The sequence below is a fragment of the Terriglobus aquaticus genome (genome assembly GCF_025685415.1).
GTDB classification, from domain to species: domain Bacteria; phylum Acidobacteriota; class Terriglobia; order Terriglobales; family Acidobacteriaceae; genus Terriglobus; species Terriglobus aquaticus.
Map to the genome: position 1 here is coordinate 1 of NZ_JAGSYB010000001.1, position 230122 is coordinate 230122.

Below are 230122 nucleotides of genomic sequence, written 5' to 3' on the forward strand. Positions count from 1 at the left end.
GACGCACCGTGGGCGCCGGAACCATCACCGAAATCATCAAGTAAGCCACTGCATGGAGCAGATGCGCTTCGCGTCTGCCCCATGCAAGCTCACATGCAACACCGAAGGGCCGCATCGAACGATGCGGCCCTTCTGCTTGTGCTTAGAAGTTGTGAGCATCCTGCTTCCAACCAGCAAGTAAGCCAGGCTGAGCACCGCGCTCGTCGAACGCTTTGCTATAGGAGCTACGAGACTTCGCTGTGCCTTAACGAGGGGCTTTAGCCCCTGCCCCTTGCTCGAGGATCAACTGCATCTGGACAGCGTTTGCGGTGGCGTGGCCGAGCGCGGTGTTGTCGAAGATGATCCAGGTCTCCGATGGCTGCTGGGAGTCTTTCGGGGAGAGTACCTCTTCGGCGATTTCGCGAAGCCGGGGTTCTTCGTACTCGGAATAGTAGGTACGCGGTGTGCCGTGCAGGCGCCAGTAGTGGAGGTCCTGCCATCCGCCGGGACGCGCCGCCAAGTCGGAGCCCTTGGGTGGGTCGGCAGCCACGCGGGCGACCTGGAAATCGCGTAGCAGACAATCTGCGGCAGCGGTGAACCAAGTGGCGTTACGGGCTTCCAGGACGATGTTTCCGGTGTGCAGCTCACGGAGCGTGGTCAAGAACTCGTGAGCGATGCCTTCGTCGAAGGAGAGTTTGGGTGGGAGCTGCACGAGGATGGGGCCGAGCTTGTTCCCTAAGCCGCTCACGCCCGCGAAGAAGTCGAGCAGCATCGCACCCGTGTTGATGAGCTTGGCCGTGTGTGTGACGGACTTGGGCGCCTTGACGGCGAAGCGGAAGTCGTCGGGCACGGAGGCGGCCCAGCGCTCCCAGGTAGAGCGACGGTGCGGCCGGTGGAAGCTGGAGTTGATCTCCATGCAACGGAGGCGGGTTGCATAGCGCTCGAGGTGCGAGAGCTTTCCGCCGTCGGGCGAGGCAGGGAAGAGTGGCAGATGTTGCTTCGGCACGGTCGAACCTGCCGTGCCGACGAAGCAGCGCATGAGTTACAGGGTACGCGGAAGCGAACGGCGGGAGCTTGCCGGCTATTGCATGGTGTAAACGAGGCGCGGCCGTCCCGGGCTGTTCCACGTTTCCGCGACCTGCGCGAGCGGAACGGCTACGGTTGCCAGATGGAGCTTGCCCTCTGCGGCGAGGTTTAAGGTGTGGCCGATGGCTTCAAGCAGTTTAGGGAGCGGAACGGATTTTAAGCCGCTGCCCATGATCTGGATAGCGGAGGAGCGCAGGGCGGCGGCGGGAAGCTCGAGCGCTTCGCGGCTGGCCTCGCCTACCTGGATGAAGCGGACGGGTGGGCGTCTTCAACCGCCCTAGCGATGCTGGTGATGATGGTCCGGGCGCTGGTGCCCCACAGGTAGTCGATGACCACGTCGATGCCCTGAGTGAACTCAGCGGCAAGTGCGGCCGCGAACCGGTCAACGCCGTCTGAGTCTCCGGGGCGGAGGTCAAAGGGAAGGATCGCGTCAGCGCCGAGGGCGCGAAGGGATTCGAGCTCGACGGCGTTGCGACCCGTTGCGATCACCCGCTTTGCGCCAAGCTGCTTTGCGACCTGCACCGCTACATTGCCGGATGCGCCGGTTGCGCCGTTGACGAGCACGGTCTCACCGGGCTGGAGGTGGGCCCGTTCCACGAGCGCGGCCCAGCAGGACATGCCCGGGTTGGCTATGGCCGCGGCAAGAACGCTGTTCAACGCGGCGGGGACGGGAATGGTGTGGCGCGGGTCGACCAGGGTTTGCTCTGCCATGGCACCAAAGGGTGCCTCCGGAAGAACGAAGTACACGCGGCGACCGTCGATGGTGGTGCCTACGCCATCGACGCCGGGAACGAACGGATACACATACTCCGAGCTGTAGTGCGAGCCGGAGGCGCGGCCCTTCGTGAGATTGCTGAGAGCGGCCGCGTGAACTGTGACCAGGTCCATCTGGTCGCGTAGTGTTGGAGTTGGGAAACTACCAACAACCGGAGTTTGACCAGGGGATTGGACGACGGCAGCCTTCATCGGTCTAGTATGGACCTGCCCGGTTGCATTGCTGTCCGAAGACAGGGTCGGCTTGTCCCGCTCCTTGGCCGGAGTTCGTGAGACGGTGAAGAGGCGAGTGCTTGGCACACTACGGGAGATCGAAGAGCATGGGATCGCAGTGCAAGTAAAAGGCCGATTTCTGCCCGAAGCTCCGGAAGCCGCACGGAACGTCGTTCAGGGCAGCGGTGAGATGGCCGATCTGGTCCGCCGCATGGACTGGAGCAGGACACCGCTGGGTCCGATTGCTAAATGGTCAGAGACGCTGGTCGCGGCCGTTAACTTGATGCTGCTGTCGCCGTTTGCGGGGGCGGTGTATTGGAGCAGCGACCTGATCCTGCTGTACAACGACCACTATCGTCCATTCCTGGCTCAGAAGCATCCGTGGGCGCTGGGCTGCACCGGGCCCGAGGTTTGGGCAGAGGCTTGGGAGCAGATTGGGGACCCGATCCGCTCGGCGTTCCATCCGGGCAAGTCGGTGTCGGCCCGTGCAGAGAAGATTCCGATCCTGGTGGATGGCGTGATGCAGGACCGGTGGTGGACGTACGGTCTGAACCCGATCTTTGAGAGCGGCAACATCGTGGGTATTGCAAACCCGGTTGTCGACGATACTGCCGCTGTGATCGCTGAACGGGAGTTGAGGCGCAGTCGCGAAGAGTTCGAGATGGGGATGGAGGCGGCCTCGCTGGGTATGTGGCACTACAACCCCGAGACGAGGCAGGTGATTGCAGACGACCGCATGCACCGCATTGTTGGGTCGCCGAAGCCAAATGGTGAGGTGGCCTACTGGTTGAACCTGCTGCATCCCGAAGATCAAGAACGAGTTGCGGAGCACTTCCGTGGAGTGCTGGCGGGCAAGCACGATTACGACATTGAGTACCGCATCCTGCGGGATGGCGAGGTGCGCTGGCTGCGATCGAAAGGAAAGGCATCCCAAGCCGCGGACAGTCCGCAAGAACTGTTCGCCATTGTGGAGGATGTGACCGAGCGCAAGCTGGCGGAGACGGCGCTGCGGCAGAACGAAAAGCTTGCCGCAGTCGGGCGGCTGGCAGCTTCGATTGCTCATGAGATCAACAATCCTCTGGAGTCGGTCACGAATCTGCTGTACCTGATCCAGAACAGCGACAGCATGGAAGACGTTCGGACCTATGTGACAACGGCCGAGCGGGAGTTGCGTCGCGTGTCGCTGATCGCGAACCAGACGTTGCGCTTCCACAAGCAGCAGACCCGACCGGCGATGGCATTTTGTTACGACCTGATTGGGGATAGCCTGGCCATGTTCCAGGGGCGCGTCGTCAACAACGGCGTGACGCTGGAAAAGCGCAAGCGGGCGGAGCACCCGGTGGAGTGCCTGGGTGGAGAGATTCGGCAGGTGCTGAACAACCTGATTGGAAATGCGCTGGATGCCATGCCGAAGGGTGGTCGCCTGTTACTGCGCAGCAGGGAACAGGTTGACCCCGTAACGGGCGAGCGCGGGCTGGTGATGACCGTGGCGGACACCGGAACTGGAATGTCTCCGCAAGTGAAGGAGCGCATTTTCGACGCGTTCTACACGACCAAGGGCATGGGAGGCACCGGCCTGGGCTTGTGGATCAGCAGTGAGATCGTGGCGAGGCACCGGGGCAAGCTGAGGTTCCGGAGTTCTGACCGCCCAGGAAAGAGCGGAACCGTGTTCACGCTTTTCCTGCCGTTCGGCACATGTTCTGCGACATCCGGACAGCGCTAAGGGCGGAAACCCGCCAGGCTGAGGAGCGCGCTCGTCGTTTGAGTTGTGTTCGAGCCGACTTTTCCGTTATATTCGTAGGGTTGGCCGAAATGGCCTGACGCATTTTCGCTCTTTGAGAGAAGAACATGGCTGGACAGCAAAGGATTCGTATTCGCCTGAAGGCGTATGACTATCGCGTGCTCGACACGTCGACCGGTGAGATTGTGGAGACGGCGAAGCGCACGGGCGCACAGGTGGCGGGTCCGATTCCGCTCCCGACGATGAAGAACAAGTACTGTGTTCTGCGTTCGCCCCACGTGGACAAGAAGTCGCGCGAGGCGTTCGAGATCCGCACGCACAAGCGGCTGATCGACATCCTGGAGCCGACGCAGCAGACGGTGGACGCGCTGATGAAGCTCGACCTGCCGGCAGGCGTGGACGTCGAGATCAAGACCGTAACCAAGTAATCTTCGCAAGCTTCCGCTGCGCGCTGTAGTCCACCAGGTTCGCCCTCAAAGACAGCTCCGCGCAGCACCGCACCACCCAAGCAGCAAACCAAAATTCAACCGGCAGTGCCCGATGCGAGTCGCGGCATGATGAGGAGTGGCAAATGGCAGTAACAGGTATTCTCGGCCGCAAGGTCGGTATGACGCAGGTGTTCGACGATCAGGGTGCGGTGCACCCGATCACGGTCATCAAGGCCGGTCCGTGTGTGATCACACAGCTCAAGACCCAGCTGAAGGACGGCTACGACGCCGCCCAGATCGGTCTGGTCGAGTTTGTGAAGGCGAGCAAGGTGAACAAGGCCATGACGGGCCACTTCGCCAAGAGCGATGTTCCGCCGGTCAAGATCATCAAGGAAGTCGCGATCGAAACTTCGACCGGTACGGTCGAGGGTGATGGCAGCGAGGCTGTGAAGGCTGGCGACCGCATCATGGTCGACATCTTCAACGATGCCAAGTTCGTGGACATTATCGGCACCAGCAAGGGCCGCGGTTTCGCGGGCGTTGTGCGCCGGCACGGCTTCGGCGGCGGTCCCAAGTCGCACGGTCACATGTTCCAGATCCAGGGTTCGATCGGTGCATCGTCGTTCCCGTCGCGCGTGTTCCCGGGCCAGCGTATGCCGGGTCACTTCGGCGACGCGCAGGTCACGGTGCGCAACCTGCGCATCCGCGGCATCGACACTGAGGAGAACCTCCTTATGGTCGAGGGCGCGGTTCCCGGACCTCGTGATGGTGTGGTTCTGATCTCGAAGGCGAAGGCTCCGCCGCGTGAGCGTCGTGGATTTGCGGGTTCGGGCACGGTCGATCCGCTGAAGGCTTCGAAGAAGGCTTCGGCAGGCAAGAAGAAGTAGGGTTGAGCGTCCAGCGGAGACTGCGCCTCTCGGCCATGTCCCGGTGGGCGCAGTGGTTTGCCCCATGCGCATTTGCGTGGCGGGTCGCTCCAAGGCAGTACAGCAGCACTGCACCGTGCGGTTCCAGTCTTTGGCTCGGAATATCGGCACGGTGACACAACGACAGTACGGCGCCCGCAATGGTACGGGCCCAAAGGAAGCAAGATGGCAAAGATCAATGTTGTCGATCTCGGCGGAAACACAGTCGGCGAGCTTGAGCTTGCGGACGAGGTGTTTGGCGTCGAAGTGAACGAGGCATTGCTCTGGGAAGCAGTCAAGCACTACCGTGCAGCGCTGCGCCAGGGTACGGCCGCCACAAAGAACAAGAAGCTTGTGTCGGGTTCCGGCAAGAAGCTGTGGAAGCAGAAGGGAACTGGCCGCGCCCGTGTGGGTTCGGTGCGTTCGCCAATTTGGCGCCACGGCGGCACGGTGCACGGACCTCAGCCCCGCTCGTATGAGTACCAGTTCCCCCGCAAGAAGCTGCTGGGCGCGCTGAGCTCGGCATTGGCGAGCAAGCTGGCCGACGGCAAGCTGACTGTGGTTTCGACCCTGGAAGCGACCGAGCCGAAGACCAAGCTGTACCGCAAGATGCTGGACACCCTGGATGCCAAGAAGACGGCCCTCTTGGTGGAAAGCGGCCAGAAGCTGAGCGACAACCTGTTCTACGGTTCGCGCAACCTGGACGGTGTGGAGCTGGTTCTGTCGAGTGAAGTGCACCCGTACGATCTGCTTCGCTACGAGCACGCCATCTTCTCGCAGGCTGCCATTGAGGCCCTGCAGGAGACGCTGAAGAAGAACGTTTCCAAGCGCAAGCTGGACGCGCAGAAGGAGGCAGCATAAATGCCGACCGTATACCAAGTGATCCGTCGCCCGCTCATCACTGAGAAGAGCATGGGCGTGAAGGAGACCGAGGGCACGCTGGTGTTCGAGGTTGCCGCGAATGCGACCAAGACGGAAGTGAAGCAGGCGGTGGAGACGCTCTTCCAGGTGAAGGTGTCCACCATCCGTACGTCGAACGTGCTCGGCAAGGAACGCCGCCGTGGCCGTTTTACGGGCTTCCGCCCCGACTGGAAGAAGGCCTATGTACGGCTGAAGTCTGGCGAAGAGATGCCGGAGTACGTGAACAGCCTGTAAGTCAATAGCCTGTAAGGCAGTGGCGAGTCGGCAAACCGGTTTTGTCAGCCGGTTTGCAAGGGCTCCAAAGAGCTCGCCACACGCTGAATCTGTAACTGCTCCGCGCGCCTGACAAGCTATGCGGAAGGCAAGGGAACAAGGCAATGCCGATTAAGACATTCCGACCTGTGACTCCGACGCTGCGCTTCCAGTCGAAGCTGGTGAACTCGGACATCACGACGAACGAGCCCTACAAGCCGCTGCTGGAAGTAAAGCAGCGTACCGGTGGCCGTAACAGCACGGGCAAGCTGACGATCCGCCACCATGGTGGTGGCCACAAGCAGAAGCTCCGCATCATTGACTTCAAGCGCGACAAGTACGGCGTTCCGGGCACCGTGGCGACGATCGAGTACGATCCGAACCGCTCGTCCCGCATTGCGCTGATCAGCTACCGCGACGGCGAGAAGCGCTACATCCTGCAGCCGGTTGGCCTGAAGGTTGGCCAGCAGGTGATGAGCGGCCCCGACGCCGACATCCTCGTTGGTAATGCACTGCCGCTCAAGAACATTCCGGCCGGTACCACGGTCCACAACGTTGAGCTTCGTCCCGGCAAGGGTGCACAGATGGTGCGTTCGGCTGGATCGAGCGCGCAGCTGGTGGCCAAGGAAGGCGAGTACGCCTTGCTGAAGCTGCCTTCCGGCGAGACCCGCCGCGTTCTGGTGGATTGCATGGCGACCGTTGGCCAGGTGGGCAACACGGATCACGAAAACATCAGCTACGGTAAGGCCGGCGCCAGCCGCTGGCGTGGCATTCGCCCGGCGAACCGTGGTGTGTCGATGAACCCTGTGGATCACCCGCACGGTGGTGGTGAAGGTAAGACCTCCGGTGGCCGTCATCCTGTGACGCCCTGGGGCCAGCCGACTCGCGGATACAAGACCCGTAACAACAAGCGGACCGATGTGTTCATCGTGAACCGCCGCAGCAAGTAAGAGCTGAGAGGGACATATGGCACGTTCTACGAAGAAGGGCCCGTTTGTCGATACACACCTGATGACCAAGGTTGAAGTGATGAACTCGGCCAGCAAGAAGGATGTCATCAAGACCTGGTCGCGCCGCTCCACCATCTTTCCGGAGTTTGTGGGCCACACCTTTGCGGTGCACAACGGGAAGAAGTTCATTCCGGTGTATGTGACGGAGAACATGGTCGGTCACAAGCTGGGTGAGTTCTCGTTGACGCGGACCTTCAAGGGCCACGCGGCAAAGGCCGAGAGCTCGGCAAAGGGCAAGTAAGGAACCGGGAGCGGGTCTAGACCCGCTCCCCACTTGAGAGTCAGGAAGACACTATGGCGAAGACAGCCGAGAAGAGCACGACCGCGGTTCGCGAGTTTCGCGCCGAGGCGAAGTTCCAGCGGACCAGCCCGCAAAAGGCGAAGCTGGTGCTGGATACGATCAAGGGGCAGCGCGTGGAGCAGGCGCTGAACACACTCATGTTTACGCGCAAGCGCGTGGCGCCCATCGTCGAAAAGGCGCTGCGTTCCGCGGTGCAGAACGCGAACTATCTGTCGCAGGAGCAGGGCTTCGACCTGGATGTCGACAACCTGTTCGTGAAACAGGCAGTGGCGAACGAAGGTCCGCGCATGAAGCGCATCCGCCCTGCACCGATGGGCCGTGCGTACCGCTACCAGCGCCGCATCGCGCACATTATCGTTACGGTTGCCGAGAAGCAGAGCAAGGGCGGCCAGCAGGGCACCGAGGCAACGAGCAAAGCTGTTGCGACGGGCAAGACGTCTGGCAAGGCGACCACTAAGAAGGCTTCGAACAAGAAGTCGGCAGGCGCTGCAGCCTAATTTCGCACGCCGCTTCGGTGGCGTGTCAGGGTACTGAGTATGTTCGCCGGCACGATCCGGTGGACGCGAAGTGAAGGGATAAGTAATGGGTCAGAAGGTCCATCCGTATGGGTTCCGCCTCGGCGTAAACAAGCCGTGGAAGTCGCGGTGGTTTGTTGAGAAGGACTACGACAAGCTGCTGGTCGAAGACGTGAAGCTGAAAGCTGAGCTGCGCGAGAAGCTGAAGGCCGCCGGTGTCTCCTCCGTTGAAGTGGAGCGTCCGGGCAACAAGCTGCGCTTGATTATCCGCACCGCTCGTCCGGGCATCATCATCGGCCGCAAGGGCGCGGAGATCGACAAGCTGAAGGCCGACATCCAGAAGCGCACGAACCGTGAAGTGTTCGTCGACATCCTGGAAGTGAACAAGCCCGAGCTGGACGCGCAGCTTGTTGCAGAGAACATCGCTCTGCAGCTTGAGAAGCGCGTGAGCTTCCGCCGCGCGATGCGTAAGAGCGTGGATTCTGCGCTGCGCTTCGGCTGCAAGGGCATTAAGGTTCGCGTTTCGGGCCGCTTGAACGGCAACGAAATCGCGCGTTCCGAGTGGTATCTGCAGGGCCGTCTGCCGCTGCACACGCTGCGTGCGGACATCGACTACGGCTTTGCCGAGGCGAAGACCACCTACGGCGTGATCGGCGTGAAGACGTGGATCTACCGTGGCGACATCTACGAGCAGAAGCGCCGCCGCGATACGAACACGACCACTGGCGTGTTCTAAACGAAACACCGATGCGTACTGCCCGGCTCACCTTGCGGGCAGTACGTACGCAGGAAGAACAGTTGTGGCGCGGAGACTGGCTTAGCTGCCAAGGCCGTGCAGGAGAGATGACATCATGTTGATGCCAAAGAAGGTGAAGTACCGGAAGCAGCAAAAGGGCAAGATGCGCGGCAAGGCATGGCGCGGGTCCGAGCTGGCTTTCGGCGATTTCGGTCTGAAGGTGGTCGAGTGCGGCTACATCACCGACCGCCAGATTGAGGCGAGCCGTATCGCCATGACCCGCTACATCAAGCGTGGTGGCAAGGTTTGGCTGCGGATTTTCCCGGACAAGCCGATCACCAAGAAGCCGGCCGAAGTTCGAATGGGTTCCGGTAAGGGTGCGCTCGATCACTGGGTCGCCGTGGTTCGCCCGGGTAAGCTCCTGTTTGAGATGGAGGGCGTTACGCCCGAGATCGCGAAGGAAGCGATGCGCCTGGCCAGCAACAAGCTGCCGCTGAAGACGATCTTCGTGCAGCGTCCGAACATTGCCGCACCTGCGGGCAAGACCGAAGCCGCGGCCTAAGCCGCCCGAGTTAGCGCGGCGGCTGCTGCGCACATAAGAGAGAAGACCGATGAAGATCGACGAGATCCAGAGCCTGACGGCCGAAGAGCTGAAGCAGCAGGAAGCCCAGACGGGCGAGAAGCTGTTCCGCATTCGCTTTCAGAAGAGCCTGGGCCAGAACGAAGGCCTGAAGAACCTGCGCGAGCTGAAGAAGGACATCGCTCGCATCAAGACCGTGGCGCGTCAGCGCGAGCTCGGTCACGCAACCGCTCCGACCGAGAGCACCAAGCCGGCTAAGAAGTCGCGCAAGAAGAAGGACGCATAAGCCATGGCAGAGACGACGAACACTCCTGCAGTTGAGACCGCCGCGGCGGAGAAGACGGGTCATCGCACCGAGAAAATCGGCCTGGTGACCTCGACGAAGATGGATAAGACGATCGTGGTTTCGGTGGAGATGCGCAAGGCGCACCCGAAGTACCGCCGCGTGGTCAAGTCCAACAAGAAGTTCTACGCGCATGACGAGCAGAACTCGGCACGCGTGGGCGACCAGGTCCGCATTCGCGAGAGCCGTCCGCTGAGCAAGCTGAAGCGCTGGACGCTCGAAGAGATCGTGCGCCGCTCGTCGCTGTCGCAGCTGGCAGACACCAAGCCTACGACGCCCGCAGCGAAGTAGCGGAGACCACAGCGCCTGGATGATGAACGGAGAGGAAGTTGCTCTTCGTTCCGCTCGGCAGGCGCCGCAAGATTGAGCATCACTGGGACGCGAAGTCCCCGGTTCCGGCGACACGATCGCAGCGGGATCAGGAGAGAAAACAATGTCCGTTCAAATGAGAACGATCCTCGACGTGGCCGACAACTCGGGCGCGCGCCGGCTGCAGGTAATCCTGCCGTTGGGTGGCGGCCTGGGCAAGAAGGCCGGTCTGGGTGATGTGGTGACCGCCGCGGTGAAGGAAGCTTCGCCGGACGGCACCGTGAAGAAGGGCAAGGTCGTGAAGGCCGTGATCGTGCGCACCCGCAAGGAAGCGCGCCGCAAGGATGGCACCTACATCCGCTTCGACCAGAACGCGGCCGTGGTGATCAACGATGCAGGCGAGCCGGTGGGCACGCGTGTGTTCGGACCCGTCGCCCGTGAGCTGCGCGACAAGAAGTTCCTGAAGATCGTGTCGCTGGCTCCTGAAGTGATCTAAGCTTCTCTATCCTTGCTGAAAGCGCAGACTTAGCTTGCTAAGCTGCGCTTTTTCGCGTAGAGTAGACAAGTTTGGTCCAAACAGTTGCAACCTTTCCTGCTGAGGCACAGCAGAGGCCTGTCACCGGGACCACGGTGCGGGACAAGGAGTAAGGAAATGGCAAACATTCTTCGCAACGATCAGGTAATCGTCATCGCTGGCAAGAACAAGGGCAAGACCGGCCGAGTTCTGCGTGTGATCGCGGATAAGAACCGCGTTCTGGTTGAGGGCGTGGCTATGATCAAGAAGCACGTCAAGCCGAATCCCCAGGCCAACATCAAGGGGGGCATCGCGGAGCAGGAAGCCCCGATCCACATCTCGAACGTGGCCCTGATGGACTCGAATGGCAAGGCGACCCGCGTGGGCATCCGCACCGTGGACGGCAAGCGCGAGCGCTTTGCGAAGTCGACCGGCGAGACGCTGGCACTGCCGAAGCGCAAGTAGTTTACCGAGCGGCGAACCGTCCCTAGACCTCTTCGCATTTTTGAAGCTGAGTAGGATCGGTCATCTAGCAAGCTGAACTTGTACTCGAGGAACACCCCACGAAACGGTATACGGCGCGCGAGCGCTACCCCGGAACCGTGGAGAAAGACAGGAAGAAATGGCAGCACGCCTGCGTGAGAAGTATTCGACCGAGCTGAAGGGCGCGGTTCAGAAAGAGCTCGGCATCCAGAATGTGATGGCCGTGCCAAAGATCGAAAAGATCATCATCAACATGGGCCTGGGCGAGGCCACGCAGAACAACAAGATCCTCGACCCGCTCGTGAGCGATCTGGCCCAGATCACCGGCCAGAAGCCGGTGCTGACCAAGGCCAAGAAGTCCATCGCGCAGTTCAAGGTGCGCGCCGGCCAGTCGATCGGCGCCATGGTCACCCTGCGTGGCGACGCGATGTACGAGTTCCTGGATCGCCTGATCTCGGTGGCGCTGCCCCGTGTGCGTGACTTCAAGGGTGTTTCCGCCAAGAGCTTCGACGGCCGTGGCAACTACACGCTGGGTCTACGCGATCAGCTCATCTTTCCGGAAATCGACTACTCGAAGGTCGAGAAGCTGAAGGGCATGAACGTCACGATCGTGACCACCTCGCCCGATGACAATGGCGCCCGCGTGCTCTTGAAGCACTTCGGCATGCCCTTCCGCGCATAAGCGGCGAACTGAGAGGATTAGAAGAACATGTCGACTACCGCAAAAGCAGTCAAGGACGCCAAGAAGCCCAAGTTCAAGAGCCGCCAGCACAACCGCTGCCAGCTGTGCGGTCGCCCCCGGGCGTTTCTCCGCAAGTTTGGGATCTGCCGCCTGTGCTTCCGTGGCCTCGCTTTGAAGGGCGAGATTCCAGGTGTCGTGAAGTCTAGCTGGTAAGTACTCCGCACGGTTCCCGGCGCGCGATGCGCGCGCTCGGGGTGACGAGATTGTGTAGCCTGCGCAGAGCGCATCCGCTGCATGCAATGCAAATCCTCTGCAGGTTCTGCCGGCATCGCGTTTCAACGTCGCCCGCAGCAAACGAGAGGTAGAGAGAAGAAGACCATGAACTTGACCGATCCAGTCGCAGACTTCCTGACCCGCGTTCGCAACGCGATCCGTTCCCGCCACCAGAAGATGGATGTTCCTGCCTCGAACCTGAAGGCCGAAATCGCCCGCATTCTGAAGGAAGAGGGCTACATCACCAACTTCAAGGTGACGGAAGAAGAAGGCAAGCGCGTTCTCCGCGTGTACCTGAAGTACTCCACCGACAACCAGTCGGCGATCACGGACCTGAAGCGCATCTCCAAGCCGGGCTCGCGCGTGTACCTGGGCAAGGACGACATCCGTCGCGTGCAGGGTGGCCTCGGTATTTCGATCCTGACAACGCCGAAGGGCGTGATGACGGGCCGTCAGGCCCGCCGCGAGAACGTCGGCGGCGAGATCCTCGCACACGTCTGGTAGGCGCTTCGCCCCGTTCTCGACGCCTCACGTGAGGGCGGTGCTAATCGGCTCGATGGCGCGGGCGGCCTAGTGGACCTCCGCGCTGCACTCAGCAAATTGCAAGACAGTAGTGGTACGGCATGTGGTGGCGACATCGCATGGGCTGCAGTGGAACGGCACGGGATAATCCCGCCGCGACTCGCAAGCCGCAAAGGAACAAAAGCATGTCACGTATTGGTTTGAAGCCGATCCCCAAGCCGGCCGGTGTAAGCTACACCGTCAACGGCAATACCGTTGAGGTGAAGGGACCCAAGGGCACCACCACCGCTCTGCTGCCCACGGGCATCAAGCTGGTGGAAAAGGACAACAACATCGTTGCCGAGCGAGAGAACGACTCGCAGAAGGCAATTCACGGCCTGGCGCGCGCCTTGGTGTTCAACGCAGTCGAGGGCGTGACCAACGGCTGGAAGAAGGAACTGGACATCGTCGGCATCGGTTACCGCGCCGAGATGAAGGGCAAGGGCCTTGTGGTGTTCACGCTCGGCTACTCGCACCCGATCGAGTTCCCGCTGCCCACGGGCATCGATGTTGCCATCGATCCCAAGCAGACTCACCTGACGGTCACCGGCATTGACCGGCAGAAGGTTGGCCAGGTTGCCGCGGACATGCGTTCGCTGCGCAAGCCCGATCCGTACAAGAACAAGGGCGTTCGTTACACCGACGAAAAGCTCAAGAAGAAGGTCGGCAAGACCGGCTCCAAGTAGCCCTTCGGGCCGTTCTCGACACGCTTCGCGTGTGGTTGGGATCGGCCCTGAGGATTGGCTGGCTCACTTGAGAGAGTGGCAGCATAAACCGAGGCGACGGACGAGATGCCGTCGCTCCCCGACTCCGAACGCGGCCGCCCAGGGTGGCTGCGCCTGTAGGAAAGGAAAGACGAGATGATTACACTCACCAAGCGCAATGAGGTCCGCAAGCGGGTCCACAAGCGCGTCCGGAACAAGGTTTCAGGCACGACCGAGCGTCCCCGCCTGAACGTCTTCCGTTCGCTGAACCATATCTACGCCCAGGTGATCGACGACTCGCAGTCTGCGACCCTGGCGGCCGCTTCCACCCTGACGAAGAAGGGCGAAGAGGCCAAGGCCGGCGGCAACATCGAGGCAGCCCAGCAGGTTGGCAAGCTGATCGCCGAGCGCGCACAGGAAAAGGGCATCAAGAAGGTCGTATTCGACCGCGGCGGCTACCTGTATCACGGCCGCATCAAGGCCCTGGCCGACGCTGCACGCGAAGCCGGTCTCGAGTTCTAACTCAGGTTCAACGGAAGGATTTCGAATGGCACTCAAGAAGAAGATCGATGCGAATCGCCTGAACCTGAAGGATCAGGTTGTGGCGATCAACCGCGTGACCAAGGTGGTCAAGGGCGGTAAAAACATGAGCTTTGCGGCGCTGGTTGTCATCGGCGACCCGGCAGAGGGCGTGGTGGGCTACGGTTCGGGCAAGGCGAAGGAAGTTCCGCAGGCGATCCGCAAGGGTATTGAAGCGGCGAAGAAGAACCTGCACCGCGTGAACCTGACAGAAACGTCGATTCCGCACCAGGTGTTGGGCCGCTTCGGATCGGGTCATGTGCTGCTGAAGCCGGCGCCGGAAGGTACCGGTGTGATCGCGGGTGGAGCGGTGCGCGCGGTGATGACGTCGGCCGGCGTGCAGAACGTTCTGACCAAGTCGCTGGGAACGGCAAACCCGCACAACGTGATCAAGGCCACGTTTGACGCGCTGACGCAGTTGCGTGACAAGGCCGAAGTCGCGGCACTTCGTGGCAAGTCGGTGGAAGAGCTGTAAGAACCGGAACAGGGAACAGGGCATCGGCTCTGCTCCCATTCCTCTTCGGAGAAAAGCAATGGCAGAGAACACGGGCAAGATCAAGATCCAGTACTACCGCTCGAAAATTGCGACCCCGGTGAAGCACAAGCTGGTGGTCAAGGGCCTCGGCTTCACGCGCCTGAATCAGATCGTGGAGCGCGAGGATTCCCCCTCGATCCGCGGCATGGTGGCAGCGGTGCCGCACTTGGTCCGCATCGTCGAGTAGTTCAACACCGCCTGTTTATCAGGCAGTCACCAGGCTGACATAGAACACGAGTCAGCCGCCGTACGTAAGTGCGGCAAAACATGCGAGTCGACGCTCTTCAGCGCCGGCGTTAGCGAGGAAAGAACAATGGCACTGAATCTTTCGAACCTTGGCGCGCCCAAGGGAGCAAACAGCAACAAGAAGCGCGTGGGCCGTGGTATGGGCTCGGGCATGGGCAAGACCTCGACCCGCGGTCACAAGGGTCAGCGCTCGCGGTCGGGCTCGCGCATGATGCGTGGCTTCGAAGGCGGCCAGATGCCGCTGCACCGCCGTCTGCCGAAGCGTGGCTTCACGAACATCTTCCGTCAGGAGTACTTCGTGCTCGGTCTGGACCGCATCGCGCTGATCGCGGCCACCAGCAACGAGGGCGAGCTGACGCCGGAAGTGCTGTACAAGCTGGGCGTTGTCAAGAAGAAGAACGGTCTGATCAAGATTCTGGCGAATGGTGAGATCTCGACGGCAGTGACCGTGCACGCGCACAAGGCAAGCAAGCAGGCGCAGCAGAAGATCGAAGCCGCGGGTGGTAAGGTCGTTCTGCTCGGCGCTCCGGCAGCCGGAGAAGCACAGGCATAGCCTAGCGGTTCTCGTTACAATCGAGGTACACGCTTTGCAAGCCAGGTAAGCGGGTCGAGCCAGAACTGGCTCGGCCTTTGCCTGTATAGCGAAGCCGGCTTCCGACCGAGTCGGGGCAACAGTTTCAGGATGCATTGGAGCGAGCGCTCCAGATGGGTGTTTCCGCCGGATGTTTGACAAGATCGCGAATATCTTCCGAATCCCGGACCTGCGCAAGCGGGTTCTGTTCACGCTGGGTCTGCTGGCGGTGTACCGCCTCGGCGGGCACATCCCCACGCCGGGCATCAACGCCGATATGCTGGCGCAGTACTTCCAGCAAAATGCGGGATCGTCGCTGGGCCTGGTGGACCTGTTCACCGGCGGATCGCTGCGTCGCCTGACCATCTTCGCGCTCGGCATTATGCCGTACATCACGGCGTCGATCATCTTCCAGTTGCTTACGGTGATCTACGAGCCGCTGGCCAAGCTGCAGAAGGAAGGCGAAGTCGGCCGCCGCAAGATCACTCAGTGGACCCGGTACGTGACGGTTCTGCTGGCCATCGTGCAGTCGTTCGCGATCGCGCTGACGCTGACCAAGAGCACCACCGGCGGACCGATGGTGACCATGAGCGCCCCGGCGTTCACCGCTCTTTGCGTGCTGACCCTGACGACCGGTACGGCCTTCATCATGTGGCTGGGTGAGCAGATCACCGAGCGCGGCATTGGCAATGGCATGTCACTGATCATCTTTGCCGGCATCGTTGCGGGCCTGCCAAACGGCATCAACGACCTGCTGGAAAAGGCACGGGACAGTGCGTGGGGCGGTTTCACGCCGGTCGCAATCGCGCTGCTGCTGGTGGTGATGATCGCGGTCGTGGCGTTCATCGTGTACGTGGAGCGGTCAGAACGCCGCATTCCCGTGCAGTACGCGAAGCGGATCGTCGGACGCCGCATGATGGGCGGACAAGCGACGCACTTGCCGCTGAAGGTGAACTCGGGCGGCGTGATGCCGGTGATCTTTGCGAGCTCGATTCTATCGGCGCCGCTATTGTTCGCGAACAACGCGTTTGTGCAGAACAACTCGGTACTGCGCAAGATCACGGAAGGTCTGCGACCGGGTGAGCCGTGGTACGAGCTGATCTACGTCGCCGCAATCATCTTCTTTGCATATTTCTACATCTCCATCGTCTTCCGTCCGGATGACATCGCGGACAACATGCGCAAGTACGGCGGCTTCATCCCGGGCATTCGTCCTGGCCGGCGCACGTCGGACTTCATCAATGACATCCTGACGCGGATCACGCTCGTCGGTGCGATCTACCTCATCGTGATCTCGATCATCCCCCAGTTGCTGATTGGCGGCATTCACTTTAACCATCTTTGGCTACTCGGCGGAATGTTCGATCGCATGCCGACGTGGGTGAACAACGGCCTGGGCCTGACGTTCTACTTTGGTGGCACGTCGCTGCTGATCGTGGTCGGAGTGGCGATGGATACGGTGCAGCAGGTGGAATCGCAGTTGATCATGCGTCACTACGAGGGCTTTACGCCGAAGAGCGGCCGCGTTCGTGGCCGGCGGAGCTGGTAAGCCGGGTGAGTCAGGACGAGATGGTGCAAGAGATTGGAGCAGGGTTCGTTCCGGGCCCTGTTCTCTTATTGGGCGCGCCCGGCGTCGGCAAAGGAACACAAGCGCAGCGGCTGATGGAGCTATGGGGAATCCCGCAGATCTCTACCGGGGATCTGATCCGCGACAACATCCGCCTTGGGACGGTCATCGGCAAGCGTTTCAAGGAATTAGTGGACGCCGGGATCTACGTTCCCGACGAGGTCGTGAACCAGATGGTGGCGGACCGCACCGCAGAACGGGATTGCGAACGCGGCTTCATCCTGGATGGCTATCCACGAACTCTTGGACAGGCGGAGTGGCTGGACAGCTTTCTGCTGACGAAGCACGGCGAAGCCGGGTTGCCTCTGGTTGCGGTTTCCGTCCAGGTTCGCTATGATGAGTTGTTGCGTCGCGTCACGGGGCGGCGGGTAGGCCCGGGTTCGAAACGGATCTACAACATCTACACCAATCCTCCGGTTTCCCCCGGTGTGTGCGACGTGGATGGCGAGCCGCTGGTTCAGCGGCCGGATGACACCGAAGAGGTCTTTGCCGAGCGCATGCGCGTCTTCGGCGAGCAGACCGCGCCGGTGATCGATCATTACCGTGACCTCGGCAGGTTTGAGGAAGTGGATGGAGAGCAGGCCGTCGAGGTTGTGACGGAGCAGATTGTTGCGGCGCTCAGGCGTTTGCGCACTAGGTAAGGCGGCGGCCAGTTTCCAAGCCGCAGAAACGATCTTTGAAGTAGATGGCGATTGTACTGAAAACACCGGCGGAGATTGAGCGGATGCGCCGGAGTGGAGCTCTGCTGCGGCAGGTGCATCACGCAGTTGAGGCTGCGGTAAAGCCTGGCGCGAGCACGATGGACCTGGAACGGGTGGCCGAAGCGAAGATCCTCGAACTGGGAGCCAAGGCTGCGTTCAAGGGCTACCAGAACTACCCGGCTTGCCTCTGCACCAGCGTGAACGAGGAAGTGATCCACGGGATTCCTTCCGAGCGCAAGGTCCTGAAGGAAGGCGACGTGGTCAGCGTGGATTGCGGTCTGCTGTTGGATGGCTACTATTCCGACGCGGCGGTGACCTACGCAGTGGGAGCGCTGAAGCCCGAAGCTGCTAAGTTGCTGGACGTAACGAAAGCTTCGCTGGAACGGGCCATCAGCGTGGCGCAGGTTGGAGCGACACTGGGCGACATCGGCTTTGCGGTGCAGGAGATGTGCGAGGCCGAAGGCTATGGTGTAGTCCGGGAGTTCGTCGGGCACGGCATCGGTCGCAGCATGCACGAGGAGCCGCAGGTGCCCAACTACGGTCGCCGGGGCAAGGGCCAGAAGCTGAAGGCCGGCATGGTCCTGGCGATCGAGCCAATGATCAACGCCGGGACGGCTGAAGTGCAGGTGTTGAAGGATGGTTGGACCGCGGTGACCAAGGACGGAAGCTGGTCGGCTCACTTTGAGCACACGGTTGCAATCACCAAAGATGGACCGCTGGTTCTGACACGATAGTCGGGGCGGGCGAGAGCAGGGAACGGTCGCGGCATGGTGCCGCCTCCGCGAAGTGGCGAGGGAGACGGTTTGTCGAAGGAAGATGCAATTGAAGCAATGGCAGTGGTCGTAGAGACGCTGCCCAATGCGATGTTCAAGGTGGAAATGGAGAACAAGCATCAGGTGCTGGCTCACGTCTCCGGCCGGATGCGCAAGAACTTCATTCGTATTCTGCCTGGGGATCGTGTTGCCATCGAGTTGAGCCCGTACGACTTGTCGCGTGGGCGCATTGTGTACCGCTACAAGTAAGTAGCGAGTCAACAAGTCGGCCATCAGTAGCCCTTGGGACTCCTGGGACCGACCGGAAGGAAGCAGTTGCAATGAAGGTACGTGCAAGCGTGAAGCGCATTTGCGACAAGTGCAAGATCGTTCATCGCCACGGTGTGGTGCGGGTGATCTGCGAAGTCGCGAAGCACAAGCAGCGCCAGGGATAAGTTCCCGGGCGTGTAACAGTAACAGAGCGGAACCCAATGGTCTTCTGGGGCGAGTTCGCCGAAGTCAAGGCGTGCGATGAACCCCGGGCCCTCCGCCTAACCCGCTAGCGGCGACAGCGCCGCGTGGCACAGGAAGTAAAGAGGAAGACACAGACATGGCACGTATTGCAGGTGTCGATCTGCCGAACAACAAGCAGGCAAGGGTCGGCCTTACCTACATCTTCGGCATTGGTCCGAGCCGTGCGTTGAGCATTCTTGCAAAGGCGGAAATCGATCCGCTGCGCAAGCTGCAGACGCTGGACGAGGACGAACTGAATCGCATTCGTGGTGTGATCGAGCAGGAAGGTGGAATCGAAGGTGACCTCCGCAAGGAAGTCGGCCTGAACATCAAGCGCCTGATCGAAATCCAGAGCTACCGTGGCCTGCGCCACCGCCGCTCGCTGCCTGTCCGCGGACAGCGCACCCACACCAACGCCCGCACGCGCAAGGGTCCCCGTAAGGGCACGGTTGCCGGCAAGAAGAAAGCGACGAAGTAATGGCCAAGCAGCAGAACAAAGGAAACTCGGGCGCTGCCGGCAAGTCCGGCAAGGGCAAGAAGTTCAAGAAACGGGAACGGAAAAACGTCCCGTACGGCCTGGTGTTTGTCCAGGCGTCGTTCAACAACACCATCGTGACGATTACGGACCAGCAGGGCAATACTCTGAGCTGGAAGAGCTCGGGTTCGCTCGGCTTCCGTGGATCGCGCAAGGGCACGCCGTTCGCGGCACAGCAGGCCGCGGTGAATGCCGCCCAGGCTGCTCGCGATCACGGTCTGCGTTCGGTCGACGTGCGCGTCTCCGGCCCCGGTTCGGGCCGCGAGTCGGCAGTGCGTGCGCTCGCGGTTGCGGGTCTTGAGGTCCGCTCCATTCGCGACGTTACGCCGATCCCGCACAACGGCTGCCGTCCGCCGAAGCGCCGCCGCGTGTAAGTAGAAAGTAAAGGTGGGAAGTAGAGGGCAGGCTGGTTGGACCTTCTACTTCTCTCACCTTGAACTTTGAACAGCAGTTCGGATCGGGACGACACGCCGCCAGCGCGTAAACCGATCGCCACCTGAAGTACTGGAGAGAAGATTCATGGCACGTTATACCGGAGCTGTCTGCCGCCTTTGCCGGCGCGATGGCGTCAAGCTGTTTCTGAAGGGCTCGCGTTGCTTTAGCGATAAGTGCGCGATTGACAAGCGCAACTTCCCCCCGGGCCAGCACGGCCAGGCTCGCGCGAAGAAGATCGTTGGCTACGGCTTGCAGCTGCGTGAAAAGCAGAAGGCGAAGCGCTACTACTTCACGCTGGAAGGCCAGTTCCGCAAGTACTACGAAGAGGCCAGCAACAAGACCGGAGTGACGGGCGAACTGCTACTGCAGCAGTTGGAGCGTCGCCTGGACGCGCTGTGCTATCGGGTGGGCTTTGCCCTCTCGCGTCGTCAGGCCCGTCAGCTTGTCCGTCATGGCCACGTTCTCGTGAACGGTAAGAAGGTCAACATTCCTTCATACCAGATCAAGGTCGGCGACACGGTCGAGCTTCGCGAAGACGCGAAGAAGCTCGCGATTGTGGAAGGTGCTGAGCAGTTCCATGCGGGTCTGCAGCAGCCGTCGTGGCTGCAGATCGACCGCGCAAACCGCAGTGCCAAGGTTCTGGCCCTGCCGAAGCGCGAAGAGATCCATCTGCCGGTTAACGAGCAGCTGATCGTCGAACTTTACTCGAAGTAAGCCTGCCAGTTGCTCTGTTGTTCGTTCCCTCGGTTATCTGAGGGAACGAACAACGGCTTTTCAAGAAGCGAGAGCGATGGCATACGAGGAACAGCCGCTCGCAACCAGGCTGTTGTCAGTGGCACATCGCCATGGAACCAGCAAGACCGATTCCCGGCACCCGCAAAATGCTTCGCGGCTCCGCTCGGGAGGAGGGAATGAAGGAGAGTACCCATGTTGTGGAGAGGTTTCCAGAAGCCTAAGCGTCTCGCGGTCGAGCAGGAGTCGCTCACCGAGAAGTATGGCAAGTTCAGCGCGCAGCCCTTTGAGCGCGGCTTTGGTACTACCATCGGAAACAGCCTGCGCCGCACGCTGCTGAGCAGCATCGAAGGCGCTGCCGTGACGGCGGTGAAGATCGAAGGCGTTCTGCACGAGTTTCAGTCGATCCAGGGCGTGGTGGAAGACGCGACCGACATCATCCTGAACCTGAAGCAGATCCCGTTCAAGCTGAACGGCGACGGCCCCAAGGCCCTGTATCTGCGCGTGGAAGAGCCGGGCGTTGTGACCAGCGGCATGATTGAGGCCGACGGCGACGTCGAGATCCTTGATAAGGACGTGTACATCGCGACCGTGTCCGAAGGTGGCAAGCTGGACATGGAAATGCGCTTGAAGCGCGGCCGTGGCTACCAGTCGGCGGACAAGAACTACGATCCGGATCTTGGCATCGGCTTCATCCCGGTCGACTCGGTCCACTCGCCCGTGCGTAAGGTCAACTATGCGGTCGAAGCGGCACGTCTGGGTCAGATCACGGATTATGACAAGCTGACGCTCGAGATCTGGACCAACGGCACGGTTCAGCCGGCCGATGCGCTTGGCCTGGCGGCGAAGCTGCTGAAGGACCACATGACCATCTTCATCAACTTTGAAGAGGAGATGGAAGCGGGTCTGGATGGTGCGCACGATGGTCCCGCGCTGCGGAACGACAATCTGAACCGTTCTGTGGAAGAGCTGGAGCTGAGTGTTCGCAGCTACAACTGCCTGAAGAACGCGAACATCGCGACTATCGGCGAGCTGATCCAGAAGACCGAAGCCGAGATGCTGAAGACCAAGAACTTCGGCCGCAAGAGCCTGAACGAGATCAAGGAAATCCTTGCTCAGATGGGTCTCTCGCTTGGCATGAAGATCGACGAAAACGGTCAGCCTCAGCCTGGTCCGACCTCGGTTCTGCCCGCTGCGACTCTGGCGGCCTCGTTCAACAGCTTCGATGATGAAGAGGACGAGGAAGAGGACGAAGACTTCCGCATGCCGGAGACGGAGAACTTCTAAGAGCAGGGAACAGGGGTCAGGAGCAGAGGCTATCTGTTCCGCTGATCGCGAGCTCTGCGGCTCTGATTCGGTGAGTCAGGGTGAAGAAAAAGTAAGAGCCGCTCCGGGTAACTTCTGGAGCGGCGGTAGTTCGGAACGACGCACACGGACGCTGTTCCCCGGTGCCGGTTCCCTGATCCCTAGTTCAGAGAGAAGACAATGCGCCATCGTAAAGCAGGAAACAAACTTGGACGGAACCACAGCCACCGCCGCGCTCTGCTGCGTAACCTGGTGACCTCCGTTGTGATCGAAGACCGCGTGGAGACGACCGTGGCGAAGGCAAAGGCCGTTCGTCCTCTGGTCGAGAAGATGATCACGCTGGGTAAGCGCGGCGATATTCACTCGCGCCGTCAGGCGGCTGCGTTCCTGCAGACGCCGGAGTCGGTGTCGCGCCTGTTTGCCACGGTAGCTCCGCGCTACGGCGACCGCCAGGGCGGATACCTTCGCATCGTTCGCACCGGCTTCCGCCAGGGCGACGGTGGCGAAAAGGCCATGATCGAGCTGCTGGGCGCCGAGCAGGAGCTGGGCGCGAAGCAGCAGAAGCGCGCTGAGGCGAAGGCCAAGAAGCGCGAAGAGCTGGAGCGCCAGCTTGCCGAGCAGGGTGGCAACGAAGAAGGCGGCTCGGAAGAGAACGCCTAAGTTGCCGGTCTTGCACCACGCACACGGATCGAAACGGACGGGACGCAGAGCGCAAGCTCTTGCGTCCCGTTTGTGTTGCTGGGGACGCAAGACATGATGCGGCGGGCTCCAGTGCTGTTGGGCGGCCGAGCTCTGCCGCGGCGGCGCGGTCCCGTCGCACACTTCCTGTTTGTCTGGGCACCTGTGATCGTCATGCTGCTGGTGATCGCGCGCGAGTCGACCGCCGCGTTCGGCAGCGTGAATACGTCTTCGGTTCTTCGCGTGGTTTACCAGGCCGTGTTCGGCCATGTACCGGATGATGCGTGGGAGAGTATCCACCATTACATCCGGAAGACGGGGCACTTCCTCGGATACGGCACTCTGGGCGTCAGCTGGCTTCGTGCGTTCCTGTATTCCTGGATGCTACCCTTGCGGCACCGCCCGGCCGGGGTGTGGCGCCGGTGGTGCCTGCAGATGGCGATCTGCTGCACGGCGCTGGTGGCGTCGCTGGATGAGCTGCACCAGTCCTATATTCCGGATCGAACCGGGCTCGTCACGGATGTTTTGCTGGACACCACCGGTGCCCTGGTACTGTGCCTATTGGTCGCGCTGTTCTGGCTCCGCACAAGTGCCCGAAGGGCCCCGTTCACAGGGGCCGTCTCCGTCGTTCCTAAGTCGTTGGTGTAATTAGTCGAGCAGAGCCTGCCGAAACAATGCAGTGCCGGAGCTCCACGAGCGAAGCAGCCGGAATTGGATGCGCTGGTGCAGAGCGCGCCTGCGCTGGAACAGCAGCACTGCTGCCGCAACCGTGAGCATGAGAAACGCACCCGTGGTGTCCAGCAGAACATCCGAGACACACGCCGTACGGTTCGGCAGGAAGCTTTGGTGAAGCTCGTCCATGCTGGCGACGAATGCCGTGGAGAGCAGGGCTAGACCGCCCGCCAACATGCGAGTGCGAGCCCAGGTCTGCTGCGTCCAAAGCGACCGACTGCGAGCAAGCAGGAACGTGAGCCAACCCTGCGCGAAGATGAAGCCGAGCGTGCCGTAGCCAAAGAAGTGGCCGCACTTGCGCATGACATGGTTCAGCTCGGCCATGTCAGAGTTCGCAAGGTGAACCAGCGGCATGCAGAGACGGCTGAGCCAAACCATCGTATGGTCCGCACCCATAACTCGAGTGGACTCGCCACAGATCACGAGAACTCCCATGAGCGCCGGAAGCCACGCCGCCATGAGACGCAGCGGGATTGGCTTTGCAGTGACAGGTTTCAGGTGGGTCGGAGCGTTCTGTGCGTTGGTCATCGCAACAGGTGACAGCACGTGCCGTACCAAACTTGCTGAAGCTTGCAAGGCACTATTGGAGAACGAGTTACGAGGTGAGCGCGAACTAGACGCGTGGGCTAATACCGACGAGGATGCGTGTAGCTTGCCGCAGTTTTTTCGCAGAAGGCATGTTGAATGTCATGTCAACTACTTGCGTTGCCTTGGTTGCTTCTCCGTACTGAAGTTCGTCAAGCCGCAGACTCGCATAGAGAAAGGCCGCCTAGTGGCGGCCTTTCTCTATGCTCCAAACACGATGGTGGTGCATGCACCCACAAGGTTACGCCTTGTAGGACTTGGCAAGTTCAAAGCGCTTGTTCACTTCTTCCCAGTTCACCGTGTTCCACCAGTTGGCCAGGTACTCGGGGCGCTTGTTTTGGTACTTCAGGTAGTAGGCGTGTTCCCACACATCGTTGCCGAGGATGGGGTAGCTGCCCTGGGTGATGGGATTGTCCTGGTTTGGCGTTGTGACGATCGCGAGCTTGCCGCCCTTGTAGATGAGCCAGCCCCAGCCGGAACCAAACTGCTTGGCCGTGGTCTCGTTGAACTGCTTCTTGAACGTTTCGAAGTCGCCGAAGTCGGCCTTGATCTGGTCGGCAATCGCGCCCGTGGGTTCACCGCCGCCGTTTGGCTTCATAAGCTGCCAGAACATGGTGTGGTTTACGTGGCCGCCGCCGTTGTTGCGGACCACCGCACGCACGTCCTCGGGAATCGCTTCCAGATTCTTGATCAGGTCTTCTGGCGACTTGGAGCCCAGCTCCGTGTGCTTCTCGACGGCGCCATTCAGGTTGGTGACATAGGTGGCGTGATGCTTGTCGTGGTGCAGCTTCATCGTCGCTTCATCGATGTGCGGCTCGAGCGCGTTGTAGTCATAGGGCAGCGGCGGAAGTTCAAAGGACACGGTGATCTCCTTGCTTTGGTAGTACGAAGAGGTTTGGGCAGGCGCAGGCGGGCCCGTCACACACGCTCTCTAGGATGCCTCCGTTGAAACAGCGGATGCAGGAAGGTGTGCGAACCGTCTCGCCTCGCGGGCGTCTCATCAGCCGTACAAACAATTGTGTTGCAATGGGAAGCGTCATGGATGCTTTGAACGCGCTGTACAAGTGGCTGCCCGATCAGGGCCCGGCAACCGGCGGCCCGGGCATCATGCCACGTTGGACTTCCAGCAAGAAGGACTCGGTCAGCACGGCGTATTCGGCCGCCAGTCGCGTCTGGTTCACCATCTCGCATGGCACGCTGAACGAGATCTACTTCCCGACGATCGACCGGCCACAAACGCGTGACATGGAGCTGCTGTTCACCGACGGCGAGACGTTTGTGCATGAGGAGAAGCGCGACTTCGAGTATGACTTCCACTACATCGATCCGGACGCGCTGGCGATCCGCGTGGTAGCCAGCGACCTGGGCGGCCGCTATACGGTGACCAAGGACTTCATCAGTGACCCGCACCACCCTGTGGTGCTGATGCGGGTAAGGCTGGACGGCGACGAAGAGGTTTTGAGCCGGATGAAGTGCTACGCCCTGCTGGCTCCGCACCTGGACGGTGGTGGTGCCGGCAACAGCGCACGCGCGATCGAGATTGCCGGGCAGCGCGCACTGCTGGCCTGGAAGAACAACATGCATGTGACCATGGGCGCGGATGTTGGCTTCACGCGAACCTCCTGCGGCTATGCCGGAACGACGGACGGCTTTCGCGACCTGAAGCAGAACATGCAGATGGACTTTCAGTTCGGCGAGGCGCTGGATGGCAACCTGGCGCTTACCGGTGAGGTCGACCTGTCGCGCACGCGCGAGTTCACCATTGCGCTGGCTTTTGGCGAGGGGCCGCACGCTGCGCTGTCTGGCATGATGCAGTCGCTGAGTGTGCCCTTCGACCTGCACCTGAAGCGCTTCATCGAGCAGTGGCATCGCGCCGCCTCGCCCGAGCGGCTGGGTGCCGCCAGCATGGACAAGGGCCGGCTGATGCGCATCAGTCACAACGTGATCCTGGCGCACGAGGACAAGATCTTCCCCGGTGCGTTCATCGCATCGGCTTCGATTCCGTGGGGCAACGCGAAGAGTGACGACGACCTGGGTGGCTACCACCTGGTGTGGACGCGCGACATGATCCAGTCCGCAACGGCTCTGCTGGCCTGCGGACGCACGGACACGGCGCGGCGGGCGCTGGTGTACCTGGCCTGCACGCAACGGCCGGATGGATCGTTTGCGCAGAACTTCTGGATTGACGGAACGCCATACTGGACCGGCATTCAGCTCGATGAAGTGGCGTTTCCGATCATGCTGGCGTGGCGGCTATGGAAGGTCGGCGGGCTGGGTGAGTTCGAGGTCTTTCCGTTCGTCGAGCAGGCTGCGGCGTTCCTGGTGCAGTATGCGCCCATCACACAGCAGGAACGTTGGGAGGAGGCGGCAGGCTACTCGCCGTCCACGCTTGCCACGGTTATCGCAGCGCTGCTCTGCGCCGCCGACATTGCGCAGGCGCACCCCGCGCCGGAGCTGGCGAAATTCCTGCAGAGCTACGCCGACTGGATCGAGGAGCACCTAGACGAGTGGACCACCACAAACGATGGCGTGCTGCTGCCGGAGGTGAAGCGCCACTACGTCCGTATCAACCCGCCGAAACCGGGCGAGCCGTTCTACAACGCTGAGGCCGGCCCCGGCAGGTACAACATTGCGAACCGCGCCCCGGGCGAGCAGTTCAACTTCGCCGCGAACGAGATTGTGGACGCCGGGTTTCTGGAACTGGTGCGCTACGGCATTCGCAGGGCAGACGATCCGCTGATCGTGGACTCAATCAAAGTCGTCGACCACGTTCTGAAGATCGATACGCCGTATGGACCGTGCTGGCGGCGCTACAACCACGACGGATACGGTCAGCAGAAAGATGGCGAGCCGTTTGTGCACTATGGGCAGGGCCGCGCATGGCCGATCCTGACCGGGGAGCGCGCGCATTACGAGCTCGCCGCGAACGGGGCTTACCAGCCGCTGATCCAGGCGATGGAGCGCTTCTCCAGCTTCGGTGGCATGCTGCCAGAGCAGGTGTGGGATTACAAAGACATGCCTGCGAAGGGCCTCTTCTTCGGCCGTTCCGCGGGATCGGCACAGCCACTGGTCTGGGCCCATGCGGAATACATAAAGCTGCTGCGCTCCGGTGTGGACGGTAAGGTGTTTGATCGCATCTCGGTAGTGGAGGAGCGCTACGGCGTTCGCCGCGAAGAGCGCACGTGGAAGAGCGATGTGGAGTTCTTCAAGATTGCGCGTCCGCTGACGGAGATGGCGGCAGGCAAGCGTCTGCAGGTGCTGGACCGCGAGTATTTCGAGGTGCTCTGGACGGTGGACGGGTGGGCCACGCACCAGACCACGTCGGCGTCGCTCATCGGCTATCCCGGCTTTGCGGCGGAGCTTCGCTTGCCGGACAAATTTCAAGGGAAGCTCGAATTGACACTCCATTGGCCGAGTTCGGACCGCTGGGTGGGGCACAACTTTCTGATCGAGGTCGGCGCACCGCTGACCTGAAGCATCTGATTCATCAGGTTTCCGCGCGTACACTGTCGATAGGGCGCAGAGCTGTAGGCAGGTACAACGAAGCGGCTGCAGTACCCAGAGACTTTTCACGGCTGCGCCCAGCGCAGGCGATCTGCACCAGACCACGACTGAGGAAAGAATGAGCGACAAGGATCTCGACAAGCTTTCGATTGATACTCTCCGCCTGTTGGCGGTGGACGCCATTGAGCGCGCAAAGAACGGCCACCCGGGCGCACCCATGGCGCTGTCGCCGCTGGCGTACCTGCTGTTTACGCGCTACATGAAGCACGATCCGGTCGACTTCAAGTGGACCGATCGCGATCGCTTCGTCCTGTCGAACGGCCACGCGTCCATGCTGCAGTACGGCTCGCTCTTTCTGTCCGGCTATGACGTCTCGCTGGACGACCTGAAGCTATTCCGCGAGTGGCACTCGAAGGCGCCGGGTCACCCGGAGTACGGCTTTACGCCCGGTGTGGAAGTGACCACTGGACCGCTTGGCCAGGGCTTCGCCATGGCAGTCGGCCTGGCCATTGCTGAGAAGCACCTTGGCGCTGTGTACAACAAGCCGGACATGCCCATTGTCGACCACCGCACCTATTGCATCGTGGGTGACGGCTGCCTGATGGAAGGTATCTCGCACGAGGCAGCGTCGCTGGCCGGCACGCTGAAGCTGAATAAGCTGATTGTGTTCTACGACGACAACCTGATCTCGCTCGACGGCCCCACGGAGCTGAGCTACACCGAGAACGTGACAGAGCGCTTCAATGCGTACGGCTGGCACGTGCAGATGGTGGATGACGGCGAAGACCTGAAGAAGCTGGCGCAGGCAATCGAGATTGCCAAGGAAGAGACGCAGAAGCCGTCGTTGATCCGCGTTCGCACCATCATCGGCTACGGTTCGCCGAAGGCCGGCACCAAGTCCGTGCACGGCGAGATGCTGGGCAAGGAAAACACCCGCAAGACCAAGGAGTTCTTCGGCTGGGATCCGGATAAGGATTTCGTGGTTCCGGAAGAGGCGCTGAAGAACTGGCGGCAGGCCCAGACCAAGGGCGCCGAAGCGCACGCGAAGTGGAACGAGCTATTCGACAAGTACAAGACGGCGCATCCTGAGGCCGCGGCCGAGTTCGATCGCGTGATCAAGCAGGAACTGCCGAAGGACGCCTTTAAGGACCTGAAACCGTTCCCGACGGACAAGCCGATTGCGACCCGTACGGCCGGCAATGTCGCGCTGGAAGCCATCGGCAAGAACGTACCGGAGTTGATGGGCGGCGCGGCCGACCTGACCTCGTCGACCAAGACAATCTTCAAGGCTTCGCCTTCGTTCGCGGATGATCCGAAGGGTCGCAACATCTTCTTTGGCGTGCGCGAGTTCGGCATGTGCGCGGCGGTCAACGGCATGGCAGCGCACGGCGGCTTTATCCCGTTCGGCTCCACGTTCTTCGTGTTCTCGGACTACGCCCGCAGCGCGATCCGTATGGCCGCGCTGATGAGCGTGCATTCGCTGTTCGTGTTTACGCACGACTCCATCGGCCTGGGCGCCGACGGACCGACGCACCAGCCCATTGAGCACCTGATGGCGCTGCGCGCGATCCCGCAGCTCACGGACTTCCGCCCGGCGGATGCGAACGAGACGAACGCCTGCTGGCAGCTCGCAGTGGAGCGCAAATCGGCCTCGTTCATGGCGCTGTCGCGGCAGGACCTGCCGGTGATCGACGCCGAGAAGTACAACGTGACCGAGGGACCGCGCAAGGGCGCCTACGTTCTTGTCGAGCAGGAAACCCCCGACGTCATCGTGGTTGCGACTGGATCGGAAGTTTCGCTGGTGCTGCAGACCTTGCCGAAGTTCGAAGAGGCCGGCATCAAGGCGCGCGTCATCTCCATGCCTTCGTTCGCCATCTTCGAAGAGCAGGATGAGGAGTACAAGAACTCGATCTTCCCGCATGGCGTGCCAAAGGTCGCGGTGGAAGCCGGTGCCTCGATGGGCTGGTGGAAGTACGTCGGCCGCGACGGTCAGATCATCGGTGTGGACAAGTTCGGCGCGTCTGCCCCTGGGCCGGAAGTGCTGGCGAAGTACGGCTTCACTCCGGAAAACATCGTCAAGGCGGCTCAAACCGCAATGGGGAAGTAAGCTCATGCGCATTGCAATTGCAGCCGATCACGCCGGCTTTCCGTTGAAAGAACTCGTTCGCGCATACGTGGCCAAGCTTGGCCACGATGTGCAGGACCTGGGAGCGTATGACACCACGCCTTCGGACTACCCGGACTTCGCTGTCAAGGTCGGCACTGCTCTGATGCAGGGCGAGGCCGACCGCGGCATCCTGATCTGTGGCTCCGGTGTGGGCGTCTGCATCGCGGCGAACAAGATGCCAGGCGTACGCGCGGGCATGTGCCACGACACCTACTCCGCGCATCAGGGCGTGGAGCACGATGAGATGAACGTGATCGTGCTGGGCGCTCGCATCATTGGCGAAGAGTTGGCCTATGCATGTGTCGAGTCGTACCTGCAGGCGAACTTCATTGCCAAGGAAGAGCGTTTCGTTCGCCGGTTGAACAAGGTGTACGCGATCGAGAAGAAGTACATGCCCGATGCGGCTGGAACCAGCTTCGCCGCCGCTGCCTCCAAGAGCTAACCAGAGAGAGTGAGCGAGATGGCAGAGCAGGAATCGCCAACCGGCAAAGGCAAAGTGTGGTTCATCACTGGGTGCTCCACCGGCTTCGGCCGCCTGCTGGCCGAGGCGGCGCTGGAGCGTGGGGATCGCGTAGTCGCCACCGCACGCGATGAAAGCAAAATCATCGACCTCACGGACAAGTATCCGCAGACCGCCCTGGCACTGACGGTCGACGTAACGGACAAGAACACGATCCTCATCGCCGTGCAGGACGCGATGGAGACCTTCGGGCAGATCGACGTGCTGGTCAACAACGCCGGCTACGGTTTGAGCGGAGCGGTGGAGGAGGCCAGCGACGAGGAGATTGAGCAGGTCATTGCTACCAACGTCTTTGGCGTGGTGGACACGACGCGTGCTGTGTTGCCGCACATGCGCGAACGGCGGTCCGGTCACATCCTGATGTTGTCGTCGGTGGCGGGCCTGATCGGCACGCAGGGGCTGGCGTACTACAACCTGACCAAGTTTGCGGTAGAGGGCTTTTCCGAGGGCCTGGCCCAGGAGGTCAAGCACCTCGGGATCCGGGTGTCGATCATCGAGCCAGGTCCGTTCCGCACGGATTTCCTGGGCCGCTCCGGGCAGGTGGCCCAGCAGCAGATCGACGATTACAAGGAGTCGGCTGGCAAACTGCGGGAGTACTTCAACACGCAGGCCGGGCAGCAGAAGGGTGATCCAGCCAAGGCCGTGGAGGCGATGCTGCAGCTTGCTGACACGCCCGAGCCGCCGCTGCACCTGTTGCTGGGCCGCAACGCCTACGATCGCCAGTTGGCCAAGCTGGACGAGTGGAAGCAGGGCATCGAAGCGTGGCGGGAAGTTACGCTGGGTGCAGACTTCCCGGAGGCAAAAACTCCCATCCAGTAAAGCATTGGATTTTGCCGGGTCCGTGTTGGGCCGGGCATCATCAAGAGACTTGCACCACGCTTGCAGCCTGCAAGGCGTGACAACTACGAAAGGGAACGTGCGATGGAACTCGGTCTGATCGGTCTTGGCAAAATGGGCGGCAACATGGCGGAGCGGCTTCGCCTGGGCGGCCACAAAGTGGTTGGCTTCGACTTCAACAAGGAAGCCACGGCCAAGCTGACGGCAGCCGGCTCCGTAGGCGTGAACTCATTGGAAGATCTGGTCAAGAACATGCAGTCGCCGCGCGCCATCTGGATCATGGTGCCGGCCGGCGATCCTGTGGACGAGACCATTGCGAAGCTGAAACCCATGATGCAGAAGGGCGACATCTTCATCGACGGCGGCAACTCGAACTACAAGGATTCCATTCGCCGCCACGACGAGCTGAAGAAGGAAGGCTTTGAATTCATCGATGTGGGCACCTCGGGCGGCGTGTGGGGCCTGAAAGAGGGTTACTCCATGATGGTCGGCGGCGATGAAGATGTCGTCGAGAAGATTCGTCCCGTGCTGGAGACGCTTGCTCCTGCGCCCGATAAGGGCTGGGGCCGCACCGGCCCGGCCGGTGCTGGCCACTTCGTGAAGATGGTGCACAACGGCATCGAGTACGGCATGATGCAGGCATTTGCAGAGGGCTTCGCGATTTTCGAAGCGAAGAAGGAGCTGAACCTGAACAATGCGCAGATCGCGGAGATCTGGCAGTACGGTTCGGTGGTCCGGTCCTGGCTGCTGGACCTGACGGCGGCCGCCCTGAAGGCCAATCCGGAGCTGAAGGGCATTGCACCGTACGTGCCGGACTCGGGCGAAGGCCGCTGGACGGTCTTCGAGGCGATCGACCTGAATGTGTCCGCGCCCGTAATCACGGAGTCGCTGATTCGCCGCATTCGCTCGCGCGAACAGGACAACCTGACCGACCGCATGCTGTCGGTGATGCGCAATGCCTTCGGCGGTCACGCCATGAAGACGGAGTAGTTCACGGTTCGCGGCGGGTTCTGCCTTGCGTCTTCCTGGCAGCCCGCTGCATCTGTTCATCAGCCCGGCACCTCAATCCCCGGATAAGGAAAGATCATGGCAACACAGGAAAATAGCGTCTCTCAGGCAGAGGCGAGCCAGACGAAGCAAAATACGCCCGATCCTTGCATCGTCGTCATCTTTGGCGCGTCGGGCGATCTGACCAAGCGTAAGCTGTTGCCCGCGCTGTACCACCTTGAGCAGCAGAACCTGCTGCCTGAGAAGTTCGCCGTTGTGGGCGTCGCTCGGCGCGACCTGTCCAAGACGTTTGCGCCCGACATGAAGGACGGCATCGTCAAAGGCGGTGGCGTCGACCAGGGTGAAGCCAAGCTGGGCAAGTTCATGGAGCGCGTCCATTACTTCGCCACGGAGTTCGACAACGACGAGGGCTATGAAGGCCTGAAGAAGTATCTGGCCGACCTGGATGGCAAGCTGGGCACGGGCGGTCGCCGCCTGTTCTATCTCGCGGTGGCGCCGGAGTTCTTTGCGGACATTACGCAGCGCATTGCAAAGCACGGCATGGCCAAGGGCGAGGGCGACGCGTGGGTGCGCTTCATCATCGAGAAGCCCTTCGGCACCGACCTGGCCAGCGCCAAGAAGCTGAACGATGACATTCATGCTGTGCTGGAAGAAGACCAGATCTTTCGCATCGACCACTACCTGGGTAAGGAAGTGGTGCAGAACATTCCGATCTTCCGCTTTGCCAACTCCATCTTCGAGCCGCTCTGGAACTCGAACTACATCGACCACATCCAGATCACTGGCGCCGAGTCCATCGGCATCGAGGGTCGTGGACCTTTCTATGAAGGTGCCGGAGCTCTGCGGGACGTGCTGCAGAACCACGTGATGGAGGTGCTCTCCTTCGTCGCAATGGAGCCGCCTACCAGCTTCGAGTCGGCCGCTGTACGCATCGAGAAACTGAAGGTTTGGAAGGCGATCCGGCCGGTTCCTATCGAAGACACTGCGCGTGGCCAGTACGGCCCAGGCAAGGTCGACGGCCAGGACGTGATCGGCTACCGCCAGGAAGACCGCGTCAATCCCGAGTCGCAGCAGGTCACCTACGCAGCCATGAAGCTGTCCATCGACAATCTGCGTTGGGCGGGTGTTCCGTTTTACATCCGGGCGGGCAAGCGCCTCGCCAGTCGTGTTACCGAGGTGGTGGTTGTGTTCAAGCAGCCACTGCGCAACATCTTTGGGCAAGGGGAGTTGGAACCGAACGTCCTTACCCTGCGCATTCAGCCGGACGATGGCATCAGTGTGCAGTTCGGCAACAAGGTGCCCGGGCCGACCACGACCATTGACCAGGTGGCGATGACCTTCAACTATGCGCAGAAGTTCGGCAAGTCCTACGCGAGCGGATACGAGCGCTTGTTGCTGGATGCGATGCTCGGCGACGGTACTCTCTTCGCCGAGGGAGCGGGCGTAGAAGCCACGTGGACCCTGATGACACCCATTCTGGAAGCGTGGGAAGGTCAAATCAAGGATTTCCCGAACTACGCCGCCGGTAGCTGGGGTCCGAAGGAAGCGGACGAACTGTTGCAGCGCGACGGCCGCGAGTGGCGCGTTAGCTAGAAACGCTCGACGAACAGGAAACGCCTGGGGACTACCTCAGGCGTTTCGTTTTCAGGCTGCTGCGCATCCCAACTGCAGCAGGAAGCAGGTAGGTATGGCTCGCAATTGCATTGCAGATTTTCTGGTGTACGACACACCGGACCGCGTAGCGCAGGCCGCGGCTGAGGTCTTCACCAAGTATGTTGTGGACGCGGTACAGGCCCGGGGCGTTGCGCGCGTTGCTATCTCGGGCGGCACCACGCCCAAGCGCATGTTTGCACTGCTAGCCGCAGAGCCCTTTGCGCAGCAGGTGCCGTGGGACAAGCTGGAGCTGTACTGGGTGGACGAGCGCTGCGTCGGCCCTGACAATGCGGACTCCAACTACCGCATGACGCGCGAGCAGTTGCTGAGCAAGGTACCGCTGCCGGCGGACAAGGTCTTTCGCATGGAAGGCGAACTGGACCCAGAGGAAGCTGCGGCCAAATACGAGACCTACCTGCGCAACAACTTTCGACTGGAAGGCGCACAGGCGCCTGCGTTCGACCTGATCTTTCTCGGTATGGGCGACGATGGACACACCGCATCGTTGTTCCCGCACACGCAGGCGATCAATGAACTCGGCCGCCTGGTGGTTGCCAACCACGTTCCGCAAAAAGACACGTGGCGCATCACGCTGACCGCTCCGGTGATCAATCACGGAAAGCGGGTCGTGTTCTTAATTGAAGGCGGTGCCAAAGCCGAGCGCCTGCACGAAGTGCTGCTTGGCAACTACGATCCTGAGGCGCTACCCTCTCAACTGATTCGTCCTGAGTCGGGCCACGTGTACCTGCTGCTGGATGCAGAGGCTGCCCGGCGTCTGCCCAAGGTAGGCATGCACGGCGATGCGGAAACCGGGACGCTGGAGCTTTGCCGATGATTTTGGCAGGAGATGTGGGCGGCACCAAGGTCGACTTGGCGCTGTATGACTTTCAGGGCGGAAGCCTGCGCATGCTGCGGAGCAAGAAGTTTCCCGCGCATGGCTACCCATCGCTGCAAGACGTGGTGAAGGAGTTCCTCTCCACGGACGACACTGGCGAGAAGGTCACGCACGAGGTGGTTGCCGCCTGCTTTGGCTGCCCCGGCCCGGTGAAGGACGGGCACCTGAAGCTCACGAATCTGCCGTGGGAACTGGACGCGCGGGACCTGTCGAAGATCCTCGACATCGAGCACATCTTCCTGATCAACGACCTGGAAGCGAATGGCTACGGCATCGCTGAGCTGGGGCCGGAGCAGATTTTTGAGCTCTACCAGGGTGACAAATCGGCGCTGGGGCATCGCGCCCTGATCTCGGCCGGTACGGGCCTGGGCGAAGCTCTGCTGATTTGGAACGCAGCGGCACGGCGTCACCTGCCGCTGCCCAGTGAAGGCGGCCACGCGGACTTCGCGGCGCGCAACCCGCTGGAGATCGAGCTGTTGCAGTATCTGCAAACCAAAGTGGGCGGCCGCGTCAGTTGGGAGCGCGTCGTTAGCGGCATCGGTCTGAAGAACATCTACGAGTTCCTGCGCGACACTGGCAAGGCTGAGGAGCCAAGCTGGCTGCGCGACCGCATGCAAAGTGAAGATCCCAACTTCGTCATCGGCACCACGGGCGAGGACGGTTCCAGTGAACTGACCCGCATGACGCTAGAGGTCTTCGTCTCGGCGTACGGCGCAGAGTGCGGCAACATGGGCCTGAAGCTGCTGGCCAGCGGCGGTGTGTATCTGGGTGGCGGTATACCTCCGAAGATCCTGAAGACGCTGCAGAACGGCAAGTTCCGCGACGCGTTCCTCGATAAAGGACGTCTCTCACCGGTCCTGCACAACATCCCGGTGCGCGTGATCCTGGAGGAGCGCACCGCGTTGATCGGCGCAGCGGCGTATGCTGAAGCGCGCGCCAGTGAACTGACCGGTCACAGCGAACGGATCGCGTCGCAAGTTTAGAGACACAAGCGGAACAAGAAAGAGCTCGTCCAAGACGAGCCTCTTTTCTTGTTCTTAGTCTGCGTCACCCTTATTGCAAGCGGAAACGTTCGACCATAAGCCGTTGAAACCGCGGCTTCCAGATCAGGTCGTACGCAAGTTCCTTGCCGGGAAACATGGCGAGCGCTGCCTCGCGCGCGTCCGAAATCATGCGAGACGCTTCGTCTACTGTGAGGCTGCCGTCCTGCGCGATCACCTGCATGACCATGTTCATCATCATCTGCAGGCGGCGCAGCAGCTTCCGCTCGTCTGCCTCGGCCTGCTGAGATTGCGGCGTCGATGCGATGTTGTTTTCCGTGCGGATCTCGTCCATGTTGCCTCCCTCGTGGAAAGGTCACAGGGTGCGTCGACGAACCGCATCGCCAAATGGCCCTACTGTTCAGACGCTCTCCGCACAGAATCGATGCGGGGTCAGTCAGTCAGCGGTGGCACGGCTGTTGTGACGGAGCCGTCCTCGTGCAGCGTGTACTCGACGGCACCCATCGTGTCCGTGCGCGACGTGAGCACATGGTGCTCTGACAGGCGCTGCAACACGGGCATTCGCGGATGGCCGAAGTGGTTACCGCGACCACAGGAGATGACCGCAACGCGCGGTGCCAGTGCGTCCAGAAAGGGTTCGCTGGTGCTGGTCATGCTGCCATGGTGTCCCACCTTCAGCAGTGTGACCGGCGACAGCAGATGCGCGGCGAGCATAGCGTCCTCGCTCGGCAGCTCTGCATCGCCGGCCAGTAGGGCGGAAGACCGGCCGAACACCGCGCGAAGCACCAGGGAGTCGTCGTTGGCGGGAGCGCTGCCCGGCTGATAGTCCGTGCGCGGACTCAGGACGTCCATCTCCACCTGCTGCCATTGCTGTCGCTGACCTGCGTGGAGCCAACGAACGTCCGTGCCCTGCGCCCGTGCCTGTGCGATCAGGGCGTGCAGCCGGTCGGAGGAGACGTCTTCGCTCAACCAGAGCTCTCGTGGGCGGAAGTTGCTCAGGACAGCGCTCATGCCGCCCAGGTGATCCATGTGCGCGTGGCTCAAGGCAAGCACGTCGAGTCTTGAGATACCGCGATGCCACAGGTAGGGCGAAACGACCTGCTCGCCGATGTCGAAGTCGGCCCCGCGTTGCTGCTGGTGCGCACCTTCTTCGGGGCCCACCTGACCGCCAGCGTCGATCAGCATGGTTTTGCCGTTGGGTGCGATCAGCAGCAGGGCATCGCCCTGGCCGACGTCGATCGCTGCCACCTGTAAGGCTCGAGCAGGTAGAAGGTGCCTAGCGCCCAGGACTGTACCGACCGCAACAGCACAGGCGAGCGCCACGGCCGCCCATCCGGCAACGCGAGGTCGCGATCGTAGCAGCGCGATGCACAGGGCCATGCATGCGACGAGCGCCAGGGCGACAGAGGTGGGCGGCCCGGGCGTGCGCAGGTCCGCGACGTGGATCGCTGCCAGCGATCGCACCATCCCGCCTGCAACATGAAGCAGCAGGGCCGCAGGTGCCGCTGCCAGCAGGGCGACGGGATAGCTGATGAGGCTTAGCAGGAAGGCAGGGATGCCGCACACCGTCAACGGCAAGATCAGTGGCATGACCAGCAGGTTGGAGGGCAGGGCGAGCGCGGTGAAGCGGTGGAAGTACACCGCCATAGGCAGCGCCATGGTGAGCTCGATCACGGCGGACAGGACACTCAAAGACAGCAGTGCCATGCCTGCCCGAACCAGCCCGACCAGCGCCGTGCCCGTCCACGATCCAAAGGTGAGGCCCAGCTCCCGAGCCATCCATCGCAGCCGAACGCGGAACTGCGCCACATGGGGTGGCAGCCGACGATCCAGCCGCAACAGGTGCAATCGCCGGCACGCTCGCGCATAGGGAGCAATGGTGCGGTCGAGCAGCGGGATGGCAATGCCGGCAAGGGTGAGCGCGATGAGCACCGTCATCTGGAAGGCCGTGTCGCGGATGGCTTGTGGCCGCACCAGCAGCATCGCCAGCACGGCCGCGCCCACCGCATTAAGCGCATTGCGCTCGCGCCCAATGGCCTGCGCTAGCAGAAACGCAAGCGTGACAAACAGCGCACGCTGGACCGGCTCACCGAAGCCGGTCAGCAGGGCGTAGCCGCACGTTGCCAGCGCGGTCAGCAGAACAGTCAGAAGCCTAGGGCTGCGCAACCGCTCTGCCAGGGCGAAGACTACCCACGCTACCAGGCCAAGGTGCATGCCAGAGACGACGAACAGATGGAACGTGCCGGTCTGTTCGAAGCTGGCGCGCAGGCTGTGCGTGAGAGCGCTGCGATCGCCGAAGAGCATGGCGCTCCAGGCTGCCGCATCGGCTTCGCTCCACCTCATCACGCGCGGCAACCACGCTTGCGTGTGCTGCCACGCGGCAAAGTCGTGCAGCCGCTGCGACGCCGCCCACATCCGAATCTGTTGCACCCGGCACATGAGTGGTGGTGCGCGCATGGCCATCTGGGTGAGTCGGCCAGGTACCGCGGTGCCTGTGGCGGAGACCTCCTGCGTGGCAAGCCATTCGCCGTACTGCCATACACCGGGGTCGCGGAATTGGCGAGGGCGATACAGCCGCAGCACGGTGCGAAGCTCCTCGCCGCAGCGCAGGGCGGCTCCATCCGAGCCGGAGAGCGTGACGCGTGCCGTCGCTGTCGTCGGCGTCATGCTCGCCACATCCGGATTCAGCTCTTCCACCGCACTCAGGCGAAGGTCCGCCGTGTATCGCGTCTGTTCCGGTGCGGAGGGCTCCTGATCGGGCGCCTGTTCCCCAAACCGCAGTGGGTCCGCAGATTCGGTGCCATCACGTTGCGCAAGAGGCTGCACGGCGAGCACGGTCGCGATCACCTCGCGTCGCATGCCATCGGCATAGGGAAGAATCGTGCTGTCGGCGGTGCTCCGGGGATGAAGAACGCCCAGGGTCCAGCCCAGGAGAAACCATGTCACCAGGGTGGTCGCGGTAGCCAAGCGGGGAGCGCACCGCAACGCGATGGCTGCAATGGCGATGCATAGCCCGGTGGCGCATACGAGCAGGGCGGCAGGCCGCCACCATTGCGAGGCAGCAACGCCCAGCGACAGCATGGCAGCCGTGTACAGCAGCGGCGCGCGTCGCAACTCCAGCGGCAGCACTCGCGAAAAACGCGATGGATGGGCGCGGATCTCGCGCACCAGCATCGAGGGCAAACCGCGTTCGCCGTGGGTACTTTGCATCGCCTGCGCAGGCCTTGGTCGCGGTCGGCCGCGAGGTTACCCGCGGCGAAAGACGGCGATCGTTTCCGTGTGGTTTGTCTGGGGGAAGAGGTCGAGCAGGTGCAGATCTGTAATGGTGTAGCGCGAGTCTACCAGCGCACGAGCGTCGCGCGCGAACGTCGCCGCGTCGCAGGAAACGTAGACCATCTCCGGTGCGCCGATGCGAATCAGTTCCTGCGTGATGGCGCCGCCAAGACCAGCACGCGGCGGGTCCATGACGATCAGGTCGGGCGGAGTAGCAAGACGCGCGCGCTTCAGGAAATCCAGCACGGGCTGTGCCATCGCGCGATGTTGCTGCCCGGCGGAACGCAACGCCGCAGCCAGATCCGTCGCTGCGGGCTGGCCGACCTCCACTGCGGTGACCTGATCGAAACGGTCCGTGAGCGGGACAGAGAACAGGCCGGCGCCGGCAAAAAGATCCCATGCCGCGCGCCCGCTGCGGCCGTTCAAGACCAACTCCACCATGCGGCCGGTGAGAAAGCGGTTTACCTGGAAAAAAGCGCCACGCGACACGGCGTATGCCTGGCCGTTTACGCGAAAGGTCAACCCCGGCGCACCCCATCGAGCGACTTCTACCCGCTGCCGCTCCTGTACCCGGCGCGATCCGCTCGCCAGTTCACCCTGCACCAGCAGGCCCCCACCGGCGGTCTGTGGCACACGTTGCCGCAGACCTTCGCACAGGTCCCGGAACTGGCGCGGCGTGTCACGGTCCAGCGTGACCACTGTTGCGTCCACGTGCAGCAGTAGCTGCAGCGCTGCTTCATCGCCGTCCGTCATGAGTTCAAGTTCTTTGCTGCCAACGGGCCAGAGATTGGTGGTGGCTGCCAAGTTATCCAGCGCCGCTGCCGCTTGCCACAAGAGCGGCGACGCGATGGGGCACTCCTGGATCGGCAGGAAGTCATGCGAGTTGAAGCGGCTGTATCCTACGCGCCCGCCCTCAACGCGCAGCCGGATGCGATTGCGATACTCGTACCCCGCAGCGGTATGCGTTTCGATCGTCGGACTTGGAACGCCCGCTTGCTGCAGCCGAATCCGTACCGCGTCGACTTTGCGCAGAGTTTGCGTCTGCTGCGACAGGTGCTGCAGTTGGCATCCGCCGCACACGCCGAAATGGTGGCAGCGGGGCGTGACCTCCGCTGTAGCGTTGAGGCCAGCCGCTTCCGGCATTACAGGTGCTCCATGTAAAACAGGCTGAGCCGAGGCACGTTGTACCGTTCCAGCAGCCGCTTGTTCAGGAACTGTTGCGTCACGTGCTTCAACTGTGTCGCGTTCATGCCGCGGCTGCCAGCTAGGCCGCGGGCGGCCTGCTCGCGCCACTCGGTCTGGTGTGCTTCCGGCGTGGCCAGCAGCAGCATGGCAAAGAGCTTCTCTTCCAGGACTGTCAGCGTGCGTTCCAGGTCTTCGGTGTCGCCCGGAGCTTCCGCCAGAGTGTGCAGACGCGCCACAATCTCATCGCGCTGGCTCGAGATCGAATCAGGAAGCGAAGCTGCTGCGAGGCGTTCCGCATTGCGCTGGAGGTATGCCCTGACCGGCTCGGCTTCGAATCCGCTTTGGCGGGGTTCCGCCGTTGTCTGCGCTCCCATGGCGGCGTCTTTCATCTGCTCGGTCGCTGCCATCACAGCCTGCGCTGCCCAGGCCAGGCCATTTACCTTGCGCAGGCGTTTGCCGGTCTTCTGCGCACGCGCGTCGTACTTGTCGAACGCCTCATCGATGCCGCGCAACACGGCTGCAAGCGGCACACCGGCCTCGCGCCAGGCGTCGATCAGCGCCCAGTCCAGGGTGCTCAGCAGGGTCAGCGTACCGCGCCGGCGCTGAAACCGGTCTTCGATCTCCGTGAAGTACTCGAAGTAGTTCTGCTGTGGTGCTTGCACGTTAGACGGTGGTTGCGGGCTGAGCTTCTGACCGGGTAGACCGCCGCTTGATCCGGTCCTGATTGCGCTCGTAGATCAGGCGCACCCCGTCCAGCGTGAGCGTGGGGTCAACCGTTGTCAGGTACTTGGAATCCGGGGAGAGCATTCGAGCAAAGCCGCCGGTTGCAATAACCTTGGTCTCCGGTCCAAGCTCTGTAATCATGCGCTCGCAAATGCCATCGACCAGGCCGATGTAGCCGTAGTACAGACCGACCTGGATGTTGTCGACGGTGCTTGTGCCCACGACTTTGCCCGGCTTGCGAATGTTGACCCGTGCCAGCTTGGCCGCCTTGTCAAACAGCGCATTGGCGCTAATGCCGAGCCCGGGGGCGATTGCGCCGCCGAGGAATTCGCCCCGGGCGGAGACCACATCAAATGTGGTCGCCGTTCCCAGGTCCACCACGATGCACGGGCCGCCGTAGCGGTCGAATGCCGCCACCGAGTTCACAATGCGGTCCGCACCCACCTCCGCCGGATTGTCCGTCAGCACCGGGAGGCCCGTTTTCACGCCCGGTTCCACAAACAGCGGACGTACGTGGAAGAAGCTCTCCACCACTTCGCGCAACAAGGAATCGACCGGTGGTACCACGCTGGAAACTGCAACTCCGCTGATCCCCTGGATATCAACCCCATTCAGGGCAAAGAGGCTGTGAAACGCGATGCGAAGTTCGTCGGGTGTGTGCGTCAGCGGGGTCGCGATGCGCCAACTGTGCAGCAGCTTCGCGGGTTCCGCTTCGGTCGCCAGCGCGTAAAGCCCCAGCACCATGTTTGTGTTCCCAACCTCGATCGCAAGCAGCATGTGACCCTTTCCTGCCTCCGTAGGCCGGCATGTCTCGCCTGCCCACGCCTTCGCACGGTTAGAGCGCCTCGCGCACTCCGCCGTGCCGTACCTCGCGCACCTGCCCAGTGTCGCAACGCACACGCAACAGGCCCGCCGCGGTCAACCCGAGCGTCACGCCAGTATAGCCGTCCTGCTCCGCCACCTGGACGCGTTTGCCCCAGACCCAGCGGCTGTGCTCCGCGAACCTTTGCCGCACCGCGGCGGGTGATTCCTGGACCGCGAGGAGCTCCAGGTGCAGTTGGCGAAGGAACGCGATCAGGACTGCCTCTCTCGGAACAGTCTTCCCGGTCCACCGCCGCAGCGATGTGGAGATCGCCTCCAATTCCGGCGGCATCACTGTGTGGTTCAGGTTGATGCCGACGCCGATTGCGGCGTAGCGAAGCAGGCCGTCGGTTTGCATTGCGGATTCGGTCAGGATGCCGCCAAGCTTCAAGCTGCCGGGACCCGGCGTGACCAGGTCGTTGGGCCAGCGCAGATCAATCTCAGCACCCGTCACTTCCCGGATGGCGGCTTGCGCGGCCAGGCCTGCGGCGAACGAGATCGTCAGTGCATCGTCGGCGCGCAGATTCGGCCGTGCGAGCACCGTCACGTAGAGCCCGGTGCCCGGATTTGAGCTCCAGGTGTGGCCGCCACGGCCGCGACCGGCGGTCTGCTCGTCCGCCACGTACACCTGACCGCCTTCGGACCCGGCTTGCGCCTCGGCGATGGCGCGCGTTTGCGTGCTGTCGATCGTGACAAAGTGGTGCAGCTTGCCGTGGAAGATCGTGTCTGCCAGCGCAGCATTCACGCGCGATAGGTCCAGGGCAGGCGACGCTTCCTCGCTCATATGCGGATCGGCCGCCGCGCTGACTTCCCGCTTGTCAGTACACATCGGCGGTGATGCGCATGCTCAGGTCTACGGCCAGGGCACCGCGAGTCAGATTGCCGACGCTCAGGAAGTCCACACCGGTCTCTGCATACTCGCGCACGTTCTCCAGGTTCAGGTGGTCCGCCACTTCCAGTAGTACGTTCGGATGGTCCGCTCGCATCTGCTCCACGGCCAGGGCCACCTCGCGGGGCGTCATGTGAACGAACAGGAGCACGTCCGCACCGGCGCGCACCGAGGTCTCGGCGTCTTCCAGGTTGCGGATCTCCACCTCGACCTTTTGCCCCGGCTTGCGCTGCTTGACCACACGCGACACCGCCGCCTCCAGGCCGCCGGCCAGGGCGATGTGGCTCTGCTTCAGCAGGATGCCGTCCTGCAGGTCCAGCCGATGATTCTGCCCGCCACCGCAACACACGGCGTACTTATCGAGCAGGCGCAGTCCTGGCATAGTCTTGCGCGTGTCCAGCACCTGGGCGTGGGTGCCTTCCGTGGCGTCGACGAACTCGCGGGTCAGGGTCGCGATACCGCTCATGCGTTGCAGTAGGTTCAGGATGACGCGCTCGCAGCTGAGGATGGCGGTGGCCGAGTGCCGGATGACCGCAACGGTCTGACCCTTGCGCACGCGCACGCCGTCGAAAATCTCGGGGTGGCTGATGATTTCGTACCGGCTGCCGCGCTTGCCGCCGGCGCGGGTTTGCAGCGACGCAAACGCGTCAAAGACGGCTCCGATTGCACCCAGACCGGCGATGACGCAGTCTTGCCGTACCAGGACGGTGGCGCTGGCGCGCTGGTCGGGAGCAATCGCCAGGTTGGTGGTCACATCGTTGGTCGCTTTGTCCTCGGCCAGCGCGGCTTCCAGCACCGCTGCGACCTTTCTGCTCTTCCAGTCCATCGTTCACAATCCTACGGGCGTCGGTCGCATCCTACGGGAAACGCCTTGTGAAAGGAAAGCCGTCTCACACTGCACATGAACCCTGTTCTGCTGACGTCCACTCTGATGCACCAAGCCGGGATGTTGCTGCTGCTGGCGATTCCGATCGCCTGCATGAGCTGGACGGTCACGCACGAAGAGGTCTTTCGCGAGCCGCGCGAGTTCTGCAAGCGCAAGAGCCAGGACTGCGGCTCGCTGCCCCAGCGCAAGTTCTTCTACCTGTTTACCTGCGAATATTGCTTTTCGCACTACGTGACGGCGCTGGTGCTCTTCTGTACACATTTCCAGTTGCTTTACACCAGTTGGCGAGGCTATGTGCTGGCGGAGTTCGCACTGGTGCTGGTCGCCAACGGATACATGAGCCTGTACAACCGGCTGCGGCTCGACATCAAGCACGAAAACGTCGTGATCGCGGTAGAAGAAAAGCAGGTCACGAAGGATAAGTAGCTTTTCCACAGGCAACCGGTTATGCTCGTAAGTGATCGTCGATCCGATCGGTTCGTTTTGCCCGTCCAGGTACTGCCAGGAAGCAACACACTACCAATTGCGTTCAGCGGTACATCAAGGGTGCGACTCGCTCGCACAAAGGAAATACAAATGGAACAGGGCACTGTGAAGTGGTTTAACGACGCCAAGGGTTTCGGCTTTCTGAGCCGCCAGAACGGCGAGGACGTATTCGTCCACCACACCGCGATCAAGACCAACGGCTTCCGCACGCTGCAGGAAGGCCAGTCCGTGACCTTTGACGTCGTCAAGGGACCCAAGGGCTTCCAGGCAGAGAACGTTCAGCCTGCATAAGCATCCGCATCGCAACCGCGATGCAAGCAGAAAGGGCAGCCACCTCGGTGGCTGCCCTTTCTGCTTGTCCACGCTTAGGCGGGCAGGGCCGCAAGCGACGCCTTGGCCTTTTCGTACAGCGCAGACGTCTCCGCCTGCTGCTTCTTCAGGCCATCGACCACGGCCTGCGGCGCCTTGGCCAGAAAGGCTTCGTTGCCGAGCTGACGTTCCGCAGCCTGCAAGCCCTTCTCGAGCTTTGCGATCTCCTTGGTGAGCCGCTCGCGTTCGGCGGCCACATCGATCTGCCGCTCGTACACCACTGCTACGTCGAAGTTCGCGCCGGAACGTGCTGCCGCACCGGTCAGCGGATCGTTGCTGAAGTCCACATCGCTGACGCGCGCTTGCTTGGCCAGCATGTCGCGATTCGCGTCGGCCAGCGCAAGCGTGCGGTTGTCCCCGTGCAGCAGGATCGGGGCGGCTTCCTTCTCCGGCACGCCCATGTCCTTGCGCAGGCCGCGAACGGTGACGATCAGCTCCTGCAGCGTGGTGATTGCGGCGGTGGCGGCGTCGTCGGCAGGGTAGTCCTCCGCCTGCGGGTAGCGGGTCAGCGCGATCGACTTCGCGGGTGCTGCGTCCTCGTACAGCGCGTGCCAGACCTCTTCAGTCAGGAACGGCATGAACGGCGACAGCAGCCGCAACGACGCTTCGAAGACACCGACCAGGCCGGCCAGCGAGATCGCCGTTTCCGGGTTCTGGATCGGTTTCTCGTCTTCCGCCGCGCCCTCAGCGGGAGCAGGGAAGTCGAGCCGCAGCTTCACCAACTCCAGGTACCAGTCGCAGAACTCGCCCCAGAAGAACTGATAGACCGCGTTGGCCGCCTCGTCGAAGCGGTAGTCCGCCAGCGCCTTGTCCACCGCGCCGCACACCTCGCGCAGACGCGCAAAGATCCAGCGCGTCTCAATCGGCGTGATCTCCGGCAGTGCAGAAACAGCGGCCGCGGGACCCATCTTCACGTTGTAGCCGGCAGCCTTGGCGCGCTCCATCTGAAGGAAGAGGAAGCGGGCGGCGTTCCATATCTTGTTCGCAAACGCGCGGTAGCCCTCGGTACGCTGCTCGTTGAAGGCGATGTCCGTACCGGGCGACGCCTGCGATGCCAGCGTGAAGCGCACCGCGTCCGTGCCGTACTTCTCGATGATCTGGATCGGATCGATCACATTGCCCTTGGTCTTGCTCATCTTCTGCCGGTCGGCATCGCGCACCAGGGCGTGAATGTAGACTTCGCGGAAGGGCACCGCATTCTTCAACTCGCGCTTCGATCCGTCCGGCATCGGCACGTCCAGCATGAAGTGTGTGCCCAGCATGATCATGCGGGCGACCCAGAAGAAGAGGATGTCAAAGCCCGTGACCAGCAGATCGGTGGGATAGAACTTCGCCGAGTCCAGCGACGGCTCAGGCCAGCCGAACACCGTGAAAGGCAGCAGGCCGCTGGAAAACCATGTGTCCAGCACGTCCGTTTCCTGCTGCATCTCCGCGTGATCGCAGCAGCCACAGCGCTCCGGCCGGGTGCGGCTCACGCACACGGTCTCGCACTGCGGGCAGTGGTAGGCCGGAATGCGGTGGCCCCACCACAACTGCCGGCTGATGCACCAGTCGTGGATGTTCCGCATCCACTCGAAATACGTCTTCTCGTACATGCTGGGCGTGAACTTGATCGCGCCCTGCTCGACCGCCGCGATGGCCTTGTCTGCCAGCGGCTGAATCTTCACGAACCACTGCGGTGAGAGACGCGGCTCAATCACCGCGCCCGAACGTTGCGACGTGGCAACGGCCAGGTTGTGGTCCTTGACGTCGACCAGCAGGCCCTGCGCGCGTAAATCTTCGACCACGCGCTCACGCGCTTCGTAGCGGTCGAGACCGTCGTACGGCGAACCGGGCACGGCGATGTGCGCGGTCTCGTCCATGATGATCAGGTTCTGCAGGTTGTGGCGCTTGCCGATCTCAAAGTCGTTCGGGTCGTGCGCCGGCGTCACCTTCACCGCGCCTGTGCCGAACTCGGGCTTGGCCCAGTCGTCGGCAAGGATCGGGATTTCTCGGCCGACTAGCGGCAGCGTGATCGTCTTGCCGACCAGCGCGGTGTAGCGCTCGTCCGCCGGGTTTACCACCACGGCAACGTCGCCCAGCATCGTCTCCGGACGCGTGGTCGCGATCGTAATGTCGCCCGAACCGTCCGCCAGCGGATAGCGCACGAAGTACAACTTGCCGACGGTCTCCTTGTGCTCGACCTCCAGGTCGCTCACGGCGGTCTGCTGCACCGGATCCCAGTTCACGATGTAGCTGCCGCGGTAGATCAGCCCCTGCTCATACAGGCGCACAAACGCCTCGGTCACCGCGTTCGACAGGTTGTCGTCCATGGTGAAGTACTCGCGACTCCAGTCGACGCTGGCGCCAAGGCGGCGCATCTGGTCAGTGATGGCGCCGCCGTACTGGCTCTTCCACTGCCACACGCGATCCAGGAAGGCGTCGCGGCCGATCTCCTTCCGGTTCGTGCCTTCACTGGCAAGCTGCCGCTCGACCATCATCTGGGTCGCGATGCCGGCGTGATCGGTGCCAGGAACCCACACGGCCTCTTCGCCGCGCATGCGGTGCCAGCGGGTGAGGATGTCCATCTCCGTCTGGTTCAGCATGTGACCCATGTGCAGACGGCCGGTCACATTCGGCGGCGGCAGCAGCATAACGAACGGCTTTGCTGCAGTAGCGCTATCGGCAATGCTGGCGGGCACATCCCAAAGGCGCTCACGCACCCAGAACTCGGCCCACTTGGATTCAATCAGGGACGGGTCATACGATTTCGGCAACTCAGTCGGCATAAATAAAAAGGAGCGAGCCAGCGTGCGGCGTCGCTCCTTTCAGTTTACTTGTTCGGTAAGTTATGCCGCGCCCATGCGAAGACGGCGGCGCGCCACGCCGAGCAGTCCCGATGTACCCGTAAGGAGCAACGCGAGCGAGGACGGCTCGGGTGTCACCCCGGTGGTTGGTGGCGGCGGTGGCGTGGCGGGCAGGCCTTCCGCGCCGATGGTAAACGCGTAGTAGCCCTCATAAATCGGCGTGGTGAAACTGATGGAGGAGTAGCTTCCGCTGAACTGGATGGTGCCGTTGCCCTCCTGGCCAAACGTGTTGCCGCCGGCCTGCGTGATGCAGCTCCCGCCATATTGGGCATTCGGACCACACGCCTGAATCGTGAAGGGCTCATCATTGGTAAAGTCGAACTCAGCAGAATAGCCGGGCTGGCCCAGGCTCCAGATCGCCATGACCGGGTTCGCGATGGCTTGGGAGAAGGAGACGGTTTCGGTGTACGCGTTCCCGCCTTCCATCTGCACCTCCTGATAGGAGACATCCGGTGCATTGCTGACCGTTCCGCCCACATAACTGGAGGAAGGGTTCCAATCGGTGCTGATGCCGATGCCACTGAGCTGGCCGCTATAGGTGACGGCAATGCCGCCCGCCAAGGCGATGGTGCCCGACGCGGTGCCAGGGTTTCCCCCCACGACGCTGTTCCATTGCGTCCAGGTAACAGGGTCGGCGTGGGCCGCAAGGCCACACGCCATCCCGAGTGCGACCAAAGCCATCGATGCTTTGAACTTGCTTGCAGAAAAAGCCATTTGTGCTCCAAAGGAGAAAAAAATGGCGCATACAGCTTCCCTGCAGGCTGGTTGCTGTGCCCAGGAAACAGCTCACAAAGAAAGATGAAGGCGCTCTGTTGGGAAAGGCGTCCTCCATCTTTGGAGTGCGGCAGGATCTTTGTCGCTTGTAGCCGGTATTACTTCCACAGTAGCTGCGAGAACGTGATCAGGTTGTCACGCCACACCAACCAGGTATGCATCCCCGGAGTCTGGTTGATGCTTACGTTGCCTTTCACGTTCTGCTTGGCCCAGGTGCCGAACTTCTGATTTACCGTGTTCAGCCCATCCTCGGTGCCGCAAGAGAGCCAGAACAACTTGAACGGTGCTTGCGTTTTCGCATTCGGAACGATGCCCTGAAATGCTGCCTGATAGGTCTCGTCAGAAATGCTGGAGGCGTTCTGCGCATTCGTCGACCCTGGCGCGAGCGGCGAGACGATCGCGGACGAGAACGCACCCACGTAGCCGAAGACCTCAGGATGGCTAAGCCCTGTGTGGATGGAGTGGCCGCCGCCCATGCTCAGCCCAGCCAGCGCGCGATGCGCTGAGTCGGTCGCGATGTTGTAGCGGGCCTCCGACATGGGGATGATTTCCTTGAGCATCATCTGCTCGAAGATGTCCTGGTTTTCAATGGGCAGCTTGTACGGCGCGGTCCAAACACCCCAGCCCTCGGTAATCATGCGCATGGTGCCATAGGCGCGCGGCATGACGACGACCATGGGCTGGATCTTGCCCTGCTGGATCAGCGAGTCCATGATCCAGTTCGCCTGACCGGCGTCCGTCCATCCAATTGCCGAGTCCGAGTAGCCGTGCAGCAGGTACAGCACCGGAAACTTCTGCTTGCGCTTCGCGTCGTAGTTCGGCGGCAGGTACACGTACAGGTCGCGGTCGTGCAGGCCGGCTTCGTCCGTGGCCAGCTTGCTGGTGTACATCACGTGTTCCACCGTGCCATGCGGAATGTCCTGCAGGTCCCACGGCGCGGGTGACGGCCGGCCCGGGATGTGCACGATGCTCGACGGGTTTTGCAGGTTCAGGCGGACCATCGGATCCCGAGGATCCATTTCGCGCTCGTCGTCCACTATGACGCGATATCCGTAGTACTCGGGCTTCAGCGGCTCCGTCGTCAGCGTCCAGGTGCCGTTCGCGTCCTGCTGCAGTGGACGCGGTTCTGCTTCGCCTTCCAGCGTGACGGCAACACTCTTCGCGTTGGGCGCGATCACGTTAAAGGTCGCGCTTCCGTCCGGGTTTGCGATGGCAGATTTGATCTGCTGCTGTGCCGCACGTGCAGCAGGGTCGATGGAGACAACCCGCTTCGGGTTTGCAGGCCGCACCTGAATGGGGGGAGCCGCAGCCTGGGACAGTGCGGATGCGCTGAACGAACCAGCGGCAAGGACGACAGACAAAGCGGTGAGCCGGTGCATGATGCCGAAGTGTACCAAGTGGCGCTGTCTACCGGCTTTACAGGGGTGCTACAGGTCTGAAGCGCGGGTACTGCGGCCGTCTCCGGAGCAGATACTTCAGCAAAGGAAAACGGGCAGCACTCGGCTGCCCGCTCTCGCTGGAGCGATCGCGAAGTTTAGAACGGGTTCAGCTTCTTCACGCCCTTCTTCTTCTTGTGCTTGCTGCTGCTTTCCACGTCGCTGTCGTAGTCGGGCTTGGGAGTCTTGACCTTGCCCTTGTCGTCTGCCTGCGGTGTCTGCTGTCCGGCTGGGGTCTTCACACCGGCGGCGTCGTTGACTGCGTCGGGGATTTCAGCAGCCTTCTCTACCGGCGGCAATGCCGTGTTTGCGGGGCCGGGCTTGGGCAAGCCGTATCCGGCGTCGGTCGTGGTGCTTGCGCCTGGTGTCAGGATCTCCACGCCAACGCTGCGGTTGCCGGTCGCGGGAGCAACACCAGCCGGCGTAACCGGAACCGTGGTCGTGCTGCCAGCATCGGCAGCGTCGGTTGGCGCGCCGTTTGCCGGGATATCCGATAGGGTCGCGGGTGCTGAACTTGCTGCGGTTGAGCCTGCCGGCGCTGCCGCGGTGCTGTCGTCCGCACCGGCCGCCGCTGGCGCGTTCGCTGCGGCCGCGGCCACGGGCTTGTTGCCGACAGCGGCGTTGAACTCGCTCTCAATGCGCTTGGATACCTGCGGAGCGTACGTCGCATGCGGGTCGGCCAGGCCGGGGTCGCCAATACGGGCAGCTTGCACCACGTCCGGCCCGCGCAGGATCAGGCCCTTGGCGCGGTTGGCGATGCTGTAGGTCTGGCGGCTGTTCTCCAGCGCCTGGCTGGCGGCAACCTGCTCGGCCGTGGGCTCCGGAATCGGGGCGCCAAGCGCTTCCAGGCGATCGCGTGCATCCTCGACGCGCGGCGAAGCGTTGTACACCGTGACCACACGGCCGTACGCCGCTGCTGCCTGATCTTCGTACACCTTCAGGAGGCGGGCGCGCTGGTCTTCGCTCAGATTCTTCATCGCAGGATTGCTGCGAACGAAGCGAGCCTGCGCAGCGTACGCATCGCCGAGTCCAATCAGCGCGGAGTCGATCTTGCTGTACAGCGGGTACGTATCGACCACGGTTTGATAGCGGGCGATTGAGGCTGCGTAGTTGTCGTGGCCGGCGTAGAAATCGGCGATGCCGGTCTCACGTGTGGCGAGCACTTCCTGCACTTCGCGCAGCTTCTGCTTCGCTTCCGGAATCAGCTTGCTGTCCGGGTACTGCGTGAGCATGTTGCGATACTCTTCCTGCGCGTGAACGGCCTTCGCGTAGTCGCGGTCGGGCTTGTCCATCTGCTTGAAGTAGATGTCGCCGATGCGCATCTGCGCTTCCGCAGCTTCCGGCGCGTTCGGGAAGAAGACGATGAAGTCCTTGTACTCGGTTTCGGCCTGGGTCAGCGCGGCGGTGCCGCCTTCCTTGTACCAGCTGTCGGCAAAGGCGAGCTTGGCGCGCATCTGGAACTCGGAATCGGGATAGGTCGCGAGCATGTCCTGCAGCAGGAGGCGGCTTACGTCGTAGTGACCCTTGTTCAGCGCGACCATAGCGCGGTCGAACAGGAGCTTGTCGGGCTGTGCCGTGTTCACGTTGGCCAGCGGATTGGCCTTGAGCCGCTGCTGCATCCGCTTTTGCTCTTTGATCGTGTCCTTAGTCTGCTTGACCTTTTCGTCGCGCTTTTCCTGCTTGGTGTCTTCCGTCTTGCGGGTCTTCTTACGCGGCGTGTTGCTCAGAACGGCGGTCGGCGTCTGGTCCGCAGTGGTCGTTCCGGCCGGCGCATCGGCGGGTGTGCTTGCGGGTGCCTGCGCATCAGTGGCCGCAGGAGCTGTCTGCTGCTGGGCGACGCTGTTAGCGATGGGAGCGAACAGGAGTCCGGCAAGCAACACGGTCGTGGAACGCCGGACGAAGAACGAGCGCGAGCGGAACTCGCGCGGAGAAGAAAAACGCATCCGCAAACCTCTTTTGAGCAGGACGAGACGCGATGTGCGACCTCAGCCCTACCAGATCATTCTAGCGTTCCGCGGGCGACGGGCCGCGCCGCGAAGTGAGAAGTTTCTACACGGTTGGACTGCTACTTTCCGCAACCGTCAACAGCCTGCCGCAGCGTCAGGCCGAGACCAACGCCGCGCCCTTTGCGACCTGGAGGAACTCGCGTGCGTTTTCCTCGGTCTTGCCGGGCTGGAAGATTGCGGAACCGGAAACGAGGAGGTCGGCACCGGCTTCGACGACAGCCGAAACGGTGTCCTTGGCGATACCGCCGTCAACCTCGATGCGGTAGTTCAGGCCGAGTTCTTTGCGTAGATCGGCGAGATGACGGACCTTTTCGACGCAGCGCGGAATGAAGCTCTGGCCGCCGAAACCGGGGTTCACGGTCATCACGAGGACGTGGTGCACGAGCGGCAGGACTTCGATGAGAGTCTCCACCGGCGTTGCGGGATTGATTACGACGGCAGGCTGCATGCCGTGCTCGCGGATTGAGGTGAGCGTCCGGTGCAGGTGCCGGCAAACTTCCTGGTGGACGAGCAGCCAGTCGGCACCGGCTTTTGCGAAATCGGGAATATAGCGGTCCGGATCTTCGATCATCAGGTGGCAGTCGAGCGGCAGGCGGGTGACCTTGCGGACGGCGGCCACGACGGGTGGACCGAAGGTGATGTTGGGGACAAAATGGCCGTCCATCACGTCGACGTGGACGACGGTGCCGCCGCCGCGCTGGGCGGTGGCGATTTCCTCGCCGAGCCGGGTGAAGTCTGCGGCGAGAATGCTGAAGGCGAGGTCGATCACAGGGGCAGTGTATCAACCCTCCCTCGGGGCTACCCGCCCCCTCCCACTCAATGGTAAGTTCCTTAATCTAAGCGGGTTGCGCTCTGGAGTGCATGTAAGTTCCTCATTTCGCTTGGCTTGCGCGTAAGTTCCTGTTGCCGAGAGGCTTAGCCGGAAGTGCACAGGGGTCGGTGCAGCTGCTTTTTGGCGGACCGCGCGATACTGGAGGTATGTCGGAAGCTTTGTTGTTGCCGCCTGGCGACTTTCGCGCGTACCTGTTCGACCTGGACGGGACGGTGGCGGATACGATGCCGCTGCACTTTGTCTGCTGGAACGAGGCCTTGGGCCTGCACGGGTGTTCGCTGGATGAGCGGCAGTTCTACGCGCTGGCGGGCGTGCCGGTGGAGCGCACGATCGAGATGCTGAATGAGCAGCATGGCTTGCAGATGCCGGCACGCGAGCTGGCCGAGTACAAGGAAGCGTTGTTTCTGAAGCGGCTTGTGAAGTTGAAACCGGTGGAAGCCGTGGTGGCCCATGTGCACGAGGGGCATGGGCGGATCCCGCTAGCAATCGTTTCAGGGTCCCCGAGGGCGAGTATCTTCAACTCGCTGCGATTGCTGGGGCTGACGGACAAGTTCGATGTGATTGTCGGGGCGGAGGATTACGCCCACGGCAAGCCGGATCCGGAGCCGTTTCTGACGGCGGCGGCACGGCTGGGTGTCCCGCCCGAGCACTGCCTGGTGTTTGAGGATGCGGACTTAGGGATCGAGGCGGCGGTTGCAGCGGGGATGCAGTGGGTGAAGGTGCCTCAACCTCCGCTGGGGTAGGTTTGGTGAGCCTCGCCACCCTTCCGCTAGTGCGAGCAGAAGCAGATCCTTCGCTTCGCTCAGGATGACACTGCCTCTACCTGATGACACTGCCTCTATCTCAGGTCACGCTGCCTTTGCTCAGGCGGGCATGAGGCCGGAGTAGACGGCCATTCCGGCTACGGCGTCGACACCCATTTGGTCGAGTTCGTCGACTTCGACCTGGGAGCGGATGCCTCCGGCGACGATGAGCTGTTTTGCGGTGCAAGCGCGGAGGATCGCGGCGACGTCAATGGGGAAGCCAGAGAGGGTGCCTTCGGTGTCGACGTGGGTGTAGAGGAACGCGCCACAGTCGTTTTCGAGCCAAGTGACGGCTTCTTCGGGGGTGAGATCGACGGAGTCCTGCCAGCCTTTTACGGCGACGCGGCCGTTCTTTGTGTCGACGCTGAAGACGAGCTGGTCCTCGCCGAGCGCCTTGCGGAGCGATTCAGCGAAGGCGAGATTGAGGACCGGGTGGCGCTTGCGGTCGGCTTCAGTGTCGCCGCCGAAGAGCGTGGAGCCATAGATGACGCGCTTGGCGCCGAGGTCAAGCATGCGCTGGCCGTCTTCCGCGGTGCGAAGGCCGCCACCGACCTGGCAGTTCAGTTTGCTGGTGAATTGCTGAATCAGTGGCTCGTTGGATCCCTGGCGCTTGGCGGCGTCGAGGTCGATGAGCTGGACCAGGGGGTACTTGCTGAAACGCTCGATCCAGTAATCGAAGTCGTCGAAGGCGAGTTTGAGGGTTTCGCCCTGGACGAGCTGGACGATGCGGCCGCCCATGAGGTCGATGGAGGGGATGAGCATGGGTCTGATTTTAGCGAGTCAGCGAGTCAGCGAGTCAGCGGGTCAGCGAGTCAGCGAGTCAGCGAGTCAGCGAGTCAGCGAGTAGGGATCAGGGAATAGGCAGTAGGGCGACAGCGCTGGAGCGAGCAACTGAGGAAGTCGGGCGCGCGGAAGAAAGCAGATCCTTCGCTGCGCTCAGGTGACACCGCAATCTTCCGAGTTTCCGACCTTCTCGATGGGCCGAGACGCTTCTATGGTGACGCCGAACGGGCTATTCGTACGCCAGGGCGTCGATGGGGTCTTTGCTGGCGGCTTTGAAGGCAGGGTAGAGGGCGCCGAGCAGAGCTCCGGCGAAGGCGAGCAGGATGCCGCGGATGACCCAGGGCCAGCTTAGCTGGTAGTCGAGGGTGGGCATGGTCTTGTTCAGGATGAGGTTGAGCACCACGCTGAACGCCACGCCGACGACGATGCCGAGCGCAGACAGGAGCAGGGTTTCCGCGAGGACGGCCTGCACGATGTAGCCGCGGGAGGCGCCGAGGGATTTGAGAATGCCGATCTCGCGCGTGCGCTCCATGATGGCGGTGTACATGGACTGGAAGATGACTAGGAAGCCGACCACGACCGCGATGCCGGTGACGGTGTACATGCTGGGCTTGAGCGCCGGCAGCTTGTCTGGCGTGATCTGCGACAGGTACTCGTCGAGCGTCTGGACGTTGTAGCTTTGCATGCCCTCGGTGGCGTGGATGGCGTCGCGAACCTGGTTCTGGTGCTTGGGGGCATCGGTCGTCTTCAGGTAGAAGACGGTGCACTTGCCCTCAGTGCCGGTGTACTGGCCCATGGTAGTCAGAGGAACGTACTTGCGGCCGCCGCGGCCGTGCTCCACGATGCCCGAGATGATGAAGGTGTGCCCGAAGACCTGGTACGGATCGCCGGGGTGCTTGCCCTTACCGACGTAGTCGTCCAGGATGATGCTGGTCGGCTGAGTAAAAGGTCCCCCTTCAAGGAACTTGAAGGGGGTGAGGGCATTGAAGCTGGGGAAATCGATGCCATAGATGGAGTCGAGCGAGCTAGTGAGCTGGATGTTGACGGGGGCGACGACGTCGACGTTGGGGATGCTGTCGAGGATGGGAGCGACCCGGAGGTCGGCGCCGGCGCTGGACAGGGCAACCATGCTGTTGACGCTGTTGGGCCGCACGACCATATCCATGCCGATGCCGCTGGTGTGCTGGTGGTATCCGTTGACCTTGCCGATGAGGATGGCGGCAATGGAGAGGATCATGATGACCTCAACCGCCACGGCGAGGATGGAGATGACCGAGCGCAGGGGGCGGTGGGTCAGATTGCCGACAACCAGCTTATTCATGCGGCTTTGATTCTACCGGTTGGCGGGACCGGGCGGCCGCGGTTCACGCCAGGATTGCCGTGGAGGGCCGCACCAGGGTGAAGCGCCAGGCTAGCCCCGTGCCTCTGCAGCAAAGCGGGTGCGCGCCGGCTGTGCGAAGGACCGTTCGGGTATGGCGTTGCGGCCGGGACCGAGCAGGAGCGAGCCGATCATGGGCGTCAGATAGATCATGGCAAAGGCTGTGGCCACGACGGCCTCCATGCCGAACGAGATGATGTAGACCGGGAAGGAGAGCATGCCTTCGGCCGCGATGTGGGCGAAGGCCATGACGAAGAAGAGTGCCCAGGGCGCCTCTTCGGTGCTGCCGAGAACGTAGTTCATGGCGACAAACATGAGGAACTGAATGGCAGGCATGACGAGGAGAATGCCTAACCAGCCGGCCTGATGATAGGCGTCGCCGAAGGGCGAGAAAGAGATGCCGGTGGTGTGATCGGAGGGCGCAAGCATGCCGATCTCGTGGGCGTAGTCGTTGCCGGCGCGGATCTCCGGCTTATCCGGAAGGATGAAGTGCGGAATGATGTTTTCGAAGTAGTTGAAGGTGTTCTGCAGACCGATGGGGCCCTGGAGGTCGGTGAGAGCGATGAGGGCGCTGTCGATGGGGACAAGCGTGAGCCGGTCAAAGATGCCGCGCGGCTGGTTGTACCAGTGGTACAAGTCGATGCGTTCCGCGGCGTCGCGATTGACCTTGTCGCGCAGGGCAAGCGGATGGCGGAGCAGATTGTAGGCGACCTGGGGATTGGCGGCGGTCTCGTCACGGAAGTTTCGGCCGTACTGCGAGTAGGGGACCAGGATCAGGACGGCAAAGGCGCCAAGCGGGACGAGCGTGATGACCTGGAGAATGCTAAGGCGGAGGCGCGCGGCGGCGGAGGCGACGACCCAGGCCAGCGAGGGCGCGAACATGGCCTCCTTGGAGTAGGAGAGCAGGCCGACCCAGGTGGAAAAGGCCCAGGCGATGAGCACTGGCCAGGAGAAGCTGGAACGGCCGCCCGTGGCCTTGACGCGTTGAAACACGCCGATGAGGATGGCCAGCGGAAGTGTGATGTTGAGCTGGCGAGCGATGCTGGCGAGGCCCGGGGCGAGCAGGTACAACGCGTACGGCAGTCCGATGCCGACGACGAGACAGCCGATGACGACGTTGTTGGTGTTGCCCTGGGTGAGCCTGCCGGCGAGGAAGGGCTTTTTGGGGCGGAAGCGCAGGCTGAGCAGAGCGGCAAACGTGGTGGCGCAGGTCCCCAGCATGTAAACGAGCAGGGTCTGGTCGGCGTTTGGAACGTTGGCGACCAGCGGCTCGTTGGTGAGCGCCTTGACGAAGACGCCAAGCAGGCCTGTGAACAGGGTGACGAACAGGATGTAGGCGCCCGCCGGGTTTCGGAAGCCACCGACGATATTGAAGCCGAAGTTGGTGACCAGCATCCAGCCGAGCACAGTCAGGCAAAGCACAGGCGAATTGCCTTCCGCGATGAGAGCGGCGACCAGCAGCGCGCCGACCAGCATGGTGCCCTGGTACGGAATCTCTTTGGGAAACGGGATGACCAAGGCTGTTCCGGCTGCCATGAGTGTAGCAGGCAGCCGGTTTGGACCCTGCGCCGGAAGTTAGGCGGAAACGGGCTGGACGGCGGGGGCGGAGGGCAGCGGAACGCGGTCTCCGGCGGCGGTGACCTCGTTGGACTCAACGGAGAAGTGAGTGAGGTTGGCGACGCCAAAGGAGGTGGTGATGGCGACGTCTGCTGCGTCGCGACCGGCGGCCATAAGCAGGCGGCCGAAGCGAGGCTCGTTGTGACGGGCGTCCATGTTCCACCACTGCCCGCCCAGGTAGACCTGGTACCAGGCGGAGAAATCGCCGGCGCCGCCGTAGGGCACGCGGATGTCGCCGAGATAGCCGGTGACGTAGCGGGCGGGAATATTCATCGCGCGGGTGAGCGTGACGGCGAGGTGCTGAAAGTCACGGCAGACGCCTTCGCGCTCGGTGTAGACGTCCATGGCGGTCTTGGTGGAGCGGGCCTTCATGTAGTCGAAGCGGACTTTACCGTGGACCCAGTCGCGAATGCCGGCGGCGAGCTGCCAACCACGGGGAAGGTGGCCGAAGAGGTCTGAGGCGATGCCGTTGAAGCGGTCCACCTCGCAGTAGCGGCTCGAGAGCAGGAACTGAAGCACCTCGTGCGGGAGGTCGGCGATTGGGTGCTGGACCGCGTCGAAGGCCTGCCAGTCCTGCACATCGGAGGCTTCAACCAGGCTGCGGCCGCTGAGGCGCAGGGCACCTGCCGGCGCGGTGAAGCGGGCGCACCGGTTGCCGAAGCAATCGGTGTAGCTGGTGGGCGTGATGGTGCGGGTGGTGCTGCTGTCCACGTGCTCAATGTTCAGATCGTCCGAAGAGCGCAAGCTTTCCTGCAACGAGGGATGCAGGTGCAGCAGGGCGATCATGGCCGTTTCGCAGGGCAGGTGGAACTGAATGTCGAACTCGTTCTGGATGAGCATGTTTTCGGACCGTCTGTATTGGATGGGCAGAGGGAAGGTTACGTTGTTTCCTGACGTAGGGGCCTGGCTTGGAGTGCGGCTCTGCCCCGTTTTCAGCTGCGGGGCTTTTGCATTGAGCAGAACCTGGGAGCTCGTCCAGCGGCTAAAGGACGAGGAGGTGTTCCGTCCGCCGACCAGAAAATTCCTAGTAATACAACCGCCCAGGCATGATGCCAACTGTTTTCAGGCTGGATGGCTGTCGGCTATAAGCACAGTCATCGAATTCCGGCAAGAGCCGACGAATTTTCATGTTGACGTTTTCAAAAGTTGATCAACACTGTGTCGCGACAGGGAAGTGCGCTGAATCGGCATCTCCAGTCGCTACCAGAAAAATCAGCAAAAAATCCAGCTTGTGGAGAAACACATGAGAACTCTTTCCATGGTCCTTGCGTTGTTGACCGGGCTCTTCGTTTCGAGCTCAATGCGTGCAGCATCCGTCTGCCCGTCGTTGGGCTATGCAACTGCCGGTTGCGACCTCATCATCACGGTCACGGACAGCGGTACGACCGTTACACCAGGTCCAAGCTATACCCTGGCGGGCGGCACCTACGACGGCTCCGATGACACGCTCATCGGGATCGTGAATAACTCGAGCAGTGCTCTGAGCTCAATCAACCTTAGTTCCTCGACGGACATCTTCGGATTCGATGGCGACGGTATCGACGGCTATGGTGCCCCCGGCAACACTATGGACGACAGCGGATACGGTGGCCCGAACACCTACTTTACGAACATCAACGCAAGCTTCACGGGCGGCACGGCAAACTTCCTTACGCCGCTGGCAGCGGGCGGGGGAAGCACCTACTTCTCCCTGGAGGAGGCACTCGACACCTCAACTCTGACAGCTGGTTCAGGGGTCACACCCGAACCGAACACGTTCGTGCTCCTTGGGACCGCACTTGCAGGCATGGCCGGGGCGGCACGCCGACGCTTTGCGAGCTAGCTCTGCCGGTCAGTGCACATAAGAAAGCGGAGCTCTCGTAAGGAGAGCTCCGCTTTTTCTGTGTGCGTCGCCTCGGCTCGAATCCGAGGTTTGTGGTTAGCGGGCGGCGACGGTTTCGTACTTCGCTGCGCCGGACTTCAGGGCTTCGGCCTTGTCGGTCTTTTCCCAGGTGAAGCTGTCGGCCGAGCCTTGGCGGCCGAAGTGGCCGTAGGCCGCGGTCTGCTTGAAGATGGGGCGGCGCAGGCCAAGGGTCTCGATGATGCCCGAGGGGTTGAGCTTGAAGTTGGCGCGGACGAGCTCAGTCAGCTCGGTCTCGCTGATGGTGCCGGTGCCGAAGGTGTCGACGAGGACGCTGACGGGCTGGGGCTCACCGATGGCGTAGGCGAGCTGCACCTCGCAGCGCTCGGCGAGGCCGGCGGCGACGATGTTCTTGGCGATGTAGCGGGCCATGTAGGCAGCCGAGCGATCGACCTTGGTGGAGTCCTTGCCGGAGAAGGCACCGCCGCCGTGACGGCCCATGCCGCCGTAGGTGTCCACGATGATCTTGCGGCCGGTGAGGCCGGAGTCGCCCATGGGTCCGCCGATGACGAAGCGGCCGGTCGGGTTGATGTGGAACTTGGTGTTCTCATCCAGCAGCTCGGCGGGGATCACGGCCTTGATGACGTGCTCGATGACGTCCTTGTGGATCTGCTCGTTGGTCACGTCTTCCTCGTGCTGCGAGGAGATGACCACGGCGTCGACGCGGGCGGGCTTGCCGACTTCGGCGTACTCGACGGTCACCTGGCTCTTACCGTCCGGACGGAGGTAGGGCATGGTGCCGTTCTTGCGGACCTGGGAGAGCTTCTCCGCGAGGCGGTGGGCCAGCGAGATGGGCAGGGGCATCAGCTCTGGCGTCTCGTTGGTGGCGTAACCAAACATCATGCCCTGGTCGCCGGCGCCGTCCTTGTCCACGCCCTGTGCGATGTCAGGCGACTGCTTATTGATGGAGGAGATGACCGCGCAGGTGTTCGAGTCAAAGCCGTATTCGGAATGGGTGTAGCCGATCTCTGCGACGGTGGAGCGGACGAGCGACTGGAAGTCGACGTAGGCCTTGGTCGTGATTTCGCCAGCGATGACGACAAGGCCGGTGCAGGTGAGGGTCTCGCAGGCGACGCGGCTGTAGGGATCTTCCTTGAGGCAGGCGTCAAGGATGGCGTCGGAGATCTGGTCGGCGATCTTGTCGGGATGACCTTCGGTTACGGACTCTGAGGTGAACAGGAAACGGTCGCGTGTAGGCAAACTTCTACTCCTCCGGGTGATTTCACGGCACGGGCGCGGGGACGCGGATGTGCGGGAAAGTATCCCTTGAAGTTTACAGGAAGGGGCGGGAACGCGACGGGGAGCGCCGAAGCGCTCCCCGTGCGTCGTTTGGGTGTGGTTAGTAGTTGAGCTTGAGCGCGAGCTGCAGGATGCGCGGGTCGCGGGTGGCGGTGACTTGGCCGTAGCTCGTACCAAAGCCAGTCTGGCTCACAAAGGCCGAGGTGGCGATGGTGGCCCAGTTGGTGTGATTGAAGGTGTTGAAGCTTTCCGCGCGGAATTGCAGGTCGGTGCGGTGCTTTTCGGTCAGCTTGAAGTTGCGCATGAAGCCGAGATCCCAGCGCTGGAAGCCTGGTCCCAGGATCGATCCGCGACGAGCATTGCCCGGACGAGCCTGGCCGAGCGGGACGGGTGCGAACGCAGCCGTGTTGAACCACTGTAGGCGGGTGTGCGGGGCGTTCTTGTTGGGATTCCCGACCTGGTCAGGACGTCCACCGGAGGCGCTGGCACCGAGGAAGCCGAGGCCCCCAGGATCGAGATTGCTGGTGCTCGCGGTGAAAGGAAGCCCGCTGTTTACCGCGACGATGCCGGAGAACTGCCAGCCGCCCGCGACGTGACCGAGGAAGCCGTGCTGTTCCCGGAAGAAGGGCAGTTCGTAGACGAAGTCCGCCGTGAAGACGTGACGACGGTCGTACTGAGACGGGCCGTACTCCGCCCGAGGGTTGGTGCGGTCCTGAATGGAGGTGGAGCGGTCGGTCTGGTTGTCAGTGAGCGCCTTGGAGTAGGTGTAGTTCACATCGACCAGGTTGGCGCCCTTGAAGCGCTTTTGCACCTGCACCTGGAGCGAGTTGTAGTTGGAACCGAAGACCGTCTGAACCACGTTGATCGCGTTGTAGCCGAGGTATGGACGGATGCGGTTCAGCACCAACTCCGAGCTGGAGGAGGTGAACCGTTGACCAGTTCCGGCAGCATTCAGAGGAGAGAGGTTCAGCGGCGCCTGCGTGTATGCGCCGGGTGCGACTTCGTTGATGTCCACCACACCCTGCAGATGAACGCCGTGATTTCCGACGTAGTCCGTGGTCAGGACGAGATCCGGCAGGATTTCGCGCTGGAAGCCGAGCGAGAACTGCTGGGTGTATGGCGTACGGAAGTTGGGATCGGTGGCACGAAGCGCATTTGGTGCGAAGGTGGTCGCTACGTTGCCGCCGGTGGGGTTGTTGAATTGCACGTTGTTGTACGTGACAGTCTGCACGTAAGGCGGGTTCTGGAAAGTGCTCTGCTCATAAGTGCCGAAGAGCGTGGAGTCGAAGGCGATACCATAGCCGCCGCGCAGGACGGTCTTGCCGTCGCCGCCCAGGTCATATGCGAAGCCAAGGCGCGGAGCGACGTTGGCCCACTTGTTGGGGCTGACGGTAGCGCCGTAGGGCGACTGGTGATTGCGAGCCGTGGCGTAACCGTTCGTGTTGTAGGAATCGCCGAGGATGATGCCGTTGAGCGGGTCGTAGTTGGCGTTCGGAGCGGCACCGCCAACGCAGGGTGCCTTGAGGCAGATGTTGCCGTTGGTGTCGATGGTGGGCGCCAGAGCGGCGTTGTAGTTGGCCGGGCTGAAGTTGTCGAGCAGATTGTTCTGATCGACGGGGTTGCCGAAGTAGCTGTAGCGAACGCCGAAGTTGGCGGTGAAGCGCGAACTGACTTTCCAGTTGTCCTGAAGGAAGGCTTCGGTGAGATTGGACTTCAGCTTGGGCGTAATGGCCGTGGACGCCTGCGTGTATGAAGCCGCGTAGCCTGAGAGGAAGTTCGCAAACGACTGCTGGAAGGATTGCGCCGTGGTGCCGGCGGGAGCGTTCGTATTGGTGAAGGCGAAGCTGCCGGCGTTGGAGCCGGTGGCGTTCTCTGTCTTCAGGTAGTTGTGATACGTGGCACCGAAAATGAGAGTGTGACGGCCGATGGTCTTGGTAGCCTGGGCGAACACGTTGTGGTCAACCGAGCGGACGTTGTAGATGCCCGAGCTGGTGAGCGACGTGGCGCCGGTCATGGTCACGATCGGCACAATGCCAAGGGTTGAGGCAAACGGCAGGATCGGCTTGATATCGGTTGAGACCGCGTTCGAGAGGTAGCCGTTGGGTGTGGAGAGGATGGCGCCGTAGCTGTAGTCGTAGCCGCCCTCGACGACAAGGGTGGGGCTGACCGTGTAGGTAGCGCGACCGAGATAGTTATGGCCGGGCGAGTTCGTGCTGCTCTGGTTGACCGTGCTGTTTACACCCGGCAGGCTGGACGCGTTGGTAAAGGCGCCGCCAGGTTCCAGCGTCGGGATTTCGTCGTAGATCATGCGACCGGAGAGAACAAGACGCTGCCCGAAGTTGTGATCGATGCGAGCGACTTCCTGGTTCTCGTTGTAGACGGCGCGCTGATTGGAAACAACGTAGTTGGGACCGAGCGCGGGCGCATTGGGCAAGAGGACGCGGCTGCCGTCGGGAGCGAAGATGTCGCGAACGTATGCAGCGGCGGTGGGATCGATCGCCGTAACCCTGTTGCCCGTGGTGGCACAGGTCGCCGTGGTGGCGGTGAAGGTTTCGCGGGTGCAGACGTTGACGTTGAAGATGCCCTGGCGCTCGAGCGCGGTGGGGACGCCATTCTGTGAGATCGAAGCGTAGTTGATCACGCGGCGATACTCACCCGAGAAGAAGAAGAAGGTGTGGTCCTTCCAGATGGGACCGCCAACCGTGCCGCCAAAATCGTTGTAGCGCAGCAGCGGGCGCGCCGTGGGGGTTGCCGTGAGCTTGTTGAAGTAGTTGTTGGCGTTCAGGACGTCGTTGCGGAAGAACTCGTAGACGGTGCCGTGCAGGCTGTTGGTGCCGGAGCGGATGACGACGTTGACCTGGCCGCCGACGCTGCCGCCGTACTCGGCGGTATACGTGTTGCGCAGGGTCTTGATTTCCTGGATGGCGTCGATGGACGGGTAGCTGAGCAGCGTCAGGTTGGAGCCGCGGTCGACGTTGGTGGTGCCGTCGATGGTCCAGTTGTTCGTGGACGAGCGATTGCCGCTGACGGAGAACGCGACGGTGGCCGTGGTGCCGCCGGGCAGCGAGGAGCCGATGTAGAGCTGGTCGGTGGTGCCGCCGTAGACCACGCCGGGCTGCAGGGCGAGCAACTGCTCGTAATTGCGGTTGTTGAGGATTAGCTCTTTGACCTGGGTGCCGTTCAGGAGGCCGGAGACGGTGGCGTTCTCGCTGTTGAGCTGGAGCTGGTCGGCGGTGACAGAGACTTCCTGATTGGAGGAGCCGGCCTTCAGGTCGCCATTGACGGTCAGGGCGTCGTAGGCATGCAGAGTGAGGTGGTTGACCACCTGCGTGGTGAAGCCGGGCGCCTCGATCTTGACGGTGTAGTTACCGAAAGCGAGGGTGGTTGCGGTATAGACGCCGCTGCCGGAGCTCTTGAAGGTGCGGGAGACGCCGGTGTCTTCATTGGTGATGGTGATCACCGCGCCCGGAACAACGGCTCCGCTGGCGTCTTTGACTGTTCCGGAGATGCTGCCATTGGTGTTCTGAGCGATGGCGGGCGCGGAGAGGACGGCGGCAGTAGCGAGCAAGCCGAGAAGGCGGGCAGGGTGCTTCGGGGTCACGGTGGGTCTCCTAAAGATGACGCGGGGAGCAAGCGGCATGCCGCTCCGCCGGGAATTGCCGGCGGATGCAACTGCTGCGTTGCGGTGCGAAATTTCGCGCGATACCACACAGGGTAGAGATGTGAACTGCCCGCGTCAACGAGCAAGCCGAAGGAGATCCGGCTTTGCAGACTATTGCTGATGCGTGTCCGGCTGGTCGGGGTCGGGCTGGGAGGCTGCGGGGGCGCCGCTGCTGGAGGCCGGGTGCCGTGGGACGAGATGGAGGCGTGATGCGAGCCGGGGAGGCAGGTGGACGATGCCACGGCGGGCCAGAAGCGCGGTCACGCCCAGAGCGAGCAGCACCAGCACGAACACCATGGCGATGACGCCGGCCCAGCGGGCGCGGCGGCCTTCGAAGCGCTCGCTGCGGCTGCGTTTTACGTTCTCCGCGAACTCAGCCCAGTTTTCGTTCTCGTGCTCGGGGTCAACGCCGTGGCGACGGAGAGCATCGAGGAACGCGGTGATCGTGGCGTCTTCGTCGAGGCCGACGTAGCGAGCGTAGGAGCGGACGATGCCCCGGTTGAAGATGCCGCCGGGAAGCTCGCGGAAGCGCTCATTTTCGAGGGCGCTGAGGTTGCGCAGAGAAACGCGAGTGCCGACGGATATGTCGTCGAGCGCGATGCCGCGCTCCTCGCGTGCCGACCTGAGACCTTCCCCGAAACCCATGCCGTTCCAGTTCGTTGGCGCCCTTGTGTGCTGCTGGCTTACGTGGTGCTGTGAACGCCCGCAGACAATCTGCTGTGATGCGGCGATGCTATCGTTTGTCGCATAAACGGGTCAAAACGTCTCTTCCGTCGGGCTATCGTTCGTCGCATCAACGGGTCGAAATGCCGCTTATGCCGAAGCGAAGAAAGCGTGAATCTGCGGCTACGGATGCGTCAGCCGAGCGGCGCATCCTGATACCTTGATAAGGGTTATCACGGCTTTCGTTAGGCCGAGAAGAAAGCAAAAAGGGAGTACCTGAATGGCTACCGCTGTGCTTGCACCGGAAGAGACGAAGTCTGAAACTGCCCTGCCATACAAAGTGGCAGACATGAGCCTGGCCGACTGGGGCCGCAAAGAGATCCGGATCGCCGAGCAGGAAATGCCGGGCCTGATGAGCATTCGTGCGAAGTATGCGGCGGAAAAGCCGTTGCAAGGCGTGCGCATTACCGGTTCGCTGCACATGACGATTCAGACCGCGGTGCTGATCGAGACCCTGAAGGAGCTGGGCGCGGACGTTCGCTGGGCGAGCTGCAACATCTTCAGCACGCAGGACCATGCGGCAGCGGCGATCGCTGCGACCGGTACGCCGGTGTTTGCCTGGAAGGGCGAGACGCTGGAGGAGTACTGGTGGTGCACGGACCAGGCGCTGAACTTCCCCGGCGGTCTGGGACCGCAGATGGTGGTGGACGACGGCGGCGACGTGACCCTGCTGATCCACAAGGGCGTGGACCTGGAGGATGGCGACCGCTCGTTTGTGGACGGCAAGGCCGGCAGTGAGGAAGAGGCCGTGATCCAGGCGCTGCTCAAGAAGGTGCTGGCAGAAGATCCGCAGCGCTGGCATCGTGTGGCCAAGGATTGGCGCGGCGTTTCGGAAGAGACGACCACGGGCGTTCACCGGCTCTACAAGATGATGGAGCAGGGCAAGCTGCTGGTGCCCGCCATCAACGTGAACGACTCGGTGACGAAGTCGAAGTTCGACAACCTGTACGGCTGCAAGGAATCGCTGGCCGACGGCATCAAGCGCGCGACCGACGTGATGATGGGCGGCAAGGTTGCGGTGATCTGTGGCTACGGCGATGTGGGCAAGGGCTCGGCGGCCAGCCTGCGCGGCCTGGGTGCGCGCGTGATCGTGACGGAAGTGGACCCGATCAATGCATTGCAGGCGGCGATGCAGGGCTACGAGGTGACGACCATCGAAGAGACGATGGGGCGCGGCGATATCTACGTGACCTGCACGGGCAACGTGGACATCATCACGCTGGAGCACATGGAGCAGATGAAGGACCAGGCAATCGTCTGCAACATCGGCCACTTCGATAACGAGATCCAGATGGAGCGTCTGAACTCGGCACCGGGCGTGGAGAAGCTGGAGATCAAGCCGCAGGTGCATCAGTACACGTTCCCGAGCGGCAAGCAGATCTTTGTGCTGGCCGAGGGGCGTCTGGTGAACCTGGGGTGCGCGACCGGGCACCCGAGCTTCGTGATGTCGAACAGCTTCAGCAATCAGACACTGGCGCAGATCGATTTGTGGAAGAACCGCGATACGTACAAGGTTGGTGTGTACGTGCTGCCGAAGAAGCTGGACGAGGAAGTGGCGCGGCTGCACCTGGAGAAGATCGGTGTGAAGCTGACGACGCTGTCGCAGCGGCAGGCGGACTACATTGGCGTGCCGGTCGAGGGGCCGTACAAGACGGACCAGTACCGGTACTAACAGTAGCTAAGCAGCAAGAGAAAGGCCCTCCTTCGCGGAGGGCCTTTCTCGTTAGGACAGCAGTTAGTGGCTGACCTGTGGGGTCTTGCCGGGTGCGTAGAAGGCGAGACCGTCGGGGTAGTCGCCGGCGGGCATGTGGGCGCTGACGGCGAAGGTGTTCAGATTGATGGCGACGATCTGGCCCGAGGCGGCGGAGGATGCCCAGGCGCGGCCGCCGCGTGGGTCGAGGACGATCTCGTAGACCTCTTTGGGAACGTCGATGGTGCGGGCGACCTGCATGGTGCTGAGGTCGATGACGGCCATCTTGTCTACGGTGCGCATGGCGACGAGCAAGTACTTGCCGTCGAAGGTGGCGGCGGTGCCGTAGCCGGGTGCGGCGATGGGGATGCGTCTCGCCACTTTCATGGCAGCGGTGTCGATGACGACGAGTTCGGGTTTGGTCTGGTCGCTGGTGAAGGCGTAGCGGCCGTCGCGCGAGACGGAGATGCGCTGCGTATCGGTCGAGATCGGAATGGTGGCGAGCAGCTTGCGGTTCCGGATGTCGAGCACGGACACGGTGCCAGGGCCAACGTTGGCGGTGTAGCCGCGTTTGCCGTCGGGCGAGAGGGCAAAGGTGTGCGACTGCTCCTGACCGGTGGGGATGGTGCCGACGATCTTGAGCGTGTGCGGATCGATGATTGAAACGGTCTTGTCGAGTTCGGTCGTGACGAGCAGTTGGTTGGTGTGGGTGTTCCACACGATCATGTGCGGGCGGACGCCGTGGGTGAAATCGATACGGCCGGTCTGTTTGGCGGAGGCGAGATCAATCACGTCGATGTGATCGCCGTTCGTGCCGGGCTTGCCCACGCCGGAGTCGCCGTAGATGGGAACGTAGAGAGTCTTACCGTCGGGGCTGATGACGGCCTCATGACCGGTGACGCCGTCTTCCACGACGGAGGCGATCTGCTGATTCGTCGCGGGATCGAAGATGTGAGCCGTGTGGTCCTTCTGGCTGACGACCACGAGGCGGCTTTGCGCTTGCATTGACGAGGGGACGAACGAAGCGCAGGTAAGCGCGGCGATGGCAGCGAAATGAGCAGACGGGCGCATGGCTGCCGAGTGTAGCAGTCAGGTGCCATGTCCGGCATTTGGCCTGCCGAGAACGAGACGGCCCGCTGCTAGCGAGCGGGCCGTCCTGAGCTGGTCGCAAATCGTGAATCAGTATGCGCGGGCGTTGTGCTTGTCGCGGTAGATGCGGCGCGACTCCTGATTCTGCTGCGCGTGCAGCGTGCGGCGGTCAGAGCGGGTGAGGTGGCCGTTGTCGGCGGCGCGCATGGCGTGCTCCTCGCGATTCACCGCGCCTTCCTGATGCTCCAGATGTTGGGTTTCGCGCGGAGTGAGCTGGCCGCTGCGGACACCCTGGCCGATGCGTTGCTGCTGGTTGTACTTGCGCTGGTTGATAGTGCGATTCGACTCAGGAGTTTGCGCAAAGGCAGCGGTGGAAACGAGCAGAGCGGCGGCTGCGGCAAGTGTCGCGATCTTCATGAGAGGTTCCTCTTTCAGGGCGGCCCGGAAGCGAAGCCGCGTACGGTAGAGGAGACCCGGGTTGAGAGGGCTGGTTGCGCGATTTTGCTGGGAAAGCGCGCGGAAAAGCCGTGCGAAACCTTTCCCGCTTCGGCGTGTCTTCAGGCGCCCATCATGCAAGCCGAGCTCACCCAGGCAGCGAGGCGGATGCCGCTATTGTGCGGTGCCGGTGGCGTAGGGCGAGTCGTAGTCTGCGATGAAGATGACCTGGACGGCAGGGGTGGTGGTCACCTGGGTGTCCAACAGGACGATAGTGCGGGCGCTGCCAGCAGGCAGGGACGTTGCGGCGCTGCTGTACAGCGCGGTCGTCGCCGGGGTCGTTGCGGTGGCCGCCACGGGCACGGTGCCGGCTGGCAGGAGCACTACCTGATAGGTCCCGGTCGGGACATAGATGCCGGTGCGGATGTCGTTCAGATTGACAGCGGTGGCGACAGCCTTGGTCGTGAGCAGGTTGCCGCCGGCAGGGATGAAGTAGACATCAACGGAACCGATCGCGGTCGCTTGATCGATGAGGCGGACGAGCACCTGGTTGCCGGGTGCGGGCTGGCTCTGGTCGGTCAACAGTTGCGCCTGGGCGCCGGCGGCGGTATTGCCGATCAGCAGGGTGTACTCCGTGGGTGCCGCGAGCGTTCCACGAACGCTGCTGACCACGGTCTTCGTACCGGCCTGATTGGCAGCAATGGTGTAGGTGCCGGGCAGAACGGGGGTGTAGTTCACCACGCTGCCGAAGCCGATGTTGTAGGCGAGGACGCTGGAGCCGACCTGAATGTCGAGGCCGCCGGCAGAGGTGGAGGTGTCGATGACGCGGAGTTGCGCGTACTGCGTCTGGGTGGAGCCGCTGACCTGTCCGCAACCGACGAGAGCGAAAGGAAGCACCGAGACCACGCCCGCTACAAGAGCGGTGCGGACGCTGTGGAGCAGCCTGGCGATCGGACGAGGTGATTTCATGCGTGCGACGGAGCGTGCCGTTGGTGAGCAGGGGTGGCAGCGCTGTCTTTCACTGTACCGGATGGTTTGGGCGGACGCGCCAAAAAGGCCCGGAGCGGCCTGCCGCTTTTGTGGCATGTCGCTTCGGGCCTCTTGCAGGTGAGCGGTTATTTTTTGGCGGGAGCAGCGGCCGCGGCCGGGCCGGCGGACTTGGCGGAGGCCGGGCGCTTGGCGACGATGCTGTCCTTGATCTTGTCGTAGGTGGCCTGGGGCAGGATGCCGCGCTGGGTCAGCTGGTTCTTCATGGTGTAGGGACGGCCGTCAATGATTCGCTTGGCGTAGGCGTCGCCGATGCCGGGCAGAGCCTTGAGCTGGTCAGGCGTGGCGGTGTTCAGGTCGAGCGGCTCGCCCTTCGCGGCAGGCGCGGCGGTGACGGATTTGGTCGCGGGCTTGGCGGCTCCGGCTGCCGGCTTAGGGGCGGCAGATTGGGTCTGTGCCGGCGAGATGACGGGCCAAAGGGAGAGCAGGGCAACAAGTGTGAGCAGGCGGCGCTGGTGCATGAAAGGGAACTCCTGGGTGCCCAGGTGGCGCGGTTCGGGCAACGGCACAACGCTACAGGCGTTTGGCTACAGGGGCAAGCGAAAACCGTCCTATGGCGCGGTCCGCGTTGACAACCAGGGAGCACACTTTTAGCTTCTGTATAGGAACATGACGCTGCATCTTCATCACGGCCACCACCATCATGCGCAGAGCGCGTGTGCGGCCCTGGTGCAGGTTCCGGCGTAACGGAAACTCTGAAACCAGATGAAATGGCCCGCTCATGCGCTGCTCGCAGGCGGGCTTTGTTGTGTCTGCAGGCGAGTGCGATGACCAGGCAAGTCGTGGACGTGGCACAGGCAGGCAGGACGAGAGGATTGGAATGGCAAGCGTAGCGGCGAAACCCGCCAAGATCGACTTCAACAAGGCTGGCGGCATGGTGGCCGGCATTGTGCAGGACGCAGGCACCGGCGAGGTGTTGATGCTGGGATTTCTGAATGAGGAGAGCTACCGGAAGACGCTGGAGACCGGGTTTGTCACGTTCTGGTCGCGTTCGCGGAACAAGCTGTGGATGAAGGGCGAGACCAGCGGCAACCGGCTGCGCGTGGTGACCGCCGCGACGGATTGTGATTCGGACGCGTTGCTGTTCCGCGTTGTTGTGGAAGGTGACGGCCTGGTATGCCACGAAGGCACGGTGAGCTGTTTTACGAAGCCGATTGAGATGAGCAACGAGGAGACACGGTAGGGCGATGGCGAAGCTGAAGCTTGGGATTCCGAAGGGTAGTTTGCAGGACGCGACGGTGGCTCTGTTTGCGCGGGCGGGTTGGCAGATTCTGGCAAACGGGCGGTCGTACTTTCCGGCCATCAACGATGACGAGATTGAGTGCATGCTGGTGCGCGCGCAGGAGATGGCCCGCTATGTGGAGCACGGTGCGCTGGATGCCGGCCTGACCGGCAACGACTGGGTGCTGGAGAATTTGGCGGATGTGGAGCGCGTGACGTCGCTGACGTATTCCAAGCAGTCGCGGCAGAGCGTGAAGTGGGTGCTGGCAGTGCCCGAGGATTCGCCGTATCAGCGGCCCGAGGATCTGGAAGGCAAGATCATCGCGACGGAGCTGGTGGAGTACACCAAGCGTTACTTCGCGGAGAAGAAGATCAACGTAAAGGTGGAGTTTAGCTGGGGCGCTACCGAAGTCAAGCCGCCCATGCTGGCCGACGCGATCGTCGAGGTGACAGAGACGGGATCTTCGCTGCGCGCGAATCGGCTGCGCATCATCGAAGTGCTGATGGAAAGCGAGACGCAGTTGATTGCGAACAACGCTGCGTATGCGGACGCGTGGAAGCGCGAGAAGATCGGCAACCTGGCGATGATGCTGAACGGCGCGATCAACGCGATGAGCCAGGTTGGCCTGATGCTGAACGTGCCGAAGGCGAGCCTGGATGAGGTGCTGGCGATCCTGCCGGCTCTGTCATCGCCGACCGTGTCTCAGTTGAAGGATGAGAACTGGGTGGCGGTGAACACGATTCTGGATGAGACCACGGTGCGCGACGTGATTCCGAAGCTGAAGGCAGCGGGTGGCAGCGGGATTGTGGAGTATCCGCTGAGCAAGGTGGTGCTGTAATGCGGATCGTAAAGACCACTGAGCGTGGCGCGAAGGATGCCGAAAGGCTGTTGCGCGAGTTGGAGCAGCGCGGTGCGGTGAAGACGGCGGAGGTGGAGCCGGTGGTGCGCAAGATCATGGAGCGCGTTCGCAAGGACGGCGACAAGGGACTGCGAAAGCTGGCGGAGAAGTTTGACGGTTTGCAAGAAAAGCAGCCGCTGCGTGTGACGGCTGGCGAGATGCTGGATGCGTGGAATGCGACATCGCCTGAGTTGCAGGAGGCGATGCGGACTGCGGCGGAGAACATTCGCAGTTTCGCCGAGCAGCAGAAGCCGGACGAGTGGTTCACGGAGAACACGCCGGGTGTGACGGTAGGACAGATCGTGCGTCCGCTGGAGTCCGTGGGTTGCTATGTGCCGGGTGGTCGGTTTCCGCTGCCCAGCACGCTGCTGATGACGACGATCCCAGCGCAGGTGGCGGGTGTGGAGCGCGTGGTGGTGGTGAGCCCGAAGCCTGCCCGCGAGACGCTGGCCGCCGCACACCTGGCAGGTGTGACCGAGATGTATCGCACCGGTGGAGCGCAGGCGGTGGCGGCGCTGGCGTACGGCACAGAGACGATTAATCGCGTGGACAAGATTGTCGGTCCCGGCAATCTGTACGTGACCGCGGCAAAGGTGATCGCCTCGACGGAGTGCGGCATCGACATGCCCGCCGGGCCTACGGAAATCGTCGTGACGAGCGAGACGGGGAACGCCGAGGGCATTGCCGCGGACCTGGTCGCGCAGGCGGAGCACGATCCTGAGACGCTGGCCGTGTTTGTGACGGCGAACGAGAAGCTGGCGAAGCAGGTTGCAGAGTTGGCGCACAAGCGGGCGAAGGGCAACGCCCTGGCGAAGGTGTCGCTGCGGGCTCGTGGGACGGTGTTTTTGTGCGAATCGGTTGAGGAAACGCATGCGATCACCAACCGGCTCGCGCCTGAGCATTTGACGGTGGATGCGGCGAGCGATCTGTTGTGGGTGCGGAATGCCGGATCAGTGTTCGTGGGTAACTTTGCACCGCAAAGCATGGGCGACTACATCAGCGGGCCGAATCATGTGCTGCCGACCGGGCGCGTGGGGCGCGTGCGCGGTGGCTTGAGTGTTACGGATTTTCTGAAGGTGATCACCGTACAGGACTACACCGCGGCGGGGCTGAAGACGCTGGGGCCGAAGGCGATTGCGCTGGCAACGGCCGAGGGCCTGGTGGCGCATGCGGAGAGCGTGCGGGTGCGAATGAACGGCGGCAAGCGATGAGTGCTGTTGTGGCAGAGCAGAGGCCGGAGAGCATCCAGCCGCGGCGTGCGATTGCGGCGATGCCGGAGTACCATCCGCCACTGGCAGGGCGCAACGCGCTGCGGTTGGATTTCAATGAGAACACGCATGCGCCGTCGCCCAGAGTGCGCGAGGCGTTGGGCAAGCTGACGTTGGAGTCGTTCACGGTGTATCCGGAGCGGGCGCCGGTGGAGGCTGTGGTCGCGCAGCACTTGCAGCTGCAGCCCGAGCAGGTGCTGCTGACGAATGCGGTGGATGAGGCGATCCACATTGTCTGCTTCACGTTTTTGGAAGAGGGCGATGAGGTACTATTCGCGGTGCCGAGCTTCTTCATGTATGACGTGAACGCTGTTGCCATGGGCGCTGTGGTGAAGCGCGTGCAGATGGACGAGACGCTGGAGTTTCCGTTTGAGCGGCTGCTTGCGGGCATCACGCCGAAGACGAAGCTGGTGATCCTGTGTTCGCCGAATAACCCCACCGGTACAGTGATCTCGCGCCAGCAGATTCATGCGGTCGCGAAGGCTGCGGCGCATGCCGTGGTGATGGTGGATGAGGCGTACTTCCATTTTCACGGTGAAACCGTTATGGACGACCTGCGTGCGGATGCAGCGGCCGATGCGCCGCGGAACATGATCGTCGCGCGCACGTTTTCGAAGGCGTATGGGCTGGCAAATCTGCGTGTGGGTTTGATAGCCGGACCTGCGGAGTTGGTGCAGCACATGCGCAAGGCGAGCTCGCCGTACAACGTGAACGGCGTGGCGCTGCGCGCCGTGGAAGCGTGCGTGGGCGACACCGAGTACCTGGATTGGTATGTGGGGCAGATTCGCACAGGACGGGCGCGCATTGAGAAGGCGCTGGACCACATGCGCGTGCCGCGCTGGCCGAGTCATGCCAACTTTGTGCTGATGCACATTGGGCCGAAGCACAAGGATCTTGTGGCGGCGGCTCGGGCGCGTGGTGTGTTGCTGCGCGACCGGTCGAGTGATCCAGGCTTGGCCGGATGTGTGCGGATTACGATTGGCGTTGAAGATCAGATCGACACGGCGATTGCCGTGCTGCGCGAGTCGCTGGCGGCGATCGGGTGGACGCCGGCTGAGGTGGATGCTCCGGAGGCGGGGCCGAAGGAGGAGCGGGAATATGAGTGATGTGGAGAACGCGCTGGAAGGTACCGAGCGCTTTGAGCCGGGGTCGGAGTTGAGCGAGGAGACGACCCGTAATGCTGGGGATCTGCACCTGTCTCCAACCGCTGTGGTGAATGCTGAGTCGAATTCTGCAGCGCGTGTGGGTGCAGCGCGTGTGGGTGTGGTGGAGCGCAACACGACGGAGACCAAGATCAAGTTGCGGCTGACGCTGGACGGGCAGGGGACGTACAACGTGCGGACCGGCATTCGCTTTTTCGATCACATGCTGGAACTGTTCACACGGCATGGCGGGTTCGACATGGACCTGCACTGCGACGGTGATCTGGATGTGGACCAGCACCACACGGTCGAAGATGTGGGCATTGCGCTGGGTGAAGCGGTGGACAAGGCGCTGGGCGACAAAAAAGGCATTCTGCGCGCCGGGTACTTTGTGATGGCGATGGACGAGACGCTGGCGGTGGCGGCGATCGATCTTTCGGGACGGACCGGTTACGTTGTCGATGACCAGGTGAATGTGGCGCTGGTTGGGGATTTCCAGACCGAACTGGTTACGGACTTTTTCGATGGCTTCGCGCGCGGTGGCCGCTGCAACGTGCATGTGAAGACGATGTACGGCCGCAGCAATCACCACAAGATCGAGGCGATCTTCAAGGCGTTTGCGCGGGCGCTGCGGGGTGCGGTGAGCCGCGACGAGCGGATGAAGGATTTACTGCCGAGTACCAAGGGCTTGCTGTGATCCAGGTTATCGATTACAAAGCCGGCAATCTGACGAGCGTAGTAAAGGCGCTGCAATTTCTAGGCGCCGAGACGCATGTGACGCAGTCGCCGGAGGATGTGCGCGCGGCGGAGAAGATTGTGCTGCCGGGTGTGGGGCATTTTCGGGCGACGCAGTTGTTGCATGATCTGCAACTGACAGAGGCGACGCGCGAGGCGATTGCGCGGGGTGTGCCGTTTCTGGGCATTTGCGTTGGGTTGCAATGGCTGTACGAGGGCTCGACGGAGGCCGAGTCGACCGACGGTCTGTGCCACTACGGTGGGCGGTGCGAGCGGTTTCCGGCGGTGTTCGAGGGTGCGGAGCTGAAGTCGCCGCACGTGGGTTGGAATTCGCTGGAGGACGTGCGCGAAGGGTCGCGGCTACTGCGTGGCGTCGCTCCGGGGAGCTTTGTGTACTACACGCATTCGTGGCGAGCGCCGGTGGATGCGGATACGGCGGCGACAACGTTCTATGGTGGGCCGTTTACGGCCGCGGTGGAGCGGGGAAACGTGATGGGTGTGCAGTTTCATCCGGAGAAGAGCGGCGAAACCGGGCTGCAAATCCTGCGCAACTTTGTGGAGCTTGCCTGATGCTGACGAAGCGGGTGATTGCTTGCCTGGATGTGCGCGGCGGGCGCGTGGTGAAGGGCATTCAGTTCGTGGACATCGTCGATGCGGGTGATCCGGCGGAGCTGGCGCACCGGCATGCAGCGGCGGGTGCGGACGAGATTGTTCTGCTCGACATTACGGCGACGCACGAGGGGCGCGGTACGCTGATCGACACGGTAAAGCGGACTGCGGCGCAGTTGTTCATTCCGTTTACAGTCGGTGGCGGTATTCGCAGCGCGGAGGACGCGGCGGCGGTGTTCGACGCGGGCGCGGACAAGGTGAGCATTAATTCGAGCGCGATTGCACGGCCAGAGCTGATTGGTGAGATCGGCGGCAGCTTTGGCGCGCAGGCTGTGATTGTTGCGATCGATGCGCGGCGCGATGCGAGCTCGGTCGATCCGGTAGGAGACGCCGAGGTGTATGTGTCGGGTGGGCGCAAACCGACGGGCCGCAAGGTGGTGGACTGGGCGCGTGAGGCGGAAGAGCGTGGCGCGGGCGAGATCCTGCTGACGAGCATGGACGCGGATGGAACCCGCGCGGGCTTTGACGACGAGCTGACCGCACGGGTGAGCGGGGCGGTGCAGATTCCGGTGATCGCTTCGGGCGGTGCGGGGAACGCGCAGCACTTCGCGGATGTGTTCGGGCGGGGCAAGGCGGATGCTGCGCTGGCGGCGAGCATCTTTCACTTTGGCGTGACGGACTCGTGGGCGCTGAAGCGGGAGCTGCGCGCGGCGGGTGTGCCGGTGCGGTTGTAGGTTCCTGCCGGACTTCGTGGCGGTCCGAGAAGCAGATCCTTCGCTTTGCTCAGGATGACACTTGGTACAGGAGCGCAGGCCTGAGGATCAGGCGGTAGAGGAGCTTGCGCGGGAGCGCTGCGTCCCTTATGCGAAGCGTGCGGTCAGGCTCCGGCGCATGCGGTTCTTGAGCGCGTCGATGGGCTGAGACAAAGCGACGCACAGGGCGACGATGCTGAGGACCAGAAGCGTTGTGCTCCAGCCACTTCGCAGGACGTGGCCGAGCGTGGGCGGCACCAGGCAGAGCAGAGGGTAGTGGAAGAGGTAGAGCGTGAAGGTGCCCTCGGCGATGCGGCGAACGGGGCGCGCCCAGGGTGCGCGCTTCGAGAGCCGGATGCGGTCCGAGAGGCAGAGGCCGAGGAGCATCAGCATCCACGAGACCAGACCGGAAGAGTAGGCGAGCATGGTCGCGCGACCGTGGGGCTGGCCGAGTGCTGTCAGAGGGTTCGGCAGGAGTGCCAGGCGTGTCCATAGTGCTGGGTGCGCAAGTGGCAACAGAAGAGCGAGGCTGCACACCAGAGCCAGCGCGGCAGTCATCGCGGAGCGTGCGCGCGACTGCCGGGACCATTGCCACAGGTTGTAGAGCCAGCAGCCGGACCACCACAACGGCGCGAGAAAGAGCACCTGTGGGCCGAGCGCGGCAACGTAGAGGGCAGCGGCGATCCAGCGCCACGGGCCCCGGCAGAGGGCGAACAGGCCGAACAGGACGTAGTACGGCACCTCGTATCCGAGCGACCAGAGAGGCAGGTTGGGTGAGACGAGGACGGCATGTCCCCAGAACTGGGTGAAGAAGAGCAGGTGCGCGACAAGGTTCGCGCCCAGGGCGGGCAGGCTCTGCGCGCGCCACAGGACGGTGGCGTAAACCGGATTTCGCCACGAGATGTAGGAGCGGCAGACCAGGGTGAGCAGAAGCGCTGGCAGCAGCACGGAGTACATGCGGGATGCGCGGCTGATGAAATAGCGGCGCGGGTCGCGTTCGCGGTCTTCCGTGACGTAGCGAATCATGAATCCGGAGAGGACGAAGAAGCCCGGGACGGCCACGTCGGCCCAGCCGAGCAGGGGCGGCCAGCCGGTGGAGAACCACGGCATTGACGCGTGGCCGACCACGACCAGGACCGCAAGCGTGAAGCGGATGACGTCGAGCAGGAGCGAGGCGGCTTCGGGCAGGCGTTCCTCCTGCGCGCTGGTTGACGATGCGGGTTGCGACGAGGCGCGGGTCTCCGGCGCAGGCGCAGTCATACGGTGACCCCGGCCGGCTTGGATAAATCAGGCGAGGTCTCGGCGATGCGGTAGACGCAGAGGATGAGTGCGAACAGGATCGACATGCGGGCCGCGCACCACGCGAGGGAGAAGCGTATGTGGAGGTCGACGTGGGGCTGGACGTACCAGCAATAGCCGATGAAAAACAGAGCGGCGATCGCGGCGGGGCGGCGACGATGCCGAAGCGCGTAGCAGAACGGAAAGAGAAAGACGACCTCGTCGTAGGGGTGGTGCTTGTAGAGGACGAAGCTCATGGTGGCGGTAAGAGCGACGAGCCAGCCGGTGCGCTCTGTCTCGCCTGAAGTGTCGTTCGGAAAGCGGCGGTGCATGGCAGGGACCAGCACCGCGAGGGTGATGGCGAGAGCCACTAGAAGGCTGACCGTGGTGAGCCGCGGGGTCGCGACCGGGCCACCGCCGAGCAGGAACTCGAACAGGTCCATGAAGGTCTGGCCGGGGTCGCCCGTCGGTTGGTAGCCGACGCGGGTGACGGCAAGCGGCTCAGTGATCAGCGCGAACAGGTGCGAAAGGTCGTGTCCACCCGTGATCCAGAGCCAGATGAGAACTGTTGCGGCCGCACACGGCACGAGCGACCACAGGATTGTGCGAACACCGCGGGAGATGCCATCCCGCAGCAGCATGTACAGGGCAAGCGCCGGAGCGAAGCTGTACTTCAGGTAGGAGACTCCGGCCAGGGCGGCACGCCGGGGCGAGATCGCAGCGGGGCGAAGAAGAGCCAGGCTCCACAGCAGCAGGATGAGCAGGCCCTGCTGTCCATTGCCCATCGTCACGCGGGTGGGCGCTGCAGCCAGCACGGCTGCGGATATACCAAGGCTGGTCCGCCACGAACGCAAGCCGTAGAAGCGGGCCGCGAGCAAGGCGCTCGCCACCGCGAAGACGCTGTTACACAGAGCCCAGCCCAGATAGGCGGCCTTCGCGGAGAGCAGACCAAATGGGATGAGCAGCAGGTAAAGGATTGGGAGGTAGTTCGGGACCTGTGTTGCGAGCAGGCCGTGCACCGGATCACCGAGCAGATAGTCGCGCCATGGATCGATGTGGTGCAGCAGGAGGCGCTCGCCGGACCACTGGAAGTCCTGGGAGCGCGAGATGGCGTGGACGACGCCGGCGGCGCAGGAGACGAGGCCCGCCAGAGTAGCGCAGCAGAGCAACAGGTCGGCCCAGAGCGAATGCGGGCGCAAGGGATCGCGGCTGGATGGAGCAGGAGGCTTGGCCGCGATCATGGTGTGATGATACCGAACGCCTGCGGGCCATCGGCGATGTAAGTGACCGCAACGAACCAAGGTGGACGCAGCGGCGGACTGCGACAGAGCGTTCGCGCTATAACGGTGCTGTGCCGATTGCGAGTGCATTCAACGGGACCGGGACCGAGCAGGTCGCAGCAGCAAATGCGGCTCGCGATGCCTCACGTGTGCGGCTGCTGTCGCGCGCGGCGGTGGTATGCACGCTGCTGGTGGTGGCCGTCTTTTTCGCGCTGCGCTTTCTGCACCTCCGGGCCGACTTTCCGAACTTCTCGCCGTGGTCGGACTGGGCGAAGTACACGGATGAGGGCTGGTACGGCGATGCGGCTATGCGGCACTACCTGCTAGGCACCTGGCACCTGCCGGGCGACTTCAACCCCGCGGCCGCGCTGCCAGTGTGGCCGTTGTTGGAAGCGATCGTGTTCCGGTTTACAGGAGTGGGCATCGTTGCGGCGCGAACGCTAACCGTGGTGGTGTTCGGCGGCATCCTGCTGGCGAGCTTTGCCCTGTTGCGCGGTGGCATGGGCCGCAGCGTACGCGAGGAGCCGCTGCCGTGGGCGGGGCTGTGTGCGGCAACTGCGGCGCTGCTGATGGCGGTGAGCCCGTACTTCTACGTGTTTAGCCGCATGGCGGTGCTGGAGCCGTTACTGGTGCTGCTGATGCTGATTGCGCTGCTGCTGGCGCGCGGCGTGGCGTGGCAGGGTCAGCGGTGGCCCGCCGTCGCGCTGCCGATTGCGATTGGCGTCGTGCTGGCGCTGATGGTCGGAACGAAGACCACGGCGGTGGCGTTGGTGCCTTCAATTGCGTATCTGCTGGCAAGCGCGTGCGGATGGAAGCTGCGCGCGACGGCGCGATCGTTTGCGTGGGCGGGTGGAACTACGGTCGTGTTGTGGGGCGCGTACTACCTGGCGCTGATCCGGCCACGCTACCTGCAGGATTTCCGCTACCTGTTTTCCGCGAACCGGTACACGGGCATCACGGCGGACAATGCGCGCGACATCATCACCAGCGCCTTTCGCGATGTGACCTGGATGGGCAGCGGCATCACCGCTCTGCTGGCAGCGGCGCTGGTCTTTGCGGTTGTTCGGCGCCGGGTGTGGAGCGATCCGCTGATTCCGACGCTGATGCTGTGGATCGCCGGGTATTTTGCCTTCCTGATCTATCACGCCAACCTGCAGCCGCGGTACTACCTGGTGGTTGCGGTTCCGATCACGCTCTTGGTCATGCGGCTGGTGAACCATGCCGTGGCGTGGCGATGGCAGACGGCGGTAGTCGTCGTCCCGGCGCTGCTGGTGCTGGTCGCCGTGGATGCGCGACAGACGCTGCACTATGTGCGGCATCCGGAGTACACCTTTCAGAACGCGGCCGAGCAGATTGAGCAGGTGGTGGAGTCGGAGCCGGCGCACAGTCATACGGTGCTGTCGATTTCTGGCAGTGACCTGACCCTGATGACGGGGCTGCCGTCCATCTGCGACGACTTCGGCACGATGGAGCTGGAAGATCGCATTGCGGCCTACAAGCCCGGCTGGTTTGTCGCCTGGAACTACGTGGAAGACGACAAGATGGACGCGCTTGCGAACTTCTATAGGCTGACGCGTGTGCGTGAGATTCCTGCGATGGATGACCCCGACCGCAATCTGCTGATTGTGTACCGGCTGGATCCCAAGGAAAGTGTGAAGCCGCGCAAGGGTCGCTCCAAGCGAAGCTGACCTTGCGGTGGGTCGTACCCGTACACTGGCAGCATGACCGGTGTTCAGACGCTGCTGGCCCGCGCCGCTCTTGGCTGCGCGGCGACCGTGGCAACGGTGCTTCTGCCGTACTTCCGGCCGGCGTTTGAGTGGAGCGAGAGGACGTTCCGACGACGGTATCTTCTGCTGTTCGGCGGCTTGCGAGTGCTCCTGTTCCTCGCCGTCTTTCTGGTGCTCCACATTGCAGCGCGAGGCGATCTGCCGGGGATTTATATACCGGAGATCCAGTCGCACCTGCTGGGACGCGTGCCGTACCGCGACTATCTCAGCTCGTACGCTCCGCTGTTCCCGTACTTCTATACGCCGCTGTATCGGCTGCATCCTTCGCCGCTGACCCTTATCGCGTTCAGCATTGCGGCGGAGGTGGCAACCGCCTGGATCTCTCTCCGGTTTATGCCGCGGGTGCTGAGCGAGCAGGGGAGCAGGGTTGCCGCCCTGCTGTGTTTGGTGAACCCGATCTCGTTGCAGTTTGTGACGATCGATGGGCAGAACAATGTGTGGATCGGCCTTGCGCTGGCGGTGGCGCTGCTGGCGCTGGCGCAACGGCGAGAGGCGCTGTCCGGAGCCGCGGTGGGCGCGTCGATCGCCGGCATCAAGTTCCTGCCGCTGCTGTTTACCCCGGTCTTTCCTTTGGCGCTGCGGCGAAGGGCATTGCTGTGGATCGCGGGATGCGCGGCGGTGGTGATGGCGGTATACGGGTTCTTTGTAGGGGTGCTACACGCGCCAGTGCTGCAGGCGATTCAGCGTGAAGGCCAGATCAAGTCGGCCGGCGGTTTGCCGTTCCTGGTGGAAGCCGCGCTGGGGCGGGACCTGGGCAGGCTGGGGTGGGACCTGCTGCTGGTTGTCGCGCTTGGGGCCGTGTGGCTCTGGGGCTGGCGCGCTTCGCGCCACGCAGTTCCGTACACGCGGGGAGCACTGGCGCTGACCACGTTTCTGCTACCGGCGTTGCTGCTGACGCTGATGGGCCTGGGCAAGAAGACCTGGCCCACCTACACGGAGATGGTGCTGTTTCCGCTGGCGATGGTCATTGCGCGGGCCGCGACCGGCGAGGACGCCGGGCGGGGAGTCCGGCCGGCGCTTGTAGCGGTCCTGGGTGCGTTTAGTTTGCTGAGCGTGACGGCGCACAGCGTATGGGCGTCCATGCTGAGCCAGGCGGGCGCGGTGCAGGTGCATGCGCTGCTGAGGGTCGGGAGCGGGCCGGCGTGGCTGTTGATGGTGCTGGAGGCGGGCCTGTTTGCCACGTATGCGGCGCTGGCGGGCATCTCGTGTGTGCAGGCTGGTCGGGCCGCAGCGGATCGAGGTTGACTGCAGGGCGGCTCCCCGTTATTCTGAGAACTCGCGCAGACCCGTGTCTGCTTCCCTGTGCTGTGTCGCGCTCAGGGGTTGGACCGGGCCAGTGTGGTTGAGTTTGCGGGATTACCGGTGCGGCTGAACGTGGGTCGCAGGGACACCGTCCTCCTGAAGAGAAGCGTGGCGACCCCGGGTTGCGACGCTCACAGAGCGGACAGTCGGAAATCGCACAGGTCTCCACCAGCAGAGCACCGCCGGCAACGGTTGTGTGGGCGCGCACGGATTCTGAGCAGCAGTAGGAAGTGGAGTAAGCGATGTCGACGTTTGTGCCGAGTTCGAAGAACCTGAATCGCAAGTGGTTTGTGGTGGATGCCACGGGCCAGACCCTGGGCCGCCTGGCCAGCAACGCCGCGCGCGTGCTCACGGGAAAGAACAATCCCCAATACACCCCGTACATCGATACGGGCGACCACGTTGTTGTGGTCAACGCCGAGAAGATCAACCTTACCGGTCTGAAAGCGGAGCAGAAGGTGTACCGCCGTTACACCGGCTTCCCGGGCGGCCTGCGTGAGGAAGAGTTCACCAAGCTGCTGGCCCGCCGGCCGGAAGCGATCGTGGAAGAGGCGATCAAGGGCATGCTGCCCAAGAGCCGCCTGGGCCGCCAGATGGCGACCAAGCTGAAGGTCTACAAGGGCGACAAGCACCCGCACGACGCGCAGCAGCCGCAGGCACTGTCGTTCGACGCGCAGTAAGGATTCGTCGGACTCCGGTCTGGCGCAGGTTTGAAGAGGAACGGGGCTGATTGCCCCAGAGGATACGAATGGCAGATCTGGTTCAATACTACGGAACGGGCCGCCGCAAGTCGGCGATCGCGCGTGTGTTTCTGCGCCCCGGCAGCGGCAACTTCACCGTCAACACTAAGGAACTGAACGTCTACTTCGTCACGGAGCAGCAGCGCGCTGCCGCCCGCAAGACGCTGGAGACCGCTGGCGTGACCGGTGAGTTCGACGTGATCACGACCGTGCGTGGCGGCGGTGTGACCGCGCAGTCCGACGCGGTGAAGATGGGCATTGCCCGCGCCCTGCTGGAGTTCAACCCGGAGCTGCGCAAGACGTTGAAGGTGGAAGGCCTGCTGACCCGCGACGCTCGTATCAAGGAGCGTAAGAAGTACGGTCAGAAGGGCGCACGTAAGCGCTTCCAGTTCTCCAAGCGCTAGTTTCTGGCTTGCCGTTCGCATGCCGAGCGGCTGGAACGATCCTGTGGCGGGCGAGGCTTCTGTAAGTCTCGCCCGTTGCACCGAAGCAAACAATCTAGGGGTTCAATCTCCCAGACGAACGGGACTAATCCTGGCCTGATCCGTCAGGATGCCGCATAAAGGAGCCGCAATGGCATCGATCACAATGAAGGAGTTGCTGGAAGCCGGCGTACACTTCGGCCATCAGACCAAGCGTTGGAACCCGAAGATGAAGGAATACATCTTCGGCGAGCGCAACGGCATTTACATCATCGACCTGCAGAAGACGCTGAAGATGTTCAAGGAAGCGTCGAAGTTCGTCACCGACCTGACCGCCAGTGGCAAGACGATCCTGTTCGTCGGCACCAAGCGCCAGGCGCAGGACGCGGTTGCAGAAGAGGCGAACCGTGCGGGCATGCCGTACATCAACTCCCGCTGGCTCGGCGGCCTCCTGACCAACTGGGTCACCTGCCAGAAGAGCGTGAAGCGCCTTGCTGAGCTCGACGAGATGGCCGTGGACGGCCGCTTCGAACTGATGACGAAGAAGGAAGTCATCAAGCTGGAGCGCGAGCGCAAGCACCTGAACACGAACCTGGCCGGCATCAAGAACATGCGGCGCCTGCCGGACGCGATCTTCGTCATCGACTCGAACAACGAGGCGATCGCGGTTTCGGAAGCCCGCAAGCTCGGCATCCCGGTCGTGGCCGTGGTTGATACCAACTGCGATCCGACCGTGGTCGACTACGTCATCCCGGGCAACGACGACGCTTTGCGTGCGATCCGCCTGTTCACCACCAAGATTGCCGACTCGGCGTTCGAGGGTGTGCAGATGATCGGTGACAAGTCGATCGCCAACGAGTACGCCGATGTAACCCCGATCCAGACGGAGTCGCACTTCATCGGCCTCGAAGACGAGGAAGGCGAGGTTCAGGAGTCGAACCCGTTCGCGACCACGCAGCAGGAGCAGGCAGAAGAAGAGACGGTTGATTTGGAAGCGGCGCTGGGCGGCGGCATCAAGCCCATCGTTCCCAGCACCGGCACCGAAGCCGAGCCTGAAGCGGCACCGGCTGAAGTCAGCGCGTAAGCAAGATCAGCAGACGTTCACACCAGCGTGGCCGCCTCTGCTTTGGCGACCACGCTTTTGTGTGTAGAGCGATGTTCGGAAAGTTCATACGCCCGCAACGGGCAAGCAATACAAACGCCACAGTGCGATTGGGAAGAGGGAATCATGGCAGCAGCAGAAGCAACCAAGATTGATGCAAAGCTCGTAAAGGAACTGCGCGAAAAGAGCGGCGCGCCGATGGGCGACTGCCTCAAGGCTCTGCAGGAGTCGAAGGGCGACATGGAAGAGGCGTTCGTTGTGCTGCGCAAGCGCGGTATGGCGTCGGCGGCCAAGAAGGCGTCGCGCACCACGAACGAGGGCGCGGTGGGCACCTATATCCATGCCGGCGGCAAGATCGGCGTTCTGCTGGAGCTGAACTGCGAGTCTGACTTCGTCGCCCGCACGGAAGATTTCCAGGAGCTGCTGCGCGACATCGCGATGCACATCGCCGCCGCCGATCCGAAGTACGTCGGTCGCGAGGAAGTGACCGAGGCCGACATCGAGAAGGAAAAGGAAGTGTACCGCGCCCAGGCTGCCGCCAGCGGCAAGCCGGCCAACATCATCGAGAAGATGCTTGAGGGCAAGATGGGCAAGTACTACGAAGAGGTCTGCCTGCTCGACCAGCCATTCATCAAGGAGCAGTCGCAGACCGTGGCTCAGGTGATCGCGACCAAGGTAGGCAAGCTGGGCGAGAACATCTCCGTTCGGCGCTTTGCCCGCTTCAAGATTGGTGACCCGACTGCGACCGTTGCGCAGATCAAGACCCCCGAAGCTCCGGCCGAGGAGGCGCAGGCATAAGCCTCGTCCTCTGACGACCAATCAACGAGCCCGGGCGACAGCCCGGGCTCTTTCTTTTGCTTCCAACGCGATGAGCGCCGCGGGACCAACCCAGCCCGGTACGCATGCCAGCAGGCGTGACGACCAGAAAGGAAATACGAGCAATGCAGTACATCGACACCATCCCGGTTTGGGGAACGCACGAGGAAAACACGCTGGAGCAAGCCAAGGTTTGCGCCCGCACGGCAGACCGCTTCGCCCTGATGGCCGACGGCCACCTTGGATACGGCGTTCCCATTGGTGGCGTGATTGCGGCGCAGGATCGCATCTCGCCGACTGCGGTCGGCTTCGACATCGCCTGCGGCAACAAGGCGGTGCGCCTCGACATGCACGGACCGGAGCTGCGCGCCAACATTCACCGCATCATGGACGGCATCTGGAATACGCTGTCGTTCGGTGTGGGACGCAGGAACAACGAGCGCAACGAACACCCGCTGTTCGAGCGCGACGCGCACATGGGCTGGAACACGGAAGCAGCGGCGCCGCTGAAGCGCAAGGCTGAAGCGCAGCTTGGCACGATCGGCAGCGGCAACCACTACGTTGACCTGTTCACGGACGAGCAGGATCGCGTGTGGGTGGGTGTGCACTTTGGATCACGTGGTCTGGGCCACGGCATTGCAACGTGGTTCCTGAAGGCCGCCGGCGCAAAGGACGGCATGATGGTTGATCCCGTATGGCTGGATGTGAACAGCGACCTCGGCGCGCAGTACATTGCCGCGATGCAGTTGGGCGGAGCGTATGCGTATGCCGGTCGTGACTGGGTCTGCGACCGTGTTGCCCGCTTGCTGGGCGCGCCTGTGGTGGAAGAGGTTCACAACCACCACAACTTCGCCTGGCAGGAGGAGCACGATGGCAAGCTGCTGTGGGTGTGCCGCAAGGGCGCTACGCCGGCGTTCCCGGGTCAGCGCGGGTTCGTCGGCGGCACCATGGGCGAGGTCTCGGTCATCCTGGAAGGCGTTGAGCCTGACTCGATGGACGAAGCGACGCGCGATGCGCAGCGTGCCGCGATGTTTTCGACCGTGCACGGCGCTGGCCGTGTGATGGGTCGCAAGCAGGCTGCGGGCGTCTTCGACCGCAAGACCGGAGCGTGCAAGCGTGAGGGTCTGGTAAAGCCGGAGATGATGCAGAGCTGGCTGCGCGAGGCGAACGTGGTTTTGCGTGGAGGCGGGCTGGACGAGTCGCCGCACTGCTACAAGCGCTTGCCGGAGGTGATCGCGGAGCAGGGTGGGACCGTGCGCGTGCTGCACACGCTGACGCCGGTGGGTGTGGCGATGGCGGGTGCAAACGAGTTCGATCCTTACAAGGACTGAGTGCGTTGCGCTGTGTCGAAGGGAGGGCTGCTACGGCAGCCCTTCCTTACTGGCACGTTTCGCTGTTGTTGGTGGGATGCAGTTGTACGGTTACGTGTGGCGGTACGGTAGCGCGCCATTGCTCGATCGCGGTGCTTACGCTGACAGGGTCGGCTTCGGAGGTCTGATACACCATGAAGCGTTTGCTGACGGGGCCTAGATTGGTATCGACGTCGGGGGCGCACAGCTTTGCAACGGCAGCCCAGTTTGCCGGAATGCCATGGGTGAACCACTCGGGATAGATTGCCACCAGGCCGACGTGGTGCTCGCGCGTGATGGCGTCGAGCCATGCCGCGTTGCGGTCCTTCTCCTTGGTGCGAAATGCTTCATAGGAACCGAGGCCGTAGAGGTCCAATGTGTACTGGTCAGGCGTGCGGCGATAGCTGACCCAGCCCAGGTCGTTCACCGCGACAGGAGTGTGATACATCTCGCCGAAAAGGCGGCCCAGCTGAAACTGCTGCTCGTAAATGCCGAGCGCGGCGCGAGGCACGTTCACCAAAGGCCGGAGATAGATGGCGGCGAGCACCGCGACCGCCAGGAGCGCATGCGTTCGAACGTTTGCCGACTGCGGTGCGCGGGCTTGCAGCGCGGGTGAGGTCACCTCCAACGACGGACGGCTGCGCGTGCCCAGATCACTCTCGGTCCTGTGCGCGGTGCCGGGCAGAGCCGTGGCCGCAAGCAGAATCGGAACGGTGAACGCCAAAGCGTAGATTTCATAGCGAAAGAACCAGCCGGACGGCCCGAGGACCACCTGAACAGCGCTGACGAACGTGGCGGCTGTCAGGCCGAAGAGCAGGCTGCGAGTGCGGCGATGCTTCCAAACGAGCGCGGCAAGCGCCACGGTGATGACGATCTGCGGCAGCCGCTCGCTGTCGAAGAGGCCATACTTTGGGATCTGCAGAAGCAGGTGCGCAACGCGGTGCAACGGCGAGCTAGTATCGGCTAACTTGTAACTGCTCTTCACGAGAACCGAGAGCGGGAACCACGGCAAACCGAGGTGGTGCAGAAAGACACTGAACGCCGCGGGGATGATCGCCGATGCAAGGACGATGGCTACGGCCCTGCGCCATGCCCGCGCGCCCACCAGCGCTATCGCCAGTGCCACGGTGATGAGCAGACCTTCATAGCGAACGGAGGGCAGCAGAATAGCGGCGACGAGCACCCACTCCGGGACCCGGTCGCCTCGCATGGCACGAACCACTCCAACAGCACACGCAATGCAAAGCAGGACCTGTAGCGAGTGCTCCAGGCCGGTAAAGGCAAGGCCGAACAGATTGAACGCCAAGACGAATAGCACAGCCAGCAGGTTCGTTCGCCAGGGTGCCCCAGCGGTGTCGCGGTGTCGGCTTGGGATCTCGTTTGCCAGAACTCCCAGCAGCCAGGCAGTTGCTGTGCCGCAGGCGAGATTGAGGATCAGTGGCAGCCAAGGCATGATTGCTGTGCTGGCGAATGGGACAAAGAGCAGGGGCCACAGAATCGACGAGGACGGGCTCGCAGGTTCGCCAGTATTCAGGCCGTACAGGCCGTGCCGCAGACGCTCGGCGAGTGCGAGGTGAATGTAGGGGTCGTCCAGGCAGTAGCTGAAATGACCGTGTGTCCGGACCAGGATGAGGGCAAGCAGAACGGCTGCAAGGCCGAGGTAAAGCGCTGCGGCGAGCTGTGGGGCGGCGATGCCGTTGCCATGTGCTCGAGTCAACGGTGTCCGGCTCCGGGCGCGGTTGCGCTAGGTCTCAGGGTAGCGTACCCGGCTATGGCAGGGCATTACACCTCCCTTGCAAACTCTTCCAGGATGTTCGCGAGTTGTTCCGGCTGCTCATAGGGGATCAGGTGAGCCGTATCAGGGAGGAGGTGCATGCGGCCTCCCGTGGCCGCGACCAGCGGCAGGGTCTGGCTTCGCTGCAGTTCTGGATCGATCGCCTTATCTTTCTCTCCGACGACGAGCAGGGCCTTCACCTGGAGGCTTGTCACGCGGCCTGACCAGTCCTCTCGCGTGCCGTCGTCGGGCCATGCGTGGAAAGCGGCATCGCTGGAGCGCAGCACGTCTTCAACAGCGATCTCGAAGATCTCTGCCGAGGGCGCGTGCGCGAAGCCGTTCCGGGTGAACTGCTCGGCCCGTGCGCGTGTTGTGTTGGCAATGCGCATCTCGGCACGGGCAGCGTCGTCCATGGGTTCGCCCGCGAGAGGCGACGGTGCGACCAGGACCAGGCCAACGAGATTCGATGGTGGTTGCGCGGCGACGACCATCGCGGCTTTGCCAGTCATGGAATGGCTTACCAGGATGACAGGCGCAGGCGCGAGATACGACAGGATGCCGCGGATGCGCGAGCACATCGCGTCGACGCTGAACCCCTCCAGCGATGCGGCCTCACCAAAGCCAGCCATGTCTGCAGCGATGAGCCGGTGACGGTCCTGCAGCAGAGCGACTACGCCATCCCACTCACGATGTGAGCCGCCAAAGAAGTGCAGTAAGAGAAACAGCGGCTGTGCATCGGTGGGACCATGATCGCGAAAAGGGAGCATAGAGCGATGGATGCTAAACACGCCGGGCGCACGTTCGACGATGCACGCGGATTTGGCGGAGCCAAACAATTCCGCACATCGGCACACTGCGACTACAAAGTTGGAGTTCTCGAAAACATTTGTCAGAAACATGACCGAAGCGTGAGAACCCAGCAGGATTTAATGCGCGTCTATCCACGTCGATGAACTCACTTCGTATCCTCGACGATCCGCGTGTGGCGGAACGAACTTCTTCAGCGACGCGCAACGTTTTGCAAGAGCGCGCAGAACCTGCGGCTTACACACCATTCCTGGACAGCGAACACAGAAGCATGTTGCAGGCTGTGGTGCAGACGATTCTGCCGCAAGGCTCAGTCGGCACTCATGTCGACATCGCAGAAGCCATCGATCGACGGCTGGCTGCGGGCAAGAACGCCGGCTTTCGTTATGCCACGTTGCCGCCGGATGGAGAGGCGTACCGGCAGGGCCTGACGATCTTCTTCAAGATGTTGGAGCAGACGCCGATGGGATCGTTCGATCGCATGCCCCAGGCCGCGCGTGAGGGATACATCCGTTGTGTATGCAATGGCGACGTGGATGGGCCGGCTCAGTTTCCGCTGTCCACATTCATGCGCATGTTGCGCAGCGATGCCGTGCGGTTCTGGATCGCCCACCCGGAAACGATGCTTGCGATGAACTACTACGGCTTTGCCGATGGTGCAACGGGCAACGAGGGCTGGCAAGACATCGGACCCAACTCCTCTGCTCCGTTTGAACACGGGCCCGCGCCTAGTGCATTCCAGGAAGCAGGTGTCCAATGAAGAAGCCAGCAGACATGAAGCAGTACCCCATGGAGCAAGCGGTGGATGCCGTGATCATCGGCACGGGTGCTGGTGGGTCGCCGTTGCTCTGGAAGCTGGCGACTGCGGGCCGCAGCGTGGTGGCGTTGGAAGCAGGGCAGTGGTTCGAAGATCCGGTGTCGGACTTCCCAACGGATGAACTGGAGTCGCCGATTTATTGGAAGGATGAACGGATCAGCGGCGGTGCTGACCCCACAAGCTTCGGTGCGAACAACAGCGGCAAAGGCGTGGGTGGCAGCATGATCCACTGGGGTGCGTATGCCCCGCGGCCGAGTGCGGAGAACCTGAAGCTGCAGTCGACCGATGGCGTGGCGGTGGACTGGCCGATGTCGCTGGAGGACTTGAAGCCGACCTACGAATGGCTCGAGTCGTTCCTGGGTGTGTCGGGTCCGGCGCAGTATCCATGGGATGCAGAGCGGAAGTATCCGCTGCCACCGCTGCCGTTGAACAGCTCGGCGATCTACATGAGCGTAGGCTGCGAGGCGTTAGGGATACGCGTGGCGCATGCGCCGATCGCGGCTGTGTCGCAGGCATATACACGGCCGGAATACGGCACGCGCAACGGATGCGTGAACCGCGGGTACTGCCACCAGGGCTGCCGCAATGGTGCCAAGGCGACGATGGATGTGACCTTCCTGCCAGCGGCGTTGAAGGCGGGTGCCGAGATCCGTTCCGACAGCTATGTGCACGGCGTGGAGCGCGACAGTAGCGGCGCGATCACGGCGGTGGTGTACACCGACGCCAACGGGCGCGAGCAGCGGCAGCGGTGCCGTGCGGTGTTTCTGTGCGCGGGTGGTGTGGAATCGCCCCGACAGTTGCTGCACTGGGGCATCGGCAACTCTTCGGACCAGGTTGGGCGCAACTTCATGGCGCACATTTCGACGCAGGTGTGGGCGACGATGAAATCGGAGACGCGGCCGTACAAAGGCTTTCCGGCGTCGCTGATCACCGAGGATTTTCTACGTGCCAAGGACCGGCCGTATGCGGGAGGATACCTGCTGCAGAGCTACGGCATTCTGCCGGTTGCGTGGGCAGAGCAGGTTGCAGCGGGCCGCAACCTGGTGGGGCAGGCGCTGACCGATTACCTGATGCAATACAACAACGTGGCCGGCATCGGCATGCACGGAGACACGCTGCCGAATCCGGAGAACCGAGTTACGCTGAGCGACGAGAAGGACCAGCATGGGCTGGCTAAGCCGCTCGTCACGTTCTCGCTGGGCAAGAACGAGAACACGATGAGCGATCATGCCGAAGACAGGATGCGCCGCATCCTGATGGCCGCAGGCGGTACGGACCTGTGGTCATCGAAGCGCACGGCGCACACAGCCGGAACGTGCCGCATGGGCACCTCGGCAGCGGATTCGGTGGTCGACCCGTATGGCAGGAGCTGGGACGTGCCGAATCTGTGGATTGCTGACAACTCGGTCTTCCCCACGTCTCTGGCGGTGAACCCGGCGCTGACGATCATGGCGCTGTCGCTGCGCACGGCAGACAAGTATTTAGCGAACTAGCCGTGGCACGGTGAGCGAAATGCCGAATGGCTACGTTGAGCCGTTGTGCACTTCGCTCAGTGTCCGGCCGAAGCCGACCAGGGCTTGACACACCTGTTATGATTTCAACAGTGGACTGAGTGCCACTCTGCGTTGCCGGGAACCTCCCTCGAGTGGATTGGGGTTGGCCAGAGACCGCGACGCACGTACTCCATCGCTGCATGCCATCCTCGGTGGGAATGAGGAAGCGTTGGTTGCTCTGGCTTGACCGGTCTCGATCGAACGAGACCTCGCCGTGCAGCAGCCCATCCCGCACCAAGCAAACGCGGGCAAGCTGAAACCAAGATTGGTAAATCCATGGAGCCCAAGCCCCGGCCATAGGGGCCCACCGGCACCGCTGCATTCCTGTACCGATTGGCTGTGAGCGCCGCACTGAGCCGGCGCTCCGCATACCGAATAGAAAGCGATTCTTGACCTCTACATTTGCTGCAACACTGGATAACACCCTCGACACCACCTTTGAAGACCAGATCGAAACCGTCGCGCTGCCCAAGCCGGCGAACACCATCCCCGATGGCCTGACGTTCGACTCCTTCGACATCTCAGACAAATTGAAGGCTCGCCTGAAGCAGGCTGGCTTTGTGACGCCGACGCCCGTGCAGGCGAAGGCAATTCAGCCCGCGCTGGAAGGCTATGACGTGCTAGCCACGGCTGCGACGGGTACCGGTAAAACGCTCAGCTTCCTCGTTCCCATGATCGACATCATGGATTCCACGCCGATGGTTGCTGCGCCGACGCAGAACCAGAAGGGCAAACGCCGCTCTGGATCGCCTGTGCGTGCGCTGATCCTGCTGCCCACGCGCGAACTGGCGATGCAGGTACTCGATCAATACAGCAAGATCGTCTCCAGCGCTAAGAGTGACTCGGTGCTGGTGTGCGGCGGCCTTTCGGAGCACTCGCAGTTGGAGCAGCTTCGCCGCGGACCGCGCCTGGTCGTCGCCACACCCGGACGCCTTGAGGATTACCTGAAGCGCGGCGAGATTGACCTGCGCGACGTGGAGATGCTGGTGCTGGACGAAGTGGACCGCATGCTCGACATGGGCTTCCTGCCGTCCATCCGCCGCATCGTGGCCGCACTGCCGCGTGACCGCCAGACCATGTGCTACTCCGCTACGCTCGACGCGAACATCGCCGAGGTGGTGCGCGAGTACGTGTACAAGCCGGTGCGCGTGGAGATTGGCACGACCAGCAAGCCGAATGAGCGCGTAGAGCTGCGTGCGTACGTCGTCATGCAGGATCAGAAGCTGGCGCTGCTGGACAAGATGCTGGGCGAGGATGAGGGCACGTACCTGGTCTTCAGCCGCACCAAGCATGGCGCGGACCGCATTAGCCGCAAGTTGGAGAAGCTGGGCCACCAGGTCTCCACCATTCACGGCGACCGTTCGCAGTCGCAGCGTACGGCAGCGTTGAAGGCGTTTGCCACGGGCAAGAGCCGCATCCTGGTCGCAACGGACGTGGCCGCGCGCGGCATCGATATCTCGCACATTGCGCACGTGGTGAACTACGACCTGCCGGGACAGAGCGAAGACTTCGTCCACCGCATCGGCCGCACCGGCCGCGCGGAAAAGACTGGCATCTCGACGACCTTTGTCATGCCGCAGGAGAAGGCCGACGCTCGCAAGATGGAGCGCGACCTGAAGATGACCTTCGACTGGCGCGTGGTAGAAGGCGAACTGCAGAAGGAGGAGCGCAACGCTCCTGTCGACCTGACCAAGGTGGACAACCTGATGCAGCTGGAGTCGCGTTCCTGGAAGGGCGGACAGGAAGGTGCGTCGCAAGAGTCTGCACCTTCGCACCACCGTCGCCGTAGCAGCAGCGGCAGTGGTGGCTCGCGCAGCGGTCGCAGTGGGCGCGGACGCCGCCGCTCGGCTTAGACCTGGTACCTCGCTGAATCGGAATGGCACGGCTTTGGCCGTGCCATTCGCTTTTGCGTGTCGATCTCAACGTGGCTCGAACGAGGTGACCGGACCGCTAACCTGCTTGCCGTTGTGCCACACGGCGCGGATGGTTTGTGTGTTGTCAATGTCCTGGCTCGGGTCCGCGTCGAGCACCAGCAGGTCGGCTCGCTTGCCGGGTGCGATGATGCCACGGTCGGTCAGCTTCATCTCTGCCGCGGCGTTCTTGGTCGCCAGTGTGATTGCCTGCATGGGCGAGAGGCCGGCTTCCACGCTCAGGTGCAATTCGCGATGCTCGGCGAAGCCGGGAATGCGTTCGGTGTTTGCGCCGGAGTCGGTGCCGAAGCCGACGTTCACACCCGCGTCCACGAGCCGTTTCAGGTTGGCCTTGTTCTGCGCGAGGGCGGCTTTGGATTGCTCGACGGTTTGAGTGTTGCCGTTGACCTTGTCCCTCCACGCCGGGTCAGTGAAGTGAGCGGCCAGACCGGGTGAGACCGCGTGCTGGAAGAAGGGCGTGTCCATGATGGCCGGGTGCTGCGCCCACAAATAGGTGGCCTCATCCAGGTCAAGCGTGGCGATGTACCAAGTGCCGTGCTGCTTCAGCAGCGCGATGAACTCGTCGTCGACAGGGGTGTCGCGAACGCCATGGGCGAGGATGTCGATGCCGTCACGAACGAGCTGCTTCGCGTCGGCTTGGTAGAAGACGTGCGCCGCCACACGCACGTTGTACCTGTGCGCTTCGTCGATCACCGCTCCGTAGATGGCGGGGCTCATCTTGGTGGGCATGGTGCCGTGAAAATCATCGACCCAGACCTTGATCAGGTCAGTATGGCGCGCGACCATCTCGCGGACAGCAGCGCGTGCCTCCTCAGGCGTAGCCGGTCGATAGGGTCCGGGCTGCGCAGGCGTGGGCGGAGCTCCGTTCGGCACGCCGATGCCACGATCGGCACCGAAGAAATCGGCGCCGGGCAGGGTGCCTGTGTGGGCTTCGGCTCGCATGGGGTAAAAGACAGTCGGGTCGTTCAGGCCAAGCGAGACAATCGTGTCAACGCCATACGCTTGCCATTGCGCAAGCTGGTTCAGCAGGTTTTCGCGCGTGTAAAGGCCGGCTCCGCCCTTGCCGTCCTGGATCTGACCCAGGTGCGAGTGGTCGCTGATGATGGAGGGCATCACCGTCTTGCCGGAGAGGTCGACGATCGTTGCCCCGGCAGGCAGCTTCGCCGGGTTGATGGCGGCGATGTTGCGGCCGCGCAAGACGAGGGTGGCGTCAGCCATAGGCGTGCCGCCGTTGCCGTCGATGAGGCGCGCGTGCTGCAACACAGTCGTGGTCGCCTCAGGCATTTGTGCGCAGGCGAACGACGCGGCGAGTGCAAGCGGAAGCAGGGAAGCGAGTCGCATGCGTGGTTGGATGCGCGCTGCCTCAGCCTCGCAAATCAGTGTCGCAGCAAGGGTTTGATTCGCAGGCGCAGGTATTGCTGAAGCCAGATCGGGTAGATGTTGTAGACCAAGTTTGCCGCGGTCAGGACGACGGCCCACGCGACCAGCATATGCAAGAGCGCAACCGCGGAACACAGGGCGTAGAAGACGCCGAGCCCAAGGTGAAAGCGTTCTCTCATCCACGAATCGCGCATGAGCCCTTGGAGCGTGGCGCGAGTGTGCCGCGGGTTTGCGGCCGCGCCGCTGGAGAGACGCTTGAGCCACGGCGCGTCCTGGGTGAAGCGGACCAGCAGAGGAACGCGTAGGCGGCGATACAGCAGAGGATTCGCGCTGAGTTGAAGACGCCTCAGTATCGCGCGCGGAACGATGGAGGCCAGGATGCCCGCGATCAGGAAGAGGACGAGCTGGGCCGCTCCTGTGTGCTTGGCGCAAAAGGTATAAACGGGCAGGACAAAGAGCGCTGTCCACACAGCGCTGACAAGTAGGTTCAGGCTCTGCCGTCGTCCACTCATTGCGGGTTAGGGCCAGAGTAGATGGTGGAGCGGTGCGCCGGCTACGTGCTCGTGACTTCAGGCGAAGAGGGCCGTCTGCGAACTTTCAGTCACCTGCAACTCCGGGCCGAAGCCCAGCATTGCGACGAAGGGGTTCCAGAGGGCAACCGGCAGCGCGCCTCCGCTGGCCTGATCGTGCCCGCCCCCGAAGGTGCCGTCAGCGCCCTCTGGCGTGTGGTTGCGCAGGAACTGCACCAGGTTGACGCCCTTAGGCGCGCGGCCGGCAAAGTGGACGAAGCCGGGGCGGAAGCCAACGTTCACGCCAAAGATGACCGCTTTCGGAAACCGAGGCCGCCAGATTTGCGCAACCAGCGGATGCACTTGGCAAGGTGTGTCGATGCGCACCATGATGATGTCGGCGCCGAGTTCTTCGGTCCACTTGGTGGAGAACCTTGGCGGAGCTTTGCGGGCAACTGCGAGCGCCTCGCTCACCTCCGCCTTTGCGGTCTTCAGAGCGTCCAGAGCGGGGTCGTTGCTCTTCAAGATCTGCTTGGGCGAGGCGCCTCGCAGCAGCAGTTCCAGAGCTTCGGTGGCATCGCCTTCTGCAGTACGACGCGGAGCGTTGAGCAGCGCCGTCAGGTCTTTCAGAGCGGTAGCCCCAAAGCGCGCTTTGCTCTCCGCAAGATCGTCGAACGGCGCTTTGTCGCCGAGGTCGGAAAGCAGCGAGATGCCGGCCAGCCACTGCAGTTCGTTCGCCAGGTCGGGTGCAATGGCCTGGGCGCACCATAGTGCCAGCAGGCCGCTGGTAGCCGTGGGCTCGGTGCCGTAACTGGTCAGCAGCGTCGCTCCCGGAGGTGTGCCGAACGGCGCATGGTGGTCGATGAGCAGCGTTGGGATGCCCGGCAGCAACTCGTCGGGCCGCGCGCCCAGGTCGACCAGCAGCAGTGCCTGCGGATTGCGTTGCTTGAGACGGGCGTGCACTTCGGGCATCCAGGCGTTTTCAAATTTCTTCCGCGTCTCCGCGGTCACGCGCGTGTAGCCATCCGCATGCAGGGAACGCACCAGAAGCGCTGCGGCGGGCAGGCCGTCGGCGTCGGCGTCAGTCAGGATGTGGATGTCGGTGCTCTTGCCGTTCGGCAGATCATCTAAGAACTGGGTAAAGATGCTGCCGGCTTCGTTGCGGTCCATGGTTCATCGGATGCAGCGAGGCGCGGGCGTATCGTAGACGTGATCACCAGACTTTTCAGCGGCAGAACAAATTCGCACGGCAAGAGGGAGTAGGACGATGGCAGCACCGGGTACGGCACCGCAGCGGCACGAGGCATGGATTGCGCTGGAGAAGCATCACGCAGAGATCGGCAAGCAGGAATTGAAGCAGATGTTTGCTGAGGACCCGAGCCGCGGCACGCGCTACACGGCCGAGGCGGAAGGCATTCTGCTGGACTACTCCAAGAACCGCATCAACGACGAAACGCTGAAGCTGCTCTTCGCCCTGGCTGAGTCTGCGGGCCTGAAGCAGGCAACGGAAGCGATGTTCACCGGGCAGAAGATCAACACGACCGAGAACCGCGCCGTGCTGCACGTGGCCCTGCGCGCGCCCAAGGAGGAGAAGATCCTGGTCGACGGCGAAGACGTGGTGCCCGGCGTGCACAAGGTGCTCGACAAAATGAGCGCCTTCAGTGACAAGGTGCGCAGCGGCGAGTGGAAGGGCCTGACCGGCAAGCGCATTAAGAACGTGATCAACATCGGTATTGGTGGTTCTGACCTGGGTCCGGTGATGGCGTACGAGGCGCTGAAGCACTACTCGCAGCGCGACCTGGAGTTCCGCTTTGTCTCGAACGTGGATGGCACAGATCTTGTCGAGGCGGTACACGGCCTGAACGCCGACGAGACGCTGTTTCTGGTTGCGTCGAAGACCTTCACCACGCTGGAGACCATGACGAATGCGCACTCCGCGCGCGACTGGTTCTTGGCGAACGGCGGCACAGAAGATGGCATCGCCAAGCACTTCGTCGCGATGAGCACGAACGCGAAGGAAGTGGCGAAGTTCGGCATCGATACCGAGAACATGTTCGAGTTTTCGGACTGGGTCGGCGGCCGCTACTCCATGGACTCGGCGATCGGCCTGTCGACGATGATCGCGATCGGGCCGCAGAACTTCCGCGACATGCTCGCCGGCTTCCACGCCATGGACGTGCACTTCCGCACGGCTCCGCTGGAGAAGAACCTGCCGGTGCTGTTGGCTCTGCTGACGGTCTGGTACACCGATCATTTCGACGCGCAGACGATCGCGATTCTGCCGTATGAGCAATACCTGAAGCGCTTCCCGGCGTACCTGCAGCAGTTGACCATGGAGTCCAACGGCAAGCACGTGACGCTGGAAGGCAAGCACGTGCACACGCAGACCGGCCCGATCTACTGGGGCGAGCCAGGTACCAACGGCCAGCACTCGTTCTACCAATTGATCCACCAGGGAACGCGCCTGATCCCGTGCGACTTCATCGGCTTCTACAAGTCGCTAAACCCACTTGGCCGTCACCATGACATGCTGATCGCCAACGTATTTGCGCAGGCGGAGGCGCTCGCTTTCGGCAAGACGGCCGACGAAGTCCGCGCGGAAGGTACGAAGGAAGATCTCGTGCCGCATCGCGTGTTCGAGGGCAATCGTCCGTCGAACACGATCCTTGCCGACGAACTAACGCCTGCCATGCTGGGCAAGCTGGTCGCGCTGTATGAGCACAACGTGTTCACTCAGGGTGTGATCTGGAACATCAACAGCTTTGACCAGTGGGGTGTGGAACTGGGCAAGGTGCTGGCGACCAGGATCCTGGGCGAGCTGGAGAACAGCGGTACACCCGACCTGAAACACGACAGCTCGACCAATCACCTGATCGAGCTGTATCGCCAGAAAAAGTAAGCCGAACAGGAGAGAACATGCCGGTGAATCCTGCACTGGTGACCACAGCACTTGAACTGCCCGGGTTCCGCATCGTGCGGAGCCTGGGCGTCGTGCGCGGCATCGTGGTGCGCTCACGCTCGGTCTTCGGGAGCATCGGTGCCAGCTTTCAGACGCTGGTCGGTGGCGACATCACCATCTACACCGAGCTCTGTGAGAAGACGCGGGCCGATGCGTTCGCTCGCATGAGCGAGCACGCCGCGCAGATCGGCGCCAATGCCGTGATCAGCTTCCGCTATGACGCGAACGAGATCATGCAGGGCGTCACGGAAGTTCTGGCGTACGGAACCGCAGTCGTAGTAGAAAGTCTGTAATCCACAGAGGTGCAGCAATGGCGCGTGTTACAGGCATTGGCGGTGTGTTCCTGCGTGCAAAGGATCCGAAGTCGCTTCGGCAGTGGTATGCCGATCATCTCGGCATCCACTTAGAGTCATACGGCGGTGCCAAGCTGAAGTGGTCCGATGAAGTTCCCGCTGGCACTGGCGCGACGGCATGGTCGACGTTCCCGGAGAACACGGACTACTTCGGCGAGCACACGCAGCAGGTGATGATCAACTATCGCGTCGACGACATCGAGGGCATTCTGTTCAACCTGAAAACCGCGGGCGCAACGATCGATCCGAAGCGCATGGACGAGGGTTTCGGAAAGTTTGCATGGGCGACCGACCCTGAGGGGAATCGGTTTGAACTGTGGCAGCCGGTAGCTAAGGGTTAGCTAGGCGACCCAAGGCGAGTGCGCCTGCCCGACCTACGCGTGTTCCACACCGCTCGCGGGTACGATACATCCATGCACCAGGTCTCATCGGTCGCCGGCGAGGGCGCGGCGATTCATCCCGGCGTGTTGGAAGTGATCACCGGGCCCATGTTTTCCGGCAAGAGCGAGGAGCTGATCCGGCGCTTGAAGCGGGCCAAGATCGCTCGGCAGCGCGTCGCTTGCTACAAGCCGGACATCGACCTGCGCTACCATCGCACGGCCATCGCTTCGCACTCGGAGCAGACGATGGAAGCCGCCGTGGTGACGCCCAACAGCGAACGCCTGCGCGAAGCGCTGTTTGCGACGGACCTAGTCTCGCAGGTAGATGTGGTCGGCCTGGACGAGGCGCAGTTTTTCGATGACGGCATTCAGCCGCTGGCGCTGGAACTGGTGGCGCTGGGAAAGCGCGTCATCCTCGCCGGCCTGGACACCACGTTCGCCAACGAGCCGTTCGGCCCGGTGCCCGCACTGATGGCGTTGGCGGATCGCGTCACCAAGCTGAACGCCGTGTGCATGGTGTGCGGGCAACCGGCCATTCACACCCAGCGCCTGGGCAGGAGCACGGAGTTGGTCGTGGTGGGCGCAGCGGGCATGTATGAGGCGCGATGCCGCGCGCACTTTCAACCGTACGTGGAGCCGGCGGCCGAGCAACTGGAGCTGCCCGAAGCGGTACTGGCAACCACTTAGGTTCCGCGTGCGCGAGGGCTCCGCGCTGGGGATCAGAAGCCCGCAGCGATCAAGGATTCTTCAGTGATCTGCGACTGCGGGTGGCGTTCCAGGCGGGCACGCTGTTCGGCGTACTTCGCGAGCACATCGGCCTCCAGGTTCATTTCGTCGCCGGAGTCCAACGTGTGCAGGTTTGTCGCGGCGTAGGTGTGCGGAATGATCGCGATCGTCACGGTGGCTTCGCCAGCCGGCTGGTGCGCGACGGACGCGACTGTAAGCGAGATGCCCTCTACCGTGATCGAGCCTTTTTCAACGACGTAGCGCGCGACAGCGGGCGGCGCGGTAAGCTCGAGCACCCAGTCGCTCTCGCCGCTAGCGGCGGCAGCCACGGCCGTGAGCGAGCGCAAGTGACCCACGCCGTCTACGTGGCCCTGCACCACGTGGCCGCCCAGCGGTGTGCCGGCCGGCGTGGGCAGCTCCAGGTTCACGGCCGTGCCCGGCTGCAGACGCGACAGCGAGGTGCGCGCGATGGTCTCCTTCGCCAGGTCTGCTTCGAAGGCCTGGGGTGTGATGGCGAGCGCCGTGAGGCAGACGCCAGAGACGGCGATAGAGTCGCCCTCAGCCAGGCGCGCTGCAAGCGTGGGCGCCGCCACCCGGATGCGCATCGCACCGGTGCGCTCCTCAACCCATTCCACGCGGCCAAGCTCCGCGATCAATCCTGTAAACATAGCTCTATCGTAAGCCGCCCAGGTCAGGCCGCCGACAGCGGGGTGAGCACGAAGTTTTCCGCCCAGGGGTCATGCAGCGTGCCCCGCACGCAGGCGTCCACACCACGCGCGCCGCCAGTCGTCTCATGCACGAAGTCACTGCGGTCGATGTTCTGCAGGCGTTCGATCAGGGCGAAAGGGTTGTTGGCGTCGTTGGCGAAGGGGATCGATGCTGCGCCGAGCTCGACCTCCGCAAAGAAGAGCACAACCTTATCGACCAGCCCGGCGTTGAGGAACGATGAGTTGAGGCCCGGTCCTGCTTCCAGCAGCACGGAGAGGATATCCATCTCGCCCAGCCGCTTGAGCACCGCGCGCAGATCGAGTTCCGGCCGATGCGCTTCCGGGCGGCTGTCGGCGGCGTGCGTGTTGCTGCTGGCGCGCTCCTCGGGCATCAGCAAGGGCAGCGACTCTACACGAACTCCGCGCGCCCGCAGGGCACGCTGCCGGTCAAAGGGGGCGGTGGGAGCGCAGATGATCAGCAGATCGTCTATGGCGCTTTCCACCAGGCGCGAGCTGAGCGGCGTGCGGCATTGAGAATCAAGCACAACGCGCAACAGGCGTCGCCGTCGCGGAAGATTGCTGCGGTCCGAGAGGATGGGGTCGTCCGCCAGCACCGTTCCCACGCCGGTGAGGATGGCGTCGCTGCTGTGGCGAAAGCGATGCACCTCTTCGCGCGCGGCCGTGCCGGTAAGCCAGAACGGTGCGTTGGCTGCGCACTGCACAGGCAGAGGAGCAAGCCGGCCGTCCACGCTGAGCGCCGACTTGAGTGTGACCAGCGGCATGCCGGTGAGGATGTGCCGGGCGTACGCGTCGTTCATCGCGCGCGCTTCGGCTTGCAGCAGACCGTCTTCGGCGAGGATGCCGGCGTTCGCGATGCGAGCCATGCCTTGGCCGGCGACCAGCGGATTGGGATCGAGCGTGGCGGCGATCACGCGAGCCACGCCCGCGTCGATCAGCGCGTTGGCGCACGGGCCGGTGCGGCCGAAGTGTGAGCAGGGCTCCAACGTGACGTAGGCGGTTGCACCACGTGCCTGCTCACCAGCCTGCTTCAGTGCGACGACTTCGGCGTGGTCGCGCAGATCGTAGCGGTGAGCGCCTTCGCCCACGATCACATTGCCATGCGCCAGCACGCAGCCTACCTGGGGGTTGGGCGAGGTAAGGCCCAACGTCCCCTTCGCAAGCTCAAGGGCTCGCTGCATGTGGGCGGTATCGGTGGCGGTAAACGGCATCGTTGCCCCGTTTGGATGCGGCAACGATGCCAACCGCTTCCGCAGCTCTGCCTAGATGATTCGTCCGAGGATGTTCTGCAGAACGCCGCCCGATTCCGGCTGCGGCCCCGTCTGCTGACCCTGCTGATCGACATGGCCGTTTGAGAAATAGTGGTGGATCAGCATTGGCACCGCAACCGCCAAGCCCATTTTGACCACGGTCGGGGACAGGCCGGTACGCTGTGCGATGTTCTCGATCAGGCCTGTGCCGCCCAAACCCTGCTCGATCTGACTGGGAGCAGCGGGCGCGGTCTGGCCGTTTGACCACTGTTGGATCAGACCACCCAATCCGTTCTGCTGGAACGACTGCATCACGCCGCCCACACCGCCGGGATGGTTCTGCAGTTCCTCCATCAGGCCACCGGTGACGGTCGCTTTCTCGCCCTGTTCGCCGCCAGCGTTCCCCATCATCGACGTGACCATGTCCATCAAGCCCATACTTGCCCTCCTGGTTCCGCAGATGAGAGGGCGGTCAGCGATATTTCCGTTGCGTGTTGTCGGCTATTGTCGCGCGCGAAACCTCAATGCGCCAAGAGGCCTGCAGCGCCATACCCTAGACCCACCAGCCCAATCGCAAGGGCAACCAGCCAGTAGATGCGCTGCCGCGTAAGCAGCGTGATGGACGCCAGCACGACCCCAATCTGCAGCAGGGCTTCGCCCGCGTCATAGCGGCTGGCGCGGTGTTCCTCGGCTTCCACCTGCATTTCCAGCGCGTGGGCGCGGTGCTCGGATTCCGACAGGTCGCTGTCCCACTTGGAGGTGTGCTGACGGAAGTCCGCAATCTGTTTCTCGGCTGCGGCGTCGCCCGGCTTCAACACCTGCAACAGGCTGATCGTTGTTGCGATGTTGGACTGCCGGATCTTCTTGGCCTGGTACAGGTTCCACTCGTCCGAAGCGCGGGACTGGTTCAGCACCGCAGCAGTGTGGGCGCGATGGCTGAGTACCGTGACCAGCGCGACCAGCACGGCCAGAACGCTGATGGAAAACGACACGGCCATCATGTGCGTTTCGGAGGCCTTCTCCTGCTGCTCCATGAACTCCGAGATCTCGCTGGCTTCCATGGCGACTCCTTCGATCAACCCAGGAGGGATGTGAGGAAATTGTCGCTATTGAAGGGCAGGATGTCTTCCATTTTTTCGCCCACGCCGACGAACACCACGGGCAACTTCAATTCGCGAGCGATCGCCAGGACCACGCCGCCCTTGGCCGTGCCGTCCAGCTTCGTGAGCACGATGCCGGAGACGCGCGCCGATTCCAGGAATAGCCGCGCCTGCTGCAGGCCGTTCTGACCGGTGGTCGCGTCCATCACGAGAAAGGTCTGGTGCGGTGCGCCGGGCACCAGCTTTTCGGCGGTGCGCCGCATCTTGTCCAGCTCGGCCATCAGGCCAGCCTTGTTGTGCAGACGGCCGGCCGTGTCCACGATGACGATGTCGACGCCGCGCGCCTTGCCTGCGGTAAGCGCGTCGTACAGCGCGGCGCTCGGATCGCCACCCTGCCGGGTCTTGATTACGTCCACGTTCGAACGCTTTGCCCACACCTCAAGCTGCTCGATTGCGGCCGCGCGGAACGTGTCAGCAGCGCACAGCAGGGCGCGGCGGCCATGGGTGCCGTAGAGCGCTGCCAGCTTGCCGCTGGTGGTGGTCTTGCCGGTGCCGTTCACGCCCACCATCATGATCACCTCGGGCGCCTGTGCCGGATGGTCGGTGGGCTGCTGCACCGAATCGAGAATGCGCTGCAACTCTTCGCGCAGCAGGCCTTTCAACTCCGCGGCGTCCGCCTTTTCGCGCAGGGCGCGGGCACGCAGGTTCCCGATGACCTCGTTGGTCGTGGTTACGCCCAGGTCGGCCGTCAGAAGGACGGCTTCCAGCTCTTCGAGCGTATCTTCGTCGACGGTGCGGCCCAGCGCGAGAACCGAATCGAGCGAGGTGGACAGCGACTCGCGCGTGCGCGATGCCGCCGTGCGCATGCGGTCCAGGAAGCTCGCATCCTCCTCCTCGGCCGAGGCGTAGCCGCCGAAGGAGAAGTTGGTCGTCATGGGGCGCAGGCCGAACTCGTTTGCCTGCACGGTGGAGCTGGGTGACGCGACTCGGGCTGGCGGGACTGGCGGAGTCACCGCGACGTGGATCGTGGGCTGTTCCGGCCGGCGGGCGTCGTCATGAACGGTCAGCGGCTCTTCTGGCGCCTCAAACGTCTGCGGCTCAGAGGCGGACCCGGCCAGAGCAAACGCATCGACACCCGGTGTTTCGATGCCTTCCACCTCGGCAAGCTCGGCCGATGTCTCCGGGGCGGCAAAGGCGTCCTCAGGCGTGGCACCCAACGGCACCGGCGCTGGGATCTTTGCGGGTGGGCTTATCGGCTCCGGACGTGTGGCTTCGGCGCGCTCCGGCTCGGGCACGGTCGCCGGTTCACCCGTGACGGCTTGCCGAACGCGTTGAAAGAAACTGGGCTTCTTCGGGCGATCTTCGTCCCGGCCAAACAGGGAAAGCGGCATCGACCCTAGTGTACGGCGACCAGCTTACGATGGCGGACTTCGCCCGCCGTCGCGGGTCTTCGGCGGCTTACTCGCCGCGTCCGGGACGTGTCATCAGCGTGCGGATGGCATCGCGCGGGCTCAGGCCCTCGTAGAGAATGGCGTACATGTGATCGGTGATCGGCATCTCCACGCCATGCCGGGCAGCCAAGCCACGTGCGGCACCGGTGCAGCGGACCCCTTCGGCCACTTTGCCATTCAGCGATGCGATGATGTCGTCGAGCTTGCGGCCGCGACCCAGCTCCACACCGACCGTGCGGTTGCGCGAGAGCGAACCGGTGCAGGTGAGCACCAGGTCGCCGTAGCCGGCGAGGCCAGCCATGGTCTCCGGGCGAGCGCCGCAGGCAACCGCGAGCCGCGTGATCTCTGCCATGCCGCGCGTAATCAGCGCCGCGGCGGCGTTAGATCCGAGTTCGAGGCCGGCGACCACTCCCGCGGCCAGCGCGATCACATTCTTCAAAGCGCCACCCAACTCCACGCCGACCACGTCGTCATTGGTGTACACGCGCAACGATTCGGAGGAAAAGTCATTCTGCAGCGAACGCGCCACCTCTGCGTCGACGCAGGCGAGCGTTGCGGTGGTAGGCAGCGCGGCTGCGACCTCCTTGGCAAAGGAGGGTCCGCCGAGCACGGCAAAGCGCACGGGCGAAGCGGCGGCAACGACCTCGCTCATCCTGCGATGCGTGCCGTCCTCGATGCCCTTGGAGGCGGACACGTACACGTGGCGATCCGAAAGGTGCGGAGCGAGCGCGCGGATCGTCTCGGGCAAATTGACCGAGGGTGTGACGCTCAGCAGGATGTCCGCGCGGCCGGGTAGAGAGATGAGGTCGTTCGTGATGTGCAGATCGCTTTGCAGGGCAAAGCCCGGCAGGTAGCGCGTGTTCTCGCGGGTGCGCTCCATCTCCGCGGCATGATCGGGCGAGTGCGCCCAGAGCGTAACTTCGTGGCGGCCCTGGCGTGCCAGCGAGAGCGCCAGCGCGGTTCCCCACGCGCCTGCGCCGATCACAGCGATTCTGCTCACAACATCTCTCCTATATTGGCGTGGTGGCTAGGGCAGCGTTGCCGCGCTCTTCTGACCGAACTTTGATTCGGTTCCTGCGCGCAGCCGCTGAATGTTTCCGCTGTGCTTCCAGATAACCAGCAGGGCAATCGCGATGTAGCAAAGGTCGACGATGATCCGGTGCCGTCCGTCGAAGCACACCGCGAGAATCGCAAGCACCGCGGCACCGATGATGGAGCCCAGCGACACGTAACGGGTGGTGACAACAACACCGGCAAACACCAGCACTGCGACAAGCGTAACGAACGGCATGAGCGCGAGAAACACACCCAGCGCTGTTGCCACGCCCTTGCCTCCGCGAAAGCCAAGCCACACCGGAAACATGTGTCCAAGCACGGCGAAAAGTCCGGCAAGCGCGGCGACATCGTAGCCGTGCGGAAACGCACCGTAGTGCAGGGCGAGCCGCTGCGCGATGTACACCGCAAGCCAGCCTTTCAGGGCATCGAGCACCAGCGTTGCGATCCCGAGACCCTTGGCACCGGAGCGCGCCACGTTGGTCGCTCCGATGTTGCCCGAGCCGGTGGCGCGGATGTCTTCGCCGCGAAACGTGCGTACCAGAATGTACCCGAACGGGATGGACCCGAGCAGGTATGCAATGCCAAGGCTCAGAACGATAAAGATCGTGTCGTTCATAACGGCTCTGAGTCTAGCAGTCAGCCTTGAAGCCTGATGCTCCGTGGGTGTTGAGTCGGCGAGTCCCGCGCACTACAGCAGGTGTTTGCGCAAGAGCATCAGCGCGTACTGCGAGGCAAACCAGCGCACGCGCTCACGGTCTCCACTCAGGTTTAGGGTCAGGCACTCGGTGCGTTCCGCATCGGCCAGCGCCACGTACACCAGCCCAACAGGCTTGGTTTCCGTTGCGCCACCGGGTCCGGCAATGCCGGTAATGCCGATGCCGTACGCGGCGGTGGTGCGCCGCCGAATGCCTTCGGCGAGCGCTCGCGCGACCTCTTCGCTCACGGCGCCGTGCTCGTGAATCGTCTCTGCCGGCACATCCGCCAGCGCCGTCTTCATTGCATTCGCGTAGACGATGGCGCCACCCAAGAATGAGCCAGAGGAACCTGTGACCGAGGTGAGACGTTGGCCCAGCAGACCGCCCGTGCAGCTTTCCGCAACGGCGAGAGTGAGGCCCCGCTCAGCCAGTGTGTGGAGCACCACCTCTTCAGGGCTTTCATCGTTCTCGCTGAAAACGACGTCGCCCATCTCCTGCGCGCAGCGGCTCTGCACCTCGCGCACGCGTGCCTCTGCCTCGGCCAGCGTCGGTTTGCTGCACTGGAAGTGAAGCTGGATCTCGCCCTGTGTGCTCAGGATGGTCGTCTGCACGTCAGGGTACTGCTGGTAGATAGGTGCGGTGCGCGCATCCACCTCGCTCTCCGGCACCACGGCCATGCGCAGGCTGGCGATAGCGATATGAACCTGTGGCACCACGGCGCGCAGGCGCTGCTCAACCTGGTCGGTGTACAACGCGGTCAATTCCTTTGGCGGACCGGGCAGCAAAACGAGGAAGCGACGCTTGTCTTCGAAAGTCGTGTCGATCCACTGGCCGGGCGCGGTGCCGTTTGCGTTCGGCAGCACTTCAGCGCCGTCGATCACGTCGGCCTGCTTCAGGTTGTTCTCGCGGATCTCGATGCCGCGCTTGCGGAAGCGTTCGCGAAGACTCTCAATGATGGACGCGTCGCGCGTCATGCCCACGCCCAGAACCGCGGCCACTGCTTCGCGCGTCAAGTCATCCTCAGTGGGACCGAGACCTCCGGAGAACAAGACAATGTCCGCCCGGCGCAGCGCGATGCGCGCCGCATCGGTCAACTGCTGCAGGTCGTCGCCGAGGATGGTCTTGAACGCGACCGCGACGCCCAGCTTGTTCAACTCCGCGGTGAGTGCAAGCGAGTTGGTGTCGACGCGATACGGGGTCAGCATTTCGCTGCCCACAGCGATAATCTCAGCAATCATGCGCGTATTCCTTAGCCCAGCAAGCGTCCCGTTACGCCCATCTCCACGTGGTACAGGGTGTTGGTCGTGGCGAGCACGGCGGCGCCGTCATCCAGAAAAGCCAGGCCAACCAGGCCGCTGCCGCTGACCGCGAGCGAGATCTCGCGGCGCGGGGTGATGCGGTGAATGCCGCGCTCGCCGCGGTGCGAAGCGGCAACATAGACGTTGCCGTCGCGGTCGACGGCCAAGCCCTGCGGACGGCCCAGTCCACGGAACCAGATGGTGACTTCGCCGTCAGGAGAAATGGCGTGGATCACCTCGTTCGAGCTAGTGGTGGGACCGGTGACAAAAAGTGTGCCGGCGTCGTTGAAGGCCAGGTGGTACGCAGAGACGGACGGCTCCAGGGTTGCAAAGACAAAGACGTTGCCGCCGCTGTTGATCTTGAAGATGGTTCCGCTGCGATCGCCGACGTACAGGTTGCCCTCGGCGTCGAACGCCAGGCCGGTGGCCACCCCCATGCCTTCGGCCCACTGGGTCATGCTGCCGCTGGGCGAGATGCGATACACCGTGCCTTCTGCGCGCGACGAACAGTAGAGATAGCCGTCCGGGCCAAAGGCGAGGCCGCTCGCGTTCGTCAGATCCCGCACAAACGGCCGCTGCTGAAAGTCGCGGTCGAGACGGAAGATGGATACCGGAACGGCTTGGCCGCGGGTGCCGCTGAACGTGGCGTAGACATTGCCATCCATGTCGACGGCGGGATTGGTAATGGGGTGCAGCGTGTCGCTGATGGGAACCGCGATCTGCACCGGCAGAGCATTAGACACGTGATCGCCGGACCGCAGGGTCAGGTCACCAGGGATGGCGCCCTCCGGAACACGAAGCGAAACCAGGCTGTTGCTGCAGAAAGTGAACGGAAACGCGGTCTCGCCGATGCGTGCGTCGATGGGCAGCGTTGCTGCCAGGCGCACGCCACGAACGTCAAGAATGCCGCCCGGCATGGCTGCCGGTGGTGTGACGGTGTCCAGGTGCGGAGCCTGGGTGTCCGCCTGTCGAAACTGATCCAGCAATGACATCTCTTTCAGGGTAACTCCGGCCGCAAGTCCGCTTACCGCGCGCGCCAGGCCGGACGCCAGAGTACAAGATCAACTGCGTACCGGTCGTGGCTGAGGAACGCCAGCAACGCAGCGTACACCAGGGCATAGATGAGCTGCAGCCCAGCGCTCTCCCAATCCTGCCGCAGCGTGGAACCAAAGGTGAGTGCCACCAGCATTGCTCCGCCGGCGAGCAGCGCTGGCAGACGGAAGAGGCCGACCAGGATGAGCAAGCCCACGGCAGCCTCGGCCCACGGCAGTGTCAATGCAAAGGCGCGCACCAGCACCGTGGGCAGGATCGTATTTTGAAAGCCGTGGACCAGTGTGGCGGCGAACACACCAGGCCCGGCGATGATGCGGCTGATGCCGTGAAACGCCATGTTGACGCCCAACATGACCCGCAGCAGGACGTAAGCCCAGGAGCGATTTCGCTGGTCCTCACTCACCGTCACCGGGAGGCCTCCCCGGACCGGGAAGCATCGCCGCTCCGCAGAGCGCCGGTCGCCCACAGCGCCCATGCAATCAGCACCGGCTGGCCGAAGAGGCGAAGGAAGCGCTTGGTGTCGGTGTTCAGGCCGAAAGCATTGCGGTGGTATTGCCACTGGGCGATATTGCCGGGAAAGATCGCGACAAAGAACGCGGCCGCGGCCCAGCCCACGGGCACTCGCGTCTTCCTCGACTTCGCGAGAAGCAACGAGGCTGCCAGCAAGAGCTCCGCCGGGCCAGACAGCGCAACCACCTGGTCTTCAGTGAGTGGGATCCCCGGTGGTACCTGTGCGTGAAACGGCTTGCGAAGAAAGGTAAGGTGACCTGTTCCGGTGAAGCCAAGGATGGCGCCCAGCAGCCGTTGCGCGCTCAGCGACCCTTCGGACGAACGCGGTTCGAGTTGGATCGATGCATCGTTCATGCGGAGATAGGATGTGCGCCGCTTCGCGCTAGTGGTGGCGGTAGAGCCACGCCAATTGCAGCAACATGCCCACGACCAGGGCATAGCCTCCGGCGGCCAGGTCGTCTACGACGATGCCGGTGCCCTCCGGCAGCTTTTCCAGGGCGCGCACCGGCGGTGGCTTCAGAATGTCGAAAATGCGAAAGAGCAGGAGGCCGAGCAAGGTAAGTGGCACGGTGGGCGCGCTGAAGACCAGCGCAAGCCACTGGCCGGCGACCTCGTCGATGACGACGATCTGCGGGTCCTTGCGTCCGCTCTCCCGGGCCACGCGCGTGGCGGCGGGAATGCCTACAGCCGTTGCGGCAGCCGCCATCCCCAGGGTGACCAGCGGGATGGCAGGCGCAGGCATGCGCCTCATGACCAGGAACCAGACCAACGCAGCCGCCACGGAACCATACGTGCCCGGGCCGGGACGCCCCATGCCGCAGCCGAAGAACGTGCCGGCGATCCAGGCCCAGCGCGTGCGTTTCACGCCGGGCAGGTGGCCCGCGGCGAAGACAGCCTCGTTCACCAGGCGATCATGCGCGGCGTCCGGAATGCTGGCGGCCTCGCCGGGTCGGCTCCATCGTGAGATCAATCGGGGCATCTGCCGCTATGGGATGCGCCTCGAGCCGAACACGGTGTGAAAAAGTACGCTACGACTCGTCGTCGTTTCGCAAGCGGCCACTTTCAAGACCTTCGAGCAAGTCCGGGTCGAGGATCGGCGACGAGATGCGATAGTCGCCGCTGGCCCACTTGCCCAAATCCAGCAGGCGGCACCGGTCGCTGCAGAAGGGGAAGTCCTCTGACCCAACCGCCGCGGGCTTGCGGCAGGTCGGGCAGGGGATCGTCTTCACCGGATTGGATGAGTTCGCTTCCATGTGTTTCCTAAAGTGCTAGGCCTTCGCGGCGTTCGCAGCAGCAAGCTCCGCGGAGCGGGCGATCGCCTTCTTGCGGTTCTCCACGCGCTTCTGTGCGGACTCTGTCTTCGCGATCAGCTTCGCGGTCTGCGGCATGAAGTCCACGCCGGTCGCCTGCTTATATAGTTCGTAGAACTTCGTGTAGACGGCGATCACTTCCATGTTCGCGTCGAAGTACAGCTCGGCATCCAGCGCGCCGTGCAAGCACAGGGTCGATGCCATCTCCCAGTAGGTGACAGTCTGACGCCACCACGCGTTCTCCTGCGACCCCATACCGCGCTGCACGGCCAACAGGTCGGCTTCGCTCTTTGGGTTGAAGTCCATCACGACGAATTTACGAGCGTCCCGCATTACAGGTTCGCGGCGCATCTCGTATAGCTTCAAAATCAGTTCCGCGTCGGCGGTCGTTGCCATGGGTGTTCCTACTCCACTCTTATTCGACGATGCGGGCGACCACATCGTAGTCATGCGCTTCGGTGATCTCCGCGCGGTAAAACGTGCCGGGGACCAGTTGCTCGTGGTCGCCGAAGTCGTTGATCAGAACGTGGCCGTCGATCTCGGGCGCCTGCTGCATGGTGCGCGCCTTCCACAGGAGCTCGGTCTCTTCCGACGGGCCTTCGACTAGAATTTCAACGACACGACCCACCTGGGCAGCACGCGCCTTGGCGCTTATTTTGAGCTGCGTGCGCATCAGCCGGCGACGGCGTGCTTCGATGGTGCGCTTCGGAACCTTCTCGCCAAGATCGAACGCCGCCGCGCCCTCTTCATCGGAATAGCTGAAGACGCCGAGCCAATCGATCTTCGCGGCCTTGATGAAGTCCTCGAGCGCGGCGAACTCCTCGTCCGTCTCGCCGGGGAAGCCGACGATGAAGCTGGTGCGGATCGCAATATCCGGAACGATGCTGCGGGCCTTCTCGAGCATGCGCAGGAAGATGGCACCGGAGCCGCCGCGCTTCATGCGTTTCAGCGTCAGCGCGGAGGCGTGCTGCAGCGGCACGTCCAGGTACTTGGCAATGTTGTCGTGCGCCGCGATCGTCTCAAGCAGGCGAGTCGTGATCTTGTTCGGGTACGCGTAGAGGAACCGCAGCCAGTGAATGCGGCCGATGCCCGGCACTTCCAGCGTGGCCAGCGCCTCCAGCAGCATCGCCAGACCGTCCTTCATGCCCAGGTCTTCGCCGTAGCAGGTGGTGTCCTGGCCGATGAGCGTGATCTCGCGCACGCCCTGGCGCAGCAGGTTCTCGGCCTCGTTCACGATGGACGAGATGCGGCGTGAGCGGAACTTGCCGCGCAGTTGCGGGATGATGCAAAAGCCGCACGGATGATCGCAGCCTTCGGCGATCTTGATGTAAGCGGAGGCGCGCGGCGTGGTGAGGATGCGCGGCGTCTCGTCGCTGTACAGGTAGCTGGGCAGTGCTGCGGTGGCCCCATCCCAGGCTTCGCGGCTGAACCGGCCGTTGCGCTCCCGCAGGTCGCCTTCCGGGCGCGAGGTCTGCTCAGGCACGTCCATCTGCGAATGCTTGCGGACGGCCGACGAGGCGCGGTCGATCAGCGACGACTCAGCGAGGGTAGCGGCGGAGAGATTGCCCTGCGAGGCTTCCACTTCGAGCGCAGCAGCACCGCCGAGTTCCAGATGAACATGGTCATGCACGGGCGCGTTCACCGCCGACTCGCCATGAGCAAGCTGTTGCGGAGTCGGGTTGCCGTTGACCGGCGTCTCCGAGGCAGGCGAGGCGTTCAGGATGTTGAATGGCGAAGGTGCAGCGCTGGCCGGCTGCATGCCGGCGGCGGCAAGAATCGCGTCCAGTTCGCCGGTACCGAGGACCGCATCGACATCCGGAATGTTCTTCCGAATCTCGTCGCGGTAGCGCTCCACCAGGCAGCCGGCGACGATCAGCTTTTGCGCGCGTCCGCCATTGGCTTCCTTGTGGTTCGCCATCTCCAGGATGGTGTTGACGCTCTCCTGCTTGGCCGAATCGATAAACGAGCAGGTGTTGACGACGATGATGTCGGCGTCTTCCGCGCGCGGCGTGAGCTCCGCACCCGCATGGTGCAGCAGGCCCATCATCACTTCGCTGTCCACCAGGTTCTTGGGGCAGCCCAGGGAGACGAAGCCGATGCGCGGACGCGTCGTCGCACCCGGGGCGTCCACGGGCGGGTTCATCGGCTCTGCTGCCTGTTGTGGCGCGAGAATCTGGTCGGTCGGCACATCAACCAGTTTACCGCGAAACCGATGGTAAACTGACACACGAGCCGGGTCCCACGCGACTTACTCTCACGAACCCCGCCAGGCCCGGAAGGGAGCAACGGTAGTGAGCTCTTGAGTGCGCAGTGGGTCACCCGGTTCTTTTTGCGTTTAGCCGCACGATTCTTCACGGGCCCGCAGCCACGTGTCACCCGCAAGGTACGTCCGGAAGGCGAGATGCTGAACGCCTGACTCGCTGAGTTGCTCCTGTCGGCAGTATCCTCAACAGGTGTGTTCGTGTGCCAGGAAAGGCGCGCGCCGGAGAGGGAAGACACTTGGACCTGCAGTTGAAGCCGCGCGTTGCGCGCCGCGCCAAGATCTCATCGGTTGGAACGTACGTTCCGCCCAAGGTGTTGACCAACGCCGACCTGGAAAGAATGGTCGACACCAACAACAACTGGATCGTGGAGCGGACCGGCATCCGGGAGCGTCACATTGCGGACCCTGGCACACCCACCAGCGTGCTGGCCACCGCCGCGGCAAGGGAATGTCTCCAACGTCGTGGCGCGGACCCGAGCGAGATTGGCTGCATTGTCGTCGGCACCGTTACGCCCGACATGCTGTTTCCCGCCACAGCCTGCCTGGTGCAGAACAACCTCGGCGCACACAACACCTGGGGCTTCGATCTTTCAGCGGCCTGCTCGGCATTCACCTACTCGTTGCAGGTGGGCGCAAAGCTGGTGGAGTCCGGCGCGCATGACAAGGTGCTGGTCATTGGCGCCGACACGATGAGTTCCATCACCGACTACACGGACCGCTCCACCTGCATCCTCTTCGGCGACGGCGCGGGTTGTGTGCTGCTGGAACCCTGCGAAGACGGCGAGGTCGGCTTGGTCGACTTCTGGCACGAGATCGACGGCTCGGGCGGCGACTCACTGTGCATGCCGGCGGGCGGATCCCTGCACCCGACCTCAGTGCAGACCGTTGAGTCCAAAATGCATTACATCAAGCAGGACGGCTCCACGGTCTACAAGTTCGCGGTGCGCAAGATGCAGGAAGCGACCGAGCGCATGCTGGAGCGCAACGGCATCGGCGTCGGAGACGTGAAGCTGCTGGTGCCGCACCAGGCAAACCTCCGCATCATCGAGGCCACGGCAGAGCGGCTAGGCATGAAGCCCGAGCAGGTGCTGATCAACATCGATCGCTATGGCAACACGGTCGGCGCCACCATTCCGCTGGGCATGGGCACGGCCGTGGAAGAGGGCCGGCTGCAGAAGGGTGACCTGGTGCTGCTGGCCAGCGTAGGTGCGGGCTTTACGGTTGGCGCAACGCTGCTGCGCTGGGAGTTCTAGCGCGAGCGGTTCACGCTTGTGGCAAAGCTGAGCAGAACTTCGTTAGGCGGGCGCGGCGCTAGCCGCTGTGCGGTTGCCGCGCGCCTGCCGCAGCTTGACTATTGCATACACGATCGCAAAGATCACCGATCCCCACACCACCACCAGCAGGATCCAACCGTACTGGTCGGCAAGCCGGCGGTACACGGGCAAGATGGCGCGGCCGTAGTGAACGCCGAGCCATGCGAAAAAGGCGTGGCGCAGGAACCGACTAATGACGAAGCTGGGGTAGAACTTGCGACGCGGCATGCGCAGGGCGCCGGCCGCGATCAGGAACGGCATCAACGGCGCGGGCGGCGGCAGAATGGCCGGTACGGCGACGGACGAGATGGCGTGCTCCTCAGACCAGTGAGTCATGCGAGTGCGAAATCGCTTCGGCACCATGCGGTCCATCAGCGCCATGCCGCCGACCTTGCCCGTTTGATAGCTGGCGAAGCCTCCTACGGCGGAGCCCAGGGTCGCGATGACGGTGGCCAGCAGCCAGCCGTGTTCCTGCGCCGCAAACAGCGTGACCAGGATGTCGGACGAGCCCGGAATGGGCAGCGGTATGGGCGAACTATCGATGGCCGAAACCAGGAACAGCCCCAGCGGCCCCAGCCGCATAAAGTAGCCGAGCAGGCCATGTTTCTTGCCTGCGGCGGCGAAGAGTACGGAGAAGATGGGGGGCAGGGAACGCATGTATCCGTTCTGACGCAAAGGACGGCTACCGAGTCGCGCCGCGTCCCAGTATGGCTACCGCGAAAGCAAGGGAAGCGTGTATGCCGGTAAAACGCCGGTGCTGGCCGCTAGTGTGTAAAAGCGATGGATCGCGTCCAGGCAGGCGCTATTCAGGTCGTAGCGGATGTTCGCGGTGAGATAGGTGCGGATGGTTGCCGGCGGTACCGCGATGCGCTCCCCCCATTCGCGGACAAGATCGTCCACGTGCGCGAGGCCCGCATCGCGCGATGCCAGCAGGTCGTCCGCAAGTTGGGCCGCGCTGGTGGCTGCGGTGCGAAGCGCCTCTGTGCGTACAGCCCACACTGCCGCCACCCAGGGTAGGCCGGTGCAGTCGTGCCACCACGAAGCGACGTCGATCCATGTGCAATCGGCAAAGGCACCGTCGCGGTCGCGCGCTTCGACCGCCAACAGTGCGGGATCGCCGATCAGCAGCGCGGCATCATGCGTCGCCAACATGGCGGGCAAGTCGGCCGTCTCGGTCGCTACGGTGGGAGCGGCCTTGTGAAAGCTGCGCAGAAGGACCTGTACATAAGCGACCGACGAGCGGGAAGCCGCGTCCGCAGCCAGCGTTTGGATCGTGCCCAGCGTAACGCCGGGACGCAGCACAAGCTGGATGGAGCGAACCTGCCGGAGCGATGCGATGGTGCAGCCCGGGACCGCGGCCACGCCCGGCAGAAAGGGCATCGCTCCGATAGGAACCAGGCCCAAGTCGGCCTCGCCCGTGCTTAGCTGCTGCGCGCACAGGGCCGGTGAGGTGTAGCGCACGTCATAGCGCGCCGCCAACTGTTCGCGCGCGGGCGAGTGTTCAAAGTGATAGAGCAGCGGCGCTGGATTCAGGAAGTCGATGGCTGCGACACGGAGACGGGCTGGTTCCTGAAGCGGCACTCGCTATTGGATGTTCGCAGGGCCTACCCGGCTTCGGGGATGCACCGCTGCCGCGTTGCTGATGTATAAACGAGGCCACCCACAGCAAAGGCGCGAGGCGACATACAAGGATGACGGTGTTGGCAGAGGTAAACGGCTCGCGCTCTGTAACGGAGCAGGATCGGCTGGCCTGGCTGGCCCTGGCGATGACGCCCGGCATGGGCGCAACCCGAACGCTGCGCGCCATGTCCCGGACAGAGACACCTGCCGATGTCCTCCGCATGCCGCTTACCGAGCTGGAAGCGCTGGGCATGCCTGCCAGCTCTGCGCAATTTGTGCATGATGGCAAGGCTCTGGCGGCGGCCGAGGCCGAGATGCAGCGCGTTGCGGAGCAGGGCGCCGGCATTCTGACGCATGACTGCGACGAATACCCGCAACGTCTGCGCGAGATCTACGATCCACCGCCGGTGCTCTGGTTTCGGGGCGAGACCGCTCTGCTCAGCTTGCCCGGAATCGCCGTCGTCGGCACACGCCACCCGTCCCCCTATGGTGCAGGCATGGCGCAGATGCTTTCGCGTGACCTGGCATCGCGCGGCATGGTGATCCTGAGCGGCATGGCACGCGGTATTGACACAGAGGCGCACAAGGGCGCGCTGGAGGCCAAGGGCAAGACCGTCGCGGTGTGGGGCACCGGCATCGACGTGATCTATCCCAAGGAAAACAAACGCCTGGCAGAACAGATTCTGGCGAACGGCGGTTGCCTGCTCAGCGAGTTCCCGACCGGCACCTTTCCCGCGCCCCAGAACTTTCCGTTGCGGAACCGCGTCCTGAGCGGCATGAGTGTGGGCGTCCTGGTGGTTGAGGCGGCGGAGCATAGCGGCACGCGCATCACGGCTCGTTGTGCCATGGAGCAGAACCGCGATGTGTATGCCGTGCCCGGGAACGTGACCAACAAGAACTCCTGGGGTCCCAACACCCTCATCAAACAGGGCGCGAAGCTGACCGCCACCTGGGAAGACATCTGGGAAGATTTGCCGAGCCAGGTGCGTATCGACCTAGAGGACAGGCTCAGCGGCTCCGGGATGGGGGCTGCATCGCGAGGTGGTGGTGCCGCATCCTTATTTGCTGAGCAGGAGATGCCGCCGACCGAGCGGCTGGTCTACTCTCACCTGCGCGCCGACGAGGCGGTGCAGATGGACGAGCTCATCGAGCGACTGGAAGGCGAGCTGCCCTCGGCGGAAATATTCACAGCCTTGTTCGAACTGGAGCTGGCGGGCCGCATTCGCCAGATGCCGGGAAAGAAGTACGTCCGGACCTTTTAGCTAAGTAGTTGAAGAATGAGGCGCTAAGGGGATGTGCGGAACCGGGCAGGGTCGAACCGCCCGCTGAGCCACGAATCGTTTTGGCACCGGCGGGAGTCCAAGGGGCAAACGTGACGCGGCGATTCGTTCGTGTTAGCGTCTCAGCGAGACAGACGGACGTGACCTCTCGCGACGCCCATTTCCCCAGCCGGGGCGTGCGGAACAGGTTGCGAGGCAAGACCGGGGCCGTATGCCAGGCGGGTGGCGGCCAGGAACGGAAGTGAAGTATGGGTAAGAATCTCGTGATCGTAGAGTCGCCGGCAAAGGCGAAGACGATCAATAAATATCTCGGCAGTGACTACACGGTAGAGGCCTCACTGGGCCACATCATGGACCTGCCAAAAAATGACATTGGCGTAGAGCTGAAGAAGCGTACCTTTGAGCCGAAGCTGATCGTGTCGCCCGGCAAGGAAAAGCTGGTCGACCGCCTGAAGAAGCTGGCCGCCAAAGCCGACGCCGTGTACCTGGCGCCTGACCCGGATCGCGAAGGCGAAGCCATCGCGTATCACCTGAAGCTGCAGATTGCGCCCGGCGTAAAGGATCCGAAGAAGATTCAGCGGGTCACCTTTAACGAAATCACGAAAAAGGCCGTCGTCGACGCGTTCAAGCGTGCCCGCGATGTGAACGGCAACCTGGTCGACGCGCAGCAGACGCGCCGGGTTCTGGACCGTCTCGTCGGGTACGAGATCTCGCCCCTGTTGTGGGACAAGGTGCGCCGCGGTCTGTCCGCCGGCCGCGTGCAGACGGTCGCGCTGCGGCTGATCGTGGATCGCGAAAATGGGATCAAGGCGTTTGTTCCGGTGGAGTACTGGCCGGTGGACGCCCGGCTGAAGCCCCAGGGCGGCAACCAGGAGTTCACCGCCAAGCTGCACAGCATCAACGGCGAACGCCTGACCGTAGACAGCGTTAGCGGTAACGCTCTGCCCGACGGCGACGCCGCCGGGCGTGCGAAGTCTGAGATGGAGCTGGCGAAGTACACGGTTCGCTCCGTCGAAGCCAAGGAGCGCCGCCGCAACCCACCCCCACCGTTCTCCACCTCGCAGTTGCAGCAGCAGGCTTCAAACCGGCTCGGGTTCAACGTGAAGCGGACCATGGGCGTGGCGCAACGGCTTTACGAGGGCGTTGAGGTGGGCCAGGACGGCACCGTCGGCCTGATCACCTACATGCGTACCGATTCCACCCGTGTCGCCCCCGTAGCAGTGGAGGAAGCGCGCAAGTACATTGCCGCCCTCGGTGCGAAGTACCTGCCGGCCAAGCCGAACGAGTTCAAGGGCAAGAAGGATGCGCAGGATGCGCACGAAGCCATCCGTCCGACGCACGTGGACTACACGCCGGAGAGCATCCGCAAGTACCTGTCGGACGAGCAGTTCCGCCTGTACGACCTGATCTGGCGCCGCTTCGTCGCGTCGCAGATGACGGCCGCAGTCTACGACCAGACCACGGTTGAGATCGAGGGCAAGGCGGCGCGCAGCTACGGTCTGCGCGTTAGCGGTTCCGTTCTGAAGTTTGACGGCTTCCTGAAGATTGCGGACGCTCGCCTGGGCAAGGCGCAGGCTGCCGCGGAAGCCAAGGCGCTGCAGGCCGAGCCGAGCGAGGAAGACGAGGACGATGCTGCGCTGCCCGAGATGAAGCAGGGGCAGGCTCTGGACCTGCTGGCCGTGCTGACGGAGCAGAAGTTTACGGAACCGCCGCCGCGCTTCAACGAAGCGTCGCTGGTGAAAGAGTTGGAGGAGCGCGGCATCGGCCGGCCTTCCACCTACGCCAGCATTATCAATACGATCCAGGATCGCGAATATGTGAAGAAACTCGCCCGCAAGTTCGTACCGACCGAGATCGGCATGGTTGTGACAGCGCTTTTGGTGAAGAACTTCCCCTACATCTTCGACATGGACTACACGCGCCGGCTTGAGGAAGAGCTGGACCGCGTGGAGGACGGCGAGGAGAAATGGACCGACTTGCTGAGCGGCTTCTACGGGCACCTGACCGACGAGATCAAGGTCGCCGAGAAGTCGATGGAGGAGATCAAGCGGTGGGAGAAGCCGACTGAGGAGCTGTGCGAAAAGTGCGGCTCACCCCTGGTGCTGCGCTGGGGCAAGTTCGGATCGTTCTACTCCTGTTCGAACTACACCAAGAGCAAGCCGAAGACGATCGCCGTCGCCTCCTACAAGAAGGACCCTAAGGCGACCGTGCAGCGCATCAAGAAGGCGCTGGACTACCCATTCGAAGTGAAGGGTATGGTTGACGATGCCGAGGCGTTCAGCGAAGAGGTGCGGGACGACAAAGCTCTGCTGGCCGCGCTGAAAACGGCGGCGGCTCGCGGCAAGAGTATCCTGATCGACCCGGTGAGCTGCGACTTCACCAAGGAGAACTTCGCGGGCAAGCCCGATCTGGCCGCCATGGAAGCGGGCGACACGGAAGAGGAGGAGTTCTGCGAGAACTGCGGAAAGCAGATGGTGCTGAAGAACGGCCCGTTCGGCCCCTTCATGAGCTGCCCGGACTACAACGCGGATCCGCCGTGCAAGACGGTGCGCCGCCTGAACCAGAAGGTACAGAGCAAACCGCCAGAGCCGACGGGAGAGCCGTGCCCGGAGTGCGGCATGGAGTTGGTGAAGCGGCAAGGAAGCTACGGCGAGTTCGTGTCCTGCTCCGGCTACCCGAAGTGCAAGTACGTGAAGCAAACTCTTCTCGACGTTCCTTGCCCCAAGTGCGGAGGTTCGCTGGCAGAGCGTAAGTCGAAGATGGGCAATGTCTTCTACGGCTGCACCAACTACCCGAAGTGCGACTTCACCAGCAATCAGAAGCTGATTGCGAAGCCCTGCCCCAAGGGGAACAGCACGTACTTGGTCGAGGTGTTCAACAAGCAAGACGGATTCCTGCACGAGGTCTGCCCGCACAACCACGATGCACTGCCGAAGCGCCGGCCTAAAAAAGGTGCCAAGGAAGAGCCAGTGGACCCGATCCAGTGCGACTATGACCACCAGACCAGCCGGAAACCCGAGCCGGCCGCTCCCCTAGAGGTGCCGAAGCTCACGGTTCCGGACCCGGAGCACACCCGGCCACTTGCAGTCGCGTAAGCGCTGACGTTGATAATTGGAATGGAATTTTGCGTATGACGCAAAAGGATGTGAGTCGTTCTGACTCCGATTTTGTCCAATATGCAGATGCTGTTACAAGGGATAGGACGGTTTTTCCGATAGGTTCTCGCATGGGCAACACTTGCGGGGCGTGAAAACCGGAGATGCGCATTCCTGACAGAGGAACGGAGATTTCCAATCCATGGCGAAAGCGATATGGAATGGCCACACAGTGGCCGAGAGCGAGAAGTTCGAGACGATCGAGGGAAATGTGTACTTCCCGGAGGAGTCGGTAAAGCGCGAGTTCCTGCGGCCGAGTTCGACGACGTCATCCTGCCCCTGGAAGGGTCAGGCGCGCTACTTCACCCTGATGGTGGACGGGCAGGAAAACCCGGATGCTGCCTGGTATTACCCCGATCCCAAGCCGGCGGCCCGTTCCGTGAAGCATCACATGGCGTTCTGGCGCGGTGTGGAAGTGACGAAGTAACTAGACATCTGTTCAGCAGAACAAAGGGCGCCAGTTTGGCGCCCTTTCCTTTTGCAGTCGGTATCTACGGTTCCGTGGTGTCCAGGATGTTTGCCTCCGTATGGGTCTTCTGGAAGTCACGATTGGTGACCGACATTGTGATCTGGCGATGAAAGAAGAAGAGGACGTGGATCTTGAACTCCGTTCCGAAGGTGACCGGAAACCAGACACCGTCTGGTTGCGGCGCATAGGTAGTCGCAAAGCCCAGGCCGGGCACGTTGGTGCCGAGCATGGTTTTGACCCAGAAGGGGATACCGTGGGCGAGCCGAGTTCGGACCAGAACCGGTTGAAATGACTCCGTATCGATCCATGCGTCGCCTTCCCAGCCCAACTCATTCTTGTCCCTGGGGCTGAAATGCACGAGCAAGGTGTTGCGGCCGTTCATTGATTCGCGCTTGAGCAGGCGGTAGTCGTAGGAGGTCTGCGCCTTACTCGTCAGCGGAAAGAGGCCGGCCTGAAAGCCGTCCTTGGCTTTTGTGTTGGTCAGGTTGTCGCGCAGGTGTTCCACCAGATCGACGTCGGTGTTCTCGTCGTTCTTAAGTTCGACCTCACGCGATTCGCCGGGCTGTAGCTTGCCGCTGAGGGGGCGGGTGTAGGGAACATACCGGTTTTTGAGCCAAACGCGGCCGTCCAACGTGAGCAGTTGCTGACCCGAACCCTGTGCTGTGGGTGTGACCCGGCTGTCCGTCACCTCGCGGCACAGCACCTTGTGCCCACGCCTGGAGGCGACGTCAGCATGTTGCACGTAGGTGTAGCGGACACGTTCTGCCTCTGCACGATCCGCGTTGGCCGCCACTCGCGCCATGATGCTGGTGATATCCGGCGTCTGTGCTTGTGCAGAGGCGAGCGAAGCGTAGAGGCCGAGGGCAATGACAGCGGAACGGGCGAGGCTCACGTTCAGGTATACGCAACGATGAGCGCGTCCGTTCGCGATTTCTGACAGCACCCGGGCTAAAGGAGCGACGCCGCTGCGGACACACGCCGTTACGGCGCACACATACCGCTGACCCGGCGCGGGAGCCGACCTGGACGAGGTGGCTCGGCTAGTAAGCGCCTGTTTGCTCGATGGGAAGGCGAACCTGAAAGCAGGTCTCGCCCGGCTTCGAATCCACCGTGATCACACCGCGGTGCTTGGTCACGATGCGATTCGCGGCATCGAGCCCCAAGCCGAGTCCGGCGCCGACAGGCTTCGTGGTGAAGAAGGGCTCAAAGATACGGGATCGGATCTCCGGATCGATGCCGGGCCCGTTATCCCAGACTTCCACAACCAGGTTGGAGCCGTTCGCGCAGGTCTTCAGCCGCAGGATATGCGGGTCTGATTCGCATTGGTCCATGCTGTCCAAGGCGTTTTCGATGAGCGCGGTCCAGACCTGGTTCAGTTCGCCGCCATAGGCGTTGATGACCGGGGTGTCGGATGCGTATTCGCGGACGACCTCGACGGATCCAAGGCGGGAGCCGAGCATGGCCAGGGTGTTGTCCAGCGCCTGCGGAACGTCGATCTCCTGGATCGGCGCCTGATCCATGTAGGAGTAGTCCTTGATGGCGGTGATCAGCTCAAAGATGCGACGGGTCGCGTCCATAATGGTGTCGGTCATCCGCTCCGCTTTGAGACCGGCGCTGAAGGACGCGAGCGCGATGGGGAGCGCTTCGACGGAAAGAGCATCCGCGAGCGCATCCAGGTGGTGCAGCTCGATTTGTGTTTCGGCCAAGGCGGGCGCAAAGCGCCAAGGCTCCTCTACACCGTGGTCTTGCATCCACTTGCTGATCGCATCTTCGCGATCTCCAGTCAGCATCAAGTCCGAAAGCAGGGGATGGTCGTTCGCTCCCAGGAGCGGGCGGATGGTTTGCGTCCACTGCATGTACTTCTGTTTGGCCTCGGCGGAGAAGTGCATGGCACCGAGCTTGTACTTGGTGTCGCCGTAGGTGCGCAGCTCCGTCCAGAGATTGTTAGCGGCGGAGCGCGCTGCCGATGCGGGGTTGTTGAGCTCATGCGAAAGATTCGCGGCGAGCTTTCCCAAAGCCGTCAACTTCTCAGACTGCTGCTCGATGCGTGTGACCTCACGGACGCGGTCCAGCAGAAGCGAAACGCTTAGCTGAGCCATGACCGGAACGGCCTGCAACATCTCCGGGAAGAGCGTTTCGTCGAACGAAAGGCCCCAGACGCGGCCGACGGCGTAGCCATCGCCGCCATAGGTCTTCATGCGGCTGAACGGGAGCTTGCCGGTCATCTGACCAGCCTTGCCGACAAAGTAAGAGACCGGGCCGGTGGGCAGGCGCCGCACGTGGATCTCGCCGTCGAGCAGGATGAACATCTCGTGGGCGGGCTCACCCGTGGAGAACATCAGGTCGTTGTCCTGACACACGCGCTGCTCGCCATGGTCGGCCAGCCAGCCGAGGCTTTCGTCGCTCACTTCTTCCAGACCACGAACGTGGCGCAGACGAGCGATCACCTCGTCCCGATCGACGGGCGTGAACGAGGGCAACGAGTCCGAAACGACGGTCTCCGGGGCCAGGTCCAGTTCAGCAGAGCCCATGCATGCACCTCCTTCTCCACTGTAACGAACGTTAGGCGGAAACAGTTCCACAGAAAGGAGGGGAGTTACCGCTTGCCGTGCATCTCGTCGCGGCGCATGGGCATGGAATCAATGGTGGAGCTGAGGCGCTGCCAAGGCAGAGGAGAGGAGGATCTAAGCTTTTCTCCGCCGTCTTTGCCGACGAGGATCGCGGCAAATTCATCTGGGGCAACGTGGAACTTCCGGCGGGCGTGCTCCTGTTCGGCAGGCGTGAAGGATGCAAGCGGGAGTGAGCTGCCCTGGGTGACCGGGCCGTTTCCGCGAACAAGCAGAACGACCCGCATATCGCGGTCGCGAAGTTCTGCGGGCTGGTGGGCGAGGTCGGAAAGCTGCTGCTGCAAGCGAGGGTCGTTTCCGGGAGCGAAGATGAGCAGGGGCCGCGACTGGTCGCGTAGAGCTTGCAGGGTCGTTGTCTGGGCGGCAGCGGTCATGGAGACGAGTGCGATGAGCAGGGCTGCGACACGGAGGCGCATGCGTTAGTTGGATGCGTCGTCGAGGGTGATGACGAGTTTGCCGAAATGGCCTGCCTTGTCCATGGCGCGAAGGGCGTCCTGCGCCTGGGCGAAGGGGAAGACCTGATCGACGACGGGTTTGAGCTGGTGGTCTGCGTAGAACTGGACCAGGTCACGCAGCATGGCGGTCGAGCCAACGTAGATGCCCTGCACCTGGAGACTGTGCATGAGCAAAGGCAACAGGCTGAGCGGCTGCTCCGTGCCGGAGAGGATGCCGATGACGGCGACGAGTCCACCGGGTGCGGCGGCGCGCAGCGACAGCGGCAGAGTGCCTGCGCCGCCGACCTCGAGGATATGGGTGACGCCGCGCTTCTGCGTCAACTCGCTCACCGCACGGTCCCACTCGGGCGTATTGCGGTAGTTGACCACCTCGGACGCGCCAAGCTGGCGGGCGCGGGCGAGCTTGTCTTCGGACGAGCTGGTGATGATGGTGCGAGCGCCGAAGGCACGTGCGATCTGTAGACCGAAGATGCTGACACCGCCGGTGCCCTGCAGTAGAACGGTGCTGTCCGCGTCGACGGGCTGGAACTGCGTGAGGGCGTTCCAGGCGGTAACGCCGGCGCACGGAAAAGTGCTGCCTTCTTCGTAGGTGAACTGGTCGGGAAGGCGAACGAGGGCGCGCGTGGGCAGGACGCGATACGTGGTGAGAACGCCTTGCTGCGCTTCACCCAGGGCAGAGGGCCAGGGCTTGTTTCGCTGCAGAGGGCCGTCGTTCCAGTCGAGGAAGAAGCTGGCAACGACGCGGTCGCCTTCCTGGAATGTGGTGACGTCCTTGCCGACGCTGACGACCTCGCCCGCGCCGTCAGAGCAGAGCGTGAGCGGCTTCTGCACGCGCGGGTTGTAGTGACCGCGCACGACCATGAGGTCGCGATAGTTGAGCGAGGCTGCGCTGATGCGGACGAGAACTTCGCCTTCGCCGGGTTCGGGGACGTCGAGTTCGCGGTATTCCAGAGCGTCGATGGAGAAGTCGCCAGTGAGCTGCAGGGCCTGTGCGCGCATGCAGTGTTGGATGCAAAGAAGCGAAGGATCCGCTTTCCTCTTTCGGCGGTGGTGCTGGCCGGGAGGAAGGCAGATCCTTCGCTTTGCTCAAGACGACGCTTCAGTTGGTTAGGCCTTGACGACAGTTCCGTTCTCGACCTTGACCGGGTCAAGGAACGGCATGGCGCTGCGGAGCTCGCCGCCGACCTTCTCGATCGGGTGCTCGCGGTCCTGCTGGCGGAACTGCTCGAACTGCTTGCGTCCGGTGTTCTGGTCTTCGATGAAGCGCTTGGCGAAGCTGCCGTCGCGAATGTCGGAGAGCAGGCCTTGCATGGCCTTCTTGACCTCGGGCGTGACGATGCGCGGCCCGGCGATATAGTCGCCCCACTCGGCGGTGTCGCTGATGCTGTAACGCATGTACTCGAGGCCGCCACGGTACATGAGGTCGACGATCAGCTTGAGTTCGTGCAGCACTTCGAAGTAGGCGAGCTCGGGCTGGTAGCCAGCCTCGGTCAACACTTCGAAGCCAGCCTTGACGAGTGCTGCGGTGCCGCCGCAGAGCACAGCCTGCTCGCCGAAGAGGTCGGTTTCGGTCTCTTCGGTGAAGGTGGTTTCGAGCACGCCGGCGCGGGTGCAGCCGATGCCCTTGGCGTAGCTGAGCGCGTTCGCGAGAGCGTTGCCGCTGGCGTCCTGCTCGACCGCGACGAGGCCCGGAACGCCGCCGCCTTCAGTGAAGACCTCGCGCACGCGATGGCCGGGCGACTTGGGCGCGACGAGCGAGACGTCGATGTTTGCGGGTGGCGTGATGGTGCGGAAGCGGATGTTGAATCCGTGCGCGAACATGAGCGTCTTGCCCGCGGTCAGGCCTGGCTCGACTTCCTTGTAGACGGCCGCGGCGGTCTGGTCCGGCACGAGCAGCATGATGGTGTCAGCCCACTTGGCGGCGTCTGCTACCGAGAGAACTTCAAGGCCCGCAGCCTTAGCCTTCGCCGCGCCCTTCGAGCCTTCACGCAGGCCGATCTTCACGTCGACGCCCGAGTCCTTCAGGTTGAGCGCGTGCGCGTGGCCCTGCGAGCCGTAGCCGATGATGGCGACCTTCTTCGCCTGGATGAGAGAAAGGTCTGCGTCGTTGTCGTGGTAGGTCTTTGCCATCGCTTGATGTCTTCCTTTGTCGTTCTAACGTTTGTTTGAAAGGTTGAATGAGGAGCTTACGCTTCGTGATCGGCGAACTGATTAGGCAGCGCGTCCATGGGGTCGAGGGCGTCTGGGTCGGCGGTTTCGTCGAAGGTTTGCTGGTGATTTTTGCTGCCGAGGGCGCGCATGACGCGGGTGCTGTGCGCGCCGCGGCGCATGGCCATGCGGCCGGTGCGGCTGACCTCGAGGATCTCGTAGCCGGACTCGCGCAGGACCTGGATGAGACCTTCGATCTTGGACGAGGAGCCGGTCATCTCGAGCATGATGCTGTCGGGTGCGAGGTCGACGACGCGGGCGCGGAAGACGTCGGAGAGCTCGAAGATTTGGGTGCGCGACTGGATGCCGTGCGGAGACTGCGGGCCGGCGGCGACCTTGATAAGGCAGAGCTCGCGGACGACTGCTTCGGCGCGGCCGACTTCGTCCACGTCGCGCGTGATCTCGAGCTTGTAGAGCGACGCGCGGATGCGGTGGGCGGCATTCTCTGCGGCTTCGCAGACGATGGTCATGCGCGAGACGTCTTCGTTCTCGGTCTCGCCGACGGTGAGCGAGGCGATGTTGATGTTGAGCCGGCGGAAGAGCGAGGCGACGCGCGTGAGCACGCCGGGCTTGTTGTCCACGAGTGCGATGAAGGTGTGCAGCATAAAACTCCAGCGAGTCAGCAGAACCCTTTCGGGTGTGATTCGAGTCAGCGAAGTCAGCGGGTCAGCGCTGGTTGCTGAGCGGCTTAGTCGGTGATGCGTTCGAGTACGTTCATGGTGCGGAAGTAGAGCGTAAGTTGGCCGGGTGTTGGCGGTTCTGTTGTCTTGCCACAACGGTTTTGCGCGACCACCCCGGTTGAAAGAATCTGGGCGATGGAGAAGCGTTCTGCCTTATCGGTATCGATGCTGCTCTTCGTTCGCGGTGTGCAGGACTTGTAGTCGACAACGATCGGGTTCAGGATTTCGCCTTTGTCCGCGACGGTGGCTTCGGCGAGCCCGTTCGTGTCGGTCTTAATTTCATGTTCTTCCGCGTGCGACATGAGGTGTTGTTTGTTGCGTTCGAGGAAGATTTCTTTATCTGCGATGGGCTGGCCGGTCTTGCCATTGAGTAGGCGGATGTGGATGGTCGTTGTGGCTTCGGCACCGAACGGCCTGCGCTGCTGTGTGTCGGCCTGCTGCCGTTGCGGCGCAACGGTTTCGTTCTGCGCGGGCGCGGTTTGCGCGTACGCAAGCGTTGCGCCGAACAGGACCGAAGAAGCAGCGATGAGGTGACGAGTTCCCACTAGTCCTCGCTCGTTTCGATCAGCGGGTTGGGGCGGCGCACCATTTCGTGCAGGGCGGAGCCGGGCGCGATCATCGGGTACACGCCGTCTTCTTTTTCAACGGCGAAGTTGATGAGGAAAGAGCCTTCACCGGTGCGGGCGCGGGTGACCGTGGGCAGCACCTGGCTTCGTTCGGTCACGTGTGCGCCGGGGATGCCGTGCGCGTCGGCGAGCTTCACGAAGTCGGGCGAGAGGATGGGGGAGCAGGCGTAGTTCTTGTCGTAGAACGCCTCCTGCCACTGGCGCACCATGCCCAGAAAGCCGTTGTTGATGACGGCGATGTTGATGTGCAGCTTCTCCTGCTGAATGGTAGAGAGTTCCGCGGCGGTCATCTGGAAGCCGCCGTCGCCGGCGATGACCCAGACGTCTTTTTCGGGGCAGGCCATCTTGGCACCGATGGCCGCCGGCAGCCCGAAGCCCATGGTGCCCAGGCCGCCCGAGGTCATGAGGGTGCGGGTGTCTTCGTGACGGTAGTACTGCGCCTCCCACATCTGGTGCTGGCCCACGTCGGTCGAGATGATGGTCTGGTCGAGGCGGCCTGCGGCTTTGGCCTCCTGCCAGATGTCGTTGATGACGTGAGCGGCGTAGAGGTGGCCGTTGTCGGGCAGCGAGAGGATGTCGCGCACGCTGGCATCGCCCTTCATGCGGCGGATCTCCTCGCGCCATTGCGAGGTGGCGTCGTGGTCGCGTGGCGCGCCAAGCCGATCGATGAGCGGAGCGATGGTGTGCAGCACCTGCTTCAAGTCACCAATTAGAGCGACGTCGACCTTGACGTTCTTATTGATCTCGCTGGGATCGATCTCAATGTGGATCTTCTTCGCGTTGGGAGCGTAGTGCGCCAGGTTGCCGGTGACGCGATCATCGAAGCGCATGCCAAACGCGAGCAGCAGATCGGCCTGCTGGATGGCGTGGTTGACCCATGACTCGCCGTGCATGCCCATCATGCCGAGCGCGAGCGGGTGCGACGCAGGGAAGGCACCAAGGCCAAGCAGCGTGGTGGCGACGGGGATCTTGTGGCGCTCGGCGAAGGCGAGCACTTCGGCTTCGGCCTCACTCTGCATGATGCCGTGTCCCGCGAGGATGACAGGGCGCGAGGACGCGCGCATGAGTTCGATGGCGCGCTGCATCTCTGCCGATTCGGAGCGCAGCATGGGGTGCGGGCGATACGGCTTGGGTGCGGCCTGCGCGAAGTCGAACAGCGTGGAGGCCTGCTGCGCGTCCTTCGTGATGTCGACGAGCACGGGGCCGGGGCGGCCGGACTGCGCAATCTGGAAAGCTTGACGCAGCATGGGAGCGATGTCTTCGGCGCGCGTGGCGACAAAGTTGTGCTTGGTGATGGGCAGGGTGATGCCCGTGATGTCGATCTCCTGAAAAGCGTCGGTGCCGAGCACCTTGCTGGCGACCTGGCCGGTGATGGCGACGACCGGGATGGAGTCGAGCATGGCAGTCGCGAGACCGGTGACCAGGTTGGTTGCGCCGGGACCGCTGGTGGCGACGCATACGCCGACCTTGCCGCTGGCGCGCGCGTAGCCGTCGGCCATGTGCGCCGCTCCCTGTTCGTGGCGCACGAGCACGTGGTGGATTGGGAACTTGCGCAGGGCGTCGTAGACGGGGAGGATGGCGCCTCCGGGATAGCCAAAGACGGTGGTGACGCCTTCGCCGGCGAGGGTAGCCCAGAGGATTTCAGCGCCGGTGAGGGTTGGCGCTGCACCTTGCAGGTGATTGTTGTCCTGGCTTGATTGCATCGTGTTCTGGTCGCTCATGCGGTGTGCTCCCCGTGGTGGATGTTCAGCGACTTGCTGTACTGTTCGTGGTGCTTCAGACCTTCCAGGTGCTCTTCTGCTTCGCGAACGCCGTCGGTGACGTTCTGTGATGCGTAGAGGAGTTTGGCCTCGAGCCACTGCGAGTGCGCCTGGCGTTCGTTGTTCAGCGCGGAGACACGCAGCGCGTTGGCAAGATCGAGCGATTCGGACTCAACCTCGGTGGAGCGATAGAGGCGAATGGCTTCTTCGATCTGCGTACCGGCGACGCCGTATTCCTTCATCTCAGAGCGGACTTCCGCGGCGTGACGTAAGGCGTGCGCGAGTTCGGTGGTGTTGTTGGCCGTGCGAAAGAGCGTGATGGCTTCGGCGTAGTAGATGGCTGCGCCCGTGCGGTCGCCTGCGTCGCGACGGGCTTGCGCGACACCCACAAGCGCTTCGGCGCGCTCGCAGGCTTCATGCGCCTCGGCCTGCGCAGCGGCTTCTTTGAAAAGGCGCTCGGCTTCAGCAGCTTCGCCCGATTGGCGAAGATGCCGCGCGCGATGCAGCAGCGACTTGAACTGTTCGATCACGACGTCACCGCGCCCTGGCTGGCGCTGCCTACACTGTTGGCGTACTTGGCAAAGACGCCACGCTGGTAGCGAGGAACTCTTGGCTGAAAGTTGCGGAGGCGCTCAGCGAGTTCCTCGTCGCTGATGTTTACGTTGAGCTGGCGGTTTGGGATGTCGAAGGTGATCATGTCGCCTTCGCGCACTGCGGCGATGGGACCGCCGAGTTGTGCTTCGGGAGCAACGTGGCCAGCCATAAGGCCGCGTGTAGCGCCTGAAAAGCGGCCATCGGTGAGCAGGGCAACGGTCTCGCTGAGTTCGGGGATGCCTTTGATGGCGGCAGTGACGGCGAGCATCTCGCGCATACCTGGGCCGCCCTTTGGGCCTTCGTAGCGAATAACGCAGACGTCGTTCGGCTTGATGTCGCCACGCTCGACCGCGGCAAAGCAGAGGTCTTCGGAGTCGAAGACGCGCGCGGGGCCGGTGTGGTGGATGCGTTCGTGGCCGGCGACTTTCACGACGCAGCCATCGGGTGCAAGATTGCCGCGCAGGATGACGAGGCCGCCGGTGGGCTTCAATGGGTCTGACCAGTTATGGATGACGGGCTGGTTCGGCGTTTCGTGCGCGGTGCTGGCTTCTTCGCGCAGGGTCCTGCCGCTGACGGTGATGTTGTCGTGAAGCTGGTTGCGCTCGATGAGGCGCTGCGCGAGAACACGGCTGCCGCCGGCTTCCTGGTAGTCCTTGGCGTTGTACTTGCCGCCTGGCGACAGATCGCAGATGAATGGGGTGCGCTCGCTGATTTTGTCGAAGTCCTCCATCGTCAGCGGAATGCTGAGTTCATGCGCGATGGCAATCAGGTGGAGCACGGCGTTGGTGGAGCCGCCCGATGCGCAGACTGCCGTGATGGCGTTTTCGATGGACTCGCGCGTCAGGATCTGCGATGGCTTGATGTTTTTACGCACCAGGTCCATGACCATGCGACCGGCTTCGCGCGAGGCGTTTGCCTTTTCGGGCGACATGGCGGGGACGCCGGTGATTTCCATGGGGCTGATACCGAGGAACTCGCCCGCCATGGCCATCGTGTTCGCGGTGAACTGGCCGCCGCAGGCGCCGGGCCCGGGGCAGGCCGCGGCCTCTACGGCTTCAAGCTGGTCGTCGTTGATCTTGCCAGCCGCGTGTGAGCCGATGGCCTCGAAGACGTTGAGGATGGTGATCTCTTTGTTCGTGCCGTCGGGCTGGCGCAATTGGCCAGGCATAATCGATCCGCCGTAGAGCATGAGACCGGGGATGTCGAGACGAGCGAGCGCCATGACTGCAGCGGGCATGTTCTTGTCGCAGCCAGCGATGCAGACCAGACCGTCGAAGCTGTTACCGCGCGTGACGAGTTCGATGGAGTCGGCGATGACTTCGCGCGAGATGAGCGAGGCCTTCATGCCCTCGGTGCCCATGGTGATGCCGTCGGAGATGGTGACGGTGTTGAACTCCATGGGTGTGCCGCCTGCTTCGCGAATGCCTTGCTTCACGGCTTCGGCGACCTGGCGCAGATGAAAGTTGCAGGGGCCGATCTCGGTCCACGTGTTTGCGATGCCGATGATGGGCTTGTGCAGGTCTTCTTTGCTGAAGCCTACGCCGCGCAGGTAGGAGCGTGCGGCCGCGCGGGATGGGCCTTCGGTGAGGACGGTGCTGTTGCGCTTTCCGGGATCGTTCTGCATTGTGCTCATTTCTGCAAGGTGCCCAGCGTGTTGATCTCGGTTCGGTGTTGCCTGCGTTCTCTCCAAAAGCCGACGACAGACAGCAAGAGACCTGTGAGTTGTATCAATGCTGCTAGATGTCTGCTTGCTCGGGCATGCGCTTCAGGATTCTCCGAAAACCACAGGGTTAGAAGAGAACCGATGACAAGCAAGCCATAGGCGAACCAACGAAAAAGCCGTATTCGAGTCATCTTAGGAGCTGCTCTGCAGCGCCTTCGGAGCGGACCAGAACTCCGCGTTGTGTCTCGTTTCGAAGGCGTCGAGCGCGTCGGTGTGGCGCAGGGTGAGGCCGATGTCGTCGAGCCCGTTGAGCAGGCAGAACTTGCGGAACGGATCGATCTCGAAGCGAGCGTGGAAGCCCTGATCGTCGACTACGGTCTGGTGTTCCAGGTTGATCGTGATCTGGTGATCGGGGTTCCGGGTGGAGCGCTGCAGGAGTGTCTCGACCTTGTCGTCGTCGAGGCGGACGAGGATGATGCCGTTCTTGCCCGCGTTCGAAAAGAAGATGTCGGCAAAGGTGGGTGCGATGACGCAGCGGAAACCGTACTGCTGGATGGCCCACGCGGCGTGTTCGCGCGAGGAGCCGCAGCCGAAGTTCTTTTCGGCGATGAGGATCTTCGCGCCCTGGTATTCGGGCTTGTTCAGCACGAAATCGCGCTTGGGCAGCAGTTGTTCCGAGAGGCCCGAGCCGGTGCCCACGTCGTAGCGCCAGTCGAAGAAGAGGAAGTCGCCGTAGCCGGTGCGCTCGATGCGCTTGAGGAACTGCTTCGGGATGATCTGGTCCGTGTCGATGTTGGGCAGGGGCAGGGGAACGGCTTTGCTGGTGAGGATATTGATGGGTTCCACTAGCGACCTCCTTCGGAGTTCTGCTTCCATTTGCGGACGTCGGTGAAGTGGCCTGCGATGGCTGCTGCTGCGGCCATTTCGGGACTGACGAGATGGGTGCGGCCGCCGCGGCCCTGGCGGCCTTCGAAGTTGCGGTTGGATGTGCTGGCGCAGCGCTCGCCCGGCGAGAGAATATCGGGGTTCATGCCGAGGCACATGCTGCAGCCGGGTTCACGCCACTCGAAGCCGGCCTGCTTAAAGACGGTGTCCAAGCCTTCTTCTTCGGCCTGCTTCTTCACGACCTGTGAGCCGGGTACGACCATTGCGCGGATCTTTGCAGCGATGTGCTGGCCGCGCACGATGTCTGCCGCGGCGCGCAGGTCTTCGATGCGGCCGTTGGTGCAGGAGCCGAGGAAGACTGTGTCGATCTGAATCTGTTCCATGGGCGTGCCGGGCTTCAGATCCATGTACTCATAGGCGCGCTCGAAGCTCTTGCGATCGGCTTCAGTCGGCGCTTGGTCGAGCGTGGGCACAGCGCCGTCGATGGTGGCGTGCATGCCGGGCGAGGTGCCCCAGGTGACTGCGGGTGCGAGTGTGGCGGCATCGATGGTGAGCTCGCGGTCGAAGATTGCGCCGGGGTCTGTGGGCAGCGTGCGCCAGTGGGCAACGGCCTCGTCCCAGGCTGCACCCTGCGGGCTGAAGCGGCGGCCTTTCAGGTAAGCGAAGGTAGTTTCGTCGGGGGCGATCATGCCGGCGCGGGCCCCTGCTTCGATGCTCATGTTGCAGACCGTCATGCGGCCTTCCATGCTGAGCGCGCGGATGGCGGAGCCGGCGTACTCCACGGCGTAGCCAGTTGCGCCGTCGGTGCCGATGCGGCCGATGATGTCGAGGATGATGTCCTTTGCGGTGACGCCGAAGGGCAGATCGCCTTCAACGTTGATGCGAAAGGTCTTGGGCTTCGGTTGCGGCAGCGTTTGAGTCGCCATCACGTGCTCGACTTCGCTGGTGCCGATGCCGAAGGCCAGCGCACCGAAAGCGCCGTGCGTGCTGGTGTGCGAGTCGCCGCAGACGATGGTCATGCCGGGCTTGGTCGCGCCCAACTCCGGCCCAATCATGTGCACGATGCCCTGCGATGCGTCCTGCACGTCGAAGAACTCGATGCCGAACTCGGCGCAGTTCTTGCGGAGGGCATTGACCTGTGCGGCGCTGACCTGGTCGACGATGTTGAGGCGATCGGCAGCGCTGGTGGTCGGTACGTTGTGGTCGACCGTGGCGATGTGGCGGTCGGGGCGGCGCAGTTTGCGGCCGGCCATGCGCAGGCCATCGAAGGCCTGCGGTGACGTGACTTCGTGCACCAGCTGCAAATCAATGTAGAGCAGCGGCGGTTCGCCTGCGGGCTCTGCGACGATGTGTTGCTGCCAGATCTTTTCGAACAGTGTTTTCGGTTGCGACATCAGCGTAATCCTCTTGCTGCTTGCTTCTGCTTCCAGTACATCAGGCCGTTGGCGATGGGGAGAGCGATCGTGGCAGTAATCACGATCGCCACCCAAGGTGCGCCCCGCCAAAGCTCTATCGCCAGACCGCACACAATTGCGACGTTCACAACTGCGGCTCTGACGAGCGGTGTCATGCGGCGCTCAGCCTCGCTTCGACTTTGCCGAGGATCAACTCGCCCATCTGCGTGGTGGCGAGCGTGGTCTGGCCGGCTACGTTGCCGCGGGCGATATCGGTGGTGCGGTTGCCCTCGTTCAGGGCTTCGTCTACGGCGTCCTCGATAAGCTTCGCTTCGGCTTCCATGCCGGCGGAGTGACGCAGCACCATGGCGGCGGTCAGGATGGCGCCAATGGGGTTCGCTTTGCCGGTGCCGGCGATGTCTGGCGCGGAGCCATGCACGGGTTCGTACAAATTCACTTTGCCACCCAACGTGGCGGAGGGAAGCATGCCGAGTGAGCCGGTGATGACGCCCGATTCGTCGGAGAGAATGTCGCCGAACAGGTTCTCGGTGAGGACCACGTCGAAGTCGCGCGGGCGCGTCATCAGGTGGATAGCCATAGAGTCGACGAGCTGGTGTTCGAGCGTGACGGTCGGGTAGTCGCGAGAGACGTCGGTAACGACAGCGCGCCACAGTTGCGAGCACTCGAGAACGTTCGCCTTGTCGACGCTGGTGATCTTCTTCTTTTCGCGACGCGACGCCAGGTCAAAGGCGATGCGTGCGACCCGTTCCACCTCGGCGCGGGTGTAGACCATGGTGTTGTGAGCGCGGTCGGTGCTCTTGTGCCAAGCGCGCGGCTCGCCGAAGTAGAGGCCACCGAGGAGTTCGCGCACAAAGAGGATGTCGGCGCCGTCGGTAATCTCCGGGCGCAGGGGGCTGTTGTCGGCCAGCGCCTTGTAGGCTACCGCGGGACGCAGGTTGGCAAAGCCGCCCAGCGCTGCACGAATCCTCAGCAGGCCGGCCTCTGGGCGCTCGCTGGGTGGCAGGTGATTGAACTTGTTATCTCCTACCGCGCCCAGTAGGGCGGCGTCGCATCTGAGCGTCTTTTCGAGCGTCTCGGGCGGCAGCGGTGTTCCGTACGCCGTGATCGCAACGCCACCGATGAGCAGTGGAATGTACTCGAAGACGTGACCGCGTGCGTTCGCAACGGTGGTGAGTACATTGACGGCTTCGTTGGTGACTTCAGGGCCGATGCCGTCTCCGGCGAGGATTGCAATCTTCAGGTGCACGTACACGTCCTTAGGCATTCAGGGGGCGAGTTCTAAGAGCAGATCCTTCGCTTCGCTCAGGATGACACTGCTGTGAGAAAGGGTGAGCTAGACCGTTTGCGGCACCAGCGCGATGATGTCCTGGTCGTAGATGGACTTCTTGCGATCGGCCAGAGCCGTGAAGCGCGTGTAGGTCTGGTCAAGCTCTTCGCGGCTCAGTTCGAAGCCTAGTTCTTTGAGCCGGTGCTCCAGGGCGCGGCGGCCACTGTGCTTGCCGAGCACGATGGTGTTGGCATTCACGCCAAATCGTGAGGCGGACATGATCTCGTAGGTGAGCGGGTTGGCGAGAACGCCGTGCTGGTGGATGCCGCTGGCGTGAGCGAAGGCGTTCTTGCCCACAATAGCTTTGTTGGGCGACGGCGTGAAGGAGATGATCTCGTCGAGCAGACGGCTCGTGGCGCCAATCTCGTCCAGCTTGAGCCGGTTGGCAAAGGGGTACTGGTCGTGGCGGATGTTGAGAATGGCAGCAACCTCCTCCAGCGCAGCGTTGCCGGCGCGCTCGCCGATGCCGTGGATCGAAACTTCCACCTGGCGGGCACCACCGCACACGCCGGAGAGGGTGTTGATGGTGGCGAGCCCAAGGTCGTCATGGCAGTGCGTGGAGAAGACGACGGTATCGGCGCCGGGAACACGATCGCGCACAGCCTGGAACATCTGCTGGTACTCGGCGGGGGTGGAGTAGCCCACCGTGTCGGGCAGGTTGATGGTCGTGGCGCCCGCCTGGATGGCGACGGTGATCATCTGCACGAGAAAGTCGAGGTCGGAGCGGGTGGCGTCTTCTGCGGAGAACTCAACATCTTCGGCGAAGGTGCGCGCCAAGCGAACGCACTCCCCGGTCTGGTCCAGCGCCTGCTGGCGGGTGATGCGCAGCTTGGCTTCCAGATGAAGGTCAGACGAGGCAAGAAAGGTGTGGATGCGATTGCTCTGTGCGGGCGCCACCGCGGCCGCGGCGCGCTCGATGTCGCCCTGCTTACAGCGGGCGAGAGCAGCGATACGGGCGCCGCGCACCTCGGTCGCGATGGCGCGAACGGACTCGAAATCGCCGTCGGAGGCGATGGGGAAACCCGCCTCGATGATGTCCACATTGAGTTGCGCGAGCTGGTGGGCGAAGCGCACTTTTTCTGCGTGGTGCATGGTGCAGCCGGGCGATTGCTCGCCGTCGCGGAGTGTGGTGTCGAAAAAAAGTACCTGATTGTTTGCCGTGGTCATCGAAGAAAACCTACTAGGAGGAGTATAGAGATAAGCAAGCCTTATGCCGCATGATAGCGGTATTCAAACTGCTAATGGCGAGAGCTGCTGATGGATCTGTTTGCACTGGAAACCTTTGTTGCTGTAGCGGAAGAACGTAGCTTTTCGCGGGCGGCCCTGCGGCTGCGACGCACCCAGCCTGCGGTGAGCCAGACTATCGCCAAGCTGGAAGCCGAACTGGGTGAGACCCTATTTGAGCGAGCGGCTCGGGACGGATCGCTGACAGACGCGGGCGAGGTTCTGCGCGAATACGCCCAGAAATTGCTGAATCTACGACAGGAGGCGACCGACGCCCTCGGGGACCTGCGATCGCTGCACCGGGGGCGGCTGAACCTGGCCGCCAACGAGTACACCTGCCTCTCCCTGCTTCCGGTTCTGGATCAGTTTTGCCGGGCCTATCCCAGGATCAAGGTCGCCGTGCAGCGATCGCTTGCAAGCCGCATTCCGGACGAGGTGCTGGCGCACGGCGTGGAACTGGGAATCGTCAGCTTTCGCCCGGACGATCCTTCGCTGGAGTCGATTGTGATCTTCCGCGACGAGCTGGCGTTTGTGGTGAATCCGGGCCATGCGCTGGCGGGTGCGGAGTCTGTTTCGATCCGGCAGCTAGATGGCGAGCACTTTGTCGCGCACAATGTGGCGTCGCCGCAACGGCAAAAGGTGCTGGAGGCATTCCAGCGGCACAAGACGCACCTGCGAATCGATGTGGAGTTGCCGTCGCTTGAGGCGGTCCGGCGCTTTGTAGAGCAGGGAAACGGCGTGGCGCTGGTTCCGGCGCTGACTGTAGAGAGAGAACTGTCATCGGGGGCGCTGGTACGTGTTCCTGTCCGCGAACTGCACATGGAACGCAAGCTGCGTGTGGTGTATCGCAGGAATGCTGCGCTGTCCCACGCTGCAGTGAGCTTCCTGCGGCAGGTGGAGATGTACGCAGCCGGCTCCGGCGGTGCCTACTGCTACGAACAGGAAAAGCCGGCAAAGCTGCGATAGGGATGCTCACCGATACGGTCGCGGCGAGTCGTACAGGTACAATAACGGATGGAACGGACGGCTCGCGTTTTGGTTGTGGGCTGCGCTTCACCGCTGCGCCGCGCGTGCAGAGATGCCCTGATTTGAGGTTGGTAATTTTTCGCATGAAGAAAACAGTGTGGATTTGCGCGGTGCTTGCGGGTACCGTGGCCGCGGCAGTTGTTCCAAACGCAGCACTCGCGCAGGAAAGCCGGCAGGACGTGAGCCTGAGCGCGTCCTACCTGTTCGCTCCACAGGTGAACGGCAATGCCGCCCAGCTAAACACGCATGGCTTCCTGGGAGCGTTGGCAAGCTACCGGTTCATGCTGACCCCGCGGTCGGCCCTGGAAGCGAACTACGGGTTTACGCAGTACCGCGATACGCTGCAGAACTCGCGCGCGACCTACAACGTCCACACCCGCCAGCAGGAAATCTCGCTGGGTTACGTGTACAGCCGGACGTATCACAATTTCAGCCCGTTCCTTGAGGGCGGCGTGGCAGGCGTGTTCTTTTCGCCGATCAAGGATTTTGAGACGACGACGCTGGACGCGCAGCGGCAGACGTCGTTGGGCGGCATGTTCGGCGGCGGCGTGGCGTATGAGCTGAGCCCCAGCTTCGACCTCCGTGTGCAGTACCACGGCGTGGTGGTGAAGGCGCCCAGCTTCAAGGTGGAAGACCCGAACTACAACACCGGCCGGTATGAGTTGATCTCGACGCCAGCCATCGGCATTGCGTACCACTTCTAGCGTGACGCTGATTGCAAATAACAGAAGGCCCCGGGGAACCGGGGCCTTTCTGTTGGTACTGCTCGGTTGTAAGCGAGCGCTCTACTGGAAGTGGTATGCCGCCCCGATGGTGATGACCTGTGGCGAGAGCGATGCCGAATTCGAAGTGACATTGCCCTGGCTGACAAAGCCGCGGAAATTGAACCAGTTCTGGTATTCGTAATCCGCGCGGACGTTGATGTGACGGGTCGCGTTGTAGTCCACACCCACGCCGATGGCGCCGATGTTGTAAGCCAGGTTCGCCACGTTGTACTCGTAATTGAAGACACCGCGACCGTACATGAGCTTGCCGTAGGGATGGAAGTTTCCGTAATGGCGCACGTAGCGGCCACCCAGTTCATAGGTGCGCTCGTAGAGCTTGCTGGGGCTCGGGGCGTTGATCTGGTGGATGTTGAATTCGACTCCGTAGTGATACTTGAAATCGAACGTGGCGTAACCCATGTAGCCCTTGAACATGTCGCGGCCATAATCGGGAGCCGCCAGAACGAAGCCACCACCGGCCTGCAGGTCGCCGGCGCGGGTTGCGGTGGGTTTGGCCTGGGCGTGAGCCGCACCGGCGCATGCTAGCGAAAGCACGCAGGCGCCGCTCGCCGCCAAGGTGCGGAGTCTACGGGGAATGCAACCTTGCATGGAGTGGCTATCGGCTGCATCCGCTTCAGGCTTGAGCGAAGCGGAAAGAGGGCGTCCGTCTTGGATCGAGTAGGCGTCCGTGGTCAGCAAAACGACTCCTTGCAGGTGAAAACAACGTGCTGGGGAGGGGAGCGAGTTCGCGTCGGCGAATCGCTCCCGCTCTGTTATTTCTGCGGCGGGTTGCTGGTGCCGGTGGCCGGAGCGGTGGGTTGCGCGGTGCCGGTTCCGTCTGCCGGGGCGGTGCCATTGGAGGGCTGCGCGGCAGGAGCTGCCGTGCCGTTCGCGGGAGCGGCCTGGCCGTTCGCAGACTGAGACGCCACGTCTGCAGCGGTGCTTCCCGCGGCGTTCTGGGCGGCGGCATTGGCCGCAGCCTGGTCGACCGCGGTTGTCGGTGCCTTGTAGTACGCCAGCTTCAGGTACACGGGCGTCACTTCAAACGGCATCTTGTCGCGAGACGAAAGCAGGGGCTCGTAGGTGGAGTGCATCTGCACCACCTGGTCGGTCCAGGGGTCAAACCGCAGGAACGATCCCAGCGGCATGGCCGCGTTCTGCTTCAGGTCGTTCATGTTCAGCTTCTGACCCTTGCTGACAAGACCCTGCAGCCAGAACGTGCCTGTCTTGGCGTCCTTGAGCAGGGAATCGCCCAGCATCGGCTCGTTCAGCGCGGTCAAAGACTTGTAGCGCGCCTGCATCTGCGCGAGATACAGGCCAAACTGACCGGCTGCGTCCTGCAGTTCTTTGGGCTGCAACAGCTCGACAGTCTTCTTGGCCGCTTCTTCGTTGTCACGATCCGTGTGATGCATCGGGATCCTGGCGAACGCAGCAGTGTCGGGGAAGAGCAGGCGATCGTTGAAGGCGTACTTCGTGTCCAGGCGGTGACCCTGGATGATGTGGGCCAACTGGAACGCGATGACGGCGTACAGGTTGTTGACCTGTTCGTTCTTATCGCCGGGTACCGCGGTGGTGTCGATCAGGCTCTTGGAGAGCACGATGGTGTTGCCGATGGCAAGCGACTCGAGCGGCTCGGTGAGCAGCGTGCGGACACGGATCGGGCGGGCCGTCTGGATGTTGTTGTAGGCGAGAATGTTGCCGGCGATCTGCTCCAGAATCTTGTCGAAGTCAGAGGGCGCGTCCAACAGGCCGGCCTGAAAGAGCCGCTCGATGACGTTGTCTTCCGCCTGCTGCACCCAGGCGCGCTGAGCGCCGAGCGGCGAGACATCCTGCGCATCGTTGGATACGTCTGTGGCGCCTGCCACTTCCACGTCCACGTTGTCGGACGTGTTCTGCGGCACCTTCAGCACATAACCCCAGATGTGATTGACGGCCTTAAACTTGACCGTGTTCTCTTCGCTCTTGGGATCGCTCTCTTCCATGTAGGAGCTGGTGGGCAGCCAAAGGCCGGGCTGCACGTTGGTGCGCCAGGAATCGAAGTGGTAGTACTCGCGGATGTCCTTTTCCGTGCCGGCAAATGAACCGTTGAAGCGGACGATGTTGCCGCCCTGCGGCTCAATCCAGATGCGACCAAAGAAACGGCCGCGGGTGTGGTTCGTCGCGGGCTCCACGTCAAAGACGGCGGTGCGGACCGAACCCACAAAATCGTTGCGGACAAACCCGAACTTGTACTGGGTGCGGTTGAAGTCCTTGGAGTCGATCAGCAGCATCTGGACGAAGCCAGCCTCGCTGAACTCCAGGTGGAGCGACCGGTTGAGACCACCGATGTAGCTTCCGGAACCCTTGAAGACGTTGAGCTTGCTCATGAAGCCCTTCTTCTCGCCGGCCGTTCCGGTGTGCTTGACCGCGCTTTTTTCGTACGGGTTGTCACCGATCACCTTGCCGAAATCCACGCGGCCCAGAAAGTGCTGATCGGAGACGGGCACCTGCAACAGGGCCGGATCCGGCTTCATGTTCTGGATGTACGTTTCGACGAGCGGAGCGCGATCGCGGACCACCTTAACCACCTCGGCTTCACGCGCGATTGCCTTGTCAATCAGGGCGTTCTGTGCCGGGGTGAGCTTGCGCGCGGGCAGGTCGTCCTTGGGCTTCTTCTTTCCGAGAAGAGGGATGGCCGCATGCGCCTGGGTCGCGCTGACCGCGAGCATGCCTGCGAGAAGTCCCGCGATGCATGGCTTTCGAAGATTGGTCATGATGTCGGAACTCCTGAAGCTTGGCTGAAAGCCGATCTGCTGTGTGCCACTTGGCGTATTATCCCGCATTGCGCTCCGGGGGCTGGAGCTTAGCTGGCGAGCTGGAAGGTGATGTTGACCACGCCGTCCCAGTCGACGGCCTTGCCGTCCTGCGTGGCGGGTTGGAAGCGCATGCCCTGTGCAGCACGTTCGGCTGCCTGGTCAAGACCGTGACCCAGGCTGCTGGACACGCCCAGAACCTGGACCGAGCCGCTGGACGTGACGTGGATGCGAACTGCAACACTGCCTTCGATGTGTGCGTTCTTGGCATCTTCGGTGTATTCCGGCCGAGGCTTGAACAGGACCTTGGGAGCTGTTCTGGGAGCAGACACGGGCTGAGCGATCTGAGTTGCGACCGGCTGCGGTTTATTGTTCATTGCGATCTGGATGGCACCCGCGCGTGCCGGACCGCTGCCGTTGCTGCCCGCCATGCCGTTGCTCAGGCCACGGATCGGCACGGCGGCGTTGTCGCGGCCCGCCATGTTGGTGCCATTGGGGCTACCTGACCCCGAGAGGGCGATCTTGGTGGGGTTACCCAGGCCCGAGTTGGACGCGTTCATGCCAGGAGCGCCGGAGCGGCCCAAGTTGATGGGCGACACTGCGGGGCCGGAGGTGTTGTTGATCGGGTTGGTCAGGTTGCCAAGGCGAACGGGGCTGGGGTGTGCGCTGTTGTTGGGCACCGAGGCAGCCTGGGCGATCTGAATCGCAACCGGCTTGGGCGCGGGCGGCGGTTCGACGGCCTTGGGCGCGGGCGACGTCTTTACAACTTCAGGAGCCGGCTTGACCACGGGCGGCTGGATCTTGGGAGGCTCCGGCGTTTCGACCACGATGGGCGGCTTGATCGGTTCGATCGGCTTGATCTTGGGCGGCGGCGGAAGCTTGACGATCGGCTTCGGCTTGGGCGGCTCCGGGGGCAGGGGCTTCACGGCGTTAAAGGTGATGACCTTCTGCTGCTCGAGCTGCTTCTTGACCGTGGTCTTGATCATGAGAGCGGCGGTCAGCACGGAGCCGAAGATGAGCAGTGCAACCGGGTAGGACCGCTTGTCCTGCTTGCCGGTGTCCACCACGCCGAAGTCTTTGAAGGCCAGATCGCGCTGTGTGCGCAGGGTCGGGTCGGACGTGGCGGCGGGAACACGCGAGGTTGCAGGAGCGGGGCGTGTTGTCTGGGGTGGACGGGGGGTCTCAGTCGTCATACGAGCGTCAGTTCCTCGGCAAAGGCCTAGAAGTTCGGTTGTGTTTCAGTCGAAACATGCGATCTGTGCAGGGGATTCCTTGGGAGTGCACATGCCCACGTTGTAGGGCGCTTGCTGTCTCTGTTTCCTCAACAGCGATCGCGTGTTCTGGAGTGCAACACTGCCAGGTTTGATGCCTCCGATCATAAGGCGCATCGGCGGGTGATTTCTGGAAATATCGCTGCAACTTTTGTGCCAGCGCGGTGTCCACAAGCATTACTTCTTTCTTAGGACGGTGGAGTCGCCAAAGGGGTTCTGCATAGGATGCGAAAAAAGCGCGACGTGTCCACCAAGGGCTGGATTCGGCGTACTGCCGATTGTTGTTTCTGCAAGTTGCAGGTCCTCTTTAGCGACTTGAAAACGTCCGCGTAGCGACTCATTTTGCAGCGCTGTGCGCGATGCGACAGCATTGGTGTCCACGCGTCTCGAAAGATTCGGAAGCGGTACAAAAGGCTTGCACTCGGTGTCCTTTAGTCTGCTCCCATGCTTCAAGAGATGTTTCACGTGCCGCTTCCGCTGCTGGAAAAGATTCTTCGGCCGATTCTTGTGTATCTTGCGTTGATTCTTTTGCTGCGCTTATTCGGCAAGCGGGAGCTCGCGCAATTGAATCCGTTCGACCTGGTGTTGCTGCTGATGCTGTCAAACACAGTGCAGAACGCAATCATCGGAGATGACAATTCGCTATCCGGCGGCATTGTGGGTGCGGTCGCGTTGCTCTTGACGAACTTCCTGCTCAATCGTCTTCTGTTCCACTTTCCGAAGCTCGATCGCGCGCTGCAGGGAGAACAGACAGTGCTCGTGAGAGATGGAGCCGTGGATGCAAAAGCAATGAAGCAGGAGATGTTGACGCGCGAGGAATTGATACAGGTGATTCATCGACAGAACATCACCGGCCTCGCTGACGTTCGTCTGTGCGTGCTGGAACCGAACGGCACTTTCTATGTAGAAAGCACGCCCGACAGCGTGCCTCGGCTTCGTCACGAAGAACTGATGAAGCGGCTGGACGCCATGCAGCGCGAACTCTCGGAGTTACGCTCGAATGGACCTTCCAGGGACTCCGACCAAGCCACAGCTTAGCGACGCTGCAACCGGCGCATCTGCTCGCGATAGCGATCGCTCGTACCGCCCGCGGCGGCATCTCGCAGCGCTGAGCGATAGCCTGCAAGGAAGATGGTGTAGAGCACGGCCGCAGCGCAGCCCACACCGAAGAAAAAGCCCAGTGCCAGGCCGATCGCAGCGGAGATGGCAAAGCTTCAGAACACCTGCACAGAGTATCTCTCGATAGCGGGAGCGCCGATGACAAGAACTGGATGCCAGTCGCGCGATGCGCTCTGTAGAATCTACGAGCCGCGGCAGATTGTCGCGTGACTGTGAGGAGGCGCCCGCTGTGGCTGATGTGGTGACGGAAAGCGTATCGAAGCCGGGAACGGAAGCAGGCGGGCAACATCTGAAGTCGTCGCTGCGCGAAAATCGTGTGTTTCCGCCACCGGCGGAGTTCTCTGCGCGCGCACACGTTCGTTCCCTGGGCGACTACGAAGCGATGTATCGCCGCTCGGTGGAAGAACCCGATGCGTTCTGGGCCGAGGCCGCGGATTCGCTTGACTGGATGGAGCGCTGGACGCGCGTGCTGGACTGGGACGGCAGCCGCGCGCAATGGTATGTCGGCGGCAAGCTGAACCTGTGCGCGAATGCGGTGGACCGTCATGCTCTTGGTTCGCGCGCGAGCAAGGTTGCACTCCTGTGGGAAGGCGAACCGGGAGAGCAGCGCAGCTTGACGTATCAGGAGTTGCACACGGAGGTGCAGCGGTTCAGCAATGGCCTGAAGTCGCTGGGCGTGCGCAAGGGCGATCGCGTTTCGATCTACATGGGCATGTGCCCGGAGCTGGCCATCGCACTGCTAAGCTGCGCGCGCATTGGCGCCGTACATTCCGTGGTCTTCGGTGGCTTCGCGGCGCAGGCGCTGGCAGACCGCACCAACGACGCCCAATGCAAGGTGCTGATCACCCAGGATTCGAGCTTTCGGCGCGGCCAGCCGGTTCCCCTGAAAGCCATTGCCGATGAGGCGCTGACGCGCTGTGCGTGCGTGGAGAACGTGGTCGTGTTCCGCCGTAGCGGAACTCCGGTGCCGATGCAGGATGGCCGCGATCATTGGTGGCACGACGTGGTCGAGCGTGCCGAACGCGAGTGCGCGCCGGAGCCTATGGACGCGGAAGATCCGCTGTTCATCCTGTACACGAGCGGAACCACCGGGAAGCCGAAAGGTTTGGTTCACACGACAGGTGGGTACGGCGTCGGCACGCTGCTGACCACGCGCTACAACTTCGACCTGCACGAGACCGATGTGTACTTCTGCACGGCCGACATCGGATGGATCACCGGGCATAGCTACGTGGTGTACGGACCTCTGCTGAACGGTGCGACGGTGATGCTGTATGAGGGCGCGCCGAACTGGCCGGAGACGGATCGCTTCTGGCGCATGATCGATACGCACAAGGTCACGATCTTCTACACCGCACCGACAGCGATCCGCGCGTTCATGAAGTGGGGTACGGACTGCGTGCGGAAGCACTCGCTGTCATCGCTGCGCCTGCTGGGAACCGTGGGCGAGCCGATCAATCCCGAGGCATGGATGTGGTACCACCGCGAGATCGGGCACGAGCGTTGCCCCATTGTGGATACGTGGTGGCAGACGGAAACGGGCATGCACATGATCGCTCCCGTGCCCGGCGCGGTGCCGACGAAACCCGGCTCGGCGACACGTCCCTTCTTTGGCGTTGTGCCAGAGATTGTGACCAAGCAGGGCGAACCGGTGCCCGCGGGCTGTGGTGGCCTGCTGGTGATCCGCCGGCCCTGGCCTGCCATGGCGCGCACGATCTTTGGGGATCACGAGCGGTATGTGAAGACGTACTGGAGCGAGATCCCGGGAAGCTATTTCACAGGCGATGGCGCGCGCGTAGACGAGGACGGCTACTTCTGGCTGATGGGCCGCGTGGACGATGTCTTGAACGTGAGCGGGCACCGGCTGGGTACGATGGAGATCGAATCGGCACTGGTGGCGCACACGTCCGTTGCAGAGGCCGCTGTGGTGGGCCGGCCCGACGAGATGAAGGGAGAAGGTGTGATTGCCTTTGTGTCCCTGGCGGACGAACGCGAGCCTTCGCCGGCGCTGAAAGATGAGCTGAAGAAGTGGGTGGCGAAAGAGATCGGCGCGCTGGCGCGTCCGGACGACATCCGCTTTACGCCGGCGTTGCCGAAGACGAGGTCGGGCAAGATCATGCGGCGCCTGCTGCGTGAACTGGCCGCCACCGGGGAAGTGAAGGGCGACACGACCACGCTGGAGGATTTCAGCGTGGTCGCAAGCCTGAAGGAGAAGGACGAGGAGTAGCGCAGGCTGCGGCGCGAAGGATGCGAGCGGCGCGGGATGCCGCTCCGTCCGCCTTCGCGCGCAGAAATACTTGTGTGCTGATCGCAGACCCGCGGCTGGCGCTCGCGGAGCTCGCCAGCCAGGTTTGCGTCGAATGCTGCTAGCGCAGGCTGCTGCTGGGTTTCGAGGGCAGGCTGATGAAGAAGCTGGAGCCTTTCCCGACTTCGCTCTCGGCCCAGATGCGGCCGCCATGCTGGGTGACGATGGAACGGCAGATGGCGAGGCCTAGGCCGGTGCCGCCCATGGTGCGGGCGTCGGAGGCGTCCACCTGCTGGAAGCGGCCAAAGATGTGTTCCAGCTTTTCTGGAGGAATGCCGCGGCCTGTGTCGGCGACCTCGATCTGCACCTCGTTTGGTCCCATGCTGCGCGTGCTGAGCGTGATGGTGCCACCGGAAGGTGTGAACTTGAGAGCGTTGGAGATGAGGTTGGTGACCGTCTGAACGATGCGCTCGCCGTCGGCCCAGGCGAGCACGGGCTCCAGTTGGAAGCGTAGCGTGATGCCGGCTTTGGCAGCGCTCGCGGCCAGGAGTTCGGCTGCGTGGCGCACCAGGGCATCGGCAGAGACGCTGCTGTAGTGCAGCTCGGCCTTGCCAGAGCCGATCCGCTCCAGCTCCAGGATGTCGTTGACCAGGTTGACGAGGCGGTCGGTGTTGCCGATGGCGATCTGGAGCATCTGCTCCTGTTTCTCGGGCCTGGTGGCAAGCGCGCCGGAGGCGATGAGACCCAGGGAGGCGCGCATGCTGGTAAGCGGCGTCCGCAACTCGTGCGACACCGTGGAGACGAACTCGTCCTTCATGCGGTCCAGGGCGCTGCGTTCGGTGACGTCGGTGAAGGCGACCACAACACCCGTCACGTCCCCGTTTTCCGTGATGGGACAGGCAACGTACTCGACCGGGAAGCTGGTGCCGTCAGCGCGCCAGAAGACTTCGGAGGAGATGCGAACAGTCTTGTGTTCGCGTGCGGCGTTCAGGATGGGGCTGTCGTGTTCCGCGTAGACACGGCCGTCGGCGCGATGGTGGTGCACCAGCTCGTGGAGATTCTTGCCGAGGATGTCGGTTGCGATCTGCTCGCTGCTGAAGCCCAGCATGTGCGCCGCGGCCGGATTACAGACCGTACAGGCGCCGTCCAGGTCCATGCCGAGGATGCCGTCGCCAACGGAGTCGAGGATGGAGTTCGATTGTTGCGTCAGCCGGAGCAGCCGCTCTTCCGCACGCACTTTTTCCGTGATGTCGACGGCGAAACAGAGGGCGTAGATTTCGCCGGCGCTGGACTCGGCGAGGCGGTTGCGGAAAGCGAGGATACGAAGGCTGCCGTCGCGATGGCACAGGTCAAAGGTGCCCTGCGCCTCGCCGGTTTTGAGCAGGCGGCGCAGGTAGCTGCCGAACCCCGCGCGATCTTCGTCCTGCAGAAACACATTCAGCGGTCGGCCCAGCATCTCTGAGACGCTATAGCCCAGGTTTTCAGCACCATAGCTATTGATCGACAGGAGGTTGCCGCGCTGATCGTGCGTGAAGACGGCGCCCAGGGAGCCTTCGATAAGCTGCCGGTACCGGGATTCGCTTTCCCGCAGCGTCTCCTCTGCTTCGCGCTGCATGGTGACGTCGATGCCGGTGGCAATGATGAACGCGACGTCCTTCTGTCCGTCCGTCAGCGCCGTGGCCGTCCATTGGATGAGGCGCGTGGTCTTGTCGCGAGTGAGCCAGCGATCTTCGTACTCGGCAGGGAAGCGGCCCTCGCGCAGGCGCGCAAACGCCTCGATCGCTTCTGAACGATCGGAAGGCGGAACCAGGGTGTCCCACAGGGTGTGACCGACGATCTCTTCCACCGCGTAGCCGGAGATGGTTTCGCAAGTCCGGTTGAACCGGACAACACGGCCCGCAGTGTCAAACACGACGACCAGGGCACCTACCGTGTCCAGAACGGCGGAGACGAAGTTGCGCTCCACGGTAAGGGCTGCTTCCACGCGCTGCCGCGTGCGAGCTTCGCGCTCGTTGGAACGAAGCCGGACGCTGAGCTCCAGGCGGGTCAGGATCGTCTGCGCGAGCGTGCGGAGCGTGGTTGCTTCAATCTCATCCAGGTCGCGCGGCTCGTAGTCGTAGATGCAGAGGCAGCCGATGGCGAAGCCGTCGGCCGTGATGAGCGGCGCTCCGGCATAGAACTGGAACGACTGCGACCCGACACGGATGCCGGTGTTGGCGTACTGCTCGTCTTCCGCCGCGTGCGGAATGCTGAACAGGTCGTTGCCGCGGATGGTCTCATCACAAGGTGCATCGCTGCGCGGCATGTCAGACGCCTGCAGGCCGACACTGGCCTTGAACAGGACGAAGTCGCGACCGACCAGCGAAATGGCGGCGGCGCTCACCTGGCACACGTCTGCACACAGTTGCACGATGGCTTCCAGGGCAGGATCGGCGGGAGTGTCCAGGATTTCCATGCGCTCCAGCCCTCGGAGACGCGCAGCCTCGCGCTGCTGCGCGGATTGCGCAGCGACATGCGGCATGCGGGTTGGAAGCGGGAGCTGTGTGCTCATCGTGATTTCCTGGCTACCTCCCTACGGGTTGGGCAGTTTGCAGCAGTCGCCGGCCGCGGGTGGTTCGTCGGCACTGGCATCCAGGGCGACCTTCCATTTGCCGTCCGGCATCTTCTTCCACACGGTGATGTATCGGCCGGACGTCTTGACAGGATTACCGTTCTGATCCTTGCTGGATCCTTCGTAGTGGCCCCAGGTGTAGCCCATGTCGCCTGATGGGCCCATTTGCGCGAATTCGGGGTACCAGGTGAGTTGGTAGGTGTCGGGCTTCCAGGTGGCAGCGGCGGCGATGCGGGTACGACCGTACACGGCCGCCTTGCCGTTGTTTAGCGTCATGCCATCGTCTGCGAACCAGCTTGCAAATGCAGCTCCGCCGCCCTTGGCAACAGCCTGGGAGAACTGGCCATCCAGGGTCAGCAGCTCCACAGCGCCAGGGGAGAGCGTTGGCTGCGTAAGCGGTGTTCCGGCGCTAGGAGCGCTGCGCGACGGGTCCAGGCCGATCTGGGCCTGCGCCGCGCGCGGGCGCAGCGCGCACAGCAGCAGTGGCGCGCATACGATAAGCTTCTGCAATTGCATTGGCAACGAGTCTCCACCATGGGTGAGATTGTTTGCAATAGCAATGTGGACAGGGGCTAACCCGGCAAGGTTAGCGCGCCTCCCACAAACGGTGCATTCCCAGAGTGCGCGAAAATTTGCTGAAGGGGAGAGCGTGCGGCCAAGAAATCTGAACCAGATCGGAACACCGCTGATCTCGGTTGTTCTGTTGCTGGCGGGCTTTGCGGTGCGCATCGCGGGCATTTCGTCCGGCGGCATGCATACGGCGGGCCTCTCCGCGCGGGTACTGGGCTGCGCTCTCCTGCTGTACTGGGCGGGCTGGGTTCGCCGCAGCCTCACGCCCCTGATCCTGGCGGGCATGGTACTTGGCATCGAGGTCGGGCTGGACACGCCCGGCGTTGCCGTCGGTGCGCACTTCCTGAGCGACATTTTTCTGCGGCTGGTCAAGACCATCGTCGCACCGCTGATTCTGGTCACGCTGATCTCGGGCATCGCGGGACACGGTGACCTGAAGAGCGTGGGCCGCATGGGATGGAAGAGCCTCGTCTATTTCGAGGTATTGACCACGGTGGCGCTGGTGCTGGGACTGATTGCGGCCAACCTGACGCATGCAGGTAGAGGTCTGAAGATGCCCGCTGAACTGGGCGGAGGGCTCGGAGCAGTTCCTCCACCGCTCCACTGGCAGGACTTCCTGGTCCACACGGTTCCGGAAAATTTGGCCAAGTCCGTCGCGGAAGGTCAGGTGTTGCAGGTGGCCGTCTTTGCGGTGCTCTTCGGCATCGGGCTGGCCCTCGTGCCTCGGGACAAGGCAGAGCCGCTGCTCCGCCTCACACACAGCATCAGCGAAGTGATGTTCCGGTTCACCAACCTGGTCATGTACCTGGCGCCCCTGGCAGTGGCCTCAGCCATGGCATTCACGGTAGCCAAGCTGGGCGGGGGAGTCCTGATCCACCTGGGCAAGCTGTTGGCTGTTTTCTATGCGACGGCTGCGGTGTTCGTGGCGGGCGTGCTGGTGCCGGTGGCGCTGCTGGCGCGGGTACCTCTGCGCCGATTTGTTCAACACGTGTCGGCACCAGCGGCGATTGCGTTTGCCACTGCCGCCAGCGAGGCGGCGCTGCCCCGGGCGATGGAGGAGATGGAGCTGCTGGGGGTTCCGCGGCGCGTGCTGGCGTTTGTGATCCCGGCCGGGTACTCGTTCAACCTGGATGGTTCGACGCTGTACCTGGCAATGGCCACGGTGTTTGTGGCCCAGGTGGCGGGCATGCCGCTAAGCGTGGGAACGCAGGTATTCATGGTCGGCACGCTGATGCTGGCGTCAAAAGGCGTCGCGGGCGTGCCGCGCGCGGTGCTGGTGGTGCTGCTTGCGACGGCATCGACGCTGCGGTTGCCAAGTGAGCCGATCCTGGTGCTGCTGGGCATTGACGCCCTGATGGACATGGGCCGGACCGCAATCAATGTGATCGGCAACTGCCTGGCCAGCGCGGTGGTAGCACGCTGGGAGGGTGTGTTTGGCGAGCAGACCGCCTCGGTCGCCGTCCGCGAGGAGGATTTGCTTTTGCAGGCGACTGGAGACAGATAATAGGAGGATTGCGCCGGATCAATTCCGGGTTCGATCCGGTCTCCGTCTTCGCCGTGGGGAGAGCGTCCAAGCAACAGTACCGCCGTGTGGCGGCAGGAGTTCCAAGCTCGGCATGAGTTCACTGCTAAGTACGATCGAATCGCCGGCGGACGTTAAGAAACTGACCATGCCGGAACTGCTGCAACTGGCAGAGGAGATTCGTGAGCGGCTGATTCGATCAGTGGCCAAGACGGGCGGTCACATCGGGCCGAATCTCGGCGTGGTGGAACTGACCCTGGCGATGCACTTCGTGTTCGATACACCGAAGGATTCGTTTGTCTTTGACGTGAGCCACCAGGCGTACGTTCACAAGCTGCTGACGGGGCGCGAGAAGCGGTTCGACACCATTCGGCAGCCCGGCGGGCTGAACGGATTTATGCTGCGCACCGAAAGCGAGCACGACAGCTTTGGCGCGGGCCACGCCGGTACCGCACTCAGCGCTGCGCTGGGTATGGCGGTAGCGCGCGACCGCAGCGGCGGGTCGGAACACATTGTGGCGCTGGCGGGCGATGCGGCGTTTACCTGCGGGATTTCGTACGAGGCGCTCAACAACATCGCATCGCAAACCAGGCGCATGATCATCGTGCTGAACGATAACGCCTGGTCAATCGACAAGAACGTGGGAGCGATCGCGTCGTACTTCCACAAGATCGTTACCCATCCCAGCTTTCGCTACCTGCATGAGCGTGCCACCAGCCTGATCGAGCGCTTTGGCGGCAAGGCAGCGTCGCACGTGGCTCGAAAGGCCGAGGAGAGCGTGAAAGGCCTGCTTGGCCCGTCCATGCTGTTTGAGGAGTTCGGCCTGGACTACTACGGGCCGATCGATGGCCACGACCTGCCGCTGCTGATCCAGACGTTCCAGTTCCTGAAGACGCAGAACCGGCCGGTCATCCTGCACGCGATTACGCAAAAGGGCAAAGGCTTTCAGCCGGCGCTGGATAAGCAGAAGAAGTTCCATGGCCTGGGACCGTACGATCCCGATACTGGCGAGACCGTAGCCGCAGGACAGAAGACATACTCCGAGGTGTTCGCGGAGACGCTGGTGAAGCTTGCGGACGGGGACGATAAGGTCGTGGCGATTACGGCGGCCATGCCGAACGGAACCGCGCTGGACCTGTTTCGGCCGCACCATCCTACGCGGTACTTCGATGTGGGCATCGCAGAGGAGCACGCGGTCATCTTCGCCGCCGGCATGGCGACCAAGGGATACCGGCCGTTTGTCGCGATTTACTCGACCTTTCTGCAGCGGGCGTTCGATCCAATCGTGCACGATGTCGCGTTGCAGAACCTGCCGGTTGCTTTCTGCATGGACCGCGGCAGCCTGAGCGGGGATGACGGCCCGACGCACCACGGCCTGTTCGACATCAGCTACCTGCGTTGCGTTCCGAACCTGGTGCACATGGTGCCCAAGGATGAGGATGAGCTTGCGGACATGATGCAGACGGCACTGGCGCATCCGGGCCCGAGCGCCATCCGGTACCCGCGTGGCACGGGGCCGGGTACGACGCTGAAGGCAAAGCCGGAGGCCCTCGCAATCGGGCGTGCGGAGATCCTGCAGGATGGCACGGACATCGCGATCCTTGGTCTTGGCGCGTTGCTGCCGCTGGCCTGGGACATGGCAAGGCGACTGGAGCAGCAGGGTTTCTCGGTGGCGGTGATCAATCCGCGCTTCGTTAAGCCGATCGACCGCGACACTGTGGAGCACTACGGCCGCGGATGTGGTCTGGTGGTGACGTTTGAAGATCACGTGCTGGCCGGTGGGTTCGGCTCGGCCGTGCTGGAGACGTTGAGCGCAGCCGAGATCACGACTCCCGTGGTGCGCATCGGCTGGCCCGATGAATTTGTGGACCACGGTAAGGTCGAGGCGCTGCGCCAGAAGTATGGGGTCACGGTCGAGCGCGCGATGGAACTGGCGCAGCCCCACCTGCAGGCGCTGGAGCATCGTCGCTTGGTAACGCATCAGTAGACGGCACACATGCTGGTGCTGCGCGCTGTCGCTCTAGCGTCGTGCCCGGCGTTCGGCATACAGCGGCATCAGCTTCGCTGTTTTGCGATGGCGAGTGCGAAAGATGTGGTGCATTTGGAGCCGGCCGCCCAACAGGTTGGCCAGGTCTCCCAGCGGACCTCCGGGAAACTCGTACTCCACCCTGTCGTGCACGATGCTGCCCGGAACGCCGTCGCGCGTTTCGGCTCGCACGCTGTGGCAATGCCGCCAGTAGTGGAATGGACCGGCGGTTTGCTCGTCGCAGAAGTGGTCGTTCCACGCAAACTCCGGGATCAGCGCATGCCAGCGGATGCGGAAGGGCAAACCGGGCAGAGCTCGAAAGCTGAGCACCATGGTCGTGCCTGCGCCCGTTGCGATGCGCGCCGGTGATCCGGGCGGCGGTGGCGGCGGCGCAACAAAGAACACTTCTTCGATGCGTGCCTTCTGCCAGCCCGGCATCAACGGGGGCAGGTTCTGCGGATTCGCGAAGAACGCAAAGACCAGTTCGGGCGCAAAGGGGAGCCATTGTTCCGCTTCGAAAACGTGGCGCATGGGTGATTGGAGGCACACGGCGGAGCCTCTGTTGCAGCGTTGGAATGCGCGACTCGGGCGTTTATCGCGAAATTGGGAGTTGATTGCGGACCGATCTAGTCTTCGTTTGAGGTATGCTGCTCATATCGGACCAGAGATGTCGCAGTTCGGAGCGGAAAGGCTTCGATACAGGCGCACTACGGTCAAGCGAGGCAAGGTTGAGGGACCGGCCGAGCGAGCAAGAGCGGGACAGATGTTTGAGGGAACAAGTCACCGCCGCACTCTCGGAGTAGGACGTTGAAGAAGTACGGAAAAGCAGGCAAGTGGAAGTCCCGTTCGTCGCGGCTGATTATGCTGGGCGCGCTGGCAACAGGCGCGGTAGCGGCGAATCCGGCGAGCGCGGCGGTGCTCGGACGGACCCATGACAAGCACGATCAGGCACAGGCGCCGACGCTGTCCTTCGATATCGGCGCCGGGCAACTGGTAGACGCCCTGGAGTGCTGGAAGCATGTGACCGGGCTGGGATTAGGCCTGCACATGACGCCGGAGACGCTGGCCGGGTTCCAGACCAAGGGTCTGCACGGCACGTTCACCGCGGAAGCGGCTCTCCAAAGTTTGCTGGAAGGCACTGGGCTGGGCTACGTCGCGAAGGATAGTGGCACCCGGTTCGACATCCAGATTCTGAATGCGGAGCGGGTTGAGGTGCAGTCGAGCGCGAACTCCGTGGCGCTGAGCGGAATGACCGAGTCGCTGACCGACACCGCGCAAACGGTGAGTGTAGTTCCGCAGTACATCCTGCAGGAGCAGGCTGCGACGACGTTGCGGGACGGGCTGCGGAATGTGCCCGGCATCAGCCTGGCGGCGGGAGAAGGCGGATCGCAGGGCGACAACCTGACGATCCGCGGCTTCAGCGCTCGGAACGATATTTACCTCGACGGCATCCGCGACTTCGGGTCGTACTACCGCGATGCGTTCGACTACGAGTCGGTCGACGTTCTGGAGGGACCGGCGAGCGTGGAGTTTGGCCGCGGGTCGACCGGTGGGGTTGTGAATCAGGAGACGAAGCAGGCTGGCCCGCACCAGTTCGTTCGCACTGGAGTGCAGTTCGGCACAGACGGCCTGCGTCGCGGAACGGCGGACGTGAACCTGCCGTTGACCCAAATCCTGCCGCACGCTGCATGGCGCATCAACGCGGTGGGCATGGAAAGCGGCGTCGCCAGCCGCAATGTAACGGAGGTGCGCCGTGTCGGTGTGGCTTCGTCGCTGGCGTTCGGGGTAGGACAGCCGACGCGGTTCACCCTGAACTATCTGCACGAGTTCGAAGATTCGCAGCCCGACTACGGCCTGCCGTACTACGGCGCTGGCGTGGCAGCGGTGCCGCGCGCGAACTACTACGGCTTCGCCAAAGGCAATTACCTGACCACGCAGCCTGATGTGGTGACGGGCATCTTCGAGCACGACTTCGGCCTGCATCTGACGGTGCGCAACAGCCTGCGGTGGGGCTTCTACCCGCGCAATGTACTGATCACAGAACCGCAGATCAACACCACGGGAACCATCACCGGTGTTGGCGCGCCGCTGTATGGCACCAGCGGCAGCAGCGCGGTCTATGCCAACTACACGGTCACCTGCAATCCGAATGCCGCGGCGATCGCTTCACAGTGTTATCCGGTGGATACGCCGCTCAGTTCCGTGAGCGTGCTGCGCAACCAGATCAACGCGAACTCAGTGGAAGATGTGTTGTGGGATCGCGCCGAGGCAATTGGGCACTTGCGTTTTCACGGCATCGATAACGACTTCACCGTTGCGATGGAGGGGGGACGCGAACGTTCGAACCCGCTGCGGACCAAGTTCGTGTTTGCGCCGACGCAACAGTACACCAACGCTCTGAATCCCACGCCGGGCGACAACTTCTCTCCGACGGCGGCGGCGTTCAACGGATTTACCCACGTGAGCTCGCAAAGCTACGCGGTGAACTTTCTGGACACGCTGAAGCTGCGTCCCTGGTTGCTGCTGTCGGGCGGTGTGCGTTTCGACTACTTCAACACGCGTGCGCAGGCGGCAGCAGTGCCGGCGAACGCTACGGCCAGCGTTTCAGCAGCGGCGGCAACGGACCTGAGCCGGTTGGACAAGCAGCCGACGTATCGGGCTGCGGTGGTGGTGAAGCCGACGCAGAATGGCAGCGTGTATTTCGACTACGGCACCAGCTTCAATCCATCGGCTGAGTCGCTGTCGCTGGCGGCGAACACGGCGACTGCGCCACCTGAGGAGAACACGACCTATGAGGTTGGTGTGAAGTGGGATCTGCTGAACAGCCGCCTGAACCTGAACAGCAGCGTGTTCCGCACGGAGAAACTGAACGCACGCGAGACCGATCCGACGAACTCGCTGAATTCCTTGCTGGTGGGCAATCAGTTGGTACGAGGCGCGCAGATCGGCGCGCTGGGGCATCTGCCTCATCACTTCGACCTGATCGTCGGGTACGCGTATCTGGACGGGCGTGTGGAGAAGTCCGTGGTGAACGCTTCGCCGTTCGCAGCGATCAACAACAACTTCTATGCAGCCGCGTTGAAACTGAACCCGGCAAACCCGCTATCCGTCATCGATCCGCGGTACAACACGGCTCCGTACTACCTGTCGCCCAACAACTTCCCGTTTGCAAACGTTCCGAAGAACAGTGGCAATGTGTGGGTGACACACGGTTTGCCCTGGCGACTGGTGGGCGGCTTCGGCGGCAACTACCTGGGCGCTCGACGGGCTTCGTCGACCAGTGCGATTGCGCTATACAACCAGCCCGGGCCTGCGCCGCTGTCGACGATTCCATTCGCCTTCAAAGCCATCCCCGGTTACACCGTGCTTAGCGCGATGGTGCGACGGCCGATCAACGAGCGCATGGACCTGCAGGTGAACTTCAACAATCTGACGAACAAATTCTTCATCGACACGCCGCACCCGAATCACCTGATTCCGGGCGAAGGCTTCAACACGCAATTCAGCTACAACGTTCACTTCTAGGGTGCGAGGAGAGCCGGATGCTGATCGCAATTCCAGAGGTGTTCAACAAGGAGCAGACGCGCCAGTTGCGTGCGGAACTGGACAAGGCGGAGTGGGTGGACGGCAAGGTGACCGCCGGCCACCAGTCCGCGATGACCAAGCGCAACTCGCAGATACCGGAAAGCTCGCCGGTGGCTCGTGCCGTGGGGGAGCGCATTCTGCAGGCGCTGGGGAGCCATCCGCTGTTTCGTTCGGCGGCTCTGCCGCTGCGGGTCTTTCCGCCGTTGTTCAACCGGTATGCGGGTGGGCAGGATTTTGGAACGCACGTGGACAATGCGATTCGCACGCACGCTGCGAGCGGACACCGCATTCGCACGGACCTGTCGTGCACGCTCTTCTTTAGCGAGCCCGACGAGTATGACGGCGGAGAACTGATCGTGGAGGACACCTACGGATCGCAGAGCATCAAGCTGCCTGCGGGGCACATGGTGCTGTACCCGTCGACCAGCCTGCATTCTGTGAAACCGGTCACGCGTGGCGCTCGCGTGAGCAGCTTTTTCTGGCTGCAAAGCATGGTGCGCAGCGACGAGCAGCGGCGACTTCTGTTTGACCTGGACAACAGCATTCAGATGCTGGAGCCGGGCAGCGCCGCGGCCGTGAAGCTGACCGGGATCTATCACAATCTGTTGCGCCAATGGGTCGAGATGTAGTTCAGAGAGCATCAGGCTGCCCGCAAAGCAAGAGCTGCGGGCGGAGCGCGGGAGACTCGGCACTGCCCTCACAGTGCGGGTCTCCCGCTTTATCGGCTGTAGAACGGCTGCGCTTGGAACGCGCAAACGAGATGCTCTTGCGAGCATCCCGTTTGCGTATACCCGAGGGTAGAGGCAGTTAGTTGGGCATCAACACGGTGTCGATCACGTGGATCACGCCGTTGCTCTGGAAGACGTCAGCGGTGGTGACGGTTGCAGTGCCACCCTTTTCGTCGGTCAGCGTGATGTTGCTGCCGTTCATCATCGCCTTCAGGGTGCCGCCTTCGACGGTGGTCAGCGTCGCGGTGCCGTTGCCCTTCTTGATCATCTTGGCGAGATCCTTGGACGAGATCTTTCCTTTGACGACGTGGTAGGTGAGGATCTTGGTCAACTGCGCCTTGTTTTCAGGCTGAGTCAGCGTGTCGACCGTGCCGGCGGGCAGCTTGTTGAAGGCATCGTCGGTAGGAGCAAATACGGTGAACGGGCCGGCGCTGCTCAAGGTGTCGACCAGGCCGGCAGCTTTGACAGCGGTAACCAGGGTCTTGTGAATGGGGGAGGCGGCGGCGTTCTCAACGATGGTCTTGTTGGGGTACATGGGCGCTCCGCCCACGTCAGGATCTTTCTGTGCGACAGCGTGGTTTGCGCCAAACAGACCTGCGGCCAACGCGAGCGCGAGCAAAGCTCTCGTGATCTTCTTCATGGTGTTGCTCCTTGTGTCGTGTCCGCCCGGCGCCTGGGCTACACAGGGAGAACGAGAGGGCCTGAGAAAAGGATTGGACTCGCATGCTGATTATTTTCCGGTTTGAAGGGTGACAGGAAAGAGAGGGGCAGGTCGGCGTACTCACCTGCACCTGCGTGGGCTTGACCCTGCGTGCGCCAGTCAGTAGTTTGAGGGCATCCCGTCTGCAGTTGGCCCGTTGCATCAGGGCTGCATCTCATCCCTGCTATGCCGTGCATAGCCAGCCGTCGCCCGTACGAGATGTTCGTCGCGGCAACATCAGCAGGATCTCTTGAAGGTACTCATCACAGGAAGTACAGGGCAGGTAGGCAGCTACCTGGTGGATGCAATGCGCGGCTCTGCGCAGGTGGTTGCGCCGACACGTGCGGAACTGGATTTGCAATCGGAAGCGAGCATTCGCGAGGCCGTGCGAAGCGTGAACCCGGATTGGATTCTGCATCCTGCTGCATACACCGCCGTAGATCGCGCTGAGACGGAACGAGATCTTTGCTTTGCGATCAACGCTGCGGCCACCCGCACCTTTGCGGAAGAAAGTTTGAGGATCAACGCGGGGTTGGTCACGTTTTCGACGGACTACGTGTTCGATGGAAGCGCGGACCGCGCCTATCGCGAAGACGATGCGACCGCCCCGATCAACGTGTACGGGGAATCGAAGCTGCTGGCCGAGCAGTCGCTGCAGGAAGTGGGTGGGCTGTACTTCAACTTCAGGACGAGCTGGGTGTACAGCGCTCGCGGAAACAACTTTGTAAAGACGATGCTGCGCCTGGCGTCGACGCGGCCCGAGTTGAAGGTGGTTGCGGATCAGCAAGGATGTCCGAGCTCCGCGCGTGAGATCGCAGCTTGCGTTACCGCTCTGGTGAGCCGGCCCAAGGATGAACTCGGAGGCAAAGCGGGCAATTACCACCTGGCGGGGCAGGGTGAAACGACTTGGTTCGGATTTGCGCAGGAAGTGATCGCGCAAGCGAAGAAGCTGAAGCCCGAGATGCCTTGGGTCGAGCCGGAGCCGGTGCCGAGTTCAGCCTATGTGACGCCGGCGCGCCGGCCGGCCAACTCGCGGCTCTGCTGCGACCTTGCTCGAGAGCGACTCGCGTTGAGCATGCCGGAATGGACGAAGTCTATCGCCGAGGTTGTGCAGGAGCTACTGGCGCAGCAGTAGCTCCTGGTTAGACCTACGGGTAGGTTTCGGCAGTGGCCAAAGGCGAGCCGGCAAGATCCTTGGCGGAGAGGATCGCCTCGGCTGCACTGATGGGCCAGGAAATCTGCAGCGCGGGATCGTTCCACAAGAGGGTACGTTCGCCAGTCGGATGGTGTACATCGCTCACCTTGTACATCATGACCGTGTTCTCTTCGAGGGAGACAAAGCCGTGTGCGAAGCCAATGGGCACCAGCAGCGCGCGACCGTCGCCCTCACGAAGCTCGACCGCGACATGCTTGCCAAATGTGGGCGAACTGCGGCGCAGGTCTACGGCGTAGTCGATGACAGCGCCTCGCAGGACCCGCACCAGCTTGGCCTGCGGACGGCCGAGCTGATAATGCAAGCCGCGAACCACGTTCTTGCGCGAGTTGGAGATGTTGTCCTGTACCCACGTGGTCGCAAGTCCCGCTTCGCGGAAGGCTGCTTCGTTGAACAGCTCCTGGAAGTAGCCGCGATCGTCGCGGAAAACCGGCGATTCGTACAGGCGCACGCCTTCGATGGAGGTGGGCTGGCTAGTGACGGGCATGCTAGAGAATCTCGCTTGCTGCGTTGGACAGCGCAGCGTGTTCCTGGAGAATTTGCAGGAGGTACTCGCCGTAACCGCTCTTGCGCAAGGGCGTCGCAAGCTCCTGCAGTTTGGCTGCGTCGATAAAACCCATGCGGTAGGCAATCTCTTCCGGGCAAGCGACTTTCAGACCCTGGCGATGCTCAATAGTCTGAATGAACGCGCCGGCCTCCAGCAGGGACGTGTGCGTTCCGGTGTCGAGCCAGGCGGTACCGCGGCCCAGCGGCATGACGTCCAGCTTGCTGCTGCGCAGGTAATGAAGATTGACGTCGGTGATTTCCAGTTCACCGCGGGGCGATGGACGGATGCCTTTTGCAACGTCGACGACGTTCTTATCGTAGAAGTAGAGTCCGGTCACGGCATAGGGGGAGCGAGCCTTGGTGGGCTTCTCTTCGATGGAGATTGCCCTGCCTGTGCTATCGAACTCGACTACGCCGTAACGCTCCGGATCGGAGACGCGGTAGGCAAAGACGGTGGCACCGTCAGCGCGGGAAGAGGCTTCGCGAAGAAGCACGCCGAGCGATGTGCCAAAGAACAGGTTGTCGCCTAGCACGAGCGCGCTGGCGTCGCCGCCGATGAACTCTTCGCCAATGAGGAAGGCCTGTGCAAGTCCGTCGGGCCGTGGCTGCACGGCGTACTGGATGCTGAGTCCCCAGGCGGAGCCGTCGCCCAGCAACTGCGTAAAACGAGGCGTGTCTTCGGGCGTGGAGATGACAAGGATGTCCCGGATACCGGCCAGCATGAGTGTGCTGAGCGGGTAATAAATCATGGGCTTGTCATAGACGGGCAGCAACTGTTTCGACAGAACCTGGGTTAGCGGGTAGAGGCGCGTGCCGGAACCACCAGCCAGGATAATGCCCTTGCGCCGAATCGGGGCGCCGGTACCAATTTGAGACGGAGTCATGCCAGCCGCAATTGTATATGGGAGACTTTGCTTCAGATCGCGGTAAAGTGAGAGAACGCGAAAAAAGGAAAGAGAAGGAATGCCAGTATTAGTGACAGGCGGCTGCGGCTTTATTGGTGGGAACTTCGTGCTGGACTGGTTGAAGCAGTCGGACGAACCGATCATCAATCTGGACAAGCTGACGTACGCGGCCAATCCCGCCACGCTGAAGTCCGTCGAAGGTTCCCCGAGCTACACGTTTGTGCACGGCGACATCACCGACGGGGCATTGCTGGCCAACGTGTTCGCAAGGTATAAGCCGCGCGCTGTGGTTCACTTTGCAGCAGAAAGTCACGTGGATCGTTCTATCGCGAACCCTGAAGCGTTCCTCGCAACCAACGTCTTTGGAACGTACCACCTGTTGCAGGCGGCGCGCGAGTTTGTGAAGAGCGGTGCGGTGCCGGTCGACGAGTTCCGATTCTTGCATGTGTCCACCGACGAGGTTTATGGCACGTTGGAGCCGGAAGATCCTGCCTTCCACGAGGACACACCGTTCCGTCCGAACTCCCCCTACGCGGCCTCGAAAGCGTCGAGCGATCACCTGGCCCGGGCCTGGCATGAGACGTATGGCTTGCCGGTTCTCATTACTAACTGCTCCAACAACTACGGACCGTATCAATTTCCAGAGAAATTAATCCCGCTAGTTCTGCATCGCGCGCTGCGAGGTGAGACGCTGCCGGTATACGGCGATGGCAAGCAGGTGCGCGACTGGCTCTATGTGGGTGACCACTGCTCCGCCATCCGCACGGTTCTGCAGTCGGGCCGGCCCGGTCAGACCTACAACGTAGGCGGATGCAATCAGCGTACGAACCTGGAAGTGGTTCACACGCTTTGTTCGCTGCTGGACGAGCTTTCGCCGGACGCGAGCGGTGAGCCGTATTCCCGTCTGATCCGTCACGTAACTGATCGGCCAGGGCATGATCGCCGATATGCTATCGACGCGACCAAGATCGAGCGCGAGCTTGGCTGGACTCCGACCGAGACTTTTTCTACGGGTCTGCGTAGAACGGTAGAGTGGTACCTGCAACATCAACAGTGGGTCGAGGAAATCGCGAGTGGTGAGTACCTGAAATGGGTGGGACAAAACTACGCGGATCGGCAGTAACTCATGACGCTTCCGGAAAATTCACGCGAACCCGGAATCGTTCCTGGCACGGTACTATCAGGAGAACAGCGAGTCGACTCCAGAATGGAGGCGGAGCAATCCTGACCTCAAACCATGCATCTGACTCGGTAGGCCTCCCTATGTTGCCGATCGGCTCCCCCCACGTGAGTGTGACTCCAGCTTCCGCTCATCGAGTGAACCGGCAGGAACCGGCGAGACCCGTCCCCCTATGGGTGCATGGGGCAGGGAAGCGGGCCATGGACGTGGTCTTTGCTGCCACGGCCTTGCTGTTTCTCTCGCCGCTGCTTACAGCCATTGCTATCGCAGTCAAACTGACCTCAAAGGGGCCTGTTCTCTTCCGGCAGGAGCGGATGGGCAAGGGGGGTCAGTCCTTTACGATTCTGAAGTTCAGGACGATGCGAGTGCAGGATGGACCGTTGGTGACTGCACGCAACGACTCGCGCATTACGCAGGTTGGCCGGTGGTTGCGGCGCGCAAAGCTGGACGAGTTGCCGCAGATCGTTAACGTGCTTCGCGGCGACATGAGCCTGGTCGGACCGCGGCCCAAGATCAGCGATCACCAGGCTTTTGAGTTGATCTGCAGGCCGGGTCTTACTGGAGCAGCGACGCTCGCCTTCATCGAAGAAGAGAAGATGCTGGTGACGGTACCGGAAGACCAGTTGGAAACCTACGTGATCGACGTGCTGCACCGCATCAAGGCCGAGGTGGATCACGAGTACGCGCTCCGCAGCACCTTCGGGACAGACCTGATGCTGCTGTCCTCCACGGCTTTGCACCTGCTCCGGGTCCGCCGCTCCCGCAGGGTCGAGATGATGAACGACCACATCCGACAGTCGCAGCCAAGCTAGGGTGCGGGCGAAGCCGGTTTAGAGTCGCCCTTAGGCTTTTTTGCCAGCACCGGGTTGGCTGTACCCGATCGTCGCAACCAGCCACTCGTCACCGCATAAGGCGGCGCCATCGTGGTCTCCCGGGACCGGAAGCGCGGGCGCCTCATCGGGGAATGGAAGCGCACGCCGCTTTATCGGGCGATTTCGTCTGTCCAGCGGAGTGGTCAGTAATCACCCGCTCCCGGGGCGCTGGGACTCGCTTGTGACATCGGCGGACCATGATCTTGATTCCAGTGCCACAAGAGCACGCAGTACATCAGGAATTCAGCCCGGCACGGCGGAAAATGTTCGCGGCTGGCGGCAGAACTTGCCCGTTCGCTAGGAGATACGGGAGGGTAGTACGGTGTTCGGCTGCGACATCGCGCGTGGTATCCTCAGGACTTGAGGATGCTTCAAACGAGCGCGAGTCTCGTGGTGTACCAAACCCCTGCTGCGGAGTTGCAGCAGCTTTTACAGACCCTGCAATCCGCAGTGGACGTTTGGGTTCTGGTAGACAACTCCGTCGATCAAAAGCAAGAAGCGGAGGAGCGCAAGCAGGCCACCCTGGCCTGTGGGGGCATTTACGTGCCGTCTCCAACCAATGTCGGATTCGGCGGCGGTCACAATGTGGCGTTGTCCTACCTGCGCGATGCGGGATTCGCCACGCGGTATCACCTGATGGTGAACCCGGATATTGTGTTCGATCCGGCTATCCTTAGCCCGCTGACACAGGTTTTGAATGAACGGCCCGACGTCGGGTGGGTCATGCCCCAGGTGCGTTCGGGTGATGGCAGTGTGCAGCCATTGTGTAAGCTGCTGCCCACACCATTCGACCTGCTGGGCCGGCGCTTCGTGCCGTCGTTCGTGCGTCGGCTGCTTGGCCTTTCCCAGGACGATTATGAGATGAAGGGCATCGCTGATCTTTCCTCGGAAGACGTCCCGTTCCTCTCCGGGTGCTTCGTCTTCGCGCGATATGACCTGTTGCAAAAGGCGAACGGGTTCGACTCGCGGTACTTCATGTACATGGAAGATGTTGACCTGAGCCGCAGGTTCCGGCGTTACGGCAAGCTCCTGTACTGGCCGGAGGTGCATGTGATCCACGGGCACCGGCGCGGTTCGTACCACGACCTGCGTTTGACCCTGCTGCACATCCGCTCGGCCATCCTGTACTTTCAGCGATGGGGATGGTTCTCTGACCGGGAAAGAAGTGCTTTGAACGCGCAGGCGCTGCGGTCATTGCGGAATGAAATCCGATTCGCACACAGCGCTGAGCGGTCCCGTGCCGAGAGCATGGTCGAGCCGCGCTCCTGGAATACGCCTCATGGATAGTTCCGAATCCACCTTGCATACCGCAGCGCCGCCGACCCCGAGAGGCAGCCAGGTGCGGGTCACGCACCTCTATTCAGCGGATGTGCCGCAGCCATCGTCCGCCGAAGATCCTGGCCTGATCGGCGTGTTGGACCTGCTGAAGCCAATCATTCGCAGACGTTGGCTGCTGCTGGTGTGCACGCTCGTCGGTCTGCTCGCGGGCATGCTGTGGACGCTGCGCAAGGGCGATTATGTGGCCTTCACAACCGTTTTGCCGCCGCAGTCTTCTGTGACGAGCAGCCTGCTTGGTCAGATTGGCGGCCTGGCGAACCTTGTAGGCGGAGCCGGCCTCTCCGGCGGACACGGTAGCAACGACCTCTATGTGTCGCTGCTGCAGACGCCCTCCGTGCAGGATGCCGTGGTGCGTCGCTTTCATCTGCAGCAGGTCTATGGCGCGCCCACGCCGTTCGTGGCGCGCATCATCTTCGCCCAGCACACGACAGTCGACGGCTTTGGGCGTGATGGCATGATCCGTATCTTCTTCAACGATGCGAAAGATCCGAAACGCGCTGCCGCGGTCGCCAACGGCTACGTCGAGGAGTTCATGAAGTTCATGAGCCATCTCGCAGTCAGCGAGGCAGGTCAGCGCCGGGCGTTCTTTGAGCAGCAGATGGATGAGGAGAAGGACAAGCTCGCCGATGCGGAAGAGGCGATGCGCAAGCTGGAGCAGAAGACCGGAGCGCTTCAACTGGATGCGCAAACCCGCATGCTGCTGGACACCACGACCGGCCTGAGAGCCCAAGTGACGGCGAAGCAGGTGGAGATTCAATCCATTCGCTCGTATGCCGGTCCAGACAATATCAATCTGCAGCGGGCAGAGCATGAATTGGCAGCGCTACAGGCGCAACTCGCCAAGGTCACGAGTGCGGGCGATCCAACTGAAGCTGCGGCTCTGTCGCACAACGCTCTGCCGCAAACGGCGCTGGAAAATATCCGCGCTCAACGTGAGGTGAAGTCTCACGAGGCGATCCTGGGCATTCTCTCGAACCAGTACGAAGCGGCTCGCCTGGATGAAGCGCGCGAAGGTGGCGCGCTGCAGGTGGTGGAGCCCGCGACACCGCCCGAGGGACGAACCTCAGTACCCTCAAGCCGGAAGATCCTGATTGGAAGTCTGGTTGGTTTGTTTCTGGGGCTCACCTACGTGATGCTCGCTTACGCCTGGGAGCGGTTGAAGGCAAACCGGATGTTCGCGGGCAAGCTGAACGAACTGAGCGATGTCTACGCCAGGGGCGAGTGAGTCTCCGCGAACCGCCATCATCCTGCTCAACTGGAACGGTTGGCGCGACACTCTCGCATGCCTGGAATCGCTTCTCGGGAGCGATCGCCAGGGCTTCGTTGCGATCGTGTGTGACAACGGGTCCAGTGACGATTCGTGGGAACAAATCAGCCGGTGGGGCAGGCAGAGGCTAGGTGACCGCTTTAGCGCTTGGTCCCTTGGGGAACAGTGGAAGCCGGATCAGCAGATTGTGCTGATCCAGACCGGGGCCAATCTTGGTTTCGCTGGCGGATGCAACATCGGCATCCGGTTTGCGCTCCAGCAGACTCCGTGTGAGTATCTGTGGCTCCTGAACAACGACACGGAAGTCGCGCCAAATAGTCTGTCGGAACAGGTGCGCCGCATGGAGCGGGATCGCGGTCTCGGTTTACTTGGATCGACGCTGATCCATGACGCGCCGTCGCGCCCGGTGCAGTGCTTCGGCGGGTACGGTTTCAATTTCTGGACGGGGCGTGTGCGGCCCTTTCCCTTTCCGCTGGATGCATCGCATCCACCCAGCGTGCCGGAGGTGGAACAGCGGCTGCGCTACGTGAGTGGAGCTTCCACCTTTGCCACGCGTGCATTTGTGGAGGCGGTGGGTCTGCTGAACGAACAATACTTTCTGTATTTCGAAGAGATTGATTGGGCGGTGCGCGGCAAGGGCTTTCGGCTGAGTTACTGCCCTGAAAGCGTCGTTCTCCACAAGGAAGGCCGGGCCATTGGGTCGGCAGCATCATCGGCCCAGCGCAGCGAACAGTCGGAACTCTGGCTGACGCGCAACCGCGTCCTGTTTACGCGGACGTACTTTCCGTTGCGGCTGCCAGTCGCGATCGCATGGATGCTGGTGGTTGCCCTGATCCGCGGCTTGAAGCACGGCCCGAGTCACGCACGGCTGCTGCTGCGTGGCGTGTGGAACGGCCTGAAAGCGCCCATCCGCCCGCTGCCGACGATGAACGAGTGGCCCGCGGAAACGCTGCAAGCGGCTAACAGGCAAGCACTGCCTGTCGACGGTGCTCAGCCTGCGGTTCGCACGTGAGGTCTTCTACAATCAGACACACGCACTCCCCCTCCGCAAGCATGGCCCAAGCCGGCAAATCACAACACGACGAACTGGCGGGCGCGGTGCAAAGCCGGGTTGCCACCCGGACGAAGTTGTACCTGTTTCTGCTAGTCCTATCGCTTCCGATCGACTACTTCGCGCCCACGGGTTCAATTCTGCGAGAGGGAGGGGCGAAGCCTGCGATTCCGCTCATGGTTCTGGGGTCTGCCTGGATTTACTCGCGGCACTGGCCGGAGCTCTTCTTCAACTGTCCCAGGTTGTGGCGGACTCTACTCCTGATCTGCATCGCGATCACGTTCCTGAGCACGTTCGCCTTCATTGCGAACGTCGGCCTTGATATCTCGTACTGGGACGGCGCGCGCAGCCCGTGGGGCCAGTTCCTCTTTCAGGGTGCGCTGTTCGTTCTGGTGGCCCCAGTGCTCATTGCGCATGCCTGGCTGTTCTCGCGCCCTGAAGTCAGGTCGTCATTCTTCCGCGCGTTTCCACCGGCTGTGATAATCCACTTGGCAGTGATCCTGGCAGAGTGGGTGGGTCTGCTGCACGCAACATCGTTTCCGCTCACGCTCTTTCGAGGTACGTTCGTCGTTTACGGCCGCAAGCCGACCGGCATGATGACCGAGCCTTCGTACGTGGGCACGTTTGCAGCGACGTACGGCTTGGCTTTGCTGCTGTGTATGCCGGTGAAGCGCTGGCGAGATCGCCTCCTGGCGCTGATGAGCATCGTGATCGCCCTGGCGATGGGCGGCAAGACGATGGTCCCCGCTCTGGTGGCCGGTCTGGTCGCCTACGCCTACCAGACACGAGTCAAGATCCTCAACTGGAAATCTGTGGCGGCGGTTGCATGTGTAGGGATCGTCGGCCTCTACACGGTGCTGACCTATTCCGTGCTCGACGTGCAGGCGAACCTGAGTTCCGCGATGCGGATCGGCTCAACGCTCCTCGCCTTCAATGCTGCTGCATCCGGATACGGCCTGTTGGGCCTTGGCTTCGGTCAGTTTCACTTTGTGTATTTGCCGCGATTCGCACCGACGTTCCTCACGTATGTCCCGGAGGCAACCGCATTTTTCTCGCATTGGATGAACGCGCGCGCTTCCACCTATAACCTGCCGGTGCGCTACCTGGTGGAAGATGGCGTTGTCGGACTGCTGCTCTTTGTGGCGATGGTGTGGCTGGTTGTGCGGAATGGCCGGTCATTCAACGATCTTTGGCACCAGCTTGGAGCGGTGTTGACGGGGACAAGTCTTGGATTCCTGCTTACGCAGGACAACTACTTCTTTCCCGCGTTTGTGTGTGGGGCGGCAATCCTGGCTTCGCGGCCTCTTCGAAGCCGAGGAGAAGTCTAGTTGCCTCGTCCTCTGCTCGTTGTCGTTATGCCGTCGCTCCGCATCTCTGGTGGAAACAAAGAGGTGGTGCGTCTGGTTCAGGAGTTGCTGGAGCAGGGAGGCACGGATGCAGTAATCGCCTGCATGTGGAAGCATCCGCATGAGGTGGAGACAAACGGCATTCCCGTGATCCACCTGTCGGATACCATCCCGGTTCGGGGAAGCGCGCTGGGGCAGTTACCGGGAATCGCTCTTGGATTTCGCCGACTGATCCGGCGATTGCAGACCGGAGCACATGGGCAACTCCATCTTCTGCTGGGGCACTACTCAACCTATCTGGCGGTGTTCCTCGCTCCGCTGCTCCCGCGCATCTGCTTCAACCAGGACATGGAGTGGCTGTTTGTGCGGCAGGGCTGGAAGCGTTCCCTGCTGAAGCGTGCCATCCTGCTGACGAACCGTAGATCGTGCGTGGTTACAACGAATGAATTCGTCACCGAGAGCTACCGTGCCAACGGTGTTCAGCCATTTGGCGAAGCTTCCATCTGGGCAGAGCCGCGATGGCTGGCAACATCGGTTTCGGCGAATCGTCATATCGACGTACTGATGCTGCTGCGCGGCAGCGGGATCAAGCGGCTGGACCTGGCGCGCGAAGCGCTGAGCCTGTTTCAGGCGAGAACGCGGTTGCGTGTAGCGGTGATCACTCCCGATACTGCGATCGCGGACAGCATCTCAGGCGATCTTGCCCAGGTGTTCCTTCGTCCCAGCGATGACGACATGGAGGCGATCTTTGCCCGGTCGCGCGTGTTCTTGCTGCTGAGCGATGTGGAAGGATTCGGCCTGCCGCCGCTGGAGGCCATGGGAAGCGGATGCGTTCCCGTGTGCCGTGATTCGGGCGGGGTTCGCTGCTACATGCACGGGGAGTTCCACGAGCTGTTGTTTCCGCTTGATCGGCCTGTTGAGGAGATTGTGGATGCGGTGGCGGAGCGCGTCCGAAGCGGAAGTCTGCCCACCAGCGCAGCGGCGCAGCAGGCATTCCGGGACGGTTTGCAGGCAAGCCGCGCAAGCCGCGAGGACTGCCTCCGCAGGCTGCACCAGATGCTCTGCGGCCCGCCTACAGACTAGGCGGCCCGCAGGCCGGCAGCATTTAGTTGAAGAGACCGAGCGCCACTGCGGTAAACGCGAGATTGCCGAACGACTGCGTAAGGCCAATGAGTTGGTAGATGTTGAACGGCGTCTTCAGCTTGGGCGGCACGATGACGGTGTCGCCTGGGTAGATGATGAGACGATCGAAGCGGGAGTGGGTGTCCCGGCTCAGCACCGTACCATCGGCCCGCAACAAGAACTCCTGGCCCTTGTCGCCCGTACGCGTCTTGTCGCCCGCCAGCTTCAGGTAGTGATGCACCGTGGCGTCCTTGGAGTAGAGCAGCGAGCCCGCATTGAAGACGTTGCCAAGCACGTCTACCGTGGTGGGCTGTGGCGGCACGAACAGACGATCGCCATCTTGTAGCTGCAATTCAGGAACATCCCCGAGCGTTGTCGCTCCTGGCTTGATCTGGAGCGTGATGCGCCCGGTGGCGCGGATCCGGCTGAGTGCTGCGACGTAGGCACGACGCAACTCCAGGTTGCCCCCACTCCCATCCGGCTGCGCCTGCTGGTTGGCGGGAGACAGGACATCCCGCGCGGCCTGGGAGACGTATTGCTGAATCTTCGCATCCTGTGCGATTCGCACGCTTTCGCGCGTGAACTGTGCGGCGTACAGGTAGCCATGCGGAGCAACGCCACCGGCTCGCGCCACCAGGTCTCGCAGGGTCTCATTGCCTTCCAGGCGATAGATACCCGGACGCATGACTTCGCCGTCGACGCGGACGAAACGGGCACGCAGCTCGGTCGGCAAGTTGATGTCATCGCGTGAGTACACCGTGACCACATCGCCAGGTTGAAGGGTCTTGTTCTCGGGCGAGGCTGGGTCGTCGATGGCTTCGCCAAGCGCAAATGGAATCAGGTCGGTCTTGAGCGTTTTCTGATCGAGCCGTTCGATGACTGCATAATTCCAGTTGATTTCGGTCTCGTGGTTGCCGAGGTCCTTCTGAGGCGCGATCGTCGCAGCACTAACCACCGGAGCGGTCGCGGAGGCGGCTGCTTCGGCCTGCGAGATCGCGGTGCTGCGTGGACCCTGCAAGGGGTTTGGGTCAAGCGCCGTCCCATCCTGCACGACAGAGAAGGGTCGTGTCGGCTGCGCCGGCGTCAGCGCGTTCTGCTCGTTGTAGTAGCGCCGCGTGATCAGGAACTGGCGTGACGGGATCAGGTCGGCTACGCGCATGCCTTCCCGCCACGAGTACCGGCCCGGCTGACCCACATTGCCGCGCAGCGTTACCGCTTTATCGAACCGCGGTGAGATTGGGAAGATGCGGAGCACGTCACCACCCTGCACGGGAATCAGCTTCTGTGCGCCGGTGAGGGGGAAATCCTGAACCTCGCGACGCGCGTGATCCACTATGCGGTCCAGCGAGGCGCGATCTGTCGCTGCAACAGCGGTAAGCCCGCCGGCATAGGAAAGTAGTTGGTCGACCGAAGTCGGCCCACGCAGTTCAAAGATGGCGGGCTTGTTTACGTCGCCATCAACCGCGGCTTGTGGCCCAGCGGGTGGGATGTAGAGGATGTCGCCGGGTTGCAGACGGACGTCGCCGCTCTTGTCACCGCTCAGCAGCAGGCTATAGAGGTCGAGATGCGTGATGGTTTTTCCATCCCGCTTCAGTTGGATGTCGCGCAAGCTGCCGGTTGGCGAGGGTCCACCTGAGGCGAACAGGGCATTCACCAGCGTGCTAAGAGCGCTGACCGTGTGCAGGCCGGGTTGTTGCGCCTCGCCAAGAAGGAAGACCTGAATAGAGCGAAGCTGCCCTAAGGTGACCGTCAGGTCGTAATTGCGATATTGACGGTCCATCGCCGTGCGAACGGCCGATTGAACTTCGCTGAGCTGCAGGCCAGCCACTTGGATCGTCCCGACCTGTGGCAGGAAGATGAAGCCGTTGCGGTCTACGGTCGTCAGAACATCCAGCGAAACCGCGCCCGAGGTGCGCACGCGAACCTGGTCATTCGGGCCGACCACGAAGTCCGCCGGTGCCGCCATGTCACTGCTGGTGGTGGACAGGTCTAAAGCTGACCGGTTCCGGAAGTAATCCAGACCAAAGATCCGCAGGGCGCGACCGGTGGAGGACTGTACGTAGAGTTCGAAGTCGGTGGGCGGGGGCGGTGTGACGGTCTGCGAGGCCCCGATGCGATTGGGATCGTTGGGTGCGGCGTTAGTCTGCTGTGTCTGCCGGGTTGTGGAACTTTGCGGTGTCCCGGTGCCAGTGGTGTTATTGCGGTTGTTCCCGCTGGTGGACTGGTTTACGCCTGATGTCGTGCTCGTGCCCGACGTGTTGCTGCCATTCTGACTATCCTGCGTCCCATTCGTTGTTGTCGAGGACGTGCTGGGGCACCCGTTCGCGTCACAGTTGACGGTTTGTTGCGAGTTGGACTGGTCAGTCTGGTTTTGAGTCTGGTTCGGATCCTGGTAGCTTCCGCTCTGTCCTGCCATGGTCGCGGGTGCGGTAAGCAGCAGGGCAGCGCAGACCGACAAAGCGCCGGCGGCCGCTCTAGGCGAAGTGGAGACGCGAAGGGCAGAGAGGGAGATCAGTGCGGGAAACCGGGCAGACATCAGCGTTCAGGGTACCGCATTCGCCCCCGGGGAAGAGAACGAAAGCAGTGCCGTCCTGGGCTCTTTCCGATCTCGAAGGGGCCAGCGCGTTCCAGTCCAGCAGGAACGCGGCCCTCGGAGCGACGGCTTACTTTCGAATTCGAGCGCCCAGAACGAACCCGAAGAGGCCGAGCAGGACCGTTCCAAGCACCGTCTGCAAGCTGGACAGGAGGGTACCCAGCTCACCCGCGGGACGGAGAGCGACCTCCGAGGTCCCGACCGTGGTCATCGAGTCGAGGCTGAACAGCAGATAGTTGACCAGGGTAAAAGGGTGCAGCGCCGTGGAACTCTCGCGCGGCCGCAGACTGCCGGTCAGCCAGTACACCGCGGCGAACGTGATTAGGATGACTAAGAAGGCGCGGGCGACCCGATACAAGCTCTCGCCGTAATCGCAAAGCCACTCGGCCATTACGTCGCCGAGCCAGCGGAACCCGTGCACGACCGCCGACCTTCGCTGTTGCTGCTTCCAGCAGGCGGCCGCCTGGGCCGCGTGCAACCTGCGGCCGACGCGACGCCGCCGAAGGTACGCCCAGCTTGCGTCATCCGTGATACCGAGCGACTCGAAGTTGCGCTCTAGCACGATATAGCTATCGATGGCGGCTTGTAGGTCGCCCGCGGCTTCTTCGCCCACATGGCCGCCCAACTGCCGGGCGCGCATGCGGGTGCGATCGAGCCAGGCACCGGCAAATCGAACGTTGGCCAGGTTGCAATTGCTGAGCGACAGGTTTGGCAGGCTGGCGCCGCTCAGGTTGGCACCCGTCAGATTCGCGCCCTCCAGTACCGCGTCGCGCAGGTTCACATTCTGCATGCGGGCGTGCGACAGGTCAGTCCGCCGAAGCGTTGCGCCTGAAAAATCGGCACCCGCCAGGTCGGCACCGGCCAGGCTGCTTTCGTCCAGTCGGGCGTTGCGAAACAGTGCTCGATCTGCGGCGGTGTTACGCAGCTTTGCACCCCACAGATCGGCGCGCGACAGGTCCGCACCGTCCAGGATGGCATTGCCGAAGTCGGCGAAGCGCAGCTGGGCTCCCGTCATCACGGCGTCTTCCAGCAGTGCTTCGCAGAAACTCGCTTCGCCGGCGCTGACGGTGGTCAGGGTCGCGCCTGCGAGGTCCGTGCGCGCAAGCTGCGCGGCCTCCAACCGGGCGCAGGTCAGATCGATGCCGGCGCAAGCGGCGTCCGACAGGTCTGCCCCGGTTAGGTTAGCTTGCGACAGATTGGCCGAGCGGAGACTCGCGCCGCTTAGGTTGCGCCCGTGCAGGTCGAGCCCACCATGTGCGGCGTCGGTCACTTCGATGGGCGCGGAAGCAGCGGTCAGGGCCTCCGGCGAGGCGTCCGCCCCGTCAAACACCGCGAGCTCGGCATCGGCGTTCTCGGCGAAGTGCAGCAGCAGTTCGAGTGGAGCCATGGTGCGGCGCTAAGCCGACTCTTTCGAAGCGTGGGTGCTACCTGTGATTGCCTCGATCTGTGCCAGCAGTTGTGCAAACACCACCGGCTTCGGATGGTAGTCGTTGCATCCGGCATCGAGCGCCTTCTGCTTGTCGCCAGACATGGCGTGTGCCGTCAACGCGATGATCGGGATGCCCGCGGTATCCGGTTCGGATTTCAGGGTCCGTGCGATCGTCCATCCATCCACGATGGGAAGGTTCATGTCCAGCAGCATGACGTCCGGATGCAGTTCGCGAGCCTTGTCGAGACCTTCCTGTCCGTCCTTGGCTACAGCTACTTCGAAACCACGCCGCTGGAGCCTGCGGGAGAGGAAATCCCAAAGTTCTTCATGATCTTCCACGATCAACAATCGCATCATCGTTACAACCTTTTCTTTTCTGTGGGGGCGTTCATTTCGGTTCGTCGTGCTGCGGGTGCGAAGCGTGATGATCGCCTGCGGGAGCCAGGGCGCGGAGAGTTCCGGTCAACTGGCGCATGTCTGTTTCGCCCTTCACCAGTACGCGGTCTGCGCTTTCCAACTGCTTGCGCTCCGCCGCATCCAGCAGCCTGGCGGTGTAGACGACGACCGGGATGTCCGCACAGCCGGGGCGCAACCGCAACTCATGCAGAAAGTCGAAGCCATCCATCACGGGCATCGTCAGATCCAGCAGGATGACCCGGGGCGGCGTGTGAGTGACGGTCTCCAGAGCTTTCAAGCCGTTCTCCGCGGTGCTCACAGTCCAGCCATCGCGTTCAAATACGGTCCTGAGGCGGCGCCGGGTGTCTTCGTCGTCGTCGACCACCAGCACGTCGCCCGTCTCGCCGCGGAAGCGCTCCATCACGGACTTCAGCCGGCTCCACTCCACGGGCTTCTGCACGGTCTCAGCCGCACCCAGGTATTCGCTCAAGCCCGGCTCGTTCACAAACGAGACCATGACGACGGGGATGCGCTCCGTTTCCGGGTCGCTCTTGATCGCGGACAAAACGGACCAGCCATCCATCTGCGGCATCATCACGTCGAGCAGGATGGCCCGCGGCTGCAGGGAACGGGCGAGCTCTACCCCGGTTTTTCCGTCCGCGGCAGTCCGCACACCGAAGCCCTCGCGCTCCAGGAAGCGCTTCAGCAACTCTCGTTGGGCCGGGTCGTCGTCCACCACCAGGACGATCTGCTTGTCATCCTCAACATGCGCGGCGGGCGCGTCGGCCTCGGCTTGAAGATTTTGCTGAGGAAGTATCGCGGGTATCCGCATGGTGAAGGTCGACCCGGAACCGTACACGCTCGAAACGGTGATGTCGCCACCCATCAGCCGGCAAAAGGCGCGTGTGATCGCCAGTCCCAGCCCCGTGCCGCCAAACTTGCGTGTGGTGGATTCGTCGGCCTGCTGAAAGCGTTCGAACAGGCGGCTCGTCTGTTCCTCGGTCATGCCGATTCCACTGTCGATGACGCTGAAGAGCACGTCGTCGCCCTTGCGCTCGGCTTTCAGTGTGATCGTCCCGTTTTCGGTGAACTTGGCCGCATTGCCGATCAGGTTGAAGAGGCATTGGCGGAGCTTCACCAGGTCCGTGTGCATGACCCCCAGATCGGCCGGAGCGTCCAGCAGGAGGCGGTTCGCCTTCTGCTCGACCAGTCCGCTCATCGTGTCGCGAACACTGCCGAGGATCTCGTATGCGTTGAAGTCCTCCGGGTACACCGTCATGCGGTCGGCTTCGATCTTCGAAAGATCCAGAACATCGTTGATCAGGGCGAGCAGGTGCCGGGCGTTTGACTGGATCTTGCGCACGTCATCGAGATTTGCCGTGCCGCCGGAGTCCTCCATCTCTTCTTCCAGCAGCTCGCTGTAACCGATCACGGCAGAGAGCGGCGTCCTGAGTTCGTGACTCATGTTCGCCAGGAACTGGCTCTTGGCCCGGTTCGCTGACTCGGCCGCTTCCTTTGCCATGCGCAGTTCTTCCTGCGCCTGGTTGCGTTCCGTGATGTCGGTGTTGGTGCCGACCCATTCCCGGATTTCGCCGTTCTCATCCAGCACAGGGACGCCGCACACGTGCATGCTGCGCCACTGCCCGTCGGAACGGCGGAGCCGGTACTCCGTATCGAAGTCGGTTTTGGTTTCCACGGCGGCCCGCCAGGCCTGCAACGCCTCCGGGCGGTCATCCGGATGAACCGCGTTGAGCCACCCGGTGCCGCGGTACTCTTCCACCGGCTGTCCGGTGAAGCGTTGCCATGAGCCTTGGCCTTCCCGCAACCGACCATCCGGTGTGGTGGTCCAAATGATAGCGGCACTGCTCTCCACCAGCGTGCGGAAGCGCGATTCGCTTTCCGCCACCCGCTGCTCGGCGCGCTTCTCTTCCGTGATGTCCGTTAGCACAATGCCGGCGCCGGAGCGCAGAACCTTTCGGTTATCGGAAGGAAGAGGGAAGAACCCGACCTGAAAAACTCGCTGACCGGTCTCCGCTTTGCCGCTTTGCACCTGCAGGCTGGCGCGCGTAGTCCCATCCTGCAATGTTTCGCGCAGCGCTGGCCCGAGCTGCGGTTCCAGATCTCCGAAGATGCGCCACACGTTCTGACCGATGACGGTTTCGCCGGAGTGTCCAGTGATGCTCACCAGCGCGGGATTCATCTGGATGACGCGATACTCGTTGTCGATCAGGCCCAGGCCGATGGGCGCGTTGTCCATCACGCGGCTAAGCAGGGCAATGCTGGCGCGCTCCGCCCGGCGGCGCAGGATAGCCAGGGTGAGCACCGCGAGGAAGGCGACACTGAAGCCGACGGCGCCGATCAGCTGCAGCACCGGCGACCAGCGGGACTGCCTCCGTTCTTTCCGAGTGATGTCTTCGCTGGCGTTGTTCTGGATGGTGTGGACGGTGGTTCGCACCTGATCCATCAGCATCTTGTCACGGCCGGAAAGAATGAGCGCACGCGCGCTCTGCTCGCCGTTTTGATTGATCGAGTCGATCACCTCGCGAGCGAAAGCCCGCTTTGCGGTGACCTCGCGTGTAAGCGGGGCGCGCTGCGCATCGGGGATTTCCAGCCGTGCAAGCTCGCTGTCCAGGACGCTTTCGCTCGCGTAATACGGAGCCAGGTAATTCGGGTCCGCGGTGATGACGTACCCGCGCTCGCCGGTCTCCAGGTCCTTCATGTCCGAGAGCAGTTCGCTGCCCACCAGGAGGATGCGGTTGCTGCGAGCGATGTCTGCGCGCGTGGTGGCCACCAGCACAGAAAACAGGATGGCTGCAACGGCACCGACCACAAGGCCGAGGCCCGCGATGACGCTGAGTGCGCGGGCAAGGCGGCCCGACTGGTCGCGGCGGCGGTTCGGCATCCGTGGTTGATCCTTCAGAGCAGAGGTGGGACAAGCCGCGGTTCAGCTATGGGCGGCAGGATGTCCTTCTACTCTGATGCCGTGAGAAAGTCATGAGTTCGCCCGGGTGCCACGGAAGGAGCCGAGTGGCGCGCGCACAGTGCTGTGCGAGCAGCTCACCGGCAAGCAGGCAACCACAAACGGCAAACCTCTGCTCCGATCAGTGCTCCATCTTGGTTCGGAGCGCCTTGATGAAGACACCTCCCACCACGCTGCGTGCCTGGAAACCTTCCTGTTTGCCGGTCTTGGTGTCGTACCAGTCGGTCAGCGGAACGCGGGTCGGGCCTTCATTGAGCCAGGTGTAGATGGGGCTCATGATTGCCTGGAAGGTCGCATCGTCATCCGCAAGCGTGCCGGTCCAGATCTCCCAGTCCAGCTTGGTGTAGTCGCGCCGGCTATCCAGCGGCAGGCCGTACCGGTTGATCTTGGTCTTGTAGAACGCAAGCTCATCGCGGGCCACCGAGGCTGGAAACAGGTCGTAGTGCAGCAGCTTGTCCCAGACGAGGTTATATTTCTGGCTCCATGTACCGGGGCTGTTGAATGCCAGCTTGTAGTGATCGCCCTCGCGCGCCAGCTTCAACCACTCGGTCGCCATGCGGTGCGCCTCGGCGTTGTAGCGGTTCGCCTCGTCCTCGTGGTGCAGCAGTTTTGCCAGGTGCGCATAGGCCGCCACGCCTTCGGCAGCCTTGATGGAGAGATTGCTGTTGTGCGCGACGTGCCCGGCAAAGTCATCGGTGGTGAGCTGATTTTCTGGGTCCAGGCCGTGCGTCCGGAGGTATTCGGCCCACTGGCTGAGTCTAGGCCAGAACTGCGCGGCCAGCGTCGTGTCCTTCTCCGCGCGGGCCAGCGCGTCCACCAGGATCAGCAGGTTGCCGGTTTCTTCCACCGGCATCTGATCCTCCTCCGTCTTCTCACCGCCGCCGTACTCCTGCCCATTAGCTAGCGGAAACTGGCCCAGGTCGTGTGGCGCAAATGGAAAGTGCCAGCGATCCGTCATGCTGGCGTAGCGCAGCACGGGCAGCACCTCGGCATGCAGCAGCTTCGGGTTGAAGAGCAACCAGATCGGCGCGCCCGGGTAGATCACGTCCACCGTAGCGGTGTCGCCGTTGGAAAAGTTCTCCTTCTCAAAGGTGAGCGGCTCCCCGTCTGCACCCGCGACCAGCGTATGCGCTGCGATCGCCTGGCGGTATGAGAGCGTGCACAGCCAGGCGTACTGCTCTCCACCCGCTGCCGTCATCGTCTGCTGGAAGCTCGTCTCGAACGCGGCAGCTTTCTGTTCCAGCGAACTGTATTCCGTCGCAGCATGATCCAGCATGGTGCCGACGGTCATGCCGTTGCGCTGCCAATAGGGCCTCAGGTTCTGGTGGAACAGTTGGAACGAGTAGTCCTCGGTATAGGTCAGCAGGACGTGGCGGCTGACGGGTGCCTGGCCCACGCTGCCTAGGTCCAGCGCAGCTGCGATGTGATCGCTGTGGTGATTCGCGCCGGTCGGCACAGAGAGATCGTCTTCCTGGGGCAGCTCTCCGTTGGTGAAGCTGCGCAGCAGGCGATCGCCCGTGGCGAGCGTGGCCGCTTCGTCGTGCGGCACGGCAATGCGGAAGTAGCCCCAGTCGATGCGGAGGTCATCGCCGGAACGATTCAGCACCTGCTGATCGCGGGAGCCGACGGACACCACGTCCGTCTGCGCCGTCCGTGCGCGCGATGTAGTCACTGGCTGGCCGGGGTAGCTGGTGGCCAGGTCCGCCGAAGCATCCAGCACGGCTTCCACCTTGTGCGAGGCACCATCGGTGGAGGCTACGGTCCAGGTCAGGTAGGTCACCGGGCGCGACATCACGTCCAGGTCGTCGGTGAACGCGGGCGTGAAGAAGGTGAGTGTGACCGCGACGCCCGCGCCTGTGAAGCGGTAGATAGTGTGCAGCGCCGTCACCTGCCGGGCCGTCTGCTGCAAGGGTTGGCCCGGGCCGCGACCCATCACGCGGTAGACCTTGCCGTCGATGCGCAACAGGCTTGTCAGCGGGTTCGCATGGCCGGTCCAATGCACGGTTTCGGAGTCGTTCAACGTATCCGCGTCCGACCAGATGCTGAAATACGGATTGTGTGTGACCAGCGGTGTGGCGGGCGGCCGCGGGGACTGCTGCGCTACGGCCGATGCTGCTAGAAGAGCCGAGCCGGCAACTGCAAGAGCCGAGCAGGCAACGGCACAGCGAAGCCACGGTGTAGAACGAAACGTCATACGATCCTCACGCCAGATGGTTGCGATGGTCTGCATCAGCTTGCACTACCGACCGTGAGCGGCGCAACCAGGCCGGCCTTGCATTGGCCCATGCTCCACTCAGGCGTGTACGATGCTGGTGCTTCGACATTGTTCCTTTGTGGTGCTGCAGAACTCGCGCCTCGCCGCGGCACCATGGCGACACACCTCATCCAGCACCGGAGATGAAGATGTCTTTCTCGCGCCGCCGCTTTCTTTCCACCTTTCCCATCGCCACCGCTGCAACTCTGCCTGCCACGCACCGGCTGCTCGCCGCGACACAGACTGCTCCCGCACGCCAGCGCGGTCCCAACGACCAGATCCAATTTGCTCTGGTGGGAGCGGGCATCCGCGGGCAACAGATCGCGTCGGCGGCGCTGCAAACGCCGAACGTCAAGATCGTTGCCGTTGCGGACTGTTATGACGGCCGCCAGCGCCGCAGCAAGGAACTGTGGGGACAGGACGTGTTCACCACGCGGGATTACCGCGAAATCCTCGCACGGCCGGATGTGGACGCGGTGATTGTCGCCACGCCCGACCACTGGCACAAGCAGGCCTCCATTGATGCCATGCACGCCGGTAAGGACGTGTACCTGGAAAAGCCGATGATTCACCTGTACGCAGACGGTCCGGAGATCATCGCCGCCGCACAGCGGACCAATCGCATTCTCCAGGTTGGATCGCAGCGGGTGAGCAATGCTTTGTATCGCAAAGCGAAGGAGCTGCTGGCGTCGGGCGCCATTGGCAAGTTGAACCTGGTGGCTGCGCGCTGGGATCGCTCCAGCTCGTTGGGAGCTTGGAACTACAGCGTGCCGCCCGATGCCAGCCCCGAGACGTGTGACTGGCCGCGTTTTCTGGGTTCTGCGCCCAAGATCCCGTGGAACGCCGAGCGCTTTTTCCAGTGGCGCAAGTGGACCGACTACGGCTCCGGCGTGGCGGGCGATTTGTTCGTACACCTGTTCAGCGGAACCCACTTCATCACGGGAGCCCATGGGCCCACCCGCGCCTACGCCACGGGCGCCATCCGCTACTGGAACGACGGCCGCAACGTCCCCGACGTGATGCTGGCCCTGTTCGATTACCCGGAAGGTTTCAACCTGAGCCTGCGGGTGAATCAAATTTCCGGCGGGGAAGAGGCGGAAAGCTTCCTGTTCACCGGGTCGGAAGGAACGCTCGAGATCGCCAGCTCTGGGCTGACTCTGCATCGCGTTCCGATGCAGAAGGATCCGGGTTACATGGTGAACACCTTCGCCAAAGCCGAGCAGCAGGCGTACATCCAGCAGTACGAAGCTAAGTACCCACCGAATCCGCCGGGCACGCTCTCTGACGAGAAGACTGAGCGCTACCAGAACCCACGTGGTTACGACGATACGGTGGAGCACTTCCGCAACTTCTTCGAGTCGGTGCGCTCACGCACGCAGCCTGTCGAGGACGCGACGTTCGGCTTCCGCGCGGCCGGCGCAGCCCTGCTGAGCAATGTGAGCCTGCAGCGGGACAGCGTCGTTCACTGGAACCCCGAAACCATGAAGCTGAGCTAACCCATGCAAGACCGCACAAGGAGCAGGATGCTGCGCTTCGTTTTATCTCTCGTTGCAATCGCGGGCTTGCTGGGAACGACTGCCGGTGCTCAACAGGTGCCTGCGGACCGGCCCATCCGCGTGGTGATTGTGGGCCTGGTACATGGGCATGTGGGCGGCTTCCTGCACGCACTGCCGCAGAATCACGATGCCACCCTGGTCGGGATCGTAGAGCCAGACACCGCGCTTGCCGCGAAGTATCGCTCCCAGTACAAGCTGGATCCGGCGTTGTTCCATACCGATCTGGAAGAGACTCTGAACGCGGTGAAGCCGGATGCGGTGTTGGTCTACACGACGATCCAGGACCATCGCAAAGTGATAGTTGCCGCCGCGCGACACGGCATCGGCAGCATGGTCGAAAAGCCGCTGAGCACGACCATGGCCGATGCCTTCGCCATCCGGGATGCGTCGCGCAAGTATCACGTACAGGTTCTGGTGAACTACGAGACCACGTGGTACAGCTCCAACGCGGAAGCGTTGCGGCTGGCCGCGGACGGGAAACTGGGAACCATCCGCAAGGTGGTTGTGCACGACGGGCATGAGGGGCCGAAGGAGATTGGCGTTGGCCCGGAGTGGCTGCCCTGGCTCACCGATCCCGTGCAGAACGGTGCGGGCGCGCTGTTCGACTTCGGCTGCTATGGCGCCGATCTTCTAACGGTGATGATGCACGGCAAGGCTCCGCTGAGCGTAACGGCAGTGTCGCAGACCGACAAGCCGCAAACCTATCCGCACGTGGAAGACGACAGTACCGTGATCCTTCGCTACAACGGAGCGCAGGGTGTGCTCATGCCGTCCTGGGACTGGAGTTTTGCGCGCAAGGACATGGAGGTCTACGGCAGCGAAGGCACCGCGGTGACGGTGGGTCCTTCCGGCATCCGCACCCGGTTGCGTCCGGCGAAGGAAGAGACCTCGACCACGGCACCAGCTCTGCTTCCGGATCAGGCGGGCTCGCTGGCCTATCTGGCGGCGGTTCTTCACGGACAGGTGAAGGCCGAGGGTGACCTGTCTGCGCTCGATACCAACATGGTGGTGATGCAGATCCTGGATGCGGCTCGCACCAGTGCCGCCACGGGACGCACCGTCACGCTGCAACCACTGCCACAGTAGAAGGGATTCAGCATGTTCCGCGGCACCCCGTCGAAGTTCAAGTTTCGTACGCTGCTTCTGGCCGCGCCTCTGCTCTGCATCGGCGTGCAGGCCCAGCATGAGACGCGCAAGGCACAGCCCGGCAATGGTCCGAACGGCGTTCCGGAGAGCGTATTTCTGGCACATCGGCTGGGCACCGATCATGCAGAAGGCATCAGCGCCATCGACGTGAACGGTGACGGCTTTCTGGACCTGCTGAGCGGCGCTTACTGGTACCAAAATCCCGGCAAGAACGGCGGGGACTGGAAGCAGCACCAATGGCGCTCCGTTCCGGTCCACGGCGAGTTTGTCAGCGACTGTGGCGAGTGGGTAGTCGACGTAAACCATGACGGCCATCCCGACGTGGTGACTGCGGGCTGGATCACCAACGGCGCGTGGTGGTTTGAGAATCCCGGATCTGCGGGCGTGGCCGCGGGCACCATGTGGAAGAAGCACTTCATTGGCGACAGCTTCGACACTGAAGGCGGTGCCTTCGCCGACATCAACGGCGACGGCAAACCGGATCTCGCATTGGCACACTACAACCACTCCGGCCTTCTGTGGATCGACTTCAGCGGAGCAAAGCCGAAGATGCACGTGCTTGCGCCCAAGGAGGCGGACGGCCACGGTGTTGGCATTGCGGACATCGATGGCGACGGCAAGGCCGATCTGCTGACGCCCTCTGGTTGGTTCCGCAACATCGATGCCAATGCGGACAAATGGGAGTGGCACCCGGACTGGCAGCTTGGCGACGCTGGTTTCCCGATCCTGGGTTATGACGTGAACGGGGACGGTCGCACCGACCTGATCGTCGGCCAGGGACACGGATATGGCCTGTACTGGTGGGAGCAGGGTGGTCCCAAGGACAAGCCAACCTGGACGCGCCACACCATCGATGAAAGCTTCTCGCAATCGCATGCCTTGAAGCTGGTCGACCTGGATGGGGACGGCGTGCCGGAGCTGGTGACGGGCAAGCGCTACCGCGGCCACAATGGCCATGACCCCGGGTCGTACGATCCCGTGGTGCTCTTCTACTACAAGCTTGACCGCAAGACCGCCACTTGGAAGCGGACCGCCATCAGCATGAACGGCACGGCGAGTGCGGGAACGCAGATCCTTGCCGAGGACTTCGATCACGACGGCGACATTGACCTGGCGACCGCGGGCAAACTCGGCGTCCACTTTCTCGAAAACCTGAAGGTGAGCACGGCGACGGAAGAGGTTCGCGAAGCGCAGCAGCCCATTGAGCGCAAGTGGCCGTTCCCCGGCGAAGGTGTCGAGGTGCAGCAGGAAGACGGGCCCGCGACGCGCCACGTGAACGATGCGGTCATGCCGCCGCCTGCACCGGAACAATAAGCAAGCAGGAGATCTGAACCATGACCATGTCCATGCGAGCGCGGCTCGGCACCATGCTCTTCCTGGAGTACTTTATCTGGGGCGCCTGGTACGTAACGCTGGGCACGTGGCTTGCGCAGGGCCTGCACTTCACCGGAGCGCAGGTCGGGCTGGCGGCGGGCACCACGGCTGTCGGCGGCATGGTCTCGCCGTTCCTGGTCGGTTTCGTCGCGGATCGCGTAGCAGCCACAGAGCGCATGCTCGCCGCTCTCCACGCGCTAGGCGGCATCCTGCTGTTCGTCGCCGCGCGCCAGGTGCAGTTCACGTCGCTGTACTGGATCGTGCTGCTGTATTGCTTCTGCTTTATGCCGACTCTGTCGCTGACGAACTCGCTCGCGTTTCGCCAGATGCGGCACCCTGAAACGGAGTTCGGCGGCATCCGCGTGCTGGGAACGCTGGGGTGGATCGTCGCCGGTCTGCTGGTAGGCGCGATGCGGGTGGAAGCGACCGCGGTTCCGATGCAGATTGCCGGAGGCATGTCGCTCCTGATGGCGATCTACTGCCTGACGCTGCCTCATACGCCTCCGGCGCGCACCAGCGGACCGCTCACGTTCGGTTCGGTCTTTCCGAAGGAGGCAGTGCTGCTGCTGCGTGAGCGGCCGGTGGCCATCTTCGCTGCCGCCAGCTTCCTCATCTGCATACCGCTGCAGTTCTACTACGCGTTCACCAACCTGTTTCTGAACCAGAGCGGCGTAGTGAACGCCGCGGGCAAGATGACCGGCGGTCAGATGAGTGAACTCCTCTGCATGCTTCTGCTTCCAGTGTTCTTCCGCCGCCTGGGCGTAAAGTGGATGCTCGCCGTTGGCATGCTCGCCTGGGTGCTGCGCTACCTTCTGTTCGCATACGGAAACGCCGGGCCGGGCATGTGGATGTTTTGGCTCGGCATCCTTCTGCACGGCATCTGCTATGACTTCTTCTTCGTCACGGGCCAGATCTATATCGACCAGAAGGCCGCTGTCGACCTGCGCGCGGCAGCGCAGGGCTTCATCACGTTCCTCACCTACGGCGTCGGCATGTTCGTCGGTTCATGGCTGTCAGGCAATGTCGTCGAGCACTACCGCGTCGTCACCGGCGACTTCTCTGGACAGCCGTTGGGCGAGCAGCACTACAACTGGCATGCCATCTGGCTGTTCCCGGCGGCGTTTTCGGCCGTGGTGCTCCTGGTGTTCCTCGCGTTCTTCTCAGACCGCAGTCGCCAGAAGGAATCGTTGCCGCAGAGCGACTTCGAAACGGCGGGCGAGCCGCCTCTACCGGTGTAGCAGGAGCGCTACGTCCACCAGGCCTCGACCGGAGGCTCGGTCAGGACAACGCGCGAGAGCATCGCGGTCGCGGAGGACAACCCTTCGTGGATCGACGCCAGAGCGTCCTCGTGCTCGATGCTGAGCACGTAGTCGTAGCCGGCCAGTCGCAGCGCGGAGACGATGGCCTTCCACTCCAGCTCGCCATGGCCCCAGCCCACCGTGCGAAATAGCCAGGAACGCTCGGCCATCTCCGCATAGCTCTTCGTGTCCAGCACGCCATTCCGAGCAATCTTTGACGGAGCAAGCGCAACGTCCTTGGCGTGCACGTGAAAGATGGCCTCGCCCAATGCGGAGATCACCGACGGAATGTCCATGCCCTGCCACCACAGATGACTCGGGTCGAGGTTGATCCCAAGCCCGTTGCCAGTTGCTCCACGCAAGCGCAGCAGCGTCTCCGTGTTGTACACGCAGAACCCCGGGTGCGCTTCGAGCGCAACCCGAACGCCATGCTGTTGCGCGTCGGTCACTGCATCGCGCCAGTACGGGATCAGGCGCTCTTCCCATTGCCACCGCGACGCTTCCGCGTACTCCGGCGGCCACGCAGCCGTGATCCAGTTTGGCGTCGCATCCTGCGGGCCACCACCAGGACAGCCGGAAAATGTGACCACCACTGGCACTTCGAACGCCTCTGCAAGCCGAACCGTATCGCGCAACAGCGTTGCATCGCGCTCCGCGATCTCCCGCCTGGGATGCACCGGGTTGCCGTGACAGGAGAAGGCGCTGATGGACAGACCGGCATCCTGAAGGCGAGCCCGGTACTCGCGGAGACGCTCTCGCGAAGAGAGCATCTCCGCCATGTTGATGTGGCTTGCGCCCGGCCAGCCGCCGGTGCCAATTTCGAGCATCCGGATCGCGGGATACTTCGCAACTTCGCGCAACAGGCCGTCAAAATCAACGCTGTTGAACACGGGGGTAAACAGACCGATCTGCATCCGTTAGGCCTTGAGCGAGCGCCAGAAATCCGCATCGATCTTCAGCGACTCCTGCCACGGCACGTCAAAGGCTTCCTGCTCGACGAAAGCGTGCGTGATGTGCTGATTCTTTGCGGCCTGGGCGAATACGGGACGGTAGTCGATGGAGCCTCTGCCCAGCTCAGTGACCACGCTTTCTTCACGCTTGTCCGGTTGCGGGTTGGCGGCCAGCTTGAAATCTTTCACGTGCAACATGCTGAAGCGGTGCGGATGCTGCTGCATCAATTGCACCGGATTTACACCCGCCACGTTCACCCAGCCCGCATCCATCTCGAAGGTCACCTTGGCGGGGTCGGTCAACCGCAGCAACTCCTCGTACGGAACCTTGCCTTCAACGGGGATGAACTCGCCCGTGTGGTTGTGATACCCAAAGTGCAGGCCAACTCCGTTTGCCTTCTCGCCGACGCTGTTGAACTGCTCCGCCGCATAGTGCCAGTCGTCCAGGGACATCGGCGAGTGAGCGTTAGGGAAGGTGCCGTCGCGCTTCGGCGACGAAGGACAGATGAGATAAGTGCATCCGAGCTCCTTAACGAATGCTGCCGTCTCATCAAAACGCGTAGTCACGTCGGCGAAGCTGTTGTGTGAACTCACGCATCGCAGACCCGCCTTGTCTAGGGCAGCGCGGATTTCCTTCGCCGGCTTTTTCGGCAGCGCGGCCGATTCCACCTCGGTGTAGCCAGCCGCGTGAACCGCAGCGAGTGCGCCATCCAGGTCCTGTGCCATCTGCTGGCGAACGCTGTACAGCTGCAGGCCCGCAGGCAGACCTAGCGGGTTTGCCCAGGCAAAACCCCCGCGCATCGACAGGGCAAGGCCGGCAGCGGCGGTGGAGCAAAGAAAGGTTCTGCGAGTCATGGACACGTTTCGGGTCTCCCGGTTACACGTTCAGCTTATTCATCTCCGCGGCCAAATGCTCAGAGGCCCGCATGGACAGGGACGCAATGGTGATGGTCGGGTTCTGCCATCCAGCGCTGGTGAATGCCGCGCCATCCACTACGAAGAGGTTCTTGTGATCGTGACTCTGATTCCACCGATTCAGCACGCCCTTCTTCGGATCGTCGTGCATGCGGCAGGTTCCAACCTCATGGATGCTGTATCCCGGCGGGTTGGGAACGACGTTGCTCGACAGCACCTCAAACCCGGCGTCGTGGGCCATCTGTGACCCGGTCGCGACTGCGTCCTTTGCCATCGCGTATTCGTTGTCGGTGTACTTTGTCTCCACATGCAGCACCGGTATTCCCCACGCGTCCGTCACGTCGGGGTTGATGCGGACGTGGTTTTCGTAACGCGCCAGCACCTCGCCCATGATCGTCATGTAAAAGGCTGAGCCGTGGTACTCGTCCATCTTGCGCTGCAGTTCGGCCCCATAGGCTGCGAAATTCCGCGGCTCCAGGCCACCCGCACGGCTGGTCACGTTGAAGGCGTAGCCCCGCAGGAAACGCGGATCCTTCGTCGTGATGTTGCGGAAGCGGGGAACGATGGCGCCCCCGCCCATCAGCGCTGGGGTTGCGCGTCCGTTGCGCGCTTCGGGCACGCTGCAGGTAACCCCGGCACCGTAAATCTGATCGCAAAGGTAACGACCCACTAGGCCGCTGCTGTTGGCCAGCTTGCTGTTCAGCAGCAGTCGTGTGCTCTCCAGCGTGCCCGCGGCGAGCACAATCACGCGCGCCTTCACCTGCATTTCGCGGTGCGACAGGCGATCGATGAAGATGACGCCGTTGGGCCGCCCGGTGCTTTTATCGACAGTGATCTCGCGCACGATCGCGTTTGAGACCGAAGTCAGCTTGCCTGTCCGTTCGGCGTCCGGAATCAGCAGGTTCACAGAGCTTGCCAGACCGTCGCGCCCACGTGCCGTGCGCTGCTTGCACACGGCAACTCCAACCGGCTTGCCCGCCGCGATGAAACGCTTCATCGACTCGGTCCACGGAGCGTCGTCGATCACAAAGTTGCCGTCCGGCATCTGCGGCGGCCCGTCCTTCGCCCCGTATACCTGGAAGATGTCCTCAACCCGCGAGTAGAACGGCGATAATTCCGCGTGGTCGATCGGCCAGTCTTCGCCGAAACCGTCGTGCGACTTACCCTTGAACTCGTAATCGCTCAAGCGGAACGACTGTCGCGACCAGAACAGAGATCGCCCGCCAAATAGCCGCACCCGCACCCAGTTGTAAGGGTTCTGCGGAGCAAAGGTGTAGGGCACCTCCTGCTCGTCAACCCATACATTGGTGTTGTATTCGCTGGCCTGGAACACGTGTTCCAGCTTGCCGGGTGGCTTGAAACCGCGAAACGGCAATTCGTACGGTGCTTTGCGCTGCGTGTGCCGACCTACATCGGCTACGGGCCCGGCGTTCAGCATCAGGCACTTCACGCCCTTTTCGCAAAGCACCTTGGCGGCCATGCCGCCCGCATGACCGGAGCCAATGATGAGCACGTCTACAGGTTCGTTGGGCATGACTTTCCTGATCGTTTAGCGAGGGTAGGAGGGGGACGTGTTGGACGACTTGGGCGCTGCCTGTACGGGCGCCGGCCGCTGGTGGACCGCGCGGTAGTTGTCAGCGCTGGTGTCCGGATCGATGGGCGACCAGTACATCTGTGCCGCGTTGGCATTGCCGCGGCCGTGGGTTTCGGCATTGACCCAGGCGCGGCTGTTCATGGTCGCGGTGCGAATGTCGGCGTGGGCGATGTTCACGAAGTCCGCATGCGGTTCGGTGGGCGGATGATCGCTCATCCACGTCCGTAGCCACGGCCGCAGCACCGCATCGGCCTGCTCTGGTGTGGTCTTTGCAAACGGGACACCGTTCTTGCGGCGCGACTCCGCCTCCAGCCAATCCAGGCCGCCGGTATACAGCGCCTTGCGCGAGGCAGGGGAGTCGCCGATCAGGAAATCGAGAAACTGCGGAGTCTGCGCTTCCACGGCACCCGGCATCTCTCCCAGAGGCGGCAGCAACACGCTGCTGAGATGGATCAACGTCGCCATCTGCACGGGCGAGAAGAAGTCCGCGTCGGTGGCGGCAACGTCGTCCGGCGTTTCCGTGTGGGGAAGGGGCGTCTTGCTGTTCAGGCCCAGCGTCCACGGCACCGGTGCCGGTGGTGGAGGCAATGGATTCTGTGTGGTCGCCGCCTGCTGTGTCCACAGCGCATCCGGCAGAACGCAGGCGCCTGCCACCATCCACACGAACCTTCGACGCTTCATCGGTTCAGCTCCTGGGGTTAGCGACACTTGTAGTGCAGCGACCACAGCACTGTCAACGCTGGCAGCGGAGGCGCCAGTGCGACGGCAGGCGGTGCTACAGCGTAAGCGTGCATCCAAACGCCTGTGCCCGACCCAGCGCTCCACGGCCAATTTACGCTTCACACGAGTCATCCCATGCCCTTCGGCGCGCAACTGATGCCGGAGGATGGCGTACGCTTCCGGCTCTTTGCGCCCGGAGCTGAAACAGTGCGCTTGCGCCTGGAGAATGCCGGCGATGATCTGCCGATGCAGCGTTCCAAGGAGGGCTGGTTTGAACGCGTCGAGCCAACCGCCGAAGCTGGCAGCCGGTATCGTTTCGTCTTGGAGGACGGAACCGCGGTTGCCGATCCGGCGTCGCGCTTTCAGCCAGACGATGTTCACGGCCCAAGCCAGGTCATCGATCCTCTCGCATTTGCCTGGGCCGATGGTGGGTGGCAAGGCCGCCCCTGGTCGCAGAGCGTGCTCTACGAATTGCACATCGGCACGTTCACGCCAGAAGGCACGTTTGCCGCAGCCGCTGAGAAGCTGACTCTGCTCGCTGAAATCGGCATCACCGCGATCGAGATCATGTGCCTGGCCGATTTCGCGGGCAACCGAAACTGGGGCTACGATGCGGTTCTGCTGTATGCGCCTGACTCGACCTATGGGCACCCGAATGACCTGAAACACCTGATCGACGTCGCACACCGGCACGGCATCCAGGTGATCCTGGACGTGGTGTACAACCACTTCGGCCCGGAAGGGAACGACCTGCCGAAGTACTTTCCGCAACTGCTTACGAAAGATCACTGCACCCCGTGGGGCGATGCTCTGAACTTCGATGAAGACAACGCCGGAGATTGCGCCAGGCAGGTGCGGGAACTCATCATCCAGAACGCGCTGTACTGGGTTGAAGAGTTCCACGTGGACGGCCTGAGACTCGACGCCACCCACGCCATCGTCGACACGAGCAAGGTGCATGTGCTGGACGAGTTGGCCTCGCGGGTCCACGAGTTCGGCGCAGCGCACCAGCCGCCACGCCAAATCCACCTGATCCGCGAAGACGAACAGAACGTCGCTCCGAAGCTGTTGCGCAATGAGAAGGGCCATTGCGAGAAGTTCACGGCGCAGTGGAACCATGATATGTCGCATCTGCTGGGAGCAGCCATGCGACAGGATTTCTCAGGTGCGCAAGAGGACGAGGAAACCACCAAGCAGGCGGAGAGCGTTGCCGAAGGTTTCATCATCGCAGTGGAAGAACGCGGTGAGTCTGGCGATGTCCGTTGTCATGTGCCTCCGACTGCGTTTGTCTCGTTCGTGCAAACTCACGACCTGATCGGGAACCGCATCGGAGCGGAGCGGATTCACGCGCTGGCGCCGCCGGCAGCCGTGCGAGCCGTGATGTCCCTGCTGCTACTCACGCCACAAATTCCCATGATCTTCATGGGCGACGAGTTCGGCGCGACCACGCCCTTCCCCTACTTCTGCGACTTCGGTGGCGATCTGGGCAAGGCTGTAAGCCGGGGTCGGCGCGAGTTTCTCGCGCAATTGCATAACGCGGACGAGGCGGCACTGAAGAACGCGCCCGACCCGCAACAGGAGAGCACTTTTCTTTCCGCAAAGCTCGATTGGGCACAGCGGGAAGAGTCGACCTGGCCGGACTGGTACCGCCGCATCCTAGCAGTCCGGCAGGAGCATGTGAGCCCATCTCTCGAGAGTCTGCATCAGCGATGCGGAGAGTTCCGGGTTCTGCGCGCCGGAGCATTTCAGATCGGGTGGGATCTGGACGGGAAGCGTTTGGAGGTGTCTGCGAACCTGCGTCCTGACGCAACCGATGGGTTCGACGCGGGCGGCGAAACGATCTGGCTGGAAGGGCAGTCGAGCGTTCCCGGTAGCCTCGACGCATTCTCCGTGCGATGGAGTGTGACGAGCTCGACAAGGTCCTGATCTGGGCACAACGCTGGAGTGGCGACGCGAGGCAGCACCTCACGCCACTGCTCCCGGCGCGCTACCTGTCCAGGTTGATCTTCCAGATGTTCTGGCAGTACTCGCGAATCGACCGATCGGAGCTGAACTTGCCCGATCGCGCCGTGTTCAGCAGGCTCATGCGGCTCCATTTCTTGCTGTCGCAGAAGATCTTGCCAGCCTCGGACTGAGCTCGCGCGTAGTCGTCGAAGTCGGCCATTACGAAGTAGCGGTCCACCTCTAGCAGGTCGCGAACGAGCGGAGCGAACGTGTCGCGGTCTCCGTTACTGAATCTGCCGTCGCGCAGGCCGTCCATCACTTCGCGAAGCAAGGGGCTCTTTTCGTAGAAGTCGCGCGGACGGTACCCGGCCTTCTGCTTTTCTGCGATCTGTGGTGCGGTCAGGCCGAAGAGGAAGAAGTTCTCCTCGCCGACCTCTTCGCGGATTTCGATGTTCGCGCCGTCCAGCGTGCCGATGGCCACCGCGCCGTTCATCATGAACTTCATGCAGCCCGTTCCGCTGGCCTCTTTGCCCGCGGTGCTGATCTGCTCACTCAGGTCGGCGGCAGGGTAAATCCGCTGCCCGAGAGAAACGCTGTAGTCCGGGACGAACAGGACGCGCAAGAGGTCCTTGGTCTGCGGATCCTTGCCAACCAACTCGCCGACGGTGCACACCAGCTTGATCATCAGCTTGGCGTAGGTGTAGCTGGGTGCGGCCTTTCCGCCAAAGAGGAAGGTGCGCGGCGGCAGGTCTTTCAGCTCGCCGCTCTTGATGCGGCAGTACAGGCCCAGAATGTGCAGAGCATTCAGGTGCTGCCGTTTGTACTCGTGGATGCGCTTCACCTGCACGTCAAACATGCTCGCCGGGTTCAGGCTTACGTCCATGGAGCGCTTGATGAAATCTCCGAGGCGACCTTTCGATTCCTCCTGCCGCTTGCGCCACTTGTCGAGGAACCCCGCGTCATCCACGTAGTCCTCCAGGCCGCGCAGGGCATACAGGTCTGTGTGCCACGCGGTGCCCAGCACCTCGTTCAGCAACGCTGTGAGCGGTGGGTCCGCCAGCATCAGCCAGCGACGCGGTGTGACGCCGTTCGTCACGTTGGTGAACCGATTGGGGAACGCCTCGTAGAAGTCCTTCAGCGTGTCTTCCTTCAGCAGTTCCGAGTGCAGCTTGGCCACACCGTTGACCATCTTGCTGCCGACCACGGCCAGGTTGGCCATGCGGACCTGTTTCTCACCGTCTTCGCCGATCAGGCTCATGCGCGCCCACCGAGCAGTGTCGCCGGGGAACTTGGCCTGCATGTCTTTCAGAAAGCGCCGATTGATCTCGTAGATGATCTCAATGTGGCGCGGCAGCAGGCTGGCGAAGATCGGCAGCGGCCACTTCTCCAGAGCCTCCGGCAGTAGCGTGTGATTCGTATAGCCGAACGTAGCCTGCGTAATCGTCCACGCCTCGTCCCAGCCGATCTCTTCCTCGTCGGTGAGAATGCGCATCAACTCCGCGATGCCGATGGACGGGTGCGTATCGTTCAGTTGCACCGACCACTTGTCGGCGAACTTCTCGATCGGCAGTTTCTGCAGCTTGTGCAGACGAACCATGTCCTGCAGCGAACACGACGTGAAGAAGTACTGCTGCATCAGCCGCAGCCGCTTGCCCTGCTCCGTCTCATCAGGCGGATACAGCACTTTGCTGATCGTCTCCGACTCCATTTTGTCGCGCACGGCGCCCATGTAATCGCCGCGATTGAAGATCTCAAGGTCAAAGCTGTCTTCCGCTTCCGCTTTCCACAGCCGCAGGCGGTTCACCTGCTTGTTGCGATAGCCGGGAATGGGCGTGTCATACGCCACGCCCTTCACCGTGAAGGCGGGCACCCACTTCCAGATCAGCTCGCCTGTCTTTTCGTCCTTAGTGGTTTCCGTGTGGCCGCCAAAGCTCACATGCTGTGTCGCTTCCGAAGCCGGAATCTCCCAGGGGTTGCCGTACTCCAGCCATTTGTCGGAGTGCTCCACCTGCCACCCGTCGCGAATCTCCTGGCGGAAGATGCCGAACTCGTAGCGCAAACCGTAGCCCACGGCCGGTACTTCCAGCGTGGTCATACTGTCCATGTAGCAGGCTGCCAGACGTCCCAGGCCGCCGTTGCCCAGGCCGGGTTCGGGCTCCTCGTCCGCCAGTTGGGTCAGGCTGTAGTGCAGCTCGTCACAGGCCTTTTCCGCGGAATCGGTGATGCCGAGGTTCAGCATCGCGTTCAACAGGTGCGGTCCCAGCAGGAACTCCGCAGACAAGTAGCACACCACGCGCACGTTGTGCTGCACGTAGCTCTCTACCGTCGTGATCCAGTCGTCCATCACACGATCTCGCACCAGGTGTGCCATGGCGCGGTACTGGTCCAGCGTGTTCGAGAACTCGACCGGCTTGCCGATGGTGCGGCGCATGTGTCGCAGAAACGCGAGTCGGATACCGTCGGCTGAGCGGTTGTCCTGCGCCGCAATTGCCGTGGTGCCGCTTGTCTCCGTTTCGCTCGGCTGCTGCCCGTGTGACGCGTCCTGCAATTGAACCCCCTGTGATGACCGCGAATCTTCATTGTCGCAGAGGGTAGTTCAAACCCGTGTAAACGGCTCCGCCATTGCTACGGAAACCCGGGGCTGGTAGCCTTAGAGATTGAGAAAACCGCCCAAAACATGAGCACAGAGAACCAGACGTACACCCGAAACAATCCTTTCGTCTCCACCATGCTGGTCAACTATGTGATGACCGACAGCGACTCGGAAAAAGAAACGCGTCACATTGAACTGGCGCTGGACAAGGGCATGGAATACACGCCCGGCGACGCCGTGGGCATCCTGCCGACGAACCGCGACTCTGAAGTCGAGGACGTCCTTAAGGCGCTCGGCTACAAGGGCGATGAGAAGGTGCTCGACTTCTTCAAGAAAGAAACCACGCTCGATGACGCACTGCGCACCAAGCTGCACATCGGCAAACTGACCCGCGGTTCGGTGAACAGCTACGCGAAAATCGCTCCCGAGTCGACACCCGGTCTCGACTTCCTGAAGTCGCTCGCCGGCCAGGACAACAAGTCCCGCGCGGAAGAGTACGTCTGGGGTCGCGAGTTCCTCGACCTGATCACCGAGCACCCTGGCGGCATCACCGACCCGCAGCAGCTCTTCACGGTCCTCGGCCGCCTCACGCCGCGCATGTACTCCATCGCGAGCTCGCAGGCAAAAACGCCCGACGCCGTGCACACCACGGTTCGCGTGGTGCGCTACCACACGCACGGCCGCGATCGGCAGGGACTGTGCTCCGGACACCTGGGCGAGCGTGCCGATGCGGGCGCCACCCTGCCCATCTTCCTCCATGCCAACCAGAACTTTCGTCTGCCGGAGGATACGTCCGCGCCCGTCATCATGGTCGGCCCGGGCACCGGCATCGCCCCGTTCCGCGCCTTCCTGCAGCATCGCCAGGCGCACGGTCACAAGGGCCAGAACTGGCTCTTCTTCGGCGAGCAGCGGCAGGCATCCGACTTCCTCTATCGCGAAGAATGGGAAGCTATGCTGGCGGACGGAACGCTCACCCGGCTCGACACTGCCTTCTCGCGAGACCAGAGCAAGAAGATCTATGTGCAGGACCGCATGCGCGAGAATCAGAAGGAGCTTTTCCAGTGGCTCGAGCGCGGTGCTTACTTCTACGTCTGCGGTGATGCCAGCCGTATGGCCAAAGACGTAGAGCAGACGCTGCTCGATACGATTGCCGACGGAAAGGGCTGCACGCCCGACGACGCGCAGTCCTACCTGACGGACATGAAGAAGGCGAAGCGCTACCAGTTGGACGTGTACTAGCCTTTCGCAACGACCCCGGAAAGAGGCTCCCGATTCGGGAGCCTCTTTCGTCTGCGCCGAAATCTGCCACTGCGGTGAGGAGGCGTGAGTCGCGCCGCATCCCATTGCAGAAGGAGCTTCCGATGGATGGTGTTGCGGTTTCTGAAAACGACGTTCTTCCCATGGACCACATCGCGACCGGCATCTTTGGGCTGCGCATCGCGTTTGTGAATGTCTTCGGAGTTGTCAATCCGGACGGGACCTGGACGCTGCTCGACGCCGGACTTCCTGGATCGGCGGCATACATCCGATCGTGGGCCGAGAAGCAGTTCGGAACGGCGCCAAAAGCCATTGTCCTCACTCACGGTCACTTCGACCACGTGGGTGCCTCGCGCACGCTGGCCGAACACTGGCAAGTGCCGGTCGTCGCGCACCCGCTGGAGGAGCCCTATCTCTCCGGGAAGCTGGCGTATCCTCCGCCGGATCCGGGCGTCGGCGGCGGCATGATGGCTCTGCTGTCGCCGCTGTATCCGAAAGACCCCATCGATCTGCGACCGCACCTCCGCTTGCTGCAAGCGGCAGAGGGGAGCGGCATCCCTGAACTGGAAGGCTGGCAGGTCCTGCACACGCCAGGCCACACACCGGGGCACATCTCGTTCTATCGCCAGTCGGACGACACGCTGCTCGTGGGCGATGCGTTCTGCACCACCAAGCCGGAGGCGTTCTTCCAGGCCGCTCTGGTGCAACATCCTGAGTTGCACGGACCGCCAGCCTACTTCACCTCAGACTGGAACGCGGCCCGCGCCTCGGTTCAGAAACTTGCCGGGCTATCCCCGCGGATCGTTGTACCCGGCCACGGCAAGCCGCTCTCGGGAGCCGACGTTCCCGTGCAGCTACGAAAGCTCGCGGAGCGCTTCGACGAAGTTGCACTTCCTGAGGATCACAAGGCGGACGCTTAGAGAGACGAGCGGCGAGGCTACTATCGAAAGGTGGCATCGCAGCGGCAGCGTATTGGTATCCACTTGTCCACCAGCGGCGGCACCTGGACCGCTGTGCAGCGTGCCGTTGAGTGCGGCGCCAACTGCTTTCAGATCTTCTCGTCGTCGCCGCGTACCTGGCGCGCAACACCCGTGTCCGAGGAAGACGCGGAGCGCATGCGCAGCGGGCGGGCGTTGCACAACATCGGTCCGCTGGCGATCCATGCGTCGTACCTGATCAATCTCTGCTCGCAAACGGCGGAGGTCCGCAGCAAGTCCACTGCAACCTTCCGTGGCGAGGTGGACCGCGCGCTCGCGCTCGGTGCGGACTTCCTCGTGTTGCATCCGGGGTCGTGGCGAGGTCTCACGCGCGATGAGGCCCTGCGTCACGCGGCCGAAAACATCGAGCGTGCGCTGGACGGCCTGCCATGCCAGGACTCCCGTTTGCGCATCCTCATTGAGAACTCAGCCGGGTCTGAGTTCAGCATGGGCGGAAGCCTGGATCAGATTGCGGACTTGGTTCACCTGCTGGACCGCTGTGCTCCCGTAGATGTTTGTCTCGATACGTGTCACCTGCATGTCGCCGGTTACGACATAGTGACTCCTGAGGGCTACCTGGAGACAGTGCAAAACATAGAGGACAGTTTCGGCGCGCGACGTGTGAAGGTCTGGCACTGCAACGATGCGAAGGCGCCGCAGGGCAGTAAGCTCGATCGGCATCAGCACATTGGCGACGGCACCATCGGACCCAACGCGTTCCGGCGCATTCTTATGGATTCGCGTTTCGCGCAGTGTGCGTTCATTGCGGAAACGCCGGTCGATGAGCCAGGCGATGTCTTGCGCAATGTCGCTACGTTGCGGGCGCTGGCCGCAGAGTGAAGCCTTTTCAACATCGCCTCGTCTGTACGTGCAGATTCACCCCAGAGGCACATTCGTATGAGACTCGCGAGCTCCTTAGCTCTTCTATCTGTTGCGCTTTCTGCTCCGCTCGTCGCGCAGTCTGCGCCCGCTGACCAGCCCTCGTCCCCGCAACCAGGCGCTCACCACGGAGGCCCACATGGGCATCGGCCGTTTGGCCCAGGCATGGCCGCGCATCGCGTGGAGCCCATAGCCGGAGCGCCGTTCACTGCCCAGTTTACAGAGACGTCGAACTTCACCGATCGGCAGGGCGCTCAGCAACAGCGCACCAGCACGGTCTATCGCGATTCGCAGGGCCGGGTGCGCGAGGAGATCACGCTGCCTCCGCCTCCTCCGCGCGCACCTTCGCCCAACAGCACGGGTGCGGCGCCAGAGGCTCCGTCTGCTCCCCGCGGACCGCGCACAATGATCACCATTTTGGATCCGGTCGCGAACACGGTTACGCACTTGAATGTCGATCGCCAGACTGCCTTTGTGCAGACACTGCCGCCAGACTTCTTCACGCGCCTGCAGCAGCGGGAGAGCCGCAAGGAATCCGGACAGCCTTCGCAGGCAGCCCGCAATAACGTGACGACCACCACCCTTGGTTCCAAGGTCGTCGCCGGCGTCTCCGCCACGGGCACGCAGTCCACAATCACGTTCCCAGCCCGCGACAACGGCACCGCACACACCATGACGCGGCAGACGTGGTTTTCGCCCGACCTGAAGCTGGATGTTGGCTCGTCTGAAAGCGGCGAGCGCGGAACGCGATCCGAAACGTTGACCTCCGTAAACCGCGCGGAGCCAAACCCGAGCCTGTTCCAGGTACCCGCTGGCTATACGGTGGTGAACGCGCCGGAGCACCCCTTCGGTGGCGGACATCGTGGCGGCCCGGGTGGCTTCCGCGGCAACGGCCAGGATGCTCCACCGCCGCCACCACCGCCAGCCATGTAAGAGTCGCGTGCAGAAGAGCAGAAGGCCACCCGGATCGGGTGGCCTTCTTGGCATTTCACTTGGATTGTGTCGGCGAACTCGTGGCAGAATCTGCGCCGTCCGCGTCATCGTCGTCGGTCTTCGCCGGAACGATCGGCACCACGGGATGCTGGCCGAAATAAGCGCGGTTGGAGAGCGCCCGGTAGAAGATGCCGGTCAGCTCCGCAGCCTTGGGACCAAACGTCGGCCGGCCACCCGTCAGGAAGAACACCGTCACGATGCGGCCCGTCGGGCCCTCGCCGTACGCTGCAAACCAGCCGTACCGCGTGCCGTTGTTGGAGCACGTGCCTGTCTTGCCCAGCACCGGGAAGTCTGTGAAGTTGGCGCGCAGGCTGCGTGCCGTTCCGAAACGAGCATTCACCGCGCCAGCCATGCCGGGCAGCATCTCCGGGATCGCCGACTGGATGTTGAGAGTGCGCTTCAACCTGGGCTGAAAGCTCGCGATCTCCTGCGGTGTGGTCGGGTGCTGCAGGTAAAAAAGCGATCCGCCGTTCGCGATGGCGCTGACAATCGCGCCCAACTGCATCGGCGTCATCTGCACCGATTCGCCGAACGAGCACATGCGGCCGACACCGCCCTGCGCCAGCGGCAACTCGTGATCCGGATACACGCCAAGCGTTTCACCGGGAATGTTGTAGCCCGCCAGTTCGCCCAGGCCGAACTCGTTCTCGTAGTGCTTCAGCTTTTCGAAGCCGATCTCGCGGCCCAGTACCTCGAAGTACGGGTTAACGCTCTTGGCCAACGCATAGGTCATGTTCACGCGGTAGTTGCCGCCCAGCGATACCGGCGTGTCGGCGTGGACAAGGCCCTCGCTCAGCGCGGCCAAAGCCACAGTCACCTTGATGGTGCTGCACGGCTCCGCACCCGGGCCCAGCGCCATCTTCTGGTTGACCATCGCCAGGATGCGGCCGTTGCTTGGATCGATCGCGAGCGCTGTCCCGTTGTAATTGCCCAGGGCTTCAATCAGCGAAGACCGAACCAGCGGATCTTCGCCAGCAGTCACATCGCCAAGGATCAGGTTGTCCACATTGTCGGTGAACGACGAGGCGGTGAAGCGCTCGCCATAGCGATGCGGAATACCCGTAATCCGGATGAGCCGACCGTGACGCCCCCGACGCGTGATGGTGACCACGTTGTTGCTGGACGCAACACGCCCGCGCGCACCGCGCCCAGCGTGAACCGGAGCCACATGGCCGCGGCTGTGCTGCAGGGCAGCCATGCGCCGGCTGGCGGACGCCTTCTCATGCACCGTCGCGGCGCCGTGGTGGGCAGGGCGCGCCACAACTCGGCTGTGCGCCGCGTGTGCCAATGACGGCGAAGCGGCGAGCAGCAACGACGCTGCGACTGGAAGACATTTCTCGAGGCGGGGCAGGGAAGGGAAACCAAACAGCTTCTTCAACAAAAACAGCTCCTGACCAGTTTGGACGGGCGGATGGGACCGCGGTTTCGCGCCAGCCAGGCTAGTGCGAACCGCGGCGCAGAAATGCGGGGATGTCCAGCTCGTCGTGCTCTGGCTGCTCCGGTTCGGATGCCGGGGCCAGGCCGCCAAAGGTGGGTACGCGAACGTCGGTGCGCAACTGCGGTTCGGCGTCAAACGCGGGCTCCGCGGGCGTCTGGTCTTCGCTCCTGCGGCGTCCACGATGGAAGAAGTCATCGTCGAAGACGGACGCCGGCACCGGCACCAGCTCCGGACCCTGCTGCGGCTGCGGCGCTTTCATCGCGCTCTGCATCGCGTCCGCGAAGCTGGCTGGCTGCTGCGGCGCTGTAGCCGGAGCGACCTCGTCCTGTTCGTCTTCATCGGCGCGGAAGGTTGGCGCAGGCACATACGTGGGCGCCGGTGCGGCATTGGCCGAATGAACCGCTGGCGGAGCCGGCATGATCGAGGGTGCGGGCGCGGCGGGAACGGCTGCGGGTGCAACCGGATCGGGCCGGTACACGGGCTCGGCAAAGGCCGGACGCTGCGGCTGCGTCACTATGGGCGGAGGCGTGAAGAAGCTTTCGCTGGATCCACGTCCGGTCGCCGGATAGCTCTGCTCCAGCATGCGCTCGCGGCGTTCGTTGTCGGCGCCACGGTCGCGGAAACCTGTGGCGATCACGGTGATCTTCACCTGGTCGCCCATGGTCTCGTCCTGCACCGCGCCAAAGATAATGTTGGCATCCTCGTGAGCCGCGTCCTGAATCAGGGTCGAGGCGGCGTTCACCTCACTCAGCTTCAGCGACGACGATCCCGTGATGTTGATGAGGATGCCGCGCGCACCGTCGATCGCACCGGCTTCCAGCAGCGGCGAAGCCATCGCAGCATGCGCTGCATCGATCGCGCGATGCGCTCCCGATCCGATGCCGGTGGCCATCACGGCATAGCCCATGCCTGCCATCGTGGTCTTGACGTCGGCAAAGTCGCGGTTGATCACGCCCGGAATGGTGATGATGTCTGAAATGCCCTGCACGGCTTGCCGCAGCACATCGTCGGCAACGCGGAAGGATTCGAAGAAGCCAGTGTCCTGCGCCACTTCCAGCAGCTTCTCGTTCGGGATGACGATGACCGTATCGACGGCGTCCAGCAGTTCCTGTAGACCGCGTTCCGCCTGCGACCGGCGGCGCTTGCCTTCAAAGCCAAACGGCCGCGTGACAACCGCCACGGTCAGCGCGCCCATCTCGCTTGCCAGCGAAGCGATCACCGGTGCCGCGCCCGTACCTGTGCCGCCACCCAGGCCGGTGGTCACGAACACCATGTCCGCGCCTTCCAGCGCCTCGATGATCTTGTCGGAATCTTCCAGCGCCGCGCGTCGGCCCACATCGGGATTGGCGCCCGCGCCCAGACCGTTCGTCAGCTTCACGCCAAGCTGCAGCTTGACCGCGGCCTGCGAAGTCTTCAGCGCCTGCACATCCGTGTTGGCCGCAATGAATTCGACGCCTTCCACTTTCGCCGCGATCATGCGGTTCACGGCGTTGTTACCACCACCGCCCACACCGATCACCTTGATGCGTGCGCCGCGTGGCATGTCGTCCTGGTATTGAATGCGAAGGTCGTCGTCGGGCAGCATCGGTCAAAAAACTCCTGGAGGGCGTGTGGGATGGCGCTGCAATCGGGCCAATGTGTGTCAGAAACGCAAATGCGTTGCGGCGCTCGGCATTCCACTCAGCCGTATCCACACGATTCTTTCATGCGGCACCAAGCCACGCGAAATGGAAATCGGTCCCACGGAAGTGGCGAGTGCCCGCTTTGGTACAAACCCGCTGCGCTCGCCTCAGTTGCTGTGCTGTCGCGGCCCGGTTAGAACGTTCCGGCGAAGATCGCCTTCAACTTCTGCTTCAGGCCCAACTCTTCGTTGGCGCGACGCACGCGAGTCCGATGCGTGTACAGCAGCATGCCGATCGCGGTGGCGAACTCGGGCTCGGCCAACTCCTCGGGCATGCGGCTCAGCGGAACCGGCGAACCGATGCGTGCCGGCGTACGCAGCAGCGACTCGGCCACGTCCAGCAGCCCGGCCAGACGAGCTCCGCCGCCAGTCATGACACAGCCGGTGCCCAGTGCCTCCAGCACGCCGCCCTCGCGCAGGTTGTTCCTCAGCATCGTGAACAGCTCACGCGCACGCGGCTCCAGAATCTCTGCGAGAAAGCGCTGGCGCACCAGCCGTGGAGCCGTCGTGCCGCCCGTGTGCAGGTTTCCGCCAACTTCCACCTCGTTCAACGACGGAACGCTGGTGACCACGCAATTGCCAAACTCAATCTTCAGCCGCTCCGCCTCTTCCTGCGAAACGTGCAGACCGACGGCGAGATCATTGGTGAAGTGATCGCCACCAATGGGCAGCACCGCCGTGTGCGCCACAGACCCTTCGAAGAACACGGCCAACTCGGTCGAACTCGCGCCGATGTCGGCGATGCAAACACCCAGCTCGCGCTCGTCCGCACTCAACACGGCTTCCGCCGACGCGATGCCCTCGTAGACCGTATCGACCACTTCCAGGCCGGCGCGATTCGCGCAGGTAACGACTGACTGCGTCACGCCGCCGCTGCAGGTAGACAGGTGCAGATTCACTTCCAACTTTGTGCCAACCATGCCGATTGGATCGTGAATGCCCGGCTGGTCGTCGAGGATGAACTCCTGCGGCAACAAATGCAGGATCTCGCGATCAGCGGGCAGCGCCACGGAACGCGCACGGTCCACGGCGGCGCGTACCTCTTCGCGCGTAATCTCTCGCATGCGCGAGCCCATGCTGATGCCGCCGCGCGAGTTGATGCCGCGCACGTGGGTTCCGCCCACGCCGACCACAGCCGTCTCAATGCCGACCTTGGTCAGACGCTCCGCTGTCAGCGCGGCCCGGTTGATCGCATCGGCCGCCGGCGCAAGTTCCGCGATCAGGCCTTTGCGCATGCCCTTTGACTTCTCAATGCCATGCCCGCGATAGCGCAGAACGCCGTCCTGCACTTCTGCGACCAGAACGCAGCACTTCGCGCTTCCGGCGTCCAGCACGGTGATCAGATTGTCCGGACTCTCTTTCACCGGGAAACGGTCCGCCTTTGGTTAGTTGTGCTTATGCTACTGCGGATGCAGCATTCCGGGTGCAGGACGTGCCTTTGGATGTTCCCCAATGGCAGAGAGCACTGCGCCACTGGCGGGATCACTGAGCAGCGTGTGCCCTGGCTGCATCGCGGGCGGCCTGCCGCTGGGCCATCCAGGCCTTGATCGCCTCAACGCGTTTGGCGACATCGGCCCGCTTGGTGTCTGGATGTTTTGCCTGGGCAACAGGCCGTGCGTGTGGCTCCACGTGCGCGACCGCTGGCCTGGTCTCATGAACAGCGGCGGCCCGGGGTTCTGCATGCGGGGGCTTTGGCAGACTGACGGTGGCCACCTGGGACGGCTTCTCGCGCACCGGCGCTGCTGCCCTGGCGACTACGGTCGGGATCGCACCTGATTTCGCCGCAGGAGCCGTGTCGGCCGGCGTCTTCCCATCGGGTGTGGGCACCGTGGAGTCGCGCGGTGGCATCTGCAGCACGACCTGGCGCTCATAGCGCATGTCCACGCTGCTCAGCCGCGGGTACTGCTGGCGCCATTCCGTAATGTGCTCCTGGAACCGGTTGTAGCGGGCCAGAAACTGCTCCGTGCCGAAGTGCACCATGGTCTCGGAGTTGTTGCTTGGTAGCAGCGCCTTCACGTCTTCCGGGTCAGACAGGTCCACCTCGCTCAGTTCCGCAGAGATCTTCTTCCCGCCCGAGTCCAGGTCCTTCAGAAATGCCGCGTACAAGTGCATGCGCTGACTACGCGACTCCGGCGTGTCGTCGGGCTTCAGGCCGGTGACGACAGGGAAGGAGTAGTTCGGATTACCCGGCGCATCGGGTGGAATATCCAGCAATACACCGGACGCATCCGCCATGCCGATGGTGCCGCCCTGCCGCACAAATGCGATCGGTGTGCGCTCCACTACGGAGATGCGCAGGTGGTTGGGCAGCAGGCGCATGACCGTCGCGTGCTCGACCCAGGGAATCTGCTCCAGCTCTTCTTTCCGCTCCGCGAGCGGGACGTCGAAGATGTTGCGATCCACGTCTTCGCCGAAGACACTCAGCAACTGCGAACGCGAGAGGTGCTGGTTTCCCTGCAACTCGATTGCTGAGGATGACGCGATGGTGAACTGCGGGTCACGATGAACGAAACGCGAGACGAAGTAAGCTGCGCCGGCAACGCTTGCCAGGAAGGCAGCCAGACCTACCCCGGCGGCAATGCGGCCGTACTTTGACTGCGGGATCAGGCCGCGGCGGATGCGCTTGCCTCGGGTGCGTGAACGGAGGTACTCGCGGGTATCGTCGTCGGCATACGGGTCGCCGGGCACGCCAGGACGCTCGCGCCGGGCGGGCAGCGTGTCAGCGGCGGCGCGGCGCACGTCTGCCGAGCGCCGCGCGCGAGGCTTTTCGCGAGAGGTGTCCTCAGGCATGTCCAGCAAGGCCGCCGTATTCTTTGAAGCCGGTTGTGTCCGCATGCCTGAGCAAGGCCGCGGGAATCGCCAGCCTCGATTGTAGCGTTCGCACCCGCCAGGACCACCACAGGGAACCAGAGCCGGTACGGTTCGGGTCAGGCGCCGCGCAGGGCTTCCAGCAGCATCGGGCCGGCCTGCGAGACCGATCCGGCGCCCAGCGTCAGCAGCAGGTCACCGGGCTCGGCGCGTTGTGCAACGGCCAGCGCCGCTGCCTGCAGGTTGGGCGAGGTCCCGGTGTACGTGCCTTCGGCGTAGATCGCCTCGGCCAGCGATTCGCTATTGACACCTTCGATCGGCTGCTCGCTCGCTGCGTAGATCGGGACCAGCTCCACCGAATCGGCATCGCGAAAGGCACTGCTGAACTCGTGGAACAGGTCGTGCGTGCGGGAGTACCGGTGCGGTTGGAACAGGACGTGAACGTGCCGGTAGCCGCAGTCGCGTGCCGCCGCAAGGGTGGCCCGGATCTCGGTGGGGTGGTGACCGTAGTCGTCCACCACGGCGATGTCACGGACGGAGCCCTTGTGCTGGAAGCGCCGGTCGACGCCGCGAAAGCTGGCCAGACCTGCCGCGATTGCATCCGGCGCAACGCCGAGCTCGACCGCGATCGCCACGGCGGCCGTAGCATTCCGCAGATTGTGTACGCCGGGTACGAACAACTGGAACGGGCCAATTACGATCCCACGGGCGCTGACCTCGAAGTTGGTGTAGCAATCCGGGGTGCGAGGTAGGGTGATGGCCTGAAAGTCGGCGTCGTCGCTCAGGCCATAGGTAATCAGCCGGCGCTTCACACGCGGCAGAATCGCACGCAACATCGGATCATCCAGGCACGCGGTCGAGGCTCCGTAGAACGGCACCTTGTTCATGAACTCGACGAAGCAGTTCTCCACGTCGTCCATGCCGCTGTAGTTCTCCATGTGCTCGCGATCCAGGTTGGTCACCACGGTCAGGATCGGGGAGAGCTTCAGGAAGGAGCGGTCGCTCTCATCTGCCTCGGCCACCAGAAAATGCGAATTTCCGGCGCGGGCGTTGGAGCCGAACAGGTCGACGCGGCCGCCCACCACCACCGTTGGGTCCAGCCGAGCGGCGTGCATCACGGCGGCGATGATGCTCGTAGTTGTCGTCTTCCCGTGCATGCCGGCAACGGCGATGCCATACTTCAGCCGCATCAGTTCGGCCAGCATCTCGGCGCGCGCGACTACCGGGATCTTGCGGAGCCGGGCTTCCGCGACCTCTGGATTGTCCGCACGCACTGCAGAGGAGATCACCACCACGTCGGCCGGCCGGGCGTGCTCTGCGTTATGTCCTTCGAAGATGGTCGCGCCAAGAAGCGCCAGGCGCTCAGTAACGGGCGAGGTGCGCAGGTCTGACCCGGAGACTGGGTAGCCCAGCGAGAGAAGGATCTCTGCGATGCCGCTCATTCCGATGCCGCCGATGCCTACAAAGTGAATCCGTTGTGTTGCGGCGAACATAGGTGCTGCAGACTCCTCATCCTGCGCCGAAGCGCCCGTGGAACTTAGAGTCAGGGTAGCAGGGTGCAGCAGGCGCGCCGTCTGGGACCGCCACGCAACTTGTGCACGCCATCTGTGTCCAATCAGGTGAGGCGTTTCCACCGCGCAAAGCCGCGAACGAACCGGAAGCGACGCGAACGCCCAGGCGGTTTCAGATGGAACACGGAAGCAAATTCAAATACGGGGCAGGTGTGGTCCTGGGGCTGGTGTTGGCCGCGATCAGTGTTTCCGCGCCCGCGCAGGATGCGAATGTAGACCCCAACTTCAATGGCAACGTGGCTCCCCAGGGTTACGGACAGCAGGATTACTCGCAGCAGCAGGGGTACCCTCAACAGGGCTACGCGCAGCCGGGCTATGACCCGAACGCGCAGTATGGTGCTGCGCCGCAGCAGCAGCAGGGCTATGACTATCCGCTGCCGGAGCAGGGTGGCGTTACCGCTACCGTGGCTCCTCCCGCGATACCGGAATACGATCAGCCGACGGCTCCTGGTGACGGCTACATCTGGACGCCTGGCTACTGGGCTTGGGACCCGAATGCAGGCGACTACTACTGGGTCGCGGGGCAATGGGTTCTGCCACCCTACACCGGTGCGCTTTGGACACCGGGCTGGTGGGGGCCGTATGACGGCGGCGGTTATTTCTGGCATGCCGGTTATTGGGGACCTTATGTCGGCTACTACGGCGGCATCAACTACGGCTTCGGCTACTTCGGCACCGGCTACTGGGGCGGGTTCTGGCGCGGCGGGGCGTTCTATTACAACCGCGGCCTGAACCACTTCGGCGGCGGCTTCCATGGCGGCCACTTCTTCAATAGCGGCTACTACGGAGGCTTCCACGGCGGCATTCGCGGCGGTGGCATCGGCTGGACGCAGCACCCGGTAGGGGGCTTTGGCGGTCGTGGCTTCGCCGGGAACGGTTTCGGCAACCGGGGCGGTTATGGCGGTGGCTACGTGAACCGGGGAGGCTACAACGGAGGCGCTTTCAACCGCGGTGGTTACACCGGTGGCGGCTACAACCGTGGCGGCTATAACGGCGGGACTATCAATCGCGGCCAGGTTGGGGGCAATCGCTTTGCCGGCGGACAGGGTTTCAATGGCGGTCAGAACTTTGGCGGCCAGCGAGGCTTTACCGGCAATCCGGGTGGCCAGAACTTCAGCGGTCAGCGTGGCTTTAGCGGTGGTAACCCCGGCGGCTTCTCGGGCGGCGGGCGTCCGTCGGGTGGCTTCTCCGGTGGCGGACGTCCGTCCGGGAACTTCTCCGGCGGTGGCGGCGGAGGCCTCCATGGTGGTGGCGGTGGTGGCGGCTTCCACGGTGGTGGAGGCGGCGGCTCACACGGTGGTGGTGGACACCGCTAATCAGGTTCCCTCCCCCAGGGAAAACGAGGCCCGGCTTGACGCCGGGCCTCGTCCTTTTCCCGTCCGAAAGCGCTAACGTGAACCTGCGACCGTGACGATCCGTTGCACGATCGCCTGCAACGCTCCTGGGTGGGAGGCGGCGCGGGCGCGCTGGCCCATGGTGCGCAGACCATCCGGATCGAGCAGCATGCTGCGAAGCTCATTCGCCAGCGATTCGGGCGTGAGGTCCCGCTGCGCGAGCATCTTTGCCGCACCCGCCTGCACCATGGCCTGCGCGTTGCGGGTCTGGTGGTCGTCGGCAGCTTGCGGGAAGGGAACCAGTAGTGATGGCCGGCCGGCTGCCGCGAGTTCCGCAACTGTGCTGCCGGAACGCGCCAGAACCAGGTCCGCGCGTTCGAGTTGCGCGGGCATGTCGGTCAGAAACGGCCGGACTGTGACCGGCTCATCCTTCTCATCAGCGAGAAGGCCATACTTTGCGTAAGCGCTAACGGTGCTGTCCAGCGCGCGCTCGCCGGTCTGGTGCACGATGGTCAGCCCAGGAATGCTAGCGATCAGGTCGCGCGCGATGAGCGGTAACGTGTCGTTGAACACTTTTGCACCGTTCGAACCGGCCGTCACGAGCAGGCGCAGCGATTCGCCGGACGGTCGGTCCGGGATGGCGGCGATCGCCTCGCGCACTGGAACGCCCGTCACTTTGGCGTTGCGGAAGAAGTTTGCCGCTTCCGGAAAGTTCACACAAGCCGCAGAAACGTACTTGCCCACGAGGCGATTCGCGAGTCCGGGCGCCGCGTTCGGCTCATACGCGACGGTCGGGATGCGCAGGAGGACTGCGGCGAGCATGGCCGGTCCGCTCGCGTAGCCGCCGACTCCAACGACCACTGCCGGACGGAAGCTGCGCAGCAGACCGAGGCAGTGAAGGATCCCGCGCGGCAGGTCGGTCAGCGTCTTCGCACGCTCCAGCAGGCCGACGTTCTTCAGTTTGCCGACTTGGATCAGGTCAAGCGCGAAGCCCGCTTCGGGGATGAGCTTTGTCTCGATGCCGCGCGCCGTGCCAATGTAGCGCACCTCGGCTCCGTGACGGTCGCGCAGCTCGCGCCCAATAGCAAGCGCGGGAATGACATGGCCGCCCGTGCCACCACCGGCGATCAAAACGCGCATGGGCTAATCGATCTCGCGCGTGATGTTGAGCAGGACACCCATGCTGGCGAGCGTGATGAAGACGGCTGTACCGCCGGACGAGATAAACGGAAGCGGGATTCCCTTGGTGGGGACCAGCGCCAGGACGACCGAGATGTTGAAGAACGCCTGGATCAGGATCATGGTCGTGAGACCGAAGGCAAGGAAGCGTGCGAACGGGTCGGTCGAGAGGATCGCCGCGCGCAGGCCGCGGTAGCCAAAGAAGCAGAACAGGCCGACGAGAGCCAGGGCGCCGAGAATCCCGAGCTCTTCGCAGATGGTGGCGTAGATGAAGTCGGTGTGCGGCTCGGGGATATAGAAGAGCTTCTGCCGGCCTTCCATCAGGCCGAGGCCGTGGAAGCCGCCGGTGCCCACCGCGATGAGGGATTGCAGGATGTGGAAGCCGGTGCCGCGCGGGTCGGCCTCCGGGTTCCAGAAGGCGAGCATGCGGGCGCGGCGCCACGCCACGTGAAACAGCATCCAGTAGAGAATGAAGCCGCCCGGGATCGCGGCGTAGAAGAAGTATTTGAAGTCCGCTCCGGCCAGGTAGAGCATGAGCGCGGTCACGCCGACGCAGACCATGCTGGTGCCGAGGTCGGGCTCCTTCAGAATGAGCGCGACGAGTAGCAGCGGCGGTGCGGCCGCACGCAGAATGGTGTGCTTCCAGTCGTCCATCTGGTGGATGCGCGTCTGCAGAAAGTAGCTGAGGAAGAGGACGATGATGGGCTTCGACAGCTCGGACGGTTGCATGGTCAGGCCGGCGACGCGGACCCAGCGATGCGCTCCGTTGACCGCGCCCATGAAGAAGACCATGAGCAGCAGGAGCATGTTGATCGCGACCGCGGGGAAGATGATGCGCGGGTTGTTGTACTTGCGGTAGTCCACCTTCATGAGCACAAACAGGGCAACGATGCCCAGCACGGCCCAGACCGCCTGGTTCATGGCAAAGGTGTAGGGCGTACCGTACTGCGCCTTGGCCAGCATGGCCGACGCGGAGAAGACCATGACCAGCCCGAACAGCACCAGCGTGAGCACGGTGCCAAAGAGCCATTTATCGACGCCAACGCGCTTTGCCATCGGGAAGGGAACCTGTGGCTAGGGTAAGGCGGATGTGTGGGGAAAAGAACAAAGGCGTACCTGTCTCGGTACGCCTTTGCGTTTGAAGAATGCAGATTGAGCTAATTGAAGTTGCGCTTGCGATTGCGGCTTTGCCACTCCGCGTTTTCTCGCTCGCGGTCGCGGACCTCTTCCCCGAAGTTCTGCGCCTTATCTTTGCGGGATTGGCGCTCGGCAGCGGAGAAGTTACGCTCTTCGCTCCGGCTCAGGCGTTTGTGGGCGGTCATGCCTTCCAGCAGAAACTCGGCGGCGGAGACGAGCGATTCGGCGTTGGCCCGCTTTTCCAGGCCAAGCGGCTTCAACTTTTCGAAGAGACCCTGAATGCCCTGTAGCTCTTTCAGCGAGTCCTCGGCCGCGGTTGCGTCGGAGAGTTGGACCGTGCCGCCCAGGTTGAACCACTGCTCAATCTGCTGAGTGTTGGTGTCGGCGAAGTAGCCGTCGAAGGTGCGGGCGACCGCGGTACGGATGATGTCGCGGACGACGGTGTCGGCTCCGCGCATCTCGCCTTCGTACTCCAGCTCGATCTTGCCGGTGATGCCTGGCAGGGCGGTGTAGATGTCGCCGATGCGAGGAACAGCAACGGTCTCGTTGTGCACCAACGCGCGGCGCTCGGCGTTGGAGATGACCAGTTCCATCACCGAGATGGGCAGGCGCTGCGAGACGCCGGAGCGTTTGTCGACGCGCTTGTCTTCGCGCGCGACGAAGGCGATCTGCTCGACCACCTCGCGGACGTAGCGGGGGATGTGGATGTCGAGAGCCGCGCGCGTGGACCAGGCCTCCTGCTCGGTGACCGCGATGGCCTGCTCGAGCGAGTCGAGGTAGTGCGTGCGGATTTCAGAGCCGATGCGGTCCTTCAGCGGGGTGACGATCTTGCCGCGTGCGGTGTAGTCCTCGGGATTGGCCGAGAAGGTGAGCGCAACGTCGAGCTGCAGGCGGACGGGGTAGCCTTTGATCTGCACGTCGCCCTCCTGCATGATGTTGAACAGCGCCACCTGGATCTTGCCTGCGAGGTCGGGCACTTCGTTCACCGCGAAGATGCCGCGATTAGCGCGCGGCAGCAGGCCGTAGTGCATGGTGAGTTCGCTGGAGAGCTGCTCGCCCGAACGCGCGGCCTTGATGGGATCGACATCACCGATAAGGTCGGCAACTGTGACGTCGGGTGTTGCGAGCTTTTCGACGAAGCGTTCGTCGGGCGTGAGCCAGGCGATCGGTGTCGCGTCGCCATGCTCGGCGATGAGCAGCTTGGACGATTGCGCCAGCGGCCTGTACGGGTTGTCGCGGATCTCCGAACCGGCGATGTACGGGACGATGGGATCGAGCAGCGTGGTCAGGCCGCGCAGGATGCGGCTCTTTGCCTGACCGCGCAGGCCGAGCAGAATGAAGTTCTGGCGAGAAAGGACGGCATTGACGATCTGCGGAACGACCGTGTCTTCGTATCCGACGATGCCGGGAAAGATGGTCTCGCCGGCGCGTACCTTGCTGATCAGGTTGTCTCGCAGTTCGTCTTTGACCGAGCGGGAGACGCGGGCCTCGGTCCACTCGCTCTGGCGAAGTTCCCCTAGTGTTTGCGGCAGGTGTTCCGGGAGCGATGGATTCGGCTTCATGTGGTGTTGAGTATACGAGCGCGCCGCGGGATTGTGAGCCGTCGCAACGTGCCATGCGGACTTGGAGGGTTCCGCGCTTTACGCGACGCGCGTCTGCCCGAAGATTTCTTCAGCACAGTTACAAGGTGCGCCCAGAGCGCATAGCGTGACGCAGTTGAACGCAATGGATGGTGAAGGCCTAGTAGCCGAGATCGAGTTCATCCAGCAGGGCCTGCATTTCGGATGCGGCGTGCTGGTTGCCGGTGCGGCGCGCTGCGGCCAGCCCATCGGAGAGGCGCTGCTTCGCTTCGTCGGTGCGGTGCAGCTTAGCCAGGGTCTGGCCTGACATTTGATACGCGGGCACGTAATCGGGATTGTGCTGGATGGTGGTGTTGAACTCGGCCAGAGCCGCGTCCTGATTGCCGTCGGACAGGTGGGCCATGGCGAGGCCATACCGGGCGAAGCTATCGGTTGGGTTTTGCTGCAGGATCTCGGTGAGCATGGCGATCTTGTCCATGCAGCACATGGTACTTGGGCACGGCTCGGGACGTAGACTGGAAGGGATGAGCGAGCAGCAGAAGGCGCAAGAGCTTCGCGCCACGGTGGCAGAGTCGCAGGCGGAGCGGAGCGAGATCATTTTCCCGGGCGACACGAACTCGCTGGGCAATCTGTTTGGCGGCAAGCTGATGCAGTTTGTGGACTTGGTGGGCGCGGTGGCTGCGTACCGCCACGCCCGCGCCATCCTGGTGGTAACGGCCAGCATGGACCACCTGGACTTTGTCGCCCCGGTACACGTGGGCGACCTGCTGATCCTGAAGGCGAGCGTGAACCGTGCCTTTCGCACCAGCATGGAAGTTGGCGTGAAGGCGATGGTCGAAGATCCGAAGACCCGCGCGCTGCGGCACGTCTGTTCGGCGTACGTTACTTACGTTGCGGTGGATCAGAGTGGGCAGCCCGTGCCGGTGCCGCCGATTGTGCCGGAAACGGAGCATCAGAAGCGGCGCTACCAGGATGCCCAGCGCCGGCGCGACGGACGGTCCGACGAGGTCGCGCGCAAGCGAGAGATTCGCAAGACGCTGACGATGGACTGGCACATCTAACAGCAGCGAGTCAGCAGAGAAAGAGAAGTAGAGCAGCGTGAGGCAGCCGCTGAACGGAGGAGTTTCGATGGGACACATGGGACACGGTGCGCCGCAGGGTGGCCAGCAGCAGGGTCCACAGGCGCTGCCCGGCATTGAACATGTTGTTGCGATTGGCAGCGGCAAAGGCGGCGTGGGCAAAACCACGATGAGCGTGAACCTGGCGATTGCGCTGGCCAAGCTTGGCAAGCGCGTGGGCCTGGTGGATGCTGACATCTATGGCCCGAACGTGCCGACCATGATGGGCCAAACGCGGCAGCCGTCCATTGTGGGCGACAACCGGATCGTGCCGCTGGAGAGCTTCGGCGTGAAGTTCATGTCGGTCGGGCTGATCTCTCCCGGCGACAAGCCGCTGGTGATGCGTGGGCCGATGCTGCACCAGATCATCCGCCAGTTCTTGCAGCAGGTAGAGTGGGGCGAGCTGGACTACCTCTTGATCGACCTGCCGCCGGGAACAGGCGACGTGGTGATCTCGCTGGTGCAGACGGTCCCGCTGACCGGGGCCGTGGTGGTGAGTACCGGCTCTGCGGTGGCGCTGCAAGATGCGCGCAAAGCGCTCGAAATGTTCCATCAGGTGAACGTCGAGGTGCTGGGGCTGGTCGAGAACATGTCGCAGATGCGCCTGCCTGATGGCACCGTGCTGGACGTGTTTGGAGCCGGCGGCACGGTGGCGACTGCGCGGCAGTACAACCTGGAGTTTCTGGGATCCGTCGATCTCGACCCGTCGATCCGCGAGGGCGGGGACCGAGGCATGCCTGCGGCCCTGGGCGGAGAAGACGATGCCCGGGGAGCAGCATACTTTCAGGTTGCGCGGGCTGTGATGGACCGCGTGGACGAGGTTTCGGAAGAGCAGGGCGGCGTTTTCGAAGTCCTCTAGGCACGGAATGCGTTCGGAGCGAGGCGGGGTGGGACGAGCTTCGTTCCGGGGCTTGCGACCGATGTGTCGGATTGGCATCTGAAACCTGAGTGCTGTTGCCTCACATTTCTGGCGTGAGCGAGATAAACTAGACGGGATGGCAGCTTCCTTTCAGGACGATGCGGCGCTTTCGCAGCGGCAGCGGGCGATTCTGACCGCGATCGTGGAGCAGTACGTTCAGAGCGGCGAGCCAGTGGCATCGCAGGGGCTGGCGGCGGCGAACGGCCTCAGCTCGGCGACGATCCGCAACGTCATGGCGGAGTTGGTGGACGCCGGGTACCTGGAGCAGCCACACACCTCGGCTGGCCGGGTGCCGACCGCGCGGGCGTTTCGGCTGCACGTGGAGCAGTTGCGAGGTGGCAACCGGATTGCGCCGGCAATGCTTGCTGCACAGTCGCGGAGCACGATCGAGGCTCGATTGCAGGGCATGAGCGGCGAGGCCTTTCTGGAGCGGACGTCGCAGGTGCTGGCGGGCCTGTCTCGGGGTGTGGGCGTGGCCATGGCGACCCTGCAGCGCAACGATCCCATGGAGCATGTGCACTTCCAACGGCTGGCGACGCGGAGAGTGCTGGCCGTGGTGGTTACGCGGTCAGGAATGGTGCGGGATCGCGTGCTTACGCTGGAGCAGGATCTGCAGGGCAAGGATCTTGAAGCTGCGGCGCGCTATCTGAATGAACAGTTCCGCGGCTGGACCGTGGAAGCGATTCGTGCGGAGATTGCGCGGCGTGCTGCAACGGAGCGCGACGCGTACCAGCGGATGCGTGCCGCGGCCGAAGAGCTGTGGACCGCGACGGTGAAGGATGCTGCGCCGGCGCACACGGTGTTTGTGGAAGGCGTGAGCAATCTGCTGGCGGAATCGGTGGACCGCGGCCGTCTGCGCGAGATGCTGGCTGCGCTGGAGGCCAAGGAGCGCGTGATGACGTTGTTGCACGCGTACCTGGGCGTAGAGCATGCGCGCGCGATTGCCAGCGATTCGGTTCGCGTGGTGTTTGACATGGAGGCACATGCGCCGGAGATGCAGGGGCTGGTGCTGGTAGCGGCGCCCGCGCTGAGTGCCGGTGCCCAGATGGGCGCGGTGGGAGTGATCGGCCCGCAGCGCATGGACTACGAAGCAACGATCAATGCAGTGCAGTACGTGGCGCAGTTGTTTGCGGAAACGCAACAGCCGATGTAGGTGCGGACCCGGCAGCAAGACCGCGTGATTGCGGCGGGCGCCCGCGATGGTCTCGAGGTTCGAGTACTCCCGAGTCGGTTGGTCACAAAGGCGGGTAGTGGTTTGAAGATTCAGGATCGTTACAGAAGGTGGATGGGCATGAACGAAGTGAATGAGCCGGTGATTGCGGCAGACGAAGAACTGCAGGGTGCGGTGGAGGGCGAGGCGATGGACGCGGGTTCCGCGGCCGAGGCGCCTACCGTCACAGAGGCTGAGTATGAACAGGTAAAGCGCGAACGCGACCAGTTGCTGGACCGCATCGCCCGGTTGCAGGCCGAGTTCGAGAACGCGCGCCGGCGCGAGGCGAAGGAGCGCATGGAGTTCCGCGACTACGCCCTGGGGCAGGCCGCCGAAGGCTTGCTGCCGGTGCTGGACAATTTTGATTTGGCGCTGAAGTCGAACGGATCGCCCGAGCAGTTCCGCGCGGGCGTGGACCTGATCGCGAAGCAGTTGGATGAAGCGGTGCGCGGGCTGGGTCTGACTCATGTTGAGACCGTGGGTACCCAGTTCGATCCGCACGTGCATGAAGCGCTGGGCCAGGTAGAGACGGCCGAGTTTCCGGATGGTGCGGTTGTTCAGGAAATTCGCCGTGGGTACAAGGTGAAGGATCGTCTCTTGCGTCCTGCGCTGGTGCAGGTAGCACGTAATTCGCAGCAGCGAGAAGCGTAAGGAGCAGACTTTGGCGGGAGCAACGATGAAGGCGGATTACTACGAGGTGCTTTCGGTCACCCGGACCGCGTCAGACAGCGAGATCAAGACGGCATATCGCAAGCTGGCGATGCAGTACCATCCGGATCGCAACCCTGGCGATCACACGGCGGAAGAGAAGTTCAAGGAGTGCTCCGAGGCCTACGCCGTGTTGAGCGATCCGCAGAAACGTGCGGCGTATGACCGCTACGGTCACGCGGGTGTTGGCGGGCCGGCCAGCGGCGGAGCGGGCGGAGGATTTCCCGGCGGCTTCGGTGGTTTCAGTGGCAATCCGCAGGACCTGGGCGACATCTTTGGCGACATCTTTGGCGAGATGTTCAACATGGGTGGCGCTGGTGGCCGGCGTCAGTCGCGCCAACAGCGCGGCCGCGATCTTCGCTACGACATGACGCTCGAGTTTGAGGAGTCTGTGTTTGGCATGGAGCGCGAGATCAAGGTGAAGCGCGCGGAAGCCTGCACCGACTGCCGCGGAACGGGCTCGGCGAATGGCAAACAGCCGCAGACGTGTTCGCAGTGCCGCGGCGCCGGCCAGGTGCGTTTTCAGCAGGGCTTCTTCAGTGTTGCGAAGACCTGCCCCAAGTGCGAGGGCAGCGGTGTGCAGATCACTGATCCTTGCCCGGTGTGCCGCGGCGAGTCGCGAGTGCAGCGCGAGCACACACTGAACGTGAAGGTGCCCGCAGGCGTCGAGGACGGAACACGCATTCGCTACCAGGGCGAGGGCGAGGCCGGCAAGTTTGAAGGCCCGGCTGGCGACCTCTACGTGGTGCTTGCGGTGAAGCCGCACAAGGTGTTCACGCGGGATGGCGATGATCTGCACTGCGTTGTGCCGATCAGCTACACGCAGGCGGCGCTGGGTGACGAGCTGGAGATTGCCACGCTGGAAGGCCCAGCGGTGCTGAAGGTGCCGGACGGAACGCAGAGCGGGAAGACGTTTAAGCTGCGCGGAAAAGGTGTGCCACACCTGAATTCGAATGGTAAGGGCGACCTGGTGGTGGAGGTTCGCGTGCAGACGCCGACCAAGCTGAACAAGCAGCAGAGAGATCTGCTACGGCAGTTGGGCGAGCTCAGTTCGGTCGAGAACACTCCGCAGTCGCACGGCATTATGGACCGTGTGAAGGAGATGTTCAGCTAGGTCGGCGAGTCAGCGAGTCGGCGAGTGCGGGATGCTCGTTTGCTCGCTGATTTTGCTTGCGCTGTTTTGTGGCTGGGCCTAGCGGCCTCTGCCGTATTGCGACGGCCGGATAATGTGGAATCGCGGGTCGCGCAGGATGAGCGCAACCCAGACGACCACTGCAAACAGCACGGGAACGGGCCAGTTGGACTGGCCCGCACGTGCGTGGGTCGCCACGGCGCCTCCGAAGAAACTTGTGAACAGAATTGCCCCGAGCGCGGCGGTGCGCGGGATCAGGAAGAAGACGACGCAGAGAATCTCCGCGATGCCCATGGCGGTGACGGCGCTCGCCGGAAAACCCATCTTCGCCGCGCCATCGACGACGAACTTTGCTCCGCGCAGAGCGTTGATGCCTCCGCTGCCGATGAAGACCGCGATGAGTGCGCTAAGAATCCAGCCAGTCAGGCGGGCTGCCTTGCTGGGCCGATTGGGGTGAACTGCTTCGCTAACGGACATGCTCGCTCCTGCCGCTCAGGTGAGGTGCGCACCCGTGATCGCCAGAGCCGCTATCGCCGCGGTCTCGGCTCGAAGGATGCGCGGCCCCAACGTTACATGCTGCCAGCCTTCGTCGGAGAACTTTTTCATCTCGTCCGCGGTCCATCCGCCCTCCGGGCCAATGGCGAGAGCGATCGCCTGTTCTGCGTCGGAGGTCGCCAGCGCATTTCGTAGCGTGTTCTGTTCTTCGGTTTCTGCCAGGAGAATGCGACGCGCAGCGTCAACCGTGGCTAAGGCTGCGGCGAGTGGCTGGGCATCGTCGATGCGAGGCACGTCGGAGCGGCGAGACTGCTGCGCTGCCTCGTGTGCGATGCGGCGCCAGCGTTCCACGCGTTTTGCCGACGCCTGCGCCAGGTGCTTCTCGGTCCGGCGCGCGAGGACGGGCGTGATGCGCGAGACGCCGAGCTCCGTCGCCTTTTCGATCGCCCATTCGAGGTGATCGAACTTGAAGACAGCGATCAGCAAGTGAATGGGAAGAGCGTTGTCGACTTCGCGCTCTTCGTGCAGAGCGAACGTGACCTGATCGTCGCGAACCGCGGTCACCTCGGCGCGATGCAGAAATCCGCCGGCGACCACGTCGAAGATCTGCCCGGGCTGAGCACGCAACACGCGCGCGAGGTGCGCTGCCTGGTCGCCCGTGAGAGCGGCGGAGGTGCGTTCGTCATTCCAGGTGTCAGCGATCCAACGGCGGCGAGTCATGCAGTTGAGTTTGGCAGTGCCGTGGTGGGACGAGCAAGTGTTCACCGGCTGAGCGGGTGATGGAGGAAAGCAAGAAGGGGAAGCGCTGAGCGCTTCCCCTTGTGAGACTTGCTTTGCCTTGCGTCGCGGTCTTTGCCACCGCTTCGCATTGTGTCCGTCTACTCTCCCTGACTGAGTACGGCGCGTTGCTAAGAGCAACTATCGAATGTATAGAGATGTGCGCGGCGAGTGTCAACAAAAAAGTTGACTACTCGCGTGCAAAACGTGTCCGCAACGTGAGTCGCGAAGAGTGATCAAGTCGATTGCCGCGCTCAGCATTCGATGACGTTCAGCGCGAGACCGGCGAGCGAGGTTTCCTTGTATCGCGATTGCATGTCGAGACCGGTCTGATACATGGTGCGAATCACTTGATCGAGCGAGACCTTGTGGTCGTCCGCCTCGTGCATCGCCATGCGCGTTGCGTTCACCGCCTTTACCGCACCCATTGCGTTGCGCTCGATGCACGGGATCTGCACGAGGCCACCGATGGGATCGCACGTCATGCCCAGGTTGTGCTCCATTGCGATTTCTGCGGCATGCTCCACCTGTGCGTTCGATCCGCCTAGTGCTGCGACCAAACCGCCCGCCGCCATAGAGCACGCGACGCCCACTTCGCCCTGGCAACCCACCTCTGCGCCGCTGATGCTGGCGTTCTCTTTGTAGAGGATTCCGATTGCCGCAGCGGTGAGGAAGTAGCGGATCAGGCCTGCTTCATCGGCACCGCTGACGTAATCGCGGTAGTAGCGCGCGATGGCGGGAATCACGCCGGCTGCGCCGTTCGTCGGCGCGGTCACCACGCGTCCGCCGGCAGCGTTCTCTTCGTTGACCGCCATCGCAAACACGGTGACCCAGTCCAGCGGAGCGAGCGGGTCCGAGGATCCGATGGAGCGCAAGCGTTCCGAAAGGCGAGGCGCTCGCCGGCGCACGTTCAATCCGCCGGGCAGGACACCTGCGGTGGCGATGCCGCGCTCGATGCAATCGAACATCACGTCGGCGATGGCGAGGATGCCGGCCGTGACCTCCACGCGCGGATTTGTGGCGGCAGTTTGGAGCGGTGGTCGGGGGATGATCGGATCGCCCAGTAGAGCGACCTCATTCTGCAGCATCAACTCGGCGATGCTGATCGAGCGTTCGCCGGCGATGCTGAGAAGTTCGGCTGCGCTACGAAACGGATGTGGCACCGCGCGCGTGGTGGGCGGTAAAGCCGATTCGTTTTGCGAGAAGTGTTCGGCCGTGACGATGAAGCCGCCGCCAATGGAGTAGAAGGTCTCTGCGGCGATCAGATCTGCACGATCGTCAAAGGCGGAGAGGCGCAGGCCGTTGGGATGGGTTGCGTGGTCCGCGTCCGGATACATCTGGTCGCGATGGAAGAGGAGATCGCTGTTCCGCGAGAACGCGATGGCGTGGTCGCCTGCGAACAGAAGAGAGCCGGAAGCCACACGCTGCAGCGCGTCCTGTTGCTGCTGCGGAGTGATGGTGTCGGGCGCATAGCCGTGCAGGCCCTGCAGGATTGCCGTGTCGGTGCCGTGGCCGATGCCCGTGAGTGCAAGCGAACCGTACAGGTCCACCTGGACGCGTGCCACGCTTGCCAGCATGCGGGAACGTCCGAGTCCGTGGACAAAAGAAAGCGCCGCGCGCATGGGACCAACCGTGTGAGAACTGGAAGGGCCGATACCGATTTTGAACAGCTCAAAGAGGCTCGTCACAACAGCAGTGATTGTAGGCGCGAAGGTGCTATGCGGGTTTCTGCCCGAATCCTGTAGGGTGTTTGTGGCACGTCATTCAAGGCAAAGCAGGTCTCTCACCCAGTCATGCTCTTCAAAGCATTCAGCGCAGCTGTGTATGGCATCGACGCTCACCTGATTGAAGTGGAAGTGGACTTCAGTGGCGCCAAGCTGGAGAAGTCCATCTTCAACATGGTCGGCCTGCCGGACACGGCCGTGCGCGAGAGCCGCGACCGGGTGCAATCGGCCATTCGCAATTCGGGCTTTGACCTGCCTACCACGCGCATTACGGTGAACCTGGCGCCCGCGGATCTGAAGAAGGAGGGCTCCGGCTTCGATCTGCCGATTGCGGTCGGCATCCTTGGCGCGTATGGAGCATTGCACGCACGCGACCTGAGCGGCTTTCTGATGATTGGGGAGTTGGGGCTGGACGGCGCGGTGCGTGCCGTGCCTGGCGTGCTGCCCATGGCGGTGCTGGCGCGCGACAACGGCATCCGGCGGTTCATCGTGCCCGCTGCCAATGCGCGCGAAGCGGCCGTGGTTGAGGGTGTCGAGGTCTTCGCGGTGCGTAGCCTGACGGAGGTCCGTGAGCTGCTCAACGCGGACAGCCTTGGCACGCTTGCAGCTCAGCCGGTTCGGGTGCAGGCGCAGGATCTGTTGCAGGAGACGGAGGTGTTCCCGTTCGACTTCAAGGACGTGCGCGGACAGCATACGGCGAAACGAGCCTTGGAGGTTGCGGCCGCTGGCAGTCACAACATCCTGATGATCGGGCCGCCGGGCAGCGGAAAGACGATGCTTGCCAAACGCCTGCCGGGCATCCTGGCGCCGCTGCGGTTTGAGGAGGCGCTGGAGACGACCAAGATCCACTCGGTGGCGGGCGTCCTCAACGGCGAACAGGGGTTGGTCACGCAGCGGCCGTTTCGCTCACCGCACCACACGGTCAGCGATGCGGGACTGATTGGTGGAGGCATGGTGCCGCGGCCAGGTGAGGTATCGCTTGCGCACAACGGTCTGCTCTTTCTGGATGAGGTACCGGAGTTCCCCCGAAACGTGCTCGAGGTGCTGCGCCAGCCGCTGGAAGACGGGACGGTGACGATCTCGCGCGCGGCGATGAGCCTTAGCTTTCCTGCGAGATTCATGCTGGCCGCAGCGATGAACCCATGCCCGTGTGGATACTTCAACGATTCGCAGCGCGAGTGTACCTGCACGCCACCGATGATCCAGAGGTATGTGTCAAAGGTGAGCGGACCGTTGCTGGATCGCATCGACATCCACATCGAAGTGCCGGCGGTGCAGTACAAGGAACTGCGGCAGGGCAGCGCTGCCGAAGGCTCCGAGCAGATACGGCAGCGAGTGCTGGCCGCGCGTGAGGTGCAGCATGATCGATTCAGCCGCACGGGTGCGCAGGCAAGCCCCAAACGCGGGAAGGCGGTCTACAGCAACGCGCAGATGTCGACCCAGCAGATTCGCCTCCACTGTGAGCTGAATACGGATGCCGAACGGCTGCTGGAACGCGCCATGCAGCAGCAGGGCCTGAGCGCCCGCGCGCACGATCGCATTCTGAAAGTTGCACGCACCGTGGCGGACCTGGACGGAGCGCAGGACATCGCCGTGAAGCACATTGCGGAAGCAATCCAGTACCGTACCCTTGACCGGAGTTACTGGTCGTAGATCACATGACCGCATGAGCTCGTCTCCGCGCCGATGCGGACGATCTCTCAACCTTTCGGATGACCTTATTCGCCATTGTGCGATAAGCGCCCCTGAAGGTGTTCACAAGGCAGAAACGGAGCCGATTCGGGGAAAAACATGTTGCGTTCCCAGGCAAGAGCCATTAGCTTCTCAAAGGAACCGGAAAGCCCGAGAAGTTTTCGGAGCCCGGTGAGTGTGCGTCGAGGGCTTTAGGCCAGGTTCTCCGCGCCGCACAGGCGCCCAGATTGTCGAGGCGTCTTCCGCACGGTCAGTCGTCGCAATGAGCGCCATAAGAGTGCTATGCAGGCGGAAGACAACTGTCGTTGCGACCGGAGGCTAGGTCGCATCGTCCAATCTATGAGCCTTCGTCCTTCTCCAGCATCATCGGCGAGTACCGTCGGAGTTTGCCGGCGCGGAGACCCCAAAGGAGTCCAGTTATGCGATCTGATTTGATTTTTGGTGCGTTGACGCACGTAACGAACCGCTACCAGCTCTGCCAGTTGGCCAGCAAAGCAACCCGTAAACTGCATAAGCCCAACACCCGCCTGCAGGACACGACGAACGAGGTGCTTGGCCGCTTCCGTGAGCAGGTTCCCACCACTTTTGAAGTAGGCCCCGAGCCGGAAGAGATTCTGGACCACATCGAAGAGCGCCGGGCCGCCTAACCTGGTTTACGGGCCGTGCGCAAGCGCGGCCCTCTACCGCCGAGCGATCGTACGAAGCACTCTGCACCACCAGTCTTCCCGCAGAACCTCTTTTCCGCACCACCCTCCGCTCTACCCCCTCCCGTAACACCCCAATTCCAACAATCTGAATGCAGTACCAGGTGAACATGACCATTTCTGAACTGAAAGAAAAGAGCATCGCGGAGTTGGGTAAGCTCGCCCGCGGTCTCGACATCCAGGGCACCAGCGCCCTTCGCAAGCAGGACCTGATCTTCAAGATCCTCCAGGCTCAGAGCGAAAAAGAAGGACATATCTTTGCGGAGGGCGTGCTTGAGATCCTGCCCGACGGCTATGGATTTCTGCGCTCGCCGGATTACAACTACCTGCCCGGTCCCGACGATATTTACGTTTCTCCTTCGCAGATCCGCAAGTTCGATCTGAAGACTGGCGACACGATCAGCGGAAACGTGCGCCCGCCGCACGAAGGCGAGAAGTACTTTGCACTGGTCAAGATCGAAGCCATCAACTTCGAATCGCCTGAAGAGACCCGCAACAAGATTCTGTTCGACAATCTGACCCCGCTGTACGCCGATGAGCGCGTGAAGATGGAGACGGTCCGCGACAACATCAGCGGCCGCGTGATGGACCTGCTGACGCCAGTGGGCAAGGGACAGCGTGGTTTGATCGTCGCGCCTCCGCGCACGGGCAAGACGGTTCTGCTGCAGTCCATCGCGAACTCCATTACCGCCAACCACCCCGAGGTCGTTCTCATCGTTCTCTTGATCGACGAGCGCCCGGAAGAAGTGACCGACATGCAGCGCTCGGTCAAAGGTGAGGTCATCAGCTCGACCTTCGATGAGCCGGCGGCGCGCCACGTGCAGGTTGCCGAAATGGTCATCGAGAAGGCAAAGCGTCTGGTGGAGCACAAGCGCGATGTGGTGATTCTGCTGGATTCCATCACGCGTCTGGCGCGTGCGTACAACACCATCGTTCCGCCCAGCGGCAAAGTGCTTTCGGGTGGTGTGGATTCGAATGCCCTGCAGCGGCCGAAGCGTTTCTTCGGTGCGGCCCGCAATATCGAAGAGGGCGGCTCACTGACCATCATGGCCACGGCGCTGGTCGATACGGGATCGCGCATGGACGAAGTGATCTTTGAAGAGTTCAAGGGCACCGGCAACATGGAAGTGATCCTGGATCGCAAGCTGGTCGACAAGCGTGTCTTCCCGGCCATCGATATCCAGCGCTCGGGCACCCGTAAGGAAGAGCTGCTGATTCCGAAGGAAGATCTGCAGCGTACCTGGATTCTGCGCAAGGTGCTGAATCCGCTGTCGCCCACGGAAGCGATGGAACTGTTGACGGACAAGCTGGCGAAGACTCGGAATAACAGTGAGTTCCTGCACAACATGAACTCGCTATAAATCGGCTGCATGCCAGCAAGGGACTGCGAACATCGCAGTCCCTTTTCGTTTGCAGCAAAGGTGGTTCAAGCGAACCCGGGAACAAGGTAGCCGGGCCCGTCATCGGCCTTGCACATGCTTTTCTGCTGTTCCGGCGCCAGCAAGAGACGCTGGATGAGTTCGGGGCCTTGGGGACGTGCCAGGAGGAAACCTTGCATCTCGTTGCAGCGGAGACTCTGCAGCATCTCCATCTGTTCCGGGGTCTCAACGCCCTCTGCTACCACGCTTAGGTTCAGGGTATGAGCCATGTCAATCAGCGCCTGCAGGACGGCAAACCCATTGTTTGTGTCGTGTACGCCCTGCACAAAGACCCGATCAATCTTGAGAGCGTCCGCATTGAGTTCGCGCAGCCGGCCAAACGAGGAGTAACCCGTACCGAAGTCGTCGATAGAGATGCGCACGCCCAGGTCGCGCAGCTTCTGCAGGTGAGCCTTGACCGTCGCGAAGTCGCGCGCCAGGGCGCCCTCGGTCACCTCGAGCTCCAGGCAGTCCGGGGGCAAAGAGCTTTCCTGAAGAATGGCTTCAATGGTCCGGACGAAATCTTCCCGCGCCACCTGCACCACGCAGATATTGACCGCAATCCGCTGGATGCTCGCTCCGGAGCGCCGCCACGCACACATTTGTTTGCAGGCCCGGCGCAGAACCCAGGTGGACAGCGGGACGATCAGGCCGGTCTCTTCGGCGATCGGAATGAATTCGTTGGGTGAGATGGTGCCATCCGTCGCATCGTGCCATCGGGCCAGAGCTTCCGCCGCAACGATGCGTCCGTGACAGTCATAGATCGGTTGGTACACGAGCTGTAGTTCTTCATTCAGCAAGGCACGCTGCAGCTTGTCCGCCAGGGTGCGACCGCGCGCTTCAACCGGTTCGGAGCTTTGTTCCGCGTGCCCGTAGCTGTCGCGGCCGGATCGCTTGACGGCGTACATGGCTCGCTCAGCGGAGGCCACCAGTGACTCGGCGCTGGTGCCGTCGCCCGGGTAGGATGAGATGCCGATGCTGACGCCGGTGGTGAACTCGCGATTCTTGATCATGTGTGGCCGCGATATGGTGTGCACCATGCACTCGGCCAGCGCGTTCAATTCAGAACGCGAGACGTTGCGGTGCAGCAGAACGACAAACTTGTCTCCGCCGAAGCGGCTGAAGTGGTCTATGGGGTGCAGGCAGTTCGCCACGCGGGCGACGATCTGCTGCAGCAACTCATCGCCCGCGCGATAGCCCAGCAGCGTGTTGGCGTGACGCAGGCCGTCCAGATCCACATACATGCAATGCAGCGAGGTGTCCGCGGAGCCCGCTCTGCGGATCAACTCCGCCATGCGACGCTGCATGGCTGCTCGATTTGGTAGGCCCGTTAGATCGTCATGCTGTACGCAATGCAGCAGGTGCTCGCGCTGGAAGCGTTGGCTGCGCAACCGGTGCAGGGCACGCACCACACCGAAGCAGGTGAACGGACCGCACAGACTTGCCGTGGCAACCAGTGCAAAGCGGGACAGTGAGTGGGCGACCACACCGGAGCTAAGCAGAGTTTGTGCCAGGTACGCCGCCGCAATCCACTGCACGGCGACCACAGCGGTCGTCACCCGGTCCAACTCGCGCAAGGCAAGCGCAGCAGCACGCAAATCGCGGGCGGCCAAGCTCAGCCTTCGAGCGCGGAGTGCCCGGACAGGTCCGGGCGAAATAGGGTGAGCGCCCCTGGAGGCGCTTTGGCTGTCGTTCCGCATACTCCCGGCTTATCGGCCTCCTGTCCCTAAGCGACAGCGTTGCGGATCTTTTGTCGCATCATGGGACGCCCATTCCGGCACGCTGCTGCGGTGTCAGCGCTTTCTCGGAGCGTCTGAGCCGGGTGGCAGGCCGGTGTGCGGAGCTATGCTGGCATGGCTTACCGGAGAGTTCAGCACGATGGACGTGTTGGTCGACACGTAAGGCATCATGGCGTCCAGAACCTGCTCCAGATGATCCATGTCGCGCACCGCCACCTGCGCAAGGAAACTTTCGTTTCCGGTGACGCGATGGCACTCCAGGATCTCAGGGATAGATTTCGCCAGGGTGGCGAAGGCGGCGATGCGGTCGCCCGCTACGGTCACCTTGACGAAGGCGCGGATGCCCAGCCCGAGCGCGGCCGCGTTCACCTGTGCCCGGTAGCCGAGAAGGACACCGGCATCTTCCAGACGACGGACCCGGTCAATCACGGAAGGGGTGGAGAGGCCGACGCGTCGGGCGAGTTCGGAAAACGAAACTCGAGCATTCTGTTGCAGCTCTTCCAACAGCAGCAGGTCGGTTTGATCGACAGAAGCGGCGGCGGAAACGGGCTTGTTGGAATTCAGGCGAGAAGGGACTGCCGGTTTACGCGGGGACTGGATGATGGAAGAAGGGGTGCGCTTCATAAGGTAAAAGATAGTGATCGGCTTACGATGTGAGGATACATTGCCTGCCTATTTGAATACAGTGTGACCATGTACTCCGCTGCACCAATTGCACCCGCTATGGCACCGCCGCCTTTCGACGTTCAGCAGCGACTGGCTCCGCTGCGCGCGATGGTTGGGAATACGCAGTTGCTGGTCATCACGTACCGGTTTCGCGGACGCATGGGAAAGGTCTGCGCGAAGGCGGAGCACCTGAACCTGAGCGGCTCGATCAAGGATCGGATGGCGCTGCACATCCTGGAGACCGCGTATGCGGATGGAACGCTGCGGCCCGGCGACTGCATCGTGGAGGCCACCAGTGGCAACACTGGCATCGCCTTTGCTGCCCTGGGCTCGGCGCTGGGGCACCCGGTGACCATCTACATGCCGGACTGGATGAGCAAGGAGCGGCACGACCTGATCCGCAGCTACGGCGCGACGGTGCAGAGTGTGAGCAAGGAGCAGGGTGGCTTTCTTGGCAGCATCGATCGCTGCCGGCAGTTAAGTGCGGAACGCCGCGAGGTGTTTCTGCCTCGACAGTTCGAGAACTCCGCAAATGTGGAGGCGCACGCAAGGGGCACGGGTCCCGAACTGCTGGCGCAGCTTCACATGGCTGGTCTGCCGCTGGACGCGTTTGTGGCCGGGGTAGGTACAGGCGGAACCGTGATGGGCGTGGCGCAGGCCATGCGAGCAGCTCGCATGCGCGTGCGGTGCCACCCGGTGGAGCCTGCCGAGTCGCCCACACTATCGACCGGACACAAGGTTGGCTCGCATCGCATTCAGGGCATCTCTGACGAGTTCATCCCCGACATCGTCAAGCTCGAGGAACTGGACCCCGTAATTGCGGTTCACGATGGCGACGCGATCCTTATGGCACAGGCGCTGGCGCGGCAGTTTGGCCTGGCACTGGGAATTTCATCAGGGTGCAACTTCCTGGCGGCGGTTAAAGCCGGGGAGGAGTCGCCGCACGAGGTGCCGGTGACCGCCACCGTTTTTTGTGACGACAGCAAGAAGTACCTGAGCACGGGTCTGCTGCGCGAGGAGCCGCTCAAGGACGGCTATTTGACACCGGAAATCCAGCTCCTGGACCTCCGCGTAATTTCACGCTGCGGTCCGCTGCCCTAGGCGACTTGCGCCCGGCTCGACGGGTGGAGCATCGTAGTAGTAGCAGTGAGACACGGATTTCATTGGCGGGAAGGCCTCCGGGTAGGCAGGGAGTGGCGGGACCGCCTTATCGGCCTCGTCGTTCTGCTTTGCACGGCCGTGGGGCTGGTGACTTCACCGCTTTGCCTTGCGGCGCAGCCCAGGCGGCATGCTGAGTTCGCCGCAGCAGCGGCGAACTCGATGGGTGACATGCATTCGTCTCAGCCCTGTGTTGATCCGTGTTGCGAACACTCGGCGCCGGCCAAAGCGCCGCAACCGCGTCGAGACTGCGTGGATCATTGCGTGGCGGCAGCGCCTGAGTTGTGGTCAGCCGATGGTTTACTGCTGCTTTCGTTGGTGGTGTTGCCGACGATTCACAGCGCTGCGGCTTCGCCTGTAGTGCAACAACGTCGAGCTTTACCGCCGCTAGCGCGGGCTGTTCCGCCCATGCTCTCCTTCGCGCTTCCGCTGCGAATCTGATTCCTCTGCTCCAGACCTGACTCCCGCGCCGGTGACCCCGGCCTGCGCACACCTGCTCTGTTGACCTGAGGAACACAATGACAAACCGACGTGGATTCTTACGCCGCGCGCTCAGCATGGGTGCGGGGCTAGCGACAGTGCCCGCCCTGGCGGAAGGTGCTTCCCGAGCGGGGCAGCAATCTCTGCGAGAGCCGACCGGCGGCAATGCTGGACCGTTGTCGCAAAGTGCTGCTGCCATCAAGATGGGCGCGCATACCTCGACCGCGGGGCATGCGCCGGTGCGCGTGGTGACGACGGACGTGCCCGATCTGGCGTTCACGCTGGAGGACGGTTGGAAGGTCTTCCGATTGCGGGCTGAAGTAATTCGGCGCGAGATCCTGCCGGGGAAGACGCTGGACCTGTGGGGGTTTAACGGCTCGGCGCCCGGGCCAACGATCCAGGTGACTGAGGGCGATCGGGTGCGGGTGATCCTGGAGAACCGGCTGCCCGAGCCGACCTCCATGCACTGGCACGGCTTTGAGGACAGCATCCGCTTCGATGGCATGCCTGGCGTTTCGCAGCGGGCGGTTCCGCCCGGCGGAACGTACACCTACGAGTTCCACATCACCCAGACCGGCACGTTTTTCTACCACTCGCACCTGGCGATGCAGGAGATGGTCGGCATGCTGGGCGGGTTCATCATGCACCCGCGGCAGGCGCATGCGCCCGCGGTGGACTACGACTTCCTGGTGCACTTGCAGGAGTATGCGGTGCTGCCCAACAACACCGTCCCGAACAGCGCGGAGATGGAGTTCAACTGGCTGGTGCTGAACGGTAAGAGCGGTCCCGCGCCAACGCCGCTGGTGGTGCGATTGGGCAGCCGCGTGCGCATTCGGTTCGTGAACCTGGGTATGGATCACCACCCTATGCACCTGCACGGCCACACCTTTTACGTGACGGGTACCGAAGCGGGACGCATCCCAGAGACGGCATGGTGGCCCGGCAACACGGTGTTGGTGGGAGTTGCGCAGGCTCGCGATGTCGAGTTCCTGGCCAACAATCCCGGCGACTGGATGCTGCACTGCCACCTGCCACACCACATGATGAACCAGATGAACTCCAGCACAAGCCGGGCCTTCAGCGGGGACACGCTGACCAGCAACGGAATGATCTCCGCCGGTGCGAACGGTGCGGGCATGAAGCATGGGAACGCGACGGAGCAGGGAGCGATGGCCGGCATGATGATGTCGGGGATGAACCGCCTGGAGATCGCTCCAAATGCGAACGAGGTGCATGGCTTTCCGCAGGACGCTTTCATGGAAGGTCCGCTGATGAACATGGATGCGATGGTGGACAAGCCAGAGAACTTCGGGCTGCCGCCGGGCTGGAGCGAAAACATGCAGGGCATGATGACGTTTGTGCGGGTGTTGCCGGCGGAGCAATATGACGAGGTGATGCGCCGGGTTGCGGCTCATGCGGACGGGGCCAAGGGGCACGACGACACGCCTGGGATGGACCACTCCATGCCGGCTATGGATCACGCGATGCCGGGAATGGATCACTCCATGCCGGGTATGGATCACGCGATGCCGGGGATGGATCACTCCACAATGCCTGGGATGGATCACTCGAAAAAGCCCGGCATGCAGATGCCGGCGCAGGACGGAGGCAAGCGATGAGGACGAAAGCGATCGCTTACCAATTCGCTCTTGCAGCCGTGGTGTTGTTGCCCCTCTCTGCCGTGGCGCAGATGCATATGCCCATGCCGGATTCACCCGAGCATGCCAAGCCCTCACCGGCGGTCGCATCACCTGTTCCCGGTGCATCGAGCGCTCGCAAACGTTCGCAGGCACCGAGGCGCGAAGCTGTACCGGAGATGCCGTTCGGGCGGCTTGCCGATGGGGACACGTCGACTGCAACGCGACCAGTACCGGCCGTTCCCATGCCCTCCGGCTCACAAGGCGAGGGCGGAGGCGCGAAAGGAGACAGCGGGTTCAGCGAACGTCCCATGCCGGACCTGCTTGCCGACGCCAAGGCTCGCGACCGGCGACCGCTGCAGTGGTTCACGGACCAGGCCGCGCGGAACAACCCAACACTGCGCGAGGCGGAGGCGCAGGTGCGCCGTCTGCGCGCGGAGGCGAAGCAGGCCGCGCTGTGGCAGAACCCGGAGATCGGGTACGAGGCGGATCACGTTCGCGGAGGCAGTTACGCGGGCGGTGAGCAGGGCGGATACGTACAGCAGACGATTCCGCTGGCAGGGCAGCGAAGCTCCGCACGAGCGGCGATCGATGCGCAGGCGCGGGCGGCGGAGATCGTGTCTGCAGGGCAGGCCAGGCGTGTTGAGTCTGCGGTGCAGCAGGCGTTTTATGCTGCTTTGGCGGCGGAGCGGGAGGTGGAGTTACGCGAGCAGGTGGCGGAGCTTGCTGCTGACAATGCTGTCGCGCTGCATCAGTATGCCAACGTCGGACAGGCTGACGCGCCGGATGTGCTGGGTAGCGAGATTGAGCGGGAGCAGGCCCAGTTGGAACTGGCCGCCGCTCAGCGGTCCTACCGCAAGGCGTTCGCACTGCTCGCGGCGGTAAGCGGCGATGCCAACCTGCCGGTGAGCCTGCTGGAGGGCGATCTGGAGGGCGTCCCAGTGCTACCGGATGATTCCGCGCAGTCGGCGGCGGCGGGCAGTCCGATGCTGCAGGCTGCACAGCAGCAGGCCGTTGCCAGGGCGGCCGCGATTCGGAGCGAGCGTGCGCAGGCCTGGCCGCAGCTTACGCTCAAAGCGGGACTGCAGCAGGACAACGAACCCCTGGATCCGTCGCTGCGACGCGTGGGTGTGGTGGGTATTGCTCAGGCGGGAATTACGCTGCCGCTTTGGAACCGGAACCAGGGGGCGGTCGCGGCTGCGGCAGCCAGGCAATCGGTCGCGCAGGCCGAGGTCGCCCGTGCGCAGCTGATGTTGCGTATGCAGGCAGAGCAGGCTGTGCAGGATTATGCGAATGCGATGACTCAGGCCCAGCGGTACCGCGAGGATCTGTTGCCACGTGCGCAGCGATCGGTGGAGTTGTACGACGCAAAATACGCGGCCATGGCGGCAGCGTATCCGCAGCGGGTTGCGGCCCACCGCATGGTGCTGCAGCTGCAGTTGGAGTACACACAGCAACTGGCCGCGGCCTGGCGGAGTGCGGTGGTGCTGCAGCACGGGTTGTTGCAGGACGGCCTGTCGGCGCCTGGAACCATGCCATCCGAGGCAAACTCTGCTCCCGATCGCTGAGGCTGCGCCACCTGGGCGCAAGTGCGCTAGGCTCATGGCTGTGCATGGCGCGCCGGAACAGAGACTGTGGAGCAGGCGGCGAGAACGGGTGCGGAGATCTGCGCGAATGTTCGCGGCGTGGTGCATCGCAGCCTTGCTGTCGGCCTGCGCTGCCGCGTCGTGCTGCGCGCAGACTCAGCAGGTGCAGAACTGGACGACGGAGGAAGGGCTTCCGCAGAACAGTGTGCATGCGCTGGAGCAGTCGCAGGACGGCTACTTGTGGCTGGCCACCGAGGCTGGCGTCGCGCGCTTCAATGGCTTGCGATTTCAGCGGTACACCTCCGCCAACGAACCCGCGTTTCGCAGTGACGATGTTTGCTGCATCGCGGCAGCGGAGCCGGGCACGCTGCTCTTCGGAACCGCGAACGGTGTGGTCGCTCTGCGCGATGGGGTGTTTCGTCCGGTGCGCGGTGTGTCAGGACAGGTACTGAGCCTGAAGCGAGAGAGCGACGGTGGGGTGCTGGTGCTGACCGACTCGGGTCTGCAGCGTGTGTCCGGCGAAACAGTTGTGCCGGTCGCGCTGCCAGGGGGACTGGTTCCGAGTGCCTTGGGCGAGGCGACGGATGGCTCGGCGCGGGCGCTTTCAGGGACACAGTTGCTGAAGGTTCGCGGAACGACGGTGGCCACGCTCGGAGTGCTTCCCGCCGGAGTTCAGCACCTGCTGGCAGACGGGAATGGTGACGTCTGGGCGGCCACGGGCAGCTCGCTGGAGTTGCGCGATGGAAAGCTGACTCTGCTGCGACGATGGCAGGTTGGCCGCGACCTGCCTGGCAGCCGTCTGGAGTCGCTGCAGCCATGGCCCGGTGGTGTGCTGGTGGGGACTAATCGCGGAGCGGCGGTGTTGTGCGCTCGGGAGAAGGAAGCTGCGGCGATTCTGCCGCTTGCCAACGATGCCGTGCTGAGCGCGGTGGTGGATCGGGAAGGGGACGCCTGGTTCGGCACAGACAGCAGCGGTTTGTTCAGTGTGCGCGATCGATCCATCGGCAGCGTTGCGGGCCTGGCAGGGGAATCGGTTACGGCGCTGGCTCAAGGTACTGACGGCCGCCTGTGGGTCGGAACGCGGGACGCAGGATTGCGTTCGGTGCAGGTGGAGGGAACAGTGGCGCGGACCGTCCCGGCGCGCCTGGCAAGCGATGTTGTGCTCTCGGTGGCGACTGCCGGGGACGAGGTCTGGGTGGGATCGCCGGAGGGGCTGGATCAGGTTCGCGGGACGCGGGTGGATCATGTGACTGCGGCGGACGGATTGCCGGACGACTTTGTGAAGTCGCTGCTGGTGGCCAACGATGGGGTGCTGTGGGCAGGCACGCGGCGTGGCGTAGCCCTGCTGCGCGACGGCCGGGTGGATCGGGTGATGACGGCTGCCGATGGTCTGCCCAGCGACGTGATCGGCGCCATGCTGCAGGATCGGCAAGGTACGGTCTGGATCGGAACGCTGGCTGGTCTGGTCCGCTGGGATGGCAAGGCGCTTCGGGCTGTGCCGATGTCCTACGGCTCGAGCGTTGCGATCGCAGCATTGCACACGTCAGGGGATGGCACGCTCTGGGTTGGCACGGGGCGAGGTCTGTCCGTGCTTTCTGAAGGACGCTTACTGCCTGTGAACCTCTCCGCGGTGCGGGGCAGCGTGGCAGCCGTGCTGGACGACTCCTTCGGAAATCTGTGGATTCGGTCCGCTGCGGGCTTGTTGCGGGCGTCGGCGGCTGCACTTCGCGGCTGCGCAGGCAAGCCGGTGTGCGCTGCTCCGGTACGCCAGTTCGGAGTTGCGGACGGTATGCCCGGGGTAGAGTTGCCGTCGCTCGGCACGCAGATTGCGATGGCCCGGCGCGACGGCACACTCTGGTTCGCGACCCGCCGCGGTGTCGCCGTGGTGAACCCGCGGGAGAGTATCACCGCGGCGGTCGCACCGGGCATCGCGATCGAGAGCGTGCAAGTGGATGGACGCGCGGTTTCCCTGGCACCGACTGTGAAGGTGGGAGCGGGTGGACGACGGGTCACGATTACGTTCGCCGGGCTCAGCCTGAGTGCGCCGGGGCAGGTGCGCTATCGCTACCTGCTGACGCGTTTCGACCGTGACTGGTCGGCATGGCAGCCGGGAGGGAGCGCCGAATACACCAACCTGCCTCCTGGCAACTTCCTGTTTCGCGTGCAGGCCATGAGCGTTGAGGGTGTGATCAGTGAGCGCGACGCGACCGTGACCCTTCACGTGCAGGCGCCGTTGTACCGCCAGTGGTGGTTTTATGCCTTGCTGCTGCTGTTGGCGGCTGGTGGAGCATACGGCCTGTACTGGCTGCGGCTTCGGCGCGTTCGCCGTGACTTTGCGACCGTGTTGCAGGAGCGCAATCGCATCGCTCGCGAGATCCACGACACGCTGGCGCAGGATTTTGTGGCGGTGTCGTTGCAACTGGAAGTGACGTCGGAACTGTTGCGCGCGGGCGCCGTGAGTGCGGCGAAAGAACAGGTGGATACGACGCGAACCCTTGTGCGGGAAGGCATTCAGGATGCGCGCGAAAGTATATGGGCCATCCGCGCGGAGGCGTCGGAGAAGACTCTGCCGGCGCGGCTGGCGGCAGTGGTAAAGCGCGCGGAATCCGCAGATCTGACGGTCACGGGAGCATACCGCCAATTGCCTGATTCGCGAGAGCGGGAGATTTTCCGCATCGCGAAGGAGGCCTTAGGCAACGCGCAGCAGCATGCCCATGCGTCGCACATTCAGGTCGACCTCGTCTATTCGGAGGATGCGATCCTGCTTCGTGTGAGCGATGATGGCGCTGGCTTCGATGTTGCAGCAGGTGCCGCGAAGGCCGGGCACTACGGTGTCCGCGGGATGCGGGAGCGTGCTGCCGCCATAGGGGCCACGCTGACCGTGCGGAGCGCGCCCGGTGAGGGCACGTGTGTAGAACTGCGCTTGAACGACCGATAGCCGCGAAAAGGCGACCAGAACGCAAGAGGAGCACAAGGTGGCAGACAAGATCCGGGTGATGATCGTGGACGATCACCATGTGGTGCGGCAGGGCCTGGCAGCGCTGTTGCGGGCGTCCGATGCGGTGGAGGTAGTGGCGGAAGCCGCTGACGGCCGTGAGGCAATTCAGCGCTGGGGCGCCCACGCGCCGGACGTAACGCTGATGGACCTGCAGATGCAGCCGGTCGGTGGCGTAGAGGCCATCCAGCGAATTCGAGCCGAGCACCCCAACGCGCGTTTCGTAGTGCTGACCACCTACGACGGCGATGAGGACATATTTCGCGCGTTGCAGGCGGGTGCGAAAGGCTACCTGCTGAAAGGCATGACACTGGACGAACTGCTGGAAACCGTGCGAGTGGTGCACAGCGGTAAGTCACGCATCCCCGGTGCGATCGCCGAGAAGCTGGCCGATCGCGTGAGTGGGCAGGAACTGACCCCGCGCGAGTTGGAGGTGCTGGAGCGCATCGTGGCAGGACGATCGAACCGCGACGCCGCCAACGACCTCGGCATTAGCGAGACCACGGTGAAAACGCATGTGAACAGCCTGTTGAGCAAGCTGGGTGTAGCGGATCGCACCCATGCGGCGACCTTGGCGATCCAACGCGGGATCGTGCACCTGCGATGAAGATCTTGGACAGGCTCAGCGTGTGCATGCTGGCGGCTGCTTTGGTGGCGCCCGCGGTGCGTGGCGAGCAACACACGTGGCGCAGCGCCACCGAGTCGGAACTGGCGCAGGCCCTGCCGGCCCGAGCTCCCGTGGAGCACGAGCGCATTGAGACAGAGATGAGGACAGCGTCGGGCATCGTCGACGAGCAGGGGCACGTCACGGCCGGTGTTGTCCTGATCACGGCGGGCTACTCGGCGGACGGCAAGTACTCGCACTACCTGATCGTTGCGGCGCCGCTGCGTGTCGGTGGTTTGTTGCTACCGCCGGGCAAGTATGTTCTTGGTTGGAAGCGATCGGCTGAAGGTTTGGACGTTCACCTGTATGACGCGGCCAGTGGGCAGCAGAAGGGGAGCGCCTTGGCCAGGCTGTTGCCAGCAGGAACGCGGGTGGAGCCGTTCCGCATTTCGCCGCCAGGGGAGCATGGAATTGTGCAGATCGGACGTTTTGGCATTCCTTACACACTGGTGCCGTAGGCTCGCTTCCAGCGTGGGTGCGCAAGTGTATCCGAGATTTGCGCGCACCCTGCCGCGCCAATATGGCGTCCAATGCTGCTGATGCCCATGAAGCCTCCGTCCCGCGAAGATGAACGCGCGTCGATCCTAAGTTTGCTGGCGCCGCACAAGCGCTCCCTGGTGCTTGCCTTCTTGTGCATTGTGGGCGAGAGCGCGGCGGACGTGGCCCAGCC

General features: G+C 62.8%; 211 protein-coding genes and 1 other RNA gene (1 of these 212 cut by a window edge). 113 read left to right on the forward strand and 99 right to left on the reverse strand.

Annotation, left to right across the window (positions count from 1 at the left end):
* Positions 1–244: 244 nt before the first annotated feature.
* Together OHL12_RS00005 and OHL12_RS00010 are read right to left on the reverse strand one after the other, a co-directional pair.
* Positions 245–985 (reverse strand): DUF72 domain-containing protein, encoded by a 741-nt coding sequence (locus OHL12_RS00005; protein WP_263411794.1) that lies wholly within the window; start codon positions 983–985, stop codon positions 245–247.
* Positions 986–1302: 317 nt separating this feature from the next.
* Complete coding sequence (locus tag OHL12_RS00010) at positions 1303–1953, reverse strand: zinc-binding dehydrogenase (RefSeq protein ID WP_263411795.1); 651 nt, start codon at positions 1951–1953, stop codon at positions 1303–1305.
* 217 nt (positions 1954–2170) lie between these two features.
* Here OHL12_RS00010 and OHL12_RS00015 point away from each other — a divergent pair, with 217 nt between their 5' ends.
* From OHL12_RS00015 to OHL12_RS00175, 33 genes are all read left to right on the forward strand, one after another.
* Complete coding sequence (locus tag OHL12_RS00015; protein ID WP_263411796.1) at positions 2171–3775, forward strand: sensor histidine kinase; 1605 nt, start codon at positions 2171–2173, stop codon at positions 3773–3775.
* A gap of 125 nt (positions 3776–3900) precedes the next feature.
* Complete coding sequence (rpsJ, locus tag OHL12_RS00020) at positions 3901–4221, forward strand: 30S ribosomal protein S10 (RefSeq protein WP_013569724.1); 321 nt, start codon at positions 3901–3903, stop codon at positions 4219–4221.
* A gap of 143 nt (positions 4222–4364) precedes the next feature.
* Positions 4365–5108, forward strand: a complete 744-nt coding sequence (gene rplC, locus OHL12_RS00025; RefSeq protein WP_263411797.1) for a 50S ribosomal protein L3 — start codon at positions 4365–4367, stop codon at positions 5106–5108.
* Positions 5109–5312: 204 nt separating this feature from the next.
* Positions 5313–5987: a 50S ribosomal protein L4 gene (rplD, locus tag OHL12_RS00030; RefSeq protein WP_263411798.1), complete on the forward strand. Its 675-nt coding sequence runs from the start codon at positions 5313–5315 to the stop codon at positions 5985–5987.
* Entirely contained in the window at positions 5988–6281 is a 294-nt protein-coding gene (locus tag OHL12_RS00035; protein WP_263411799.1) for a 50S ribosomal protein L23, read from the forward strand.
* Positions 6282–6424: 143 nt separating this feature from the next.
* A complete protein-coding gene (gene rplB, locus OHL12_RS00040) occupies positions 6425–7249 on the forward strand; it encodes a 50S ribosomal protein L2 (RefSeq protein WP_263411800.1) in 825 nt (274 codons plus the stop codon).
* 16 nt (positions 7250–7265) lie between these two features.
* Positions 7266–7550, forward strand: a complete 285-nt coding sequence (rpsS, locus tag OHL12_RS00045; protein WP_263411801.1) for a 30S ribosomal protein S19 — start codon at positions 7266–7268, stop codon at positions 7548–7550.
* Between the two features lie 53 nt (positions 7551–7603).
* Positions 7604–8107 (forward strand): 50S ribosomal protein L22, encoded by a 504-nt coding sequence (gene rplV, locus OHL12_RS00050; RefSeq protein WP_263411802.1) that lies wholly within the window; start codon positions 7604–7606, stop codon positions 8105–8107.
* A gap of 85 nt (positions 8108–8192) precedes the next feature.
* A complete protein-coding gene (gene rpsC, locus OHL12_RS00055; RefSeq protein ID WP_263411803.1) occupies positions 8193–8861 on the forward strand; it encodes a 30S ribosomal protein S3 in 669 nt (222 codons plus the stop codon).
* Between the two features lie 115 nt (positions 8862–8976).
* Complete coding sequence (gene rplP, locus OHL12_RS00060; protein ID WP_263411804.1) at positions 8977–9423, forward strand: 50S ribosomal protein L16; 447 nt, start codon at positions 8977–8979, stop codon at positions 9421–9423.
* Positions 9424–9472: 49 nt separating this feature from the next.
* Positions 9473–9727, forward strand: coding sequence for a 50S ribosomal protein L29 (gene rpmC, locus OHL12_RS00065; RefSeq protein WP_263411805.1), 255 nt, complete (start codon positions 9473–9475; stop codon positions 9725–9727).
* Positions 9728–9730: 3 nt separating this feature from the next.
* Positions 9731–10075: a 30S ribosomal protein S17 gene (gene rpsQ, locus OHL12_RS00070; protein ID WP_263411806.1), complete on the forward strand. Its 345-nt coding sequence runs from the start codon at positions 9731–9733 to the stop codon at positions 10073–10075.
* 142 nt (positions 10076–10217) lie between these two features.
* Positions 10218–10589 carry a 50S ribosomal protein L14 gene (gene rplN, locus OHL12_RS00075; RefSeq protein ID WP_047496466.1) on the forward strand — a complete coding sequence of 124 codons (372 nt, stop codon included), beginning with the start codon at positions 10218–10220 and terminating at the stop codon, positions 10587–10589.
* A gap of 156 nt (positions 10590–10745) precedes the next feature.
* Complete coding sequence (rplX, locus tag OHL12_RS00080) at positions 10746–11072, forward strand: 50S ribosomal protein L24 (RefSeq protein WP_263411807.1); 327 nt, start codon at positions 10746–10748, stop codon at positions 11070–11072.
* A 157-nt stretch (positions 11073–11229) separates the two neighbouring features.
* Positions 11230–11772, forward strand: a complete 543-nt coding sequence (gene rplE / locus OHL12_RS00085; RefSeq protein ID WP_263411808.1) for a 50S ribosomal protein L5 — start codon at positions 11230–11232, stop codon at positions 11770–11772.
* Positions 11773–11799: 27 nt separating this feature from the next.
* Positions 11800–11985, forward strand: a complete 186-nt coding sequence (locus OHL12_RS00090) for a type Z 30S ribosomal protein S14 (protein ID WP_263411809.1) — start codon at positions 11800–11802, stop codon at positions 11983–11985.
* A gap of 165 nt (positions 11986–12150) precedes the next feature.
* Positions 12151–12549 (forward strand): 30S ribosomal protein S8, encoded by a 399-nt coding sequence (rpsH, locus tag OHL12_RS00095; protein WP_263411810.1) that lies wholly within the window; start codon positions 12151–12153, stop codon positions 12547–12549.
* A gap of 203 nt (positions 12550–12752) precedes the next feature.
* Entirely contained in the window at positions 12753–13292 is a 540-nt protein-coding gene (gene rplF / locus OHL12_RS00100; RefSeq protein ID WP_263411811.1) for a 50S ribosomal protein L6, read from the forward strand.
* A gap of 174 nt (positions 13293–13466) precedes the next feature.
* Positions 13467–13832, forward strand: coding sequence for a 50S ribosomal protein L18 (rplR, locus tag OHL12_RS00105; RefSeq protein WP_263411812.1), 366 nt, complete (start codon positions 13467–13469; stop codon positions 13830–13832).
* A 25-nt stretch (positions 13833–13857) separates the two neighbouring features.
* On the forward strand, positions 13858–14364 hold the full coding sequence (gene rpsE / locus OHL12_RS00110; protein WP_263411813.1) for a 30S ribosomal protein S5: 507 nt from the start codon (positions 13858–13860) through the stop codon (positions 14362–14364).
* Positions 14365–14422: 58 nt separating this feature from the next.
* Positions 14423–14611: a 50S ribosomal protein L30 gene (gene rpmD / locus OHL12_RS00115; RefSeq protein ID WP_263411814.1), complete on the forward strand. Its 189-nt coding sequence runs from the start codon at positions 14423–14425 to the stop codon at positions 14609–14611.
* A 126-nt stretch (positions 14612–14737) separates the two neighbouring features.
* Entirely contained in the window at positions 14738–15223 is a 486-nt protein-coding gene (gene rplO, locus OHL12_RS00120; protein WP_263411815.1) for a 50S ribosomal protein L15, read from the forward strand.
* A gap of 169 nt (positions 15224–15392) precedes the next feature.
* Positions 15393–16790, forward strand: a complete 1398-nt coding sequence (gene secY, locus OHL12_RS00125) for a preprotein translocase subunit SecY (RefSeq protein WP_263411816.1) — start codon at positions 15393–15395, stop codon at positions 16788–16790.
* Between the two features lie 5 nt (positions 16791–16795).
* A complete protein-coding gene (locus OHL12_RS00130; protein ID WP_317889784.1) occupies positions 16796–17509 on the forward strand; it encodes an adenylate kinase in 714 nt (237 codons plus the stop codon).
* A 44-nt stretch (positions 17510–17553) separates the two neighbouring features.
* The gene (gene map, locus OHL12_RS00135) at positions 17554–18303 is read left to right on the forward strand and encodes a type I methionyl aminopeptidase (RefSeq protein ID WP_263411817.1); all 750 of its coding nucleotides are present in this window, start codon (positions 17554–17556) and stop codon (positions 18301–18303) included.
* Positions 18304–18336: 33 nt separating this feature from the next.
* Positions 18337–18591 carry a translation initiation factor IF-1 gene (gene infA / locus OHL12_RS00140; RefSeq protein WP_425583480.1) on the forward strand — a complete coding sequence of 85 codons (255 nt, stop codon included), beginning with the start codon at positions 18337–18339 and terminating at the stop codon, positions 18589–18591.
* A gap of 71 nt (positions 18592–18662) precedes the next feature.
* A complete protein-coding gene (gene rpmJ, locus OHL12_RS00145; RefSeq protein ID WP_263411818.1) occupies positions 18663–18776 on the forward strand; it encodes a 50S ribosomal protein L36 in 114 nt (37 codons plus the stop codon).
* A gap of 155 nt (positions 18777–18931) precedes the next feature.
* On the forward strand, positions 18932–19312 hold the full coding sequence (gene rpsM, locus OHL12_RS00150; RefSeq protein ID WP_263411819.1) for a 30S ribosomal protein S13: 381 nt from the start codon (positions 18932–18934) through the stop codon (positions 19310–19312).
* Entirely contained in the window at positions 19312–19743 is a 432-nt protein-coding gene (gene rpsK / locus OHL12_RS00155) for a 30S ribosomal protein S11 (RefSeq protein WP_263411820.1), read from the forward strand. The genes rpsM and rpsK overlap by 1 nt, the downstream gene beginning before the upstream one ends.
* Positions 19744–19888: 145 nt before the next feature.
* Positions 19889–20518 carry a 30S ribosomal protein S4 gene (gene rpsD, locus OHL12_RS00160; protein WP_263411821.1) on the forward strand — a complete coding sequence of 210 codons (630 nt, stop codon included), beginning with the start codon at positions 19889–19891 and terminating at the stop codon, positions 20516–20518.
* 213 nt (positions 20519–20731) lie between these two features.
* Entirely contained in the window at positions 20732–21823 is a 1092-nt protein-coding gene (locus tag OHL12_RS00165) for a DNA-directed RNA polymerase subunit alpha (protein WP_263411822.1), read from the forward strand.
* Positions 21824–22021: 198 nt separating this feature from the next.
* The gene (rplQ, locus tag OHL12_RS00170) at positions 22022–22501 is read left to right on the forward strand and encodes a 50S ribosomal protein L17 (protein ID WP_317889785.1); all 480 of its coding nucleotides are present in this window, start codon (positions 22022–22024) and stop codon (positions 22499–22501) included.
* A gap of 192 nt (positions 22502–22693) precedes the next feature.
* Positions 22694–23167, forward strand: a complete 474-nt coding sequence (locus OHL12_RS00175) for a VanZ family protein (RefSeq protein ID WP_263415035.1) — start codon at positions 22694–22696, stop codon at positions 23165–23167.
* On the opposite strand, the gene OHL12_RS00180 is transcribed toward OHL12_RS00175, so the two are convergent.
* Together OHL12_RS00180 and OHL12_RS00185 are read right to left on the reverse strand one after the other, a co-directional pair.
* A complete protein-coding gene (locus tag OHL12_RS00180; protein ID WP_263411823.1) occupies positions 23168–23797 on the reverse strand; it encodes a VanZ family protein in 630 nt (209 codons plus the stop codon).
* Between the two features lie 280 nt (positions 23798–24077).
* Positions 24078–24698: a superoxide dismutase gene (locus tag OHL12_RS00185; RefSeq protein WP_263411824.1), complete on the reverse strand. Its 621-nt coding sequence runs from the start codon at positions 24696–24698 to the stop codon at positions 24078–24080.
* Positions 24699–24874: 176 nt separating this feature from the next.
* Here OHL12_RS00185 and OHL12_RS00190 point away from each other — a divergent pair, with 176 nt between their 5' ends.
* The 8 genes from OHL12_RS00190 to glk all read left to right on the forward strand — a co-directional run bounded on the left by OHL12_RS00190 (position 24875) and on the right by glk (position 35403).
* Positions 24875–27310, forward strand: a complete 2436-nt coding sequence (locus tag OHL12_RS00190) for a glycoside hydrolase family 15 protein (protein ID WP_263411825.1) — start codon at positions 24875–24877, stop codon at positions 27308–27310.
* 148 nt (positions 27311–27458) lie between these two features.
* Positions 27459–29447, forward strand: coding sequence for a transketolase (gene tkt / locus OHL12_RS00195; protein ID WP_263411826.1), 1989 nt, complete (start codon positions 27459–27461; stop codon positions 29445–29447).
* A 4-nt stretch (positions 29448–29451) separates the two neighbouring features.
* Positions 29452–29949, forward strand: coding sequence for a ribose 5-phosphate isomerase B (gene rpiB / locus OHL12_RS00200; RefSeq protein ID WP_263411827.1), 498 nt, complete (start codon positions 29452–29454; stop codon positions 29947–29949).
* A gap of 18 nt (positions 29950–29967) precedes the next feature.
* Entirely contained in the window at positions 29968–30846 is an 879-nt protein-coding gene (locus tag OHL12_RS00205; protein ID WP_263411828.1) for an oxidoreductase, read from the forward strand.
* A gap of 102 nt (positions 30847–30948) precedes the next feature.
* Complete coding sequence (gnd, locus tag OHL12_RS00210; RefSeq protein ID WP_263411829.1) at positions 30949–31854, forward strand: phosphogluconate dehydrogenase (NAD(+)-dependent, decarboxylating); 906 nt, start codon at positions 30949–30951, stop codon at positions 31852–31854.
* A 96-nt stretch (positions 31855–31950) separates the two neighbouring features.
* Positions 31951–33465, forward strand: coding sequence for a glucose-6-phosphate dehydrogenase (zwf, locus tag OHL12_RS00215; RefSeq protein WP_263411830.1), 1515 nt, complete (start codon positions 31951–31953; stop codon positions 33463–33465).
* Positions 33466–33559: 94 nt separating this feature from the next.
* Positions 33560–34360 (forward strand): 6-phosphogluconolactonase, encoded by an 801-nt coding sequence (gene pgl / locus OHL12_RS00220; RefSeq protein WP_263411831.1) that lies wholly within the window; start codon positions 33560–33562, stop codon positions 34358–34360.
* Positions 34357–35403, forward strand: a complete 1047-nt coding sequence (gene glk / locus OHL12_RS00225) for a glucokinase (protein WP_263411832.1) — start codon at positions 34357–34359, stop codon at positions 35401–35403. The genes pgl and glk overlap by 4 nt, the downstream gene beginning before the upstream one ends.
* 70 nt (positions 35404–35473) lie before the next feature.
* Here the strand turns inward: glk and OHL12_RS00230 are convergent, their stop codons facing one another.
* The 7 genes from OHL12_RS00230 to nadC form a co-directional block, all read right to left on the reverse strand.
* On the reverse strand, positions 35474–35755 hold the full coding sequence (locus OHL12_RS00230) for a hypothetical protein (RefSeq protein WP_263411833.1): 282 nt from the start codon (positions 35753–35755) through the stop codon (positions 35474–35476).
* Between the two features lie 98 nt (positions 35756–35853).
* A complete protein-coding gene (locus OHL12_RS00235; protein WP_263411834.1) occupies positions 35854–38631 on the reverse strand; it encodes a ComEC/Rec2 family competence protein in 2778 nt (925 codons plus the stop codon).
* Positions 38632–38667: 36 nt separating this feature from the next.
* Positions 38668–39837, reverse strand: a complete 1170-nt coding sequence (locus OHL12_RS00240) for a class I SAM-dependent RNA methyltransferase (RefSeq protein ID WP_263411835.1) — start codon at positions 39835–39837, stop codon at positions 38668–38670.
* Positions 39837–40541, reverse strand: coding sequence for a hypothetical protein (locus OHL12_RS00245; RefSeq protein WP_263411836.1), 705 nt, complete (start codon positions 40539–40541; stop codon positions 39837–39839). Before OHL12_RS00245 ends, OHL12_RS00240 begins: the two co-directional genes overlap by 1 nt.
* Position 40542: 1 nt before the next feature.
* Positions 40543–41379: a type III pantothenate kinase gene (locus OHL12_RS00250; protein ID WP_263411837.1), complete on the reverse strand. Its 837-nt coding sequence runs from the start codon at positions 41377–41379 to the stop codon at positions 40543–40545.
* A 58-nt stretch (positions 41380–41437) separates the two neighbouring features.
* Positions 41438–42292, reverse strand: coding sequence for a biotin--[acetyl-CoA-carboxylase] ligase (locus OHL12_RS00255; protein WP_263411838.1), 855 nt, complete (start codon positions 42290–42292; stop codon positions 41438–41440).
* Entirely contained in the window at positions 42282–43178 is an 897-nt protein-coding gene (gene nadC / locus OHL12_RS00260; protein WP_263411839.1) for a carboxylating nicotinate-nucleotide diphosphorylase, read from the reverse strand. Before nadC ends, OHL12_RS00255 begins: the two co-directional genes overlap by 11 nt.
* Positions 43179–43253: 75 nt before the next feature.
* On the opposite strand from nadC, the gene OHL12_RS00265 reads away from it, so the two are divergent.
* Complete coding sequence (locus OHL12_RS00265; protein ID WP_263411840.1) at positions 43254–43664, forward strand: hypothetical protein; 411 nt, start codon at positions 43254–43256, stop codon at positions 43662–43664.
* A 150-nt stretch (positions 43665–43814) separates the two neighbouring features.
* Positions 43815–44015, forward strand: coding sequence for a cold-shock protein (locus OHL12_RS00270; RefSeq protein WP_263411841.1), 201 nt, complete (start codon positions 43815–43817; stop codon positions 44013–44015).
* A gap of 74 nt (positions 44016–44089) precedes the next feature.
* Here the strand turns inward: OHL12_RS00270 and OHL12_RS00275 are convergent, their stop codons facing one another.
* The 5 genes from OHL12_RS00275 to rpe all read right to left on the reverse strand — a co-directional run bounded on the left by OHL12_RS00275 (position 44090) and on the right by rpe (position 51924).
* Complete coding sequence (locus tag OHL12_RS00275) at positions 44090–46861, reverse strand: valine--tRNA ligase (protein WP_263411842.1); 2772 nt, start codon at positions 46859–46861, stop codon at positions 44090–44092.
* A 60-nt stretch (positions 46862–46921) separates the two neighbouring features.
* Positions 46922–47653 (reverse strand): PEP-CTERM sorting domain-containing protein, encoded by a 732-nt coding sequence (locus tag OHL12_RS00280; RefSeq protein ID WP_263411843.1) that lies wholly within the window; start codon positions 47651–47653, stop codon positions 46922–46924.
* A 158-nt stretch (positions 47654–47811) separates the two neighbouring features.
* Positions 47812–49092 (reverse strand): esterase, encoded by a 1281-nt coding sequence (locus OHL12_RS00285; RefSeq protein ID WP_263411844.1) that lies wholly within the window; start codon positions 49090–49092, stop codon positions 47812–47814.
* A 155-nt stretch (positions 49093–49247) separates the two neighbouring features.
* Entirely contained in the window at positions 49248–51092 is a 1845-nt protein-coding gene (locus OHL12_RS00290; protein ID WP_263411845.1) for an outer membrane protein assembly factor BamD, read from the reverse strand.
* Between the two features lie 157 nt (positions 51093–51249).
* Positions 51250–51924, reverse strand: coding sequence for a ribulose-phosphate 3-epimerase (gene rpe, locus OHL12_RS00295; RefSeq protein ID WP_263411846.1), 675 nt, complete (start codon positions 51922–51924; stop codon positions 51250–51252).
* A 209-nt stretch (positions 51925–52133) separates the two neighbouring features.
* Between rpe and OHL12_RS00300 the strand changes: the two genes are divergently transcribed.
* Positions 52134–52730, forward strand: coding sequence for an HAD family hydrolase (locus OHL12_RS00300; protein WP_263411847.1), 597 nt, complete (start codon positions 52134–52136; stop codon positions 52728–52730).
* Between the two features lie 120 nt (positions 52731–52850).
* Here OHL12_RS00300 and OHL12_RS00305 read toward each other — a convergent pair whose 3' ends face one another.
* From OHL12_RS00305 to OHL12_RS00320, 4 genes are all read right to left on the reverse strand, one after another.
* Positions 52851–53552 carry a 1-(5-phosphoribosyl)-5-[(5-phosphoribosylamino)methylideneamino]imidazole-4-carboxamide isomerase gene (locus OHL12_RS00305; RefSeq protein ID WP_263411848.1) on the reverse strand — a complete coding sequence of 234 codons (702 nt, stop codon included), beginning with the start codon at positions 53550–53552 and terminating at the stop codon, positions 52851–52853.
* Between the two features lie 250 nt (positions 53553–53802).
* Positions 53803–54894, reverse strand: a complete 1092-nt coding sequence (locus OHL12_RS00310; RefSeq protein WP_263411849.1) for an ABC transporter permease — start codon at positions 54892–54894, stop codon at positions 53803–53805.
* A gap of 90 nt (positions 54895–54984) precedes the next feature.
* Positions 54985–56487: a hypothetical protein gene (locus tag OHL12_RS00315; RefSeq protein WP_263411850.1), complete on the reverse strand. Its 1503-nt coding sequence runs from the start codon at positions 56485–56487 to the stop codon at positions 54985–54987.
* 39 nt (positions 56488–56526) lie between these two features.
* Complete coding sequence (locus OHL12_RS00320; RefSeq protein ID WP_263411851.1) at positions 56527–57408, reverse strand: transglutaminase-like domain-containing protein; 882 nt, start codon at positions 57406–57408, stop codon at positions 56527–56529.
* Positions 57409–57811: 403 nt separating this feature from the next.
* On the opposite strand from OHL12_RS00320, the gene OHL12_RS00325 reads away from it, so the two are divergent.
* On the forward strand, positions 57812–58390 hold the full coding sequence (locus OHL12_RS00325; protein WP_263411852.1) for a PEP-CTERM sorting domain-containing protein: 579 nt from the start codon (positions 57812–57814) through the stop codon (positions 58388–58390).
* A gap of 96 nt (positions 58391–58486) precedes the next feature.
* Here OHL12_RS00325 and metK read toward each other — a convergent pair whose 3' ends face one another.
* The 3 genes from metK to OHL12_RS00340 form a co-directional block, all read right to left on the reverse strand.
* Positions 58487–59668, reverse strand: coding sequence for a methionine adenosyltransferase (metK, locus tag OHL12_RS00330; RefSeq protein ID WP_263411853.1), 1182 nt, complete (start codon positions 59666–59668; stop codon positions 58487–58489).
* 139 nt (positions 59669–59807) lie between these two features.
* Positions 59808–63308, reverse strand: a complete 3501-nt coding sequence (locus OHL12_RS00335; protein ID WP_263411854.1) for a TonB-dependent receptor — start codon at positions 63306–63308, stop codon at positions 59808–59810.
* A gap of 171 nt (positions 63309–63479) precedes the next feature.
* Entirely contained in the window at positions 63480–64013 is a 534-nt protein-coding gene (locus OHL12_RS00340) for a helix-turn-helix domain-containing protein (RefSeq protein WP_263411855.1), read from the reverse strand.
* Between the two features lie 298 nt (positions 64014–64311).
* Here OHL12_RS00340 and ahcY point away from each other — a divergent pair, with 298 nt between their 5' ends.
* A complete protein-coding gene (gene ahcY / locus OHL12_RS00345) occupies positions 64312–65763 on the forward strand; it encodes an adenosylhomocysteinase (protein WP_263411856.1) in 1452 nt (483 codons plus the stop codon).
* Positions 65764–65826: 63 nt separating this feature from the next.
* On the opposite strand, the gene OHL12_RS00350 is transcribed toward ahcY, so the two are convergent.
* From OHL12_RS00350 to OHL12_RS00365, 4 genes are all read right to left on the reverse strand, one after another.
* Positions 65827–66852: a cytochrome D1 domain-containing protein gene (locus OHL12_RS00350; RefSeq protein WP_263411857.1), complete on the reverse strand. Its 1026-nt coding sequence runs from the start codon at positions 66850–66852 to the stop codon at positions 65827–65829.
* Positions 66853–66960: 108 nt separating this feature from the next.
* Positions 66961–67287: a hypothetical protein gene (locus tag OHL12_RS00355; RefSeq protein ID WP_263411858.1), complete on the reverse strand. Its 327-nt coding sequence runs from the start codon at positions 67285–67287 to the stop codon at positions 66961–66963.
* Positions 67288–67479: 192 nt separating this feature from the next.
* On the reverse strand, positions 67480–68274 hold the full coding sequence (locus tag OHL12_RS00360; protein WP_263411859.1) for a DUF4397 domain-containing protein: 795 nt from the start codon (positions 68272–68274) through the stop codon (positions 67480–67482).
* A gap of 146 nt (positions 68275–68420) precedes the next feature.
* Positions 68421–68861, reverse strand: coding sequence for a ComEA family DNA-binding protein (locus tag OHL12_RS00365; RefSeq protein WP_263411860.1), 441 nt, complete (start codon positions 68859–68861; stop codon positions 68421–68423).
* 311 nt (positions 68862–69172) lie between these two features.
* On the opposite strand from OHL12_RS00365, the gene hisI reads away from it, so the two are divergent.
* The 7 genes from hisI to hisF all read left to right on the forward strand — a co-directional run bounded on the left by hisI (position 69173) and on the right by hisF (position 74960).
* Positions 69173–69535, forward strand: coding sequence for a phosphoribosyl-AMP cyclohydrolase (hisI, locus tag OHL12_RS00370; RefSeq protein WP_263411861.1), 363 nt, complete (start codon positions 69173–69175; stop codon positions 69533–69535).
* 4 nt (positions 69536–69539) lie between these two features.
* Complete coding sequence (gene hisG, locus OHL12_RS00375; protein ID WP_263411862.1) at positions 69540–70412, forward strand: ATP phosphoribosyltransferase; 873 nt, start codon at positions 69540–69542, stop codon at positions 70410–70412.
* Complete coding sequence (gene hisD / locus OHL12_RS00380; RefSeq protein WP_263411863.1) at positions 70412–71683, forward strand: histidinol dehydrogenase; 1272 nt, start codon at positions 70412–70414, stop codon at positions 71681–71683. The genes hisG and hisD overlap by 1 nt, the downstream gene beginning before the upstream one ends.
* Complete coding sequence (locus tag OHL12_RS00385) at positions 71680–72846, forward strand: pyridoxal phosphate-dependent aminotransferase (RefSeq protein WP_263411864.1); 1167 nt, start codon at positions 71680–71682, stop codon at positions 72844–72846. The genes hisD and OHL12_RS00385 overlap by 4 nt, the downstream gene beginning before the upstream one ends.
* Positions 72847–72952: 106 nt before the next feature.
* Complete coding sequence (gene hisB, locus OHL12_RS00390; RefSeq protein ID WP_399262146.1) at positions 72953–73579, forward strand: imidazoleglycerol-phosphate dehydratase HisB; 627 nt, start codon at positions 72953–72955, stop codon at positions 73577–73579.
* Entirely contained in the window at positions 73576–74187 is a 612-nt protein-coding gene (hisH, locus tag OHL12_RS00395) for an imidazole glycerol phosphate synthase subunit HisH (RefSeq protein WP_263411865.1), read from the forward strand. Before hisB ends, hisH begins: the two co-directional genes overlap by 4 nt.
* Positions 74187–74960 carry an imidazole glycerol phosphate synthase subunit HisF gene (hisF, locus tag OHL12_RS00400; RefSeq protein WP_263411866.1) on the forward strand — a complete coding sequence of 258 codons (774 nt, stop codon included), beginning with the start codon at positions 74187–74189 and terminating at the stop codon, positions 74958–74960. Before hisH ends, hisF begins: the two co-directional genes overlap by 1 nt.
* 126 nt (positions 74961–75086) lie before the next feature.
* Here the strand turns inward: hisF and OHL12_RS00405 are convergent, their stop codons facing one another.
* Both OHL12_RS00405 and OHL12_RS00410 read right to left on the reverse strand, forming a co-directional pair.
* Complete coding sequence (locus tag OHL12_RS00405; protein ID WP_263411867.1) at positions 75087–76238, reverse strand: acyltransferase family protein; 1152 nt, start codon at positions 76236–76238, stop codon at positions 75087–75089.
* Entirely contained in the window at positions 76235–77497 is a 1263-nt protein-coding gene (locus OHL12_RS00410; RefSeq protein WP_263411868.1) for a glycosyltransferase 87 family protein, read from the reverse strand. The genes OHL12_RS00405 and OHL12_RS00410 overlap by 4 nt, the downstream gene beginning before the upstream one ends.
* Before the next feature lie 110 nt (positions 77498–77607).
* Here OHL12_RS00410 and OHL12_RS00415 point away from each other — a divergent pair, with 110 nt between their 5' ends.
* The 7 genes from OHL12_RS00415 (at position 77608) to OHL12_RS00445 (ending at position 85036) form a co-directional block, all read left to right on the forward strand.
* A complete protein-coding gene (locus OHL12_RS00415) occupies positions 77608–79224 on the forward strand; it encodes an ArnT family glycosyltransferase (RefSeq protein WP_263411869.1) in 1617 nt (538 codons plus the stop codon).
* 33 nt (positions 79225–79257) lie between these two features.
* Positions 79258–80568 carry a glycosyltransferase family 87 protein gene (locus OHL12_RS00420; RefSeq protein ID WP_263411870.1) on the forward strand — a complete coding sequence of 437 codons (1311 nt, stop codon included), beginning with the start codon at positions 79258–79260 and terminating at the stop codon, positions 80566–80568.
* 299 nt (positions 80569–80867) lie between these two features.
* Positions 80868–81305 (forward strand): 50S ribosomal protein L13, encoded by a 438-nt coding sequence (gene rplM / locus OHL12_RS00425; RefSeq protein ID WP_263411871.1) that lies wholly within the window; start codon positions 80868–80870, stop codon positions 81303–81305.
* A 68-nt stretch (positions 81306–81373) separates the two neighbouring features.
* Complete coding sequence (rpsI, locus tag OHL12_RS00430) at positions 81374–81769, forward strand: 30S ribosomal protein S9 (protein WP_263411872.1); 396 nt, start codon at positions 81374–81376, stop codon at positions 81767–81769.
* Between the two features lie 169 nt (positions 81770–81938).
* Entirely contained in the window at positions 81939–82871 is a 933-nt protein-coding gene (rpsB, locus tag OHL12_RS00435; protein WP_263411873.1) for a 30S ribosomal protein S2, read from the forward strand.
* Positions 82872–83015: 144 nt separating this feature from the next.
* Positions 83016–83687: a translation elongation factor Ts gene (locus OHL12_RS00440; RefSeq protein ID WP_263411874.1), complete on the forward strand. Its 672-nt coding sequence runs from the start codon at positions 83016–83018 to the stop codon at positions 83685–83687.
* Between the two features lie 143 nt (positions 83688–83830).
* Positions 83831–85036 carry an RtcB family protein gene (locus tag OHL12_RS00445; protein ID WP_263411875.1) on the forward strand — a complete coding sequence of 402 codons (1206 nt, stop codon included), beginning with the start codon at positions 83831–83833 and terminating at the stop codon, positions 85034–85036.
* A 46-nt stretch (positions 85037–85082) separates the two neighbouring features.
* On the opposite strand, the gene OHL12_RS00450 is transcribed toward OHL12_RS00445, so the two are convergent.
* Positions 85083–86771, reverse strand: coding sequence for a hypothetical protein (locus tag OHL12_RS00450; protein ID WP_263411876.1), 1689 nt, complete (start codon positions 86769–86771; stop codon positions 85083–85085).
* A gap of 65 nt (positions 86772–86836) precedes the next feature.
* Positions 86837–87595, reverse strand: coding sequence for an alpha/beta fold hydrolase (locus tag OHL12_RS00455; RefSeq protein WP_263411877.1), 759 nt, complete (start codon positions 87593–87595; stop codon positions 86837–86839).
* A gap of 311 nt (positions 87596–87906) precedes the next feature.
* On the opposite strand from OHL12_RS00455, the gene OHL12_RS00460 reads away from it, so the two are divergent.
* The 3 genes from OHL12_RS00460 (at position 87907) to OHL12_RS00470 (ending at position 91858) form a co-directional block, all read left to right on the forward strand.
* Positions 87907–88395, forward strand: a complete 489-nt coding sequence (locus OHL12_RS00460; RefSeq protein WP_263411878.1) for a gluconate 2-dehydrogenase subunit 3 family protein — start codon at positions 87907–87909, stop codon at positions 88393–88395.
* Positions 88392–89945: a GMC family oxidoreductase gene (locus OHL12_RS00465; RefSeq protein WP_263411879.1), complete on the forward strand. Its 1554-nt coding sequence runs from the start codon at positions 88392–88394 to the stop codon at positions 89943–89945. Before OHL12_RS00460 ends, OHL12_RS00465 begins: the two co-directional genes overlap by 4 nt.
* Positions 89946–90394: 449 nt before the next feature.
* On the forward strand, positions 90395–91858 hold the full coding sequence (locus OHL12_RS00470) for a DEAD/DEAH box helicase (protein ID WP_263411880.1): 1464 nt from the start codon (positions 90395–90397) through the stop codon (positions 91856–91858).
* A 66-nt stretch (positions 91859–91924) separates the two neighbouring features.
* Here OHL12_RS00470 and OHL12_RS00475 read toward each other — a convergent pair whose 3' ends face one another.
* The 3 genes from OHL12_RS00475 to OHL12_RS00485 are packed head-to-tail and all read right to left on the reverse strand — an operon-like array spanning position 91925 to position 94995.
* Positions 91925–93277 (reverse strand): amidohydrolase family protein, encoded by a 1353-nt coding sequence (locus OHL12_RS00475; RefSeq protein WP_263411881.1) that lies wholly within the window; start codon positions 93275–93277, stop codon positions 91925–91927.
* Between the two features lie 35 nt (positions 93278–93312).
* Positions 93313–93828: a glycosyl-4,4'-diaponeurosporenoate acyltransferase CrtO family protein gene (locus OHL12_RS00480; RefSeq protein ID WP_263411882.1), complete on the reverse strand. Its 516-nt coding sequence runs from the start codon at positions 93826–93828 to the stop codon at positions 93313–93315.
* Between the two features lie 57 nt (positions 93829–93885).
* Positions 93886–94995: a hypothetical protein gene (locus OHL12_RS00485; protein ID WP_263411883.1), complete on the reverse strand. Its 1110-nt coding sequence runs from the start codon at positions 94993–94995 to the stop codon at positions 93886–93888.
* Between the two features lie 97 nt (positions 94996–95092).
* On the opposite strand from OHL12_RS00485, the gene pgi reads away from it, so the two are divergent.
* The 4 genes from pgi (at position 95093) to OHL12_RS00505 (ending at position 98204) form a co-directional block, all read left to right on the forward strand.
* Positions 95093–96724, forward strand: a complete 1632-nt coding sequence (gene pgi / locus OHL12_RS00490; RefSeq protein ID WP_263411884.1) for a glucose-6-phosphate isomerase — start codon at positions 95093–95095, stop codon at positions 96722–96724.
* A gap of 17 nt (positions 96725–96741) precedes the next feature.
* On the forward strand, positions 96742–97077 hold the full coding sequence (locus OHL12_RS00495; RefSeq protein ID WP_263411885.1) for a YbjQ family protein: 336 nt from the start codon (positions 96742–96744) through the stop codon (positions 97075–97077).
* Positions 97078–97094: 17 nt separating this feature from the next.
* Positions 97095–97478: a VOC family protein gene (locus OHL12_RS00500; protein WP_263411886.1), complete on the forward strand. Its 384-nt coding sequence runs from the start codon at positions 97095–97097 to the stop codon at positions 97476–97478.
* Between the two features lie 72 nt (positions 97479–97550).
* Positions 97551–98204 (forward strand): thymidine kinase, encoded by a 654-nt coding sequence (locus tag OHL12_RS00505; protein WP_263411887.1) that lies wholly within the window; start codon positions 97551–97553, stop codon positions 98202–98204.
* 32 nt (positions 98205–98236) lie between these two features.
* Here the strand turns inward: OHL12_RS00505 and OHL12_RS00510 are convergent, their stop codons facing one another.
* The 15 genes from OHL12_RS00510 to OHL12_RS00580 form a co-directional block, all read right to left on the reverse strand.
* A complete protein-coding gene (locus OHL12_RS00510; RefSeq protein WP_263411888.1) occupies positions 98237–98911 on the reverse strand; it encodes a riboflavin synthase in 675 nt (224 codons plus the stop codon).
* Positions 98912–98934: 23 nt separating this feature from the next.
* On the reverse strand, positions 98935–100179 hold the full coding sequence (gene ribD / locus OHL12_RS00515) for a bifunctional diaminohydroxyphosphoribosylaminopyrimidine deaminase/5-amino-6-(5-phosphoribosylamino)uracil reductase RibD (protein ID WP_263411889.1): 1245 nt from the start codon (positions 100177–100179) through the stop codon (positions 98935–98937).
* A 51-nt stretch (positions 100180–100230) separates the two neighbouring features.
* Entirely contained in the window at positions 100231–100656 is a 426-nt protein-coding gene (locus tag OHL12_RS00520) for a YidB family protein (RefSeq protein ID WP_263411890.1), read from the reverse strand.
* A gap of 83 nt (positions 100657–100739) precedes the next feature.
* Positions 100740–101279: a DUF4337 domain-containing protein gene (locus OHL12_RS00525; protein WP_263411891.1), complete on the reverse strand. Its 540-nt coding sequence runs from the start codon at positions 101277–101279 to the stop codon at positions 100740–100742.
* Positions 101280–101293: 14 nt separating this feature from the next.
* On the reverse strand, positions 101294–102709 hold the full coding sequence (ftsY, locus tag OHL12_RS00530; RefSeq protein WP_317889786.1) for a signal recognition particle-docking protein FtsY: 1416 nt from the start codon (positions 102707–102709) through the stop codon (positions 101294–101296).
* Positions 102710–102776: 67 nt separating this feature from the next.
* Positions 102777–103769, reverse strand: coding sequence for an NAD(P)H-dependent glycerol-3-phosphate dehydrogenase (locus OHL12_RS00535; RefSeq protein ID WP_263411892.1), 993 nt, complete (start codon positions 103767–103769; stop codon positions 102777–102779).
* Positions 103770–103796: 27 nt separating this feature from the next.
* The gene (gene plsY / locus OHL12_RS00540) at positions 103797–104441 is read right to left on the reverse strand and encodes a glycerol-3-phosphate 1-O-acyltransferase PlsY (RefSeq protein ID WP_263411893.1); all 645 of its coding nucleotides are present in this window, start codon (positions 104439–104441) and stop codon (positions 103797–103799) included.
* A 72-nt stretch (positions 104442–104513) separates the two neighbouring features.
* Complete coding sequence (locus tag OHL12_RS00545) at positions 104514–105758, reverse strand: competence/damage-inducible protein A (RefSeq protein WP_263411894.1); 1245 nt, start codon at positions 105756–105758, stop codon at positions 104514–104516.
* Between the two features lie 11 nt (positions 105759–105769).
* Positions 105770–106810, reverse strand: a complete 1041-nt coding sequence (locus OHL12_RS00550) for a Vgb family protein (RefSeq protein WP_263411895.1) — start codon at positions 106808–106810, stop codon at positions 105770–105772.
* Positions 106811–106842: 32 nt separating this feature from the next.
* Positions 106843–107280, reverse strand: a complete 438-nt coding sequence (locus tag OHL12_RS00555) for a DoxX family protein (protein ID WP_263411896.1) — start codon at positions 107278–107280, stop codon at positions 106843–106845.
* Positions 107277–107735, reverse strand: a complete 459-nt coding sequence (locus OHL12_RS00560) for a DoxX family protein (RefSeq protein ID WP_263411897.1) — start codon at positions 107733–107735, stop codon at positions 107277–107279. The genes OHL12_RS00555 and OHL12_RS00560 overlap by 4 nt, the downstream gene beginning before the upstream one ends.
* A 28-nt stretch (positions 107736–107763) precedes the next feature.
* Entirely contained in the window at positions 107764–108360 is a 597-nt protein-coding gene (locus OHL12_RS00565) for a phosphatidylglycerophosphatase A family protein (protein ID WP_263411898.1), read from the reverse strand.
* 49 nt (positions 108361–108409) lie between these two features.
* Positions 108410–108634 carry a DNA gyrase inhibitor YacG gene (locus tag OHL12_RS00570; RefSeq protein WP_263411899.1) on the reverse strand — a complete coding sequence of 75 codons (225 nt, stop codon included), beginning with the start codon at positions 108632–108634 and terminating at the stop codon, positions 108410–108412.
* A 15-nt stretch (positions 108635–108649) separates the two neighbouring features.
* Positions 108650–109087 carry a DUF4760 domain-containing protein gene (locus OHL12_RS00575; RefSeq protein WP_263411900.1) on the reverse strand — a complete coding sequence of 146 codons (438 nt, stop codon included), beginning with the start codon at positions 109085–109087 and terminating at the stop codon, positions 108650–108652.
* Between the two features lie 19 nt (positions 109088–109106).
* Positions 109107–110834, reverse strand: a complete 1728-nt coding sequence (locus OHL12_RS00580; RefSeq protein ID WP_263411901.1) for a MiaB/RimO family radical SAM methylthiotransferase — start codon at positions 110832–110834, stop codon at positions 109107–109109.
* An 87-nt stretch (positions 110835–110921) separates the two neighbouring features.
* Here OHL12_RS00580 and ffs point away from each other — a divergent pair.
* Positions 110922–111019, forward strand: an RNA gene (gene ffs, locus OHL12_RS00585) — signal recognition particle sRNA small type.
* Between the two features lie 171 nt (positions 111020–111190).
* Positions 111191–112207 carry a beta-ketoacyl-ACP synthase III gene (locus OHL12_RS00590; protein ID WP_263411902.1) on the forward strand — a complete coding sequence of 339 codons (1017 nt, stop codon included), beginning with the start codon at positions 111191–111193 and terminating at the stop codon, positions 112205–112207.
* Positions 112208–112249: 42 nt separating this feature from the next.
* Here the strand turns inward: OHL12_RS00590 and OHL12_RS00595 are convergent, their stop codons facing one another.
* Positions 112250–112924 (reverse strand): YqaA family protein, encoded by a 675-nt coding sequence (locus OHL12_RS00595; protein ID WP_263411903.1) that lies wholly within the window; start codon positions 112922–112924, stop codon positions 112250–112252.
* A 54-nt stretch (positions 112925–112978) separates the two neighbouring features.
* Positions 112979–113848, reverse strand: a complete 870-nt coding sequence (locus OHL12_RS00600; RefSeq protein WP_263411904.1) for a menaquinone biosynthesis protein — start codon at positions 113846–113848, stop codon at positions 112979–112981.
* Positions 113849–113958: 110 nt separating this feature from the next.
* On the opposite strand from OHL12_RS00600, the gene dprA reads away from it, so the two are divergent.
* The 3 genes from dprA to OHL12_RS00615 all read left to right on the forward strand — a co-directional run bounded on the left by dprA (position 113959) and on the right by OHL12_RS00615 (position 118749).
* Positions 113959–115149 carry a DNA-processing protein DprA gene (dprA, locus tag OHL12_RS00605; protein WP_263411905.1) on the forward strand — a complete coding sequence of 397 codons (1191 nt, stop codon included), beginning with the start codon at positions 113959–113961 and terminating at the stop codon, positions 115147–115149.
* 266 nt (positions 115150–115415) lie between these two features.
* Entirely contained in the window at positions 115416–118262 is a 2847-nt protein-coding gene (gene topA / locus OHL12_RS00610) for a type I DNA topoisomerase (RefSeq protein WP_263411906.1), read from the forward strand.
* A gap of 202 nt (positions 118263–118464) precedes the next feature.
* Positions 118465–118749 (forward strand): DUF427 domain-containing protein, encoded by a 285-nt coding sequence (locus tag OHL12_RS00615; RefSeq protein ID WP_263411907.1) that lies wholly within the window; start codon positions 118465–118467, stop codon positions 118747–118749.
* Between the two features lie 64 nt (positions 118750–118813).
* Here the strand turns inward: OHL12_RS00615 and OHL12_RS00620 are convergent, their stop codons facing one another.
* The 14 genes from OHL12_RS00620 to OHL12_RS00685 form a co-directional block, all read right to left on the reverse strand.
* Positions 118814–119734, reverse strand: a complete 921-nt coding sequence (locus OHL12_RS00620) for a LolA-like protein (RefSeq protein ID WP_263411908.1) — start codon at positions 119732–119734, stop codon at positions 118814–118816.
* A 97-nt stretch (positions 119735–119831) separates the two neighbouring features.
* Complete coding sequence (locus tag OHL12_RS00625; RefSeq protein WP_263411909.1) at positions 119832–121322, reverse strand: sensor histidine kinase; 1491 nt, start codon at positions 121320–121322, stop codon at positions 119832–119834.
* Between the two features lie 65 nt (positions 121323–121387).
* Positions 121388–121834: a DUF4174 domain-containing protein gene (locus OHL12_RS00630; protein WP_263411910.1), complete on the reverse strand. Its 447-nt coding sequence runs from the start codon at positions 121832–121834 to the stop codon at positions 121388–121390.
* Positions 121835–121837: 3 nt separating this feature from the next.
* Positions 121838–122872, reverse strand: a complete 1035-nt coding sequence (locus OHL12_RS00635; protein WP_263411911.1) for a zinc-dependent alcohol dehydrogenase family protein — start codon at positions 122870–122872, stop codon at positions 121838–121840.
* Between the two features lie 108 nt (positions 122873–122980).
* Positions 122981–124003, reverse strand: a complete 1023-nt coding sequence (gene ilvC / locus OHL12_RS00640; protein WP_263411912.1) for a ketol-acid reductoisomerase — start codon at positions 124001–124003, stop codon at positions 122981–122983.
* 56 nt (positions 124004–124059) lie between these two features.
* Positions 124060–124686, reverse strand: coding sequence for an acetolactate synthase small subunit (gene ilvN / locus OHL12_RS00645; RefSeq protein WP_263411913.1), 627 nt, complete (start codon positions 124684–124686; stop codon positions 124060–124062).
* Between the two features lie 83 nt (positions 124687–124769).
* Positions 124770–125306 carry a hypothetical protein gene (locus OHL12_RS00650; protein ID WP_263411914.1) on the reverse strand — a complete coding sequence of 179 codons (537 nt, stop codon included), beginning with the start codon at positions 125304–125306 and terminating at the stop codon, positions 124770–124772.
* Positions 125306–127108 carry a biosynthetic-type acetolactate synthase large subunit gene (gene ilvB, locus OHL12_RS00655; RefSeq protein WP_399260202.1) on the reverse strand — a complete coding sequence of 601 codons (1803 nt, stop codon included), beginning with the start codon at positions 127106–127108 and terminating at the stop codon, positions 125306–125308. Before ilvB ends, OHL12_RS00650 begins: the two co-directional genes overlap by 1 nt.
* The gene (locus OHL12_RS00660; protein WP_263411915.1) at positions 127105–127677 is read right to left on the reverse strand and encodes a hypothetical protein; all 573 of its coding nucleotides are present in this window, start codon (positions 127675–127677) and stop codon (positions 127105–127107) included. The genes ilvB and OHL12_RS00660 overlap by 4 nt, the downstream gene beginning before the upstream one ends.
* A complete protein-coding gene (gene ilvD, locus OHL12_RS00665) occupies positions 127674–129374 on the reverse strand; it encodes a dihydroxy-acid dehydratase (protein ID WP_399260206.1) in 1701 nt (566 codons plus the stop codon). The genes OHL12_RS00660 and ilvD overlap by 4 nt, the downstream gene beginning before the upstream one ends.
* A 222-nt stretch (positions 129375–129596) precedes the next feature.
* On the reverse strand, positions 129597–130250 hold the full coding sequence (gene leuD / locus OHL12_RS00670) for a 3-isopropylmalate dehydratase small subunit (RefSeq protein ID WP_263411916.1): 654 nt from the start codon (positions 130248–130250) through the stop codon (positions 129597–129599).
* Positions 130250–131683: a 3-isopropylmalate dehydratase large subunit gene (gene leuC / locus OHL12_RS00675; protein WP_263411917.1), complete on the reverse strand. Its 1434-nt coding sequence runs from the start codon at positions 131681–131683 to the stop codon at positions 130250–130252. Before leuC ends, leuD begins: the two co-directional genes overlap by 1 nt.
* A gap of 172 nt (positions 131684–131855) precedes the next feature.
* On the reverse strand, positions 131856–132950 hold the full coding sequence (gene leuB / locus OHL12_RS00680; protein WP_263415040.1) for a 3-isopropylmalate dehydrogenase: 1095 nt from the start codon (positions 132948–132950) through the stop codon (positions 131856–131858).
* Between the two features lie 87 nt (positions 132951–133037).
* The gene (locus OHL12_RS00685; RefSeq protein ID WP_263411918.1) at positions 133038–134198 is read right to left on the reverse strand and encodes a 2-isopropylmalate synthase; all 1161 of its coding nucleotides are present in this window, start codon (positions 134196–134198) and stop codon (positions 133038–133040) included.
* A 90-nt stretch (positions 134199–134288) separates the two neighbouring features.
* On the opposite strand from OHL12_RS00685, the gene OHL12_RS00690 reads away from it, so the two are divergent.
* Positions 134289–135221, forward strand: coding sequence for a LysR family transcriptional regulator (locus OHL12_RS00690; protein ID WP_263411919.1), 933 nt, complete (start codon positions 134289–134291; stop codon positions 135219–135221).
* 143 nt (positions 135222–135364) lie between these two features.
* Complete coding sequence (locus OHL12_RS00695; RefSeq protein ID WP_263411920.1) at positions 135365–135985, forward strand: outer membrane protein; 621 nt, start codon at positions 135365–135367, stop codon at positions 135983–135985.
* Positions 135986–136066: 81 nt separating this feature from the next.
* On the opposite strand, the gene OHL12_RS00700 is transcribed toward OHL12_RS00695, so the two are convergent.
* The 4 genes from OHL12_RS00700 to OHL12_RS00715 all read right to left on the reverse strand — a co-directional run bounded on the left by OHL12_RS00700 (position 136067) and on the right by OHL12_RS00715 (position 140489).
* Positions 136067–136744: an outer membrane protein gene (locus OHL12_RS00700; protein WP_263411921.1), complete on the reverse strand. Its 678-nt coding sequence runs from the start codon at positions 136742–136744 to the stop codon at positions 136067–136069.
* A 74-nt stretch (positions 136745–136818) separates the two neighbouring features.
* Complete coding sequence (locus OHL12_RS00705) at positions 136819–138798, reverse strand: RodZ family helix-turn-helix domain-containing protein (protein WP_263411922.1); 1980 nt, start codon at positions 138796–138798, stop codon at positions 136819–136821.
* Positions 138799–138887: 89 nt separating this feature from the next.
* On the reverse strand, positions 138888–140030 hold the full coding sequence (locus OHL12_RS00710; protein ID WP_263411923.1) for an energy transducer TonB: 1143 nt from the start codon (positions 140028–140030) through the stop codon (positions 138888–138890).
* Between the two features lie 255 nt (positions 140031–140285).
* Entirely contained in the window at positions 140286–140489 is a 204-nt protein-coding gene (locus tag OHL12_RS00715; protein ID WP_263411924.1) for a hypothetical protein, read from the reverse strand.
* 63 nt (positions 140490–140552) lie between these two features.
* On the opposite strand from OHL12_RS00715, the gene OHL12_RS00720 reads away from it, so the two are divergent.
* Both OHL12_RS00720 and acs read left to right on the forward strand, forming a co-directional pair.
* Entirely contained in the window at positions 140553–141146 is a 594-nt protein-coding gene (locus OHL12_RS00720) for a DUF421 domain-containing protein (RefSeq protein ID WP_263411925.1), read from the forward strand.
* 319 nt (positions 141147–141465) lie between these two features.
* Entirely contained in the window at positions 141466–143454 is a 1989-nt protein-coding gene (acs, locus tag OHL12_RS00725) for an acetate--CoA ligase (RefSeq protein ID WP_263415041.1), read from the forward strand.
* Positions 143455–143593: 139 nt separating this feature from the next.
* Here the strand turns inward: acs and OHL12_RS00730 are convergent, their stop codons facing one another.
* Positions 143594–146023: a PAS domain S-box protein gene (locus tag OHL12_RS00730; RefSeq protein WP_263411926.1), complete on the reverse strand. Its 2430-nt coding sequence runs from the start codon at positions 146021–146023 to the stop codon at positions 143594–143596.
* A 21-nt stretch (positions 146024–146044) separates the two neighbouring features.
* Positions 146045–146599 (reverse strand): YybH family protein, encoded by a 555-nt coding sequence (locus OHL12_RS00735; RefSeq protein ID WP_263411927.1) that lies wholly within the window; start codon positions 146597–146599, stop codon positions 146045–146047.
* 133 nt (positions 146600–146732) lie between these two features.
* On the opposite strand from OHL12_RS00735, the gene OHL12_RS00740 reads away from it, so the two are divergent.
* Both OHL12_RS00740 and dxs read left to right on the forward strand, forming a co-directional pair.
* Entirely contained in the window at positions 146733–148157 is a 1425-nt protein-coding gene (locus OHL12_RS00740; protein WP_263411928.1) for a dicarboxylate/amino acid:cation symporter, read from the forward strand.
* A gap of 112 nt (positions 148158–148269) precedes the next feature.
* Positions 148270–150162, forward strand: a complete 1893-nt coding sequence (gene dxs, locus OHL12_RS00745) for a 1-deoxy-D-xylulose-5-phosphate synthase (protein ID WP_263411929.1) — start codon at positions 148270–148272, stop codon at positions 150160–150162.
* Between the two features lie 33 nt (positions 150163–150195).
* Here the strand turns inward: dxs and OHL12_RS00750 are convergent, their stop codons facing one another.
* Positions 150196–150732, reverse strand: coding sequence for an SRPBCC family protein (locus OHL12_RS00750; protein WP_263411930.1), 537 nt, complete (start codon positions 150730–150732; stop codon positions 150196–150198).
* A 276-nt stretch (positions 150733–151008) separates the two neighbouring features.
* On the opposite strand from OHL12_RS00750, the gene OHL12_RS00755 reads away from it, so the two are divergent.
* A complete protein-coding gene (locus OHL12_RS00755) occupies positions 151009–153726 on the forward strand; it encodes a TonB-dependent receptor domain-containing protein (protein ID WP_263411931.1) in 2718 nt (905 codons plus the stop codon).
* 17 nt (positions 153727–153743) lie between these two features.
* Positions 153744–154415: a Fe2+-dependent dioxygenase gene (locus OHL12_RS00760; protein ID WP_263411932.1), complete on the forward strand. Its 672-nt coding sequence runs from the start codon at positions 153744–153746 to the stop codon at positions 154413–154415.
* Positions 154416–154593: 178 nt separating this feature from the next.
* Here the strand turns inward: OHL12_RS00760 and OHL12_RS00765 are convergent, their stop codons facing one another.
* Complete coding sequence (locus OHL12_RS00765) at positions 154594–155154, reverse strand: fasciclin domain-containing protein (RefSeq protein WP_263411933.1); 561 nt, start codon at positions 155152–155154, stop codon at positions 154594–154596.
* A gap of 310 nt (positions 155155–155464) precedes the next feature.
* Between OHL12_RS00765 and rfbD the strand changes: the two genes are divergently transcribed.
* The gene (gene rfbD / locus OHL12_RS00770) at positions 155465–156349 is read left to right on the forward strand and encodes a dTDP-4-dehydrorhamnose reductase (RefSeq protein WP_263411934.1); all 885 of its coding nucleotides are present in this window, start codon (positions 155465–155467) and stop codon (positions 156347–156349) included.
* Between the two features lie 13 nt (positions 156350–156362).
* On the opposite strand, the gene rfbC is transcribed toward rfbD, so the two are convergent.
* Both rfbC and rfbA read right to left on the reverse strand, forming a co-directional pair.
* Positions 156363–156914 (reverse strand): dTDP-4-dehydrorhamnose 3,5-epimerase, encoded by a 552-nt coding sequence (rfbC, locus tag OHL12_RS00775; protein WP_263411935.1) that lies wholly within the window; start codon positions 156912–156914, stop codon positions 156363–156365.
* Position 156915: 1 nt separating this feature from the next.
* Positions 156916–157857: a glucose-1-phosphate thymidylyltransferase RfbA gene (gene rfbA / locus OHL12_RS00780; protein ID WP_263411936.1), complete on the reverse strand. Its 942-nt coding sequence runs from the start codon at positions 157855–157857 to the stop codon at positions 156916–156918.
* Positions 157858–157936: 79 nt separating this feature from the next.
* Here rfbA and rfbB point away from each other — a divergent pair, with 79 nt between their 5' ends.
* The 7 genes from rfbB (at position 157937) to OHL12_RS00815 (ending at position 166015) form a co-directional block, all read left to right on the forward strand.
* A complete protein-coding gene (gene rfbB, locus OHL12_RS00785; RefSeq protein ID WP_263411937.1) occupies positions 157937–159001 on the forward strand; it encodes a dTDP-glucose 4,6-dehydratase in 1065 nt (354 codons plus the stop codon).
* Between the two features lie 257 nt (positions 159002–159258).
* On the forward strand, positions 159259–159870 hold the full coding sequence (locus OHL12_RS00790; protein ID WP_263411938.1) for a sugar transferase: 612 nt from the start codon (positions 159259–159261) through the stop codon (positions 159868–159870).
* Between the two features lie 426 nt (positions 159871–160296).
* Complete coding sequence (locus OHL12_RS00795; RefSeq protein WP_263411939.1) at positions 160297–161217, forward strand: glycosyltransferase family protein; 921 nt, start codon at positions 160297–160299, stop codon at positions 161215–161217.
* Positions 161210–162493 (forward strand): GumC family protein, encoded by a 1284-nt coding sequence (locus tag OHL12_RS00800; protein WP_263411940.1) that lies wholly within the window; start codon positions 161210–161212, stop codon positions 162491–162493. The genes OHL12_RS00795 and OHL12_RS00800 overlap by 8 nt, the downstream gene beginning before the upstream one ends.
* Entirely contained in the window at positions 162471–163547 is a 1077-nt protein-coding gene (locus tag OHL12_RS00805; RefSeq protein ID WP_263411941.1) for a glycosyltransferase family 2 protein, read from the forward strand. Before OHL12_RS00800 ends, OHL12_RS00805 begins: the two co-directional genes overlap by 23 nt.
* Before the next feature lie 41 nt (positions 163548–163588).
* Positions 163589–164914 (forward strand): hypothetical protein, encoded by a 1326-nt coding sequence (locus OHL12_RS00810; protein WP_263411942.1) that lies wholly within the window; start codon positions 163589–163591, stop codon positions 164912–164914.
* Positions 164915–166015: a glycosyltransferase gene (locus OHL12_RS00815; RefSeq protein WP_263411943.1), complete on the forward strand. Its 1101-nt coding sequence runs from the start codon at positions 164915–164917 to the stop codon at positions 166013–166015.
* Between the two features lie 22 nt (positions 166016–166037).
* On the opposite strand, the gene OHL12_RS00820 is transcribed toward OHL12_RS00815, so the two are convergent.
* From OHL12_RS00820 to OHL12_RS00840, 5 genes are all read right to left on the reverse strand, one after another.
* On the reverse strand, positions 166038–168590 hold the full coding sequence (locus OHL12_RS00820; protein ID WP_263411944.1) for an SLBB domain-containing protein: 2553 nt from the start codon (positions 168588–168590) through the stop codon (positions 166038–166040).
* Between the two features lie 127 nt (positions 168591–168717).
* Positions 168718–170034, reverse strand: a complete 1317-nt coding sequence (locus OHL12_RS00825; protein ID WP_263411945.1) for a pentapeptide repeat-containing protein — start codon at positions 170032–170034, stop codon at positions 168718–168720.
* A gap of 9 nt (positions 170035–170043) precedes the next feature.
* On the reverse strand, positions 170044–170433 hold the full coding sequence (locus OHL12_RS00830) for a response regulator transcription factor (RefSeq protein ID WP_263411946.1): 390 nt from the start codon (positions 170431–170433) through the stop codon (positions 170044–170046).
* A 31-nt stretch (positions 170434–170464) separates the two neighbouring features.
* Positions 170465–173374, reverse strand: a complete 2910-nt coding sequence (locus OHL12_RS00835; RefSeq protein WP_263411947.1) for a response regulator — start codon at positions 173372–173374, stop codon at positions 170465–170467.
* Between the two features lie 199 nt (positions 173375–173573).
* Positions 173574–175646 carry a glutaminase family protein gene (locus OHL12_RS00840; protein ID WP_263411948.1) on the reverse strand — a complete coding sequence of 691 codons (2073 nt, stop codon included), beginning with the start codon at positions 175644–175646 and terminating at the stop codon, positions 173574–173576.
* A 203-nt stretch (positions 175647–175849) separates the two neighbouring features.
* Here OHL12_RS00840 and OHL12_RS00845 point away from each other — a divergent pair, with 203 nt between their 5' ends.
* Genes OHL12_RS00845 through OHL12_RS00860 form a run of 4 tightly spaced genes read left to right on the forward strand, consistent with a single transcriptional unit; the run spans position 175850 to position 181020 of the window.
* Entirely contained in the window at positions 175850–177202 is a 1353-nt protein-coding gene (locus OHL12_RS00845; protein ID WP_263411949.1) for a Gfo/Idh/MocA family protein, read from the forward strand.
* A gap of 27 nt (positions 177203–177229) precedes the next feature.
* Positions 177230–178348, forward strand: a complete 1119-nt coding sequence (locus OHL12_RS00850; protein WP_263411950.1) for a Gfo/Idh/MocA family protein — start codon at positions 177230–177232, stop codon at positions 178346–178348.
* Positions 178349–178360: 12 nt separating this feature from the next.
* Positions 178361–179722 (forward strand): FG-GAP repeat domain-containing protein, encoded by a 1362-nt coding sequence (locus OHL12_RS00855; RefSeq protein ID WP_263411951.1) that lies wholly within the window; start codon positions 178361–178363, stop codon positions 179720–179722.
* Positions 179723–179742: 20 nt separating this feature from the next.
* The gene (locus tag OHL12_RS00860) at positions 179743–181020 is read left to right on the forward strand and encodes a nucleoside permease (RefSeq protein WP_263411952.1); all 1278 of its coding nucleotides are present in this window, start codon (positions 179743–179745) and stop codon (positions 181018–181020) included.
* An 8-nt stretch (positions 181021–181028) separates the two neighbouring features.
* On the opposite strand, the gene OHL12_RS00865 is transcribed toward OHL12_RS00860, so the two are convergent.
* The 4 genes from OHL12_RS00865 to OHL12_RS00880 are packed head-to-tail and all read right to left on the reverse strand — an operon-like array spanning position 181029 to position 185220.
* On the reverse strand, positions 181029–181994 hold the full coding sequence (locus OHL12_RS00865) for a sugar phosphate isomerase/epimerase family protein (RefSeq protein WP_263411953.1): 966 nt from the start codon (positions 181992–181994) through the stop codon (positions 181029–181031).
* A 3-nt stretch (positions 181995–181997) separates the two neighbouring features.
* Positions 181998–182885 (reverse strand): sugar phosphate isomerase/epimerase family protein, encoded by an 888-nt coding sequence (locus OHL12_RS00870; RefSeq protein ID WP_263411954.1) that lies wholly within the window; start codon positions 182883–182885, stop codon positions 181998–182000.
* Between the two features lie 22 nt (positions 182886–182907).
* Entirely contained in the window at positions 182908–184479 is a 1572-nt protein-coding gene (locus tag OHL12_RS00875) for a GMC oxidoreductase (protein ID WP_263411955.1), read from the reverse strand.
* Positions 184480–184494: 15 nt separating this feature from the next.
* Positions 184495–185220, reverse strand: a complete 726-nt coding sequence (locus OHL12_RS00880) for a gluconate 2-dehydrogenase subunit 3 family protein (RefSeq protein ID WP_263411956.1) — start codon at positions 185218–185220, stop codon at positions 184495–184497.
* A 123-nt stretch (positions 185221–185343) separates the two neighbouring features.
* On the opposite strand from OHL12_RS00880, the gene treZ reads away from it, so the two are divergent.
* Positions 185344–187185 carry a malto-oligosyltrehalose trehalohydrolase gene (gene treZ / locus OHL12_RS00885; RefSeq protein WP_263411957.1) on the forward strand — a complete coding sequence of 614 codons (1842 nt, stop codon included), beginning with the start codon at positions 185344–185346 and terminating at the stop codon, positions 187183–187185.
* Positions 187186–187246: 61 nt separating this feature from the next.
* Here treZ and OHL12_RS00890 read toward each other — a convergent pair whose 3' ends face one another.
* Positions 187247–189751 carry a glycogen/starch/alpha-glucan phosphorylase gene (locus tag OHL12_RS00890; protein ID WP_263411958.1) on the reverse strand — a complete coding sequence of 835 codons (2505 nt, stop codon included), beginning with the start codon at positions 189749–189751 and terminating at the stop codon, positions 187247–187249.
* 129 nt (positions 189752–189880) lie between these two features.
* Between OHL12_RS00890 and OHL12_RS00895 the strand changes: the two genes are divergently transcribed.
* From OHL12_RS00895 to OHL12_RS00910, 4 genes are all read left to right on the forward strand, one after another.
* Positions 189881–191035: a diflavin oxidoreductase gene (locus tag OHL12_RS00895; protein ID WP_263411959.1), complete on the forward strand. Its 1155-nt coding sequence runs from the start codon at positions 189881–189883 to the stop codon at positions 191033–191035.
* Positions 191036–191157: 122 nt separating this feature from the next.
* On the forward strand, positions 191158–191973 hold the full coding sequence (locus tag OHL12_RS00900) for an MBL fold metallo-hydrolase (protein ID WP_263411960.1): 816 nt from the start codon (positions 191158–191160) through the stop codon (positions 191971–191973).
* Between the two features lie 30 nt (positions 191974–192003).
* Positions 192004–192870 carry a deoxyribonuclease IV gene (locus tag OHL12_RS00905; RefSeq protein ID WP_263411961.1) on the forward strand — a complete coding sequence of 289 codons (867 nt, stop codon included), beginning with the start codon at positions 192004–192006 and terminating at the stop codon, positions 192868–192870.
* A 204-nt stretch (positions 192871–193074) separates the two neighbouring features.
* On the forward strand, positions 193075–193842 hold the full coding sequence (locus tag OHL12_RS00910; RefSeq protein WP_263411962.1) for a hypothetical protein: 768 nt from the start codon (positions 193075–193077) through the stop codon (positions 193840–193842).
* A 55-nt stretch (positions 193843–193897) separates the two neighbouring features.
* On the opposite strand, the gene OHL12_RS00915 is transcribed toward OHL12_RS00910, so the two are convergent.
* The 5 genes from OHL12_RS00915 to murC all read right to left on the reverse strand — a co-directional run bounded on the left by OHL12_RS00915 (position 193898) and on the right by murC (position 201322).
* Complete coding sequence (locus tag OHL12_RS00915; protein ID WP_399260241.1) at positions 193898–195163, reverse strand: penicillin-binding transpeptidase domain-containing protein; 1266 nt, start codon at positions 195161–195163, stop codon at positions 193898–193900.
* Positions 195164–195341: 178 nt separating this feature from the next.
* Positions 195342–196925, reverse strand: a complete 1584-nt coding sequence (ftsZ, locus tag OHL12_RS00920) for a cell division protein FtsZ (RefSeq protein WP_263411963.1) — start codon at positions 196923–196925, stop codon at positions 195342–195344.
* A 230-nt stretch (positions 196926–197155) separates the two neighbouring features.
* Entirely contained in the window at positions 197156–198385 is a 1230-nt protein-coding gene (gene ftsA, locus OHL12_RS00925) for a cell division protein FtsA (protein WP_263411964.1), read from the reverse strand.
* A 118-nt stretch (positions 198386–198503) separates the two neighbouring features.
* Positions 198504–199811 carry a cell division protein FtsQ/DivIB gene (locus tag OHL12_RS00930; RefSeq protein ID WP_263415043.1) on the reverse strand — a complete coding sequence of 436 codons (1308 nt, stop codon included), beginning with the start codon at positions 199809–199811 and terminating at the stop codon, positions 198504–198506.
* 137 nt (positions 199812–199948) lie between these two features.
* Positions 199949–201322: a UDP-N-acetylmuramate--L-alanine ligase gene (murC, locus tag OHL12_RS00935; RefSeq protein WP_263411965.1), complete on the reverse strand. Its 1374-nt coding sequence runs from the start codon at positions 201320–201322 to the stop codon at positions 199949–199951.
* A 194-nt stretch (positions 201323–201516) separates the two neighbouring features.
* Between murC and OHL12_RS00940 the strand changes: the two genes are divergently transcribed.
* Positions 201517–202716, forward strand: a complete 1200-nt coding sequence (locus tag OHL12_RS00940; protein WP_263411966.1) for a colicin transporter — start codon at positions 201517–201519, stop codon at positions 202714–202716.
* A gap of 72 nt (positions 202717–202788) precedes the next feature.
* On the opposite strand, the gene murG is transcribed toward OHL12_RS00940, so the two are convergent.
* The 4 genes from murG to OHL12_RS00960 form a co-directional block, all read right to left on the reverse strand.
* Complete coding sequence (murG, locus tag OHL12_RS00945; protein ID WP_263411967.1) at positions 202789–203874, reverse strand: undecaprenyldiphospho-muramoylpentapeptide beta-N-acetylglucosaminyltransferase; 1086 nt, start codon at positions 203872–203874, stop codon at positions 202789–202791.
* A 3-nt stretch (positions 203875–203877) separates the two neighbouring features.
* Positions 203878–204969 (reverse strand): putative lipid II flippase FtsW, encoded by a 1092-nt coding sequence (gene ftsW / locus OHL12_RS00950; protein ID WP_263411968.1) that lies wholly within the window; start codon positions 204967–204969, stop codon positions 203878–203880.
* Between the two features lie 101 nt (positions 204970–205070).
* A complete protein-coding gene (locus tag OHL12_RS00955) occupies positions 205071–206612 on the reverse strand; it encodes a magnesium chelatase (protein ID WP_263411969.1) in 1542 nt (513 codons plus the stop codon).
* 178 nt (positions 206613–206790) lie between these two features.
* Complete coding sequence (locus tag OHL12_RS00960) at positions 206791–207108, reverse strand: tetratricopeptide repeat protein (RefSeq protein ID WP_263411970.1); 318 nt, start codon at positions 207106–207108, stop codon at positions 206791–206793.
* A 46-nt stretch (positions 207109–207154) separates the two neighbouring features.
* Between OHL12_RS00960 and OHL12_RS00965 the strand changes: the two genes are divergently transcribed.
* The 5 genes from OHL12_RS00965 to dnaJ all read left to right on the forward strand — a co-directional run bounded on the left by OHL12_RS00965 (position 207155) and on the right by dnaJ (position 211699).
* A complete protein-coding gene (locus tag OHL12_RS00965; protein WP_263411971.1) occupies positions 207155–207691 on the forward strand; it encodes an acyl-CoA thioesterase in 537 nt (178 codons plus the stop codon).
* 67 nt (positions 207692–207758) lie between these two features.
* Positions 207759–208607: an Mrp/NBP35 family ATP-binding protein gene (locus OHL12_RS00970; RefSeq protein WP_263411972.1), complete on the forward strand. Its 849-nt coding sequence runs from the start codon at positions 207759–207761 to the stop codon at positions 208605–208607.
* A gap of 136 nt (positions 208608–208743) precedes the next feature.
* The gene (gene hrcA, locus OHL12_RS00975; protein WP_263411973.1) at positions 208744–209820 is read left to right on the forward strand and encodes a heat-inducible transcriptional repressor HrcA; all 1077 of its coding nucleotides are present in this window, start codon (positions 208744–208746) and stop codon (positions 209818–209820) included.
* A gap of 138 nt (positions 209821–209958) precedes the next feature.
* Positions 209959–210528: a nucleotide exchange factor GrpE gene (gene grpE, locus OHL12_RS00980; protein ID WP_317889787.1), complete on the forward strand. Its 570-nt coding sequence runs from the start codon at positions 209959–209961 to the stop codon at positions 210526–210528.
* A gap of 10 nt (positions 210529–210538) precedes the next feature.
* The gene (gene dnaJ / locus OHL12_RS00985; RefSeq protein ID WP_263411975.1) at positions 210539–211699 is read left to right on the forward strand and encodes a molecular chaperone DnaJ; all 1161 of its coding nucleotides are present in this window, start codon (positions 210539–210541) and stop codon (positions 211697–211699) included.
* A 78-nt stretch (positions 211700–211777) separates the two neighbouring features.
* On the opposite strand, the gene OHL12_RS00990 is transcribed toward dnaJ, so the two are convergent.
* The 3 genes from OHL12_RS00990 to OHL12_RS01000 form a co-directional block, all read right to left on the reverse strand.
* A complete protein-coding gene (locus OHL12_RS00990) occupies positions 211778–212194 on the reverse strand; it encodes a DoxX family protein (RefSeq protein ID WP_263411976.1) in 417 nt (138 codons plus the stop codon).
* Between the two features lie 15 nt (positions 212195–212209).
* Positions 212210–212932 carry an RsmE family RNA methyltransferase gene (locus OHL12_RS00995; protein ID WP_263411977.1) on the reverse strand — a complete coding sequence of 241 codons (723 nt, stop codon included), beginning with the start codon at positions 212930–212932 and terminating at the stop codon, positions 212210–212212.
* A gap of 311 nt (positions 212933–213243) precedes the next feature.
* On the reverse strand, positions 213244–214677 hold the full coding sequence (locus OHL12_RS01000) for an L-serine ammonia-lyase (RefSeq protein WP_263411978.1): 1434 nt from the start codon (positions 214675–214677) through the stop codon (positions 213244–213246).
* Positions 214678–214782: 105 nt separating this feature from the next.
* On the opposite strand from OHL12_RS01000, the gene OHL12_RS01005 reads away from it, so the two are divergent.
* The 3 genes from OHL12_RS01005 to rho all read left to right on the forward strand — a co-directional run bounded on the left by OHL12_RS01005 (position 214783) and on the right by rho (position 218470).
* A complete protein-coding gene (locus OHL12_RS01005; protein WP_263411979.1) occupies positions 214783–216366 on the forward strand; it encodes a YifB family Mg chelatase-like AAA ATPase in 1584 nt (527 codons plus the stop codon).
* Between the two features lie 458 nt (positions 216367–216824).
* Positions 216825–217052 carry a DNA-directed RNA polymerase subunit omega gene (locus OHL12_RS01010; protein ID WP_263411980.1) on the forward strand — a complete coding sequence of 76 codons (228 nt, stop codon included), beginning with the start codon at positions 216825–216827 and terminating at the stop codon, positions 217050–217052.
* A 167-nt stretch (positions 217053–217219) separates the two neighbouring features.
* On the forward strand, positions 217220–218470 hold the full coding sequence (gene rho, locus OHL12_RS01015; RefSeq protein ID WP_263411981.1) for a transcription termination factor Rho: 1251 nt from the start codon (positions 217220–217222) through the stop codon (positions 218468–218470).
* 65 nt (positions 218471–218535) lie between these two features.
* Here the strand turns inward: rho and OHL12_RS01020 are convergent, their stop codons facing one another.
* Together OHL12_RS01020 and OHL12_RS01025 are read right to left on the reverse strand one after the other, a co-directional pair.
* A complete protein-coding gene (locus OHL12_RS01020; protein WP_263411982.1) occupies positions 218536–220140 on the reverse strand; it encodes a putative bifunctional diguanylate cyclase/phosphodiesterase in 1605 nt (534 codons plus the stop codon).
* A gap of 180 nt (positions 220141–220320) precedes the next feature.
* The gene (locus OHL12_RS01025; RefSeq protein ID WP_263411983.1) at positions 220321–220890 is read right to left on the reverse strand and encodes an Lrp/AsnC family transcriptional regulator; all 570 of its coding nucleotides are present in this window, start codon (positions 220888–220890) and stop codon (positions 220321–220323) included.
* Positions 220891–220989: 99 nt separating this feature from the next.
* Here OHL12_RS01025 and OHL12_RS01030 point away from each other — a divergent pair, with 99 nt between their 5' ends.
* The 7 genes from OHL12_RS01030 to OHL12_RS01060 form a co-directional block, all read left to right on the forward strand.
* Positions 220990–222033 carry a PLP-dependent cysteine synthase family protein gene (locus tag OHL12_RS01030; RefSeq protein ID WP_263411984.1) on the forward strand — a complete coding sequence of 348 codons (1044 nt, stop codon included), beginning with the start codon at positions 220990–220992 and terminating at the stop codon, positions 222031–222033.
* 575 nt (positions 222034–222608) lie between these two features.
* Complete coding sequence (locus tag OHL12_RS17330; protein ID WP_317889788.1) at positions 222609–224189, forward strand: multicopper oxidase family protein; 1581 nt, start codon at positions 222609–222611, stop codon at positions 224187–224189.
* The gene (locus OHL12_RS01040; protein WP_263411985.1) at positions 224186–225775 is read left to right on the forward strand and encodes a TolC family protein; all 1590 of its coding nucleotides are present in this window, start codon (positions 224186–224188) and stop codon (positions 225773–225775) included. Before OHL12_RS17330 ends, OHL12_RS01040 begins: the two co-directional genes overlap by 4 nt.
* 106 nt (positions 225776–225881) lie before the next feature.
* Positions 225882–228731 carry a sensor histidine kinase gene (locus OHL12_RS01045; protein WP_263411986.1) on the forward strand — a complete coding sequence of 950 codons (2850 nt, stop codon included), beginning with the start codon at positions 225882–225884 and terminating at the stop codon, positions 228729–228731.
* A gap of 37 nt (positions 228732–228768) precedes the next feature.
* Complete coding sequence (locus OHL12_RS01050; protein WP_263411987.1) at positions 228769–229395, forward strand: response regulator; 627 nt, start codon at positions 228769–228771, stop codon at positions 229393–229395.
* The gene (locus OHL12_RS01055; RefSeq protein WP_263411988.1) at positions 229392–229910 is read left to right on the forward strand and encodes a hypothetical protein; all 519 of its coding nucleotides are present in this window, start codon (positions 229392–229394) and stop codon (positions 229908–229910) included. The genes OHL12_RS01050 and OHL12_RS01055 overlap by 4 nt, the downstream gene beginning before the upstream one ends.
* 87 nt (positions 229911–229997) lie before the next feature.
* Positions 229998–230122, forward strand: partial view of an ABC transporter ATP-binding protein gene (locus OHL12_RS01060; protein WP_263411989.1) — the 5' portion only. 1696 nt of this gene lie beyond the right edge of the window; the window shows 125 of its 1821 coding nt (coding positions 1–125); the start codon lies at positions 229998–230000; the stop codon falls past the right edge of the window.

Bases quoted from the DNA above. Each gene is read 5' to 3' on its own strand.
- OHL12_RS00480 (WP_263411882.1), bottom strand. From the start codon at position 93,828: ATGAGTGGACGACGGCAGAGCCTGAACCTACTTGTCAGCGCTGTGTGG.
- OHL12_RS01045 (WP_263411986.1), top strand. From the start codon at position 225,882: ATGTTCGCGGCGTGGTGCATCGCAGCCTTGCTGTCGGCCTGCGCTGCC.
- rplV (WP_263411802.1), top strand. From the start codon at position 7,604: ATGGCGAAGACAGCCGAGAAGAGCACGACCGCGGTTCGCGAGTTTCGC.
- OHL12_RS00235 (WP_263411834.1), bottom strand. From the start codon at position 38,631: ATGCAAAGTACCCACGGCGAACGCGGTTTGCCCTCGATGCTGGTGCGC.
- OHL12_RS01055 (WP_263411988.1), top strand. From the start codon at position 229,392: ATGAAGATCTTGGACAGGCTCAGCGTGTGCATGCTGGCGGCTGCTTTG.
- OHL12_RS00230 (WP_263411833.1), bottom strand. From the start codon at position 35,755: ATGGACGAGATCCGCACGGAAAACAACATCGCATCGACGCCGCAATCT.
- OHL12_RS00420 (WP_263411870.1), top strand. From the start codon at position 79,258: ATGACCGGTGTTCAGACGCTGCTGGCCCGCGCCGCTCTTGGCTGCGCG.
- OHL12_RS00205 (WP_263411828.1), top strand. From the start codon at position 29,968: ATGGCAGAGCAGGAATCGCCAACCGGCAAAGGCAAAGTGTGGTTCATC.
- OHL12_RS01010 (WP_263411980.1), top strand. From the start codon at position 216,825: ATGCGATCTGATTTGATTTTTGGTGCGTTGACGCACGTAACGAACCGC.
- secY (WP_263411816.1), top strand. From the start codon at position 15,393: ATGTTTGACAAGATCGCGAATATCTTCCGAATCCCGGACCTGCGCAAG.
- OHL12_RS00410 (WP_263411868.1), bottom strand. From the start codon at position 77,497: ATGATCGCGGCCAAGCCTCCTGCTCCATCCAGCCGCGATCCCTTGCGC.
- hisG (WP_263411862.1), top strand. From the start codon at position 69,540: ATGGCGAAGCTGAAGCTTGGGATTCCGAAGGGTAGTTTGCAGGACGCG.
- tkt (WP_263411826.1), top strand. From the start codon at position 27,459: ATGAGCGACAAGGATCTCGACAAGCTTTCGATTGATACTCTCCGCCTG.
- OHL12_RS00910 (WP_263411962.1), top strand. From the start codon at position 193,075: ATGGCCGCGCATCGCGTGGAGCCCATAGCCGGAGCGCCGTTCACTGCC.
- OHL12_RS00310 (WP_263411849.1), bottom strand. From the start codon at position 54,894: ATGAATAAGCTGGTTGTCGGCAATCTGACCCACCGCCCCCTGCGCTCG.
- ahcY (WP_263411856.1), top strand. From the start codon at position 64,312: ATGGCTACCGCTGTGCTTGCACCGGAAGAGACGAAGTCTGAAACTGCC.
- OHL12_RS00940 (WP_263411966.1), top strand. From the start codon at position 201,517: ATGGAACACGGAAGCAAATTCAAATACGGGGCAGGTGTGGTCCTGGGG.
- OHL12_RS00405 (WP_263411867.1), bottom strand. From the start codon at position 76,238: ATGACTGCGCCTGCGCCGGAGACCCGCGCCTCGTCGCAACCCGCATCG.
- rpsJ (WP_013569724.1), top strand. From the start codon at position 3,901: ATGGCTGGACAGCAAAGGATTCGTATTCGCCTGAAGGCGTATGACTAT.
- OHL12_RS00955 (WP_263411969.1), bottom strand. From the start codon at position 206,612: ATGAAGCCGAATCCATCGCTCCCGGAACACCTGCCGCAAACACTAGGG.
- OHL12_RS00865 (WP_263411953.1), bottom strand. From the start codon at position 181,994: ATGCAGATCGGTCTGTTTACCCCCGTGTTCAACAGCGTTGATTTTGAC.
- murG (WP_263411967.1), bottom strand. From the start codon at position 203,874: ATGCGCGTTTTGATCGCCGGTGGTGGCACGGGCGGCCATGTCATTCCC.
- OHL12_RS00970 (WP_263411972.1), top strand. From the start codon at position 207,759: ATGGGACACATGGGACACGGTGCGCCGCAGGGTGGCCAGCAGCAGGGT.
- leuC (WP_263411917.1), bottom strand. From the start codon at position 131,683: ATGTCGCAACCGAAAACACTGTTCGAAAAGATCTGGCAGCAACACATC.
- OHL12_RS00830 (WP_263411946.1), bottom strand. From the start codon at position 170,433: ATGATGCGATTGTTGATCGTGGAAGATCATGAAGAACTTTGGGATTTC.
- OHL12_RS00765 (WP_263411933.1), bottom strand. From the start codon at position 155,154: ATGAAGAAGATCACGAGAGCTTTGCTCGCGCTCGCGTTGGCCGCAGGT.
- map (WP_263411817.1), top strand. From the start codon at position 17,554: ATGGCGATTGTACTGAAAACACCGGCGGAGATTGAGCGGATGCGCCGG.
- OHL12_RS00965 (WP_263411971.1), top strand. From the start codon at position 207,155: ATGAGCGAGCAGCAGAAGGCGCAAGAGCTTCGCGCCACGGTGGCAGAG.
- OHL12_RS00615 (WP_263411907.1), top strand. From the start codon at position 118,465: ATGGCGAAAGCGATATGGAATGGCCACACAGTGGCCGAGAGCGAGAAG.
- OHL12_RS00570 (WP_263411899.1), bottom strand. From the start codon at position 108,634: ATGGAAGCGAACTCATCCAATCCGGTGAAGACGATCCCCTGCCCGACC.
- ilvB (WP_399260202.1), bottom strand. From the start codon at position 127,108: ATGAGCGACCAGAACACGATGCAATCAAGCCAGGACAACAATCACCTG.
- OHL12_RS00250 (WP_263411837.1), bottom strand. From the start codon at position 41,379: ATGCTGCTTGCGATCGAGGTTGGGAACACAAACATGGTGCTGGGGCTT.
- OHL12_RS00320 (WP_263411851.1), bottom strand. From the start codon at position 57,408: ATGCTCATCCAGAACGAGTTCGACATTCAGTTCCACCTGCCCTGCGAA.
- OHL12_RS00460 (WP_263411878.1), top strand. From the start codon at position 87,907: ATGTTGCAGGCTGTGGTGCAGACGATTCTGCCGCAAGGCTCAGTCGGC.
- OHL12_RS00475 (WP_263411881.1), bottom strand. From the start codon at position 93,277: ATGCGACTCGCTTCCCTGCTTCCGCTTGCACTCGCCGCGTCGTTCGCC.
- rpsH (WP_263411810.1), top strand. From the start codon at position 12,151: ATGAACTTGACCGATCCAGTCGCAGACTTCCTGACCCGCGTTCGCAAC.
- OHL12_RS01030 (WP_263411984.1), top strand. From the start codon at position 220,990: ATGGCACCGCCGCCTTTCGACGTTCAGCAGCGACTGGCTCCGCTGCGC.
- OHL12_RS00175 (WP_263415035.1), top strand. From the start codon at position 22,694: ATGCTGCTGGTGATCGCGCGCGAGTCGACCGCCGCGTTCGGCAGCGTG.
- OHL12_RS00960 (WP_263411970.1), bottom strand. From the start codon at position 207,108: ATGGACAAGATCGCCATGCTCACCGAGATCCTGCAGCAAAACCCAACC.
- OHL12_RS00240 (WP_263411835.1), bottom strand. From the start codon at position 39,837: ATGCCGGAAGCGGCTGGCCTCAACGCTACAGCGGAGGTCACGCCCCGC.
- OHL12_RS00595 (WP_263411903.1), bottom strand. From the start codon at position 112,924: ATGCGTTCCCTGCCCCCCATCTTCTCCGTACTCTTCGCCGCCGCAGGC.
- OHL12_RS00485 (WP_263411883.1), bottom strand. From the start codon at position 94,995: ATGGACCGCAACGAAGCCGGCAGCATCTTTACCCAGTTCTTAGATGAT.
- rfbA (WP_263411936.1), bottom strand. From the start codon at position 157,857: ATGACTCCGTCTCAAATTGGTACCGGCGCCCCGATTCGGCGCAAGGGC.
- OHL12_RS00800 (WP_263411940.1), top strand. From the start codon at position 161,210: ATGGATAGTTCCGAATCCACCTTGCATACCGCAGCGCCGCCGACCCCG.
- OHL12_RS00855 (WP_263411951.1), top strand. From the start codon at position 178,361: ATGTTCCGCGGCACCCCGTCGAAGTTCAAGTTTCGTACGCTGCTTCTG.
- OHL12_RS00290 (WP_263411845.1), bottom strand. From the start codon at position 51,092: ATGCGTTTTTCTTCTCCGCGCGAGTTCCGCTCGCGCTCGTTCTTCGTC.
- rfbB (WP_263411937.1), top strand. From the start codon at position 157,937: ATGCCAGTATTAGTGACAGGCGGCTGCGGCTTTATTGGTGGGAACTTC.
- OHL12_RS00930 (WP_263415043.1), bottom strand. From the start codon at position 199,811: ATGCCTGAGGACACCTCTCGCGAAAAGCCTCGCGCGCGGCGCTCGGCA.
- gnd (WP_263411829.1), top strand. From the start codon at position 30,949: ATGGAACTCGGTCTGATCGGTCTTGGCAAAATGGGCGGCAACATGGCG.
- OHL12_RS00350 (WP_263411857.1), bottom strand. From the start codon at position 66,852: ATGCGCCCGTCTGCTCATTTCGCTGCCATCGCCGCGCTTACCTGCGCT.
- ftsZ (WP_263411963.1), bottom strand. From the start codon at position 196,925: ATGCTGCCCGACGACGACCTTCGCATTCAATACCAGGACGACATGCCA.
- OHL12_RS00630 (WP_263411910.1), bottom strand. From the start codon at position 121,834: ATGCGCCTCCGTGTCGCAGCCCTGCTCATCGCACTCGTCTCCATGACC.
- rplO (WP_263411815.1), top strand. From the start codon at position 14,738: ATGGCACTGAATCTTTCGAACCTTGGCGCGCCCAAGGGAGCAAACAGC.
- rpsB (WP_263411873.1), top strand. From the start codon at position 81,939: ATGGCATCGATCACAATGAAGGAGTTGCTGGAAGCCGGCGTACACTTC.
- OHL12_RS00580 (WP_263411901.1), bottom strand. From the start codon at position 110,834: ATGAACCCGCCCGTGGACGCCCCGGGTGCGACGACGCGTCCGCGCATC.
- OHL12_RS00495 (WP_263411885.1), top strand. From the start codon at position 96,742: ATGCCGGTGAATCCTGCACTGGTGACCACAGCACTTGAACTGCCCGGG.
- topA (WP_263411906.1), top strand. From the start codon at position 115,416: ATGGGTAAGAATCTCGTGATCGTAGAGTCGCCGGCAAAGGCGAAGACG.
- OHL12_RS00895 (WP_263411959.1), top strand. From the start codon at position 189,881: ATGAGCACAGAGAACCAGACGTACACCCGAAACAATCCTTTCGTCTCC.
- murC (WP_263411965.1), bottom strand. From the start codon at position 201,322: ATGTTCGCCGCAACACAACGGATTCACTTTGTAGGCATCGGCGGCATC.
- OHL12_RS00505 (WP_263411887.1), top strand. From the start codon at position 97,551: ATGCACCAGGTCTCATCGGTCGCCGGCGAGGGCGCGGCGATTCATCCC.
- OHL12_RS00445 (WP_263411875.1), top strand. From the start codon at position 83,831: ATGCAGTACATCGACACCATCCCGGTTTGGGGAACGCACGAGGAAAAC.
- OHL12_RS00455 (WP_263411877.1), bottom strand. From the start codon at position 87,595: ATGCTCCCTTTTCGCGATCATGGTCCCACCGATGCACAGCCGCTGTTT.
- OHL12_RS00325 (WP_263411852.1), top strand. From the start codon at position 57,812: ATGAGAACTCTTTCCATGGTCCTTGCGTTGTTGACCGGGCTCTTCGTT.
- OHL12_RS00545 (WP_263411894.1), bottom strand. From the start codon at position 105,758: ATGATTGCTGAGATTATCGCTGTGGGCAGCGAAATGCTGACCCCGTAT.
- OHL12_RS00790 (WP_263411938.1), top strand. From the start codon at position 159,259: ATGGACGTGGTCTTTGCTGCCACGGCCTTGCTGTTTCTCTCGCCGCTG.
- rplX (WP_263411807.1), top strand. From the start codon at position 10,746: ATGGCAAACATTCTTCGCAACGATCAGGTAATCGTCATCGCTGGCAAG.
- OHL12_RS00850 (WP_263411950.1), top strand. From the start codon at position 177,230: ATGCTGCGCTTCGTTTTATCTCTCGTTGCAATCGCGGGCTTGCTGGGA.
- OHL12_RS00705 (WP_263411922.1), bottom strand. From the start codon at position 138,798: ATGACCAATCTTCGAAAGCCATGCATCGCGGGACTTCTCGCAGGCATG.
- ftsY (WP_317889786.1), bottom strand. From the start codon at position 102,709: ATGCCGCTTTCCCTGTTTGGCCGGGACGAAGATCGCCCGAAGAAGCCC.
- OHL12_RS00520 (WP_263411890.1), bottom strand. From the start codon at position 100,656: ATGGGCTTGATGGACATGGTCACGTCGATGATGGGGAACGCTGGCGGC.
- OHL12_RS00995 (WP_263411977.1), bottom strand. From the start codon at position 212,932: ATGACTCGCCGCCGTTGGATCGCTGACACCTGGAATGACGAACGCACC.
- OHL12_RS00385 (WP_263411864.1), top strand. From the start codon at position 71,680: ATGAGTGCTGTTGTGGCAGAGCAGAGGCCGGAGAGCATCCAGCCGCGG.
- rpsQ (WP_263411806.1), top strand. From the start codon at position 9,731: ATGGCAGAGACGACGAACACTCCTGCAGTTGAGACCGCCGCGGCGGAG.
- OHL12_RS00685 (WP_263411918.1), bottom strand. From the start codon at position 134,198: ATGACCACGGCAAACAATCAGGTACTTTTTTTCGACACCACACTCCGC.
- OHL12_RS00300 (WP_263411847.1), top strand. From the start codon at position 52,134: ATGTCGGAAGCTTTGTTGTTGCCGCCTGGCGACTTTCGCGCGTACCTG.
- hisD (WP_263411863.1), top strand. From the start codon at position 70,412: ATGCGGATCGTAAAGACCACTGAGCGTGGCGCGAAGGATGCCGAAAGG.
- dxs (WP_263411929.1), top strand. From the start codon at position 148,270: ATGAGTTCACTGCTAAGTACGATCGAATCGCCGGCGGACGTTAAGAAA.
- OHL12_RS00440 (WP_263411874.1), top strand. From the start codon at position 83,016: ATGGCAGCAGCAGAAGCAACCAAGATTGATGCAAAGCTCGTAAAGGAA.
- rplM (WP_263411871.1), top strand. From the start codon at position 80,868: ATGTCGACGTTTGTGCCGAGTTCGAAGAACCTGAATCGCAAGTGGTTT.
- OHL12_RS00720 (WP_263411925.1), top strand. From the start codon at position 140,553: ATGCTTCAAGAGATGTTTCACGTGCCGCTTCCGCTGCTGGAAAAGATT.
- OHL12_RS00845 (WP_263411949.1), top strand. From the start codon at position 175,850: ATGAAGATGTCTTTCTCGCGCCGCCGCTTTCTTTCCACCTTTCCCATC.
- OHL12_RS00465 (WP_263411879.1), top strand. From the start codon at position 88,392: ATGAAGAAGCCAGCAGACATGAAGCAGTACCCCATGGAGCAAGCGGTG.
- OHL12_RS00875 (WP_263411955.1), bottom strand. From the start codon at position 184,479: ATGCCCAACGAACCTGTAGACGTGCTCATCATTGGCTCCGGTCATGCG.
- OHL12_RS00810 (WP_263411942.1), top strand. From the start codon at position 163,589: ATGGCCCAAGCCGGCAAATCACAACACGACGAACTGGCGGGCGCGGTG.
- OHL12_RS00695 (WP_263411920.1), top strand. From the start codon at position 135,365: ATGAAGAAAACAGTGTGGATTTGCGCGGTGCTTGCGGGTACCGTGGCC.
- dprA (WP_263411905.1), top strand. From the start codon at position 113,959: ATGACGGTGTTGGCAGAGGTAAACGGCTCGCGCTCTGTAACGGAGCAG.
- rplQ (WP_317889785.1), top strand. From the start codon at position 22,022: ATGCGCCATCGTAAAGCAGGAAACAAACTTGGACGGAACCACAGCCAC.
- OHL12_RS00275 (WP_263411842.1), bottom strand. From the start codon at position 46,861: ATGCCGACTGAGTTGCCGAAATCGTATGACCCGTCCCTGATTGAATCC.
- OHL12_RS00510 (WP_263411888.1), bottom strand. From the start codon at position 98,911: ATGTTTACAGGATTGATCGCGGAGCTTGGCCGCGTGGAATGGGTTGAG.
- rplP (WP_263411804.1), top strand. From the start codon at position 8,977: ATGTTGATGCCAAAGAAGGTGAAGTACCGGAAGCAGCAAAAGGGCAAG.
- OHL12_RS00825 (WP_263411945.1), bottom strand. From the start codon at position 170,034: ATGGCTCCACTCGAACTGCTGCTGCACTTCGCCGAGAACGCCGATGCC.
- OHL12_RS00010 (WP_263411795.1), bottom strand. From the start codon at position 1,953: ATGGACCTGGTCACAGTTCACGCGGCCGCTCTCAGCAATCTCACGAAG.
- rpsS (WP_263411801.1), top strand. From the start codon at position 7,266: ATGGCACGTTCTACGAAGAAGGGCCCGTTTGTCGATACACACCTGATG.
- hrcA (WP_263411973.1), top strand. From the start codon at position 208,744: ATGGCAGCTTCCTTTCAGGACGATGCGGCGCTTTCGCAGCGGCAGCGG.
- OHL12_RS00340 (WP_263411855.1), bottom strand. From the start codon at position 64,013: ATGGGTTTCGGGGAAGGTCTCAGGTCGGCACGCGAGGAGCGCGGCATC.
- ilvD (WP_399260206.1), bottom strand. From the start codon at position 129,374: ATGAGCACAATGCAGAACGATCCCGGAAAGCGCAACAGCACCGTCCTC.
- OHL12_RS00870 (WP_263411954.1), bottom strand. From the start codon at position 182,885: ATGACTCGCAGAACCTTTCTTTGCTCCACCGCCGCTGCCGGCCTTGCC.
- OHL12_RS00990 (WP_263411976.1), bottom strand. From the start codon at position 212,194: ATGTCCGTTAGCGAAGCAGTTCACCCCAATCGGCCCAGCAAGGCAGCC.
- rpiB (WP_263411827.1), top strand. From the start codon at position 29,452: ATGCGCATTGCAATTGCAGCCGATCACGCCGGCTTTCCGTTGAAAGAA.
- OHL12_RS00360 (WP_263411859.1), bottom strand. From the start codon at position 68,274: ATGAAATCACCTCGTCCGATCGCCAGGCTGCTCCACAGCGTCCGCACC.
- OHL12_RS00090 (WP_263411809.1), top strand. From the start codon at position 11,800: ATGTCGACTACCGCAAAAGCAGTCAAGGACGCCAAGAAGCCCAAGTTC.
- ribD (WP_263411889.1), bottom strand. From the start codon at position 100,179: ATGCCGTTTACCGCCACCGATACCGCCCACATGCAGCGAGCCCTTGAG.
- OHL12_RS00880 (WP_263411956.1), bottom strand. From the start codon at position 185,220: ATGAAGCGTCGAAGGTTCGTGTGGATGGTGGCAGGCGCCTGCGTTCTG.
- OHL12_RS00270 (WP_263411841.1), top strand. From the start codon at position 43,815: ATGGAACAGGGCACTGTGAAGTGGTTTAACGACGCCAAGGGTTTCGGC.
- rplN (WP_047496466.1), top strand. From the start codon at position 10,218: ATGTCCGTTCAAATGAGAACGATCCTCGACGTGGCCGACAACTCGGGC.
- OHL12_RS00285 (WP_263411844.1), bottom strand. From the start codon at position 49,092: ATGCACCGGCTCACCGCTTTGTCTGTCGTCCTTGCCGCTGGTTCGTTC.
- OHL12_RS01040 (WP_263411985.1), top strand. From the start codon at position 224,186: ATGAGGACGAAAGCGATCGCTTACCAATTCGCTCTTGCAGCCGTGGTG.
- rpsC (WP_263411803.1), top strand. From the start codon at position 8,193: ATGGGTCAGAAGGTCCATCCGTATGGGTTCCGCCTCGGCGTAAACAAG.
- OHL12_RS00625 (WP_263411909.1), bottom strand. From the start codon at position 121,322: ATGGGCTCTGCTGAACTGGACCTGGCCCCGGAGACCGTCGTTTCGGAC.
- OHL12_RS00760 (WP_263411932.1), top strand. From the start codon at position 153,744: ATGCTGATCGCAATTCCAGAGGTGTTCAACAAGGAGCAGACGCGCCAG.
- ftsW (WP_263411968.1), bottom strand. From the start codon at position 204,969: ATGGCAAAGCGCGTTGGCGTCGATAAATGGCTCTTTGGCACCGTGCTC.
- OHL12_RS00730 (WP_263411926.1), bottom strand. From the start codon at position 146,023: ATGAGCACACAGCTCCCGCTTCCAACCCGCATGCCGCATGTCGCTGCG.
- OHL12_RS00525 (WP_263411891.1), bottom strand. From the start codon at position 101,279: ATGGAAGCCAGCGAGATCTCGGAGTTCATGGAGCAGCAGGAGAAGGCC.
- OHL12_RS00835 (WP_263411947.1), bottom strand. From the start codon at position 173,374: ATGCCGAACCGCCGCCGCGACCAGTCGGGCCGCCTTGCCCGCGCACTC.
- OHL12_RS01025 (WP_263411983.1), bottom strand. From the start codon at position 220,890: ATGAAGCGCACCCCTTCTTCCATCATCCAGTCCCCGCGTAAACCGGCA.
- grpE (WP_317889787.1), top strand. From the start codon at position 209,959: ATGAACGAAGTGAATGAGCCGGTGATTGCGGCAGACGAAGAACTGCAG.
- pgi (WP_263411884.1), top strand. From the start codon at position 95,093: ATGGCAGCACCGGGTACGGCACCGCAGCGGCACGAGGCATGGATTGCG.
- zwf (WP_263411830.1), top strand. From the start codon at position 31,951: ATGGCAACACAGGAAAATAGCGTCTCTCAGGCAGAGGCGAGCCAGACG.
- OHL12_RS00710 (WP_263411923.1), bottom strand. From the start codon at position 140,030: ATGACGACTGAGACCCCCCGTCCACCCCAGACAACACGCCCCGCTCCT.
- ilvC (WP_263411912.1), bottom strand. From the start codon at position 124,003: ATGGCAAAGACCTACCACGACAACGACGCAGACCTTTCTCTCATCCAG.
- OHL12_RS00190 (WP_263411825.1), top strand. From the start codon at position 24,875: ATGGATGCTTTGAACGCGCTGTACAAGTGGCTGCCCGATCAGGGCCCG.
- OHL12_RS00635 (WP_263411911.1), bottom strand. From the start codon at position 122,872: ATGCGCGCACAGGCCCTGCAGCTCACTGGCGACTTCTCCATCGACGCT.
- rpsE (WP_263411813.1), top strand. From the start codon at position 13,858: ATGGCACTCAAGAAGAAGATCGATGCGAATCGCCTGAACCTGAAGGAT.
- OHL12_RS00035 (WP_263411799.1), top strand. From the start codon at position 5,988: ATGCCGACCGTATACCAAGTGATCCGTCGCCCGCTCATCACTGAGAAG.
- OHL12_RS00560 (WP_263411897.1), bottom strand. From the start codon at position 107,735: ATGAACGATGCATCGATCCAACTCGAACCGCGTTCGTCCGAAGGGTCG.
- rpsK (WP_263411820.1), top strand. From the start codon at position 19,312: ATGGCCAAGCAGCAGAACAAAGGAAACTCGGGCGCTGCCGGCAAGTCC.
- OHL12_RS00820 (WP_263411944.1), bottom strand. From the start codon at position 168,590: ATGTCTGCCCGGTTTCCCGCACTGATCTCCCTCTCTGCCCTTCGCGTC.
- rfbC (WP_263411935.1), bottom strand. From the start codon at position 156,914: ATGCCCGTCACTAGCCAGCCCACCTCCATCGAAGGCGTGCGCCTGTAC.
- rplE (WP_263411808.1), top strand. From the start codon at position 11,230: ATGGCAGCACGCCTGCGTGAGAAGTATTCGACCGAGCTGAAGGGCGCG.
- pgl (WP_263411831.1), top strand. From the start codon at position 33,560: ATGGCTCGCAATTGCATTGCAGATTTTCTGGTGTACGACACACCGGAC.
- OHL12_RS00900 (WP_263411960.1), top strand. From the start codon at position 191,158: ATGGATGGTGTTGCGGTTTCTGAAAACGACGTTCTTCCCATGGACCAC.
- OHL12_RS00795 (WP_263411939.1), top strand. From the start codon at position 160,297: ATGCTTCAAACGAGCGCGAGTCTCGTGGTGTACCAAACCCCTGCTGCG.
- OHL12_RS00315 (WP_263411850.1), bottom strand. From the start codon at position 56,487: ATGGCAGCCGGAACAGCCTTGGTCATCCCGTTTCCCAAAGAGATTCCG.
- OHL12_RS00750 (WP_263411930.1), bottom strand. From the start codon at position 150,732: ATGCGCCACGTTTTCGAAGCGGAACAATGGCTCCCCTTTGCGCCCGAA.
- OHL12_RS00305 (WP_263411848.1), bottom strand. From the start codon at position 53,552: ATGCTCATCCCCTCCATCGACCTCATGGGCGGCCGCATCGTCCAGCTC.
- rplC (WP_263411797.1), top strand. From the start codon at position 4,365: ATGGCAGTAACAGGTATTCTCGGCCGCAAGGTCGGTATGACGCAGGTG.
- infA (WP_425583480.1), top strand. From the start codon at position 18,337: ATGGTGCCGCCTCCGCGAAGTGGCGAGGGAGACGGTTTGTCGAAGGAA.
- OHL12_RS00860 (WP_263411952.1), top strand. From the start codon at position 179,743: ATGACCATGTCCATGCGAGCGCGGCTCGGCACCATGCTCTTCCTGGAG.
- ilvN (WP_263411913.1), bottom strand. From the start codon at position 124,686: ATGCTGCACACCTTCATCGCACTCGTGGACAACAAGCCCGGCGTGCTC.
- plsY (WP_263411893.1), bottom strand. From the start codon at position 104,441: ATGAACGACACGATCTTTATCGTTCTGAGCCTTGGCATTGCATACCTG.
- rplF (WP_263411811.1), top strand. From the start codon at position 12,753: ATGTCACGTATTGGTTTGAAGCCGATCCCCAAGCCGGCCGGTGTAAGC.
- OHL12_RS00805 (WP_263411941.1), top strand. From the start codon at position 162,471: ATGTCTACGCCAGGGGCGAGTGAGTCTCCGCGAACCGCCATCATCCTG.
- rplR (WP_263411812.1), top strand. From the start codon at position 13,467: ATGATTACACTCACCAAGCGCAATGAGGTCCGCAAGCGGGTCCACAAG.
- rpsM (WP_263411819.1), top strand. From the start codon at position 18,932: ATGGCACGTATTGCAGGTGTCGATCTGCCGAACAACAAGCAGGCAAGG.
- hisI (WP_263411861.1), top strand. From the start codon at position 69,173: ATGGCAAGCGTAGCGGCGAAACCCGCCAAGATCGACTTCAACAAGGCT.
- OHL12_RS17330 (WP_317889788.1), top strand. From the start codon at position 222,609: ATGACAAACCGACGTGGATTCTTACGCCGCGCGCTCAGCATGGGTGCG.
- rplB (WP_263411800.1), top strand. From the start codon at position 6,425: ATGCCGATTAAGACATTCCGACCTGTGACTCCGACGCTGCGCTTCCAG.
- OHL12_RS00355 (WP_263411858.1), bottom strand. From the start codon at position 67,287: ATGAAGATCGCGACACTTGCCGCAGCCGCCGCTCTGCTCGTTTCCACC.
- rpmD (WP_263411814.1), top strand. From the start codon at position 14,423: ATGGCAGAGAACACGGGCAAGATCAAGATCCAGTACTACCGCTCGAAA.
- rho (WP_263411981.1), top strand. From the start codon at position 217,220: ATGACCATTTCTGAACTGAAAGAAAAGAGCATCGCGGAGTTGGGTAAG.
- OHL12_RS00840 (WP_263411948.1), bottom strand. From the start codon at position 175,646: ATGACGTTTCGTTCTACACCGTGGCTTCGCTGTGCCGTTGCCTGCTCG.
- OHL12_RS00550 (WP_263411895.1), bottom strand. From the start codon at position 106,810: ATGTCATTGCTGGATCAGTTTCGACAGGCGGACACCCAGGCTCCGCAC.
- OHL12_RS00255 (WP_263411838.1), bottom strand. From the start codon at position 42,292: ATGTGTACTGACAAGCGGGAAGTCAGCGCGGCGGCCGATCCGCATATG.
- OHL12_RS00265 (WP_263411840.1), top strand. From the start codon at position 43,254: ATGAACCCTGTTCTGCTGACGTCCACTCTGATGCACCAAGCCGGGATG.
- hisF (WP_263411866.1), top strand. From the start codon at position 74,187: ATGCTGACGAAGCGGGTGATTGCTTGCCTGGATGTGCGCGGCGGGCGC.
- rpmJ (WP_263411818.1), top strand. From the start codon at position 18,663: ATGAAGGTACGTGCAAGCGTGAAGCGCATTTGCGACAAGTGCAAGATC.
- rpsD (WP_263411821.1), top strand. From the start codon at position 19,889: ATGGCACGTTATACCGGAGCTGTCTGCCGCCTTTGCCGGCGCGATGGC.
- OHL12_RS00735 (WP_263411927.1), bottom strand. From the start codon at position 146,599: ATGCAATTGCAGAAGCTTATCGTATGCGCGCCACTGCTGCTGTGCGCG.
- glk (WP_263411832.1), top strand. From the start codon at position 34,357: ATGATTTTGGCAGGAGATGTGGGCGGCACCAAGGTCGACTTGGCGCTG.
- OHL12_RS00565 (WP_263411898.1), bottom strand. From the start codon at position 108,360: ATGCCCCGATTGATCTCACGATGGAGCCGACCCGGCGAGGCCGCCAGC.
- OHL12_RS00690 (WP_263411919.1), top strand. From the start codon at position 134,289: ATGGATCTGTTTGCACTGGAAACCTTTGTTGCTGTAGCGGAAGAACGT.
- OHL12_RS00165 (WP_263411822.1), top strand. From the start codon at position 20,732: ATGTTGTGGAGAGGTTTCCAGAAGCCTAAGCGTCTCGCGGTCGAGCAG.
- OHL12_RS00575 (WP_263411900.1), bottom strand. From the start codon at position 109,087: ATGGCAACGACCGCCGACGCGGAACTGATTTTGAAGCTATACGAGATG.
- OHL12_RS00280 (WP_263411843.1), bottom strand. From the start codon at position 47,653: ATGGCTTTTTCTGCAAGCAAGTTCAAAGCATCGATGGCTTTGGTCGCA.
- rpmC (WP_263411805.1), top strand. From the start codon at position 9,473: ATGAAGATCGACGAGATCCAGAGCCTGACGGCCGAAGAGCTGAAGCAG.
- OHL12_RS01005 (WP_263411979.1), top strand. From the start codon at position 214,783: ATGCTCTTCAAAGCATTCAGCGCAGCTGTGTATGGCATCGACGCTCAC.
- OHL12_RS00500 (WP_263411886.1), top strand. From the start codon at position 97,095: ATGGCGCGTGTTACAGGCATTGGCGGTGTGTTCCTGCGTGCAAAGGAT.
- rplD (WP_263411798.1), top strand. From the start codon at position 5,313: ATGGCAAAGATCAATGTTGTCGATCTCGGCGGAAACACAGTCGGCGAG.
- nadC (WP_263411839.1), bottom strand. From the start codon at position 43,178: ATGGACTGGAAGAGCAGAAAGGTCGCAGCGGTGCTGGAAGCCGCGCTG.
- rpsI (WP_263411872.1), top strand. From the start codon at position 81,374: ATGGCAGATCTGGTTCAATACTACGGAACGGGCCGCCGCAAGTCGGCG.